Genomic DNA, 225,246 nt, shown 5'->3' with positions numbered 1-225,246 from the left:
TTGTCGAAACGACCGGGACGCAGCAGCGCGGCGTCGAGGGCGTGCATGCGGTTGGTTGCGCCGATGGTCAGCACGCGCTTTTCCGGCTTGGGGGGCATGCGCCGCAGCACGTCTTGTAGAACCACGTGCGCTTGCGCGCCCACCAGCCGTGTTCCAGGCTGAAACCGCTCATCTGCGACAGGAGCGCGTTGAGCAGCGCGACGTTGCCGCCGCCGGGCATAAACATGATCGGCAGGCGGTTGGGCTGAAAGCCGCGTACGCCCGGATCGCCTCCGCTCACGCCGGCGCGCGAACCGATGGCGTCGATTTCATCCATGAAGATCACTGCCGCGCCGTACTGCCGCGCCGCTTTCCGCGCCTGGGCGTACAAGCGACCGACCTTGAGCGGCGAAATGCCGAAGAACATCGATTGGAGCGAGGAGGCGTCGAGATAGAAGAAGGGCACGCCCGCTTCCGTGCTGATCGCCTGCGCCAGCCACGTTTTGCCCGTGCCGGGTGGGCCTTCGAAGAGCATACCGCTCAGCGGTTCGCCACCCGCCTGCTCAAACGCCTTGACGCCGCGCAGCAGCTTGACGACCTGCCGTGCCTGTTCCAGCAGTTCCGGCTGACCGCGATAGTCTTTGAAGCTCACGCCCTCCGCGCCCGGCATGATCGTGTACTGGCGCGGACGCCCGAGAAACCAGAAGATGAGGAACAACTGCCCGATAGCCAGCGTCGCCGTGACCACTAAACGCAGGAGCACCGGAGCGACGTTGATGATCGCCTGCATCACGGTGGCGTCGAACAGTGCCCACAGCACAAGCCCGACGAGGATGGCGCGCCACCACGCCCAGCGCACAAAGCGCAAAATGCGGTAGGGCAGGCGTTTGCGGCGCTCGACGAGCGTCTCTTCGTCCTGCCACGCGTATCGTTTGGTCGATAAAGCCTTGTCGTCGGTTGGTTTCACCAGTGCCATACAAAACTCTCACATGAACTTGTTTATACACTCGGGAAATTCTGATGAGAAAGGGCGTTGTCGGGACAGCCGACATCAGTTAGAGCAGCCTCTCGGTGAGAGAAAGCGAGCCAGGACGACGCTGGTGTCGTCCTGCGAGAGGGATCTGACGGGCTCATGGGTTACTGCGCGGCGTTCGGATCAGGCAGCATGAACATCGGGTGATTCGGCTGCCCCTCGTACAACACGACATCGCGCGGGCTGACATAGTCGAGCGTGCCCGTCACGATCAGATCATAGAAGGTGGCGAGGCTGCGCTGCCCGGCGAGGTATTCGGCGGCGTCCGCGCGGTCAATCTGCGCGGTGGCGACCACCAATCCGACATAGCTTGCGCCGTTGTTCAGCGTGTTGATGGTGTTGGGCACGAGCAGGCGCACCTGCAGGATGTCGGTGTCCCGACTGGCCGTCATTGTCCCCTGCCACGTCAGTTCCATGATGCGGCGGATGCCATCGGCAATCGCGATCTGGCCTTCCTGCGTGTTGGAGTCAACATTCGGCGGCGACCACAGCAGATTTACCTGAAAGGTTCGCGCCTCGCCATCTTTGCGAATTTCGATGATGTCGACGGTGCCGCTCGCCTGTTCAATGCGATCCGCGGCAGCGGTTAAAGCGGGGTCGCTGGCTCCGGTTTTATCCGCCATGACTAACTCAAGCGATTGGACGGCCGCGTCGGCCTGCTGATCCCCGGCCGCCTGGCCAGTCAGCACGCGCAGACCTTCCATGCGGCTGCATCCGGCAATGAGGAACGCGGCCATTAGGGCAAGTGTGAGGGGCAGAACCCGGCGCATGGGATATTCCTTGAGTATGAGATTATTTCCGGGCGATCAATTACAGCTTAACACGAATTAACGTAAAAATGCCTAACTTCGGATGAGAGTCTTTACAACGATTCCTGAAGTCATTTGTTCACATTCACCAACAAAGCCCCCTATTTCGCGGGGCTAGCAGCAGAATTGATGCTTTATAATAGAACAAGGGTGTGGAAAAGGTTCATTTTCCACCGAAAAGGAGCGTTCAGTGAAGACGTTATGGGGACGCTTGCTCGTCTTGATCTGTGTGGTCGCGGTGAGCATGGGCGCAGCAGCGCAGGCTTCGCCGTTGTTAGCGTTTGTCAATCTTTCCGGGCAGTTGGTCGTCAGCAGCGGGGATGGGGGTTTCCGCTGGATCGTGACCAACCCCGGTGAAACGCTGGTCGATGGGTTCGAATGGGCGGATGGGCGCGTCGTCTTCGCCGTGTATGATGGCGGCGAAATCAGCGTGCGTGTGGCCGACCCGAACGCGCAATCGGCCTATGAAATTGGCCGCGGGGCGGGGAGCAGTATCGCCTTTGGCGGCGTGGCGCAGAACGCGGCGGTCGTCGCCTTTGACGGTCGCTTGGCCGTTTTCGACTTAAACGGTGGGGGCGGCGGCGAACTCGGTGTGAGCGGAACGCTCGCGGAACAGGCCACCAACGGCGGGATGATCTTCTTCCGCGGCAGCGACGGCAACTACGCCTTGATCGCGCCGAACGGCGGGTCATTTACACCGCTCGGCTTCGCCAGTGATCCGAACGCGCCGTTCATTAATCTCTGGTCGGGGTCGCTGGTCGCCTATGCCGACTATGGCATCGGCAGCAGCCTGGCCGTGACGGATGCCAACAGCGGCGCGACGGTCACGCTAGCGAATACCGGCTCGATCCCGCTGCTGCCGCTGGCCTGGACGGGGTCAACGCTCATCTATCGCGGGTCGAGCGGCACGGTGCTGGCGGCGGATCTGTCAGGCATCAATTCCGGCGCGAATCCGCTGGAGAATGGTGTCGATTTCCTGCCGGGGAGCGCGACCGAAGTCCAAACCGATGGCCGCTACGCCTATTTCCTCGACGGTGAAACGGTCGGCGCGGTGGATCTCGGCTGTTTGAATCGCGGTGACTGCCTGAACAGCGTGCAAATCATCGGCGGGCAGGCCGCGCCGGAGACCGTTCTCGCTGTGAGTGGGCGCTTGCTCACGTACACGGGCTACAGCGGCAACGCGTATGATCTCGCCAGCCGCGAACTGCGTGCGGTTGATCTTGGCTGTTTGGGCGGTCAATGCCAGCCTGCCAGCGTGGCGGGCGGCGCGACGGCGGGTTACTTGTCGCCCGATGGCAGTTTCGTCACCGTGCAGGATGTGAACGGCGGATTGAGCGCGGTCAATCTGCGCGCGGGCGGCCTCGGCTACCTGTCCGATGGCGGTGAACTGCTCAGCGTGCGCTGGTCAGAATAATCTACTTTGATCCGTGGCGGACGGACGCGAGGAATCGCGTCCGTTTTATTTCCAGAACCCGATCAAAAATGAATGCTTGCACAGAACTCGACCATTCCAGCGCAAGATTACACCAACTGCGTTGAACCGAAATCCGCGGCGCGTGTACAATCAAAAGAATTCGATAGCTGAATGGACACGCGCCCCATGAAACGCTCACTGTGGATGATCACCCTGATCGTACTGCTGGCTTTCCCTACGCTGACCTTCGCGCAGACCACGCCCGCGTACATCAACTGGATTCCGGCTGATTTTGACGGGTTCGTGCGCGTGTCGATGGATGACCCGGCGTTGGCGCTGCGGCGGCTGAACTTCGGCCTGTTCGTGGCGGCGTCGCTGGAATGGGCGCGCTTTCCGAATCTGAGTGAGACGCCCACGCTCGATCAATATTTCCCGCTCGACATGCTCGACCTTGAAACGGCCTCGTTCGGCACGAATGTGGCACCGTGGCTGGGGGACGAAGTCGTGATCGCCTACCGCGACCTGAATGCCGACTTTCAAGCCGACCAGACGCTGATGATTCTCCCGACCTACGACTCGTTTACGTCGGCGTTTCCGGCTGCGCAGCGCCATTCAGGCGCAGGATTTCCTGCAGCGCGACCCGTACCGCGACACCATCATTTATGTGGGCGACCGCACCGCGATTGCCTTCACGCCGCAGGCCATTCTGATCGCTTCGGAAGACATCCTCGAGGCGACCATCGACATGATGCTCGACGGTGGCACGGCGCTCACCGCTGACCCACAGTACCAGCAGATCACCGCGCAGCTTTCCGCCGAAGCACCGATCACGGCGTACATCACTGGGGATGCCGTCGGGAATGCGCTGCCTATGCTGCTCGGCGGCGACAACGACGCGCTCCTCGGCGTGTTGGGCGGCGCGCTCGGCCCGGAGGGTGGCACGTTCGGCGCGCTGCTCACAGGTGCGCCGACGGCGATGGGCTTGAGCCTCAACCCGAACATGGTGTCGCTGCAAGAGGTCGAGGCGCGCGTTGTGCTGGCGACGGAGAGCGGTACGGTCGCCGCGCTGGATCCGGCGGTGCTCGACTTCATCCCACGCAGCGCCATGATCGTCTACAGCGGCGCGGACGGCGCGACGCTGGGCGAACACGCGCTGACGGCGCTGCCGCTCGGGTCGTTCATCCCGGCGGCGCTGGCCTCCTTCGGCGTGCAGCCTATTCCCGGGGAGGTGCTGCCGCTGCCCACCAGCGAGCAGATCACGATGGTGATTGAGCGTTTCACGGCGGCGTTGGGGGATACCACCAATGTCGATTTGCGCGCGGATGTGCTGGCGCATCTGAACGGCAGCTTTGCGCTCGCGGTTATCCCGCGCCCGAATAACCCGCTTCCCGTGTGGAATTTGCCCGTCGAAGTGCTGCTGGTCGCGCAGGTGGATAACGCCGACGCTACGGTCGATTCGCTGCTCGCGCTGATCGAGAGCTTCACTGCCGACCGCTTCACGCGGGAGCGGGTCGATGGCAACCCCATGTTCACGCTGACCGTGCCCGACTCGGAGACGGCGCTGCTGCAGATCGGCTCGGTCGACAACTGGCTGCTGATCGGCCTCGGCGCTTCGGTCGATGCAGCGCTGGCGGCGCAGCGCGGTGACAACCGCCTGACCGCGCAGTCGCGGTGGTCGGCGCTGGCGGAAGAGATGCCGCCGAACGTGTATGTCGACCTCAACAGCTATTTCAACACCTTCTTCCCACCCGAAGGCGGCACGACCCAGAGCAGTTTCTCGCAGATGGGGTTGTACTGGCAGGCGCTGGATGGCGGCCTGTTCCAGATCGACGCGGTGGTCACACTGCCGTAAATCGCGCACAGTTATCTTGATGAGAGAGGTTTGACGGGGCAAGGCCTGCCGCTTGAGCATCTATTCCCCCCCCCCCCCGAGCAAGCGGTGTGTAGGGACCCAATTGTCCGCTGCTTCCAAAACGACTTCACGAGCTACCGGCGCACTTTCCCCCGACTTGTGTAGTCTGAGGGTCACGATTTGAGCCAAAACAGCAATTTTAGGCAAAATCACCAACATCCTCCCCGCATCTTTCGCCGTGCGGACATTGGTTTTATCGCTGATTTAAGCTATTATGAACTCGTGCGTTTTTTTAGGGCTTTTTGAGAGGAACAATTCACCATGAAAAAAGCAGTACTGCTCCTCGCGGTTTTGCTGCTCGTGCTGCCGTTTGCGGCGATCTCGGCGCAGGAACCCCTCATTGAATCGGTGTGCTTGGTCACGGACGTTGGTCGCGTGAATGATGGTACGTTCAACCAGTTCGCCTACGAAGGCATGGAACGTGCTGCCGAAGATTTCGGCCTGGATGTGACCTTCATCGAAACCACCGCGCAGACCGACTATCAGGCGAACATCGAAACCTGCCTGAATGACGAATACGACGTGGTCGTGACCGTCGGCTTCCTGATTGCCGATGCGACCCGCGCGGCGGCTGAAGCCAACCCCGAAACCTATTTCATCGGTGTGGACCAGTACTTCGCCGATGCTCCGGTGGAAAACCTCGTCGGTATCCAGTTCCGTGAAGATCAGGCTGGCTTCCTCGTCGGCGCGCTCGCGGCGCTCATGACGGAAAGCGGCACGATCGGCGGCGTGTACGGCATCGACATTCCCCCGGTGGTCAAGTTCCGCAATGGTTACGAACAGGGCGCGCGTTACGTCAACCCTGACCTGAACATCCTCGGCGTGTATATCGACAGCTTCACCGCTCCGGATCGTGGTGCGACGGCGGCGGAACAGTTCATCGGTGAAGGCGCGGACGTGATCTTCGGCGCGGGCGGCCCGACCGGCTCCGGCGCGATCACCTTTGCGGCGCAGGAAGGCGCGATGGTCATCGGCGTGGATCAGGACGAATACGCGACCACGTTTGGCGGCGGCGAAACCCCCGGCGCGGAAAACCTGATCAGCAGCGCCCTCAAGCGCGTTGACAATGGCGTGTACCAGTTGATCGAAATCCTCGTTGGCGGCGGCGAAGGCTGGCCCGGCGACAGCAGCATCTACATCCTCGACGTGGTCAACGAAGGCATCAGCTTCGCCCCGGCGCATGACTCGGAAGTTTCCGAAGAAGTTACCGCCCAGGTTGAAGAAATCCTCGCTGGTCTGGTCGATGGCAGCATCGAAACTGGCGTGGATCCGGTCTCGGGCGCGCTGCTGAGCGAAATGGAAATGACGCCGGAAGCGACTCCCGCGTCGTAACTGGAATTGCAGTTTGACCTCACGCCGGAACGTTTCTGGCTGAGTAAAACAGCCCGTTGGAGCCCCGCTTCAGCGGGCTGTTTGCTGCTTATCTGCTGCAGTCGACCCCAGGCCCCCTCCCCCCCCGGCGGCGCCCCCCTCTCTCCCCCCCCCGGGGGGAAGACGACAGAAGAACAGCCCCCTACAATTGCCTGAAGATTGACCAAGCGTATGGGCAGCGTCGGGTAAAGTCTGTGGTCGCCTATGCTAGAATAGCGGCGCAACAGAGTGAATGAGGTGCGACTTTGCGAATCTCGATTCTTGCGCCGCTGCGCTTCATCTGGCGGAAAAAACGACTGATTGCGCTCACTTTGACCGGGTTGGCAACGTTGGGTGTGCTCAGTGTAGGCGGGCTGCGCCTGTACAGCGCCGTGCGTGCGCAACCGCAGATTTACACACTCGATACAGTCCCCGAACGCCCCGTGGCGATCATCTTCGGCGCGTCCGTGCTGCCCAGCGGTCGCTTGAGCGCCATGCTCGCCGACCGTGTGCGCATGGGCGTGGAACTGTATCACGCGGGGAAAGTCCGCGCGCTGCTGCTCACCGGCGATAATTCGCAGGAAACCTACAACGAACCGGAGGCGATGCGCCGCTATGCGCTCGAACTCGGCGTGCCTGATTCCGCGATTGTGCTCGATTATGCGGGCTTCCGTACTTACGATAGCTGCTATCGCGCCCGCGACATCTTTCAGGTCGAGCAGGCGATTTTGGTGACGCAGGCGTACCATCTGGATCGCGCGCTGCTGACGTGCAACGGCTTGGGGGTGGAGTCCATCGGCGTGGCGGCGGATGCGATGCGACCGACGGGGTATGCACAGCGCTCGCTGGTTACGGGACAGATTCGGGAACTGGCGGCGACGGTCGCCAGTGTGGTCGATTTGCTGATCCATCGTCAGCCGACCTTCCTCGGCGAGCCGCTGCCGATCTTTGCGCAATCACAAGTTGAGAATGTGTCCTAGGCGCCTGGCTGCCCCCCCCCGGGGAGGGCAGCCTCCCCGCGTACCCCCCCCCCCCCCTCTCCCTTGGGAGAGGGGATTGAGGGGTGAGGCTGTTACTTAGCGCGCGTACTCGATGGCGCGCGTTTCGCGGATCACCTGCACCTTGATTTGACCCGGATACTGCATTGTCTCTTCGATCTTGCGGGCGATATCGCGCGAGAGGCGCAGTGCCGCCAGATCGTCAATCGAGTCCGGGCGCACGATGATGCGCACTTCACGCCCCGCTTGGAGCGCGTAGCTCTGTTCCACGCCGTCGAAGCTGGTCGCGATCTCTTCCAGTGTCTTGACGCGGCGGATGTACGTTTCGAGGCTTTCGCGGCGGGCGCCGGGACGCGCACCGGAGATGGCGTCGGCGGCTTCCACAATGTAGGCTTCGACGCATTCCTGCTCGACTTCGTGGTGATGGCTGGCGATGCAGTTGACGACCTTTGCATTGACGCCGTAGCGCTTGGCGAATTCCGCGCCGATCAACGCGTGCGTGCCTTCGACTTCGTGGTCAATGGCCTTGCCGAGGTCATGCAGCAAACCGCCCATCTTGGCGAGCATCACATCGCCGCCCAGTTCCGCCGCGATCATGCCGGCGATGTGCGACGTTTCGATGCTGTGCGCGTGCTGGTTCTGCCCGTAGCTCGTGCGGAACTTGAGGCGACCGAGCAGCTTGAGGATTTCCGGATGCAGGCCGGGGATGCCCGTCTCATAGGCGGCGCGTTCGCCTTCCTGCTTAATGATCGTTTCCACTTCGGCGCGCGCGTCTTCGACGAGCTTTTCGATACGCGCCGGGTGAATACGGCCATCGACCACCAGTTTCGCCAGCGCCCGCTTGGCGACTTCACGCCGAATCGGGTCAAAGCTGCTGATGGTGACGGCTTCCGGCGTGTCGTCGACCACTACGTCGACGCCCGTTGCCAGTTCAAAGGCGCGGATGTTGCGGCCATTGCGACCGATGATGCGCCCCTTCATTTCGTCGCTCGGCAGCGGCACAACGCTCACCGAAATTTCGCTGACGTGTTCCGAGGCGAGGCGCTGAATGGCCAGCGAGATCACCTCGCGGGCGCGCGTTTCCGCGATCTCATTCGCTTCCGCTTCCACCTGCCGGATGATGCGCGCCATGTCGTTGCGCGCTTCGGTCTCGGCCAACTGCATCAGTTCGACCTTCGCTTCGTCGGTCGTCATCTGCGCGATGCGCTGAAGTTCGGCAGCGTGTTCTTCGTGAATCTTGGTCAGATCCTGCTGCTGCTTGTCCAGCTTGCTCTGACGTTTGTTCAGGTTCTGCGTCCGCTGTTCCAGTTGTTCCAGACGCTTGTCCAGATCTTCGCGCCGACGGCGGAGACGCTCATCCTCGGCATCGAGTTCCCGGCGGCGGCGGATGTTGATCTCTTCGACTTCATCCATCGCCCGCTTGGCTTTATCTTCGGCTTCGCGTAAGGCAGTTGTGGCCTGCAGCTGCGCCCCTTCGACAATGCGCTGTGCTTCTTGTTCTGCCAACAGCTTACGACTGCGCCCCTGCGAATTCTCGTAGCGCATCCAGCCGTAAATGCCGACTCCCGCACCTAGCGCGATCCCGACAATCGCCACCAGTAGTAGTTGAACGACTTCCATGTCATGTTTTGGCGGTCTGGCCTACGAGGCATAGGTGAGTCCCGCCCACTCCTCTCTCTAAGTTAGGTATTGTCATTGTCATCGGTTAGGTCTTCACCCGCTGCGAAAAAGGCAGGGGTGTCGGCGTCAATTTCCTCAATCAAACGCGCGACGACCCGGCGAGCGGCTTCAAAAGAAAACCCCCGCCGTTGTAGAAACACGTACATTTTGTCACGAAAAGCACGACGTTCCAGCCCGCGTAAGCGCCGCATGTGCCCTTGAGCCGCGCGGTAGGCCGCGTCATCCGCGTCGAGATCGGCCAGCGCCTCCTGAATAATGGCGTCGGCGATGCCCTTCTGACGCAGTTCGTAGCGCAGCGCGCGCGGACTGATCGGCTTGAATTGGTTGCGCTCGCGCACCCAAAACGTCGCAAATTGATGATCGTCGAGGTAACCAAGCGCCGTCAAACGCTCAATGGCGGCCTCGATCACGGCTGGTGGGGTATCTTTCTGGACGAGATTTTGCCGGACTTCGTGTACACTGCGCGGACGCAGGGACAAGAAACGCGCGGCCTGGTCAGTGGCGACCGTCACAGCGGCTTGATCCTTCAAGGCGGCCATCTCTGCCTCGGAGAGCTGCTGCCCCTTCCGAAGGCGCGCTGCTTCGTCCAGACTTACGCTGAAGGCATATTCGTCCTCGATGAAGACATTGACGCGATGCTTATTGCGTTTTTGCACTTCAAGGGCGGTTATGATGCCCATCGTCTACCCGTAACAAAACAAAAACCGTGATCTCCAGAAACGTTGACCACGGCTGGTTTACCCATCAGATATGCGGTTGCGCCGCGCAAGCTGCGCTCGCTAAACTCTACGATTATTTCGTTGGCGTCCTACACCGCGTATACGTTCAGCTTGACCGATTGACGACTCTTGCAGCACAAACCGTCTCTTGACGGGTTTTAGTTCCAGCACTCACGCCGTTTTGATTACAGACGGCGGTGGTAACGTTCAGGGTTACAATACAACTATCATATGGTTAACCATTATCCACGATTTGAGCTTTTTGCACAACAGGCAAAAAACATGAGCGGCCGGTAGCTTTTGAAGGAAAGCGGACCGCTTTTAGCGCTTAAGCGTGAGGTTTTAGTCCCAAACACCGAGATTTTCAGCCGTTTTGTCCGCGCTTGGCCGGGCAAAACCAGAAAATAAGCTCATTGATCTGTGAAAGTTGCCCGAACGAACCTTTAAGCAAATTTAGCGACCAGATCCCGGAGTTCTTGCACGGTGTTGAATTGGTTGCCAAAGAAGGCCAGCACTGCCATGATCTGGCGAATATAGAGGAGTTCTAGCCGCTCCCACCAGCCTTCAGTCAGCGGATGAACCTCGATATAGGCATCGAAAAAGCGGCGTGGTACTCGACCGTATTGACGGGTCATACTCAATTCCGTCTCGGCCCAGCCATAATTCACCGCCGGATCAATCAACGAGGGCCTGCCCTGTCGATCAACGAGCATATTGGTATGCCACAAATCGCCATGCAGCAGGCAGGCGGGCTGCTGCGGGATGAGATCGGGCAGGCGCTGGACGAGCCGCTCGACGCGGCTGCGGTCTTCAGGCGTTAAGCTCTGTTCGCAGAGCGGTTCCGGTAGATAGCGCAGCACACGCTGCTGCCCGAAGAACTCCCAGCCGTTCGTGGTCTGGGTGTTGATTTGGGGCAGCGGTCCAAGAAAGTTATCGTACGCCAGTCCAAACTGATCATGCGTATGCTGATGCTGATACGCAATCGCTCGCCCAAACTGCTCCCAGTCGGGCTCAAGGTGGCCATGACTGCCCAAGTCTTCGAGCAGGAGAAATTCGGCACCTACGGCCCACACCTTGGGCGTCCGTATCCCCGCTTGACTCAGCAGTTGGAGTCCGGCGGCTTCACACGCGAAGAGGCGCTCCGGTGCGGCTGCATTCTGCTTCAGGATCAAGCTCGCCTTGGAGGCGGTGGTAACCCGGCAGGTCTGGTTGATATGGCCGCCAGTTACCACCTGGACGTCGATCACGCTGCCAAAATCGTTTGTGAGCAAGCAGTCGGTAACTGCCGCAGGCAGAGCATGGTTCATGAACATCCTACCAATGAGCGCTATTTGAGAATGGGGAAGATTCTATATCGATCCGCGTGGTAGCAAAAGCGGTGGTGCGTGTCCTACGTCCATCAGGGACTCAGGAAATCCGGTTCACAGTTGACAGTTCACGGCGGAGATGTCATCCTACAGCGGGTCAAGACACGCTGAATTGTGAACTGTAGACTGTGAACAACGCTCCCAAAATTCTAGTCACTGGCGGTGGAACCTTTTTAGGCGACAGCATTGCCGCGGCGCTGCTGGCAGCGGGCGCGGAAGTCACGTTGATGGTGCGGCCCGGCGCGGAAGATAACGTCACGACGCTGGCTGAGCGCGTGCGTGTGGTCACCGCCGATGTGTGGAATCCCGCCAGCCTCAAAGGGCGGGCGCGTGGACACCAGCATGTGATCCACACGGTCGGTGGGCTGCGCGCCGATCCATCGCAGGGGCTGACGTTCCAGTATCTGAACTTCGTCTCGGCGCGCAATGTGGCGAATCTGTGCGTGAATGGCGGCGTGCAGCACATGGTGCTGCTCAGCAGCGCCCGCGCGCCGTGGGTCAACTCCGGCTATATCGCCGCTAAACGCGAGGCCGAAACGTATATTATGCGGGCGGGGCTGCGCGCGACCATCATTCGCGCCCCGGTCGTGTATCTGCGCGGGACGCCGCGTCCGCTGTTCTACCAGTTGATGTCGCTGCTCGGCGTCATTCCGCCGATCTCGTGGTTGGGGCTGCGGCGCATTGCCCCCATGCCCGTCGATGTGCTGGCGCGCGGCGTCGTCCGGTTGACGCTTGAACCGCGCCGCGACAGTGCCGTGTTCTACGCGCGAGATCTGCGCCGCGCCAACACGCAGGCTGAACGTTTCTACGGCACCCCGGTCGAACCGCTGCTGAGCGAGGATGACACCAAGCCGAAGAACCCGCTTCGGTCGCGCGGCGATGAAACCCCCTTCGGTTGGACTCCCCCTAACAATCAGGGTGACCGCTGAACCGACTTCCGGTTTAGGATCGAGATGATATGGCGTGACTAGGGGGTATACAAAATGAACCGCAATGCCGGACTCTTCGCTCTGGGAATCGCGTTTTTCGTCATCGGCATGACGACGAATTCGGCCTTCTATGCGCTCGGCATCGTGTTTCTGGTCCTGGGGCTGGTGGGGAATCGCGGCGACAAACAGCAGCAGTAGCCGTGTTTGAAATACCGCGTTAAAAGCGAGCCGTGGAGCGCAGGCGCTCCGCAGTAGAAGGTGCTGACCGACGCCGAATGGGGCGGGGTCAGCATCGTTTTTTATCGGCGTGAGACTGAGGTTACTTGAACGCCGTCAGGCCGACGCCCCGCTTAGGACGCATATTCTCGCAGGTAGAAATCCGCCCCGTAGGCCATCAACGCCGGGTTCACGTTGTCCGGGTTGGCCGTGACTGGGATATCCACGTACACGCCGCCCGCTGGCGCAAACTGCTCATCCGGCTGTTCCTGATACAACTCAATGCGCAGACGGACGCGCGTATACATCCCCGCGGTGATTTCAAACGTTTGGCTGGCGTAGCGATTCGACAACACGAGCGTCGTTTCGAGGCCGGAGGCCGGTTCGCCGTTGATCAGCGACATGCGCAGCAGCACGTTCACCGTGTCGCCGATGATGTCTTCACCCTGCGCGTCATCCACGCCCACGGTAATGGTCGTCGGTTGGCTGGCCAGCAGTGTGTGCGGTGCGGCGACGACGAGCCGACGGCGCACATAGCGCGGCTGATACCCGCCATCATCTTCGGGCGCGGTGAGGTCGTATTCCTGCAGAGCGGCGACCGCCCGGTAGCCCTGATCGGTCAGGCGGTAGACCTGCTCGCCCGCCATCGACAGGTAATTGCGCGTGACTAAACGGCGAATCCCCTTGCCAAACCCGCGATCACTGAGCGACGTCCCCTCGGTGATGTCGTCGGCGTGGGCGGAGGCATTGCCCGTCCGTCCATAATAACGCAGAATGTCGAGGGCTTCCGCGGGGAGGGTTTGCAGACTCAGAGGCATTTCCATAGCAACAGGTTCCCTTGTTCTAGATAGGAGTTCGCCTAATTAGTTGAGCGCTGCTGGGCGCCCGTCATGCAGTCGGTGGACGCCGCGGACGGCATCCCAATCCACCTCACCCCCTCAGCCAGAGAGGGCGAGCGTGGTCAAATGGCTTAAATCCGAACGATGCGCGCCCGGCTCTTGGCCGTCTTCGCGGTCGCGTTGCGCGTATCGATGATCAAGCGGCTGTGATCGACCAGATGCTGATAGTCGAACGTGCTGTGGTCGGTGATGATGACCACTGCGTCCGCCGAGGCGAGCAGATTCGCGCTGTAGGGCGAGCTTTCCATGATCGCTTCGTCTTCAAGGCGAATGCGCGCCACATACGGATCATGGTACTCCAGTTTCGCGCCGAGCTTATGCAGCAAGCCGATCACGTCGAGCGCCGGGCTTTCGCGCACATCGTCCACGTCGCGTTTGTAGGCGACGCCGAGGATCACGACTTTCGAGCCGCGCACCGACTTGCAGTCGTCATTGAGCGCGGTCGTCACCTTGTCGATGACGTGGTGCGGCATAGAGGTGTTGATCTCGCTGGCGAGCTCGATGAAGCGCGCGTTGTAGTTGAGTGACTTCATCTTCCAGCTCAGGTAGAGCGGGTCAATCGGGATGCAGTGCCCGCCGAGGCCGGGGCCGGGATAGAAGGGCATAAAGCCGAACGGCTTGCTCGATGCCGCGCGGATGACTTCCCACACGTCGATGCCGAGCTTGTCGCAAATCAGCGCCATTTCGTTGACGAGGCCGATGTTCACAGCGCGGAAGGTGTTTTCCAGCAGCTTGACCATTTCGGCAGTCGCCGGCGACGACACGGTGATCACATGGTCGACGGCGGCGCTGTACAGCGTTTCGACGGCTTCGATGCACGCCGGGGTGACACCCCCCACGACTTTGGGCGTATTGCGCACGCCGTACTTCGGGTTTGCCGGGTCGATGCGTTCGGGTGAGAAGGCGACGAACACATTCTCGCCGGGCGTGAAACCGGCCTGCGCCAGCCGCGGGATGACGAGTTCATCGGTCGTGCCGGGGTAGGTCGTGCTTTCGAGCACGATCAACATGCCTTCGTGACACACATCCGCGACGGCGTTGACCGAGTCGATCACGTACGACATATCCGGGTCTTTGGTTTGACGCAGGGGAGTGGGCACGCAGATGCTGACCGTATCCGCCGCGCGGAGCGCCTCATAGGACGTGCTGGCGCGCAGTTTGCCCGCCGCGACCAACGGCGCAAGGCGGCTAGTCGGAATATCGGGGATATAGCTTTCGCCCCGGTTAATCGCATCCACTTTGGACGGGCTCAGATCGATTCCAATAACAGTGAAGCCTTCGACGGCAAATTCCACCGCCAGCGGCAGCCCAACATAACCTAAGCCCACAATTCCAACGGTCGCCTGACGACTTTTCAAGCGATCCAGCAGCGTCTCTTTTATGCTCATAGAAGAGTGGTCTCCAACATACGATTCTTAGGCATTATAGCTTTTGCGCCTGTACCTCACAAGCCGATGGACGTCACCTGCCGTTGAAACCGCTTGACAGAGTGTATTACCCCGCATACGATCCCATGTAAGTTTCGAGTGGAGCCACACATGAGGATCGAGTTATGACCGCGCAAGCCCCTAGCCCGCCGAAAGGTTCTTCCAAGGAAGCCAATGCGCCCAAGCAATCGCAGTTTAACCGGAGACGGCATCCTTTATTAAAAGAACTCCCTTATTTTACAAAATTCCCACCCCTCGACCCGAAATTCTCGTTGATCAACGAGCAGCAGTTGACCGAGTTTTTCGAACGGGAGCAGATTGACCCTGAGCTGCAAACCAGCATCCGCGCTGATCTCAACTTTATGGAACATGAGCTGCTGCGGATGTTCCGGGATCGGGACTACAAGGCGAAATTGCACCAGAATCGCTATCGCCTATACCAGATTCTCTACATCTGGCTGGCGGCGCTCGCCGGGGTGTTCGGCGCGGTGCAGGCGCTGTCGATTGACAGCAACCCCGGTCTCGTCCCGCTGTTCGCCTTTCTCGAAACGGTGATCGCGGCGTTTGTCGCCTACTTAGCCACGGTCAGCGGGCGCGAACCCCCCATGCCCCAATGGCTGACCAACCGCCGCGCGACCGAACAAATGCGGCGCGAATTCTTCCGCTACCTCGTCCATATGCCACCCTACGACAAGCTGGATGGCTACCGGCGCAAACTCACCTTGTCACAACGCGCAGCGGATATCAACCGCGGTGTCTACCCGCAGGATGTATCCAGCGGCGGAGGGGACTAAATGGCCAGGCTCAACCGCAAACAACTAGAGGCTGTCTACAAGCTGTTCAATCAGTTTGCGCTGGAAGATCAGCGGACGTATTACATTCGCACGATTGACCGCTACCGCCGGGCTGCCATCACCGTCACCCGCCTGCGCGCGGGTTTCGCGCTGCTCACGGGCATCGCGGCGGCATTCGTGGGTTTGATGGTGGCGGTGAACCCGGGGCAGTGCGTCTCCGGGACGCCTGTCGGCGATTGTACCGGAACGCAGGTCCTGCTGTTCATCGCGCTGCTGGTGACCGTGGCCGCTCCGGCGATCGGCTCGGCGTTCACGACGCTGGCCGACCTCTACCAGTGGGATCGCATGATCGCGCTGTACGAGTCGGCGCTGGAAAATCTCGATGTGGCGGACGCACAGTCGCCGCTGGATGAGATGAATGACGACATCTACCGGGCGGCATTCCTCACTTATGCGGAAGGCACGCTCGAAGTGATGAACGACGAAACCGCACAGTGGGGGCAGTTGACCAAGCCGCCGCAGCAGCTCGTCCAGTTTGTCGAAGAGCAGGAACAGAAGGCGCAGAACGCGGTCGCTCGCACGCGCCGCGCCGCCTCTTCGAGCTCGCGCAGCAGCAGCGAGACGCCCGTCACGCCGGAAATTCCGCCCGATCCAACCTCCGGCGGGTAGCGCCCCGCGCTTCAAAGCATCGGCGTAAAGTTATAAGTCTGCCGAACATCGAACAAACAAAAGGACGGGGACGTCCTTGCTGCTGGCGTCTGATCGCTGATGTATGTTTGTAGGGGCAAGGCGCGCCTTGCCCCTACAATATAGGTTCCAACAGTTTCGCAGTTTACGTATTGGGAACCGCGGTCGCTTCCGGCGTGGCTTCCGGAAGGGGGGCAGCCGCGGGCGGCGTCATGTGGAAGCGGAAGCCCGGCATGCCTTCCATCATCCCCGGCAGCATGAACATGTCGCCTGTCGGTTCGCCCAGCGTCACCTCGATGTCGGTGCTTGCGCCAGCGCGCAGCACGGTCAGCGTGACCACGTCACCCGGCTCGTAGGCGGAGATGCGGTCGCGCAGCGTGCGTTCCTGATCGACGGGTTCGCCATTGACGGCCGTCACAATATCGCCGACCTGCACGTCCGCTTCCGCGGCGGGGCTGTCCGCCGCCACTTCGGTGATCAACGCGCCTTCCACAAATTCGACCTCATTCTCCGTGGCAGTTTGTTCGTCGAGCGTCACAAACGTCACGCCGAGCCGGCCATAACCGCCCATCAGCATCCCGCCCGGCAGCAGGTCGAAGCGACCATTGCCGCCCATGCCGCCGCGCATACCCAGCATGCCGAATTCAATGATCGCCGACACGGGCACGTCGATGCTCTGTTCCGCGCCGTCGCGTTCCACGGTCAGCGCGATGGTGGCATCCGTGTCGCTGCCCGAAATCAGGTCGAACAGACCCATGATATCGACCGATTCGCCGTTGACCGCGGTGATCACATCGCCTTCACGCAGACCCGCGTCATAGAGCGGCGTACCTTCGCTCAAGCTTTTAACTTCCCACGTGCCATTTTCGGCATTGTAGACGATGCCGACATCCATCATTGGCATATCGCCGCCGCGATTACCGGGACGCCCACCGCGGCTTGTACCCGCTTCCGGCGTGGCTTCCGGCGCGGTGCCGAGCACCACGTCGACCGCCTGCGACTCGCCCGCGCGGGTGATGGTCAGCGTGACCGTGTCACCGGGAGCCGCTGCCTGCACGGCCGCTGCGACATCGGCGGCCTGCGTGACGGCGTCACCGTTGACCGCGGTGATCACATCATCGACCTGCAAGCCTGCATCTGCCGCGGGCGAACCCGCTAGGACTTCGCGGATCACGACGCCGTCGTCGCCATCTTGCAGGCGAATCCCCACAAAGCCGCCACCGCTGTTCTGCGCCGCCACCGCGCCCGCCATCACGACCACCAAGATCAGCCCGAAAGCTAAGATCAGACTTTTCATCCTCATCGTCATACCCTCCTCAACCGACTACCTATCCAACGTACGCCCGCTGGCTGAGGACGAGATGAAACAAGTGCAACCAATCTGTAAACTTTGATTACGGTTTGTAAATTGTGGGAAAGAAGGTGCAGATGGGGGAGAGACAAGCCGTTCGGGATTTTTTGACTCGGGCTTGAATTCAGGGATGTGGGTGACCCTTGATACTCACTTTACTTATGTGTTGCCTGTCACATTATGCCCCTCAACCGTTCGGAGAGGGGCAGGGGTGAGGCGCTTGTCGTCTTACTCGTCGGACTTCTTGTCGCCGCGCAGACGTTTGCTGACCGCCGAGCCGAACAGCCCGCTCATAAAGAGATCGGTGCTGGATTCGCGCTTGACGCCGTCCGTGCGGTCGTCCCATTCGCCTTTTTGCCGCCGCGCGACCCACTCCTGATACGCCTGCGCGGAGTCGATGAGCAGCCCTTCGAGCGACTTCTGATCGTTCTGGGCGAGCACATCGCGCAGGGTGTGCAGCGTTTCCAGCGTGGCGTCGAGCTGACGCACGACGTTCTCGCGGTTGTTGAGCAGCAGATCGCGCACGTCGTCGGGATGCGCGTCGAATAGATGATGCGTCAGCCGCCCGAATGACGGGTTGCCCGCGCGGCGGGCATCGTTCCAGCCATCCCGGCGCACCAATCCGTAGAAGGTTGCCACGCCGAGCGCGGCGGGCAGTCCTTCGGTCGCCGCTACCCACACATCGTGTTCGGCGGGGTCGGCGAAGTGCGGCGCTGCGCCGAGAATCTCAGAGAGATCCGCCGCCAGTTCGACCGCCTCTTTCGGCGCTTCCAGATGCGGCATGAGCAGCATGTGCCCGTCGTCAAACAGATCGGCTGCCGCGTGTTCGATGTCATCCGTGCCGTCGAACAGGTATTTGAAGTTGAGGATCGGCGTGACGCCGATGGCAAACGCCTCGCCCTTGAGATACTTGGTCGCCCACTGCTGCGAGGGCTGCTTGAGCGGCGACATGTCAAGGATGACCGTGCCCGCGCGCACTTCGCCGCCGATCAGACGGTAAGCGGCGGCGACGTCGCGGTAGGGCAGCGCGAGAACGAGAATCTCTTTGTTGGAGGCAGCGTCCAGCAGCGAGCGCGTGACCGCGTCGACGGCATTCTGATTGCGCGCGGTGACGCCCGACGCTTCGAGCGGGTCGTAGCCCGTGATGTTGAACTTCTGGCGGGCATCCTTGCGCGCGTTGTAGCGTTTGAGCGCCAGCCCAACCGACGCGCCCACGCGCCCTAATCCCAGTATCCCGACGTTGATGGTGTTCATTATTTGTTGTCCTCAGTCAAGCTTTTCAGCCATTAGCACTTAGCGGTTAGCCATTAGCAAAAGCCGAAAGCTAAGCGCTAAAGGCTAACTGCTCTAAGCTAATTCGCATCGTCTGCCCGTTGAAGGCGTTCTAATAAATGGAATAACTCGTGATTCTGCCAGTGGGTTCGATTTTCCTGATGATGCGCCGCTAACCAGACGGCGTCCGGAGTCGCGCCTGCCGTCGTCATGAGCTCGGCGCTCCAGTCGGGGTGGTGCACGTAAACAACAAACGGACGGATGAGCAGGTTATGCGGATTACCGCTGCTCAACCGTTCAAACAGGCGCGGGAACAGCCGCCGCAGAAGCACGGCGTAGGTTTTTTGCCACACGCCGAGCGGGTAGCGACTTTTGCCGCTGTCATGCAGCAGCGCGGCGACCGCGAGATCGCGCGGCGTGTCGCCCTCAGCGAGGAGGGCGCGCAGCACGTTGAGGCTGTGCAGCTGTTCATTGCGGCGCATAGCGCGGAAGACGCCCATGAGCGGCGGTGACAGATACCGCGCCGCCAGCCCGTAATCGGGCGTGCGGGCAAAGGCAGACAGGGCTTGCAGCCCCTGACGGACGCGGTAAGTCATGGTCATCGGGCGAAGGCATTCAAGACGCTGCCGTACTGGAACAGCAGCGGGAAATCGAACAGCGCGATGATCAGTTGGTTGAGCGGCTGACCGATAAGCGTGTTCAGCGGATTGAAGCCGGGAATGCGGACGAAGCTGAGCAGAATCAAGCCCAGCAGAATGTACTGCGTCGTTTGAGCGTGACGCTGCCAGACGGAGGCGAGATTGGGCGGCAGGAGTGCCAGCACAATCTGCCAGCCATCGATCGGGAACAGGGGCAGCAGGTTGAAGACGAACAGCAGCAGGTTCAGCACCACCATCTGAAACAGGATGAGCTGGAGCATGGGCGGTAGGGTTTCGACGACCTCGACGGTCAGGAGGCGCAAGATCAGCGCGGTGACGATGGCCAGCACCAGATTGATGAGTGGACCCGCCGCGACCGCCGCCAACCAGCGCCAACGCCGATTGTCGGCGCGCATGCGGTAGGGCGAAATCGGCGCAGAGCCGAGGATGCCGAAGCCGACGATGACGAACATCAACCAACCGATCCAGTTGATGTGCACGAATGGATTGAGGGTCAGCCGTCCAGCGCGGGCGGGTTCAGGATCGCCCATGCGCCAGCCAACGTAATTGTGCGCGAACTCGTGCAGCGTCATCGCGATCAGCAAGACGATGCCGTTGGCAAAGATTTCTGCGAGCGAAAGACCGGAGAGCAAATTACATCTCCACAGGATACGATAGACATTGCCCGTCATTATAGCAGGGAGTAAATGAGGAGACGTAGAGCGTTCGCTGGCGCTTGGAAAAAGCGCGAGATCGCGGTGGCGGACAAGCATTAACTGTCGATCAGCGGCTTTTTACCTACAATGTTTCACTGTGCATCAATGGTTGTAAGCTGTACACTAGGGTCTTATGACTGCTGAAATTCAAATTGGCGACCGTGTCCAGATGAAAAAGCCGCACCCCTGTGGGAGTGATACTTGGGTCATCTACCGGGTGGGAGCGGATATCGGGATACGCTGCACTGGCTGTGAACGCCACGTCATGCTGGCACGGACCGAGTTTTTTCGACGTTTAAAACGAGTAATCAAGGGGAATCAGGGTGCCTAAACGTGTGCTATTCATCATGTCAGATACGGGTGGGGGGCATCGGGCGGCCGCAGAAGCGATTCGCGATGCCTTGATCGCCAAGTATGGCGATGAGGTGCAGTGCCAGATGGTGGATGGCTTCCGCCACTACTCGCCGTTTCCGTTCAAATACATGCCGGAATTCTACCCCTGGTTGATCAACCACAGTAAATCGTCGTGGGGCGTCGGCTATAAGCTCTCCAATACCCGGCGGCGCGCCAAAGTGGCCGCGCAGGCCATCTACCTGACGGCGGAGAAGCGCCTCAAGCGCATGCTCCGCGAATATCCCGCAGATGTGGTCGTGAGCGTACACTCTGTGCTGACGCACCTCGCCATGCAGGCGATGATGTCACAGGAGAAGCGCCCACCGTTCGTCGTCGTCGTGACCGACCTCGTCTCAACGCACATGTTCTGGTATGACCGCCGCGCCGACCGCACGCTGGTGCCAACGCTGCCCGCGCTCGAACGTGGCCTCGAAGCCGGAATCAAGGCGGAACAGATGCGCATCACGGGGCTGCCCGTGCACCCGCAGTTTGAGAAGAAGCTGCTCGATAAAGCGGTCGCGCGCCAACAGCTCGGCTGGGATGCGAACCTCCCTGCGATCCTCATGGTCGGCGGCGGTGAAGGCATGGGGCCGCTCTACAAAGTCGCCCGGGCCATCAATTCCCGCAAACTCAAGTGCCAATTGATCATCATTGCGGGGCGCAACAAGACGCTCAAAGAAAAGCTGGAAGAGAGCGATTGGAACCAGCCCGTCAAGGTGTATGGTTTCGTCACCGACATGCCCAAGCTGATGGCGGCGGCGGACATCCTCGTGACCAAAGCGGGTCCCGCGACGATCAGTGAGGCGGCGATTGCCGGACTGCCGCTGATCCTGTTCGATGCGATCCCCGGTCAGGAAGAGGGCAACGTCGACTTTGTGGTCGAAAACAAGGCAGGCGAGTACGCGCCGACGCCCAAGCAGGTCGCCGATGCCGCTCAGCAATGGTTGAGCGAAGGCGCCGCGGGATTAAAACGCCGCTCGGATGCCGCGCGCAGCATTGCCAAGCCGAACGCCGTCTGGGAAATCGCCGAGGAAATCTGGGAATACGCGCACAAACCGGCGATCACCACCAACCGCCGCAACATCCTCAAGGATGTGGTTGAGCGGTCGAAGCTGCTCAACTCGCTGCAATCGCTGACGGATTGAAGAAGCTAGCGCGAGGTTCGTGTAGGGGCAGCCCTGTGTGTCTGCCCGATGCTTGGGCGCACACGCAGGTGCGCCCCTACGTATTTTTGCCCCGTTTTACTCCGCGAAATAGAACAGCGGTGGCAGCCATGTGATCTGCGTGATTGCGCCGTCGAGCGAGCCTGAGAGATCGAGCGCTTGATTGTTGAGGCGAATCTCGTACTCGCCCATGAGCAGCGCAAATGTACCTTGATGTGGTTCATAGGCGATATCCAGCACCACTTCTTCCGATGAAAACCTATCCCGGTTGAATTCGATCTGACCACCACCTTCGATTAAGCCATAGGCTCCCGTGTACGCGCTATACCAATCCGGCCAAGGGGTAGTCTGGGCGATAAAATAGTCATCCCCGTTGAACCAACCGAAAGCATTCGGGAACGTTTCAAAGATCAATGGGCAGCGCAGCGTGATCGGTTGGGCACACGTGAAGCGATCGCGTTGTTCCGTCGGGTACGTAGGCGCGAGTAGCGCGAACCGCCGCTCATTGTCTGACACTAAGGCGTTCTCGAAGGTTTCGCCGGTGCGGGTGTCCAGCGTCAGCCAATCCGAGGAGGCTTGATCCGTTTGGTAGCCGATGTAGCGCCCGGTCGCCGAGACGAACAGCGGGAATAGCCGATCACCGGAAACGACCAGTTCCGATTGGAGGCCGCGCCAGAGATCGAGCGACCATAAACCTTGACCGTCAGCATAGGCGAGAACATTGCCGTCCGCGCTCCATTCCGCCTCGCCTATCCGCCCATTGGTCAACGGAATGCTGAAGATTGGCCACAACTGCGGCGTATTGCCCATACCACATCCGCCGCTAAAACCAGCAATCGTGATATCTCCACCAGCCATCCGACTCTGAATCAGGTACACATCCAAGTGATCAGCATTCCACACCAACATTGATTCACTGGTGGAGGAGAAAGCGAATGCTTGTCCGGGCAGGACTTGCAAACCGACACAGTCGCCATACGGCACGCCCATGGAGATCGTTTCCGCATCGGTTTGTTCGGCGTACAGGCTGTAATCGGGTGTCGAAAGGCGACAGCCAACTTCGGCGCAGTAGGGCGGCGAGTCGTAGAGGTCAGGATAGGCGTTGGCGGGATGCGCCGCCAACCTTACAGGATTCCCCAAACGCAATGGTTCGCGGCGATCCACTGGCAGTTGATACTGCGCGCCGGTCTCAGTGGTAATCAGCAGCGGGGCGAGCAGCGGGCGGAACTGCTGCTCTTCGTCGGGCGGCACGATGTTCACCTCACCGTATTCGCGCAGCACTTCGATCAAGGCTTCTTCGCTGGCGACTGTCGACGCGCGTTACATTGTCCCAATCCCGTTCCTCGCCTGCCGGATCGGTAAGCACGTAGACGCTGTGCGCGTTTCGCCAACGGCAGTGGGTCATTGGGAAGATCTGAGAGTAGATCATCGACAGCGTGATACGAGCCATCGGCGTGACGCTCCAGCGCGAAATAGGAGGTCATGCCTAATTGAATGCGCTCCGCGCCGCTATAAGTGCAGCCCGTTCCATAGCCGTGGCCGACATAGACTGCTGACAGCACGGGATCGTTGCGCTGGTAGAGCAGATATTGGTCGCCGTTACCGCCGTTCAAATAGCTGTCGACGCGCAGAATCGCGTTGATGGAGGCGTCGTCGGTTTCGACCACGGTCGCCTTGACGATCAGGCTGTGCTGCATCAGGTAGTTGATGCTCAATGGCGGCGGTCCGCCGCTGCACGCGTAAGCGGTCTGCGCGGGTGCGGCGATCAGCGTGAGCGTGAGCAGGGCGAGGAAGGTTAACCACGAGGTGCGCATGCGCCTAGTCCTTTCGGACGATTCGGTTCTATACATCATAGTAGCGCAGCTCGGCTCACAGCGGCGGACGTTTGACCTCCGCTCGATCTACCGCTGCTGGCTGGAAAACGTGCGGTCGATCCCTACGAAAGCAGATATACGTCTAAATTCATACATTTTTCGCTTTTGACCTCACGCATTCTTAAACGTTCGCGTGTATAAGAATAGATGTAACTTCTGCCTGTGCCAGTACCCGCGGCGCATTGCGCGTTTACCCAATGTGATCTATGCTTCTGAGCGTGGAATTCTAACTGTAATGTTGTAGGGAGACAAACTGTATGAAGCGAACATCCTCGCTGCCCCGTCTGCTCCTCATCGTCGTCATTTTGCTGTTCACTGCCTCCATGAGCGCGGCACAAGAGGACGCGCCTCCTGCCGACATCGTCAACGATGAAGGCGGCGCGCAGGTCATCACCGGCACGCTGTCGTACACCAACACGCTGTTCACGGCGGGCGTCGCCCAGCCGATCATCATCACCGAAGACCAAGCCGGGTTTGTCGACCGCGACAAGTATTTCCTCATGCCGCCGCAGTCGCAGACGCTGGCGCAGATCACCAGTGATTTCTATGAATCGCCCGTCAACTACAGCCTGACGCTGCCGATTGAGCCGCAAGGCTCGTTCCGCGATGTGGACAACGACGCGGAAGCGGAACAGGGCGTGCAGGTGTTCGCCATCGCCTACTGGTCGAACACGTTTGGCGATCCGTTCCTCGAAGAACGCGATCTGTACGGCGGCGGCTGGTCAACGGCCTATGCCTCCACGCGCATTGACCCCGATCCGAGTTCGGAAGGTGAAGTGGTCGGCGGTAAGTACGTGATCTACGCGACCGATGACACGCAGGGTTTCCCGTCGGGCTTCGGCGCTGATGGTCTGCTGTTCACCGAAGACGATCCGATTGTCACCGTGCCGCAGGGCTATACGGTGGTCGATCTGGACACCGAACCGTTCACATTTGACCGCTCCGCCGCGCCCGTCATCGACCTGATCGAAGGCGACGCATCGGCGCTGCAAGACTTCTCGACGATGAGCTACACCGACGCCTTCGACGCGATGATCGAATTGTTCCGCACCCGTTACGCCTTCACCGAATACAAGGAGCTGGATTGGGACGCGCTCAAGGCCGAATGGCGTCCGCGCTTTGAACAGGCGGAAGCCGACGGCGACTCGCTCGAATATCGCCGCGCGCTGCGGGACTTCCTGTGGCAAATCCCCGGATGGGCATGTCTCTGGCCCGTTCATCCGCGAAGACCTGATCGACGCGGCCATCGGCGGCATCGGCCTCTCGACGCGCGAAACGGACGATGGTCGCTTCATCGCCACGCTGATCGTCCCCGATCAACCCGCGGAACAGGCGGGCATCAAGCGCGGCGCGGAGATCGTCAGCATCAACGGTGTGCCGATGAGCGACTGGGTTGACCAGACGACCACGTGGACGGGGCCGTTCAGTACCCCACATCATCAGCGGCTCGAACAACTGCGCTTTGCGACCCGTTTTCCGTTCGGGGATGACGTGACCGTCGAATACATTAACCCCGGCCAGAGCACGACCGACTCCGCGACCATGACGGCTGTGCAGGAACTCGACAGCCTGTTCGTCGGCGCGGCGGATAACCTGACGGGCTTTGAACTGCCCGTCGAATACGAGCTGCTGCCGAGTGGCTACGGCTACGTGACGATCTACTCGTTCAGCGACAACGACCTGCTGACCATTCAACTGTGGGAACGCATGATCCAGACGCTGAATGATCAGGGCGTGCCGGGGCTGATCATCGATATGCGCGTCAACGGCGGCGGCAGCGGTTTCCTCGCCGATCAGATGGCGGCGTATTTCTTCGACGAACCGCTGGAAACGGGCGGCTCCGGGGTGTACGACGAATCGCTCGGCGACTTCTTCTTCGACACCCGCAGCATCAGCCGCTTCTACCCGCCGCCGGAAAACCTGCGCTATCACGGCGACATCGCCGTCATCGTCAGCCCGACCTGCCTGAGCGCGTGCGAATTCTTCAGCTATGACATGACGCTGGAAGATCGCGCCGCCATCGTCGGCCACTACCCGACGGGCGGTTTGGGCGGCGGCGTGCAGGACTTCGCTATGCCGGAAGGCGAATTCGTGCGCTTCACCATCGCGCGCGAAGTCGACGCCGAAGGCAACATCCATATTGAAGGACGCGGCGTCGCGCCGACCGTGCGCGTACCCGTCACCGTCGAAACACTCATCGATGCCGAAGACGCACTGCTGGATGCAGCGGTGAATTATCTGGACGAACAGTCATCATAAGGGGGTAGGTGTATGAAGGGTATCATTCTCGCCGCCGGACAGGGAACGCGTTTGCGTCCGGTCACGCTGACCATGCCGAAGCCGCTCGTTCCCGTCGCCAACATGCCGCTGATCGGCTATGCCATTGAAGTGCTGCACAATGCGGGCATTGAAGAAATCGGCATCGTCGCCAATGAACTCGATTCGCCGATTTCGCGCGAACTTGGCGACGGTTCGGCGTTGGGCGTGAAGCTGAGTTATATCGTACAGGCGGAACAGCGCGGTCTGGCGCACGCCATCGGCCTGACCAAAGACTTCGTCGCGGGCGAACCGTTCTGCGTGTTCCTCGGCGATAACATCTTTCAGGACAAGATGGGTGATCTGCTGCGCGCCTTCCCTGCTTCCGACTCCGAAGCCAACATCGCGCTCGGCGAAGTTGCCGATCCGACGCGCTTCGGCATCGCCGAAGTGCAGGACGGCGTGATCAAGCGCGTGGTGGAAAAACCGAAGGTCCCGCCGTCCAATCTCGCGATTGCGGGCGTGTATCTATTCCGTTCCAGCATCTACGACTCGATCTCCAAGATCAAGCCGTCGGCGCGCAACGAGTACGAAATCACCGACGCCATCCAGCACTTGATCGAATCGGGCGCGAAGGTGACGCACTACAAGATCACCGGGTGGTGGATTGACGCCGGGAAGCCGGATTCGATCATGCAGGCGAATCAACTGGTGCTCGGCGAACTGCCGTATACCCCCGCGCCGGATGATCCCAGCATGATCATTGGCCGCTGCGACATTTCGCCGCGCGTGCTGGTCGGCGAAAACAGCCAGATCATCGACAGCGTGGTGCGTGGTCCGGTGATCATCGGCAAGAACGTGACCATCCGTAACAGCTACGTTGGCCCGTACACGGCGATTGGCAACAATGTGGTGATCGAAAACAGCGAAATCGAAGCCAGCATCATTATGAAGGACTGCGCGATCCGCTCCATCCCCGGACGCATCGACTCCAGTCTGCTGGCGGATAACGCCAAGGTGTTCGCCGCGGATCACGGCCCGGCGGTGCATCGCTTCGTGCTGGCCGAAAACAGCTACGTTCAGCTCTAAACGGTGTTGTAAATCACAACCAGCAACCCTCAGCCCAACCCCTCTCCTAGGCAAGCCGGGAGAGGGGCGGTTCTGCAAGCCGTGTTTGCTCCCCTCCCTGAATTGGGTGAGGGGACAGGGGCGGGGCAACACCGTCAAACTAGACTGCTTTTAGGGATCAGCATGACTTACAACTTGGGCTACAAAACGATTGATGAGATTCGGGCGGAGCTGGCCGAGTCGCGCCGGGTGTTGAATCACGTGCTCGATCAGGTAGGCGACCGCTGGGACGCGCAGGTTTACTCGGAAGGGGCGGCGTGGAACGTGCGCCAACTGCTTGTGCACCTCGTGCTGACCGATGCGGCGCACAACAACATGGTAATGGGTTACGCCGAGGGCAAAGAAGTTGTCCCCGCCGATTTCGACCTCGAACGCTACAACCGCCGCTCGGTCGAGAAGAAAGCCGAGCTCACGCCAGAACAGGCGCGGGAGAGTCTGGCGCAGTCGCGCGCGGCACTCTATGCCTGGCTGGACGGCGTGACCGACGAGAGCATCTTCGAAAAGACCGGACGCCACGGTTCGATGAATATCATGTCGGTCCGGCAAATCTTGCGCATTGCGGCTCAACATGAGCACAATCATGCGTTGGATATCGCGCGTGTATTGGGGATTCCCGTCTAGACAAACTTATGAACATCTGCGTTTACTGCTCATCGAGCAACACGATTGATCCGAAGTATTTCATTCTTGCCGAGTCGCTCGGTGGGCATCTGGCGTCCCGCGGCGACACGCTGGTCTACGGCGGCGCCAGCGTCGGCTTGATGGGCGCGATCGCTCGCAGCGTGCATGCGGCGGGTGGGCGCGTTATCGGTGTGATCCCGCAGGCGCTGGTCGACCGGGAAGTTGCGTATCACAATGCCGACGAATTGGTCGTCACGCCGAACATGCGCGAACGCAAAGCGACGATGGAAGCGCGGTCGGATGCGTTTCTGGCGCTGCCGGGCGGCATTGGCACGCTCGAAGAGGTCACGGAGATTATGGTCGGCAAGCACCTGCGCCTGCTCGACAAGCCGCTGGTGCTGCTGGATCTCGAGGGGTTTTATCAGCCACTGCTGGCGCTGTTTGAGCAGATGCGGGCGGCGCAGTTCGTCCAAACGCCGTTTGAGAAGATGTTTCACCTCGCGCCCACGCTCGACGCGGCGTTCGAGTACATTGACGCCTATCGTCCCAGCGTGTAAGCATACAACGATGCGTTGTTTGTAGGGACAAGGCATGCCTTGTCCTCTATATCCTTCTCTAGAAATTAGGACGAGGCATGCCTCGTCCCTACAGTTGATAACCTTATTGGCAACCCTCTAAATCGCGTCCCTGTGAAAAGCCGTCTTGAGCAGAGGCTGGACTGCTATTTCCACAGGAGTGCGTCAAAACAGGCGCATCTGACCCGTGTGACTCTGCTGCTTCTTGAGTGATTTGGGCGGGCGCAGGCCATGTTCCCATAACCAGTTCCGGTCAGGCTCCCATAAATACTGATTCAGATCGACGATTTCCGCGTCGTCGGCCATCGTCCCTTCGTGGCGCAGCCGCGCGCGCTGGAGCGCCGCCGAGACGCTGTCCGGCGGCAGGCTGATTTCGCCTTTGCTGTTGATCACCCGATGCCAGGGGATTTCCGGATCATCGACGCGAGAAACGGCATTCATAGCGTCTCCCACCCATCGTGGAGCGAGCTTCTCATAATCCGCCGCCTCGACTCCGGCTGGCGCTGGAATCATCGTGGCGATATGACCGTACGTGGAAACTTTTCCCGCCGGGATGTGGCGCACTATCTCCCAGACGATCCGATAGTAGACGATTGGATCTGGTAAGGTAATCATGGGACGCGCTCTTTCACTCTGTATTTGAGAGTATAGAAGATTCAATCAGCCATTGACAATGAATGTTTGGAGACTGTAGAGTCAGAGCCGTTATGAACTGTTGCGAACCAATTGAGGGTGTATGACCGGCGCGAAAATTCTTATTGGGGAGCGGGTGTATCTGCGACCGTATACGCCCGCTGATGCTGACCTGCTGCTGGCAGGCGCGAATGAGCCGGAGAGTGCCAAGCTCACGGGAACGCAGCAGACCTTCACGCGCGAACAAATCGACGCGTATATCCAGCGTAACCTGCAGCCGGGGGAAGACCGCGCGGCCTTCATGTTCGCGGATGTGAGGGATGATCGGGCAGTCGGCGAGGTGGTGATCAACGAGATCGATGCGGCGAACCGCTCAGCGAATATCCGCATCGCCATTTTCGCTCCGGCGGATTGGGGCAAGGGGTATGGCACGGACGCCATGCGTCTGATGGTGCGCTATGGCTTCGAGACGCTCAGGCTGCACCGCATCGAACTCGGCGTCTACGATTTCAACCCGCGGGCGGCGCGTGCCTATGAGAAGGTGGGCTTTCAGCGGGAAGGTGTACTCCGGGATGCGCTGTTCTGGGAGGGTGTGTACTACAACATGATCATCATGAGCATCCTCGAACACGAGTGGCGGGGGTAAAGTGGCGGTCTGGACAGGCCAGTTATTATCATGAGCGTGTTGAAAAAGGTCAGCTCCCGACCCCTCCCCTCTCCCCGCTTGCGTGGGAGAGGGGTTGGGGGTGAGGGGTTTCTAAACACCCTTATGACTGCTGCGCAGGGTGTCGTCGCTATTCGGCAGTCGGTCAGCTTGTCTGATTGACAGACTTGAGCTTTTCGAAATAAAATTAGCATTGAAACTATTTCAAATGGAGAAGAGGCGTTGGAGAACAAATTACAGGAACTCAAAACACGGCTGCTCGAATACTCCGATTTGAGCTTTGTCGGCGCGGTTCTCGGCTGGGATCAATCGACGTATATGCCGCCTGCAGGCGCGGAGGCGCGCGCGCGCCAGAGCAGTCTCGTCGGGAAGCTAGCGTTCGAGCGGCTGGTCGACCCGGCGGTCGGCCATCTGCTGGATGATCTGCGCCCATACGAGGAAAGCCTGCCGTACGATCACGACGATGCCGCGCTCATCCGCAATGCACGGCGCAGCTACGAACGCTATGTCAAAGTCCCGGTGAATCTCGTCGGCGAATTGCTAGAACATACCGCCCTCACCTATTCCAAGTGGGCGGAGGCGCGCCCCGCGAATGACTGGGCACGGATGGAACCGCTGCTTGAAAAGACGCTCGACCTCAGCCGCCGCTACGCTGAATGCTTCCCCGGCTACGACCACATCGCCGACCCGCTGATCGACATGGCGGATTACGGCATGAAGGCGCAGGATGTGCGGCGCGTGTTCGCGGAACTGCGCGAGGGTCTCGTGCCGCTCGTCAAGGCGATCACGTCGCAGACACCGACCGACGACTCGTTCATCGACAGCCACTATCCGCAGGCGGCGCAGCTCGCGTTCGGCGAGAAGATCATCAAGCAGTATGGCTATGACTTCCAGCGCGGACGGCAGGACTTGACGCATCACCCGTTCATGACCAAGTTTGCGTGGGGTGATGTGCGCATCACCACGCGCGTCCGTGAGGATGACGTGCGTGACGCGCTCTTCAGCACGCTGCATGAGGCGGGGCACGCGCTCTATGAGATGGGCATCAATCCGGCGTACGAAGGCACATCACTGGATGGCGGCACGTCAGCGGGCGTGCATGAGAGCCAGTCGCGTCTGTGGGAGAACATCGTCGGGCGCAGCCGCGAATTCTGGGATCACTACTATCCCGACCTGCAAGCGGCCTTCCCCGATCAACTGCGCGGCGTGACCGTTGACCAGTTCCACCGCGCCATCAACAAAGTGACGCCGTCGCTCATCCGCGTGGATGCCGACGAAGTGACCTATAACCTGCACGTGATGATTCGCTTTGACATCGAATTGGCGTTGCTGGAAGGCTCGCTGGCGATCAAGGACCTGCCGGAGATGTGGAACAGCCGCTATGCCAGCGATCTCGGCGTGACAGCGCCGGATCACCGCGACGGCGTGCTGCAAGACGTGCACTGGTACGGCGGGCTGATTGGTGGGGCGTTCCAGGGCTACACACTCGGCAACCTGTTGAGCGCACAGTTCTATGCTAAGGCGCTGGAAGCACACCCGGAGATTCCGAGTGAGATCGGTCAGGGCAAGTTCGACACGCTGCACACCTGGCTGAAGGAGAACATCTACCAGCACGGCAGCAAGTTCACCGCGCCGGAACTGGTTCAGCGCGTGACCGGCGGCAGTTTGCAGGTGCAGCCGCTGCTCAATTATCTGCGCACGAAGTACGGGGCGCTGTATAACCTGTAGTTGCCGACCCCATCCCTGCCCCTCCCCGAATTCAGTTGACGGAGGGACAGTTTTACCATTGGGAGCCATTAAGGCACCGGTTTGGGGAAACAGATTTCGTGGGCGCACGGCGCGTCCTTTTGCCAGATCGGGGAGCCCGGGCGCCCCCCCGTAAAAGTGTCCTGTCCTCAACCGAATTCAGGGAGGGGAGACAGATAAGAGCGTTTGTATAGGGACGAGGCATGCCTCGTCCTCAGTCTTTTCAAGACCACACTCCATATGAGCAGGGTGCGGTTACAGCTCCCCGCGCTTGCGTTTCATATCGATGTCGCGCCCGAGTTCGTCGAGCAAATCGTTACCATCCGTGTCCAGCCGAATCTTGAGTCCACCGACCCAGCGTGCGGCCAGATTATACGCCCACGCCAGCAGCGCCGTGCTGATGCCCCCGAAGATCGCCGCCATCGCAATGCCGACAAAGTAAAAGCACAGCAGGCTGATCAGACTCACCCCGGCGAACAGCGAGAGATCGATGGGGTTGCTGTTGACGGTCGCGTTGGTGGTGATGCTGTTCATGAACGGCGCGAAAAACAGCACCTGCATGGCCAGCGAGAGTAAGCCGAAGATGGTGAAGAAGATCGCGTAGGCAATGGCACCCACGCGAAAGGCCGAGCCGACATCGATTCTGGTGATGGTCCTCAAGGGGAATGTCCTCTCTACAGTTCGCTGCAATCCCACATGAAACCGCAGCGATCACAGCGCACTTTGCACGCCCGGCGCACCGTGGGTGCGTCGCAGGCGGGGCAGACCGTCGACAGGCTGTAATTGGGCAGCGGCAGCGGCGTCAACGAGACGCGCAGCGGCGGACGGTCAGGCATCGGTTCTGATTTTGGCGATTGTTCATCCATCTTCGCTGTCCATTCACGACTTGTCACACTCACGGACACGCTTCTGCGTGTCCCGACAAAGTTCAGGCTAAAAGCCATTGGCTAATCAGCCAAAATAAAAAAGACACTCCCCCCATTATAGGGGAATGTCTTGAAGGCGACGACCGGATTCGAACCGGTGATCAAGCTTTTGCAGAGCTTTGCCTTGCCACTTGGCCACGTCGCCGAGGTAGAAAAACAGTATAGCGGATGGTGTTACCGCTGACAAGGCTGGATTGGTCCGCTGGAGCGGGAGCGACGCGTGATCGGGAACGGACGGCGCGCGGAGTCGCGACTTGCATCACCGCGCAAAAGCCGCCACAATACAAGCTATGACAGACGAAACGACACGCCTCCCCGCAGGCGACAACGAACCCGTAGAACCCGCCGATCCCGGGGCTGAACCCGAGGATGCGGCTGAACCGTTGATTGATCCGCCGGATGTGGCTGACTCGTTCGACGAGCCGCTGCTCGAACTCGCCGCGCCGGATTGGAGCATCTATTCGCCAGATAGCAGCGGGCAGGATATCGACGCGGCGTTGGCGGCTGTCGCCGCGCTGAGCGAACCCGTCACTCGGCAGGAAGCCGAAGAGATCGCCCTCGATGCCGCGCCGCGCAAGCGGGCGAGCGCGTATGCGCCGCAGCTCGCTATGCCGCCGCTGTCGCGCCTCAAGCGTGGGCAGCTTGGCTCGGTCGTCCCGGCGCTGCTGCTGATCGGCTTGGGCGCGTGGCTCACGCTGACCACGACGTCCGGCAGCAGCATCGATCCCCAGATACTAACCGTTGCCATCATCGGCGGGGCGGCGCTCGCGCTGGTGGCCTACTGGCTCGGTGCGGGGCGCTGGTCGCGCGGGACACTGCTGTTCGGCTTGCTGATCGCGCTCACGCTGGCGGTCGGGGTTGCTATGCTGCAATCGGTGAGCTTCTACCCGCTGATCTTCGCCGCCCTCGGCGTCGGCTTGATCGGTGCGGGGGTGTTGGCCCGTCCCGTCGAGCGCCGCGCGTTCATCCCCGGCCTGCTGCTGATCCTGGGTGGGGCGGCGGGGCTGCTGGAAAGCCTCGGCATTGTGCCGCCGATTCAACTATCCGCGGCGACCGTCATGCTGCCGGTGGTGGCGGTGCTCATCGTCATTTTGCTGATTCTGCCGCGTCTGCGCCGCCGTTAGCTGATCGTGCGCCTCGCCATCGACGCCAGCCGGACGACGGTCGCCCGCGTCACCGGGACGGAGCGCTACGCGCTGGAGATCATCCGCGCGGTGCTGCGCCACAACACTGCGCACCAGATCACGCTGTATTTTCGCGATCAGCCGCCCGCCGATCTCTTCCCCGGCGCGGACTGCCGCGTCATTCCGTATCCCCGCGCGTGGACGCATCTGCGGCTCGCTGCCGAACTCTTCAAAGATCGACCCGACGCGCTGTGGACGCCTGCGCATACCCTGCCGTTCGTCTTCCCCGGCAAGGGAATCATGACCGTGCATGACCTGGGCTACAAGTATTTTCCCGAAGCGCACACGCCGAATCAGCGGCGCTACCTCGATCTGTCGACGCGCTGGAGCGCGAGCCGCGCCCGTGTGATTTTCGCGGACAGCCGCGCGACTGCCAACGATTTGCAGCGCTTCTACCGCACATCACCGGGCAAAATCCGCGTCGTGTATCCCGGCGTCGATGCGCCGCCGATTAGGGATGTGACCGCCGCGCGCAAAAAGTATCATTTGCCAGAACGCTACTTCTTGTTTCTAGGGACACTTCAGCCACGCAAAAACATCCAGCGGATTGTGCAGGCGTTTCAGCAGTGGCGGAAAACGCGCCCGAAGGATGATCCGACCGGGCTGGTGCTGGCGGGCAACCCCGGCTGGCTCTTCGATGCGGCGTGGATTGTTGGCGCGGAACATATCTACATGCCGGGCTTCGTCGACGATGCCGATAAAGGCGCGCTGTATGCGGGAGCGCTGGGGCTCGTCTTCCCGACGCTCTACGAAGGCTTCGGCTTCCCGATTCTCGAGGCGATGCTGTGCGGTACGCCTGTGATCGCGTCGACCACGTCGAGCCTGCCGGAACTGGCGGGCGACGCCGCGCTGCTGGTCGATCCGCTGGATGTGATGGCGATTGCCGACGCGTTGGAGCGTCTGAGCACGGATGACGCCCTGCGCGCACGCCTGATCGCGGCGGGCAGGCCGCAGGCGCAGCAGTTTACGTGGGATCGCGCCGCGCAAGCCGTGCTCAATGCGCTAGAAGATGTTTAAAGAAAGTGCTTAACGCAAAGACACGAAGACGCAAAGGCGCAAAGGAAAGGGTAAAAATGCGCTTTCACTGTCAACTGCCTGTTGTGTCGTGTAGACTTTGTTTGGCGTCTTCGCGACTTGGCGTCTTTGCGTTAGGCTTTTTTTTGTTCTTTGTCTGAGCTGATGAATGTCCCAACGATTTTTGATTATCCAGCTAGCCGATATTGGCGACCTGATCCTCTCCACGCCCGCGATCAGTGCGCTGCGTGAGGCGCATCCCGACGCGCATATCGCCGTGCTGACGACCAAGCATGCCGCGCCGATTCTCGACCCGCGGCTCGTGGATGAAGTGATCACCTTCGACAAGCACACCTTTGACAGCCCGAAAGCCATGCTCAAGCCCGCGAATGCGGTCGCGCTGCTCAAGCTGGCGGGGCGACTGCACCGTGGTCACTATGACACGCTGCTGTTCTTCCATCATTTCACCACGCGCTTCGGTACGCTCAAATTTGCAGGGCTGGCGCTGGCGGCGGGCGCGGGGCGAAGAGTCGGCTTGGAGAACGGGCACGGCTTCTTTTTGACCGAGCGAGTACCGGATGACGGTTTCGGCGCGCGGCATCAGGCGCAGTACTGGCTGGACATAGTCGCGCGGGTCGGGGCATCGAACGCGCCGCGCCCGGCACAGGTAGCGACCTCACCTCACCCCCCAGCCCCCTCTCCGAGCGGAGAGGGGGAGCAGTCCCCTCTCACCTGGGAGAGGGGATATAGGGGTGAGGTTGATGCACGCCTCATCGCTCTCCACGCGGGCAGCGGCGGATTCAGCCTCGCGCGGCGCTGGGAAGCAGAGAAGTTCGCCGCCGTCGCCGATGCGCTGATCGAACGCCACAACGCGCAAATTGTGCTGGTGGGCGGCAAGTCGGATGATTCGCCTGCCGTGATTGCCGCAATGAAACAGACGCCATTCGATTTGACGGGTAAAACCACGCTGCCCGAACTGGCAAGTTTCCTCAAAGAGTGCGATCTGTTCATCGGCGCGGATTCGGGCGTGCTGCACCTCGCCGCGGCGGCGGGCGTGCCGATTGTGGCGGTCTTTGGACCGAGCAACGCGGCGGCGTGGAGTCCGTGGGGCGTGCCGCAGACGCTGGTGCGCAGCGCGCCGGAATGTTCGCCGTGCAGCTACGTCGGGCACGAGCTCGGCTTGCGCAATGGCTGCGCGGCGCGGACGTGCATGCGCATGATCACGCCGGAACAGGTGAGCGCCGCGGTGGGGCAGATGTTAACAACCACCTCACGACCCTCTCCGTGGGGAGGGGACTTGGACAGTGCTTCCCCTCGCCCTTGGAAACAGGTTGATCGTCGTTACCCTGACCACCTGCACATTCTCGGCATTCCCGTCAGCCGCATCACCTACGCACAGTGGATGGATTTGATCGACTCGTGGGTGCAGGCCAAAGATCGGCTGCATCATGTGTGTACGGTCAACCCGGAAATGCTCATGATCGCGCAGCAGGACGTGAACTTTCGCAATATCCTGAAGCGCGTCGATTTGACCGTGCCGGATGGCGTCGGGCTGCTGTGGGCGGCGCGGCGCATCGGGCAACCGGTGCCCGAGCGCGTGACCGGGTCGGATGGCGTGCCGCGCATCGCGCAGGAAGCAGCATTGCGCGGCTGGAAGCTGTTCCTGCTCGGCGCGGCGGACGGCGTCGCGGAGAAAGCGGCGAACATCCTGCGCGACCAGAATTCCGGCTTACAAATCGTTGGGACGTATGCGGGCAGTCCGCGTTGGGAAGAAGAAGATCGGCTGGTCGAGATGGTCAATGCCAGCGGCGCGGATATTCTGCTGGTGGCCTATGGCGCGCCGGAGCAGGACAAGTGGATCGCCCGCAACGCGCCGCGCCTTAACGTGAGCATGGCGATGGGCATTGGCGGTACGCTCGATTTTGTTGCGGGCATCATCCCGCGCGCGCCGCTGCGCTGGCAGAAGCTCGGGCTAGAATGGCTCTACCGCTTATACTTGCAGCCGTGGCGCATCAAGCGGATGCTGCGCCTGCCGCGCTTTGTGCTGGCGGTGCTGCGTCGAGGGGCAAACTAGGGATGCAAACCCCTCTCCTACGCAAACGGAGAGAGGGGCGGCTGTGCGAGTATGGTTGGCTCCCCTCCCTGAATTCGGGGAGGGGCCGGGGGTGGGGGTTGTGAACGTGACGGATCTCAAAACGTGGATTCCTAAATTGGCCGGGGTGCGGATCATCGTCGTGGGCGATGTGATCCTCGACGAATACCTGACCGGACGCGCGATGCGCATGAGCCGCGAAGCGCCGATCCCCGTGCTGGAATTCGAGTCGCGCCGTTTGATCGGCGGCGGGGCGGCGAACCCGGCGGCGAATATCGTGACGCTGGGCGGGCAAGCGTTACAGGTCGGCGTGGTAGGCGTGGACGGCGAAGCCGACGCGCTGCGGCAGACGCTGGCGGCGCGGGGCATCGACGTGCGCGGGCTGATCGCCGATGGGGAGCGCCCGACGACGGTCAAGACGCGGCTCATGGCACAGATGGGATTGCGCTTTCCGCAGCAGGTCGCCCGGCTCGACAAGCTGTCGCGCGCGCTCATCCCCGCAGCGATTGAGCGCCAGTTGTGCGCCTTCATTGAAGCCGAAATCGGCGGTGTCAACGCCCTGCTGTTCTCCGACTATGACGGCGGCGTGATCACCAAGTCGCTGTTGGCGGCGGTGCACGCGCTGCGCGGCGATCATCTGCTCACGGCGGACGCGCAGGGGCAGTTCGACAAATACGCCGGCTTCGACGTGATCAAGTGCAATGCCGATGACGCGCGGGCGTATCTGCGCCGCGACCTGCGCACCGACGAAGAATTCGCGCTGGCGGCGCGGGAATTGTGCGCGGCGCTGCGTTTGGGGCAGGGGATGGTCATCACACGCGGCGGGGATGGCGCGACGGTGTGTACGCCGGACGGCGCGGTTTATCAGTGTCCCACGCCGACCATCACCGATGTCTACGACACGGTCGGCGCGGGCGATACGTCGATTGCGGTGCTGACGCAGGCGCTGGCAGCAGGCGCGCCGCTCGTCGAGGCGGCGATGCTGGCCAACATCGCCAGCGGGATCGTCGTGCGGCGGGTGGGCAACTACGCACCCACGCCGGACGAATTGGCGGCGGCGATTCCGGTGTAAACGATATCCCCCCCCCGGCCCTCTCCCACCAGGGGAGGGGCAGGCAGGCTTCACGCTTTCGTCCCCTCCCTCTTTCGGAGAGGGGGGCGATTTCGCGTAGAAGTCAGGAATCAAAAGGGACGAGGCGGTCGGCCTCGTCCCGGATCAAGTTAAACGGTGGAGTAACCCGTGCCTACGGGTACATCATTTCGGCTTCGCCCATGAGCTGCGGCGCAATCACCGATGCCCAATTGCGGATCTTCGTCCAGTTGCGGTAATCGCCCACGGGCGCGTGGATCATCTTGATGGCGATGCGCGGCATCACGCCGAGCTTATGCGTATCAATTTCGCCCGCGAACAGCCCAATCGAGATCGGGCGCACTTCCGGCACGGTCTGCATGACCGGGTCGAAGTAGTGGAGCACGGTTTCGCGGTTTTCTTCAGTGTCTTCGGTCATGGTGATGCAAGCGGTGAAGTAGGCCACGGGGATGGTCTTCAGATGCTGGCGGTGCTTCTGCAAAAATTCGACCGCTTCCGGAAGCCAGTGTCCCATACGGATGGCGCTGCCCAACACCACACCATCGTAATGTTCGATATCCAGCCGCTCATGCGTGGAACGAACTTCAACCTCGACACCCCACTCCTGCAAAACAGCGGCGATAGCTTCGGCAATTTCAATCGTGGAACCTACGCGAGTCGCATAAGCAACGAGAATCTTTTTAGCCATGACACACCTTTCGGCGGTAGTACTTCCAATCAATATACCTAGAGTCTAATCGACTTGGCGGATAGCGGTTAGTGAGGAGCGACATGTGCTCTTGTGCGGAATGTCACAGATAGAGGTTAGTTTAATTGTGTAAGTCTAACAAGTTGTGTGTGCAACATTATTTCTGACGTCGTGCAAACCCGGCGTGTGCGCCTATGGTAAAATAGTCCGTAATTCGACCAGTTAATTTGAACGTGTGATGAGCCGGAAAACGACGCTTGACCTAGAACAGCACCGTCAGCCGCTGACCGCGCTGCTGCGCGACATTCTCGACCTGCGCGACCGTGAGCAGATCGACAAATTGGTGCGCGCGCACGCCAAGAAGAACCGCGAGAACAAAATGTACAGCCGCGACGAACTGATCGCCGCGTATCGCGAGTGGGCGGGGTCGGAGGGGCTGCCCCCGTTTGACCCGGCGATGGTGGAACGGCTGCGCCTCAAGCCCGTGCGCACGAGCAGCGGCGTGACGCCCGTCACGGTGCTGACCAAGCCGTTCCCGTGCCCCGGCGAATGCATCTTCTGCCCCAACGATGTGCGTATGCCCAAAAGCTACCTCTCCGATGAACCGGGGGCGCAGCGCGCCGAGCAGAACAGCTTCGACCCGTACCTGCAAACCATGTCGCGCCTCAAAACCTACTACCTGACCGGGCATCCGACCGACAAGATCGAGGTGATCATCCTCGGCGGGACGTGGTCGTTCTACCCGGAGACGTATCAGATCTGGTTCGTCAAGCGCATCTTTGACGCGCTGCACGACTTCGGCGCGGGGATCGATCACTCGGCGGCCGTCGAAGCGGCGATCAAGGCGGGGTCGCAGCTCCACCCGGAGATGAACACGGTCAACGTGACCGTACACGGCGCGGACTTGGCGCAGACCTACAATCAGGTGGTGCAGACGGTCTACGCCGCCGAGATGCGCCGTTCGCGGGACGTGAGCGCCAAAATCGCGGGCGGCGACCGCTCCCCGATTGACGAGTGGGCGACGTGGGACGAACTCGAAGCCGCGCACCGCTTCAACGAGGATGCGCCGTGCCGCTGTGTCGGTTTGGTGATCGAGACGCGCCCCGACCACATCAGCGCGGACGAAGTGCTGCGCGTGCGGCGCTTGGGCTGCACCAAAGTGCAGATCGGCTTCCAGAGTCTGAACGACACGGTGCTGCGGCTGAATCGGCGCGGGCACACGGTCGCGGCGACGCGGCGCGCGGTCAAGCTGCTGCGGCAGGCGGGCTTCAAGATTCACGCGCACTGGATGCCGAACCTGTACGGTTCGTCGCCGGATGAGGACATCGCCGACTATCAGCGTATGTTCGCCGATCCCGACTTCCGACCGGATGAACTCAAGGTCTACCCGTGCTCGCTGATCGAGAGCGCGGCGCTCATGCAGCATTTTCAGGACGGCTCATGGCGACCGTACACGCAGGATGAACTGCTGCATGTGCTGGTCGAGTGCTTCCGCCTGACGCCGGAATACTGCCGCCTCACCCGCGTGATCCGCGACATTCCCGGCACGGATATCGTCGTCGGCAACAAGGTGACGAACTTCCGCCAGTTGGTCGAGAATGAGTTGCAACGGCGCGGCGACCGCCCTACGGATATTCGCGGGCGGGAAATCCGTCACAGCGACGTTACGCTGGACATCTGCAGCTGGACGAACTACCCTACGAGTCGGCGTGGGGGGAGGAAATCTTCTTGCAGTACATTACCGAAGACCGGCAAATTGCGGGGTTTTTGCGGCTGTCGCTGCCGCCCCGCGACGCCGAACCGCTCACGCCGGAATTAGCCGACGCGGCGTTGATCCGCGAGGTGCATGTGTACGGACAGTCGGTGGAAATTGGTGAGACGGCAACGGGACGCGCGCAGCATGTCGGACTCGGCACGCAGTTGATCGAACGCGCCGTCGAGATCGCTCAGGAGCGGGGGTACGCACGGCTGGCGGTGATTTCGGCGGTGGGGACGCGCGGCTATTACCGCAAACGCGGCTTTCTCGACGGGCAGTTGTATCAGCTACGGGTGCTGGATGAAAGGAGCGAAGCGTAAACCACGACGATACGAAGAGCCGATACGGGAGGTGTGGAAGTGGTACCCCGGCGCGCGGTCAACCACGAAATATGGCTGTCCGGCGTATTCGGTCAAAGGCAAGGTCTTCATCTTTTACTATGGCAATCATGAGGCTTATTATGGTGTCCTTCGACTGCCGCGCCGCGTCGTCAGAGAAATGATCGAAGCCGGTATTGGCAGTCCGTTTCGGAACAGGACGGGAATTTGCCATGAGTGGCTGGTGCTGGAATTCTACCCTGATTATGAGCACAGTGATGAGTACGGTGCTGCATACGCTTATTGTTTGCAAGCGTGCTATTGGTACACGTTGGGGCAGAAACCACCTCAGTTCTGGGTAGATGGCAGAGGATATTGAATCAGCCTGAGGGATCAAGAATGGAAACGACGTATCGTGAGGATCACAAAGCGGCGCTGGATCGCATTCTCGGCGTGATCCCCGGCGTGAAGATCAGCAAAGCGTTCGGCTATCCGGCGTACAAGATCGGCGGGCGCATCTTCTGCTGGGTCGGGCAGAACGGCGTGACGATCAAGCTGCCACGGGAGCGCGTCGACGAACTGGTGGGCAGCAATGGCATGCATCCGTTTGGCCCCACGGCGACGACCGTCTGGCGCGAATGGTTGGCGATTGACCGCGAGCAGTCCGACGATTACCGCCACGATCTGGAGCTGTTTGAAGAGTCGATCTCGTTTGTCAGCGGCGCGTTCTGAAGCGGATGTGGACGAGCGATCATGAGGACACCGCTGATTAAAAGCGTTGATTGTGTGCGCTTGTACGTCGCCGATCTGGAGGCTGGCTTAGGCCTTTTACCGGGACCAGCTCGGACACGAGATCATCTGGCGCACCTCGACCGCCGTCGGTTTGCGTCTGCCGGACAGCGAAGCCGAGATCGTGCTGCATACGGAACGTCAACCGCCGGAAATCGACTTGAAAGTCGACTCCGCTCCGGCGGCAGCGGCGCGCTTTGCAGCAGCGGGCGGGACCATTATCGTGCCGCCGTTTGACATTCAGATTGGGCAGGCGGCGGTCGTTCAAGACCCGTGGGGCAATACGTTTGTCCTGCTGGATACCAGCAAGGGGCTGCTGCTGACGGACGCGGACGGCCAGGTGATCGGCAACGCGCCGCCGGAGACCTAAGCCGCCGGGAGCGAGGCGAGTTGGTAAGCGCGTCGAAGGCCGTGAAATCGGGTTACAGGTCGGTTTTGGGAGTTTGCGGACGCTGCCCCGACCCCACCCCCGGCCCCTCCCCGAATTCAGGGAGGGGAGACCGATCGGAACTCGTGTAGGGACGAGGCATGCCTCGTCCTGAGCGTTTGGTTTGGCAGGCGAACACGGCATCCTACGCACTTACCAACGAGTCTCGCTTGTGGGCGGTCAGTGCGTTATCATTGCCCCGATTATCGACCTTCAGAGCGAGTTGTCGTATGAATGATCTTGTAGCTGCTGAACGGAGCCGTCGCAATTTACGCATCGCTCTGTCCATCATCATCGTCGCCACGCTGCCATTTTACTGCTTTGGCCTCATCCTGCTGACGAATCCGCCGGCGCGGGTGAGCAGCCCGACGCAGCAGGCGATCACCACGCAGGAGAGCCTGCCGACGAACACCGTGCCCGGGTTCGCCAGCGTGACGCCGCTGCCGCAGCAGAGCAACTCGACGCTGCAGCCGACGCCGGGGCAGTTCATTCCGCCGACGGTGGTGCGCTTCATCACGCCGACGTTTGTCTTCCCGACGACCGCTCCGACCAATTACATCTTCCCGACGCTGACGCTCGCGCCCACGCTCACGATTCCGCCGACGCAAACGCCGCAGCCGTCGTGGACGCCGTTCGTGCCGACCGCGACGCTCCCGCCGCCGACCGCGACAGTCCCGCTGCCGACCGATACAGCGCTGCCTATGCCAACTGATACCGAAACGCCGACCGCCACCATTGAACCTGTTTCGCCGTAAGGCGCTTGATCCGAGGAGAAAATTGGTGTTTGATCTCAAAGCCCACTTAAAAACCTTGACCGAAACTCACGCGCCCTCGGGGCATGAAGCGCCGATCCGCGAGGTGCTGCGCTTCGAATGGGCGGATCTCGTCGATACGATGGAAATGGATAAGCTGGGCAGCTTGATCGGCGTGAAGCGGGCGACACAGCCCGTCGACCCGCCGCGCAAAATCATGCTGGCCGCGCACATGGACGAGATCGGCATGATGGTGCGCAAGGTGCAGGATGGCTTCATCTTCGTACACCGCATCAGCGGCGTGGATAACCGCATTCTGCCCGCACAGCCCGTGCTCGTGCATGGTCGGCGCGCGCTCCCCGGCCTCGTCTCGACCGTGCCGCCGCATCTGCTCGGCGGGGCGCAGAATCGCTACCTGAGCTTTGACGAACTGGTGATCGATGTGGGGCTGCCCGCCGCCGAAGTTGAAGAACTGGTGCGCATTGGCGACCTCATCACGCCGGACGCCCCGATGATCGAACTGCAAGGCAGCCGCCTCGCGGGCAAGGCGATGGATGACCGCGCCTGCGTCGCGGCGGTGACGGCCTGCCTCGTCGAACTGCAAAGCCTGCATCATCGCTGGGATGTGTACGCCGCGGCGACCGTGCAGGAAGAAACGGGCTTGCTCGGCGCGGCGACCGCCGCCTATCACATCAAGCCGGATGTGGCGATTGCGTTGGATGTCGGCTTCGCGCCACAGCCCGGCGTCGACGCGGATGTTTCGCGCGAGATGAACGGCGGCCCGGCGCTCGGCATTGGCCCGAACTTCCATCCCGGTCTGGTTGACAAGCTGCGCGAAACCGCCAAGCGCGAAGAGATCAAGATGCAGGAAGAGATCATCCCCGGCGCGAGCGGCACCGATGCGTGGGCGATTCAGGTCGCCTTGCAGGGTATCCCGACCGCGCTGTTCAGCATTCCGCTGCGCAACATGCATTCGCCCGTCGAAACGGTCGATCTGCGCGATATTCAGCGCGCCGGGCGCTTGCTGGCACACTTCATCGCCGACCTCGACGCCGATTTCATGGCCGCCATTGATTGGCCGGATCTCAAAACCGACGGTTCGTAAGTCGTTACACCTCGTTCCACCGCACCCCTTGGTTGAGTGAAATTCTCTAGAAAAGGCAGACATTCGTCTGCCTTTTTGGTTATAAAATTCATATCTTTATGCTAAATTAACGTTTGTTAAGTATTCCGCACGTATACTCACAAATGAACATAGAGTTGCGAAAGTATCACGGAAAGGAGCAATTCTTATGTTATCTCAACTATTTAAACTCATTCTGCTGCTGGTCGTGCTGGCAGTGTTTCCGCTCGCTGCAGCCGCACAAAACGGCGTCCCGATCGACTCGGCGTATACGCTCACCCTCCCCGAAAACTGGAATTGGCAGTATGCCACTCCGCACGCTGGCTTTTATCTCTCGGGCGACAACACTACCGTCTACATGATTGACCCGGCGGAACTCCGCGAGATTCTGCGCTACACCCCCAAAGCTGGCATTGATGCGGTATTCACCGAGGCTTACGCCGCGCTCTATACGGGTGGACTGCCCTACGGCGCGAATCTGCAGAGCATCGACCTCAACGGTCGCGATAATCTGGCGTGGCACTACAGCACCATTGATGATCGCGAAGGCTGGTTCGTGCTGCTCGAAATGAGCGACGACAGTTACGGTCTGGTCGATATGTACGGTCCGGAAGCGGAATTCGACCTCACCAACAGCGCCCTCAGCGGCTTGCTCCATTCCTTTGACACAGCGCAGACGGTCGTGAGCGACGCGCAGCCCTTCACCGCCTTCGAACTCGCGAGCGAACCCGTCGTCGTGCTCGAACCGGTCGCGGAAGCAGCATCCTGCCGCGTCTCCACCAGCGAAGCAGCGAGCGCGGCGCTGCGCGTCGGCCCCGGCGAAAATCGCACCTCGGTCGCTTACCTGCCCGTCGACGCGGAAATCACCGTTACAGGGATGTTGGTCGCGGCAGATGGTTCCGAATGGTTCCAGGTCGATAAGACGCAGGCGGCACCGCAGTCAGCGGCGGCGGAAGTTTGGGTGCGCCGCAGTGATGTGCAAGAACTCGGGGCGTGCAGTGCGGTCGCCGCGGTGATCGCGCCGCCCATCATCCCGATCAGTGTGGTGACGACGACCCAAGCCGCTGCGGATGCCGTCGCCGCGCCGGAAGCACAGGCCGTGCTGGCGGACGCGTTTACCCCCGCCGCCGGGACGTATACGCTGGCCTTCGCCTCGACCACCTACATCTCCTGTGAGGGTCGCCCGAATGTGCAGCGCAATTCGGCAGACATTTTCGTCAACATGCAGTTGGGGGATCTGGCGCTCGCCCCGAATGGCGATAGCCTGACCATCAGCGGAAACACGTTCACCCGGGTGCCGGGCACCAACACGTTTACGGGTTCGCTCCACTTCGCCGACAGCAGCACCAACACGCTCTCGGTCACGCTCACCAGCCCGACGACCGCGACCGGCACGCTGACCGTCTATGTGACGGCTGAAAACGGCACGAACTGCGTGCTGACTGTCGCCGTCGCCCTGAGCATGTAACCTCGTTGAGCCGGCGTGCCGGCTTAGCCGCTTCAACACCCGACAAAAAGCAGATCTTCCGGTCTGCTTTTTTGTTGTCAGAAACCGACATTTGTCACGCGCGGCAAATGAGCGAGAAACATATACTAGTAAGCGTAGATTGAGTCACTGGCCTATAGACTGTGTACAGGAGCAGTGCGTTATGTTGCGCCGCAGCACCAAACTAGTCCTTCTGTTGTGTCTGGTATTCGCTTTTGTCCCCAGCATCGTCACCGCCCAAGCCGAAGTTCCTATCGACCCCGCCTACAACATCACCTTGCCGGATGACTGGAATTGGGAGTACGCCACGCCCTATGCGGGCTTCTTCCTTTCCGGCGATGACTATACCGTCTATCTCGTCGATCCGGCGGAACTGCGTGCAGTCGTCCGCTATACGACGAAAGCCACGATGGAAGAAGTCTTCCGCGATGCGTTTGCCGCACTCTACGACGGCGGTCTGCCGCCCGGCGCGCGTATCGAAGACCTCAACGTCCCCGGTCGGGAGGGGTTGGTGTGGTCGTATACCATGGACGACAACCAGGTTGGCTTGTTCATGTTGATCCTGATGAGTGATGAGAGTTACGGCGTCTTTGACGCCTATGCCGATGCGGACGTGTTCGATGACCCTGAACGCGAACTGCGTGACCTGATCCTCTCGTTTGACAATGCCGAATCGGTCGAGACGGCGGTGCAGGCGCCGGCTGCCGACAGTGGCGAGCCATGCCGTGTCTTCACCGATCAGGAACGCACGGTCGCGCTGCGCGTTGGCCCCGGCGAAAACCGGACGTCGGTCGCCTTTCTCCCCGCGGGGACGGAAGTGGATGTGACGGGCATCAATGTTTCGGATGATGGCACCGAGTGGTTCCAGTTGGATAAAGCGCAGGCTGCGCCGCAGTCGGCAGCGTCGGAATTGTGGATGCGCCGCGGGGATGCCGAAGAGATCGGCGACTGTGACAGCGTCGGCGATGCCGCCGCGCCGCCTGTGATCCCGATCGCCGTGCAGCCGCCGACGCCCGCGCCGGGTGGCGGTGGGGGCAGCGAACCGCAGCCGCCCGCGACTGGTTCGGTTACACCGCAGACGGGGCGCTGGACGATGACGCTCGACTCGGTCCTCAACGCGTCGTGCCGCGGTACGCAGAATTTCCGCCTTAACACCAACGAGATCTACTTCGCCCTGGAGTGGTACGACAACTTTGTCACGATTGTCAACGGGGGCATCAGCATCAGCGGTGATTTCTTCGCGCGCGTGCCGGGCACGAATACGTTCAACGGTTCGTTCACGTATGATGACGGCACCAACGATCAGGTGCAGTTCAACTTTAGCAGCCCGACGTTGGCGCGCGGAACGATCATCACGAACTTTACGGCGGATGATGGTACGCCGTGCAGCGGGACGGTTGGCTTCACGTTCTCGCATTAAAGACGATAGCCGACTAGGTTAGTCCGGAGGCGCACATCAGTGCGCCTCCGTGATTCTTCGCAGGCCGCGCCTCGGCCTCCGACGATTCTCCTCTGCAACGCCCGGTCGAAAATCCCCGTGTGGCCTCCCTGATTGGGAACGCAGCTTCCAGCCGTCGCGCACAGTCGGCACTCCGACTTCCGATTTATCTCCCAAACCGACTTTAGTCGGAACTACTAATCGCCCTTTATCCGCTTGCCTGACCTTGAATTTGGGAGCGTAATTAAGATTGAGCGTGGTGGTTACGCTCTTGGCCGAATTTCGTAGAAAGGATGCAAATCATGAAAAAACTCGGACTAATTCTTCTAATCCTCTTCCTCCTTTCAATGGCTGCGGTTGTGGTGTACGCGGGCAGCCTGAGCTTCACCGGGGCACTGACCCCGGGCGGTGCTACCGGATCCATGGTGGCGACATCCGACGCCAAACTGTAACGGCGTAGGTAGCGTTTTAGGTCTTGTATCGGGCTTACCAGTTTCAGGTGGACGCATCTGGCGCTTATACGATCACCGAACCCGGTATTGATAGTGCCATTTATCTGTATAGCGGCACGTTTGAACCGGCGAATCCGGCTGCGAACTGCTATGCCGCCAGCAACATCAATCCCATCAGCCTCTCGGTGTCACTGACGGCGGGGACGGTGTATACCCTGGTCGTCATCGAAGATTCGTTCGCGCAGGATGGCATGGCCTACAACCTGACCATCTCCGGGCCGGGGAACGTCTCGCTGCCCGTCAACGATTGTCCGGATCCGCTGCCGGGCGGTTCGACCGTGCGCAGCGTGCCCTTGGGCGCACCCGCTTACTACGCGGCTGATCTGGCAACCCGCGTGAACTTTGACCTGCCCGCCGGGACGTGGTGGGTCACGCAGACGAGCGGCGACTTCACGCAGGTGTGGATCGGCTGCCAGGCGAATCGCATCTGGATCCCCACGACGGCGGTGGGTGGCTGACAGCTCGTTTCATCAAACAGTAAACAGTTAAAACAAGCGGGCGACCACTGCGGTCGCCCGCTTGTTTCTCTGGAGAGCCACTTCCGCTACTTGAGAAACGTGACTCCGTACCGGGCGGCGACCTGATCGCGATCCGCATCCGCCGCGTGATATTCGGCGAGGAAGCTTTCGAGCATTGGCGGGGTGGTGATCATCAGCAGCGTCGCCTCACCGATGGTATCCCAACTGTGCGGAATGCCGCGCGGAAGGAACACAAACCCGCCCGCGCCAACTTCGAAATGCTCGCCACCGATCTCCACCGTGATGGTGCCGCTCACTACGTAGAAATATTCATCCTCACGGCTATGCACATGGCGCGGCGCGCCGCCGACCGTACGCGATTCGATCAGCGTGATCATGCCGCCCGTCGCCGCGCCCGACGCCTTGACCTCCGCGCCAAACCCCGGCATGCCCGTGCCCGGCGGCAGCACATACGGTTTGACCGTTGCTGTCATAGTTCACCTCTCCACTCAACCTTGTCACTCTATGTCGCAGTGGGCCGATGTGTGCTGCGGAGAGAGCGCGAGCGCGGCACATTCTGGCTATAATTAAGGCACAGGACAGCCATGTGGTCGAGACTCATGCCCAACCAAGATGATTTCATGTCAATGGTCCAACTCCACGAGCGCTCGTGGGGCAACCAGACCTATACCGGACGCCCTACGCTCAAACAGATTATGGATGCGCCCGTCGTGACCATCTGGCGTCCGATCAAAGAAGATAAGCAGCAGCGCTTCACGATCAAAACCCACAAATCCACTGACGATGTCGAACAGTACATGACCAAGCTCCTGTTTCGAGCCCACATCAAGCTGCCCGAAGAACGGCTCGTGCGGGTGTTCGTCAACCACAAACAGGTAGTCGTGAAAGCCGTCCGCATTCTGTTTCAGGAACTGCCAACGGACTAAAGTGGCCACCCGACGCGCTGGAGCACTTCAGCGGCAATCTCGTCGATGGTTTTGCCTCCCGTGTCAATGACATGATCGCCGATGCCGCGCGCATCCATGAGCGCGGTCAGTTCAGCGGCGCGGGCTTGATGCCAGCGCAGACTGTCGCCGCGTTCCCGTCCGGCGAGTCGGCGCTGCAGCTCGGCGACGCTCGCGGTCAGGCGCACAATCTGGATCGCCGCGCCGGGGATGGCCGCGGCGTAATCGGCGCGCTGCTCGGGCGTTTCGACCACATCCACGATGATCACCCGCTCCGCGCCCACCCCCTGATAATTCGCCCACAGAGCCGCCAGATTGCGATAACCAACTGCCGTGTTGAACGGATCATCTGCCGGGCGCGGATAGCACGAGCGCAGCGCGTCCATATCGATCAGCGCGTGCGGGCGGTTGGCCTCTGTGAGCTGGTCGGAGACGGCGCCGCCGATGGTGGTTTTGCCCGCGCCGACCGCGCCCGTGACGATCAACGTCGGAATCGAAACGTGTGCCTGAGACATGGTTCACCTTGCTGTAAAGCTCGCTCCGCGCATTGTACCTGTCTCCGGCACTGTCGTCATGACCCCGGCGGCGGTGGCGGCGGCTCAGGTGGACTGCTGTTAGTGGGCAGGGGATTATCCGCGCCGGGCGGTGGCTCCCCCGCGACCGGAGGCGCGTTGAGCGTGGCCGGTGCCGCGGCGGTGACCGGTAGATCCGTGAGCGGAGGCGGAGAGACGACGGCGGTTGACGCTGGGTTGACCGTGGGCGGCGGGACGATCAGCGGTCGATCACATGAAGTGAGGAGGAGGGCGGTGAGGCTCAATGTTCCCAAACACAGGCGTACTTTCGGGTTGAACATTGGACTTCCTTTGCGCAAACATCGCGCAGACACTACCGATGAATGTCTGAACATGCAACTATTTCAACGGTCGGATTGGTGCAAAGCGCCGCGATCTGTGGTATTTTTGCTGCGTTTTGGCGCTGGCATAGTGAAGTGAAAAGATGATCTTAAAAGAGCTTTCAGAGGCGGTCGGCGTATCTGGCAAAGAGGAAGCCGTCCGCAAAGTGATCCTGAGCGCGATCAAAGATCACACGCAGGACATTCGCATTGACCCGATGGGGAGCGTGACCGCGGTCAAACGCGGGACGAACCTGCGTCCGCTGCGCGTCATGATCGCCGCGCATATGGACGAAGTCGGGTTCATCGTGCGCGGCATCGACGGCGACGGCAGCATCCGGTTTTCGGCGGTCGGCGGCATTGATGACCGTATTCTGCCGGGCCTGCGCGTGAAAATCGGCGATATTCCCGGCGTGATCATGTGGGCACCAATCCACCAAAATCGTGAGCAGACGGTCGTCAAGATCAACAACCTGCGCATCGACATTGGCGCGAGCAGCAAAGATGAAGTGAATGGCAAGGTCAAGCTCGGCGACCGCATCGCTTTTGACAGCCGCTTCATGGAGATCGGCGACAAGATGCTGCGCGGCAAGTCGTTCGATGACCGCGCGGGCTGTTCGCTGCTGGTCGACGTGCTGCAAGGCGGCCCGTATCCGGTCGATATTCTGGCGGCGTTCACCGTGCAGGAGGAGATCGGCCTGCGCGGGGCGAAGGTCGCGGCGCAGGCGCTCAACCCGGATGTCGCGTTCGTCCTCGAAGGCACGACCGCGAACGATATTCCGAATCCCATGGCGGATGCCGATGATGGACTGGATTACAACCCAACGTGCAGCATGCAGGCCGGCCCGGTTCTGAGCGTGATGGATCGCAGCATGATCGTCAATCCGCGGCTGCTGGGCTTCCTGCGGGCGACCGCGGATGCTGAAGGAATTCCCTATCAGCTCAAGTCGCAGTTGGGTGGCGGCACGGATGGCGGTTCGATCCATATGGCGAACGCGGGCGCGGCGACGGCGGTGATTTCGCTGCCCTGCCGCTACATTCACAGCCCGACGGCCTACCTGCACCGGGATGATTACGACAACGCGCTCAAGCTGATCAAAGCGGCGTTCCAGAGCATCAAGCCGGAACATTACAGCCACAGCAGTTAGCGTTTAGCCGGAATCGCTCGGTCAAAACGCTGCTGGCTAACCGCATCTTTACAAGGAGTATTGTTGTGAAAGAACTGATCAAAAAGCTGGTCGAGGCCTGGGGGCCGTCTGGCTATGAACATCACGTGCGCGAAATTATCCGGCAGGAAGTTGCCCCGTTCGCCGATGACATCCGCGTCGACCCGCTCGGCAACCTGATCTGCCGCGTCGGGAAGGGCGGCAAGAAGATCATGATCGCCGCGCACATGGACGAGATCGGCGTCATGGCGCTGTACACCGAAAAGTCGAGCGGCTACATGCGCTTCGCGCCCATCGGCGGCGTGCTCAACTCCTCGCTGCTGGGCATGCGCGTCCGCTTTGAGAATGGCGCGACGGGGGTCATCGCCGCGCATGACTATTTTGGCACCGGGCGCACCAGCTCCGCCGAACTTGACAACTTTTTCATCGACGTGAACGACGGCAGCGCCAACCTCGTGCCGTCCGGCAGCCCGGCGATCTTCTGGCGCGACTACGAAGAACGCGGCTCGCGCCTGATCGCCAAGTCGATGGACGACCGCATCGGCTGCGTGGTGGCGATTGAAGCCATGCGCCGCCTCAACAAGCAGTCGCCAAACGAGATCTATTTCGTGTTCACCGTGCAGGAAGAAGTCGGTTTGCGCGGTGCGCGCGCGGCGGGCTATGGCGTCGATCCCGATCTGGCGATTGCGCTTGACGTGACCTCGACGGGGGACATGGCCAAGAATTCGAAGATGGAAGTTAAGCTGGGCGGCGGCGCGGCGATCAAGGTACACGATACCGGCTTGGTCGTGCCGCCCGCCGTGCGCGACTGGATGATCAACCGCGCGCAGAGCGACGGCATCCCGTACCAATTGGAACTGCTCACGCTCGGCACGACTGATGCGGCGGGCATTCAAACGGCGCGGGCGGGCGTGCCCAGCGGCGCGATCTCGATTCCGTGCCGCTACGTGCATACCACGAGCGAAACCGTCGATATCAACGACATCGAAGCGTGCATCAAGCTGCTGACGGGCTTGGTCGGCAACACGGTGACGCTGTAGACGCTGCGGCGTCGGGTTTCAGCCCGAGCCGACTACCCAGGATGTGAACGTATCCCCCTCACCCCGCGCCTCTCCCAAGGCAGGGGTGGGTTTTTTTGTAGGGACGAGGCATGAAGTCATTTCAGAATTGGCACTTTGTCTAACCTCACCCCGTTTCGCTGCGCTCAACCGCCCCTCTCCAAAGGGCGAGGGGCAAGGGCAAGGTGGGTTGGTGGTGTCCCTATCCCCTAACAGGGGTAGGTTATTAACTATAGGGACGAGATAAGAGGGTGTTGAAAAAGGTCAGGTTCCGACCCCACCCCCATCCCCAACAGGGGTAGGCAAGCCCCGCCCCAACATTTTGTTACCCCGGATTGAACTGTCGTGCCCGTCAGGGCGTCCGCTGTTCGCCAGCAACCACAATACCTAGCCGAATCCTGTCTATACGAACACAGCGTTAGACGGGGGTTGGTTGCGGTTGTGCTGATCCGTTGACTGATATTTACCTTATCTTTACATCACCCTGTGAATATCGCGTAAATTCTGCGTTTATGTCTAGCCAAATTGTCTAAATACAAAGCTGTTAAGAGGGCAGAACGGGTCGATCTCCGGGTAGGTTTGTAAAAATATACAAATTTCAGTTTTAGAGAGGTTTCTTTATTTTCCTCTGTAACATTCACCCCTACAATGAAATAGCTAACTCAAACGGGTGGATTATTCTCTCAGGTTAGAATTTCCTACCTTGATGCACCTGTCCGCCTCTACCGCTGTTGAGCGATAATAGGCCTTACATATGGCAGATTACATGCACGGTTTCCAAGTGAAAGTCCATCCCTCCCTAGAAGATTTTGAACTGCTCGCCACTGTTTCGCAGATGCTCACGCTCTTTGATCAAGAGCGCGTGGTGGAGCAAGTAATCGAATTGATGATCAAGTCAGTTGAGGCAGAAGGCAGCAGCCTGCTGATCAACCCAGAGTTTGGCGATGATTGGCGCCGGTTGTTCACGCGCTATGTCTCGAACGCGACTGGCATGGAAGATCCTGGTCAGACCGTGCGCTTCGCGCGCCGCGTGTTGGACAAAGGGTTAGCGGGGTGGGTGATCGCCAACAAGCAGGGCGCGATCATCAGCGACACCGTCACCGACCCCCGTTGGCTGGCTTTCCCTGACAGCGACTCGACGACACGGTCCGCGCTCAGCTTGCCGTTCTTCTGGAATGGCGCTGTGCTGGCGGTGCTCACATTCACACATTCTGAGCCGGACCACTTCACCGACTACCACCTGCGCCTGTTCTCGATCATCGTGAATCAGGCGACTGGGGCGATTCGCAACGCGCAGTTGTTCGCGCATCTGCTCGAACAGCGCCAGCAGATGGAGGCGATTCTACGCGCTATCCCGGATTTACTGCTCGTGCTCGATCAATCGGGCGTGATCATGCTGGCGAACGATGCTGCGGCCGCGCTCGTGGGCACAGCGGAACTCCCGAATCGCGGCGAAGGCCTGTCGATCCTCGACTATGTCGCGGATGACGACATGTTCAGCTTTGTGCACAGTATGCTCGACAATGTGCCGACGCCGGGGAACTCCTGGTCATTCCAGAGCCGTTCCGAAAAGCATCGCCGCGACTATCTGGTGACCGTTTCGCCGTGGGCGCAAAGTGCCGACGCGACGGGCTATGTCATCATGCTGCGTGACATCACGACCCTGCGCGACCTCAACCGCTTCAAAGACGAGATGCTGCAAATGGCGTCGCACGACTTGCGCAGCCCGCTGGCATTGATCGTCGGCTACTGCAGCTTGATCGAACTGGATACGCCTGAAGATTCCCCGGTTCGCGAATATCTGAACGTGATAGAACGTTCTATCGAGCGGATGCGCGGCCTGCTGGATGATCTGCTGCGCGTCGAACAAATTCGCAACTCACCCTTGGAACTGCATCAGCCCGCCGATTACCGCGAACTGATCAAGACCGTTCTGGCGGACAGCACGGACGGCGCGCAGCGCAAACATCACCAGCTTGAAACCCGTGTCGCGCTGGATGATCTGCCGGAGCGGATCACGCTCAATGCCATGCTCATCCGCGAGTCGATGGATAACCTCGTCAGCAACGCGATCAAGTACACGCCGGAGGGTGGGACGATCACCATCCAAGCCTATACCGAAGGGAAGCGCGTGTATTTCGTCGTGGAGGACACCGGCATCGGCATCGCCAAGGAGCATCTCCCGCGCGTGTTCGAGTCGTTCTTCCGCACGCGGCAGTCGGGCACCGAGGGCATCGAAGGCCGCGGCCTCGGCTTGAGCCTCGTCAAGACGATCATCGAACGGCATGGCGGGGAAGTGTGGGTGGACAGCGAACTCGGGCAGGGCAGCCGCTTCGGCTTCTGGCTGCCGATTCAGTAAAGGAAGTTCACCGTAGACAGTTTGCAGTTTTCAGTGCTGACAGTTGTTTTTACTGTTCACTGAAAACTGAAAACTGTCTACTTTTTTAGTTCTCAAGCAGGCTGTAGGCGTTGGCGGCGTACTGCTGGGCCGTGCCCGTGACTGGGGTTTGCGTCACCGTCGATGAGACGCGCTTTTCGTCGATCTGCGCTTGCAACCGGAAGAGATCGCGGTCGTTGGCTTCGACCTGCAGCGCGGCGTCGAGCAGCATGTCGGCGATGTCGAGATGGCGCGGGCTTTCGATCAGGAGGCGCGCCAGATCGACCGTCGTCGCGACGACCGCATTTTTCGCGCCGCTCTGATAGGCCAGATGCAGCGCCTGTCGATAGCGCAGCACCGCCTGCCCCAAATCTTTCGCCTGAATGTGCGCGTAACCGAGATAGCTCAACTGCTGGCGTTCTTCGTCGCGGTCTTTGACCTCGCGGGCGATATACAGTGCAGACGTGTGGAAGCCGATCGCTTCGCGCCAGCGTTCCAGCTTACCGTTGGCAGTACCCAGACCGCCGAGGACTTTGCCCTCATACGCGCGCTCATCGCTTGCGCGGAACAGTGTGAGCGCTTCTTCCCACGTGTCGATGGCTTCGTCAGGTTCACCGCTGTCTAACTGCGCATAGCCGAGCTTGTAGAGCACCAGGGCTTCGTTGTTCCCGTCGTTCGTGCGTACGAGATCGAGCGCTTGCGAGTAGGCGCGGATCGCCGCTTCGCTTTCGCCCAACTGTTGATGCGCGTCGCCGAGAATGATCAGCAGCCGTGATTCGCTCGTATCGTTCTGGAGCTGATGCGCTAGGCGTTGACCGCGTGAGGCGTGCAGCACGGCGGCTTGCAGGTTTTCGGTTCTGGTCGTGAGTTCGGCGAGCGCTTCGAGCGTGGTCAGCATGCCGGGCGAGTCATTGAGCGCCTCATAGATCGTCAGCGCTTCGGCGTAGGCGGGAATAGCTTCGGTATCTTTGCCTTCGGTGACCAACTGGCGACCCAACGCGCCTTGCAGATCGGCCTGACGGCGGCGGTCGCCGCTCTGGCGCGCCTGCATGATCTGGTTGCGGAGGCGCGTCACTTCGTCGAGCGGGACAGTGTCGAGGGCGGGGCTGGTCGCGGAATCATCGGGCAGCTCGTCGTCGATCTCATCCTCGTCGTCGGCCTCAACGTCGTCTTCGTCATCGAGTTCGTCGATCAGATCGTCTTCGTCGTCCAGCTCATCCTCATCTTCATCATCTTCATCGATGAGGTCGTCGTCCGCGACGAGGTCGAGTTCATCCTCATCATCATCTTCGAACATGCGCAGGGTCGCCGATACATCCGCGAGACCGGAGTCTTCTTCGGTGTCGTCGTCCAACTCTTCGACTTCCGGCTCATCTTCGACGGGTTCACCGTTTTGCAGTGAAACCGAGTCGGCAAGTTCATCTTCATCGTCTTCGACGGCGGGCAGGGGCGGGGCGGCGACTACCACAGGAGGCGCCGGCGGCGCGGCTGCCGGCGTTTCGACGTGCGCCGGGAATGCGCCGCTGGAACTGGTCGCGTGGCGGCGGAGCGCCAGCAGTTCGTAAACATAGCCGCGCGCGTTGACGAAATCGCCCGCCTGCGAGAGCGCGACGATCAGCGCGTTCACGAGGTCGCGGCTGCCCGTTTCAGCGGCGCGTTCGGCGGTCGCCGTGATATTCGCCATTTCGGCGGCGAGATAGTCATAGCCGACCGGGCCGAGGGCGCTGTACTTCTTGGTATAAGCCAGCACCGAGTCGCGGAACTTGGCTTGCAGCGTGTCGAGGCGACCGGAGCCGCGCAGCCAACTTTGCGCGAACAGCAGCGTGATCGGGTGCAGGCGGTAGTAGGGACGCCCATAGCGTTCGAACTGCTCGACGAGGCGGTACTGTGCTAACTGCCCCATCGCGGTTTGAATGGCGTCGACGGGCGCGCCCGCGATCATGCTCACGAGTTCAACGGAGGCTTCGCCGCGCAGCGTGCCGCCCATCACCAGAATCAAGCCTTGCAGCGCGTTTGACAAGGCGCGGAAGGCGGCAGTCAGCGCGAGGAGCTGCGGTGTGACCCCGGCCATCTGTCCCTGCGGCGGCAGCGCGGATAAGAACTGGTTGGGCGTCTGCTTCTTGAGATGACTCACCCCGGCAGCGACGGCCAGCGCGAACGGCGTATAGTCGAGTGCGGCGGTGAGCGCGTTCAAGCCTTCGTTCGCGACGGACGGATCGGCGAGCTGGCGGTAGAGCACGGCAGCGGGATCGGCGTCGAGCTTATTGAGTGCGAATGTCTTCCAGTCGCCGCTGATCTCGGTCTCCGCGGCGATCAAGACGGGCAGGCGATCCGCCACGCGCTTGATGAACTCGCTGGTCGCTGCAGCATCCGGCTTGCCGTCGAACACGATCAGCGGTTTGTTCTGGCTGAGCGTGCTGGCCGCCGTGCCGACGAGTGCCAACGGGTTATCAGTCGTGATCAGGTCAGTGATGCCGTAGGCACGCCCCACCCGCACGAGCAGTTCCGCAAAGGGCGTATTGTCGACGGTGAGCCACAGGACGCCGCCGGGCAGTTCTGTATACGCGTTGGCGAGGGTGGCGGCTAAGGCAGTCTTGCCGATGCCCGACGCGCCGACGATCAACGCGGCTTTGTTGTCTTTTAACTGGGCATACACGCGCCTTAGGGTGTCGTCGCGCCCGATGAGCTTGCCGGGAAGCATCACAGGCAGGTCTAGACCTTTGCGGGCAGGCGCTTCATGGGAAATCGGGTCAGCCATTATCTGTCGCTCGATTCGGTCAGCAGGAACCAAAGAAGTTAACGATTTACAGTTTACAGTTTACAGTGAAAATGCTCACGCGACCGTTCATGATCTGCTGAGGTCGGCATTAAGAGGATCAGGTTGGGCGCATAGGCACAGTCGAGCACCGTTCACACCCTCAACGGTGCTGCGACTGTGAGCTGTTCACTGCAAATGGCTGGCTGCGACTTACGGCACCGGCAGTTGTTCGACCGGCGTATTCTTGTACTTTTCGCCCTCTTCGATCAACATGATCGGGATGCCGTTCTTGATCGGGTACTTGTTGCCCGAATCCGGGCTGATCAGCCATGAATCTTTGTACAGTTCCAGCTTGCCGAAGTCGTCGCCGGGCTGTTTGTTCAGCTTGACCGCCGCCGGGCAGCGGAGCAGGTCGAGCATTTTGGGGTCAAAGGTTTGAGCCATCGATCTACTTTCCTCTCCAAATCCAGTCTGAGTATAGCTATGCCCGTTAACAGCGTCAATTTTGGAGTCTGGTAAAGCTATGATGCTGCTGCGCCGTGTCGCCTATCTGTTGATCGCCGCTTCGATTGGAGTGGCGCTGCCGTTCAGCTTCACCGGCCTGCCGGACTGGCTGCTGCTGATCGGTTTGTTTGGCGCGCGCTTGTATCTCCTTGCCTCACAGCCGAATTTGCAAGGTAGAAGCGGCGCGCTGCTGTTTTTGGTCGCTGGTTGGGCTGGGGTGCATCTGCTTCCATACTTCATGAATGCCCCCCATATTGTATCTTTTGCGGCACTACCGCTGCTTTCACTGTTGCTCATGTACGAGTTTATGCCGCGTTTTAGCGTTGTCCCGGAAGTCTGGATGAAAACCAGCCTGCGCGTGACCGTGGGGTTACTGGTGTTCGCGGCCTGGATGATTTCGATGGTCATCACTGCACCATTCGCGGCAGTTATCGCGCCCGTTTGTCTGCTGATCATCGCGGCCCATCTCTATCACGCGTTGTCTAACGGTAACGGCAGTCGTACGCTCATCGTGCCGTGGCTGGCGCTGGCGGTGATTGTGTGGATCGGCGTCGGGGTGTTCAGCGGTGTCTTCATCATCGATGCGCTGCTGCTAGCCGCCGAGGAGCGGTCTGCACCGTTCTTTTATCCGCTGCTGGCGAACTGGATGCATTTGGCTGCGCTCGCCGTGATTCTCGGTGTGGGCAATCAAATGGTGGCAGATTTGCGCGGCGAGAACCGGCGTATCACGGGACTAAGCGCTTATTGGCTAGTGACATTTGGCGTGCTCGTCGGCGGGCTAGTGCACCTGGCCGCAGGCGTCGTACAGGCCTATCTGATCTACGCGGGCATCGACACGGAGCAAGCCGCAGTTCTGGTGAGCCCGGTGATAACCTTGGCGAACGGATGGCGTCTGGCAATTCCCTTAGGCTTGATCATCTATCTGGTGCAGTTTTTCATCCGCCGCCCGAAGTTCTAGCCTCACCCCTAGTCCCTCTCCGAGCGGACAGATGCGAACCGCTCCCCTCTAGGGACGCGATATCGCGTCCTCGGACGCCTTTCCAGAGGGCAGCGGAAAGCCCAGTGGGGGTACGCGGCCGCTGGGACTTCTTTCGTCAGGCAGTGCACTGCGCCGCCGCCATTGACCGTGCCCGCGCAGTTGATCGGGATGATCTGGTGGTCGGGCAGGGCTTGAGCGTACACGCGCAGCGCGTCGGCGTCTTCGGGGATGCCGAACACGGGGACGAGCACGCGCCCGTTGACCGTCAGCACGTTGGTGTAGCTGCGCCAGACGGGATACACGCCCCAGTTGACATACAGGCGCGGCGTCGGCAGTTCGAATACGCGATACGGTTCACCCGCCGCATTGGTCTCGCGCCGGAAGACCGCTGCCGTTTCGCGCAGGCGTTCGCCGTTGAGCGGCACGGTCGGCGCGCCGACCAGCACCGTACGCGCATCTGTCAGTTTGCACAGCAAATCGACATGCCCGGTCTCTTCGAGGCGCAGCGATGGCGTGATGATCAGCTTGTCGAATTCGAACAGCGTGTGGAGTTGGCGCTCGATTTCGGCGGGTGTGAGGTGCGGATTGCGCGCGTACAGGTCGTCGCTCATGATGAGCGTGCCCGCGCCATCGGACCACAGGTTACCGCCTTCGGTATGCACGTCCGTGACGCGCACGGGGATGTGGTTGTGGGCTGACCAGCGTTCCGGCATGGCGTTGTCGCGCGTTTGCGGGTAGGTCGGCAGCGGGTCATACACCGCGCTGACGGTGACGCGCTGGCCGTGGGCATCCAGCCCGACGATCGGGCCGTAGTCGCGCACCCAGACGTCATCAGTGGGCAGATGCAGCAGACACACCCGCGACAGATCCGCTTGGCCGCGTTCGATGAGCAGCATGCGGAGCGCCGCCGCCCACCCCGGGGCGGGGATGAGCACGTCGGCGCGCGCGACCTGACTGATCGCCTCGATCATCTCCAAATGCGCCGTCCACATCGACGGGTAGAGCACGGGAAAGCTCAAGATGACCGCTTCCAGCGGTTCCCACTGGGCGGGGAGTCGGAGCGGAGCGGCGGAGGTGGCGGATTGGGCGCTGGCCTCCGCGGTAGCGACCGGAATGCTTGCCGCTTCGATGGCGCGTTTGGCGGCGGGCGCGTCCATGTGGGCGGGCAGCAAACCCCAACGGGTGAGGTAGTGCGCGAGTTCCGCGGGGCTGTCCGGCGGATGGGCGTCGGCATCCGCCGCGGTGAACGGTCGGATGATCCGCTTGAGCGGTGCGGGCAGTCCCGCCCGCCGCCACAGCGGGTAGGGGATGAACTCAAAGCGCAGCGGGCCGCGTTCGGGCTGCGGTTTCGCGCCGTTCGTCCAGCGGGCGAACCACTGAATCTCATCGGCGGCGCGCAGGTACCCACCGCCTGTGCGCAGCGTATCGCCCATGATGCGTGCCCAGTCGCGATACTGCGCCTCTGAGAGGACTCTTTCGGAGGCAGCCCGCAGATCATCGGCGGAAAAGTCGCCATATGGAGGCTGACCGCCGAGCGTGATCCCTGCGCCGACGGCGCGCACCCGTTCCGCGACCAGCGCCTGCTCGAACTGCTGCGGCACATTGACCATCGGGACGCCGTAGTACAGGCTTTCGGTCACGCTGTTCATGCCGCTGTGGGTGATGAACAGGTCGGCGCGTTCGAGGAGCTGCAACTGGGGTACGAACTCACGCACGATGAAATGCGGCGGCAGATCGGTGAGCTGCGCGGCGCTCTGACCCGCGGCGATCACGACCTGTCCGTCAAAGTCGCGGAACGCTTCGACCGCGGTCTGATAGATGCTGGCGCGCGTGTTCATGATCGTGCCGAGCGCGACATACACCAGTGGTTTCCGGGTGAGCTGATCGAACGGGAAGTCGCTGTCGCCCGCGCGCGGGGCAAACGATGCGCCGACGAACTTGTAGCGGTCGTCGAACTGGTCGCCGCCAAACTGAAATTCACGCGAGGTGAACACGATGTGCAGGTCGCCAGTGTTGTTGAAAGCGTGGTCGCCGGGGCGGCTGGCATGGGGGTAGCGGCGGCGCAGTTGGGCGTCGAGCTGCAGCACTTGCGCGAGTTCGGGCAGGTTGCGACCAAATTCGCGCACCAGATTGCCGAGATTGGGCATGCGCGCGCCGAAAGCGAAGGTGCCGATGGTCACGACTGTCGGCAGTCGCTTAACCGCCGCCGCAACGCGTCCCCATAGGCACAGCGAGTCGTGCATGACGTAGTCCGGCTGTTCGCGCTCCAGTTCGGCGCGCGCGAAGGGGATCAGCCGCTCCGACACGCGATGCAGCAGCACCGCCGTCTTGAAGACTTTACTGTCGTCACTGGCCGCGCTGATTTCGGCAGGGTTCGCGAAGGCCGGGTAGGGGCGGAATTCCGCGCCCGTTGCGCTGATCTTCGCGCGAAATTCCTCGGCGTTGTAGTAGATCACCTGCTCACCGCGTCGGACGAGTTCACGGACGAGCGGCAGGGTCGGGTTGATGTGGCCGTGCGCGGGCAGGTTGAAAAAGACCGTTTTCACTGGGACTCTCTTGCTACATCTTTATGCTGCTTCTATTGTGCGCTGGAAATGCAGCAAAAATGTAAAAAGACCGTTACTCCTGTGTGGAGAGCGCCGTGGGCAGGCCATCCTGACTGCACATATTCTTCTCACGCTGATACTTGGCCGTGCCTTCTTCGCCCTTCGCCACCCAGTATTTGCTGAGCGTTTCGCGTTCGCCGACGTAGTCCATGAACGGCACCGCATACCCGCATGAGGTCTGCGTTTTGTGCAGGGTCGCCGTGATGATCTGGCGCGTGCCGGGGTAGCTGGGGAACAGCGGCAGCAAGGCGTCCCACTCCGCTGAGCCGGGGAGGACGGTGCGTCCCGTGCCGTACAGACGGACGATATTCGGCGAGCCCGCAAACGCGCAGAACATGAAGGTCAGGCGACCATTTTCGAGCAGGTGCGCCGACGTTTCGTTACCGCTCCCGGTCATATCAAGATAGGCGACCTCGTGGTCGGAGAGGATGCGAAACGTATCCATGCCTTTGGGCGACACGTTGACATGTCCCTCGGCGCTGAGCGGGGCGCTGGCGACAAAGAACATATGCTGTTTCTCAATAAACGCGCGGATTTCCGGCGTGATGCTGTCGTAGAACTTGGCCATAAACGTTTTCCTCAGTTGATGATACGGCAAGCGTAGCCGAAAACGGGGATTGCTCGCAAGATGGCAATCAGTCCAGTTTGAGCAAGCAAAAAAGGATAGTGACCCTAGTACTTCCCTTTCACACTGATTTTCAATACAATATAGATAGCTACGCCCCTGTAGCTCAGGCAGACAGAGCGATTCACTCCTAAGGAATAGGCCGTGGGTGCAAGTCCCGCCAGGGGCATCATATCAAGCGGCGCGCTAATCAATAGCGCGCCGTTTTTGTTTTGCCGAACCTAAACTCCTCGTGAAAAGCTGCACAAAACCCGTCCGGACGGTGTACAATAGGGCGCGTCAGGGAAAGGCAAACAGGCGATGACTCCAATCCTCGCGCATGGGGCGCTGGGTGCTGCCGACGAGATCATCCTCATCGGCGTCGCTGTCGGATTTCTCGTCCTCATGGGAATCAGCTTTTTTATGAACCGCAATAAATTCGTGGAAGAGATCGATGCGCCCACACCCAAAGACCAACCGACAGATCAGCCGGATCATTTCCGGTTGGACTAAACTCGCGCTGATCGCGGCGCTGCTGCTCGTCTTGAGCGCGCCGCGGCCTGCCAGCGCCCACGGCTATATCGTTCGCTCGATTCCGGAAGATCGCGCGTCGCTGGAACGTGCCCCGGCGCGGGTCTCGTACTGGTTCAGCGAAGAACTCGAACCCGACTTCAGCTCGATCACCGTGCGGGATGCGACGGGCGAGATCGTGGCGACGGGCGGCGTCGCGCCGGAATCGGGCGTGCTGTTGAGCGCACGTTTGCCGTCGGGTTTGCCGGATGGCGCGTATGTGGTCGATCTGCGCTTGGCGTTCGCCAGCGACGGCCATGTGATCGCGGAGAGCCGCACGTTCTTCATCGGGCAGGCGGCGGGCGGTGCGGCGAGCACATCGGCGAACTGGGCGGCGGTACCGTGGGAAGTAGTGTGGCGGGCGGCGCTGCTCGTCTGCACGCTGCTGCTGTTCGGCACGTTCACAGTCTACACGCTGGTGCTCGTGCCCGCGTGGGGCAGCGCGAGCTATACCGCGGGGCGCTTGCCGCCGCGCGTCATGCGCCGCCTCAATCTGCTGGTGATCGTCGGCTTGATCGGCGCGTTCGCGGCCAGCATTGCCGCGCTCTTGCAGCAGTCGAGTGTGTTTTTCGGCGCGGATGTCGGACGTGTGCTCGGTGAAGGCTTATGGAACGTCGTCCGCATTGGCACGCGCTTCGGTGATACGTGGAACGCGCGCATGGTGCTGCTGGCGCTGATCGCGGCGCTGTTCGGCGCGTCGCTCTATGTGCGTCGGGAGTATCCCAACCTTGTGTATCCGCTGTGGGTGGCGAGCGCGTGGGGCATGGCGCTTGTCCTCGGCGCGTGGAGCGTATCGGCGCATGCCGCCGGGTCGCTGACGCTGGCGTGGATCGCGCTGCTCAGCGATTGGGTTCACGGGTTGGCGGCGGGCTTCTGGGCTGGCGGTCTCGCCGCCTTGACCTTGGTGCTGCCCGTCGCGCTCCAGCCGTATACCGGCGATCAACGGCGGCAGGTGATCGTCGCGGCGCTCAACCGCTTCTCGCCCGTGGCGGCGGCGGGGCTGGTCGTGGTGGTGGCGACAGGCATCTATAACGCGCTCAACTGGTTTTATCGTCCCGCCGATATCGGCACGAGCTACGGCGGGACGCTGCTGCTCAAGCTGTTGTTCGTCGCGCTGCTGATCGCGATTGGGGCGCTGCATCGCATGGCGCTAGCGCCGGAACGGTATGAGCGTTTCCTCAATCTCACCCGGCGGGTGCGCGCCTTCCTGCCGACTTTACAGCTAGAATCGGCCTTAGCGGTCGTCGTGTTGATCGCGGCGGGCTGGCTGAGCGCGACACCGCCGCCCGATCCAAATCTGGCAGGTGAGAATACGCCTGTGCCGCGCGTGACCACTCACCTGAACGGCGTTACACTCAACGGCGAAATCACGCCGGGCGGACCGGGCGTCAATTCGTATGACGTGCTGTTGACGCAAAACGGCGCTCCTATCGAAGCCGCAACCGCTCGCATTCGCCTGGTCGACCCGACGCGCGATTGGCGCGGAGCGTGGCACCCGCTCGACCCGGTCGGCGATGGCCTGTACGCGGCGGTTGGCGATGATCTGAATCAAGCGGGCGACTGGTGGGCGTTGATCGACGTGGGCGACCAACGCGCGGCGTTCGTCGTCAACGTCAGTGAGGAAGCTGCCGTTATCCGCCAGCGACCGCCGAACGCGCTCCAACTGCTGGCGCTGGTCGGCGTGCTCGGCGCGCTCGGGTTCGCGGCGTACCCGCTGGCGCGGCGCGGCTATCGCAAGCTGGATCGCAGTCCGGCGAGCATCGTGATCGCGTTGGGCGCGACGGCAGCGACGGTCGTCATCACCGTGATCGGCATTGGCGCGGCGCTCTCGTCGCAGAGCGAGTACGAAGCGGTGGTCAGCCCGCCGCCCACGGTCGTCAACGTTGTGCTGCCGGATCAGGCGTCGCTGGAACGGGGACAAGCCGCCTTGGCGGCGGCGTGCGTGGGCTGGTCGGCTGACCCGACGTTCGGCGCACTCATCGGGCGGCTGGAGCGCACGCGCGACGAGGAACTCTACGCCATGACCCGCGACGGGTGGCGCACCTTGTCACACTGCGCCGCGCTGGACGACTCAATGCGGTGGGATGTGGTGAATTATCTGCGTTCGTTGGAAGGAAGCGCATAGCGGTTAGCAATGAGCCATTAGCGGTTAGCCAATCTCATCGCCGCTCCTCTCCCTAGAGGAGAGGGGAGATGCAACCGGGATTTTCGCTAATTGCTAACCGCTGATCGCTAACCGCTCTATCACTACTGAGGACTTGTTATGCTGAAGCTGGTCTACACTCCATCTGACTCCGCGCTTGCGACCCGACTTGAGTCGGAATTGAAGGGCGCGGGTTACTCGTTTACGGACGGCGCAACCGTCCTCATCCCGATTCTGTCACCCGCCGCGCTGAACGATCAGGCAGTCAATGATGCCATCGTCGCGGCGCTGGACGGTGGGCAGTACATCACCCCGGTGATTGCCGCGCCGATCCAGATTCCGCGCCTGATCGATCATCTGTCGCTGGCGGATTTCACCGAAGGCAAAAATGATTTCGCCACGCTCAAGGCGAACATCGACGCCGCGCTCTCGCCGGAAGCGCGTTTGCCCATGCGTGTGCTCACGCCGTCGCGCCAGAAGATGAACCGTTCGGCGGGCATCATCGTCGCGGTGATCGCGCTCGGCATGTTCCTCGTCGGCCTGTACGCGGTCGGCGTGCTCGGCATTCAAATGCCGCAAGAGGAGTACAACGCGGTCGATACCGAAGCGGCCATGACGCGCGACCCGATCCTGATCCCGATTCTCGGTACATATTCACGCTTCTTCCCGCGCAGCACCGACGAAGCGACCGTCTTCCCGTCGACGCTGGAACGTATCCCGACTGTGTACCGTCCGCTGATCGCGCGCACGGTCACGGCGCTGGCGCTGCCCAGCCCGACACCGCTCCCGCCAACCGAGACGCCGGAACCGGGCGAAACGCAGGACGCGCAGCCCGCGATCACCGCGCGCCCGACGACCGGGGGCTAGGGATTGCTGTGACGATTTGTCGGGGCGCACCTGGGGGGGGGGGCCCCCCCCCCCCCCCCCCCCCCCCCCGGGGGGGGGGGACCACCCCCCCCCCCCCCCCCCTGGGCCCTCGTGTGCGCCCGCGGTGAGTGGGAAGGTTCGATTTGATGCGTAACGAAGTGCTGGTGATTGGCGCGGGTCCGGCGGGGATCACCAGCGCCTACTATCTGGAGCAGGCAGGTTTGCCGTACCGCGTGGTGGATCGCGCCAGTATCCCGGCGTCCACATGGGCGAGCATCTACCCGTCGCTCCAGTTGAATACGGCGGGCTTCGTCTCGCATCTGCCGGGCAAGCGGATGCCGCTGCGTACTGGCTGGTTCCCGATGGGGACGGATTACTACCGCTACATCCTCGACTACCTGAAAGAGCATCCGTTCACCATCGACTACGGTGTAGAGGTGAAGCGCATTACGCCCGTGGATGGTGCATGGTGCGTCGAGACGAACACTGGCAGTGATGTCTACCGGGCGGTGATCATCGCGACGGGACGATTTGGCAACCCGATTCTCCCGGCGATTCCCTGCGAGTTTGCGGGTCGCCTGCTCCACGCGCATGATTTTCACACCCCAGAGGGCTTCGAGAGGCAGCGCGTACTGATTGTGGGCAGTGGCCCAAGCGGCGTCGATATCGCGGTGGCGCTGGCAGGGCGCGCGGACGTGTATCTCTCGGTACGCAGCGATATTCTGCTGGCGCGCAAATATCCGTACGGCCTGCCGAATACCGCGTGGCAGGTGCTGCTCAGTCCGATTCCGGCGCAGTGGCGCAAACCGCTCCTCGACCGCATCGTCTACCAAAGCTATCCCGACATCGCCAAGCTCGGCTTGAAGTTTGCGCGCAACCGCGAAGATCGGATCGGCACATCCGCCCCCGTGCGCGGGTATGAGTTGGTCGAGGCCATCCGCGCCGGGACGATTAAAACGGTCGATGGGCTGGATGCCTTTGAAGGGCGCTGTGCAGTGCTGGCGGACGGCACCCGCCTCGAAGTTGACACGGTGATCTTCGGCACGGGCTACCGTCCAGTGCTCGACTTTCTCGATTTCCCCTATGAGCTGGATGACGCGGGCTGGCACATCCGCATCGATCCGACGACCTACGCGGTCGCCGGTCAGCAGGCGTTGTATCTCGTCGGGTGGTTCTACCGCGGCTTAGGTCCGCTCTATAACATCCGGCAGGAAGCCAAAGCGGTGGTCCATGCGCTCAAAAGCTGGTGGTGACGAAACCTAAATCGCATATAATTGGGCTGGAATATGATTTTTGGAGCCCAACCCGATGGTGTCCCTCAATCCCCTTGCAACGTCTGAATTCAAAGTTGACCGCGTGCTCGTCTTCGACCAACCGAGCTGGTCGCCGCTGTACGTGAAGCGCACTTTTTCGCTGGCGCACGCGCTCGAAGCGGAGATGATCGCGCCGGATGCCCGCGTGATGTACTTCGAACTCAACGGGACGGTCTTCGTCTTTCAGACGCTGCACCTCGCGTTTCACCATGTGGTGCAGGGGGACTTCAATGGGCAGCCGTGGATGGTGTCGTTCTGCGTGGTGTGCAACGCGGGCGCGGCTTTCAACCCATTGGTCAACGGCATGGTCTATCACTTTGCCGGGAATGCCATGTACAACGCCATGACGCTGCTGGTGGACGACGAGACGAAATCTTTCTGGAATCACCTGACCGGGGAGTGCCTGCACGGAACGCTGAAGGGCGCGCAGTTGGAAGGCTATGGCGTGCTCAGCCCCGCGACCGCGAAAGAGGCGCTGGAGACGTACCCCGACGCCCAGTTGATCTTCTCGCAGTTGAACAAGCGCGAACTGATCGAAGCCGAAGCCGATTATCGCTTTGCCATTAGCGAGCCAAAAGACGCTGTGCTCAGCGACATGTTCATTAAGACGTTGGATGTCCGCGAAGACACGCGCCTGCCGCGCCTTGATATGGGCTTGGGCGTGTGGACGGGGGAGACCGCGCGTTACTACCCCTACACGCGCTTAAACGTACACAACAACGCACTGATCGACGTGATCGATGGGCGGCGCTTGGTCGTGTATGTCGATCCGGTCAATGCGAACCCCGGCGCGTTCTACACCGATGCTTACCGCGCAACGTGGCGCGGCACGGATCTCAATCTCGGCACGGGGGATATGTATCGGGGCGGCCTGCTGCATACCGCCACGGGGGCCGATGCGCCCGAACGCCCCAAGCAAATGTTTGTGCGCTGGTACGCCTTCGCGTTCACGTTCCCCGGCTGCGATATCTTCGCGGGGTAAGTGCACAAAATTTCGTACAAACGCTGACAGCTTGGTTTTGAATCATTCCGGACGCAATTCATCGCGTCCCTACGAGAGCGATGCTTGTGTAGGGACGCAATTTATTGCGTCCGCTGCTTCCAAAACGACTAGCAGCTTGCCCCTTCCCTGCATTTTTATCCTCTAGACTCTCCGTGGGAACAGGGGTGAGGAGGGGTGAGGCAAAAAAAGGACGAGGCATGCCTCGTCCCTACAGAAGCGTCTCTTCTCGCTCCCCGCCCTGAATTTGGGGCGGGGTCGGGTGAGGCTAGATTGTCACCGAGGCCTGATGAATGCCCGTCGCGCCGGAAGGATGCGGCGTACGGTCGCTTTCAAGCTGCGGCGTACCGTTCGGTTCGACGCAGCGCACTTCAAAGCGGTGGAAGCCCGCGCTGAACGGCCAGTTATAGCGCCACAACTGCCAGGTGCGATCTGAGATTGGCGCATTGACGACCGCGTCTTCCCATTCCCCCTCATCGACGCGCACTTGTACCCGCGCAATGCCGCGATCCCCGGCCCACGCGATGCCGCCGACCGGGACGAGCTGGGTTCCATCCTCACCAGTTTCCACAGCGTCAACCGCCACCGTGTCGATCACCGATGTTGAGCGCACAATCGCTTCCTTGTCCCAGCCACGCGCAACCCAGTACCCATCCTGATCTTGATCGAGGAATTCGATCCCGGTGATCCACTTGGGCTGCTTCATGCCGTACAGGTTGGGGATGTGAATGCGCAGCGGGAAGCCGTGCTTGGGCAGCAGCGGCTGATCGTCCCACGCATAGGCGAGCAGGATGCGTCGGTCATTATTGATGAGATCGAGCGCGACCGTTTCGTAGAAGCTGTCGCCGCCCGTGATGAGCAGATGCGTCGCGCCTTCCGGCACGTCCATGCTGGCGAGAATGTCCTGCATGGGCACGCCCGTCCACTTGATGGTGCTGATCAGGTCACCGCCTACCGGGTTCGAGATGCACGACATGGTGATGTATTCGTCGACTGCTTCGAAATCATTGCGGATGTTGTCGAGCGTGAGTTCGGCCAGCGTGCGCTGCGTGCCGCCGATTTGCGTGGTGAAGGGCAGGTTATAGCCTTCAGCAGAGATATCGAGCGGCTGCGAACGGATGTCGATGCGGTAGTGATTCGCCAGCGCGGTGATCTCCGGGCGCGTGCCGGGCGCGGCGACGAATTCGCTCCGCGAAACGGGCAGCGCCGAGGCGATGTCGGGGTCAAGCGTGGCTTCGGGCACAGGCGCGCCCGCATTCGGCGTGGTGTTGAGCAGCGCGCTCAAGCCGCCACCCACGACGGTGATCGTGGCGGTCGCCGCGCCCAACTGGATCAGGAATTGGCGGCGGTCGAGTACTTCGACGCTCGCCGCGGTCGCCGTGGCAGGGGTGCGGTTGGCTTTGCCGAACGCCAGTCGATCATACGCCGCGTTGACGAGCATGCCCCACACGCCGAAGGCGAGCAGCGTCCACACGGCCGCAGTCAGCGGATTCGCGCCGGGGGTGGTGCTGGCGATCAAGGCGAAGGGGAGGCCGACGATCAGGCCGAGCACGGTGCCGCCGATGCCGCCCGCTTGCGCTTTGCCCCGGCGGTTCTGCACCGCAAAGTACACCGCGCCGACGACCGCGCCGATGACAATGAGCTGAAACACACCGATCAACTGCTCAGCGAGCTTGGCTGCCGTGTCGGTGCGGCCAAGATTTAGACCACGGATGAAGCTGACCATCACTTCGATGCTCTGGGTGATCAGCGGGCCGGGCAGGTTGCGTACCATAAAGTCAAACAGGTCGAAGGGAAAGAACGCCAGCCCGGCAATTTGATTCGCCAGCGCAGCGATCACGATCAGGGGGAGCGTCAACAGCCCACCGATCAAGCCGCCCGTGACTGGACTTGGCTTGTGGTTCATCATAGCCCTCGTTTTCAACTCATATAATGACCTATCGTTGAATTGTCGCAGGCTGGACGAGTTTTGTTACGCCTTCTTACGAAACCCTAAGGAAGCGTTGGCAAATCAGGGCGCGGCGGCGTACAATCCGCACGCTGATTGATGCAAAGAGTGCGCCTCACCCCCAACCCCTCTCCTACGGGAGAGGGGAGCTAAGCGCAGCGCAGCGGGGTGAGGCCGTTTGAATGGACTCATCATGATATTGGTTGACGCACACGAAGATATTGCTTACAACGCGCTCCGCTTTGGGCGCGACTACCGCCGCAGCGCCTATGAAATCCGCCAGATCGAACAGGGGACATCCGCTAACGGCATCGCGACCACGGGCCTGCCGAATGCGTTGCTCGGGCGGATGGCGGTCGTCTTCTCGACCATCTTCACCGCGCCCAAAGGCTCGTCGACCATGTTGGCCGACTCGCCCACCTACGAGACGCCGCGCCAAGCTTATGAACTCGCGACCCGTCAGTGGGACTACTATCAGCGCTTGGTGGATGAGAGCGACCAGATTCACCTGATCACCACGGGCAAGGATCTCGATAAGGTGCTGGCGACGTGGGCGGACGACGCGCCCGCCGATAAACGCCTGCAGGGCTTCGTGCTGCTCATGGAAAACGCCGACCCGATCCTCGAACCGAAGCAGTTCGAAGAGTGGTACGAACGCGGCGTGCGCGTCGTTGGCCCGGCGTGGGTGGCGAGTCGCTACTGCGGCGGCACGAGCATGCCCGGCGGCTTGACCGATTTAGGGCGTGAACTGCTCGATGTGCTGGCGAACTTCAAGGCGATCCTCGATCTGTCGCACATGGCGGAACAGGCGTTCCTTGAGGCGCTGGACGCCTACGAAGGCGACGTGATCATTGCCAGCCACAGCAACCCGCGCAAGTTCCGCAGCACCGACCGTCACCTCTCGGATCAGATGATTCGCCTGCTGGCGGAACGCGACGGCGTGATGGGCATTGTGCCCTATAACAACTTCCTCAGCGATACGTGGCGGGCGGGTGACCGCAAGTCGGATCTGCCGCTGACGGTCGTGATCGACGCAATGGATCACGTCTGTCAGGTGACCGGGAGCGCGCAGCACGTCGGCATTGGCTACGACTTTGACGGCGGTTTCGGTTCAGCGAGCATCCCCGATGGACTGGACACGGTGACCGATCTGTTCAGCATCAGCGCGGCGCTGCGCACCCGCGGCTACAGTGAAAGCGATATCGAAGCGATTATGGGCGGTAACTTCCTCCGCAAGCTGCGTCAGGCTCTGCCATGATCGGTCTCGCGCAGTTTGGCATTGCCATCGGCGCGCTCGGCGTCGTCCTCACATTTATGAGCCTATTTCCCGGCGCGATCGGGATGAACAACCCGACCGCCGGGATCGGCATCGTGCAGTTCGCGGGCATCATGAGCGGGTTCATGCTGCTGATCATGGGCGCGCTGCTGTACGTCAAATTCACGTTTTACGAGGGGCGGGTGGCCGGTTTAGCGCAGCAGATCGGCATCCGTCTGGCGCTGACCGGACTGGTGTTGGCGGCCATGGTCGGCCTCGCGGATATTTTTGGCTTTGGGTCGCACCCGCGCTCGCTGGAAAGTGATGCTTTTTTCGGCCCACTGCAGGCGATTGGCACGCTCGTCGGTTTCGCCATGTCCTCCCTCGGCGTGGTCGTGTACGCGCTCACCGGAACACCGCCGGACGAGCCGCCTAAACCCTGATTTGTGCCAATTCAACAAAATTCAAATACTCATCATCGTTTCATTATCACTTCTCTCATGTTTTACGCTACAATTAGCACGATCTAGCTATAACTTCTCCCTACTGCCGCGCTCAGGAGGCGTTAGATGCGCAAAATTGGTAGTTTAGTTCTTGTTTTGTTGATTCTTGTCATGTCGGTGGTCCCCGCATTCGCACAGGAACGTCCCAGCGTCCTCGAAATCCTCGAGAACGATGCGGACGGTCGTTTCACGACGCTCGTTGCTGCAATTGATGCGGCGGGTCTTCGCGAAGCCCCCGAAGCTGAAGGACCGTTCACGGTGCTGGCTCCGACCAACGATGCTTTCGCTGCCGCCCTCGAAACGATGGGCGTGAGCCCCGAACAGGCGTTGGCGTTGGGCGAAGGCTTACAGCCGATTCTGCTCAAGCACGTCATCGCTGGCCAGTACTTCTTCCGCAACCTGACCGGTGGCCCGACGATTGAAACGCTCGGCGGCGAATCGGTCACCTTCAACCTGACCGACGGCGTGTTCACGGTCAATGGCGTGGGCATTTCCGACCCCGATCAGCTCGGCTCGAACGGCATTGTGCACGCCATCGACGGCGTGATCATGCCGGATGCGCTGGCGGGCGGCGCGGCGGAAGCCACCCCGGAACCGACGCCGGAAGCGACACCTGCTCCGGCGGTGGAAGCCCCGGCGCGCCCGACGCTCGGCGAACTGCTGGCGGCGGATGCCGATGGTCGCTTCACGACGCTGCTGGCGGCGGTGGATGCGGCTGGCCTGACCGACGCGCTCAGCGCGGAAGGTCCGCTCACAGTGCTCGCTCCCACGAACGATGCGTTCGCGGCGGCGCTGTCCTACCTCGGCGTGAGTGCCGAAGACCTGTTGGCGGATACGGCCACCCTCACACAGGTGCTGACTTATCACGTCATCCCCGGTCAATATTTCTTCCGTAACCTGACCGCTGGCCCGACGCTGGAAACGCTGGAAGGTGACACCGTCCAGTTCAGCCTCGCCGACGGCGTGTTCTCGGTCAATGGAGTCGGCATCTCCGACCCGGATCAGCTCGCGTCGAATGGTATCTTCCATGTGATCGACGGTGTGCTCCTGCCGCCCGCGCTCGCGGAAGCGGCTGCCGCCAACCGTGCCCACGTCCGTTACGTCCACCTGTCGAGCGATTACGGCCCGGCAGATGTGTTCGCGGATGGTGAACTTGCGGCCAGCGGCGTGGAATTCGGCGGCGCAAGCGACTGGATCGAAATTGCGGCAGGCTCGCTCCAGGTCGGGATTGCCCCGGCGGGCAGCGAAGGTCGTCCGAACCAGATCGGGATCGACACGCTCGAACCCGGTTCGTGGACGACGGTCGTAGTGGTCGGTTCGAATGCCAATCAGTCGGTTCGGATCAACTACATCACCGAAGACTACAGCGCTCCGGCGGATGGCCGCGCGCGCGTCAGCGTGCTGCATGCGGTTGAAGGCCTCGGCGTAGTCGATGTGCTGGCGAACGACGGTCTGCTGATCGGCGCGCTGGCGTACCCCGGCTCGAACGATGGCAATGACGGTCTGGACACGCGCGATGTTCCCGCGGGCACGTACGCGATCAGCCTGAATCAGGCGGGCACGAGCACCGAAATTCTCGACGCGGGCAACTTCCGCTTCGAAGCGGGCGCGAATTACCTCGTCGTCGCGGCGGGCGCGCCCGGTAACGCGCGTTTGCTCGTCTTCACGACCCCCGCGGCGCAGTAAAACACACGCAGCGGACACTGAAACATAGAAGCCGGGCGGATCACTCTGATCCGCCCGGCTTTTTATTTTCTGCTGGTTGAAAGCGAAGCCTTGCCAGTACAATTCAAACAGTGCGCAGCGGCGGCTCAGCGTCAGGTTGACGGTGGCGTCTGTGCATTCTTTACCCGACGAAATGGGTGTTCACTAGGTGCAGTGCAGTTGTAATTGGGAGAAGACGTATGGAAATCAGCCAGCAGACGATTGCTGAAGTGCTCCAAATTGGCGGGCAGTATTTCATCCCCTCGGCGGCGCTGCTGCGCGCGCTCTACGCCGGCGTGCGCGGCAAACTGCCCGAAGGCTTCGCGCAAATTCTGATCGCCAGTGTGTTTTCCGCCGTGACCGCGCTGGCCGATAACCAGCAGCCTGATCTCAAAACGGTACTGCTGGAACTAGCGGGTAACACGGTTTTCATGACCGGGCTGCTGGCGTTCGTCGTCGCTTATCTGCTGCGCATTCCGTTTGTCGGTTTCATCATGGATGCGCTGGTCGGAGGGGTGATTGGCGCGGTGGCGTGGGCGGGCTGGACGTATGTGCTCGGCAACGACCTGCCGCTCTGGTCGCTGCCGCTCGGTATCCTTGGCGGTATGGTGGCGTTCATCATTCTGCGCCTGCTGCTGCGGCAGATCTTCCGTTTGATTCGCATCGCCACGGTGTTGATCGTGATCGGCGTGGTGTTTGTGGCGCTGGCGGGCGGCTTCTACGTCTTGTCGATGGTGCTGCAAACGGCGTAAACCGCCCCATAGCTGTTATCGTAGGAACGCTCTTTTGAGGCTGTCAAATCAGCCCCTCACCCCCAATCCCTCTCCCACGCAAGCGGGGAGAGGGGAGACAAGCAGCGCTTTTGCTGGCTCCCCTCCCTGAATTCAGGGAGGGGGCGGGGGCAGGGTCAGAAACGTGTTATCCCTAACTCACATTACATTAGACAGCAGATGTCATTACGGCGCGGTTTGATTCGCGGGCGGCAGAGTCTCCGGTTTGACCGGGGTATGCGTCCCGGTGACCTCCGCGCTGACCGGGGGCACGGGCGTCGTGTCGGTGGGCAGCGGTTCCGCGAGCACGGCGGGCATCGCCGGGGCGTTCTGCGGGGCGGCAGGCGCCGGATTCTTGCCCCAGACCAGCGCCGCCAGCGTATAGGTTAGGTCGGCGCGCAGGCGGCTGCGGAACTGCTTGACCGACTCCTCCTGCTTCTTGCCAAAGAACGTGTAAGTGAAGTTCTCCTGTATTTGCCCGGTGGCGACGACCAGTTCGGGCTGCCACTCGTCGAGTTTTTGCCACGTCCCATTCACGCATTGATCCAGCCGAAAGACGATTTGCACATCACCGTGCGCGCCGCGCAAGCGCATATCCAGCGCGACGGGCAGCATGAGCGTGCGCTTGTTCAAATTCCGGGTGAAGTGGTCGGTCAGGCGTTTGACCGCGCCTTTAATCGCCCGCTCCGCGCCCTTCTGATCGAGATTGGCGCTGCGGCGCACCGCCTTGTCGATGCGCTTGGTCACGCCTTTATCCGCGACTACCACACTGCGATTGACGCGGCCATACATGTCATATTGGCTCAGGCGGAGCGCCGAAACGCGCCATCCCGAGAGTTTGCGTCCGTCTGTGCCGATCAAACGCTTGCTCGCGTTGACCGCTCCCGGTTGGCAGGGGAGCGTGGGCGCGTCGTTTTGCGCGTGCTGCTGCCACAACTGGCGGCGACCCGCGTTGCTGTTCGGGTCAAGATAGGTGTTGATGGCGTAGGGCATCTGCCACTGTGGGAAGGTCGGCGGACGCTCGAAGATCACGCGCAGAATGACCGTAAACAGCCACAGCAGAATGAGCACGATACCCAGCCCGGCGACGATCAGCGCGACGGTGAGCGGGTCGAGGCTGTCGATGTCGATGGGCAGGCTGAAACCACCGCTGCTCGATCCGGTTGGGGTGGGGGCGGCGTCACCGCTGTAGGTGGGAATGGTTACGGTGAAGCGAGCGAGATTGCCGAGACCGCTGAATTCGGAGGGAATGTCGCGCAGCCCGAGAGTCGCGACTAACCGCTGCACACTGCCCGCCGGAAACTGATTCACAGGGAAGCTAAACGTCACAGTGTGTAGATTTTCGCCCGTCGGCAGCGGGGGCACATCTTCGGAGTCGAGGACTTCTTCGGTGTCGGCGGTGAGCAGCCATGCCGTCACCGTCCGTTCGACCGGATCCCCGGCATTCGTCACCTCAAACTGCACGACGACCTGATCGCCGTTGATGGTGCGGGAGATGTTGCGAATGAGGTAATCGACGGCCGTGATCTGCTGCGCCGAAACGGACAGCGCCGCAGCCCCGAGCACCAGCAAAACCAGAAGCAGTTTTTTCATGATGTACCTTGCTGTAGGGACGCTGCCGTTCCCTACATGGACGGGCAAACAATTCAACTATAGACGGAAACAGGGTTCTTTCCAAGACGTTCAGGCGGCGTTTTCCCGACGCCATTGTCCGCTTGTCTCCAAGAGACCGATTCGTGTCCGTTCCGTGACCGGATCAGCCCGGTCGAAGGGGTCGCCTTTGAGATGCTGAGGTCAGTGACCGATGCAGTTCTTGAGGGAGAGAAACCCCATGAAGCACACGTTCAACAGCGACACCCGCCCGCCGCTGCCGCCGCCCGGCGCAGCCACCCGCTAGAAACGACGAGGCTCACCACATGGTGAGCCTTCGTGTTTTATTTGTACGAATAGTGAGCCTACACCGAGCCGAATTCGCCGTCTTGCACACGTCTCAGCCAGTCTTGAATCCACTTCATGAGGAAATCCCGCGCAGGACTGGGGTCGAGCTGATAGGCTAACCCGTGCGCGGTACGGAAAAACGCGACACCGGCGCGTGCGTTACCCGCCAGCATTTCGCAGCGCCCCAGCAAGTAGTTGATTTCGGCGACGCCATACGTGTTGTGATTCCAGCGGTATTCATCAAGCACCCGCTCCAGCGCGGTTCGTGCCTTATCGTAGCGCTTCAGCATGGTCCACACGAGCCCTAGACCATGTTCGGCATAGGCGATATGGTTCTGCTGTTGGAGATTAGTGAACATCGCGTGCGCCCGCAAATAGAGCTGCTCCGCTTCGACATATTGTTCTTGTGCATAACGCAGCCCGCCGAGCTCACACAGCATAATGCCGAGCCGCCGCTCCGACTCTACGCCATCTTTCAAGTCTAGAGCGCTTTGGATGAAATCTTCTGCCGCCGCGGTATCCTTAAGGAGACGATTTGTCACTGCTAGCATGAGGAGCGCGCGCATCTTGTAGGTGTTGTCGTGCAGTTGATCGGCGTAATTAAAGGCCGTGTCCCCGTGTTCCTGCGCCAGCTTCAACTGTTCCTGATGATTGTACATATTGGCGAGCGCCAGATGCGCTTCCGTTTTCAGCCGCACATCAGACGTGAAATTCAGGAGATGCAACGTGTTTTCAATCAAAGTCGGCGGCATGTTGCCGAAACTGCGATACGCCAGCGCCTCGATGATGCGCACGTGCGCCCGCAAGACCGCCTCGACTTCGGTCGCGTCGCGGGCATAGCCGATGGCAGTTTTGACGTTGTGATAGGCGCGGTGAATGTCCCCTTTGAGCGGGTTGAGCGACGCCATGACGCCGGCGATCTGCGCGAGCAAATTCGGGTCTTTCAGTTCCATCGCGCGGAGCAGCGCCTGAAAAGCGCGTTCCAGCGGTGCGGTGAAGTTGTCCGAGAGGAGAAAATCGGGGACGAGGCGGGTGAACAGGTTGATGGACCGATGCACGAGGGGATCAGTCTCCAGCGCCGCATGCAGGACGCGATGCACCTGTTCGATATGAGTGACGAGCCAAACGTGATCCCCAAGATGATTTTCAAGGACAGTGAGGCACTGGGCGAGATAAGCGCGGTCGTGGAAACTAGTGCCTTCGGGCGGCGTGCAGAAATCGGTTTCGTCCATTACGACTACCCACCACAATTCAAAAAACGAACGAGCGAGAAGCAGAAACCACTGATATAAAATCAGCGCCCAAGTTGATGTAAGAGCAGAATGACAGTTGGGTTAAGCATTTAAAAACAGAATCACTGATAGCTCAGTGACGATAGAGAATTTAACACAAAGTTTACAAGCTCGGTGTCAGTCTTTAGGCGGAGAAAACGACCGGGCGAAAGTCACATGAGGAATCGCCCGGTCGCGCATAATTATTCGAAGCGGAGGACGCTGCCGGTGAAGCTGGTGATATAGAGCTCGCCGTCGTCATCTTCGCCGAACGAGCTGATCGCCTGATTGGTGCTGCGCATGAGGATGGCGGACTGCCAGTTCCCCGCCGCATCCGGATAAGCGTACCACAACCGACCGGAGCCGAAATCCGAAAACAGGTAGATGCCTTGCAGTTCCGGCACGAGACCGCCGCGGTAGACATAGCCGCCAGTCACGGAGACGCCCTCATTGTGCATGTACTCCGCGAACGGCAGTACGGCGTCCGCCGGGAGGGTTCCCCCGCTGTACGGGTGCATGCCTTCGTAGATGTTCCAGCCGAAGTTGACGCCGCCCACACCCGCCGGGACGAAGTTTACCTCTTCGTAGGTGTTCTGGCCGACATCGCCGACGTACAGGTCACCTGTCTCGCGGTCAAAGGTGAAGCGCCACGGGTTACGCAGACCATATGCCCACACTTCCGGCGCGCCGCCGACACCATCGGCGAAGGGATTGTCCGCGGGGATGCCGTACGGATCGCCGCCGTCCACATCGATGCGCAGCAGTTTGCCGAGCAGCGCGCGCGTGTTCTGGCCATTGCCGTACGGGTCGCCCTGCGAACCACCGTCGCCCAGACCGATGTACAGGTAGCCGTCTGGACCGAACTGCAAGTGTCCGCCGTTGTGATTCTCAAATGGCTGATCGACGCGCAGGAGGATGACTTCGCTCGCCGGGTCGGCGACGTTAGGGTCGTCGGCGCTCACGTTATAGCGCGCGACGATCGTGTCACCATCATCTTCCGCGCTGTAGTTGACGTAGAAGTAGCCGTTTTCCGCGTAATTCGGGTGGAACGCCAAGCCGAGCAAGCCCTGTTCGTTGCCGCGTGACGTGAGTCGATCCGCGATGTCGAGGAAGGGTTGATCCACGCGCTGTCCGTCCTGCAAAATCTGGATCGCGCCGTACTGTTCCACCACGAACAGGCGACCACTACCGTCACCCGCGCCCGTCACATACAGTGGCCGGGCGAAACCGCTGGCAATTTCGACCAGTTGAAAATCATCCGCGCTTGGTGGCGTGATCGCGTCCTGCGCGCTCACACTCACACTGACAGCCAACGCCATCACGACCATCACTAAAGCTAGAATCCGTTTGTCCATCCGTTACACCTCAATCCACTGCTTGACACTGGGATGTGGTTTTCTCCAACTGCTTCTCAAGAGAAACCAAGAACGCCTGTAGAGGCGCACATGGAAGTGCGCCCCGTTTCGGTTACAGCCTTCAGACCGTTACTGCCCGGACGGGATGACGCCGAGCTGCTGCATCAGCGAGAATGCGCCGATTTCCGCCCACCGCTCTTTGATCTTGCCGTTTTCGAGCTTGAGCACGTCGATGCCGGTGACATGCACTGCTTTACCAGTAGCCGTGATGCCCATCATGTCGCCGGTGTGCGTGCCGTCACCGTGCCACATCAGGCACGTCCAATCGTCTTCTCCGATGACATCGTCCACCGTCACTTTGAGATCGGGAAAGGCGCTGCGGAACATGGCCAGCACCTGCTTGTGCCCCTCCAGACCGGGAGCCGGCGCGGGAAACGGCGTGTGTTCAACCAGATCGGACGCAATCAGTTCATCGGCTAGAGCCGCATTCCCCTCGCCCCAGACTTCAGCGCTGAAGCGGCGGGTTACTTCCTTGTTGTGTTCGACCGACATTTCGTTCTCTCCTATAAATCAAGTTGAGTCCTGCGCGTTCGATGGTGGAGCACTCATTCATTATAGGAGAATTGCCGGAATGTCTAGGAACATCCCGGCAGTTCGCTTACGGTGTGGCAATGCCGATCACCAGCTTGTCGGGGTGCAGGTAGCGCTGCGCGGTCGCTAAAATCTGCTCGCGCGTCGTGCTGTAGATCAGGTCGCGGTAGTTGACGAGATAGTCCAAGCCGCGCCCGTACAGTTCCATGTTGTGCAGCGTATCGCCGATGCCTTCATTGCTCTCTAACTGCAGCGGTAAATGCCCGGTGAAATACGCCTGATTATCGGCTAAATCTTCTTCGCTGATCGCTTCGGTGGTCAGGCGCTGGATTTCGTCGGTGATCTTCTGGATCGCCGCGTCGATGTTCTGCGGGTTGACGCCGGCGCTCACCGCCCACGGCAGCGGCGCGATGCCGCCTTCGAGCTGGCTGTAGGCGTAGTAGGCCATGCCGCCTTGTTCGCGCACGCTCTTGCCGACGCGGCCCATCATGCCGAACTGCCCGAGCACGCTGTTGGCCAACTGCGCGGCGGTGAAATCCGGCGACTGGCGCGACGGCCCGACGAGACCGAGCACGATATCGGCCTGTGTCTTGCCGGGGAGCGTGACGACCGCGCGTTTACCCGCGGTGATGACGGGTGCGTCGACTACGGGCGCGTGATCAGGCTGGTGCGGGTTATGCCAGTCGCCGAAGCGCCCGCGCACCAGTTCGACCGCGTCGGACGCATTGATCGCGCCGACGACCGCGATGATCATGCCCTGCGCGCCATAGGTCGCCTGATGGAAGGCCGCGAGATCCGCGACGCTCAAAGCGGCGACGCTCTCTTCGCTGCCGCGCACCGAGGCGTGATACGGGTGCCCTTCAGGATACAGCGCCTCATAGAAGGCGCGGTTGGCACGGTAGCGCGTGTCCTGCGAGCGGATGCGCAGCCCGGTGATGATTTCACCGCGCAGGCGGTCGACATGAGCTTCGGGGAAGGTCGGGTGGCGCAGCACGTCCGCCAGCACGTCGAGCAGAGTGGGCAGGTCTTCGGCCAGCGATTTGCCGGAGATGTTGGTGCGGTACCAGCCGCCGCCCACGCCGATATCCGCGCCGACATCTTCCAGCGCTTCGTGGATGGCGGTGAAGTCGCGCGTGGTTGTGCCGCGCATCAACGCGGAAGCCGTGAGCGAAGCGAGACCGTTTTTGTCGGCGGGCTCATAGGCGCTGCCGACTTGCAGCGATCCCTGAATCACGACGGATTGCGCCGCGAAATTTTCGTAGACGAGGATCGTCAGCCCGTTGTCGAGCACAACCCGCGTGATATTCTGGGAACTGGGCAGTGTCATTCTGCATCCTCCTCGTCGTAGTCGTCTTCGTCGTCGCCCGTTTCGACCGGAAGAAACGTGCCGACCACCCGGTTCTGCGGGCGCAGATACTTCTGCGCGACTTCGTGGACGTCGGCCAGCGTCACCGCTTCGAGGCGGGCGAGGTAATTTTCAAACCAGGTGTAGCTGTCAAAACTTTCGGCAAATGCCAGCCAGAACGCCTGCGTCGTGATGCGTTCTGTGCTGTAGGCGAACAACGCGCGCGCCTGCTTCTTCGCCCGCGTGAGTTCGCGTTCGGTGACATCGCCCGCGCGCAAACGGTCGATTTCGCGGTAGAGCGCCGCTTCGACTTCCGCCGGGTCGCGGCCTTCACGCAGCGTCACGTTGATCGAGTAGAGGAACGGGTCGACGGTCTGCGTCATGCCACCATCGACGCCCGCCGCCAGTTCGGTTTCGACCAGCGCTTTGTACAGGCGGCTCGTTTTGTTGTCGATGCCGCCGCCGCCCATGCTGTCCGCGCCGCACAGGATGCTGTTGAGGATTTCCAGCTTGAACCAGTCGGGTTCGTTGGCCGCCGGGACGTGATAGCTCACGTCGAGGAACACGCCGCGCCCGGGGCGCTCGACCGTCACGCGGCGCTCGCCGTTCTGATCCGGTTCGGGGCGCGCGAACAAGTGCGGCGCCTCCCCGGCGGGGATTGCGCCGTACAGCGCTTTGATCTTGGCGAGCATCTCCGCGCTGTCAAAGTCCCCGACCGCGACGGCAATCGCGTTGTTCGGCATGTAATGGCGCTTATAGTGACCGTACAGATCATCCCGCGTCATGGTTTCGAGGTCGGTCATGTCGCCGATGATCTCGTGGTGATAGCCATGCACGCGGAAGGAAGCGGCCTGCACCTCTTCGCCGAGCCAGAACATGGGCGAGTTTTCCGCGCCCTGCCGTTCGGAGATGATGACCGTGCGCTCCGGAATCGACTTCTTTCGGGTCAAACTTGGCATTCATCATGCGGTCGGCTTCGATTTGCAGCGCGAGATCGATGTGCTCGGCGGGGAGCGTCTCGTAGTACGCGGTGTAGTCGAGGAAGGTCTGCGCGTTCCAACTGCCGCCCAACCGATCAATCGCTTTGTCCAGATACCCCGGCGGGAACTGGTCTGTCCCCTTAAACAGCATGTGTTCGACCCAGTGCGACACGCCCGTCGTGCCTGTCCGCTCGTTGCGGCTGCCCACCCGGTACAACACCCACCAGCTGATAATCGGCGCGGTGTGCACTTCTTTCAAGATCACTACCAGCCCATTGTCGAGGACATGCCTCGTGACGGTGCTCACCCTGTCGCTCCTTTAAAATTTTCTCCAATGCCAAAGCTATTTTAGACGCATTATATTAGGAATCCATTGGCACTTGAATTGGTTCGGCGAGTCGGGGAAGATACAACAGCGAAGACAGTTAACAGTTGAAAGTTGAAAGGGAAAAGTCAAAGCGGATGACTTCATCCACTTTTGACGTCTAACTTTCACCTTTTAACTCCTCCAGACTGCGAATCATGACGAGGCTTATCCTATGAAAATCGGCGTATTGGCGCTGCAAGGCGCGTTCATCGAACATGAGAAGATGCTCAAAGGTTTGGGCGCAGAGACGATGCAGGTGCGCCTGCCGGGACACCTGAATGACCTCGACGGCTTGATCATCCCCGGCGGCGAAAGCACGACCATCGGCAAGATCGCCGTCGAATATGGCTTAATCGAACCGCTGCGGGAGTTCGCGGCGACGCGCCCTACGTGGGGCACATGCGCGGGCATGATCTTTCTGGCGAAGGACATTGGCGTCGACCGCCAGCCCATCCTCGGGCTGATGGATATTCACGTCAACCGCAACGCTTTCGGGCGGCAAATCGACAGTTTCGAGACGGAACTGCCCATCAAGGGGCTGGACGAACCGTTTCACGCGGTCTTCATCCGCGCGCCGCTGGTCACCGCCGTGGAGCCGGGCGTCGAAGTGTTGGCGTCGTTGGGCGAGGGGCGGATCGTCGCCGTGGAGCAGGGGCATCTGCTAGCAACCGCCTTCCACCCCGAACTAACCGGCGATTCTCGCCTGCACGCTTACTTCCTGAACAAGGTTAACCGGGCTTAATCTGGCGTAAATTTTGCCGTTTGCAATTTCAGAGTTCATGCTACAATACCCGCGCTTTGAGCTACAATGAGGCTAAAATGGCCTACCAAGTGGGGTGAAGAACAATGACCTACAAACCGTTCCTGAACGGCGTGGACTACACGGATGACGAGGAAGAATTCGAAGAAGAAGACGTCGAACTGGAAGAAGACGAAGAAGAATTCGAAGACGACCTGCTCGACGATTTCGAAGAAGACGACTTCGACGACGATTTCGAAGATGATGATTACGACGATTTCGACGACGATGACGACGACTACGATGATGACTACGACGACGACTACGATGACGACGATGACGATTACTAATCGTCGCCTATGTCACGCCTGATCATCTTCGCCCTGCTGTTTCTCTGGTCGGCGACGGTATCTGCGCAGGATACCGTCGGCCCGATTGGCTCCGTTGAAGCGGGTGATTTTCGCGCGCTGGCGGTCACCGCTGACGGGAGCCGTCTGCTGATTGCGGACGCCGAAAACGATCAACTGCGGGTATATGACTTCAACGACCCGGCGACGCCCACTCTCATCAACAGTGTAGATCTCGAAGGCGAGCCGGTGGCGGTGGTGGCGGCGGAAGACTTCGCCCTCGTCGCCGTGCGCACGCCGGACAGCGGCGACGCGGTGCGCGTGATCGCGCCCTCGCGCTATAGCCGTCCACAGGGTTGGCGTGAAATCAATTCGCTCGATGTGCAGGAGGGCGTCTCCCGGCTTGTGATTGCGCCGGACAACGCCTGGGTGCTGGCGCTCAGCCCGCGCACCTATACATTGATCGAACTGCTGTCCGCGGGTGAAATCAACTGGCTGCCGCGCGACTCCGCTCTCGTGGATGCGGCGGTGGGGAATGACCGCGCTTATCTGCTCAATTCGTCCGGGTTGAGCACCGAAACGCTCAGCGCGAATGTGACGATGCAGAGCGCGGCAGCGCTGGAATTGGACGGCGCGGCGCGGCGCATCAGCCTCAATGTGCGTTTAACCCTCGGCGTGATCGTGCTCAACGAGAGCGACCTGCTGCTGTTCAACCCCGATACACTAGAAACGGTCAGCACCTTGACTGTGGACGGCGCGGCGATCACCGATGCGCAGTTCGTGAGCGGCGAACAGGGCGAATGGCTGGCGCTGACCCGCGAGGGTAGCAGCGACATCACGCTGCTGGACGTGAGCGATCCGGCGGACATCAGCGAACGCGAACCGCTGACGACGGGTTTCGAGACGCCCGTGCAGGCCCTGACGACCTATAACGAACTCATCATCGCGACGGATGGGCAGACCGTTCGGATCTTTCAGTCTTAGGGGCGGGGTCTTCACCAAACCTTCACGTTTGCGGGGTTTACAAGCCTGCAAAATCGGCGTATAGTGGCAATGTCGCGCGGGAGTGCCTGCGTGATTTACGTATTCGTGTTCAAGCGAAGGAATCAATGGACGCTGGTAGTAATACCACCGAACAGGTGCCGCCTCAAACTGGCGGCGATAACGTTCCGAAGCGCTAACCCTCCCCTGTAAGACCCCGGGGCAGTAGCGCGGACGAAGCGTTATTGCCGACCCTGAGTATTCAGGGAAACGGGTGTGGCAACCCCTGTTCACAAATTCTATAGGCTGTGTCGACGCGGTGAATGTGTGCCATGTCTAGGCGTGGTTTGCGCCGCGACGTCACGAGTTCTGATACGAGGGGTTCCCATGTACAACGACCTGCTGTTGAATCGTATTGCCGCTCAAACCGAGAATGACGAGCAGATTCAGGACTTGATCGATGAGATCGAAGAACTGGACAGCCTGCTCAGCCCCCGAAGCCCAGGAACTGATTCGTGGTCTGCGTCCGCACATCGTCACCGACGACGTGTACGAGGATATTGACGAAAAAGCCTCGTTCGGTGATCGCATGGCAGACAAAATCGCCGCCTTAGCAGGTAGCTGGCGCTTTATCATCATCTTTGTGGCAGTCATGGCGATCTGGATCGCTGTGAATGGTTCGATGGGCGCGGAAGCTTTTGACCCGTTCCCGTTCATCCTGCTCAACCTCACGCTCAGCACGGTGGCGGCGTTGCAAGCCCCGGTTATTTTGATGGCGGCAAATCGTCAGTCAGCGAAGGATCGAGCGGTTGCGCAGAATGATTATCAGGTCAATCTGAAGAACGAAGTCGAAATCGCCGACCTGCACCGTAAGATCGACAACCTGACCGACGCGCTCACCGTGCAGACCAAGATGGTCAACGTGCTGGTGGAAGCGCGGCGCAAGGAACTGAACGCGACCGTCCGCCTGATCGAATCGGCGCGCGCCGAACACTCACAGGCGATTGGTCGCTAGGCTTTAGTCGTCAGTTCACAGTTTACAGTCGACAGCTAAAAGCAGTTTTAACTGTCGACTGTGAACTGAAAACTGATCACTCATAAACCGGGACGGCGGGTTCGCTCTCTCCACCAATGCGCCGCCGCGCCGTCTCCCGCCGCCCGACTGCCGGAACAGCTTTAGTCGCTGCGGCCAACCCAAAGGCGGGCATATTGTTGTAGACGCAGTCCACGTTCCCCGGCTCGACCAGATACGTCTCATGGAAAATACCGACCGCCCGGCTCTTGGAGGCCTCCCGGTTGAACTTCTGCCACGCGGGGAGATGCAGATCGTCCTTGTCGCGGGCAAACGCCTCCAGTTGATCGAATGAACGCCAGTACATCACGTAGAGCAGCACCCGCCCGGAGAGGTACAGGCGGCTGCCGAGCACGCCTTTTTCCGGGTGAGCGGCGAGTTCACGCTGCATGGGCGGCATGGCCATGAAGACGGGCAGCCAATGGCGCACCGCCAGCAGACGATTGATGCGGACGCCGATCAGAAAGACGACCACGGGTTCGTCGAATTCGGCGGTGATGCGTTGGGGGATTACAGCGCTCATCTGGGTCTCCTCTATGACATTGGATCATCTTACGAAGAAACGCCGGAATGGTTGCGCGCGTTTATCAAACCTTAACCCGGTTCGGGTCGATGACATATTCCCACCAGTTCCACGAGAGTCCGCCGCTCTCGCCTTCGACGTGGGGGAAGTGCCGGAACCACCAGCGGTGATGTTCGCGGATGTCGCCGTTGCCCCACTCGGCACACGTCATTGTGCGCGGTGCGCCGTTCAGGTTGGGGAAGGCGTACCAATGATCAGCGCGGGCGGGGACGGGTCGCGGATTGCCCCAGTCATAATCTTTGAGACTGTTGGGCGCAAAATGCACATTGCCGCATTCGGCCGCGCCAGGGTGCGTTTTGTCATAGCGGATGAACTGCTCCCACAGGTTCGGGTGTGCCCGCTCAAACACCTTCGACAGAATCGACTCGGCGCGGTGGCCTAGGTCTTCAAGCATTTCCCCGACGCCGCGCTCATAGTTGAAGCCCATGATCACGAAGCGGCGCTTGGCGATCTCGGTGCCTCTGAGCGGCGGCGCGTTGCACCAGAACGCACCCGGCCCGCACATGATCGACTCGTAGTAGCCGCAGTAGGGAAAACCGAGCAGCCACACCTCGTCAATCTCGCCATCGCTCACGCGCTCGATCATCCGGAACTCTTTGACGAGCGCCAGATAATCGACTGCGTCAGGTTGGTGAAAGTTACGGCTCGTCCACGCCTGGTCGAAGCTCTGCGGCGTATAGCGGAAGCCATCCAGCTTGAGCGGAAAACCATCGACTTCGATCCGATCCACAATCTGATACTGAGCATAGCCGTAGCTGATCGCCTGGATGTCGTCAAGGTAGCCTTGCGCCAGCTTGTCGGGGTCGTTCCAGCGATAACGAGTCTGCGCTTTGACCCCTTGAATCAGCGGGTTATGGATGATTGCCAACACCTTCGGCTTGACGGGCGGCGGGGTTGCCAGTGGACTGGTCACGGTGGGCAGCGGCGCGTTGACCGAATCGAGCGGGTGCGGCTGGTTGGTGAATAACCGTTTCAGTAAATCCATATGTGCTTGCTCCGCAATTAAACTTCACCCCCAACCCCTCTCCGCTCGGAGAGGGGAGAAAGCGTCGTGACCAAGTCCCCTCTCCCTTGGGAAAGGGGATAGAGGGGTGAGGTGAGCTTTACTCGTTCGGGAACACCTTCCCCGGATTGAGGATGCCGTTGGGATCGAGCGTCGCCTTGATGGCGCGCATCACATCCAGCGACTCGCCGTGCTCGTAGGGCATGTACTTGGCTTTGCCGAGGCCGACGCCGTGCTCTCCGGTCGCCGTTCCGCCGAGCTTCAACGCCTGCATGACGATTTCGCCGTTGAGCTTCATCGCCCGCTCGAACGATTCCGGCGTGTCGTAGGGGAATTCGACATGGATATTGCCATCACCAGCGTGCCCGATCATATAGGCGGTGACGCTGTCGCGCGCGGTCACGGTTTCGACAAAGCTGATGAGATCGGGGTACGCGCTGATCGGCACGGCGACATCCATGATGAAGAACTGCTTGCCGGGATGCGAGCGCACCATGATCTCATACGAATGGTGGCGGGCATGCCACAACCGCTTACGTTCGGCGGTGTCGGTGGTGGCGCGGAATTCGATCACGCCCAGTTCCTCGCAGATTTCGCGCACGGACTTTAAGCCCGCTTCGAGCGTCTCGGGCAGCGCCGCATGAAACTCCATGAACAACGTCGGGTAATCTTTGAGCGGCACGCCTTCGGTCTCCCGCAGCATTTTGGCGTGCGCCGCGTCGATCAATTCGAGCGCCGCCGGGTCGAGGCCGCTGCCGCGCACCGCGACAACCGTTTCGACGGCGGCCGTCACGGTGGAGAAGTGCGCGACGACCGCGCTCATATGCGTTGGGACAGGGACGAGTTTGAGCGTCGCCTCGGTAATCACGCCGAGCGTGCCTTCGCTGCCCACGAACAGATGCAGCAGGTCATAGCCGGATGCCTGTTTAACCGAGCGCGAGCCGACGCTGATCAGGCGGCCATCGGCCAGCGCCACCTGCATTTTGAGCACATTGTCTTTGCTCGCGCCGTACTTCACCGTGCGGATGCCCGCCGCGTTGTTCGCCAGCATGCCGCCGACCGTCGCGTTTGCACCGGGGTCAGGCGGGAAAAACAAACCAAAGCGTGCGAGTTCGGCGTTGAGGTCTTTGTGACCGATGCCCGGCTGCACCGTGACCTGAAAATCATCGGCGTGGACGGCGACGATTTTGTTCATCTTCTCGAACGACATGAGGATACCGCCGCGCACCGGGATCGCGTTGCCTTCCAGTCCCGTGCCCACACCCCACGGCGTGACCGGAATGCAGTGCGCGTTCGCCAGCTTGAGCGTCGCCGCGACGCCCTCGGCGGTCGTCGGAAAGATGACGACTTCGGCGGGGTGCGCCGGGTGATGCCCTTGATCGCGGGCGTGCAGGTCGATGTCGGCTTGGGCGACGCTCACGGCGTCCGCGCCCAATATGCCACGTAAAGCGTCGATGATGTCCGGGGTCACCGGGTTATAGGTCGTCATGAAAAGTGTCCTTCAGTCAAGAATTTGGCTCAATGAGACGCCGCGCGTCAGACGGGATGCAAATCCCCGAAGTGATTGATCTTTTAATTTGCATTGGTGATATTATTCACAATAGAAAAGATTAATTGCCAAAGGAGGCATTCTGATGCCGCAGCGATCTTTTCTCCTCTTCGTCTTGGTGCTCTTTCTGGCAGTTTCCCCAACGGCAGTTTCTTCGCAGCAGAATCAAGCATGGGTGCGGGTGTTCCACGTGGCTCGTGATTGGCGACCGATCGACGTTTACGCCGCCGATACCCTCCTCTTTCACGCGATTGCGCCGGACATGTCGAGCACGTGGGCGCTGCAACCGGCGGGCGTAATCACCTTAGCGGTGGCTGAGTCGGGGCTGGGGGTGGTGAATGCCGTGCTGGAAGTAGCGGATGCGCCTTTGGAAGCCGGGCACCGGTATACGCTGTTCATCGTTGGCGCTGCCAGCGATCATACCTTGGCGCTCAACTGGTTTGACGAAACGGCAGCGATTGCCGATTTTGACATGGCGCATGGGGCGGCGATCATCAACGTCAACAATGTCATCGGTACGCCGCCGCTCACCATCATCGAAGATGGCGTGGTCGAGGCCGAGAATTTAGCTGTCGGCAGTGTTGCCGCAGGTTACTATCCTGCGGAGATCCTCGACGGTGACTATTCGGTTCTAGAAACTGCGAATCCCCGAAACGTCATCGTGAGCGGGTATCCAAAGACGGACGGTGCCTATCCATTCTATGAACCGACGCTGGTCTATCTCTTTGGGCTGTCGGGGAGTTATCCCGGTGAGGCGCGGCGCGATTTCGGGTGGGTCTATCCACAGGACTACTACAGTGTTGCCGAAAACCCGACTGAGTTCCTGAATGCATTCACCGGGCTGGATTTGAGCTATAACCCAACGGCTGTGGTCCGCTACGAATTTACGACGTTCCTCAGTCTGATCAATGAAGCGGGATTGGCGGATGTGTTCACCGGAGATGCGCCGATCACCGTGTTCGCGCCGACCGATTACGCCTTCAGTTTGCTGCCGGAAGGCACCCTCGATGCCCTCCGCGCTGATCCTGACGCGCTGCGCGCACTCGTGCTCAATCATGTGGTGACGCAGGCCATTGCCGATCTGAACCCGCGTACGATCACGACCCTGCAGGGGACGGAATATCGTGTCACCTATGATACGGGAACCTCGGCTTATTCCATCAACGGGCAGGGGAGCGTGCTTGACTGGCTATTCCCCTTGAGCGACGGCAGCATCGTCTGGTTTATCAACGATCTCGTGCTGCTGCCCGAAAACTAAAGATACTGCTTGACAATCTGCACTAAGTCGCGCGCGCGGTGACGGAACGTGTGCTCCTTGAGTACCCGTTCCCGCGCGGCGATCCCGGCGGCGCGGCGTTCGTCATCGTGACTGAGCAGGTAGCGATAGCGATCCAGCGCTTCCTCCGTCGAGTTGACGATGAAGATCTCGCGCCCCGGCTCAAACCAGCGTTCGATCCCCACATACGGGTTGCCGACCATGCAGCAGCCCATCGACGCCAGCTCGAATGGGCGCGACGACGACGACGCGAACACGCTGGCGTGCGCCATGCGCGTGATCACGAGGTTCAGCTTGGTGCGGCAGGCATATTCGCGCAGTTTGCTGAAGCCGAGATAGGGCAGCATTTCGGTGTGGCCGAGGTCGCCGAGCTTCGTCCCGCGCACGGCGAAGCGCTTGTCGCTCAGTTGCAGCGAGGGTTCTTTGATCATGGCGTCGATCCATTCGCCGCGATACTCGCGCCCGTGCCCGTAAAACATGACATCGAGGTCTTGCGCGGGCACGTCGACCGGGCTGAACACGTCGGGATCTGCCCCATAGAACAGTGTATGCACCGCCTTCGCCCCCAACTGCTTGATCGCCTCGGCGCCACCTTCGCTGTTGCTGATGAAGGCGGCATATTCGCTCACGTCCGCGCCCTGATAGATGCGGAAGCCCGTTGCGAAACCCGCCATGTTCGGCAGGCTGGCGGGCACATCACCGTCATAGTAAATCACGGGCTTATGGTGCTTCTGCATGATAGCGGCGGGCACGCCGACCAGATGGTTGAGCGGCGCGGTCAGGATGATGATCGCGTCGATGTCCGGCTCTTTGGTCAGCACGCGATCCAGTTCACGCTCCCACAGCGGGGCGATCATGGTCTGCGCGACCTGCCGCACCAGCTTGTCTGAAGTCGATTCCTCGCTGGTAACGGGTTTAGTCATCGCGCCCGCCGATTGTGGAGCGAAACGCCGCAGCGTATTGCGGGCAGTCTGGAAAGTATCGCCGTAAAACTGCGCGGGGTTATCGCTGGCACGCCACCACAGCGACTCAATTGCCGGGCCTTGATAGGGCGTGGCGATTATGTCCACGCCAATTTCGTACAAGCCTTTGAGCAACTGCCACCACGCAGGCGTCGCGCTGAAAGGTTGCGTGAGGTCAAGGGAGGAGACGAGGAAAAAGAGTTTCATGGAAGTTTACAGTTCTCAGTTGTCAGTTCACAGTAAAAGCCAGCGCAGCGTTCTTCTCGTAGGGATGCGATCAAGAGGGTGCCAAAAAGGTTTTTCGACCCTACCCCCGACCCCGCCTCGAATTCAAGGAGGGGAGCCAACAGCGCTTGCCATGTCTCCCCTCTCCCCGCTTGCGTGGGAGAGGGGCAGGGGTGAGGGGCTAATTGGACACCCACTTGATCGCGTCCGCGAAACCTAGACATTTGCCCTGACTGTAAACTGTAAATGGTGAACTGTAAACCGTGAACTCGCTACTCGATATAGCCGAGCGCGCGCAGATGTTCGACGACTTCCTCGTTCGCCGGGGCGATTTCCTGCGCGGCAGCGGGATCGGCGCGGTGGGTGAACGCTTCCAGTTGAGTGCGCAAAAGGGTGACGCGACCGGGTTCACTGGCGGCGAGATCGTGCGTTTCGGCGGGATCGTTGGCAAGGTTATACAGCGCCTCGACTGCATCCGCACGCAGAATGAGCTTGTGGTCACCCTGTACGACCGCACGGCGCGTTTCCATCAGCTTGAGCCGCTCGATCAACGCAGGCGCTTGCTGTTCAATCACGCGCAGGAACATCTGCGGGGCAAACGCTTCGCTGAAGGCGATCCCATTTTCGGGATCGAAGCCGCCTTCGAGCAGCGGCAGCAGCGACAAGTTCTCGACGCGCACGCCCGCCGCTTCGAGCAGCGTGTGATACAGCCGGCGTGTGGAGATGTTGGTGTCGATAGTGCGCCCATGCGCGACTTCCGGGTGGCGGATGACCAGCGGCACATGCACTAATTCCTGATGCACGTCAAACGTGTGTCCGAAGAGGTCGTGTTCGCCGTGACATTCACCGTGATCCGCCGCGATGACGACCAGCGTATCTTTCAGCCGTCCGCTTTGCTCCAACGAGCCAAGGAAGTGACCAAGTGCCCGATCCTGCGCGGCGATTTCAGCGTCGTAGAAGTCAAGCAGCGCGCGCGCCTGCCAGTCTTCGAGCGGCGTCGCGCGCGGGCTCGCCCATGTCGAGCTGTCGCGATTCAGGTGATTGATAAATTCGTAGGCGCGTGGATCGAGATCGCGCGGCAGCAGATCGGCGGGCGGGTGATAGGGCAGGTGCGCACCCATCAGATTGACGAACATGAACAGCGGTTGATCAGCGGTGTACGCGTTGCAGTAGTCGAGCGCGTCGCGCAGCGAGAGGTCCGTGTTGCCCTTGAAGTTGATGTACTGCGTCCAGATCGGCGTAAGCACCGGGTTGAGCGACACGCGGAACAGCCAATCGCTCTGCGAGAAGCCGTGCGTGATCCGCCGCGCGTGTGGCCGAAACCACTTCAGAAAGCGGCGGCGCAGCTCGTGCGGATCAACGTGGTCGTCGGCGGGACGGTTGGGCGTCGCGCCCGCGTAGTTGTAGAACGATCCAAAGCCGCGCTGCAAGCCGTTGAGCAGCACGCCGACCAGCGGATTATTGCAGAACCCGACCGTGTGATAGCCTGCCGCCGTCAGATGTTCCGCCAGCGTGGGTAGTTGATCGGTCAGCAGATGATTGCCCTGCGTCATGCCGTGCGCGCTCGGGTATTCCCCCGTGAACATCGAGGCGTGCGCCGGAATTGTCCAGTGCGACGGCGCGACCGCCCGCGTGAACACATGTGACCGTGCGGCGAAGGCGTCGAGGTGGGGCGAGGTTTCACGAGGGTTGCCGTACAACGAGAGCCGATCACGCCGGAGCGTGTCGAGGATGATCAACAGGATGTTCGGGGAACGCATGGCTTTCCTGAGACAGACGAGCAGACGACCGCGCATTATAGCGGGCAGAACCTGATTCTGCATGTTAGGATTGACGTGAGTTATGGATAAGTTGAGCGCAAAGCGATCTGTCGTAATGCCGTTCCCCTCACCCCTAGCCCCTCTCCCACGCAAGCGGGGAGAGGGGAGTCTGTCTCCCCTCCCTGAATTCGGGGAGGGGCCGGGGGTGGGGTCGGATGCGAACGGCAATCACATTGTCGTGACGAGAGTAAAAGAAGTCCCCTCGCCTTGGGAGAGGGGGTTTAGGGGTGAGGTTGAGGAGTTTGGCATGCAAACAACGCGCGTTGGCTTAATTCAACTGGCGTGGACGGGCGACCGCGCCATGATGAAAGATCAGTACCGGCAGATGGTCGCAGAGGCTGCCGAGCGCGGTTCGGCTCTGGTGTGCCTGCCGGAGTTCTCACTCTCGCCATACTTCGCCGCGACGACCGATCCCGCCGGTTTCAAGTGGGCGGAGGCGCTGCCCGGCGGCGAGTCCGAGCAGTTCTTTGCCGAGCTGGCGCGGTCGCACCGCGTTACGCTGATCGGCAGCCTGTTCGAGCGGACGCCGGAGGGTGTCTACTACGACACGGCGACGATTCACAACGCGGACGGTCAGTTGATCGGGCGGCAGCGTAAACTGCACATCCCATCAGGCGAGGGCTACAACGAGACCAGCTTTTTCGGCGGTGGGGACGTCTTCGATGTATTTGACGTAGGCTCGGTCAAGGTCGCCGCGCCGACCTGCTATGACCAGTGGTTCCCCGAACTGGCGCGTATCTTCGCGCTCCACGGCGCGGAGTACATCTTCTATCCGACGGCGATTGGCTCGGAGCCGACTGCGCCCCATGTCGATTCGTCGGAGGCGTGGCAGATCGTCATGCGCGGGAGCGCCGTCGCCAACGGCCTGTTCATCGGCGCGGCGAACCGCATCGGGCAGGAGAACGGCCTGACCTTCTACGGCAGCAGCTTCATCTGTGACCCGCTGGGGCGCGTGCTGGCACAAGCCGGACGCGACACGACCGAAGTCTTGATCGCGGATTTAGACGCGGATGTATTCGCGGAATGGCGACATCTGTTTCCATTGCTCCGGCAGCGCCGCCCGGCGATCTACGGGCGGATTGTGGAGGGGTAAAGGACAGAGATAGCTCAGCGTCCGGAGAGGTTAGAACTGCGGTGTTTTCCGGACCATCGTCCAATGTTCATTGAAGCCGAAACGGGTATATAGTTGGCGCGCCACGGCATTGGTACAGTGGTAGCAGATGACGATTTCCTCCGCGTCGGGCTTGCTGGTGATCTCAGCGATCAGCTTGGACAAGATTCTTCTGCCCTACCCTTGAGCCTGAAAAGAACTGTCAACCATCAAGCGGAAGATTTTCCACTTACCGCTCGCAGCATCCCGGCCATACAGGGCAAACCCAATCATCTGGTCAGCGCTGTTGTAGATCACCAATGGGCAGGCGTCGGGATAAAACTGTGCTTCAGCAATCGAGTAAAGATTACTGGGGATGAAGTGTTTCTGGCTTTCATCAACCGACAAGGCAATACAGGCTTGCCAGTTCAGTCGGTTGACTCGTTCTAGTCGTACTTCTTGGTTTTTGATCATGGTTGGATTGGTTTAGTCGGTAAGGCGTGTAAACACAACCACGCTCACTTCTTCTTTTTCTTTTGGCTGTTTTCTGCCAGCCGAAACTTGACGATATCGGTGACCAGTTCGAGCGGGAGGGGTTGATCGAAAGGGAACTGAACCGACCCTTTCGCGCCTTTATAAACGGCCAGCCGCGCTTTGAATTCGTCCAGACCGTTGGGCGTGGGATAGAAGCCGATGTGACTCTTAAAGGCGCCGAAGTGCACGAGGTTGCCATTGAAACGAAAGGTGGGCATCCCGTAAGCGATGGCTTCGGTGGCGTCCGGCGCGGCCGCGTGAATCGTTGCGCGCATCGTCTGTAAACGCTCCTGCACATCGTCGGGGAACTGCGCGATGTATTCGTCAATCGTCGTCGGGGCTTGCTTGGCGTTGTCCACAGCAGATCATCCTCTAGTGACTAGCGAGATTTCCCATTGTAGTACAAATATTCTGCTTCGAGGCGGCTGACGCAGCCCGATTCTGAAGATCGCGTCCGGACTGCGCCAACCTGTGCTACTCTGTTACAAACGAGTTTACGGGAGCAGAACATGGTCGATGTAATTGTCATCGGCGGCGGGCCAGCCGGGGTAACGGCCGCGCTGCGGGCGCGTGAACTGGGCGCTAGCGCGGTCTTGATCGAGAAGGGGCAGCTCGGCGGGACGTGTACCAATGATGGCTGTGTGCCGACGCGGGCGCTGGCGAAAGCGGCGCGGCTGATGCGCGACTCTGAGCAGTTCGCGCATTACGGATTGATCGCCGGGTCGCCGGCAGTCGACTTTGCGCGGGTGATCGCTCGGACACAGCAGGTCGTGTATCAGGTGCACGAGAAGAAGCAGTTGATCGCGCATTTGGAAGCCGCCAATGTGCGCACGATTCACGGTCAGGGCGGCGCGCGCTTTGTCGACGCGGGGCACGTCGCGGTGGCGGGAGAGGTCATCGCCGGGGACAAGATCATTCTGTGCGCGGGTGGCAAGGCGCGGCGGCTCAGTTTTCCGGGCGCGGAATACGCCGTCACGCACAGCAACCTGTGGGCGATGCAGCGCCTGCCGGAGCGCATGGTGATCGTGGGCAGCGGCGCGACGGGCTGTCAGGTGGCGTCGATTATGGCGGCATTCGGCGTCGCGGTCACGCTGGTCGACGTAATGCCGCGCATCCTGCCGACCGAGGACGAGCTAGTCTCTAGCACCATGCACGCCGAATTCCAGAAAAGCGGGATCACGGTCATCACCGGGATCAAAGGCATCGACGCGATCCGCAAGACGGAGCGGCTGGAGTTCATCTACACGAAGGATGACCAGCAGCAGACGCTCACCACCGATGTGGTGATGCTCTCGGTCGGCTGGATTCCCGACCTCGAACCGCTCAATCTCAGCGCGGCGGGCGTGCAGACCAAAGGCCCGTATGTGCAGGTGGATGATCACCTGCGGACGACGGCGGCAAACATCTACGCGGCGGGCGACATCACCGGGCGCATGATGCTGGTGCAGAGCGCGGATCATCAGGGGCGCGTGGCGGCGGAAAACGCGGTTCTCGGCGCGAATCGGGTGGACGAGAACTCACTGGTGCCGCATGGCGGTTTCACCGATCCCGAATACGCCAGCGTTGGCCTGACCGAAGAAGCGGCGGCCAAAGATCGCGCAGTGGCGGTGGCCGTTGTGCCATACACCGATAAAGACCGCGCCATCATCGACGACCGGGCGGTCGGCTTCTGCAAGATTGTCGTGGATCGCGAGACGCGGCAGTTCTTAGGCGCACATGTGGTCGGCGAGCAGGCGGTCGAGGTGATTCAGGTGGCGGCGGCGATCATGGCGGGCAAGCTCCGGGTAGAGGACGTGTCCGCGCTCGAATTCGCCTACCCGACGTTAGCGTCGATCCTCGGGCTGGCATCACGGCAGATCGCGCGCCAACTCAAGGCGATCCCGATTGAGCGCCAGTGGCGGGAGATCGGCCAGCTCAAGCTCGCCGAATGGGAGCGCAGTACGGATTAGGACTGAGAGTCGTGGACTGAGGACTGAGCAAATGATCAGGATAGTAGTGGTTACTCAGTCCTTTCATCTCAGTCCTCAGTCCTGTCTTACCCCGGCGTCCCAGTCGCGTTTGAGCAGACCGTAAAGATACATGTCGTAGCGCCGACCGTCGCGCGAGAGGAATTCGCGGATGGTACCTTCGCGCTGAAAGCCGATCTTCTCGTACAGGCGAATGGCGCGCTCGTTGTAGCCGAACACGGTGAGCTGGATGCGGTGCAGATTCAGCTCGTGAAAGGCGAACTTGAGCGCCAGATTCATAGCTTCAAGGCCATAGCCTTTGCCGCGGTTGGCGGGGTCGCCGATGGCAATCGCCAGCCAGCCCGCCCCGTGATTCCACACGATGCCGTCCACATCCAGATACCCGATCAGCTCGTCGCTGTACATTAGGCGGATGCCGAATCCATAACCGTCTTTGGAGGCATCAGTCTCCTCAAACCACTTGCGGATGCTGGCCTCGGTGCGCGGACGCGCCACCATCGCATCCCACAGACGCGAAAACTCACCATCCTCGTACCAGCGTGCCATCACTGCCGCATCTTCCGGCTTGAGGGCGGTTAAGCGCACCCGTTGACCATTGAAAAGCGATCCGATCATGATCTTCCTGTCTCTAGGCAGCCGCCTGACGCTTGCGAACTACGCGAATGATCTGCAGCGCGACCGCACCGACGACCAGCACGCCGAGATAGCCCGCGAACAGTTGAAACGACCGTGAGCGCGCCATGTCCACCAGCGTGCCGCGCAGATCGAATGGGCAGGCGGTGTTGGGCGTGACGGCGGCGACGATGGCCAGTGGGTCGCCCGTCGTCGCGTCGAGGTAGACGAGGCTCCCGCCCACGTCGAGCGCGGCGGTGATCAGCCACGCGGTGCGCGGCTCACCGTCAAAGGTGCCGCGCACGAGCAGCGGATCGCTGAAACGTTCCGGGGGCGCGGTGAGCTGATACTGCCATTGCAGCGCCTTCTCCGCCCGGTTGAGCGCCTCAGCCGGCGTGACCGGGACGGTGTCGTTGACGCGTGCCGCGCGGTAGGCGGTCAGCGTGCCGACGGCGGCGCAGGCGGCGGGTGCGTCCGCGGGCGTGATCCACCACTGCTGCGGGGCTGTCCACACCGGAAGCTGTTCCGACAGCAGCCACGTGCCGAGGATCACGGCGGGGAGGAGCAGAGCGACGATAGCGGTGAGGCGTTTGATCATTGCGGCGGCATCCACCAATCAAACGTGCTCACCTGTTCCAAGATGATGGTATCGCCATTCGCGCCGCTGTTCTGCGGGAAGAGGCGCGTATGCAGTTGACCATTGCTCAGGTAGGCGAAGCGATTCGCGTCAATCCAATCGAGATCGGTGATCCCGGTGATATCGTCGGCGATGAGCTGGTGTGCCTGTTGCGGATCGTCGGGGCGACTGTGAACACCTGATCGCCGTTTGCGCCCGTGCGCACAAACAGGATGCGCGTGCCATCCGGCGACCACACGGGTAGGCGTTCCGGCTCGGGGCTCTGGGTGACACGGCGCGCGTTCGTGCCATCGAGGTTGACGACGGCGAGGAAACCGTCCGCGTTGATGTACGCGATCCGCGTGCCATCTGGCGACGCGGCGGGCTGCGATCCGGCGGTCAGCGCCCGCGCGTTCGTCCCATCCTGATTGACGAGCCAGATCTGGCCGTCGTTGGCATGCGTATAGGCGATCTGGCCGTTTGCGCTCGCCCACGTGAGCGGCGTCGCTGAGCCAGCGAGGTCGTCGCTGAAGTTGATGGCGCGATTATCGGTGAACGAATACGTGCCGAGCCGCGTCTCCGCCACGTAGGCGAGACGATTCCCATCGGTCGACAAGGCAAGGTTGATTGCGTCCGGCGTCGCACCCGGCAGTAGGCAGCGCACGTCATTTTCCGTGGTCAGCAAGTAAATCAGACCATCGGCGGCGCTGCGATAGGCGATCCGTTCGCCGCTGGGTGGGAGGTAGGCGCTGCAATCGAGCGCAGGTGGCACGCCGAACGCAATGCCGATCTCGGTCGCCAACTCGGCTTCTTGCTCGGGCGAGATGTTCATGGCATTCTGGGCGAGATTCCCCGCCAGCCAGACAATCCCAAGGAGGATAACCGCGGCGAGGACGATCAGCAGCAGATACAGCGGGATGTTAATCGTGCGCGTGAGCGGGGACTCGCCGCGCTTGCGTTTGGGCTTTTCTTCGTTGGTCATGGTTCACTTCTTGCTGTAAAGACGCTCTTTCTCTCTAATTTTAGCACAGGACGCTGCACGGACAGGGGAAACGCGGTAGACTTGTCCCGGAATGAGAGGGGCGAAATTGATGACACAAAAGTCAGTTGGCTTCGATCCGGCGGTCGAGTTCTACGATCAAACGCGCGGATTTCCGCCGGGCGTCGAGCAGGACGCCGTGCGCTTGTTTGTCACGGCGGGCAACCTGACCGCGCAGAGCCGCGTGCTGGAAGTGGGCGTGGGCACGGGGCGGATCGCGCTGCCGCTCGCGCCGCACGTCGGCTCAATCATCGGGCTGGATCTGTCGCTGGGGATGATGGGCAAGCTGCTGGAGAAGCGCCGCGGCGAACGGGTCAACGTGGTGCAGGGCGACGCGACGCACCTGCCGTTTCCCGCGGCCAGCTTTGACGCCGTGACGGCAACGCACTTCTTTCACCTCGTGCCCACATGGCGCGCGGTACTGGCGGAACTCAAGCGCGTGCTTGTCCCCGGTGGGCGGCTGCTGCACGGCTGGAACATCGGCGACATGGACGATAAGCTGAATGCCACGTGGCAGGCGACGACCGGGCGCGGACGCGGTCAGGAAGTCGGCGTGCCCTTCAAAGATCGCCTGACGTTTTTGCCGGATAACGGCTGGCAGCCTGTCGGCGAGGAACAGGTGCACACCTTTCTAACGCCGCGTTCGCCGCAAGCGTATGTCGACGCGCTGCGGGCGCGCATGTGGTCGCACACGTGGACGATGAGCGACGACCTGCTCAACGCCGGGATCGCCGCCGTCGAGGCGTATATCCGCGAACACTATGCTGATCCGACTGCGCCGGTCCCGCTGCAATCGAGTTTCCATGTGCAAGCGTATCAAGCGAATTAACCTCACCCCCCAACCCCCTCTCCCAAGGGAGAGGGGGAGTCACGCGCAGCGTGGCGGGGGTGAGGCCGCTAACTCCTGACCTATGCATATTCTCCATGTGACACCCTACTACGCTCCGGCGTATGCCTTTGGCGGTGTAACCCGCGCGGTCGAAGGGATGGCGCGGGCGCTCGTCCGGCACGGGCACACGGTCACCGTCTTGACGACGGACGCGCTCACGCCCACCGAGCGCTGCACCGACCCCGCCGACGAACTGCGCGACGGCGTGCGGGTGCTGCGCGCGCGCAACCTGTTCAAGCGCGGTACGCTCAACCTGTCGACGCCGATCGGGCTGCGCGGTCTGCTGCGCGACCTCAACCCGGATGTGATCCACTGCCACGAGTTCCGCACAGTCGAAAACCTGCTGCTGCCACAGATTGCGCCCATGGTGCTGTCGCCGCATGGCACGCTGACCTACGAAACCGGGCGCAGTACGGTCAAAGCTGTGTGGGATCGGCTGTTCGGACGCTGGTTAGCGGGACGTTTTAATACCGTTATTGGGTTAACCGCGCAGGAAGCCGCCGATTCGCGGCAGTTTTGGGATAAGTTTGGGATAAACACGGGGAATTTTACCGTTATCCCAAATGGCATTGATGTAACAGAGTTCGAACAGATGATCGGAAGAACTGCCTTCCGCGCGCGCTGGCAGTTGGGCGACGCGCGTACGCTGTTGTTCATGGGGCGGCTGCATCCGCGCAAGGGCGTGGACGTGCTGATCAAGGCGTTCAAGGCGGCGAACGTGCCGAACACGCGCCTGCTCATCGGCGGCGGCGATGAAGGCATGCTCACGGTGATCCAGCCGCTGCTTGACGAGCGCATCAGTGTGATGGGTTATCTCGGCGGCGCGGATCGGCTGGCGGCGTATGCGGCGGCGGACGCTTTCGCGCTCCCAGCGACGGGCGAAGGCTTATCGATGGCGGCGCTGGAAGCGCTGGGCGCAGGCTTGCCTGTGATCCTCTCACCGGGGTGCAACCTGCCCGAAGCCGAAGCGGCGGGCGCGGGCGTGATCGTCGCGCCGGAGGTCGAACCGTTGGCGGCGGCGATCCGCCGTATCCTGACCGATCCCGGCGATATGGGCGCGCGCGGGCGGCAGTTGGTCGCTGAACGGTTCACGTGGGAGGTGGTAGCCTCCCAATTGGACATAGTCTATCGCGCGGCGCGGGAGTAACATCAAGCTGTATCGGCTGCTGAATGGATAATCGAGACTATGGTGCTTGATCTCAGTCCGGATGCGATCCTCTTCGCCATCCTGCTCATCCTCCTGCGCATCCTCAATACCGGGATCGGCACGGTGCGTCTGATCCTCGTCACCCGCCAGCAGAAAGTGCTCGCCTCACTGCTCGCGATTGTCGAAGCCTTGCTCTTCGCCCTGTCGATTGGCAGCGTGGCGAATGATCTGAACAACGTGCTCAATCTGGCGGCGTACTGCGGCGGCTTCGCCATTGGCAACTACATCGGCATGATCATCGAACGACGGTTCATCACCAGCTACATGACCGTGAATATCATTACGCCGCAGCGCGGACATGAGATCGCGCTGGCGCTTCGTCAGCACGGCTACGGTGTGACCGAAACGCTCGGCGAGGGGCATCAGGGCGCGGTGACCATGCTGCGGAGCGTGGTGCTCAATCGTGATGTGCCGAAGGTGCTGCAAATCGTCGGCGAAATGCAGGAGGATGCATTCGTCGCCGTGGAAGAAGCCCGCTCAGTGTACCGCGGGTGGCTGCGCTCGGTCAGAAACTCACAATAAAGAACTTAACCACAGAGAACACAGAGAGCACAGAGAATTAGTCATCATTTGCTCTGTGTTCTCCGTGTTCTCTGTGGTTCAATGTTTTTGTCTGGCATTGAAGGAATAAGCATGACGGCTTTGACAGGCACGGAGGCGCGGCGGGCGGCACGCAATGCCGGGGCGATTGCGGCGGCGCGCATCCTCAGCAGCGGCGCACTCTTGATCTGGCAGTTGGTGCTGGCGCGTTCGCTGGGCGAGGCAGAGTTCGGCATTTACGGCGCGGTGAATGCGCTGTTCAGTATCGGCGCGGTGATCACGAGCTTCAGCCTGTCGCTGATCATCATCCGCGATGTGGCGCGCCGACCGGAGGCCGCCGGGCGCTACCTGAGCGCGGCGCTCGTCGTGCAGACGGTGCTTGGCGGCGTGGCCTATCTCGCGATCAACGGGCTGGCGCTGCAATATGACACGATTTCGCGCGGCTTCGTCGCCATAGCGGGTATCAGCCTGCTGATCGATATGGTCGGCAACCTCAGCTACGATCAACTGCTGGCGCAGGAACGCATGGTCACGACTTCCATCGTGGAAGTCGCGCAGATCGCCGCGCGTATCGGCTTCGCGGCGCTGCTGCTGGCGCTCGGGTGGGGGATGCCGGGCGTGTATCTGGCGACCATCCTTGTCGGCATCGGGCGCTCGGCAGCGCTGTGGTTGGCGCTGCGGCGGACGGGCGTCAAACCTGTATGGCGCGTCGATTGGAGCATCGCCCGCCCCATGTTGATCAACGCCGCGCCGCTGACGCTGGCCGCGTTCGTCGGCATCACCTATGCGCAGGCTGACCGTGTCATGAGCGCGACCTTCCTCACCAACGCCGATACCGGGCATTTGAACGCCGCCTACGTCATGATCGTCGGTGTGGTCGATATTCTCAATACGACCATCCTCGTCGCCGCCTACCCGATGCTATCGCGGGCGTGGGGCAGCGATCTGTTCCGCTTTATGGTTGAAAAGCTGGCGTACTTCTCGCTGCTGATCGGCGTGGGCGTCGGCCTGGTGTTCACGCTGTTCGCGGATGCGATTATCGTGCCGTTGTTCGGCGTCAACTACGTAGAGACGGCGAGTATTCTGCGTGTCTACATCTGGTTCGCGTCGATCACGATGGTGTTCAACGTATTCGCGCAGTCGCTGATGGTCGAAAACCGCCAGCGGCGGCTGAGTGCTATTCACGTCGTCGGCCTGCTGATCAAACTGGCGGTATCCTACTTCCTGATCCGCACCTACGGCGTGATCGGTGCGGTGACCGCCTCGGTGATCGTCGAAGGCCTCAAGCTGATCGCGGTGGGCGCGTCGTCGCACTTAACGCTGGACTACGTGCTGCCGCGTCTGCTCCGGTTGGCGGCGGTGGTGGCACTGAGCGGTGCGGCGATGTGGGTGCTCGGACAAGTGCATCCCGTGCTCGGCATGGCGGGCGGGCTGATCTATCTGGGCGGGGTGCTGCTCCTCCTCCAGCGCGACGAGTGGGATCTGCTCTACCGGTTGGCGTCTGCTGCGCCGGGCGGCGCGCTGCTCACCCGCGTCTGGAAGCGAGATGTGAATATTTCGTAGCCTCACCTACCCGGATCGACACAGTGTAGGGACGCCCAACGGGGCGTCCGTGCTCTCCTCGTGCTGGCGGACGCGCAACGTCGCGTCCCTACTACCAGCCATAGATGCGCGAGGCAGTTGAACGCAGCGAAATGGGGTGAGCTGTTACACCCGCGCGAAGATATAGCCCCGCCGTGACGCGAACTCGACCTCCGGATACGGATCGCGCTCAAGCGCTTCTTCGACGGTGAAGCCCGCTTCGGTCAGCTTTTGTTTGATCGTTTCCCGACTATAGAAGATGAAATCGACGGAGACCGGTTCCCCCCACCATTCGTCGAGATGCTTGATCTCCGCGCCGAGGTGAAAGGCCAGCAGCACGACACCGCCCGGCTGGAGCACGCGCTTGAAGGCGGCGAAGGCCTGCGCGAGTTCGCTTTCCGGGACGTGGATGATCGAGTAGAAGGCGCTGATCCCAGCACACGCCCCGTCTGCGATGCCCTCCAGTGTGCGCATGTCCGCCTGCGTGAATTCGAGATCGGGATTGAGTGTGCGCGCCTGCGCGAGCATCCCCGGCGAGAGATCGACGCCGCACGCCGCCGCGCCATGATCGCTCAGGTAGCGCGCGATCTGACCGGGACCGCAGCCGATATCGGCAATCATGCCGCGCCCGCCGACTTTCTCGATCAGCCAGTCGAGCAGCTTGCGGTCGAGTGGTTTGCCCGCCAGTTCCCCATACACGCGCCGCGCGTATTCTTCGGCGACGCGGTCGTAACTCGATTGGGTGTTCATGATTTCACCTTTCTTTGACTGACCTCACCCTGCTTGCTGCGCAAGCCGTCCCTCTCCGAGCGGCGATGGACAAAGACGTTCAGCTTTTGCCCCTCGCCCTTGGGAGAGGGGCAGTGGAAGCGGAGCGACACAGGGTGAGGTCTCTCTAGCGCCACCAGACCGGGTAACTGCCGTCTTGAATCAGGATGCGCGGATCGCCGTTCGGTGTGATTTCCATGATGCGGAACGTCGAATAGTTGTACACCTCAGTGAACAGCAGCCCGCTCGGCAGCCACAAATCCAGTTTGAGGATCCGGCTCTCGTAGGGCGACTGCCACAGCCCGCCCCCAGCCGCGCTCCACACTTCGACGCGCGCGCCAGAGTCGGTGGGGACGAGCCGACTTACGCTTCGCCCATCCGGCGACCACAAGGTGCGCGCCCACGCAATATTGTTCATGGCCGCGCTGGTCGAGGTCGTGATGCGCCGGAGATTTCCCCCCGCTTGATCCATGAGCAGCAGTTCGAGGTTGGTGCGGTCGCGCAGCGAGAAGAACGTGATCTCGGTGCCATCTGGCGACCACGCCGGGCTGACATCCCAACCGGGATCGTTCGTCAAATTGACGAGGTGTGTGCCGTCGGGGTGGACGGTGAAGATTTCGGCGTCGGCGGTCTGACGGGCGAACCCCATGAACAGAATTGCCTCGCCGTCCGGCGACCACATGGGCGAATTGCTCACGCTGACTTCGGCGGCGAGCTGCCGCGGATTCCTGCCTTCGATCCGCGGCCCGCTCAGATCCAGCAAGTAGAGCTGCGTCCCGGCATCGCCCGCGTCGCGTTCGTAGACCAACTGCATGCCGTCCGGCGACCAGACCGGATGATCGCCCGCGACTTCGTCGGGGAGCAAGCGGGTGACGCGGGGCGGGGTGAGCGTGAGCAGATACAACTGTCGCGCGCCGCCGCGCCAGCTAAAGAAAGCCAGCTTCTCGCCATCCGGCGACCACGCCGCGTCGGTGTCGCCCGCCGGGCTGCGCGTCAAATTGTGAGATATGGCATAGGTCAGATCATACGCGTAGAGGTCGATGTCGCCCGTGCGGTTGCTTTCATAGGTGAGCAGGGGCGTGGTGCGCAGCCGCCCAACCCCGACCGCCAGCCCCGCCAGCACGATCAGCAGGGCGAGGAGGGCGGTCAATGGGCGCAAAATCAGCTTGAGGGTTTCCATGTTGGGAACAAATCATCCGTGTCGTTGTCCGTGAGGTTGATCACGGTGGCGCCGTCGCGCCGGTAAATCTCCCAGTCGCCGTCCACATTGGACATGTAAATCGCCGTAGCGCCATCCAGTTCCGGCGCAATCGTCAGCACGTCGTCGTCCGTGACGCGCACGGGCTGCGGATCGTCCGGGTTGACCAAGTATAGCCCGATCTCACCGCCCGCGAACGCCACCTCCCGTTCCGACATGAACAGCACGCGCCCGTCGTCCACCCATACGGGCAGCACATCGTAGGCGGGGTTGTCGCCGCTCAACTGCGTGAGGTTCGTGCCGTCGGCGTCCATCACGTAGACTTCCTGATCGCCCGTGCGGTCGGACCCAAAGGCGAGGCGCGTCCCATCCGCTGACCACGCCGGGAACCAGTCAATCGCGCCGTTCCGGGTGAGATTCGTTTCCGTGTCGCCATTCTGACCGTAGATTTCGAGATTGAGGTCGCGCAGGCTGACGAAGGCGGTTTGTCCGGTCGTGCTCCGGTGAAAATCCCAGTTGAGCCGCCCGCTCGTGAGGATCGACATGATGGTGCGCAGATCGTTCGCCACCTGAAACTGATCGCTGCCATCGGCGTTCATGTTGAAGGCTTCGAGCTGGCCGTTGCGACTGCTCAGGAACGAGATCGCGCCGGCATCCGCCGAAAACGACCCCATGCCATCCGCTGTGTCGTTGTTGGTCAGGTTCGTCACACTCTGGTCAGCGAGCGTCATCACATAGATATCCCAATCGCCATCGCGGTTCGACATGAACATGATCGAGCGGATTTCGGGTTCGGCGCTAGCCTCAGCAGTTGACGCGGGATGCGTAGGGGCGACCGCGGCGGGGTCGGGCAGAATCAGCGCATAGATCCACACGAGCAGCACGAGAATCACGACGGCGGCGATCAAGCTGAAGACGACGCGGCGGGGCAAATTGAACCTCGAAGCGGACATAAGAGTTTGATCCTTAGAACTGATGTGCAAAAACATTATACCGAGGAAATGAGACGCGCCGCGAACATCCCAATCGATTATTCGTCTCAGAAAATTCAAATGTTGAAACTGATTTGAAAGGAAAGGGTCATGCAGATACACATTCAGGCATCCGCGCACTCGGTTTACCGGGCTTTCACCATGCCGCCGCTCCTCCAATTGTGGTTATGTCAGCAAGCGCAGGGCAGGTTTCGCGAAGGGGGTATGTTCTTCTACCGCTGGGATGACGGTTTTTACGCGGCTGGTACCTTCACAACACTGACGCCAAACACGCACATCACGCAGACGTGGCGCTTTTCAACGGCCGCGACCGAAAGCGCGCTCGACGTGACGCTGCGTGAGCAGGACGGCGGCACCACCGTCGACCTGAATTACAGCGGCGGCGATACCACGCTCGATTGGGCGGACGCGTTGGAAAACCTGAAGTATTTACTGGAAGTGGGCTTTGACTACCGGATCATGCGGCGGCCCATGCTGGGCATCTACCCCGGCGAACTGGATGAAGGGCGCGCGGCGAAGCTCGGCCTGACGGGTGTCAAAGGGCTGTACATCACAGATGTGATTCCAGGGATGGGCGCGGCGAGCGTCCTGCAAGCCTCCGATGTGCTGGTCAGCCTTGGCGGAATGCCAGTGACGGATTTCCCCTCGATTCAGCGGGCGGTCGCGCCCTATCAGGGCGGCGCTGTCGTCCCGGTTGAATATTACCGCGCCGGCCAGAAGCTCAGCGCGGATATGCTGTTGAGCAAGCGCCCGCTGCTTGAACTGCCCGCGACTCCGTCAGACTTAGCCACGGTGATGCGCAAGAATCTTGCGGAAGTCAGCGCCGAACTCGATGCGCTGGTGGCGGGCGTCCCCGAAGACGTGCTCAGCCGCCGCCCGCAGCCCGAAGAATGGAGCGCCAACGAGAACCTCGCCCATCTGATCTGGACGGCGCGGAATAATCAGGCGTGGTTGTTCAACATGGTGGGCGGGGATGATAGTGTGTTGTGGATGGACAACAACGACCTGCATCTCATCATGTCTACGGCGATTTACCCAACGAACGCTGAGATTGTGGCGGAATACAAGCGCTCGGAAGCGGCGATCATCGCCGAGGTCGAGGCGCTTCCGGCATGGTTGGCGCAGACTAAGCCGTTGATGATGTATATCGGGCAGAACCTGACGAACATCAATTTCCACACGCGCCAGCACTTCGAGCAGATCAAACAGGCGATTGCCGCCGTGCAGCAGCCAACCACGTAAATGATCAAAACTCAACGCTAAGACGCTAGGATGAAGACGCTAAGAGCAGGAATGATATAAAAACGGAGGGATGCCCATCGGGCATCCCTCGCGTAATTGCTTTTCCTTTGCGCCTCGGCGTCTTCGCGCCTTTGCGTTGAATCTTTGCTTGCTTTACCCGCGGGACTGCGCGTCCATCACGGCGACGGCGGTCATGGCGACGATATCTTCGACGTCATCGCCGACCTGCAGTACATGGATTGGCGCGCCGACGCCGAGCAGGATCGGGCCGATGGTCTCCGCACCGCCGAGGCGTGACAGCAGCTTATAGGCCACGTTCGCCGACGACAGATTCGGGAACACCAGCACGTTCGCATCCTTGACCTGGCTGAACGGATAGCGCTGTTCGACGATTTCCGCGACAACGGCCGTGTCCGCCTGCATCTCGCCGTCGATGGCGAGGTCGGGGCGGCGCTGGCGCACGATGTCGACGGCCTTGCGCACGCGTTCGGAGAGGGCGTGCGGCGTGCTGCCGAAGTTCGAGAACGAGAGCATCGCGACGCGCGGATCAATATCGAGCGTCTTGGCGAAGTCGGCGGCGAGGATGGCGATTTCGGCCAGCGTCTCTTCGTCCGGGTTGATGTTGACGGTCGCGTCTGTGAACAGGTACACACGGCCTTTGACGATCACCAGATACACGCCGGCCGCGCGCTTGACGCCTTCGCGGGTGTGGAAGATTTGCAGCGCGGGACGAATCACGTCCGGGTATTCGTAGGTCAGGCCGCTGATCGACGCATCGGCTACACCCGCATGGATCATCATCGGCGCGACGTAGTTGCGGTCGCGGAGCAGGGCTTTGGCCTTGGCCAGCGATACACCGTTGCGCTGACGCAGGGCGACCAGGTCGTTGACGTAGTGCTCGCGGAAGTCCTGTTCGTATACGTCGACGATTTCCGGCTGGAAGTGCAGGCCGAGTTCGTTGATCGTCGCTTCGATTTGCTCGCGGCGACCGAGCAGGATCGGCGTGGCGACGCCTTCGTCGGCCACCTGCGCCGCGGCGCGGATGATCTTCGATTCTTCGCCTTCAGCAAAGATGACGCGCTTGGGCGCGCCGCGCTTGGCCGTGCTGATGATACGGTTGCGCACCTGCTGGCCGATGCCCTGACGGCTGATCAGTTCTTCGCGGTATTCGTCGATGTTGATTTCACGCCGCGCCATACCGCTTTCCATCGCGGCCTTGGCGATTGCCGGGGCGACCCACAGCAGCACGCGCGGATCCAGCGGCTTGGGGATGATGTATTCGCGGCCAAACTTGAGCGAGGGCAGGTTGTACGCGGTCAGTACGCTGTCCGGCACGTCTTCCATCGTCAATTCGGCGAGCGCGTGCGAGGCGGCCATCTTCATCTCTTCGTTGATCTGGCGGGCGTACACGTCGAGCGCGCCGCGGAAGATGAACGGGAAGCCGAGCACGTTGTTGACCTGGTTCGGATAGTCGCTGCGACCCGTCGCCATGATCACGTCCTTGCGGACTTCGAAGGCCAGTTCCGGCATGATTTCCGGGGTGGGGTTCGCCAGCCCGAAGATCACCGGGTCTTCGTTCATCGACTTGACCATCGCCTGCGTCATGACGCCGGGGCCGGAGAGGCCGAGGAACACATCGGCACCGCGGCAGGCATCTTCCAGTGTACGCGCGTCGGTATCGACGGCGAAGCGTTCCTTATATTCATTCATGTTGTCGGTGCGACCCTTGTAGATCACACCCTTGGTGTCCACCATGATGATGTTTGCGCGGCTCGCGCCGAGGCTGACATAGAATTCAGCGCTGGCGATGGCGCTCGCACCTGCGCCGGAGACGACGATCTTCATGTCTTCCATGCGCTTGCCGGTGATCTTGATCGCATTGATGATCGCCGCGCCGGAGATAATGGCCGTGCCGTGCTGATCATCGTGGAAGACGGGGATGTCGAGTTCGGCCTTCAGCCGCCGTTCGACTTCGAAGCATTCCGGCGCCTTGATGTCTTCGAGGTTAATGCCGCCGAAAGTCGGGGCGAGCGCGCGGATGACCGTGACCATTTCTTCCACGGTCTTGGCATTAATTTCGATGTCGAACACGTCGACATCGGCAAACCGCTTGAACAGAACGCCCTTGCCTTCCATAACGGGCTTCGAGGCCAGCGCGCCGCGATTGCCGAGGCCGAGGATCGCCGTGCCGTTGGAGATCACTGCAACCAGATTGCGCTTGGCGGTCAGTTCATAAATCGCCATCGGATTGTCAGCAATTTCGAGCACTGCTTCGGCGACGCCGGGAGAGTATGCGAGCGACAGATCACGTTGGGTCTGCAATGGTTTGGTTGGAACAACCTCAATTTTGCCGGGACGTCCCCGTCGATGATACTCAAAAACGTCTTGTTTGGTGATGGACATTACCTGTCCTCCTACAGAATAAAAACTGAGCTCTTTGATTGTATTCCTTCGATAGATCAGGCGCTATCCAGGACGTGAGTATTGTCATACATCGAAAGGTTACATTGTGCAACCTGTGAAACTTTCATGAAATCTCTATATATATCTAGCGGGATGTAAAAGATTACTTTATGATCAGAATAATCATTTTGACGGTTAATGGGGGTTGTATGGACAGCTCATACTTCACCAGCGCAGATTACAACGTACTCAATAGTCCGCCCAATCAAGCGGTGCAAGAAGTGGCTGATAAGTTGCATGAGCTGCACCGATTGATGTACCGGCGGATGCGTGATCGAAACTGGGATTTGCATCCTCACTGGGATAAGAGCGCGGTCATCACAGCGCAGTCGGCTGCATGTTCCAGCGAGATTCAAGGGCTGGCCTTGCCCTACCTACGGTCGAAAGAGCAGCGCCAGTTGGTCGAACGCCTGATGGGGCGTGACGGTCAGGGCACGGCGTCGACCTCAGACATTCATCGTCATCCGGTGATCGAACTGCGCCTGACGCCGACCCATTTCGCCATTGAACTCATCCTCTCCCCGTTCGCGTGGTGGGATCAGCGCAACCTGCTCGGCAAGCTGTCGGTGGATCGCCATCGCCATACGCTGCGCGGCCTGTTCGGGGAAATCGACGGCGACTTCCGCTTCGGTTTCTGGGAAGGCACCGAACTGAGCGACATGCATCTGACGGCGCGGCAGGTACTGCGCGGCAACGTCCTCGACGAATGGATGGGCACGTTCTCCGATGGGCAGGACTGGCTGCGCGTCGGCGTGTGGTACGAACTGGAAAACCCGGCGCTCAACACGGATGCGATTTTGTCCGAAATGCTCAAGCGCCTGTCATCGCTGCATCGTCTCTATACCTTCATGCTGTGGACGAGCAATAATAATTTCCAGAGTTTTTATCGTACCTATCCGACGGTTCGCGGTAAGGAATTAAATTCCTTTTAGCATCGTCTAGGGTACGTTCCGTTATCTTCTGTTACAATCTATACATGGGACTGGAAAAGCGCACCCACCGAGGTGCGCTTATGGTGTTTACTTACTTTAGGGAAGGGTTGGGTCATGGACTTTCAAGAAAGCCCCACGCAAGCGCCTAACCGGGAAGAATTGCTGCAGTTGGCTATCCGCGCGGCTCGGGCGGGTAATAAAGTGCCCGCGCGCGAAATGTTTCATCGAGTCTGGTCAGAAGACAAGCGGAATGAGCGCGCCATGATGTGGCTGGCGAAACTGGCGGACAGCAAGGCCGAACGCAAGCAGTGGCTCACCCGGGTCTTAGCGGTGAATCCCAATAACGAAACCGCAAAGCAAACGCTGCACCGTATGAAGTACCGCAAAAGCGCTAAGGACAACCGGACGTTGTTGTTGTTCGGCGTGATCGCGGGCATTCTAATCGTTTTGGTCTTGGTGATCTTCCTCGTGATTGCCAACACCGCGGGCTGAACAGGATGAGTGTCTTTTGGCAACCAATCAGAATCTACAGGCGAAGCTGAGAGAAGGTGTCGAAGCGGCCCGGCGTGGTGATAAGATCGCGGCGCGGCGGCTGCTCCAGCAGGTGTTGATCGCTGACAAGAACAACGAAATTGCGCTGATGTGGATGGCGTCCGTCTCCGACACACTGGATGATCGCCGGGCGTATCTGCGTCGCGTGCTGCAAATCAACCCGAACAATCCACGTGCTCGGGAAGCGCTCGCTCGGCTCGGCGAAACGGCACCCGCCGCGGGTGGCGCGACCCGCGGCGATGCGCCGACCGTGCACGATTTCTCCTCGCGCCGTTCTGGTCGGTCGCCCAACTACTATCTGATTGCGGCGGCCTTCGTCGCCGTCGCGGTGATCGCGGTGATCGCGTTCGCGGTGCTCAACAGCTCGACTGTGCGCCTCACCCCCACGGCGACCAACGTCGCGAATGTGATCGGCACGTTTGACGCGCAGAGCACGGTGCTCGCGCAGCGCAATGTGACGCCCACGGCGGGCACGGCGCTGCCGACGGAACTGCCGGGGATCGTCGTTACCTTTAATCCCAATGAAGTTGCGCTGCTGCCGGCGACTTTCACGCCCACGTTCACCCATACGCCGCTGCCCACCGCGACGCTCGCCCCGACGGCGATTCCGGCGGAGGCTTACGAGCTTCTGCACAGCGATTATGATCCGGCGCTCGGGCGCGGCAGCCTGTATATTGGCGACACCGCCACCTCACGGCGCATTGGTCAGAACGAAATGGCCTATGATGACTCCGCCTACGACTCGCAGAGCGACCGCGTCATCTTTGTCGGCCCGGTCTACTACGAGCCAGAAGGTGACCGCCCGGAAATCTTCGCCGAAGAAATCTTCATCGCGCCGATGAGCAATGTCGAAAACTTCACGCAGCTCACCCGGACCCGAGCCACCCGTTTGCAGCAGCCGCAATGGTCGCCAGATGGGTCGCGCATTCTGTTTTCGGCGGATGTCGACGGGGATGAAGACCTGTTCCTCATGAATACTGACGGCAGCGCGATCGCCCAACTCACGAATAACGACGCGGTTGATACGGCGGCGCGCTTCCGCTTTGACGGGCTGATCGTGTTCGCTTCGGATGTTGAGACGCCCGGCTTTACCGAAATCTATACTATCAAGGCCGATGGTTCGGAACTGACCCGCCTGACGAATCACCCGGGTAACAGCTACGCTCCGGCGTGGTCGCCGGATGGCACGCGCATCGCCTATATCAATGATCAGGGCGGCGATGGCGATCTCTATGTGATGGATGCGAATGGCCAGCGGCCGTTCTTGCTGACGATTGACGACAGCGGCGCGGAAGACCGCACGCCCGTCTGGTCGCCGGATGGACTGTGGGTGGCCTTCAGCTCCAACCGGCAGGATGACGCGTTCGGTTGGTATGCCACTGATCTACGCGGTTCGAGTGTCTGGCAGATTCTGCCGTCCTCGGCGCGTGTGCCGCAAACGCTGACCTTCATGGCGCTTAAGGGGGAGAACTAAGTGAGCGCAAGCATTTCCGAACTCTTACGCAAAGGGATTGCCGCCGCGCGCGAAGGCGATAAAGCCACGGCTCGTGACCTGTTCCAACAGGTGGTGGATCTCGATGAGGAGAACGAAAAGGGCTGGTTCTGGCTGGCGTCGGTCGTCGAGACGGATGACGAGCGCCGCACGTGCCTCGAAAATGTGCTGCACATCAACCCGGACAACGAACGCGCCCTGCAGATTCTGGCGCAGGTGAATGCCCGCGCTCGCCAGACCGTCGATCAGGAAGAAGTCATCCCCGGCGTGACGCGCAGCCAGCTCACGCTGATCATCGGCGGCGGTGTCGCGCTCGTCGTGTTGATCCTGATCGTCGCTTTGGTGGCGATCATCAGCAACAACAACCGCATCGCCGCCGAAAGCGCCAATGCGACCAACGCTGCCGCCGCGCAAACCAACATCGCGGTGGCTGCGACCCAGCAGGCCGAGCAGAACTCAGCGAACGCGACCGCGACTGCCGTCGCCGTCGGCGCCACGCAGACCGCCGAATATACCGCTGTGCCCACCGTAGAGCCGACGTCAGTGCTGCCCACGCTGCCGCCCACATGGACGCCACGTCCGGCAGAGGATAGCAGCGCGCAGACGGTCGCGACGCTGCCGCCGCCCGTCGGTTTGACCGGGCGTCTCGCGGTGTGGAGCGGACGGGACGTTTTGAGCGTCGACTTCCTCGATGTGGGCTACTACGATTTCGAGGTGGCGTCGAGCTACACGCGGATTGGCGACAATCTCGGGCGCGACGTGTCGATGTTCGTGAACGGGCAGCGGGTGGTCTACAGCCGCTTTGATCCGCAGTTCAGCAGTTCGGTGATCGAGACGATCAACACCAACGGCACGCAGCTGGAAGCGATGCAGGAACGCTGGCGCGCGTTTGATACGGTGTTTGACCCGGATCAACCGACGTTCAGCCGCGACGGGCGCTATATCGTGTTCGTGGGGCGTCCGCAGGATCGGCAGACGGCACAGGTGTGGCTGCTCGATATGAACGCGCCCGCGGGTACCGATCCGCTGCTGCAGTTGACCAGCGATGATTTCATCTACGCCTATCCGTCGATTTCGCCGGATAACCGCTGGGTCGTGGTCGCGCGTACGGACAACTTCAGCGCGACGACGGGCACGGATATCGTGCTGATCGACATCGCGTCAGGCGGGAAGATCCCGGTCACGAACGACCTCGGGACGTACACGGAACGCAACCCGCGCTTCACGCCGGACGGCACGCAGATCGTCTATGCGGCGTTCCCGTCGAATAACCCGAACCGCAACGACATTTACATCAAGAATGCGCAGGGGGGCGGCACACCGCAAACGCTGATCAGCGACGCGGCGGACGACATTTTCCCCGTGCTGAGCGAAGACGGGCGCTACCTCGCATTCGCGAGTGATCGCGGTGGCGCGTATGATATCTATATCTATGACATCCTAGGCGAGACACTCTGGCAGCTTACGAGCTCGCCAGAAGAAGATTATCCAGGCGATTGGTGGCAGCCCTAGTCGATCTCGTCTTTTCGATCAAATGGTGGGGGCTTGCGCGTTTGATGGACGCCGAACGGGCTGATCAATTACACAGCGCAAGAGTGAAACAGCTCTTGCAGGAAGGCGAACAAGCGTTCGCTAGTGGGGATCGCCGCCTCGCGCATGAAACATGGCGCGAGGCGGTGACTGCCGACCCGTACAACGAAGTCGTCTGGCTGGCGCTGCTGCGCGTGCTGGAGGGTGAAGATGACCGGGTCGTGTGCCTCGAAAACATCATCGCTATTAACCCGCTGAATGTCGAGGCGCGGCGGCTGCTGCGCCGCGAACTCGGCCAGCCGGAAATGCCCGCACGCGCGCGCAAGCCCGCGCCCGGGCCAGCGCCCGCGCCCACTAAAACCGCACCGCGCAAGGCTTCGACCCTCTCGCCCATCCCTGAGAGCCGGGAACATCCGCTGACCGCGCTCGTGCGCGGGTTGGGGATTGGCCTCGGGTTGGGCGTGCTCGGCGTGGTGATCGCCGTGACGATTACGATTGTGCAAATGCTGGCGTAAGCTACGGCAGCGCCTTGATCCTGGCGATCAAACCCGATGTGCTGTGCTCCGGCAGGTAGTCGATGAGAATGACCTTGCCGCCGTAGGCTTGCACAGTAGCTTTCTCCGGCAGGGGCTTGCCGCGATAATCTCCCCCTTTGACGTAAATATCCGGCTGTAACGCGGTGAGGATGCTGTCGGCGGTGTCTTCCTCGAAGATGATCGCCGCGGTGACCGGGACGAGCGCCGCGAGCAAGCGGGCGCGTTCCTCCGCTGGGACAATCGGTCGCCCCGTCCCTTTGAGTTTCTCCGTGCCGGGGTCGCCGTTCACGCCGACGAACAGCGCATCGCCGAGCGCCCGCGCTTTTTCCAGATAATCCAGATGCCCCACATGCAGCAGATCAAAATGCCCGTTGGTGAAGACGAGCTTCTTACGCTGCGCGTGCAGCGCAATCCGCCGCCTGATCGCTTCATCCAGCGTGATGTGTTCCCCCACGCGGTTCACCCCCTGTGCCGTAGATATGTCTCAGCGAGTATAGCGTATCTGCATATAATCAGAGATGAGCAGGGATCAACCAAAGGCCGATAGCTATGAGCGCGCCCGCCGAATCGCATGTCTATATCTCGTACAACACCCGGGATTTACCCTTTGTCGAGAATCTCTATGATCGACTGAGTCAGGCTGGTCTCAATCCGTGGTTGGATCGACGCGCGTTGGTGGCGGGCGATAAGTGGCGCGAACGGATTACCGAAGCGGTCGCAACGGCCTATGCAGTGGTCGTGGTTCTGTCGCCCAATGCCGCGGCGTCCGAGTATGTGCGGGCGGATATCGACAACGCCCGAAAAGTCGGCTTGCGCATTATTCCCGTACTGATGGCCGATGTAGCGCCCGATGACAATCCGCTGGCAGATACACAGTGGTTGAATTTCCGCGATGCACAACATTATCCGTGGGACGATCTGATCAATTTGCTGGAGCGCGAACGCAGCAATCTTCAGCCGCGGATTGATCCTGATGCGGCTCGGAATGTGCTCAACGCGCCGCCGCCACAGGAGGCGCGCAAAAAAGCCGCGCCGCAGAGCAAGCGCGCGCCGCGCAAAGGCGGCGACCCGGTCGACGATGACGAAGAAGACGACGAGCAGCCTGTCGTGCAGGTGGCGGTGCAAAGCAACGCCCCGCCGAACAACCTTGATCCGTCTGACAGTGGCAAGCCGCCGCCACCAGACCCACCCGCGCCGACCTTTCCGCTCTTAGGATCGCTGCGCGGGGCGGGCAACGACCGCGTCTCCGATCAGGATCAGCTCGGGTTCAACAACTACGTCTACGCTTTCGCCGACTTGATCGAAGCGCGGGACACCACGCCGCCGCTCACGATTGGCATTTACGGCTCGTGGGGTTCCGGCAAGTAATTTCTGCTCAACAGCATTGTGCGCGAACTGGAGAAACCGAGCGCGGAACGGTTGAAAGAGCGCAAAACGGAGCGCGTGGTGCGCAAAGTCCGCGTGATCGAGTTCAACGCGTGGGAGTACAACGCGACCGAGGTGATCTGGGCGGGGCTGGTGCGCAAGATCATCGACAAACTGGAAGGCGATCTGCGCCTTGGCTCGCTGGAACGGCGGGCGCGCCGTGTGCGTTACAATTTCGGGCGGCACTGGCGGCAAACGCGCGGGCGCTTCTTCGGGCAGGTGCTGCTGATGTTCCTGCTGGCGGCGGCGCTGGTCATCGGGCGCAACTGGCTCACAGGCAGCGACATCGCATCGCTGAGCGAACTGCTCATCCCGATTGTCGGCGTGGGGAGTCTGCTGACCATCGCCAACAGCCTGCGCGAGGCGCTGACCAGCCCGGTCAGCCAGTGGCTGACGGCGCTGTTCGAAGAAGGCGACTATGGCCGCCAGATCGACTACATGGCGGATATCCGCGAAGACTTGCAGTTCCTCGAAAAGCGGCTCGGGCAGGCGCAGGAGCGCGTCCTGATCATCATCGATGATCTGGATCGCTGCGAGCCGACCAAAGCGGTCGAAGTCTTGCAGGCGATCAACCTGCTGCTCAACTTCAACCATTTCATCGTGATTCTCGGCATTGACGCGCGCATCATCACCGGGGCGATCAGCAAGTACTACGCGAATCTGCTGGAAGGGGCGGGCGCGTCCGGCTACGAATACCTCGACAAGATCATTCAGATTCCCTTCCGCATCCCGACGCCGAACCGGACGGAGATTCAAGACTTCCTGAGCAAGCAAATGGGCGATCCCAAAGCGCCCGTCACCGAGTCGCCGGAAGACCGCACGGCGGCGCTCAAACGGCTGCTGGACGAACAGACGGATCGTGTCGATATGGCAGCGAACGCCGCGCCAGACACCGAACCGGTCGCCGCGCCACCTGTGCGCACCCGCGCCGAAGCCGCCTTCGCCTACGACGAACTGCGCGCCTTCCAGCAAATCGCCGATGTGCTGCGCCCGAATCCGCGCCACCTGAAGCGATTGGTCAACGTGTACCGCCTCGTGCGCACGCTGGCCGATTATCGCAGCGCCAGCGTCATCCTCGACAACCCGGCGGCGACGATTCGCTGGTTGGTGCTGTCGGCGCAGTGGTCGTATACCAGCTATGTCATGCTGCGCTGTTACGACGATTGGTGCGAAAAGCCCGCGGGGCGCGCCGCGGTGGTCGAGGCGTGCGGCAGCAATGATCCGCTGTTGTGGCTGTACGGCAAGGTCAAGCCGGGGCTGGATCCCAAACGGCAGGCGCTGCTCGACGATGACCCGGATCTGCTCGAAGCGCTGCTCAACCTGCCGCAGGGGCGGGTGAGCTGGGATGAGCTGGATATCATCCGCCGCTATACCATCAATTTCAACCCGGCGGTAGAAGGCGAGTCGTTGAGCGCCAACAGCCAAATCAGCCTGCTGGAGTCGTGAATCTTTGCACAAATCGAATTGGGAGCGTTTGTAACATCCTGACAAAAGTCACTAGTTTTTAGGTTGTTGTCATGCATTGGCGGCCAAGTTAACAAAGAAAACGTTTTCAACGAACTTGTGTAATTTGCCGAGTAATGAGGATACCCTATACTAGTACTCATGACCCAATTTGTGCAACCTCTCTAGTTCATAATGCCTAGAAGGGCTTGTCATAAATGAGGATTCATGTTTCAATGGCGTTATAGATAAGTTTGAAAGGATGGCTGCCGTGTACGCCCAATCCACCATTATTCGGGTTCCTATGGGAATGATGCCTGAAATGCGGCGGCTGATCGAGCAAGATTATTTGCCCAATGTACAGCTGCGCCCCGGTTTTGTAGCCGCTTACTTGCTCGAACAGGAAGACGATGAAGACTACGCCGAATTGATCACGATGTGGGCTAGTCAAGCCGCCGCCGAAGAATTTGCCCAGACCGGCTCCCTGGAGGCCTCACCGAGAATGTTAGTTGCCTTGCTGCCAGGCACCCGCGTGCAGCGCCAGGGCTATCGCGTACGTGTGCACACCGAAGAACCGACGTACGCCCGAACCCGTTAACCGCATCGTTCAGCGCTAAAACAAAATCCCGGTCACTGCGACCGGGATTTTTTTATTGTCTAGGGGGTAGATGCGCCGCCGTCCACGTTAATCGCTTGCCCGGTGAGGAAGCTGGCGGCGTCGGAGCACAGGAAGAGGATCACGTTGGCGACTTCGTCCGCCGTGCCCGGGCGTCCCAACGCCGTTTCCGCTTGGGGGACATCGGCGTCGTCGAGGTTGGCCGGGCACACCGCATTGACGCGGATGCCGTGCGGCGCGAGTTCGCGGGCGGTCTGCTTGGTGAAACCGATCAAGCCGGATTTGCTGGCGACGTAAGCCGCGCCGAGCGGGATGGTGTTGGGATGCCCCGCCGCCGCCGCCACATTGACGATCACGCCGCCGCCTTCGGCGCTCATGACGCGGCTGAGGAGCTGCGTCAGGTAGAACGCGCCCGTCATGTTGACATTGACGATGCGTTCCCATTCCCACTCGTCGAGCTTGTCGAGCACGCCCGCCTTGTACACGCCCGCCGCATTGATCAGCAGGTCGATGCGCCCGAATTCGTCGCGCGCTCGCTCGATCATCGCGCTGACCTGAAAGCGGTTGGTGACGTCGGCTTGCCACGCGAGCGCCCGGCCACCTGCCGCGGTGATCGCTTCCGCGACCGTATCCGCGCGATCGGGGTTGAGGTCATTGACGAGAACGGCTGCGCCCGCCCGCGCTAATGCGAGCGCCGCGGCCCGTCCTACACCCTCACCCGCGCCCGTGACGAGCGCGGTTTGTCCGCTTAAACTGACTTGGAAGGGAGCCGCAGGTCGTAGAGCCAACTGCCGATCACCTTTCGGGCATGGGCGTGCAGCGCGATGCCATTGGACATGAGCAAACGGTCTGCACCTTGAATGCGCCGATAGGTCGCCCCGTGCCGGTAAGTGGCATTATGCGCGTGGGCGGCGGCTTCACCGTAGATCGCGGCGGGGTTCCAATCATCTTCGCCCATCAGAATGAGCGTACGCGCGTCGACGGCGAGGACTTCATCGGGATCCAGCATGTTGGCGACGAGGATCGCGCCGAAAGGATGCTGATGCCGGGCAAAGAGGCCAAAGGAACTGCCGAGGAGGGCACTGCCTGCACCAACGGCGAGGATCACGGCTTGGCGAGGATTCACGGAAGGCTGCGCCAGCGCGACTTCGTAGGCATTCACAGCGTCCTGCGTCGTCGAACCGCGCCCGCCGCCACCGCTCCGACCTGTGCCCCGTTTGTCCCACCGAAAGACGGCGAAACCTTGATCAAGCGCAACCTGGGCATAGTCGACGTAGTCTTCGCGAGTATTGCAGCACGCGTGATGCAGCACGAACACAAGCGGATAACCGCTGGTCGGCCGTTTCGCCATGGGGTAATCGATTTGACCCCCAAGCGTCACTTCATCACCCGCAAAGACAACTTCTTTGCTAGCACTTACGTGCAGCGCGGCAGTGGACATTGGGTTTGATGCCATTGTGTTTCACTCATCCTAAACACGAACGAACATCAAGCAACAACTTTTACAACAGTGGAATTTTTAGGAATTATTCAGCCCATTCATTATAACGCAAACTTTTAAAGAAGAAACAGACGAAAGATAGGGCAAAATACCCAAAACTCTGAAACCCAAATTCGGTCGATCTCCCGTGCCTGCTTGACAGCGTAGAACGCTAGTGCTACTCTGAGTGAAGGTTGGGAAATATTAACGTTGAGGTTGGGATAAATTGTCCCTCGAATTTAATCAGGTTGTGGAGCAAGTGCAGACGATGGGGCGCTATTTAGCGCACCGTGCCAACGACGCCGGGACGAAACTGGAACGCGCGCTCGAATGGTTTTATGCTGCGACCGACCTCGACGCCGTACATGACCGCATCAAGCTGGTGCGCGAATCGAGCGTGAGCGGCTATCGCGGCGCCGCGCCGCTCCCCCGCCCCTACGACGAGATCATCTGCGGGGTGGGTGATCGTCCCGCCGCGCCGGAACTGGCGATTGTCACCGCCAGCGATGGCTCGCAGATCTACCCGGATCCGCACAGCTTCGCGCAGTACTACCTGATCAACGTCAGCTCGTTTGTGTACTACTACGGCGAAACGCGCGTGCCGCTGCAAGCGACTAAACCGAATTTGTACTATAGTGAAAACGATACCTTAGATCGGGATGGTCGCCTCGTCACCAACCAGACGGTCAATGCGCGCCGGTCGTTGATGGAAGTCCAGCGCCTCGCCGAACTGGCGTGGGAACTGCGCAGCGAAGGCGTGCCGCTGGTCGCCATGCATGATGGCGGCCTGCTCAAGTTTTTCGGCGGGACAGAAGTCGCGGGCGCACATGAAATCGAGCGCGATTATATGAAGGCGTTGGAAAAGCTGCATGACGCGGGCGCGCTGCTGATCGGTTACCTCGACGTGCCGCGCAGCAAGTACCTCGTTAGCTTGCTCCACCTGTTAAACCTCGCGCCGGAACAGGTCAACGACGCGAATCTCAAGACCAACGGCGAAATCGAAGGGCTGACCGACGACCAGATCTACAGCCTTGTACTGCAATCCGGTGAACGGTCGGCGCTCATGGTGCAGAATTCACCGCAAAACCGAGAGTACAAGGATCGCGGCGCGCAGTATGAGATCGCCTCGTTTTACCTGAACGTCTCGCACACGGCCACGCGGTCGAGCATCGCGCGCATTGATGTGCCGATGTGGGTCGCGCAGAACAAAGGCGCGGTCGCCGCCATCCACGCGCTGATCATGGAGCAGTGCGCGATTCAAGGGCGGCGGCATTACCCGTATGCGCTGACGCGCGCCGACGAACTGGCGTATGTCAGCAGCGTCGAAAAGAGCCAGCTTGACGAGCTGATCCGCGTGGCGATGCGCCGGGCGGACCTCGAACCGGAAGAATCGAATAAATTGCAAACCAAGGGGTTGGCGCGTAGTCACAAGCGCCAGCACCGCTTGAAAGTCTAGAGAAGGAAACTGTGGTTATGGCACTTGCTCGGGAAGAAAACCGAAACGTCGTCGGGCGTGTTTTGCGCGCCAGCACCACCGGCTTTGACTGCGGGACGCGCGGCAGCCGAATCGATGAGCGGCATACGTTTGGCTCGTTCGTCAAAGTGCCGCTGTCCGATGATCAGGCGCTGTGTGCCATCGGTTTGATCTACGCCATCCGCATTGACGACGATCCGCTGGCGCGGGAACTGGTCATGGCGAGCTATGTGGACAACAACACGCTCATCGACCAGCGCGAAAATCGCCTCGTCCCGGTCGAAATCTGCGCGATCAGCATCGGTTTCATCGAACGCGGCTCGATGTATCAAAGTCTGCCGCCGCGCCCGCCGATGAGCCTGTGCGAAGTCGAGCTGATGAGTGCGGATGAGGTGTATGTGTTCACGCGGCGCTTCGACTATTTCCGGCTCGTGCTCAACGCCAAAGAAGTCCCGTCGGACGAACTGCTGGCGGCGGCGCTGCGCTATGCGTCCTTCGCCTACCCGGAAAACGAGCGCTACGAGTTTCTAGTGCGCTCCGGTCGGCGGCTGGCGGAACTGCTCTCCCATGACCTGAAGCGCCTGTCGCACGTGCTGGCGCTCATCAAACCGTAACGCTCTTTTTTTTCGCGCGAAGTCTTCGGACTTCGCTTTAAAATCGATCTTTAGTAGAACATTTGTTTTCTTTCTTAGCTCTGTACGATCTCAAACAGAACGTACCAACCCCCTAGCAAATACAACCAAATCAGTGTGAGATACGAGAGCAAGAGCGCCCCAAAGATCAGCTTGCCCTGCCATGAGGCGCGCCCGGTCTCGCGGTTTTTGCGGATCGTATTGGCGACGCTTTTGCCGAGCAGATAAGCGCCGCCGACGACGACCACCGCGCCGATGATGAGCTGCGCGCCCGCGGCTAGACCACCCGCGATCACGATGGCGAGGCTGACGGCCAGCCCGGTCCCCACGCCGCCGCTGATGCCGCTGGTGCGTCCCAGCGCCGCCACGACCGCCACGCCGCGCGCGATCACCCCCGCGGAGATGATGAACAGGCTCACGAGCAGGCGGTCGGTGACGGCGAGCACAATCGGCAGCGCGATCACGAAGGCGACGAAGCCCGCCAGCAGATTTTCCCGACTGCTCTCCACAGCGCCGATCCACCCCGTAATCGCCCAACCGATGAGGATCACGGCGACGATCACCCACCACCACCAGGCGGCGTTCGGCACGGTGCCCAGCGCATGGCCGAGCGCCGCGATGAACAGCGGCAGCCACGTCAGCGTGCTGGCTAACCACGCGCCCACGGCGCTGCGTTTGCCTTCGTGCGCACGCTGTTCGTAGGCGATAAACGCTTGCGGATGAAGAAATAACCAGATCAACAACCGCGCTTGATCGAGCGGATTCCACGAAATTAGACGCTGCATATCCCACCATATAAACAGTCAATCGTCTATTGTTACCACACGCGTAACAGAGTCTTCCAGACTTCCGGCGCTGCGCTCATGCAACCCTTAGTGACAGCCTCCATGTGCGCTGATCTGTGCGCTATAATGAGCGCGCAGGTTGGGCGGCGTGCGGCGCCCATCAACGAAACTGAGGACGTATGCGGAATCGAAGTCTCTGGATCGCGGGCATCATCGTCGCCTCCGTGATCCTTGTCATTGTGATCACACTGGCGTTGACCCCCAGCAACACGCATCCGGCGTTCGCGGCGGCGACCGCCTTTATGAACGCGGCGGGCAGCGGCGACGACGCCACTGCCGAAAGTTATCTTTCCCCGGCGCTCTTGGCCTACGTGGCGGCGAACTGCCCGAATGGCAGTGTGTCGGCGTGTATTGCCAGCTATACGCCGTCCGAGTGGGGCAAGCTGATCAAGGCGGTCTTTCGCCGCGCCACCCCTGATGGGAACAGCGCGTGGGATGTCGACTTAATCGCGACGTACGAGTTTGGCACGGGCTTCAGCGGCGTGTGCAGCTATTACCGCGTGGAGCAGGAGTCCGCCGACGTGTGGAAGGTGGTCGCGTGGGCGGGGTTCGTCCACTGCGGCGACGAGGCGTCGCGCACTATGGCGACCAATCCCGACACCCCCAATCGCGCCCCATGAATCAAGCAAACTGCCTAACGCAAAGGCGCAAAGACACAAAGGCGCAAAGGAGTTCTTATCAGATTATCTTCTTGGCGTCTTTCCGTCTTGGCGTCTTTGCGTTGAGTCTTGTTCTTTTTGCCTGCGTGCCGAGCGAAATGCCGGAGGTGCTGCGGCAGACGCCGGGCGCGGCGGTGGTGGTCGACGGCGACCGCTACACGAATGCTGCCTTCAGCGCGCTCATTCCCGCAGGCTGGCGGGCGATTAATGCGCCTGCCGAGGCCGCCCCTGCCGTCACGTTCGCCGCGCCGGATGGCTGCGCGTTGATCCATCTCGCGACTCTCCCCGCCGACCCGCCGACCGCGCCCAACTGTGATCAGCCGACGCAAACGCTGTCACGCGCCATCCCAGTGAACGACCAGATCGTCTATGTGGCGGGGAGCGCCCCGACCAGCACGTGGGACACCTTCACCGCACAGCTTGAAGCCGTGGTCGCGTCGCTGCGCTGATGGCGGCAACAGTTCGCTAACTGCTCTGTCCGGCAATTGATTGCAGAAAAGGAGCTTTCTGGGCGCGGCGACCATTCGTAGCACTAACACACCGGCAGTATCCGCTTGACAAGTGCCCGGTAGAGTCGGGGACGTGGTTTACTCAAGGGGAAGGATTCACATGAAGCGAGTACTTCTGCTCAGTCTGTTTGTGCTGCTGGCCAGCGCCGTGACGGTCTCCGCACAGTCGATCAGCGACGGGATGCTGCTGCACGACGGCTACGAGCGCACCTACCTTGTGTATGTGCCCGCCAGCTATGACGGGACGGAGCCCGTGCCGTTGGTGATCGCGCTGCATGGGGGCGGTGGCTTTGCGGAGAATATGGCGCGCACCACCGATTTCAATGTGGCGGCGGATGAGCACGGGTTCATCGTCGCTTACCCGAACGGCGTGGGCAATGGCTGGAACGATGGGCGCACGGCGATCTTGCAGATTGCCATCCGTCAGCGCGTGGACGATGTCGGCTTTCTCACCGCGCTCATCGACGAATTGAAAGTGCAGTACCGCATAGACCGCGTGTACATGACCGGGATATCCAACGGCGGCATGATGACGTTTCGCTATGCGTGCGCAATGGCGGATCAGCTCGCCGGGTTCATGACCGTCGTCGCCAATCTGCCCGATCCGATCTACAACGCGTGCGCGCCAAGCCAACCGATTCCCGCTGTCATGGTTTTTGGCGAAGCCGATCCGCTCATGCCGTTTGCGGGCGGCATTGTTGGCGCAGGCGCGCGGCGCGGCGACTATGGGACGGTCGTCTCCGCCGAGGACACGATCAGCGTGTGGACGGCGGCCAATGGCTGCGCGGACGCCAGTGAGCGCAGCGCGCTACCCGATAGTGTGGACGACGACGCACAGGTCACGCTGACGACGTATGCCGACTGCGCCGCGCCCGTGCAGGTCTACCGAATCGCCAATGGCGGTCACGGGTGGCCGGGCGACACCTCGCTGCGTCTGCGGTTGACCAACAACGGGATCGTCACGCAGGATATCAGCGCGACGGAACTCTTTATCGAGGCTTTCGGTTTATGACGCTATAGTAGGCGCAGACTGATACACGCCCGGAGTTGCCCATGCGCCGCCATCTGCTCGTCATCCTGCTCATCGCCTTAATCGCCCGCGCCGTGCTGCTGGCAAGCAACACCGTCTCGTTCCACTCGGATGAGGCGGTTGTCGCGTTGATGGCGCGGCACATTTTGCAGGGCGAGCGCCCGGTCTTCTTCTATGGGCAGGCGTACATGGGGAGCCTCGACGCGTGGTTGGTGGCGATCGGCTTCCAACTACTCGGCGAGTCGGTGCTGACGATTCGCCTCGTGCAGGCGTTCCTCTATCTGCTGATCGTCGCGACGGGCTATCTGTTCGCGTGGCGGGTTTCGGGCAAGCCGATCATCGCCGCCGTGACGGGCTTGATCCTCGCGCTGCCGCCCGTGCTGTTCGCGCTGTATACCACCGCCACGCTCGGTGGCTACAATGAGATGCTGTTGTGCGGCAACCTCGTGCTGCTGTTCGGCTATGAGGTGGCGGGCGCGCACCGCCGCTCGTGGTGGCGCTGGGCGGCGCTTGGACTGGCGGCGGGCATTGGTTGGTGGGCGAACGGGCTGATCATCGCCTTTGCGCTGCCCGTCGGCCTATTCATCCTCTGGCAGTTTGTGCGTAACCTGACCCCACCCCCAGCCCCTCCCCGAATTCAGGGAGGGGAGCAAACAGAGTCGCCGAGCCTCCCTCTCCCCCGCTGGCGTGGGATAAGGGTAGGGGGCGAGGGGGTGGGGCTCCTGTTGGGGATTCTCATCGCCGCCACGTTCTTCGTGATTGGCAGCGCGGCGTGGTGGGGGTTCAACTTCGCCAATGATTTCGCGCCGCTGCGCTTCTATCTGGTTGGTGGTGAGCGCGGAGAGTTCGCTGGGACCGATATCCCGCCGCTGCCGTTTCCCGAGCGCATCCTCGGCTTGATCTTTCTCGGCTTGCCCGCTGTGTTCGGGCTGCGCTTTCCGTGGTCACCCGTGTATGTGCTGCCTGTGCTCGGCGTCGGCGTGCTGCTGATCTATCTGCTGGCGATTGTGCGGTTGGCACGTGCGCCGCAATCGTTGCGGTCTGAACCTGACGCCCCAACCCCCTTAATTGCTTCTGTAGGGGCGGGACAAGCCCCGCCCACGGTCGAGGCAAGCCTCGCCTCTACTCAGAAAAGGGAGGTTCCTGACGCCCGCCCGCTCGTCCTCGGCATGATCGGTCTGTTCTGCGTGCTGTTCGTGGCGTCGCGCTTCAGCATCGACCCGACCGGGCGCTACTTCCTCCCGGTGATCCTGCCGCTGGCGGTCGTGCTCGGCACGCTGATCGACGGGCTGTGGGGGCGTCGTCGCGTTGTGGCGGTTGCGCTGATCACCGTGGTGCTCGGCTACAACCTGATCGGACAGGTGACGGCTGCCTCCAACAATCCGCCCGGCTTCACGACGCAGTTCAACCTCGACACGCACATTCCCAACACATGGGATGCTGAACTAATCGCGTTCCTCGACGAGCATGAGCTGTATCACGGCTACACGAATTACTGGGTGTCGTTCCGGTTGGCGTTCCTGAGCGGGGATCGGATGCAGTACAGCGCCGCGCTCTCCTATAAGCCCGATCTGAGCTACACGCCTGCCGATGATCGCTACTTGCCATACGTGCAAGCGACGGAGGCCGCCGACCGCATCGCCTACATCACGGCAAACGTGGCCGAGGTCAAAGCTTGGCTGGAGGCGCAGTTCGCCGCACGCGGTGTGACGTATCAGTCCGCGCAGGTGGGCGTTTACCACATCTACTATGATTTCACGCCGGAAGCGCCGCGCCCGCCGTTCGATTAGGCGCGCAGCAGGTCGTGGATCGGGATCAGCGGCGTCGGCTCGTGATCGTCAGGCTGGAGGCGCAAGCCCATCCACCCGGTATCGTGCCACTGACCGAACTTGTACCCGACCTTGGGGTAGACGCCGATCATAGTGAAGCCGAGCGCGCTGTGTACGCCGACGCTCGCCGCATTGGGCAGGGTGATGCCGGCGAAGGCGTTGCAAAAGCCCTGCCGCCTGAGCAGGTCGAATAATTCGCTGTACAGCGCCCGCCCGATGCCCTTGCGGTGCTGATCGCCGCGCACGTAGACGGAGACGTCCGTCGACCACTGGTAGGCGGAACGGTCGCGATGTTTGCCCGCGTAGGCATAGCCGAGCACCGCGCCGTCCTGCTCATAGACCAGCCACGGGTGCATGTCCAGCGTTTTGAGGATGCGTTCGCGCATCGTGTCGACGCTCGGCACCTCGACCTCAAACGAGATCACGGTGTCGGTGACATAAGGCGCGTAAATCGCTTGCAGGGCAGGGGCGTCAGCCGCTGGATCGACGAGACGGATCGGCATGGAAACAGCTCCCAAACAGGTAAATTGACCCGTATTATTCTAGGACAACCCCTCGGCGTGTGCCTTGTTCAGTTTTCACCAATAAATGATCGGGAGCTTTGTTCATGCGAATCGGAGGGGCGCACCTGTGTGTGCGCCCGTTGTGGGCAGACACATAGGTCTGCCCCTACACTCGGATTTTCGGAAAGCTGATCTAGCTGTTGGCCTGACCCGCCAGATATGGCGAACCGACGGCGAGGTAGCTGTAACCGCGCGCGACCAGCTCGTTGTAATCGGGGATCATCCGGCGGCCGTCCATGATCAGGTACGGCGCTTGCACGCACTGTTCGATGGTGCGCGACAGCCCGCGGAATTCTTCCCAGTCGGTCGAGATGAACAGCATATCGCTGCCGGCCAGCGCTTCCCGTGCCGAGTCGTGATACGTGATCTTCTCGAACAGGTGGTTGTTTTCCGGGTTGAAGAACTTGCGCGCTTCCGCCAGCGCCAGCGGGTCGTACGCGCGAATTTCCTTCACGCCGCGCGCCAGCAGGGCTTCGACCACCTTGAGCGACGACGAATCGCGCATGTCATTCGTGCGCTGCTTGAACGACAGGCCGAGCAGGGCAACTGTTTTGTGGTTGAACTTCGCGCCCGCTTCGTTCACAGCGCGGTCGACCAGATAGGTCTTCTGGTATTCGTTGATGTGGTAGACCGATTGCAGTAGATCCGCTTGCTGGCCCGCCGTCTTGAGCTGGTAGATCAGCGACTGGATGTCCTTGCCGAAGCACGAGCCGCCCGCGCCGTTCGACACGTACGAGCCCCACGTGCTGATGCGCCCGTCGGCGGTCACGCCGCGCTTGAGGTCTTCCATCCGCACGTTCTCGAAGGTTTCACCGAGGCGCGCGCCGACACCGTTCCAGAAGGAGATGTAGGTCAGCAGCAGCGTGTTCGCCACATACTTGATCGCTTCGGCAGTTTCCGGCGTCGTCTCGATGTAGCGGATGCGCACATGGTTGACGAACTGCGAATAGATGCGCCGCACGATCGAGAAATCGTCGGGCGTGTCCGCGCCGATGACCACGCGATCCGGCTTGCGCGACTTCTCCACGGCGTCACCTTCCGGCAGGAATTCCGGGTTGGAGGCGATGCCTGCATTCGGCACGTTGTGCTGCTTGAGGATCGCTTCCAGCTTGCGTCCGGTGCCAATCGGCACCGTGCTCTTGTTGATGAGCACGACGCGCCGCTGATCGGTGCGCTTGGCGAGCAGAGAAGCGATGTGACTCAGAGCGTTGAAGTAGAAGCTCAGGTCGGACGAACCGTCAATGCGCGGAGGCGTAGGCAGACACAGGAAAATCGCGTCTGTTCCTTCGATGATGGATTCGATGTCCGTGGTGAAGAACAGGTAGCGATTCATCGTTTCTTCGATGATCTGCGGCAGTCCCGGTTCATTCACGTAATGATTGATGCGCTCGTGATCGCCCGACTGATACGCCTCGATGCGTGTCTGGTCGATATCATAGGCATATACTTCGTGACCATATTCGGCTGTGGTAGCCGCATGGGTCAACCCGACGAATCCCGTTCCGACGACAATGATTTTCATAGACCGCCTTCTTATGATGACTTTCGATAGTGTATCAATAACACCTGAAAGAACTATCGTTTGCCTAAAGTGGAAGAACGACTGTCACTTTTAGCTGCTTAAACTCTACACCTACTTTAGCATCATGTGGGCAATTTCACGTCCCATTCTGACTGCGTAATTGGTACCGCGATCCCACGGATACACCTGACTCATGCTGCCCCAGAAGACGCCCGGCAGCGGTGTTTGCAGCGCGGGGATATCCTCACTGTGATTGATGTAAGGGACGGGCTGCGCGTAGGGCGCGCGGAACACCCATGCCTTGCGAATCCAGTCCTTGCTGAACGATGGGTTGATCGTCGGCAGCGCCGCGGTGAACCGCTCGACCACTTCCTCATCGGTCAGGCGGAAGTATTCGTGATTGGCGGGGACATAATCGCCCAGATAGAGCAGGTGATCGCCGCCGTAGTTCGCTTTGTCCATCCAGTTGGTGTGCTCGACCAGCGCGAGGAACGGGAAGCGGCTCTTTTCTTGTCCGGGCTGTTGGCGGGCAGGTTGAGCCAGTAGGTGCCATCGGTCAGTAACTGCTGTTTGGTCGCCAGAATGACGCACAGCGCGCCGATACTGCTCAGGTTGGCCGCCTGATCGCCATAGTTGGTGTTCGCCAGCGCGGGCGCCATTTTCAGCAGCAGCTTGGGCGAGGTCGTGGTCAGCACACGATCAAAGCTGTGTTGTTCGCCCTTGATGGTGAGCGTAGGCTGCATGTTCACCAATTCGATCTTCTCGACGGGCGTATTCAGACATATCTTTGCACCCCGGTCGGTGATCGCCTTGGCCATCGTATCGAGGAACGCTTGAAAGCCGCCCGTGAAGATGCCAAGGCGCAGCGTGCGCGTCTTGACGCGCGCCCACATCCACGCCATGTTGACCTTGTCGTACTGTTCGCCGAACTTGCCGATCAGCAACGGGCGGAAGAACTTGCCGTAGGCTTCTTCACCCATGAAGCGCAGGAAGAAGGCGTCGGCGGTGACGCGTTCCAGTGGCTTCCAAAACGGGAACAGCTTGACGAACGCTCCGACCGCGCCAAAGCGCAGCTTGGCGATCAGCGAGAGCGGCAGGAACAGCGCCGACGGGGAAATCTCCGAGCGCAGGATTTTGCCGTCAATCCAGAAGCTGGTTTTGGGGCGTGGGAAGAGGATCTGGTCGCGGACGCCCATCTCTTCGGCGAGCTTGAGCACGTCGATATCGGACTGAAACCAGTGGTGGTAGAACTTCTCCAGCGACCACGCCCAGTGGTCGTCGCGGAAGCCGCCCGCCAGCCCACCGACCGCGCTTTCGGCTTCGTAGATCGTCACTTCATGCCCGGCGCGGACGAGATCCCACGCCGCGGCCATGCCCGTCACACCCGCACCAATGATTGCGATTTTCATGCCTATATCCTTAAGATGCCGCCGCCGCTTCTTTTTCGAGATCGCTCGCGTGGGTGATGGCGCCCCAACCGAGGCCGCGCCGCGCGAGGAAGATGAACCCGGCGACCGTCACGGGCAGCCAGATCACCAGATGGATGGTCACGGCGAAGGCGCTGGCCTGGGGTTCGGCGATACCAATCGTCGTCAGTACGAGGATGCAGAAGAATTCGAAGACGCCGAATTGACCGGGCGATGCCGGGATCAGGCTGGCGAGGTTAACGATGCCGAGCGTGAGCAGCATGGTCGGATAGTCAACGCCGAGGTTGAACGCCTGCGACACGATCCAGTAGGTCGACGCTTCGAGCATCCAACTGCCGTATGAGAAGACGACGCTCTTGAGCAAATCGGCGGGGGAGCGCAGGCAACCGAGCGCAGCGATGATATCTTCGCCGAGATGTTCGATCAGTTGGCTAAGTTTTCCCGGCAGAATGCGCGTCACGATCCGGATCATCGCGCGCAGCAGTTCCGGGCGCAGCGCCACGACGAAGAACGTTGCCGTCACGAGGACGAAGGCCGGAGCGAGGATATTGACGGCCGTCCGCACGCGCTCGTCAGGGACTTCCACGAACAGCAGGCCGATGACGACGAATGTCACCATCACCACGCCGTCGAAGAGGCGTTCCAGCAGCACGATCATGGCGTTGCGGGCAATCGGAATGTTGCGGGAACGACTGAGCAGCGCGACACGCAGCGCTTCGCCGGCGCGCATGGGATAAACGTTGTTGCCCATGTAGGTAATGCACACGAGCTGGAACAGTTCGCGGATCGGGACGGAGCGCACCGAGCGCAGCAGCGACTGCCAGCGCAGCGAAATCACGAACACGCCGGTGAAATACCACACGCACCCGATCAGGATCGGGAGGGGGTTCGCGGCTTGAAGCTGCGTCCACACTGCGGCGGGATTCAACCCGTTAAACGCGATCAGGAGGAAAATTGCGCTGACCGCAATCCCGATTACGGTAATCAGCCGTTGGCGTCCAGACATGCCGATCCTTTTGCTGTCAAATCCAGCTCATTCTAGCAGTACCCACTCGTTTTTTACACGGCTCATGTCAAAAATCCTTGAGTTCAGACCGTTTTCTGCATACACTACTCCATAGTCGTTTGATGATCTGAGGATATTCGTATGAGTGACCAACCCAACGATCCGAATTGGCTGGATGAGTTTGAGGATTTGGCTAACCGCGAACTCGCCGCCGGGTCTTCGTGTGAGCAAGTTCACCCGATCGTCGAACGCTGGTATCGCGATTTGCTGCAAACCGAACCGCCGGATTCGCGCGATTCGATCATGCAGGCGATGGCCTGCCTCTCGACTGAAATCCTGTACGACACCCCGCAGGAAATGCTCGACGAAGTGCTGAAGATGGTGGATGAGGATGTACTCGCCGGGTTTATCGAGTATGTGCTGATGATCGGGCGGGCGTTTGAACGCGGCCTGCAAAACGGCGATCTTGACGATTTATAGCGATTAGCCGTGAGCAACAACCACAATTGGATAATCAGTTCACAGCAGGGGCGATCAAGCGGGTCGCCTCTGTTGATTCCAAGCCCACCCCGAATTCGGGGAGGGGAGCCAACATCGCCCGCTAAATCTAATTGGTTTTCGTAGGGATGCGATCTATCGCGTCCGCAAAACTCAAAAATCGACCTAAAACCTTGTTTCACGCTTATACTACGCACTTATCGGTTCACTTCCTCCCACGCATTGTCACCCTGTCTAGGTTTTTGACCTGAGATAAACAAAGGGCGCAGCACGCTGCGCCCCTACAAAGTTCCCGATTTTTGCAAATGGCTGACCGCTAATCGCTAATCGCCTGACCTCAGTCCCACCACTTGAACCCATCCGGCAGATTGTCCATGCCGGGGCCGGAGGGCAGGTCTTCGAGGATGGGCGGCGGGATTTGCAGCGTTCCGGCACTGCGCGCTCGCGTCGGCGTCGGGTGGCGCGCATGATCGAGTTCGCGCTGCACCAGCGTGAGGATCGCGCCCAAGCCGAGGAACAGCGCCAGCGCATTGAACACGTCGCCGATCATGGGCAGCGAGCTGATCACCGCGAGGATGAGCACGCCGAGTGCCAGCGCGACATAGTTCCAGCGGCCTTCCAGCCGCTCGCCGAGGACGACGCGCAGGATCAGCCGTCCCATGGCCAGACACACAATCACGCGCGAGATGTAGATTGCGACGAAGAAGTACGCGCCCGCGCCGCCCAAGGTGATCACGCCGGAGAACAGCCCGGTCGCGATGGCGATATCCGGCAGGTTGACCGCCGCGAACAGCAGCACGATTCCGACCAGCAGCACCACTACCACAAAGAGAATGGCAAACGACAAAATAAAGGTGATCAATCCAACGCCGAGGCTCGGCAGTGGGCGGGTGCGAATGCTGTAGAGCGGATCCTGGATCTGCGCCGGGAAGAAGAACAGGCCGACTGCTCCGATCAGGATCAAGCCGATGAATTCCCGCAGCACGCGGTTGATGTAGACGTTGACACTCTGATTCAGGTCGGTCTGGTTGTCGAGATCGAGCGCGACGATGACCGGGTCGAACACCGGTGGATTCGTCAACTGCCCGGCAATTTCGCCTTCGCTGACCGAGCTGTAGTTCAACACGCCGTCGATCCGCGCATCTTCGGTGACGCGCAGGCCGGGCGTGATCAGATCGATGCGGAAGAGCACATTGAACAGCGTGCTCAGGTTGCTCGCGCCGATGGAGTTGCGGTCGCCGACGCTGGCATTCACATCGCCGCCGATTTGCCCATCAATGGCCAGCGCCGTCCCCCAAAAGCTGATCGCGCCGCCGACCGAGCCATCTTCGAGCAGTTGGTAGCCAATGCTCGTGATGCTGCCGGGGACGGCGACATCTTCGAGGCGGGTGCTCAAGCTGGCGCTGATCACGTCGCCCGTCAGCGTGGCGGTGGGTTTCACGTGCACCGATCCGCCGCCAAAGTGCAGGTCGCCGTCAATGGTGCCGCTGACTTCTAACTGCCACATGAGCAGATACGCGCTGTTGCCGACCGTCCCGCTGATGCTGCCGCTCAAAGCCGCCCCAAACAGGCTGCCCGTGATCGTGCCTTCGACAATCAACTGCTGGCAGGCGACGAACACATCGCCTGTAATCGTGGTATCCGCCGCGACCGTGCAGGTATCGCCTTGAAGAATTTCCCGCGCTGACGCCAGGTTGACTTGCCCGAACAACACCATCAGCGCGACAACGATGATCAGCCGCCGCATACACGCTCCTTACCTTTCGCCTGCGATTGTAGTAAGAAGATGAGTGCTTGCCAAATCTCAATCCCGAAAAAGTAGGGTATAGGCTAGAATATGTTTAGATAGGCAACTTGCACTACCCGAAGGTAATCTGATGGCGTTGTTTGCATCTCAGTCAAAGAAGCAATCCATAGACGACACCCGAACGCGCGACAGCGTTACCCCTCTACGTCTGGTGATCCATGTGGCCGATGGCGGCCCGCAGCCCGCGTCATCTCGCTGCCTTTGCAGAAGACTGTGACGATTGGGCGGGGCGGCGGCGGCGCGGAGCAGCAGCCGGATGTGGATTTATCGTCGTTTCGGGCACTGGAAAATGGCGTGTCGCGCTGGCACGCGCAGCTCACGCATGACGATGACTTCTTGTCCATCGAAGACCTCGACAGCACGAACGGCACCCGGATTAACGGCTACCAGATCAGCGCGCACCGGCCCTACCGCCTGCGCGATGGCGACGAAATTGAAATTGGGCGCATCCGCATGATGGTCACGGTGGTGCGCGTCCCGACCCAAGTCTAGGGCTTGGCGCTGTGACACTTTTGAAGCCCGCTCCTCGTCAGCGGGCTTTTTGTTTGCTTGTGTACGGGAGAAGCGCATATTCAGTCTGCTCGTGAAACTGGGGACAGCGAGACGCGATATCGTGTCAAAAGGATCACCGGTGGGACGCTATCAAGAGGGTGTCTAAAAGGCCTCAAATCCTTTCCCTTGCCAGTGGACAGGGACGAGCGCATGCCGGGTCGTTCTGAATGGCCCCTCGCCTTCTAGAGAAGGATAGAGAGGACAAGGCATGCCTTGTCCCTACAAAAATCTGTCTCATCAAGAACTGGGCGCTTTTTAGACACCCTCTAAATCGCGTGCCTACGAAAACAGCGTCGCCTTAGCGGAGTCTGCTGTCTCCCCTCCCTGAATTCGGGGAGGGTCGAAAGGTTGCTCGGACTGCGTTGACCCCAAAGCCTGATTTGCCGCATTTCTTCGTTTAGCGGTATTATGGACTCCATTTGCTGCTCTCGGAGTCGTTATGCTTCGTAGTTTTACAGATCGCGTTTTAGGCGGGGTGTGCGCGGGGTTAGCCGCCGCACTGCGCATCAATGTCTGGCTGATGCGCCTGCTGTTTGGGCTGCTGACGGTGGTCAGCGGCGGCGCGTTCGCGCTGGTGTATGTGCTCCTCTGGTGGCTTGTCCCCCAGGAATCGCTGATCGCCCGGCGGCGGGGCTTTCCCACGATCATCGCCGTGCTGTTGTGCGCGCTGACCTTGGCCGCGTGGTTTGGCCGGGAGTCGCTGCGTGCGTCCTCTGGTGAACCGCTCTTCTGGGCGGCGGGGCGGTCATCCTGAGCGCGGTCTTCTTCCTGAGGCAGATCGTATGAGCATACGCCGCAAAACGAACCCCCTGTTTGGGCTGATCATCCTGGCCGCCGCGCTGATTGTACTGGCGCGTACGCTCGGCCTGCTGCCGGAAACCGTCTTCGATTTGATTCTGCGCGCCGCGCCGGTGCTGCTCGTGCTGGTCGGCGCGGCGTTTCTGCTGCAAGACCGCCTGCCGTTCAGCGGGTTGATCGCGCTGTTGCTGAGCGCGGTCGTCGTCGCCGTGATCGGCTTGACGGCGTATTCCACGCGCGAAGGCCAAACCCGCGAAGATACGCGCCAGCCGATTGAACAGGCCATCGCGCCGGAAATTACGCTGCTGCGCATTCGCATCAGCGCGTTGGCGACGGGCGTTGACATCCTGAGCGGCGAGGCGGGGCGCGTAACGGGGGAATTCCTCGGCAGCGTCGACAACCGCGTCGACGTGCGCTATGAACAGCTTGGTGACAATTCGGCCACGCTCACGCTGCGCGAAACCGAACCGGATGAGTTCCCGCGCTTAGAGGCGGTTGGGCGGGGGACGCTGCGTCTGACGCTGCCCGTGGGCGTGCCGCTCGACGTAGAACTGCTTGGTCAGGATGGCGGCGTTGTGCTCAACATGAGCGGGACGAGCCTCGAACGCCTCAACGTGAATACGCGGCGCGGCGAAGTCGTCGTCACGCTCCCGGAATACGAACCCTTGTTTTCCGAGCAGAACGAACTGCTCGGCACGCTCACCACGCAGCAGGGCGATCTCACGCTGTTCATCCCGGCGACCGTCGCCGCGCGTCTGGAACTGGATCGCGGGAACAGCGGCTTCGACCCGCAGCATGATCCGAACGTGTACAACTACCTCGTGGTCGGCGATGTGCTGGAATCGCGCGAGATCAACACGGCGGCCATCACCGTGCGCTATGCGGTCGTCGTCCCGGCCGGGCGCATCCGCGTCGAAGTGCCGGGTTAATTTCCCAAAATACCCAATGTAGGGGCGCACGGTAGTGCGCCCTGCTTGTTTCCCCTGACCAGATGTAAATTTGCGGTTAAGTTTCTCGACAAGCCCGACTAACTGCGCTATACATGCGCCAAACACACAGTCGAGGGACTTCATGGCGTGGCGCTTGCATCTGACTGACCGGATCGTTCGCAGAATTGATGTGCTGGCTGGGAAACCGAATCTGCTGGCGGCGTGGACGAGCACGGATCGCGTCTACTTTATGGAATTGCAGAACGGCGGCAAGCTGACTGAACTGCAAATTCATCCCCCCAAGACGCGCGCGACCGCCATGTGGGGTGTCTTCCTCAAAACGCTCCACGCGCCTAACGGCATCTCTTTGCCGCTGGTCAAGACCGCCCAAGCGACCATTTATCAGGTGGCGGACGGCAAGCAGCGGCTCTATCGCGTCTCCGAGTCGGAACTGCTGCTCGAAGCGCAGGGTGTCGAGATGCGCCTCGCCGCCGATCAGCCGTTCGTCGCGGTGGCGTTTGATGGTGCTCTCACTGCCGGTCTGGATCGCGCGGGCGCGCTGCACTACTATCGCCAAGGAGTACATACTGCTTCCGTCGACACACCGCTGCGCCTCACCGACGAACTGCAGCCGCATCTGGCGATCATCGAGGGCGGGACGGGGGTCTTCGTCTCCGATGGCGATCAGATTTTGTTGTTTGACGGGGATGGAGAGTTGGTCAAGCGGGTGCCGACAGGTTACACGCTGGGCGCGTTGGCCTGCTCGCCGGATGGCTCGTTTCTGGCGACGGGCGACCTGGACTCGAACATGATCCGCGTGTATGACGGGCGGCGGCTCGTGCCGACCCATCAGCGGTTCGCGGTCGAACTGCTGGCGGATGCTAAGAAAACGCAGTCGATCAGTTCGGCGCTGGCGGCGAATACGGCGGTGGGTACGCTGGCGATCACCAACAAGGGCGTGCTCGTGTTCGCGATGTCGGGGATGCTGTGCGCGACCAACCTCACCCGCATGATCACCATGCCAAGCGTGAAAGTCTCCAGTTCAGCCGAGAGTTAGAAGCCGCCTTCGACGAGGGCGCGCTGCGGGAATACCATGCGTTCGGGAACAATCCAGCCGCGGGCGAGCGCCGCTTGATTGGCGCGTTCGAAGTCGGCGTGCAGGTCGCGCACGAGACGCGCCTGCGCGTTGGCCGGTTCCAGCGAGAACATGACCGCCGTCGCCGCGAAATCGCCGACGGCCAGCAGCAGCCAGTTATTTTCGCCCACCTGTTTGCGACCGAGGGCCTGCTTGGGGCGATCTTTCATCAGCCAGACCGCTTTGAGCAGGGGCGTGATGACCGCATTTTCTGGCGCTTGCTTGCCGCCCGCCATGATCGGCTGTGGGCTGCTGCGGTGATAGACGCAGAAGTAGAGCGTCTGCGCTTCGAAGTGATGGCGCAGGAAGCCAGTTTGCCCCTTCACGCCGATCACCTGTTTCCACGCTTCGCTTTCCGGGTTGCGTTCGAGCAGTCGTTCGATGATGGTGCGCTGTTCGCTGTAGCGTTTGTACATGGCGTTGAACTGCGCGCGGTTGATTTTGCCCTGCGCGAACTCATCGGCGATGAGCTCCATCTTCTGGCGAATGGCGTTGAGGGCGCTGGTCGGCGTAGTCGGCGTTTCAACCTCGGGCGGGAGTGGTTGGGTTGGCGTTCGGGGACGCGACGTCGTTGTCGTTGGCGCGGTCGGGCGAATCGGTGAGCGCAGCGAGTCGGGCGGTTGATCAGGACGATTCGATTTAGGGTCGTTCACAGCGCACACCTATCATGTTACAAAAAGATCGCTTTTCCTCATTATAGCCAGATTCGGTATACTTACTGTCAATGAATTGTGGATAGATTGATATGACTTTTCGACCACAGCATGTTGGCCTGTACTTCACCCATGAGCATATCACGGCGGCACGGCGGGATCGCGATCGTGATCCGCTGCGCGCGGCCTACTTGATGCTCAATGATCGCGAACAATCCGGGATGGAAGTCGCGCTGTGGGGCGCGTTCCGCTACCGCTTCAATGAAGACGAACGCGCAGGCGAGATTGCCGCCGAGGCGCTGATGCGCGCCATCGACGTGCAGCCGTCTGACGACCTGACTTACCTCGACACCGTCGCACAGACGATCATGTTTGTGCAGGCGTTCGAAATGCTGCGCGATCATCGCGCGCTCACCTATGCCGAGCAAGTGCGCTTTCTCAACACGCTGCAAATGCGCGTGACTGAGCTCAGCCAGAGCCCGTACAAGGATACGCAGGTCGAAAACCTGTGGATGGCGCTGCTCGTCATGGCGACGGGCGTCGCCGTTGAACATGAAGACACGTTCAAACTCGGCGTAGAGGTCTACGAGCGGACGATCCGCGATGAAGTGTCGCCACGTGGGTTCATCCCCAAAGCGGTGCAGGGCAATGATGGCGGCAGCCTGTATCGCCAGATCCTGTCGTCGGCGGCGCTCGTGCTCATGGCCGAACTGGCGCACAACGCTGGGGTCGATCTGTGGAACTTCTCAGTGCGCGGCGTCTCCGTCGTGACGACGGCACTCTACCCGATCTACTACTTCTACACGCCGGAGAAGTGGCAGTGGGACAAAGGCCTCACCGCGGACGAAACGCAGATGCTGTTCCGGCGCTACGGTGGCTATCTGGAAATGCTCAACCGCCACACCCGCCACCGCGACCTCAAGCCGGTGCTCGAAGACCTCCGCCCGATCTACAACCCGCAGGGCGGCGGTTTGACCACGCTGTCGCACGGCCTCCCGGTCAAACGCGGGCTGTTCGGGTAAATCCGACCCCATCCCTGTCCCCTCCCCGAATTCAGTTGACGGAGGGACAGTTTTAACATTGGGAGCCATTAAGGCACCGGTTTGAGGGGAAACAGATTTCGTAGGGACGCGCAACGGCGCGTCCGTTTTGCCCACGATCTGGCGGACGCCCCGTTGGGCGTCCCTACAATCCTCTCGATTGTTAAACGTGTCTTGCCCTCAACCGAATTCAGGGAGGGGAGACAACATTGCCCGCCAATCCGAAATTGGACGCGCTGCTAACACGCCGTGACCTTGTGAGAAGATCGTGATCAATTGCTTGCATGCGCAACTTTATGCGCGTTTGCTCGTAATTAAGGATAGTGTGCGGCTCGGGTAGGGTATAATGGCATGGGACGGCGTGCAATAGCTGGAGTCAGAGGCATGAGTTCGCTCGAAGGGCAGACGCTCGGTCAATATCGTGTGATCGCGCAAATGGGGCACGGCGGGATGGCGACCGTATTCAAGGGCTATCACCCGCGGCTGGATCGCTTTGTCGCGATCAAAATGATGCATCAGGCCTTCCAGGAAGATAAAAACTTCCTTGCCCGCTTCGAGCGCGAAGCACAGATCGTCGCGCGCCTCGATCACCCGCACATTGTCCCCGTGTTCGACTTCGCCGATTTCGAGGGGCGACCCTACCTCGTCATGAAATACATCGAGGGGCGCACGCTCAAAGGCGTACTGGAAGACCAGCCGCTCGCTATGGGTGATATCCTCAACCTGATGCCGCGCATCGCCGACGCGCTCGATTATGCGCACCGGCAGGGCGTGCTGCACCGCGATATCAAGCCCTCGAACATCATCATCGACGTGAACGGCACGCCCTTCCTGACCGATTTCGGTTTGGCGCGCATGGCGCAGTTGGGCGAAAGCACGCTCAGCCATGACATGCTGCTCGGCACGCCGCACTATATTTCGCCCGAACAGGCGATGGGCAGCCGCGAACTCGACAACCGCACCGATATTTACTCGCTCGGCGTCGTGCTGTACGAGCTGGTCGTCGGACGGGTGCCTTTCAGCGCAGATACGCCGTTTGCCATCATTCACGATCACATTTACCGCCCGCTGCCGGAACCGATGAAGGTCAACCCGGAGATCACGCCGGAAGTCTCCGCCGTGCTGGAAAAGGCGCTGGCCAAGTCGCCCGCTGACCGCTACGCGACGGCCACCGAGTTGGTAAATGCCTTCAAAGCGGCGGTCGAAACGTCGGGCATGGCGACGCTCAACCCGAACCGCGTCAATATCGCCTCGGATTCGCTGCTGGAAATGCGCCGCGCCGAAGACAACGCGACCGAACTGCTGAGCAATGTCGGCAAGCCCAAGCGTGACCGGGCCGCCTCGATTCCGGCGGCTGGTCCCGTCCCACCAACGCCCCAGGTGCCGCCAGCCGCACCCGAACCGCCGAAGCGCGTGGTCGTCGAGTCGTCGTTCGATTTTGCCGATGTGGGCAAAGCCATCGAAAAGGCGGGCGAAGCCATCGGCGATGCCTTCGAGAGCTGGAATGAGAAGAATATCGAGTACGAACTCGCACCCTACGAAACCGAAGAGACTTTCCGTAAGCGCATCGAAGCTCGCTTCAAGAAGCGCGGGGAATTCACCGGACACCTGATCGCCTATATCGTGGTGAATGCCCTGCTGTGGATCATTTTCAGCGCGGCGGGCGGCTTTAGCTTCATCAGCACTGATCAACAGTTCTTGCAGTGGATGGAATTTCCGTGGCCAATGATTGTCTCGCTCGGGTGGGGTGCTGGGCTCGCGGCGCATCTGTTCGAGACGCATTTTGCGACGGGCAGTCGTGACGAACGGCGCTATCAGGCGATCCGCGCGGAACTCCGCCGCCAGTACCCGGATGGGTGGGGGCGCGTCGACCGCCGCGAATTGAAGAAGATCCGCCGCCGCGTCGAAAAGCCGTTCAAGAAGCGGGCGGAATTCTTCGAACATGCTGCCGTCTACATCATGATCAACGCCATGCTGTGGCTGATTTTCTTCTTTGGCAGCAGCGTGCCGGATATCGGCGCGGTGATGAACGAAATCCCCTTCCCGTGGCCGTTGATTGTGTCTTTGGGTTGGGGGGTCGGGCTGGCGATCAACTTTGCCGAGATGGTGACGACTTCCGGGCGCGAACGCGCTATTCAGCGCGCCATCGAACAGGAGTACGGGCGCAAACGCAAGAATGATGAGTACGTGGCAGAAGACGACGATGAGCTGCTGGACAGCCGTCCTGCCCGCCGCGTCCGTTTGACTGAAGATGGCGAACTCACCGACAGCATGGTCGTCGAATGGGAAGAAGAAGACAAGCCCAAACGTTCTAGACGTTGAGGCGGCGTTTCCCCGACGCTACAACCTAAGACGGATGCAGGTCAGCCGATTCTCGTGTAACATGGTTGTAATTCAACACGAGGACAAGCGAGTCATGCCACGACAGATTTTGCCGTTAGAAGCCAGCAAACGAAATATCTTCGCAACCCGCAAGGGCTTACTGATCGTTCTCTGGGCGGTGCGCCAGTATGGGCCGCTCAGCTTTTGGGATCTCTACAAAATCATCTTCGGGCATGATTTTTACGAGGAACAGCGGCGGCAGGGCGGCACGGGTCGCCTGAACAGCGGTGAAGATCAGGTGAAAGCCGCGCGCATGGTCAGCCGCTTTGGGGCAAACGGCCAGTTCAAGATCATGCTGGAAGGCACGATCACCACACTCCAGCGCAGCGAACTGCTCAACGTCGAGTATGGCGAAAACGACCGTTCGGTCGAAACCATGATGATCAGCGTGCCGCCGATTCTCGCGGCGCTGCAAACGATCTTTCGCATCAGCCTGACTGAATTTGTGACGGCGGGCGGCGAATTCGTCGCCTCGTACCCGATTTTTGGTGAGCCGCTCGCGCCCGCCGACGACAAATGGGCGGAAGCGTTCGTCATCATGCCGTTCGACCCATCGATGAAGGTGGTTTACGACGAGCATCTCGTCCCGGTTGCTAATCGCCTCGGCATCACGATCAAGCGCGGTGACGCGTTTCTGTCGTCGCAGTCGATCATCGACGAGGTGTGGTCAGCCATTTATCATTCGGACATCTGCATCGCCGACTGCACGGGTCGCAATGCCAACGTGATGTACGAACTGGGGATCGCGCACACGCTCGGTCGTCCAGTCATCCTGATTTCGCAGTCGGTGGCGGATATCCCATTCGACATCAGCCACCGCCGCATCATCACCTACAGCCTCGACAACCTCGACGAGCTGGATAAGAACATCACCTCGGTCATCAAGAGCGAACTCGGCTACGGGGAATAACCCAAAGCCTCACCCCAACCCCTCTCCGAGCGGAGAGGGGCAACAACACTCGCCAGACAGATTTTGTTTTCGTAGGGACGCGATTTATCGCGTCCGCCTAGTTACGACCCCACCCCGGCCCCCTAACAGGGGTAGGTTTTTTATGCTTCCCCATCGAATACGGTTTTCTTCGCTGAGAACCTGTAGGGACGAGGCATGCCTCGTCCGGTTTTTCCTCTGGATTAGGCAATAGATCGGTTGTCTGTGAAAGCAAAAGAGGTGTTTTAACGGATAGGGTGGTTGTGTGAGCACAGGAGGACGAGGCATGCCTCGTCCCTACAATTAAAAACCTACCCCTGAGAGCACCGGCTCCTCCCCGAATTCAGGGAGGGGCGCCAGCAGCGTTTGCCAAGCCGAATACGTCTTCGTAGGGACGCGATTCATCACGTCTCCCGCTTGGATTAAGCTTGTTTCCTACTAACTTGCCGGGTTGTGCAGCTGACATGCGCCGTTTTCGCACACTTCCGCGCCCACCAGTTTGTTGATGCGGTAGCGGTTGCGGGCGAGTACCTTGTAGACCTGATCCCCGAGCCAATCCACGCCGGGGACGTGCAGCAGCAGCCAGAGCGGAAAGCCGAGCGGGAGTTCACGCAGCAGGCGGCGCACGCCCTTAAAACCACCGAGCATTTGCCCGTCGCTGGTCATGGTGTGCATCTGCCCAAACGCTGCGTTCCAGTCGAGATCGGGATAACGCTGGTGCACCGTCTCCCACTTCTGCAAATCGAGAAATTCCACGCGCTGCAGCCAGTCCAACGCGTTGATGATCCGCTTGGATTGCCGGCAGAGCACGCAGTTGCCATCATAAATCGCTGTGACCATCTGTCACCACTCCATCATTCTCAGGTCTGTATATTACACTTCTTATTGCGATATGGCGGGTTTTATCATCCCGGTCTCAGATTCACGCAACCCGGCAGCGCAGGCGGCGTATATAATGAGCAGAGAAACACGAGAGGAAAACGCCTGTGAGCGATCAACCGGAAGTCCAAGCCGAAGACCTGTCGCCGCTGCCCCACACTGACACCGTTTACGAGACTCATCCTCGGCGGCAAAAGCGCGGTTGCGCGCCGTATATTTTTGGCGGGATGGGCTGCCTGCTGTTCATCGTCGTGATTCTCGGGGCGCTTATCTTCTTCACGGGGTCGACGCTCACCAATGTGATCGGGAGTATCGGCGGTTTAGTGGGCGTGCAGCAGTTCAGCGCGCCGCCGGAAGCGTCGATTGTCTCGTCGCAGACCATCGTGCAGGGAATTCAACCCCTCGGGCAGTTGGTCAGCGTGAGCGTGCAGTTGGCGAAAGCCGGGGTGTTCGTCGGCGTGGGGCAGGGTGTGCTGAACGTGTGCGGTTACTCGGCGAATCACGCCGTGCAGGGGGCGGTTGAAGCCGGTATTGACCTGATGCAAATCGGCGAAGACGATGTGCGCTACGACGCGGCGCGTGACGTTTACGTCATCACCATCCCCGCGCCGCAGTTGACGAGCTGCCGCGTCGAGATGATCGACCAGTATGACGAGTCGGTTTCGACGTGCAATCCGGATTGGGATGGGGTGCGCCAGCTCGCGCAGTATCAGGCATTATCCGACTTCCGTGATGATGCGCTTGAAGGCGGTATCCTCACCCGCGCGGAGACAGAAACGCGCTTCGTGCTGGCCAACTTCGTGCGCTCGCTGACCGGGCGCAGCGTGGAGATTGTGTTCGCGCCGCCGACGGGCGAGACGGTTTATCCGCCGTCGTGCTTGCCGGAGATCCCCATTGGTTGGCGCTTTGATACGCAGAATAACCACTGGACGAAATAGACAGGTTTACAGTTCACAGTCAAGACAGGGTTTGAAGCAGTTACCTGAAAATGGGCAGACACACAGGTCTGCCCATTTTCAGGCGCACCGATAGTTGCGCTCCTACAAGCAGTTACCCCTTATTCCAGACACTTGCCAGACCATTAACTGTGAACTGTTCACGTTGAACGATCAGCGCACGCCGACGCGCATGGTGAACGAGGTTGGCGTCAGCGTCATGCCGCCTTCGATGTCCAGCAGCGGCGGCGTCAGGGAGTTCAACCGCCAGCGCCCGACAATCCCCGCCAGCAGCAGCGTGCTCACCGTCGTGACAAACGATTCTTCCAGCGCCGCGCGCACGCCCGCCCCGAACGGCATGTAGCTGTAGCGGTTGAGCCGCTTTTCATAGCCCGCCGAAAAACGTTCCGGCATAAAAGCTTCCGGGTTGATGAACTGCTTCGGGTTATGGTGCAGCGCGTACGGGCTGACGAAGATCGCGCTGCCGGACGGCACGAAGTACTTGCCGACCTGCGCCTCGCGCGTCGCCTGCCGCGTGATCACCCACACGGGCGGGTACAGGCGCAGTGTTTCGCGGATGACCATTTCGGCATAGGGCAGGTTGTCGAGGTCAGCGGCATTCGGTAAGCGTCCACCCAAGGTCGACCGAACTTCCTGTAAGAGTTCCGCTTCCGCATCGGGGTTGCAGGCGAGCAGATGCAGCGCCCACGCCAGCGTGTTGGCGACAAGCTCCGTCCCCGCATGGAACAGAAGCAGCATTTCGTCGACGGCCTGCGCCGGGTTGACGTAATGCAGACGTTCGAAGAGACCGCAGCGCCGATCCGCGACTAGGTCGGCAATCGCCTCTTTTAGCCCAGAATGCGCGCGCCCACAGCCCCGCCGTGTGCCGACGGGCAGCCACGCCGGGATGAGCGGCGACTCGAAGCGGCGGTCAGCGAGCGGTTGGCTGAAGGGCACACCTTCACGCAGCCCGGCGGGCGCGGCGTCGCGTTCAAACAAGAGCTGCGCAGTCATGCGGGCGGTCATGGTTTTGAGATGGGTGGGCAGCGAGACCACATCGTCGGGACACCAGCCGAGCAGGTTGACGGCACTCGTGATCTGATCCGCGAAGTCGTACAGCCAGCGGGGATCATAGGCGGCTTTGATGCGGTCGCGTCCGCCGAGTTTGTCTTTGGGTGGAAACAGATCGTGCCCCATGGCGCTGTTCAACGTCTTGAGGTAATTCGGGCGGTCGGTGAAGCGTTCGGGCGCTTCGACCAGTACATAGTGCGCCTCACGCGGGTTGTTGACCAGATACGCGTGAGTCGGGCCGAAGCGGAAATGCACGAGTTCGCCATACTGCAAGGGGGACTCGGTCAGGGCGCGAAACGGGTTGTTCGCAAAGAGGGGCGCATCGCCTGCAATGAAGTGCTTCTGCGGGCCGGGCGGAAAAAAGGCATCCATACACAGCCTCAAACTTCTTGTGTTACAGTCATCTTGAACTACTGTAACATGAAGATGGAAGCATGAGTGTTGAGAAAAGAGCATCCAAGTGCAACAGTTGTCAGTTCACAGTTTAAAGAAGGAGCCTCAACCATCGTGATGTAGGGGCAGACCTACGTGTCTGCCCAATTTAGGCGCACCGCCGTGCGCCCCTACAGACCGGTATGTGAGCATTTGCCAGATATATGAGAGAGCGCTGTAAACTGAAACCTGTGAACTGATAGCTTGTTTCTAGTATGCTCCGGAGCGGAGCAGCACGCGCGGGATCGTCATGAAGAGGATTTGCGCGTCCAGCCCGACCGACCAGTTCTCGATGTAGTAGATATCCATCAGGCACATTTCGTCGAAGGGAACCTCGCTGCGCCCGCTGATCTGCCACAGCCCAGTCATGCCCGGCTTGACCTGCAAGCGCTGTAAGTGCCACGCCTCATACAGCGAGACTTCATCGGGGGTGGGCGGGCGTGGGCCGACGAGGCTCATCTGCCCGGTGAACACGTTAATCAGGTTGGGGAGCTCGTCGATGCTCAGCTTGCGGATCACGCGTCCAACTTTGGTTACGCGCGGATCATCTTTGATTTTCGGGTGGCGCGGGTCGAGCTCGTGCGTCTTGATCAGGTCGGCGCGCAGCTTGTCCGCATCGGGGATCATGCTGCGGAATTTGATCATGTCGAATTCACGCCCGTTTTCGCCGACGCGGCGCTGCTTGTAGAAGACTTTACCGTTGTCCTCCAACCGGATCGCGAGCGCGACCAGCCCGAACATGAGCAGCAGCAGCGGTGACATCGCCCCGATGAGGATGAGGTCCATGGCGCGCTTGATCAGGCGGTTGCTGCCTTTGAGCGGCACATGCCCGTTGACGCGCAGCAGGGGGATGCCGTCCAGGTTTTCGACCTGCACCTGCTTGAGGTTAAGTTGAAAGACTTCCGGCACCACGCTCACTTCGACGCCGCGCTGCTGGCAGATGCGGATCATCTTGAGAATCTGGTCGTGGTGCGTCCATGCCAGCGTGATCACTACATGGTCGACATGGTGCTCGCGCAGCACACTGGCGAGATTATCCATGCTGCCCAATCCCTTGAGGCGACCGAGATCGACGCTGCCATCCTCTTCATTTTCGCCGAGGTACCCAATCGGCAGGAAGCCCTGCGCCCGCCGCGCAACCATCGTGCGCAGCACCGAGCGGCCAATTTCGCCGCCGCCGACTACCAGCACGCGCTGCACGCCGATTCCGCGCGCCCGCAGACGCGCCTGTATGGTACGGCGCACGACGCGGGCGAGGGACAACAGCACAATCGTGATGGCCGCGACGTAGAGAATCATCAAACGGCTGAAGACCAGCGGCTGGAACGCGAAGCTGATCGCCAGCAGCACGACGGTCGCATTGGTCACGCCGTTGAGGATGGTGTAGCTTTCGTCGAGCCACGAGCGCCCGCGAATATTCTTGTACAGGCCGCTGCCCCGGTAGTTGAGGTACAGCCAGATGATGTAGACGATGGTGTAGGGGAGGTAGGGTTCGAAGGGTGCGCGGTTGAATTCCAACACGGGCGCGATCAACTGGAGTTCGTAGCGGACGAAATAGGCGATGCCGAAGGCGGCGAAGGCCAGCAGCGCATCGACCGTGGGCATGAGCCACGGTTTTTCGAGCCATGACGTTGTAGGGCGCACGTCTTTAGTCGCCATGTAGGGCTTTCCGATAGCTTTCAATTGTTTTGTCGGCGGTCGCCTGCCACTGGAAACGCGCAGCCTGAACGAGTCCGCGTTCGCGCGCAGCGTTCCGCCATTGAGTATCGTCCACCGCGCGGCGCAGCGCTTCGGTCCACGCGCTGACCGCCTGCGGGCGAGCGTCAATCCGGCGTCTCCGGCAACTTCGGGCAGCGATGAGGCGTCGGACACGATCACGGGAGTGCCGCACGCCTGCGCTTCGAGGACGGGCAGCCCGAAGCCCTCAAACACCGACGGATAGATAAACGCTTCCGCCGAATTGTACCAGAAGCGCAGTTCATCGGCAGGGATGAAACCCGGAAACTGCACCCATGAGCCGAGATGATGACGTTCGACAGCGGCGAAGATCGGATCATAATCCCAGCCTTTGCCGCCGCCGAGGATCAGCGGCAGGCGCTGGCTGACAGGCAGCGCGGCATAGGCATCGAGCAGCACGGTGAGGTTTTTGCGCGGCTCCAGCGTGCCGATGAACAACCAGAAGCGCTCCGGCAGATTCTTCGCGCGTTTGAAGGCGGCAATCTCGTCAGCGGGCAGCGGATAGAAGCGCGCGGGGTCGTAACCGGGCTGCGCGAGGTCAATCTTGGACGCGGGAATGCCTAACGAACGCTCCACATCCCGCCCGGTCGATTGGCTGATGACCTGCACACGGCGGCGCGGCGGCAGGTCAAGCCCGTGAACAGGCGCAAATACAGGCGGCGCGCGGCGGGCAGGCGTTCCGGGTAGTGGATGAAGCTGAGATCGTAGACGGTGACGATCATCGGCGTGCTGAGCGGGAGCGGCGCGACGAACGCCAGCGCATGATAGAGGTCGAAGGCGCCGAGCTGCCACGGCTGAAGCGCCTGTTCCCAGACGATGCGGCGCAGCGGCGACTCGGTGTCGAGACGCGAACGGCGCAGCTCCACGCCGTCGATCTGCATATGGTTGGCCGCGCCGACGAACGCCGTAAAGCGCCAGTCATCGCGGGGGAGGTGGCGCAGCAGTCCGTGAATATATCCGTGAATTCCAGCCGAGCGGTAACCCGCCGAACCGGAGAGTAGATGAGCGTTGAGTCCGATGTGCATGGGCGGACATTATAGCAGATTTACAGACGCCCTCACGCTGGCGGCTTTACTCCATCGGCGTGACTTCGATGTAGAGCATGTCCTTGCCCCGCATGCGGTTCATCAGGTCAAACATGCGCTTCTGCCAGCCATACTTCTGAGTGAGCGCCGCCTTGGCCTCACTGACTTGATCCGGGGGGAGAATCCGTGCCATCGCTTCGACCGCTGCGCCCAGCAGATCACCGCGGCTTGTACACGGGGCAACCTCGACCTGCGCGTTGTTCCGTATCCGTTTGACTTTGCCCGCGTTGGCCTGAGTCATTACGTAGACCTTCTTGGTATCGCCCGCGAACCAGACCGGCGTCGGTACAGGTTCGCCCGACTTGCGGAACGTCGTCAGGCACATGAAGGCTTGTCCACTCAGCGATTTGAAGGGCATTGTCCTCTCTTTCAACATTGATGCCTCTGTGACCACAATTTGGCTTTAGCCTATCCTTTTTGTACTATATGTGGCCTTAGACAAAGCTGGAGAAAACCTGATGAGTCTTTATTCAACAATCTCTGCTGACAATGCTTCTCAACTCTCACAGTTGATCGCTGTGCAGTGTGGCTTCATCACGCAGGTCGCTTGGTCAGGGCGCGGAACGGCGCTCGGGGTCAGCCACGGCAGCGGCGTGTGGCTGTGGAATGGCGGTTTTGGCGGCGAGCCGGATCGCCAGATTACGTCGGAGACGCCGATTAAGGGCTTTGCCTTCAGCCCGGACGGAACCGCGATGGTGACGGCGGGCGCGGATATGACTGTCCGCCTGTGGATGACACATCTCGACCGTCCGCTGTTCATCCTGCGCGGACACGGCGACAGCGTGAACTCAGTTGCTTTCAGCCCCAATGGGCGCATGATTGTGTCCGGCGGTGGCGACCGCGAAGTGCGCTTGTTCGACATGCGCGAAAGCGTGAAATCGACGCCAATGCCGGGTCATACCGATGAGATCACGAGCGTCGTCTTCGGCTTGAACGGCAAAGTCGCGGCCTCGGGCGCGCGCGACATGACGATCCGCGTGTGGGAGACCGATCACTGTACGCTGCGCTACGTGCTGGATCAGCCCGACTGGGTGCGGGATCTCGCCGTCAGCCCGGATGGCAAGCTGTTAGCGTCGGCCTGCAAGGACGGGATCGTCAGCTTCTACGAGCTGGAGACGGGCAAGAACGTCGGCTTGATCAACGCGCACATCGACGGCACCGACGCGGTCGCGTTCAGCCCGGATGCGTCGCTGCTGGCGACGGGCGGGCGCGATGGGTTGGTCAAGGTGTGGGAACTGGCGACGGGCAAACTGCTGGTCGAACTGGCCGGGCATGACAAGCCCGTCCTCACGGTGACGTTCAACCCCTCTGGCACGTTGATCGCGAGCGGTTCAGGCGACAACACCGTCCGCGCGTGGAGCGTGCCGTAAACTGGCCTCACCCCTAACCCCTCTCCCGTGGGAGAGGGGGATTTCCGCTAATCCATATCAAAATAGGCTTCGAGGACTTGACGGGCGATGGGGGCGGCGATTTCCGACCCCTGACCCGCGGTTTCGACCATCGCTACGACGATGATTTCCGGGTTGTCGCGTGGCGCGTAACTGGCGAACCACGCATGCGACGGGGTGCTCGGACCGCCCGCTTGCGCCGTGCCCGTCTTGCCACACACGCCGATGCTTTGCAGCGGCGAATTTCGGAACACGAAATCTGCTGTGCCGCCTTCGCGTGTTACATCGCACAAGCCCTGCCGGATCATCGCCAAGACCTCGGGACGCAGCCCGGTGGGCGTCAATTCGGTGATCATCGCCGGGGTGATCGAATCGCCGAGCAGGCCGGTGCTCTCGACGAGATAGGGCCGCGGTAGATCGCCATCGTTGGCAATCGCGGCGAACCAGCGCGCGACTTGCAGCGGCGTCACGCCCATAAAACCCTGACCAATCGCCATGTTGACCGATTCGGAGAACGTCCACGTTTCGCCGCGCACCGTGCGCATCCAGTCCGGGTCGGGGATAAAGCCCGTCTCTTCGATCAAATCTGAGAGACCGGAGCTGCCGCCAAAGCCGAGCCGCGTCGCATAGGTCGGCAAAATCCACGGGTCGACCTGATCGAGCTGGTAGCCGACTTCGTAGTAGTACGGATTGCAGGAGTGCGTGAGCGACTGCGGCAGCGTGAGCGTGCCGTGACCATCATTCCAGTCATAGCGAGTGATGTCGCGATTCCAGATGCCGACGCACGTATACCGTTCGTCCAGCGCGTAGACGCCGCTGTCCGCGACGGCGGCGGCGGAGACGGTCTTCATGACCGAGCCGAGCGGGTAGACACCCTGCACCGGGCGGTTGACTTCGGGATGCGCGGGATCGGACTGGTAGCGTTCGATCAGCCGGGACGCAGCCTCGCGTCCCATCGTTGGGAAAGTGTTGTAGGCGTTGTTATCGAAGAATGGGTAGCTGACCATTGCGCGAATCGCGCCCGTGTTCGCATCCATGACGACGACCGACGCGCCCAGCGAGTTTTCGGCCCAGCCGCCGCGGGCTTGGCGGTACGTTTCCACGAGGATCCGCTCAACGGTGGCCTGCAGCTCACTGTCGAGCGTCAGCCACAGGCTTTGCGCGGGCTGCACCGCGACGCGTGTCAGCTCGCGGATCACCTGGCCTTCGGAGGTGACGAGCACCAAGCGCCCGCCGGGCTGACCGCGCAGCGTCTCGTCCCACGTCAGCTCGATGCCGGCGCGTCCGACAATCGACGCCTGATTGAAGCCCGCCGCTTCCAGATCGGGGATTTCAGCTTCCGTCGGGAAGCCGACATAGCCGAGAATGTGCGGCGCGAGCGTGCCGTTGGGATAGCGCCGCGCCGGGACGTTTTCGAACTGTGCCGCGCACAGCGCTTCGAGCTGCGCCCGGTCGCGCGTATAGGTCGCGGGTTCGATGATGCCCATTTCGACCACCCAGAACGAAGGCCGTGCTTCCAGCCGCGCCTGCACATCGGTGACTTCCTGATTGAGCGCAGTCGCGATGGTGGCGAGGCAGTTGGGATAGTCGGGGATGCTGTCGCGGATGACGTTGATGCGCACCATCGCGCCGTTTTGATCGGCCAGCACGTTGCCAGCGCTGTCGTAGATGTTGGCACGGTTGGGCACGTTGAGTTCGGCGCGCACATACGCGCCGTTCGTCATGCCGTCGAAGATGGTGTCAGGCGTCCACGCGATGCGCCATTCGTTCGCCGTTTCGTCCACGACCAGCATCAGGTTGCGGTTGGCATCGGTGAAGCTGCCGAGCAGGCGCGTCGCAAACGTGGCGTTGTAGTTGTAGATAGCGACCGAGTCTTGTTCGCGGAAAATGCCCGTGCCGTCGCTGGTGCTCACACTTTGGAACGACAGCGCATCGTTGGTGTTCTGGTAGAACGTTTCGAAATTTGTGAGAGGGTAAGCGTCCTGTGCGGCGAGGCTGAGCAGGCGATGCATGGCGGCGAAGTCGCCGTTTTGCCACTGCTGCAAGAACTCCCGGGCAATGCGTTCGGCATCTTCCAGTCGATAATTGGACGGGAGCAGCGCCAGTGTCGGCAGCACCTGCGCCGCTTGCGGTCGCTGCGGCCCACACGCCGCCGCTGCCAGGACGATCATCACCAAGAACCAGAGACGCCAGCGCATACTACTGCCCGATCCATCACACTTGATATAAGCCCAGGGCTTATTATAGTCCTGATTCAGATTTTCCCGCCTAGCACGGAAAGTGAGAAACCGGACGGTCGGCGGTCAGGGCGTTTGCCCGTGATTCATGCGCCGCGTTATACTGCAAGCGAGATTTTAGTCGTTAGGACAGGGAGCGAATGAGCATGGCGCAAATTGACAGCCTGAGCGCAAATGAATTTCAAGTCTACCTGAACGAGGATGTCGTGCCGGGGGTGTTCCGGGTGAGTGGGTTCATCCCGTTCAAGCTGGAAGTCCGACCCGGCGTGTCGAAAGTGGTGCGCGAACCGTTCAAGCTGGCGAAGATGGTGCAGCGCGACCCGGCGCTCCCTTTCAACCGTTGGCTGCAAGAGACGCTCGCCGGGAAGCAGGACATTGTCCGTCCCACGCGCACGCTCGTGATCGTGGCGCTTGATGATGGCGTGGAGTCGCGGCGCTGGACGGTGACGGGCGCGTGGATCAGCGAGATCAGCTATTCCGATTTCAACAGCGCGTCAGGCGAACTGGTCGAAGAAGTGGTGACCATCCACTTTGACGATATTCAGGAAACGTGGGCGGGTGGCCAACTGGCGACGAGTTAGCCCGGCGCTTGACCACGCCTCAAGTGGTGGACGTTAACGATTGATTGCCATAGTCAGTCGACAGTTCCAGTGATTAGCTGTGAACTGTCGACTGTGTTGTATTTACCCCTGAATTTCGACCACTACGCCTTCTTCCGCCCATGCATACAACTGCGCGATATTGTCGTTGCTCAACAGGATGCAGCCATACGTCACGCGCGTGCCCAGACTGTTCGTCCACAACAGTTGACTGCCACCGCGCGTGGGGAAGCCGTGAAAGCCGTTGACGAAATCTGCATTCGGGATCGGATGGTAAACGCCGAGAAAGTCCGGCATCCACAAGTCCCAGTTGCTGGCGTAAGCGTTCGGCTCGTGTGACAGAATCTGATAGACGCCCGCCCACGTCGGGCTGGAGTTGATGCCCGTGCTCGCTGACCAATCCCATTTGAGCGCGCCGTTCTCGTACACGCGCACGCGCTGTTCAGGGATGCTCACGACGATGCGTTTGCCCGCGACGACGGGGAGCGGCAGCAGCGCATCCTGCGACGGAATGGTGATCGATTGGCCGATGCTCAGGCTGTCGACGCCGGGATTGGCCGCCTGCACATAGGGGTACGGGATGCCGTAATCCCACGCGATGCTGATGATCGATTCGCCGGGCTGAACCGTGTGCTGCGTGTCGTTGTGATAGACGCGGATGGTCGCCGCACTGCCCGCCGCGGCATTGACGACCGCCGCCACGGCTGCATCGAGATCGATGCGCCGGGCAGCGCCGAGTTCGGTTTGCCGGGTGTTCAAATAGGCGCGCACCGCTGCTGAGTCGAGCGGCACGGGGAAGTTCGGCGCTTCAGTCAGGTTCATGGCGATCCACTCGCCCCACGCATCACCCGGTACATCCCATGTGATCGTCTGATCGGCAATCGGATCGTACAGATTGATGGGGAGCGTATAGGTCGGCATCCAGCGCGGGATCGGCGTGGGGGTCGGCGTAGGCGGCGCGATGAACGCGACCAGATTGCCATCTGACGCATAAATCACGCCGATGACGGCGATGAATCCCAGCGTACCAAGCAGGAACGCCACCGCGCCGACAATGGCGACGGCGAACCAGTTGACTGGACGCTGCGGTTTACGGCGGGGTGGTCGGCGCGGTGGTGGCGGCGCGGTGACGCGGCGCTGCGGTTTCGGTTTGGGCTGCGGCGGACGTGGAGTCCGCACGGTATACATGCTCATGGTGCTGCAACTCGTCTCAAGATGACAAGTTCTATTATACGCCCAGCCAAGCGGATCTGCGTCCGCCGTTGGGCGGATGATTGCCCTACGCTGATTGTCCCGAGCGAGAGGAAGCGTTGGGTATGTAGGCATGTTTCAGGGATTGTCCGAAAATGGTATTTTTGCCGTGTAGGGGCAAGGCATGCCTTGCCCCTACGAGAAATTGCACCTATCCAGAGCTACGATCTGACAGATGAATGTCCGTTTACAACCGCGCGATCAATTCGCCGCGCTGGAAGGTCTTGGCGCCGATCCACAGCAGGATCGCCGCGACCACCCACACGATCAAGCCGATGATCAGAATCATCTCCGTGCTGAAGTAGACCACACCCGCCATTTGCGCGACCAGCAGCAGGATGATCGGCACGACTACGAAGCCGCTGACCTGAATCGCTTCCTGCACGGTCTTGGCGCGGCGCGACACAAAGATGATCGCCGCGAGGCCGAGCGCGGCGACGGCCGGGGACAGCCACAAAACCATCCATAGCCACGCGCTGTTCGGGAACCAGATCCGTTCCATAAGCCCCCACGACGCGACATTGACCACGATTGCGTTCAGCAGGCCACCGAGCAGGGTAGCAACGACCGCCGGAATCCACGCCACAAGCAGCTTGGCGATGTAGAGCTCAAAGTCGCTGATCGGCGAATAGAGCAGGCCTTCCAGCGTCTTGCGCTCGTGTTCCCCGGCGATGCTGTCCGCGCCAAAGGTCGTCGAAATCATGATCGGCACCATGAGGAACAGCGGCCCAAACAGGTAACCCGCGATCAGCAGGGTGAACTGTTCGACGATGCCGTTGTAGTTGGCCAGTTCCGCGCGCAGCCCGGCGGGCATGTTGGCGAAGAACAGGCCGAAATCGCTGTCGATGTCGCCCATAGCTCCCGGTGCGGATGATGCGAGATACACCATGATCCCCGGCATGATAACGAAAAACAGTGCCGGCATGAGCATCAGTGAGGCCAGGACATTCTTGTTTTGCCGGACGAGGCGCAGGTCTTTGCCGACGACCGCCCGGATAGCCCGCCAATTCATGAGGTTACTCCCCTCGTTTCTGCAGCGTAAAGTAGACATCTTCGAGTGACGGCTCAAGCGGCACAACGCTGTACACGGCGATCTGGGCGGCCACCAGCTTCGCGACGACCTCGGGAATGCCCGTGTAGGCAACATTCTTGAGCACCAGCTTGTCGCCGCTGATCTCTCCGACCACGCCATCAAGCAGCGCGTGGGCGCGTTCTGCTTGCCCGTCGGCGACTTCTACCTCCACCTTGATGTTGGTGTGCGTCTGATGCGCGAGTTCGCGCGGCGTGCCGAGTGCCACGACGCGCCCCTGTTCCAGCACGGCCACGCGGTCGCACAGGCGCTGCGCGTCATGCAGATTGTGCGTCGCCAGCAGCACGGTTTTGCCCTCCACGCGGCTGACCTGCACGATCAGATCGTTCACGTCTTTCGCGGCGACCGGATCAAGGCCAGCGGTCGGCTCATCCAGAAACAGGATGTCCGGTTGATGCAGGAAGGCGCGGGCGAGCGCGAGGCGCTGCTTCATACCCTTGCTGTACCCGCCCACTTTCTCCTTGGCACGATCTGCCAGATTGAAGTATTCGAGCATGCGCGCAACCCGCGCATCGACCTGATCGCGCGGGATGCCGTACAGATCCGCGAACACGCGCAGGTTGTGGTGGGCGTTCAAGCCTTCGTAGAGCGAGGGCGTTTCGGTCAGTACGCCCGTGCGTTTGCGCAAGTCGCGCCCCTGCTGAACCGGGTCATACCCGAGCACGCGCGCCGAGCCTTCCGAGGCATTCAGTACGCCATTCAGCAAGCGGACAGTCGTCGTTTTGCCTGCGCCGTTGTGACCCAGCACTCCGAACACTTCGCCTGCATACACATTCACAGTGAGATGATCGACAGCGGTTTTGTCGCCGAAGCGTCGGGTGAGGTTATTGGTTTCGATGACGGTATTCATCAATGCGTTCCCCCTTGAATACACGTTCCGAATCATAGCACCGGAGGCGGGATTTGTACGGTCAAGAATAGGTCAAGAGTGAGCTTTTTTCCTACTCATGCGGCGTTCATCCGACTCTGCTATACAATTACAATCTTAATGTACTAAAGGAGAAACCGTATGATCGATCTGGCTGGAATCAAGGCGATGGTGGCTGAGGCGGACGAGCATACGCTCACCCTGTACCTGAACGTCGACAACACAACACCGGAAAATCAGGCGACTACTCCGGCGTGGCGCATCTACGCGAAGAACAAGCTGTTCGAACTTGAGACTGCCGCGAAAAGCCAGACGGACGGGTGGGCTGACATTCGCGCGCGCGTCGAAGCGTTCTTTGAGCAGTACCGCCCTTCGAGCAAGGGGCTGGCGTTGTTCGCGTGGAACGGATCGCTGCAAACCATCGAACTGCCGTTCGCGGTCGAAAATCAGGCGACGTTCGGTAACGCGCAGATCGCGCCGCTCCTGTGGGTGTTGGACGAGTACGAACCCTACCTGATCGTGCTGGTCGATCAGGAAAAGGCGCGTTTCTTCCTCGCGCAGTTAGGGAGCGTCGGCTTCCGCGAAGGGATGGAAGTGGATCTTGAAGGTTACGATTTCGCCGAGCGGACATACACCGCCAGTCCGAATCCGGTGGGCGGCGGGAACGCGGTGCATGGCGGCAGCGGGCGTGATGATCACGAGGCCATGCTGGACGAACACCGGACGCGCATGTACCGTCAGGTTGCGACGGGCATCGAGACCTACGTCAATCAACGCCAGATTCGTCGCTTTTTCCTCGGTGGCAGCGAACAATCGGCGCACGCCGTCAAGAATCTGCTGCCGCCTAAGCTGCAAGACACCGCGATTGCCACGCTGCCAATTCCCTTACGCCTGGGGCAGCAGGAAATCCTCGACATGGTGCAGCCCAAAGCCATCGAACACGAGCGCCAAGAGGAAATGCGCATCGTGCAGGAGGTGATTGATTTCGCGAAGGCGGGCGGGCGTGGAGCACTTGGCATGCAGCAGGTGCAGGAGGCGCTCACTATGCAGCGGGTCGAACTGCTGATCCTGCCGTGGTCGGAGGCCGACGACGAAGGCGTGCGCCCGGACCTGCCGCTGCGGGCGTTCGCATCGGGCGGCAGCGTCGAACTGGTGCACGGCGCGGCTGCCGATCTGCTCAAGCGGGAAGGCGGGATCGCCGCCCGGCTGTATTACGCGCTGTAGCCGCAACCAATGGGGCGATCAGTCATGATCGCCCCATAATAATTACAATGAACCTTAATTGACATTGAAATTAAAATTGTTATGATGATGCTAGACATGGGCTACGATGTATTCGCTTGGAGAGGATAAAGCATGGACGTCATCGGCAATATTCTTGCGTTTCCGTTCGTCTGTCTCGGTTGGTTGCTCGTCGGGGCGATTGCTGGCGCGCTGGCGCATTCGATCATGGGCGGGCGAGATGAGCCGCTCATCAATGATATCATTTTGGGGCTGATCGGTTCGGTCGTCGGTGGGTTCGTGATCGGGTTGTTCATCGACGTGAGCAATCGTGCTGGCTTGGGCGGCGTGCTGCTGAGCATTGTCGTCGCGACGATCGGCGCGATCGTCCTGATCGCCATCGGCCGCATGCTGCGTGGACGGTCACCGCGTAAGTATCAGGTCACCGTACGCAAGAAGCGCCCTTATTCATGGGCGCTTTTTGATTCAGCGTCGCGGCAACAAAAAAGACGCTTGGTTAGCGTCTTTTTCGTAGTAGGGCTGGTGGGAGTCGAACCCACAAGCTCTCACGAGCGGATCATTTTAAGTCATCAGTGTTTGCCATTTCACCACAGCCCCGTAACTGTCCTACTAGGATCATAGTTGAACAGCACGATACAGAAAGTCTATCAAGATTCCCTCTGATCGTCAATCCGGTGAAGCTGGCGGATGGTGGCGACAGATATTTTACACCCCGATAAAACTTGTGTAAGAATCGTTACATTATGAAATGATACTCATAGGGCAACGTTATATTCACTGTAGAAAGGTGGCGCAGATGCTTCACTAGACGTACCTTGGTCTTCGTAATCGTGGCTCTTTTCACCAGGCAGTGTAGCCGCGCAGCGCAGCGGCGGTAGTCGCCCTGCGCCGAGCGGGTCAGGCGGGACGGCGGGCAGCCCGGGCATGAGCGGTGCTGCGCTCAACACAGGCGCTGGCGGTCGCTCCGGCGGTCAAGCGGGCGGCGGTCAGGTTGGTGGTGGTCAATTGGGCGGTCAGCGCGGTCAGGGCGGTGCGCAAGGTGGCGAGCGTCAGACCTGCCCGGTCTCAATTTGAGCGAGCGCGGCCGGCGATGTGGCGCTGGAACTGCCGTTCATGAGCGGTGAAACGGGCGATTGGATGCCCGTTTTGGCTCGGGGGGCACGCGCGGAAGGTGGCGAACTGCCGGAAGGGCTACCGACATTGGAAGATCAGGCTGGTCGCCGGAGAGCTTGCCGGAAGGTCTGCCGGAAGCACCCGGTGCATTTGCGGATTTGAGCGGTTTAGCCGAAACGCAGGGACAGGCGCAGGATGCGGTCGCTGGAGCGCTGGGGGACGCGACCGAACAGGCGCAAGCCGCTGCGGATGCTGCCACCCAGCAGGCACAGCAAGCCTATGATCAATTCTGGGCAGACTATTACACGGCGGTCGAGACCACCGCGCAGGTCTACTACGACACGATGACGGCAACGGCGGATTATCTGCTGGCGAGTTATGCAGCGGCGGTCGACTATACGACGCAGACGGTCGATTACTACCTCGCCTATGCCGGGCAGTGCTACTACTGCGCCTGTATCCGTGGGACTGCTACAGTTACGCCTATGACGCTGCGACCAACAGTTACTACTTGTAGGCGCTGCCAGCGATGCGCCCAGCGGCACGACACTTGGCGATGTCACCGTCAATGTCACCGTGCCAATCAGCGGACCCTCGGCGGAGGCTTACAAGCGCTGGTCGTGTGCCAACCGATCAGCTTGGCGCGGTGATCGAACCGCTGTGCGGGGAAGCGACGAGGCCGTCCAGCGGGATCGGTTATGTGCCGGACGAAATCGAAGCGCAGCTCTCAATGCGACAGGCATCAGCGGTGACCTATTGGGGTCTGCTGACAGGCGGTGTAGGCGCGGTCATCGTGGTGACTGTTCTACTAACCCGCCAACTTGCGATCACGGCGTATCTCAGTGTGCAGTTGTCGAGCGCATCGACCGGGATGTGCGGCTTGCTGGCTGGCGCGGCTGTGCCCACAACTCGGAGGCGGCTCTGGCGCTGTCCACGGTGTATCCAAGTTGGACGGCCTCTTTCAACCAGATCACAGATGTGGAACAGGGGTTGGCGTTTTGGCCACCACAGCCAGCGTCGGTTATGACGTGGACACCTAAGCGCCGATTTCAACGGCCGGGTAGTTTATGCAGGCGTGGTCGACGTGAACGGCGCGGTTCGTCTACGCAGTGGTCGGCGTGGGCGCGGGCTACGCCAGTCTCCTCGGCTAATCATCAGTCGGCATCAGCAGACGAGGCCTATTCTGTCCGCCGTACAGAATAGGCCCACTGTGATTGTTCCTATTCCTCAACAATCTGGTGATCCTCTCCGACAAACGGCGGATTTTCGCCCTGTAAGCGTCAGGAACGCGTATAATGGCGATAGAGCAGAGCCAATGAGACCTGCGCTATAAAGAGATGCATTCATGGTTGAAGGGGAAGACCTTTATGATCCGCTTTGCACGAGTGGTGCTGCTGGCGTTGATCCTCGCGGTGCTCATGTCGTTGATGCCGTCGAAGGCGGCGCAGGCGCAGCTTGAAGACTCGATTCCGACCGCTGAACTCGATCCGACGTTCGCCGTCGAATGGATGGACTTACTGTATCAACGGATCATGGCGGAAAGCTATAACCCGCCGTCCGCGGCGCGCCTGTATGGCTACGCGGGCGTGACCCTGTACGAAGCGGTTGTGTGGGGTATCCCGACCAACCGCTCGTTGGTCGGGCAGCTCAACGGCCTGAACGATTTGCCATACCCGGATGATGGGACTTACGATTGGACGACGGTCGCCAATGCGGCGCTCAACACGACGCTCAACGGCTTGATGTTCGAAGCGGGCAGCGAAACGCACGACGCCTTCAATGCGTTCTATGCGGAACAGATCGCCAAGTCAGAAACCGAAATCGACGCAGACGTGCTCAATCGCTCGATCCAGTATGGTCAGGAACTGGGCAAGGGTATTCTCGCGTGGGCCGATACCGACAATTACCGCGAAACGCGCGATCTCGAATATGAAATCCCGACCGGATCGCCAGATTTGTGGATCGCGACCAACCCGGATCTGCCGCCTGTGGAACCGTTCTGGGGTGAAATCCGCACCTTTGCGCTCGATTACACCGACGTGTGCGATGTCCCGCTCGACATGCCGTTCAGCGAAGACCCCGAATCGACCTTCTATCAGCAGTCACTGGAAGTGATGAACACGGGCGACGACCTCGACCGCGAACAGCGTGATATTGCGGAGTATTGGCTCGATAATCTGGGTGAAACGGGTACGCCGGCAGGGCACTGGCTGTTGATCGAGAACCAAATGGTCGATCACCTGGATCTCACACTCGATGTGGCGGCGCAGATGTACGGCATGACCAATATGGCGATGGCCGACGCGTTCACCTCGTGCTGGGGGCTCAAGTACCGCGTGCTGCTGCTGCGCCCCGAAACCTATATTCAGGAATACATCAGCCCGCGCTGGCGTCCGTACATCGCGACGCCGATGTTCCCCGAATACCCGTCCGGGCACTCGGTGGTCTCGGGCGCGGCGGCGGAAATGCTGACCACACTGTTCGGTCAGGTGGCGTTCACCGATACCGCGAAGGTCCAGTTTGGGATGGCACCGCGCTCGTACACCTCGTTTGACGCGGCGGCCACGGAAGCGGCGATCTCGCGCCTGTACGGCGGCATTCACTACCGGACAGCTATCGAAAATGGCGTTGATATGGGCGAGTGCGTCACCAATCACCTGCTGGATCGCATCATCATGAATCAGATCACGCAGGGCGAGTAATTTCCCGCTCTCACTACCGTTCGCCGAAACCCCCGCTATAATCAGCGGGGTTTTTGCTGGAATAGAAAGAGAGTCGCATGTGCAGTGGCGCTGCCTTCATCATCGGTTTGATCCTTCTGTTTAAAGGCAATACGCGCTTGTTTGAACGCAATCTCCCCGCGCCCAAAGTGCGCGTCATTGGGATGATTCTCATGGCTCCCTTCATCATCGCGGTGTGCGCGGGTTTCACGCTGGTTTCGGCGGTGATCGACGAAAATACGACCTTTGACGATCTGGTCAGTTCACCGGATGTGCAGAACGTGACCATGATCGAATACGGCGCGCTGGCGTTGGCCGTGCTGCTGGCGGCGTACAACATCTTCACGCTGCCCAAAGAAGCGCCGCTGACCGCGCCGCCGTCGCAGCGCTTCTCGTTTGATACCCCGCCGAGCGTAGGCGAAGTGCCGAAGATTATGACGGTGGAAGAGGTGGCGCTCTATCTGCGGGTGAGTCCTGATGAGGTGCTGCGGCTAATCAATGAGGGCAAGCTCGGCGCGGCGCGCATCGGCAGCACGTACCGCATTGCGCGGATCGCCGTCGAAGATTTCATTGCGCGGAAAGAATAAAGTTCACAGTGATCAGTTGACAGTTCACAGTCAAAACAGTTTTTAGCTGTCAATTGTGAACTGTCAACTGTGAACTGACTTTACCCCTCGTAATACCCATCGATCAGCGTGAGCGCCTGATCGAGGCCTGCCAGACCATCTTGCAACTGCGCTTCGCTCACGGTGAGCGGCGGCGTATTGAAGATCATGTTCCAGCGCGTGAACACGTTCATACCGGATTCCTTGAGTGACTTGGCGACCTTCTGCATCGGCTCGGTGAGCGGCTTGTTGTAGTCGCTGAGCGGTTCGCGCGTGTCCCGGTTCTTGACCAGTTCCAGCACCTGATGCAGCCCCGCGCCGCGAATTTCCCCGATGACCGGGTGCTTTTCCGCGAGGTCGTTCAAGCCCTTGCGCAGCACCTTGCCCATGTCACGCGCCCGTTCGATCAGGTTTTCTTCGCGGTAAACCTCAATCGTGGCGATACCCGCCGCCATCGCCAGCGTGTGCGCGCTGTAGGTCAAGCCCGCCCACAGGGTGTTATTGTCGAAATGCGCGGCGATCTTCTCGCTGACGATGGTCGCGCCGAGCGGCACGTAACCGGACGTGATCCCCTTCGCCATGACCATGATGTCGGGCTGCGCATTCGGGTAGTGGTCGATGCCGAACCATTCGCCCGTGCGCCCGAAACCGCTCATGACTTCGTCCACAATCAGCAGAATGCCGTATTTGTCGCACAGCGCGCGCAACCCGTTGAAATAGACCGCGCTCGGCTGAATGACGCCGCTCGTGCCGCTGTAGCCTTCCACGAGGATTGCGGCGCAGTTTTCCGGGCCTTCGCGAATGATGATGTCGTCGATCAGCTCGATGATGATCGCATCGCCTTCTTCCTGCGTGCGCCCCCGGTAGACCGGGTTGCGGTACGAATATGGATCGGGCGTGCGCACAATCCACGGGACGCCGGGCTCATTCGCCAAACGGCGCGGATCGCCACCCGCGCTGGCCGCCGCGAACGTTCCGCCGTGATAGGAGTTATAGCGGGTGAGGATCTTCTCGCGACCGGTATACAACCGTGCCGCTTTCATCGCATTTTCGATGGCATCCGTGCCGCCATTGGCGAACAGCGTCTTGGTCAGGGTGCCGGGGGTGACTTCCGCCAGCAGTTCACCGAGTCGACCACGTTCTGGCGTGCCAAACGAGGGATTCACGTAGCACAGCTTGGCCGCCTGTTCCTGAATGGCGCGCACGACTTTCGGGTGACTGTGACCGATGTTGACGTTGACCAACTGCGACGCCCAGTCGAGATAGCGTTTGCCGTCCGCGTCATACACGTAGACGCCTTCGCCGCGCTCGATGATGGTCGGGTTCCACGCGCCCTGCGCCGACCAACTGACGAGCGTGAAATCCTTGTTCTGCTGAACCATTTCAGCCGTAGACATGGTGACTCCTAAAGAAAGAAAGGCTTTTATGCTGGCGGGGATTGTAATCGAAAAGGGAAAGAAAGAAAAAGAGGTTCACAGTTTACAGTTCACAGTAGACAGTGAAAGAGTGTCTTTGTACTCTGCCCGTCAAATCATGGAACATGGGCGCCCTGCGCCCTGCCACTCACTTCTCGTTGGACGAGGCATGCCGGGGGTCCTCGAGCAAGATTGCGCCCTCGCAAACGGCGTCCGCTGTTTCCCACGACAACCCTTATCGACGGTCTTTCACTGTGAACTGAAACCCGGATAACTCGCTCACGAACTCGGCTGGCGGCGGCGTCTTCTGATGTGCTGTACGCTCGGTTGGTCGGGCCGCCGCCTGTGATCAGGATGTCTTCGAGGGCGGCGAGGCGGTCGGTGTTCGGTTCTTCGAGCGCCTGCTCCATCTCGTAGCCCTCTTGCAACCACGGCGAGGCGACATTGCAGTTGCCCGCGTTGGCGTAGGTTCGCCCCGCGCGCAGGTAGTATTTCGGATCGGTCGGGTTGGTGTTCATCAGGCGATCATAGGTTTGCAGCGCGTCGTCCAGTTCGAGGCTGGTGAGCTGAATCGTCGCCAGATAGTCGAGGCACGATACATTCGCCGGGTCGGCGGTGACGCAGCGCTCAATATAGTCGCGCGCTTTATTCGGGTCGCCATACGTCTGCATCCAGAAGAAGCCGAGCGCGTAGAGCGCGTCGAGATTATTCGGGTTCTGCTCGACCACGGCTTCGAGCTGTTCCAGCCCGACATCCGCCGCACCCAGCCCCCAGTTCGCCCAGGCCAGTTCGACGGCGATGTGCGGCAGGTTGGGCGCGAGCTCGTAGGCGGTTTGCAAATCCGCTTGGTAAGCCGCTTGATCGAAGTTCGCCGCCAGATTCCACAGCCCGCGCACGTAGAACACCGCCGGATTCTCCGGGTCGATTTCCAGCGCGCGGTCGAGCGTCTGCTCGGCCATTGACGGCATCCCGGCATCGCTGTAGGCGAGCGCCATGTAGGCGAGCGCGGTCGCATTGTTCGGGTCAAGCGAGAGCGCTTGTAACGCGCTGGCGACCGCTTCCGGATAGCGATCATTGCGGGCGAGGGCGAAGGCGCGGATCGCCCAGGCATCCGACGAGAATGGATTCGCGGTGACGGTTTCTTCAGCGGCGGGTAAGGCCTCGGCGGCGCGCCCTTCGATCAGCAGGCCATAGGTGTACTGGTAGTACACACGGGCATCATTAGGCGCTCCCGCTTTGGCCTGTTCGTATTCATCCAGCGCCGTTTCGACCGCGCCCTGCGTCCAGAGCGCGTCGGCGCGCGCGATGCGCTGACCTCGGGTCACTGGTGGGCAGCGGCGTCGGCGCGGCGGCGGTCGCCAGCCCGCTTTGCGCATCGTTCACGCGGTCGCGGATGAATTCCTGCACGGGTGGCCCGAACTCATCGCGCCGCTCGTAAATCTGGTAGCCGCCGAAGATGATGATCGGCGTCAAAATCCACAGCCACAGCCAGCGCAAGCTGGAAACCATATGGCGCTTTTGCCGCTTGCCCACCCGATATTTCTTGGGCGTATTCAAACGCATATTCATAGCGTGCTTATCCGGTAAATGTGCGGAATTGGTGTGGATGGGCGCATACAGGCTCGCGTCCACCACGGGCAGACACCTAGGTCTGCCCCTACGAAATCGACTTGTAACACCACCTAGCTCCCGATGGGTGTCGGCGGGATGGGCGTAGGCGTTGGCGGCTGCGGCAAGGCGCGTCCGGCGTAGCCTTCGCAGTTTTCGGTGATCAGGCGCAGACCGTTGATCGTGTTGATGATGACCGGATCCTCATCATCGGCCACCAGCGAGACGGCGCGCTGGCGGGTGAGCGCATCGCTCAGGATCGTCCAGGCGTCGTTGCACTCGCCGAGATAGTAATGAGACAGCCCGCGCAGATAGTAGCACTCGATCCGTCAGAACCGAGGTCAACGCACTCTTCGAACGACTCGATGGCGCCTTCGTAGTTGCGTTGCGGATACATCGTCTGCCCGAGCGCGCGCCAGGCCTGCGGATACTGCGGGTTGATGGTGAGCGCATCCTCGCAGTAGCCTTGCCCGCGGCGGTGCTCCCCGATTTCGGTGTAGGTCTCGCACAAGCGCAGATAGGCTTTCGCATTCTGCGGCTGGAAGGACAGCACCTGCTCATAGGTCGCAATGGCCAGCGCGTAATAGTCGAGGCCGCCATTCGCGTCGCGTTTAGCGAGCGTGCGATACATGCTGGCAAGTTCGAAATACGGCGAGGCGAGGTTCGGGTTGAGCGCGACTGCCTGTTCCAATTGATCGAGCGCTTCGTCGTAGCGACCCACCCAGATCAGCGCCAGCGCATACACGCGCCGCGCCGATGGATCGAGCGGATCGAGGCGGATCGCTTCTTCCGCGGAGTCGAGCGCCACGTCGTAGCGGTCGATCTGGCGGTAGGCGCTGCTCAAGGCGGTGTAGAGCGGCGAGAAATTGCGGTCACGCTGCAAGCCCGCCTGCGCGATCGGTACGGCATTGGCCGGGTCACCATTCAGATCAATGGCCCGTGCCTTGATAACGTAACCGCGGGGATCGTTCGAGTTGGCGTTGATCGCCTGATCGCCGATGGCGATGGCGTCCTGATAGTAACCGGGCTCGTCGACGCCGAGTTCCAGCAGGACACGTCCATATTCATACATGTAATCGACATTTTGCGGCTGCTGCAGCACCGCCCGGCGGAAATAGTCGCGCGCGCCCTGCATATCCCCGGACATGAACAAGTTCATGCCCTGCGTCGCCAATTCACTGGCGAAGGGAGTCGGCGGCGGCGCTTGCCCGATCATATCGAGAGCCATCAACTGCAACTTGGAAAATTGACTGTCGACGAAGAAGAGAAAGGCGCCAATGAAGAGGAAGTAGAGCAGAATCCAGCGCCATGTCCCGCGTTTTTTCCGATGATCACGGAAGAGCGGTTTCGTATAGTCGCGTTTGATCTGCATAGTTTCTTACGAAGTTACCTCGTTAGTGTAATAGCTTGTGCTTGATTGCACTCAATGTCCATTATACTGATCTCAGGGCGCTTGTTCTAGAGAGGTTCACTTCGGCGTGACGCTGGCCATCAATGCTCTGACCATTAATACTGTGCTGGGCGCCGCCTGCATCCTCGTGATGCTCGCCATGACTCTGTATGCTTGGTCGCGGCAGGATACGATTCAAGGTGGGCGCATTTTCACGCTGCTGCTGCTGTTCGAAGCGATTCGCGTGGCGGGGTATACGCTGGAAATCATCAGCCCCGGCCCGGCCATGTCGCTGACGGCCAGCAAAATTCAGTATATCGGCGTGTTCAGCGTGCTGTTGTGGTTCATCTTCACCCTGAAATTCGCCGGGTACGGGGCGATCGCGGAGCGCGTCGGCTGGTTTTTGGCGATTGTGCCCACGGGTATTTTCGGGCTGGCCGTCACCAATGAACTGCACGGGCTGATCTGGCGCGACATCCATGTGCTGACGACGCCCGCTTTCAACGTGTTTCAGGCGGAATATGGGCCGCTGTTTTACGTGTATTTCGTGTGTACGGTGCTGCTGTTGGGGAGCGGCGTGGGGCTGCTGGTGCGCGCGCATGTCCGCCAGTGGCGGTTGTATCGCTGGCAGATGATCCTGTGGCTGGCGGGCACGCTGATCCCTGCCGCGGGGCAGTATGCGACCGTGTTTGGCTGGTACTTGATCGAAGGCGTCCACCCGATCCCGATCAGCTATCTGGTTGGCGCGGGGCTGCTGACAATTGCCGTGTTCCGGTTGCGGTTTGTCGAAGTGCTGCCCGTGCCCTACGAGACGATCTTCACCAGTTCGCCCAATCCGGTGATCGTGTGTGATCTCAAGCGGCGGGTGCTGGTGTTCAATCCCGCGGCCAAGCCGTTTGTGCAGGCCACGCGCGGCGAGGTCATTGGCCTGCCGCTAACGGCAGCGTGCCCTGAACTGGCGCGGGCGCTCGGTGATCAGTTTGACGCGGAGGACGTGCATTTCAGGGGCGCGGATTATAAGGTGCGGGTCGCACCGTCACTGTCGCGTTCCGGGCAGATGCGCGGCCACATCATCATCCTGAGCGATATTACCCTCATCCGACAGGCCGAACGCGAACAGCAGGCGCTGCTGGCGCGCATCAGCCGCCTTGAAGAACTGAAGACGGAAATGATCCGCATGGGCGCGCACGATCTCAAGACGCCGCTCGGTATGATCAAGGGGTATCTCGAACTGATCCGCGAACAGGACCTCGCCACGCCGATCAGCGACGTGCAGACCTATCTCGAACATATGGATCGGGCGTCGAGCAAGATTTTCCAGATCGTCAACGATATCTTTTCATTGGATCGCATCGAACGGATGGCCGCCGAGCAGACGATGGCGCAGGTCGACCTGACCGCGCTGGTCAGAGAGACGGCGGAGGGCATGAGCCGATCCGCCGCGGACAAGCCGCTGACCTACACGGTGAGCATTGCTGATGCGCCGCTTTCCGTCTGCGGTGACTCCGTGCAGCTCCGCGAGGCCGTGACCAACCTGATCAGCAACGCCATCAAATACACGCCGCCGGGCGGGACCGTGCGCGTACGGCTGTACACCGAAACCGATCAGATCGCGTTTGCGGTGACCGACACGGGAGTGGGCATCCCCGTCGAGATGCAGGCGAAACTCTTTCACCCGTTCTACCGGGTGCGCACGCGGGAAACGGTGAAGATCGAAGGGACGGGGTTGGGCTTGTACTTGGTCAAGGGATCGTCGAGCGGCACTCCGGCAGCATGTTCCTCCAGAGCGAGTATGGCACGGGCAGCACGTTTGGATTTCGCCTGCCGCCCTATCAAGGGACGGCGTAGAGATTAGCCTCATCCCCTCCCGGCCCCCTCCCCGAATCCAGGGAGGGGAGACTGCATCATGTGGCAAGCCAAATTTGTTTTCGTAGGGACGCGATTTATCGCGTCCGCTGATCGCTATGCCCCTCTCCCGTGGGAGAGGGGATTTATGGGTGAGGCGGATCGCCCTTACAGCGTCATGGCGAACCAGTTCGCCGTCGCCTTGATGGTCGCTTCCGCCAAGGTCTGATCCTCGGTCAGCACGTTGTAGATGTGATCCGCGCCGGGGACGAGGTACGAGGCGCGGAGCGCGCCCTGCGCATGTTCGCGGTACCAGTCGAGAAAGTCGGCGGAGCCATCTTCCGACCCGGCGACCACCATGAACGAACCCGTGTAGTTCGGGAATTCCGTCTGATAGTCGAAGTCTTCCAACCCGGTGAAGAAGCCATTGCCCAGCGTGACCATGCGCCAGCCGAGGTCGATCTCGACTGTGCCATTGGCCGCGGCGGCGTCAAAGTTCTCCTGCGTCAATTCTTCGATGAAGATGTCGCGCAGGTTGCCAAACGTCGACCACAGTGCCATCGACTTGAAGGCGTCGGGGTTTTCGCCCGCGGTGAACACGGTGATGCCGCCGCCGAGGCTGAAACCGAGAATGCCGAGGCGCGACGCATCGACGCCTTCGACACCCTGCAGGTAGGCGAGCGCGAGTTCCGCATCGGCGACCATGCCGCTGACCGTGCTGGCGGCCATATCGCCCGCGCTGTCGCCCCACCCGGCGAAGTCGATGCGCAGCGAACCGATGCCGCGTTCGGCGAGGGCGGCGGCGAGGCGCAGGTACATATCGCCGACTTCATTGCGTGAGCTGGCGAAGCCGTGCAGCATGAGCACAGCGGGAACGGGGGAGTCTGATTCCGGCATATTCAGCGTCCCGACGACGCCATTCTCAAGAGTGATCACAGTTTCTCCCTCATTTACGGGGACAGCATCCTGAGCCAACGCGACTCCGGCGAAGCTCAACAGGCACACGAGCGTGAGCGCAAAGGCGAACAAACGCAGTTTCATAATGGTGCTCCTTCAAAAGAGAATATACCCTGTGGAGTATAGCTCTGTGGCGGTGAATGGGGGCGGTGGTAGCGGCTGATTAGGGCTGGGAGTAGGATCAAGTCGAGATTGGTTGCACCTAGGATGGTGGTTATGAACAACACGATTCTGGCAGCGGACGCGGCGGTTGATCTCCAACTGCACACGTTGTACAGCGACGGAACATGGACGCCGGAAGCGCTCATCGATCACTTGATTGCTGAACAGTTCGCGCTGGCTGCCATCACCGATCATGATCGCGTGGATATCACGCCGCTGCTGCAGGCAGTCGCCGCGGCGAAAGGCTTTCATCTGCTGGTCGCCGTGGAAATGAGCACCCACTGGCACGGGGAACTGATTGATGTACTCTGTTTTGGCTTCGACCCGGCGGCGAACGCGCTGCAGCCGGTGGCCGATGGACTCCTACGGCGACAGCAGGCGAACATACGCCAGACCGTCGAGGCGATTGCGCAAGCGGGTTATCCGCTCCCACCGGTGGCTGTCGAGGCGCTGCTCGCTCAGCCCGCCGTGCAGCAGCCCCATCGGTTGGTCGATCTCGTGCGGCAGCAGGGGTACGGCACGCTGGAACGCTCGCCGGGGCGGCTGCTGGTCGATTCCGGCTTGCAGCAGATCACGGTGGACATTGCCGAGGTCGTCGAGTCGGCGCATGCCAGCGGGGGCGTGTGCCTGATCGCGCATCCTGGTCGCGGTGACGGTTACCTGTGCTTCGACAGCGCGTCACTCGATGCCCTGCGCGCTGAAGTCCCGATTGATGGCTTCGAAGTGCACTATCCCAAACATTCGCCGGGGCAAATCGCGCTGTACCAGGCCTACGCCGATCAGCACCACTTGTTGACGAGCGCGGGGTCAGATTCGCATACGCCGGACAAACCGCCGATCAAATACCGCGCGGCGTGGTGTCGCCCGCTGCTGGAGCGATTGGGTATTCAGGTGCAGGGGTAGCACGGCGACTCTTAGGCTACGGGTGCCCGACCGCGCGCTTGTTCTGGCGTGCGCATCGACATCAGCGGGACGCCAATGCCATAAGTGACGAAGTCGCCAACGGGCTGAATTTCTATCACGCACATGTCGTTCAGGTTATCCGGGTTTTCGGTGCGCAGCAGCGACTTCAAGACATCCTTGCTCACAGATGCGGCACTTTGCACGGTTGCCTGACCGGAAAAGGTGATCGTCGCCGCGGGGATTTTGATCCAGAACAGGAAGGGAATGCGCTTGGCAATCGGCACGGTCACCGAAACATGCGCATTTTGGGTCATATGCCGCGCTTTCCACGTGTCTTTGCCTGTGACAACGTAGAGCTTGTGCTCGTGCACGATGTAAACCACGCCGACTGTGCGCGCTTCGCCTTTTTCCGTCACCATGCCCAAGACGGCAAAGAGTTCCTGTTTAAGGCTTGTCCAAACCACTTCACTCGCAAGTTGCAGTACCACGATGACCTCCGAGTCGCTGCATTCCACCACAGATTTTGATGGTAAGCTGAGCGGCTGGAGTCGGCACTGACAAATGCCATCGAATGGGGAAGTCGTTGATCATAGGAACGAGAAACCACAGCACTGAGGTTGCCCGTGTCTAAAGGTGACATGGGCAACAAATCTACGGGGAAGTGCCCTCAGTGTGACTTTCTGGCGGCACATAAACGGTCACGCTGAAGGGGATCGGGTCGCTGGTTTCGACCGTGCCGTCGGCCAGCGTCGCCTGCGCGACCAGTTCCCAATCCCCTTGTTCGAGCGGCCACCACAGCGCCCACGGCTCCGCGTTGACCGTGCCGAGCGTCTCGCCATTCATGGCATACGTCACCGATTCCGTTCCCGGCGGCGCGCCGACCGTCAGGCGCAGGCGCTGCGCTTCGACCGGAAGCTGCGGCGAAATCTGGAAGATCGTGTACGGATCAGGTTCGAGCAGGCGCAGACCGTCGTCCGCGTCCGTCTGCACGATCTCGGCGGCGGTCGGCGGCGGGGTGATGCCGTTGCGGATGCCCCAATCCCGCGCTTCCTGCGGCAAGACCAGATACACGCGGTCGAGACGGTCGACTTCGGGCGTCGAGTCATCGGCTAACTGCCCGGTACGCCGATCAATCGTGAACGTCTGGTAGAAGTTGTCGTATTCGGTTGGCTCGGTGCCGGGGATGAACCACTCGACGCGGCGGCGCGGGCATTCCGGCGTCGCCAGCAGACCGCTCACCGCGCAGACTTCGAGCCGCAATAGATCTGTCCGCTGAGGGAATTCGAGTTCCGGTTGACCAGTCAGCACTTCGCGCATGAACGCGTTCCAGATCGGCGCGGCACCGCTCACGCCCGTCACATCGACCATCGGCGTGTTGTCAGCGTTGCCCACCCACACCCCGCCCACCAGATTCGGCGTGTAGCCGACGATCCAGTTGTCGCGGTAGTCGGTGGTCGTGCCCGTTTTCGCCGCCGCGGGTCGCCCGATGTTGAGCGCGCTGCGCCGCCCAAAGCCCCTGAATGCGCGCCTCGTCGTCGCTCAGAATGTCGGTGATGAGGAAGGCGACCCGCTCGTCGATCACGCGCTGTGTGAGCGGGCGATTCTGCCATTCGTAGAGCACCTGCCCGCCGCGATCTGTCACCTTGAGGATGAACACGGGGTCGATGTGGTAGCCGCCGTTCGGGAAGATGCTGTAGGCCTGCACCAAGTCCAGCAGACGGATTTCGCCGCCGCCGAGCGTGACTGAGAGATCAAGATTGGTGTTGCCGGAGAGCGTGGTCAGCCCGGCGTTGGCCGCCAGTTCGATCATCGTGCTCACGCCGACGTGTTCCAGTGTGACGACCGCCGGGATGTTCATCGAGGAGGCCAGCGCCTCGCGGATGAGCACCGGGCCATGCTCGACCAGCCCGAAATTGGCGGGCGTGTAGCTCTCCAGGCGTCGGGTGACGAACGGTGTCTCCACGTCGAGGATCATGGTGGCGGGCGTCCACGGATCGGGACCCGTCGGGTCGAAGGCGGCGGCGTAGGTAAACGGCTTGAGCGTGCTGCCCGGTTGGCGGTTGGCCAGCGCTGCGTTGACCGCGCCGTCAATCGCCTCGTCAAAGTAGTCCGGGCTGCCGAGCAGGGTCAGCACCTGCCCGGTGTACGGGTCGAGGGCGACGACGGCGGCGTTGTTGGCGTTGGCGGGCTGGCGACCGCCCGCTGCCGGGTGATTCAGCCCGTCGAGCTGGCGGTTGACGATGCGTTCCGCCGCGCGCTGCCAGTCGAGATCGACCGTGGTGATCACGTCGAGGCCGTCGCGGTACAGGGCGTCGGGGTAGTCACGCTCCAACTGCTTAATCACCGCCATGACGAAGTGCGGCGCTTCGATGGGGAAAGGGCTGGCCGCGAATTGCAGCTCGTCGTTGCGGGCGAGTTCCGCCGTCGCTGCGTCGAGATAGCCGTACTGCACCATCAGGTTGAGCACGACAGCTTGGCGATCTTTGGCCGCTTCGAGGTTGGTCAGCGGGTCGTACACGGCGGGCGACTGGAGCAAACCCGCCAAGAGCGCGCATTCCGCCAGAGAGAGATCGGGCGCGGACTTGCCGAAGTAGGCTTGCGCCGCCGCTTCGATGCCGTAGGCGAGGTTGCCGAAATACGACTGATTTAGGTAGAGCGCGAGGATGTCGGCTTTGCTGTAGGCAGTTTGCAGGCGCAGCGCGAGGATGCTCTCGCGCAGCTTGCGGCGCAGTGACCGCTCGGCGCGCTGCTGCGGGTCGAGCAGGAGCGTGCGCGCCACCTGCTGCGTGATCGTGCTGCCGCCCGCCAAGACTTCGCCGCCGCTCACGTTGATCCAGAGGGCGCGGGCGATGCCGACCACATCGACGCCGGGATGGTTGTAGAAGTTGGCGTCTTCGGTGGCGATCACCGCGTCGCGGCAGTGCTGCGGGATGCTCTCCAGCGGAATCGCGGTGTTGCGCCCGCCCGTTTCGCTGTCCGCGAGGATCTCGTAGAGCAGCGTGCCGTTGCGATCATAAATGCGCGTGGAGGGCAGCGTCATGCCCGCGTGAATTTGATCGATGGACGGCAGATCGGCGAACAGCCACGCATACATCGTCACTGCGAACACCGCGCCCAGCGCCGCCGCGATCACACCGAGTTTCTGCCAGCGTTTGAGCGCGCGAAACCGTTTCAGCATGGTCAATCTTTCACACGCGCCAGAGCGGCGCGTAATCGTCCGACAGGGCTTTGACGCTCCGCCACAATCGCTCAACCTCGGCGACTGACGCGGCGAGATCCGCGCCGGGGTGGCGCAGCAGCGCGTCGACGGCCGCCAGATAGCCTTCCGGCTTGATGGCGAAGGCGGCGATCTTGTCCTGCGAGCGTTTGTCGCCCGCGAAATACGTCTCATTGAGCGCATACAGCACATGCGTGAGCTTATACAGCATCCGCGTGAGGCAGCCGACCGTGTTGTAGGCGTCCCCGGTGGCCGCGAAGCCCTGCGCGTGATAGAGCGTAAATTCCGCGCTCCACAGGCTGCCCGTGATCATCTGTGCTTTGAGGGCGGGCGGATACGTCGAGACCGCCGCTTTGAGGGCGGCGATCACGCCGTCGGGATCGTAGACGGGCACACAGTCGTGCGTTTCGGCGAGGTAGATGGTGCTGTGAAAGCCGAAGGTCGGCTGCTGCTCGTAGTCGGTGTGCGTGTGCCCGGCATGCGCCTCTTCGATGGTGCGGCGCACATGGTCGATGCTCCGGTAAAGGAAGTCGACTTTGCCCGCCCGCGTCTTGATCCACGCGCCGCCGTTGACCCACGCGCCCCACCCGTAGAACTCGGTGACTGTGGGCGCGCCCTCTACGCTGATCGCTTCGGCGATAGCGCGAATGGCGGCGAGGTCGAAGGGCGCGGCGTCGTGGTAGTAGAGCGCGAGGTCGAGGTCGGAATCGGGACGCGCGGTGCCGCGTGCCAGCGACCCGCCGATCACGATTGCCGCTACGCCGGGCACAGCGGTCAAGCGCGGCAGCAGGTCGTCAAGTAGGGTTTGTTTATCATCAGGTAGTTTAATCATCATGATCTTAATTTTACCGGAAATTGCGGTGACGAGTGGACAGCGTTTGCCTGACGCCTGCCCGATGCTGAACCCATTCACTCCAACGGACTGCTGCCCGGATGATCACGGGATTCTCATGCCTAATCTGTACAGTGTAGGGACTGTGGTGGAGTGTAAGGAAACGAGACATGACTCAGCCTATTCGCGTTCTCGGAATTTCGGGGAGCCTAAGACAAGGATCGTATAACAGCGCGCTGCTCCGGGCAGCGGGACACCTGCTGCCGGAAGGCATGACCTTGGACACAGCCGATCTCAGCGGCATCCCGCTGTACAACGATGATGTACGGGCGCAGGGTTATCCTGACGCGGTGCAGGACTTCCGCGAGCAGATGACCGCGGCGGACGCGCTGCTGATCGCCACGCCGGAATACAATTTCTCGATTCCCGGCGTGCTCAAAAACGCGATTGACTGGGCATCACGACCGGATGCCAACAAGCAGGTGCCGCTCAAGGGGCAAACCGGTCGCCATCATGGGCGCTGCGACCGGGCTGTTCGGCACAGTGCGCGCGCAGCATCATCTGCGGCAGGTATTGGTGTATACCGACAACCCGGTCGTCAATACGCCGCAGGTGCTGGTGATGACGGCAAAAGACAAGTTTGACGCCAACCTGCACCTCACCGACGAGGCAACCCGCGGGTTCCTGCGCGATCTGCTCAAGAATCTAGCGGTGCTGGTCAACATGTACCGCGCGCAGGGACAGCCTGCCGGGGTGTAGTACAATCCGTCGTTGTTTCCGACCCTTCCCCGAATTCAGGGAGGGGAGACGGATACGAGCGTTTGGGTAGGGACGAGGCATGCCTCGTCCTCAACTTTGTAAAGGCGGTCACGTTTACCTCGCACCGACCTGCTCGCCTCAGCCATGTAAGCCACCAACGCTGCAAGATTCATCAATTCCACACCCACCGGGGACTACCTCGGCGTTTTTGTTTCTGGTATGCTTAGTCAGGATTGACTATCTCCACCTAAAAAGGATCTATCATCTATGAGCATTCAGACTATTCTGTTTCAAGCGCATTCGGGCGTGCGCTGGTTGGTCGTGCTGGCGACCGTCGTCGCGATCATCGCCATCCTGATCGGTTTGTTCCAGAATCGCCCCTATGATGGGTTCGCCAAGCGCTTCATGACGATTTTCGTGCGCGCGGTTGAAATCCAATGGCTGCTCGGCTTAATCGTGTTGATCGCGCTGGGCGTGCCTGAAGGCACGGGCTATCGCTGGGGGCACGTCGCCCTGATGACCGTGGCCGTCGTCGTGGCCCACCTCGACATGCCGTTCCGCCGCCGTCCCGACAACGTGCGTTACATGGTGTCGCTCGCCGTGATCATCGTGACGTTGGTGATCGTCTTCGCGGGGGTGGCGGCGCTGCCCGGTCGTTCGCTGTTCTCGATGTAATGACGGCTATCGAGCGTTTTGACGCTGCGACGGGCGCGCGGATCTACCGCCTGCCCGTCGAGGCGTTCCCCGGTTTCATCGTCTACTGCTACGTGCTGTTGGAGCAGGGCGTCCCCACGCTGATCGACTGCGGGTCGGGCATTGGGAACTCCGGCGATCAGCTCGTGGCGGGGATCGCCGCGCTCCGCACCGAATTTGGGGAAGCGCTGGACATCAGCGACATTCGCCGTGTGCTGATCACGCACGGGCACATCGATCACTTTGGCGGGTTGGGCGGCGTGCTCGACCTCACAACCGCGCAGGTGGGCGTGCATCCGCTGGATAGGCGCGTGCTGACCAACTACGAGGAGCGCGTGATCATCGCCACCAAAGACCTGCGCGTGTATCTGGAACGCGCGGGCATCCCCGCCGAACGACGCACCAAACTCATGGAGATGTACGGCTTCGGCAAGAAGTTCTTCCGCTCGGTGAATGTCGATTTTGCGCTGGACGAGGGCATCGAACTGGATGGCATGCGCTTCATCCACACGCCGGGACACTGCCCCGGTCAGGTGTGCATCGTGATCGGCGATGTGCTGATCAGCGCGGATCACGTGCTGGCGGTGACGACGCCGCACCAAGCGCCGGAGAGCATCACCGCGTACACGGGCTTGGGGCATTACTTCGAGGCGCTGGCGAAAGTCGCGCGGCTCGACGGCATCCGCGTGGCGCTGGGCGGGCACGAGACGCCGATCTACAACCTGCACGAGCGCATCGGCGAGATCCGCGCCAGCCATGAGCGCAAACTGGAGCGCGTGGAGACGATCATGCGCGACATGGGGCAGCCGTGCACCATCGGCGCGATCTCACGCGGCATGTACCCGGAGCGGCACGGCTATGATGTGCTGCTGGCGCTGGAGGAAGTCGGCGCGCACGTTGAGTATTTGTACCAGCATGGGCGGCTGATGGTCGCGAACTTGGACGAGGTCGAACGCGAGGACAACCCCGCCTTGCAGTACGCGCTGGCGTGAGCGGACTCAGGCGGGCGGTTCGAGTGGCACGGTAAAGCGTTCGTCGTCAAGCTGGACGAGCAACTGCTGCGCTGCCGCATCGTAGGTGAGGGTTTTGTTTTCGGGTTCAAAGCCTGCTTGCCCACACCAATCACCGTAGGTGATCGATTGCCATAGAGGCTGACAGGCTAAAAGCAGCGAATCACACTCCATGACCAGATACTGATGATCGGTGCAGATGTCAAAGTCGCTGCGCGTCAGCGTAACGAGTGCGTACTGGTCACGGTCAACACTCAATGAATGCGTAAGTTCAACACTAGTCAAGACGCTGTTGAGAGCGGCAACACTGGCTAGGGCAAGAGCACTAGTCAAAATTACTGAGGCCATGAACCACTTTACATCGCGTCCAACCATGGCGAACAGAAACAGGCACGCCGATCCTAGACAGGCGAGACCGGCTAAAGGCTGGTTCAACGCGCCCCCCCCCCCCCCCGCGTCGGCAGAGGCGGAAAAACGAGGTGATTGCACGAAAATCCATAGCCTTACCCCCATCCCCTGTTCGAACCCATAGTGGGGCGTTTTCCCCTGCCGTGTCGAGGATGTTGACAGCCGCAATGAGCATTCCTAACGAAGCCGATGTGGAGCGCAAGCCCACTCCCGAGAAATCAGGCGTGGTATCGGTGACCACGATCAGCGGCAGCAGGAGCATGTGCTCGGCATAATCCTGCTGAATGAAGAAATCCCGTTCGTCAGGATCACCTGTTAACTCGAGCGACGCGACAAGGTGAACGCGAGACGTGTCGAGGCGTCGGCGGCATGATCGAAGCGTCTTCGGTTGCCGGAACGTATATCGCCGTGCGCCAGCACGGCCGGCGATTACCTCCAGTGACGTCTACCGGAAGTTTCAGCATGGGGCTTTACAGGTGACAGCGGCTTCCGCGCAATCTGTTGGCGCGTCCGCCTGCGATCTCAGCCACACGGGGGGGACTTTCCCCCCCCCAACCCCTCTCCCACGCAAGCGGGGAGAGGGGGAATCTGTCTCCCCTCCCTGAATTCGGGGAGGGGCCGGGGGTGGGGTCGGATCTACCCGTTCACTGTCAACGGATGACTGTGAACCGCTTGATACAACCGCGGCACATCCCGCGCGATCACGCTGCTTTCGCTGCGCCACGCGAACGCTGGCCCCGTGCCACCGTACTCATACGAGACGATCCACGGGGTGGCAGCGCGACCTGCACGCATCTCCTCAATGAACCAGTCGAAGGCTGCCCAATCGGCCTCGGTGAAGCCGAGATGATCCTCTAAGCGTCCATTGTCTAAACGTGTCATACCCGTAACGTGCACTTCGCGGATGCGTTCCAGCGGCAGCCCGCGCACGTACTCGCGCCAGTCGAGGCCGAGCGTCGCCGCGGAGATGCGCGCGTGTGATAGGTCGAACAGGAAACCGCAGTTCGCCGCTTCGATCACTGAGCGGATGACGTCGGGCAGTACCACCGGGCGCAGCACCGGATATTCGTAATCGGTGTCGTCGCCGTGATGCGGCACATTCTCCGCGATCACCTTATCCGCGCCATAGCGCGCCACGACGTCGGCGAGTTCGCGGTGCAGTGTGTCGATCACCTGCTGTGGATCGTACGGCGACGGATAGTCGGGGCGCATGGCCGCGAGGTGCACGTTGACCAGCGGCGTGCTGGTGTCGCGCAGCAGGCGGTCGACCTTGTGCCAATCCATTTTGCCGAGCTGGCCGCGCCCCACCGTGATCGGAAAGTGGACGTAGACGGGTTTCAGCGCGCGGGCATCGGCGATCATGTGGTCCCAATCGGGACACTTGAAGTAGTCGATCGCGATTTGGCCCGCGCTCAGCAGGGCCGCGGCCTGCGGCGAATAGTTAATGGCAAATTGCATCCAGTTTTTCTCCCTGTTGCTGCAATCCGGTCACAGCATACCGTTCATATACACGGGTATGCCTGACGTTTCCCCACCGTTCTTCATGGCGAAACCTCGGATCTATCGGGTATAATTACAAGGTTGAAACGGTGAGAAGATCCGATGACGATTGAAGAACAAATTCGTCAAGCCGCCGCGCTCATCAAGGCGAGTGAGCGGCTTGTAGTCTTGACGGGCGCTGGGGTGAGCAAAGAATCGGGTGTGCCGACCTTCCGCGACGCGCTGGATGGCTTATGGGCAAAATATGATCCCATGCGGTTGGCGACGCCGCAGGCGTTTGCCTCGAATCCCAAACTGGTCTGGGAGTTTTACGAATATCGCCGCCGCTTAATGAGCCCGGCGCAGCCAAACCCCGCGCACCAGGCGCTGGCCGAACTGGAACGACGTATCCCAACGCTGCAAATCATCACGCAGAACGTCGACGATTTGCATGAACAGGCGGGCAGCACGCGCATTATCCGCCTGCACGGCAAGATCAGCGCGAACAAGTGCTCCAAGAGCTGTCAGGGCGACCCGACACCCGTCGATGTGACGACTCTCACCTGGGATGAGCAGCATGAGGTGCCGCGCTGCCCACACTGCGGCGCATATGTCCGCCCGGATGTCGTGTGGTTCGGCGAAATGCTTCCCCTCGATCAACTGGACGAGGCGAAGCTCGCCAGCGCGCGCGCCGATGTTATGCTGGTGGTCGGCACGTCGGGCACGGTCATGCCCGCCGCCGATATGCCGCACATCACGCGGCGGGTCGGCGGCAAGGTGATCGAGATCAACCCGTCAGAGAGCGAACTCACGCCGATTGCCGACGTGTGGTTGAGCGGCGCGGCGGGCGACATTCTGCCCCGCGTGCTGGCGGCGTTGGATGAAGCGTAACGCGGTGGAGACTGTCTGTAGCCTCACCCCCCAGCCCCCTCTCCTAGAGGAGAGGGGGAGGCACCAAGGTTGCCGTCTTAAGTCCCCTCGCCCTTGGGAGAGGGGATTTAGGGGTGAGGCTTTATCTGTGATTTTCGCCCTGCTCCTGCTCTTGTCGTTCACAAGCGTTACCGCCCAGACCACCTCCGTTTATCAAGCGTTCGTCATGAACGGCCCACTGGATCGGCTGACGTTCATCGATGTGCTGACGGGCGCGCAGACCACGTTTGACCTTGATGGCGACCGCTACACGCTCATCAATGGCGGCGTGCTGTTCTTCGACCGCACGACGAACCGCGTCCGCACCGCCGCGCCGAGCGGCACGCTGCGCGATCATCCGTTCGTACAGTTGAGCGGGGATGCCCGGCGCATCGATTGGGCGCTCAGCGGCGATCAGATCGTGTGGACGCTCACCAGCGGCGCAACGCCCACTCTCACGACCACGACCTATGCCGCCAATCTCGATGGTTCGAACGAGCGGCAGGTCTTCGCAGATAGCAACGGCGAAGGCGTGCGGGCCTTCCCGGTCGCCGTGAACGGGACGACGGCCTACATGGATTTTCAGCCGGATAACATTGGCGACATTACGCCGTTTCGCCAGTATGCGGGGTTGTTCGCGCTCGATCTGGCGACCGGAGCGACGGCGATGCTCCCCGGCGAACCGGGCTGTTTCTGCGGCGGCGGCATCGGCGCGGGGCGCTTGATTCGCTTGGCGTTGGCGCCGGATCTCGCCGGGTTCGATGTACATGTCATCGATCTAACACTCGGTTCCGAACACATCATCCCCAGTTTGGGCACATTCACGCAGGGCGGCGATGTGGTGATCGACCCCGGCGGACGTTACGCTGCTTATGCGCTCGGCGAAATTCGCGACCTTGGCCTGCCGACGCAGAGCGTGCGCACGGTCGTCGCGCTGCTCGACCTGGCGACCATGACACAGCGCACGCTCGTCTCCGCGCCGGATCGCCAACTGCGTCCGCTGCAGTTCAGCGAAGGCGCGCTGCTGCTCGGCGATCAACTGGCGAATGAGACCCTCAAAGCGGATCTGTCGACCGGGGATCTAGAGACGGTCGCGCAGGCGGTATTTCTTGGCACAGTACAAAATTCGTGAAACAGCTATAATAAATTCTGAAGACAAGGAAACACCGTTGATGATTTCGGACTTTGAGCGCCGTAAGGCGAAATATGCCCCGATAGCCCAGACGCTGCACGCGGTCTTTGGTCGCCCGACCTGGCGTCAATCTTTGCCACCGCTGGATGAGCTGATCGACTGCATTCTGAGCCAGAGCACAACGGATTTGAATAAGGATCGCGCCTTTGCGGCGTTGAAAGCCCGCTTCGCGTCGTGGGAGCAGGTGATGAACGCGCCGTTGGAAGCAGTGATCGAGACGATTCGCCCGTCTGGCCTCGCGCACCAGAAAGCGCCCGTGATTCAGGATGTACTGCGGCGCATCTACGTGGAACGCGGCGAGATGAACATCGATTTTCTGGCGGATGTCCCCTTGGATGAGGCCAAAGCATGGCTGACATCGTTCAAAGGGGTGGGGCCGAAGACCGCCGCCATTGTGCTGTGTTTTGGGTTTAATCGACCCGCGTTTCCGGTCGATACGCATATTCACCGCGTCGGCCAGCGGATCGGGTTTTTGCCGGCGAATATCAGCGCGGATAAAGCGCATCCGGTGATGGAAAGTATCGTGCCCCCCGAGGCACATTACGAGTTTCACCTTAATCTCATTCGGTTGGGTCGAGAGATTTGTCAGGCGCGGCGTCCGAAGTGCGAACTGTGTCCCTTGACTGCCCATTGCGACTATTACAAGAGCATGACTTATGGTGAATCCTAACGTCAAACCCCCGGTGGGCATTGGCGACCACGAAATCGCGGCGATGCGGCACAATCTCAATCTGCTGAAGACGCAGGTGCAGATCGGGCGGATCGATCCCGCTTTTCTCGAAAAGCAGCTCGATAAACTCAACGACCTGCTCGGGCGCATGGATCAAGAGCATAAGCTCCGCAAGCAGCAGGAACGCTTTGAACTGCTGTACAACGTGAGCCGTTTGCTCGGGTCATCGCTCGACTTGCAGCAGGTGTTGAATCAGGTGATGGACGCGATCTTGCAGCTCACGGGCGCGGAACGCGGTTTCCTCGTGCTGCGCGACGATGACGGGGCGCTGCAGGTGCAGGCCGCGCGCAACTTCGACCAGCAGACGCTGAGCAGCGAACAGTTCAATTACAGCCGGACGATTGCCAACAGCGTGCTCGATACGGGCGAACCTGTCCTCACGACCAATGCGTCGGAAGATCCGCGCTTCAGCGAACACGAGAGCATTGTCGGCCAGATGCTGCGCAGCATCATGGCGATGCCGCTGCGCGTGCGCGGGCGGGTGATGGGCGCGATTTACGTCGATAACCGCGCGGTCTCTGGCCTCTTTGATGAGACCAACCTGGCGGCGCTCGAAGCCTTCGCGGGGCAGGCGGCGGTCGCCATCGACAACGCGCAGTTGTTCAGCGCGACCGACCAGAAGCTCGCCGAACGTCTCGAAGAACTGCGCCAACTGCGGCGGATCGACATCCAGTTGAGCGAAAACCTCGACGTTGAACACGTGATGAAATCCACGCTCGATTGGTCGTGCCGCCTCTCCGAAGCGACCTATGGTCACATCGGTCTGGTCGAGAACAAACGGATTCTCGCCGTGCATCATGCCGGGTTCAGCCCGGAAGACACCCAGCCGTTCTACCTCGAAAAGCTGTATCCGATGGCGCTCAAAGCGGTGGAGACCGGCACGAGCGTCAACAGCTACGACGAAAAACGCGTTCAAGGCGTGTTGATCGTGCCGATTCAGCGCAAAGACAAGGTGTTCGCCGTGATTGTCCTGCGGCGCGACTCGTCGTTCACGCAGGAACAGATGGAAATGATCGAGCGTGTGGTGGCGCGCGCCGCCGCCGCCATCGAAAACTCGCGCCTGTATTCGCAGTTGCAAACCGCCGACCGCGCCAAGAGCGAATTCGTCGGCACTGTTGCGCACGAGCTCAAGGTGCCGATGAACATCATCCTCGGCTACGCGGATCTCGTCATCATGGATGGGGATTTGCGCGAGGAACAGCTCGGGTATATGCAGCGCATCCGCGACGCTGTCAAACGGATGGAAATGCTCGTGTCTGACCTGTCAGATATCAGCCGCATCGAAAGCGGGCATTTCTTTATGAATGAAACGCGAGTTGAGATCGAAGATGTAATGCAAGCAGTGCGCGATAACGTCATCACCCAAATCAGAGCGCGCAACCATGCTTATGTCGAACAGGTGAAGGGGAAGATGCCCCCGCTGCGCGTCGATTTCTACCGATTGCTGCAAGTGCTGACCAATCTCGTGAGCAATGCCTATAAATACACGCCTGATGGCGGCGTTATCACGCTGACGGTAGTGCAGCGCGATAAGCGCGTCGAATTCAGCGTGCAGGATACCGGTATTGGCCTCTCGGAAGAAGCGATTGAGAAACTCGGGACGAAGTTCTGGCGTGCGGACGATGATTTCACCCGTTCGCAGCCGGGCACTGGCTTAGGCTTTGCCATCACGTCGAGTCTCGTGCGCCAGATGGGCGGCGAGATCCTCATCGAAAGCCAGGTCGGCAGAGGCAGCAAATTTACGTTTAGCGTACCCATTGCGGAGGGGAACGCATGACCGCACTTGAACAAGCACAGGCGCTTCTGGCCGAGCTCCATCAAGGTGCTCAGGCCGGATCGCTCATTCCGTTCCGGCTGCCGGGACAAATCCAGGCGATTCAGGAGTTGCTGGGGCAAGCCGCCGAAGAAGCCAAGGCGCGCGAAGCGGAAATCGCCGCCAAAGCCGTGCCGCCCGATATGGAAACTTTTCTCAAAGAGCAGGCGGGCTTTTTCGGGCACGCGATTCACGAACTGCGCACGCCGATGACCAGCATTCGCGGCTACGGTGACATGCTTGGCAGCGGCGCGATGGGCGCGCTCAACGACATGCAGAAGCAGTTTGTGGACACCATCCGCACCAATTCGCGGCGCATGGAGTCACTGCTGGTCGATGTCAGCGATATGAACAAGCTGCGCGCGGGCACACTGCGCATCAACAGCAAAATGGACATGTTCAAAAATATCGCCATGATGGTCGAGAAGAGCGCGCGCCCGGTGGCCGAAAGCCTCAACAAGACGCTCACGCTGGATGTGCCGCAGGGTCTGCCGCTCCTCAATTTGGACGGCGAACTGCTGGCGAAGGCGATCTTCAAGCTGGTTGAAAATGGGCTGCGCTATTCCAATGAGGATGGCACGGTGACGGTCGCCGCCAGCGGCGAAGGCAGTGATTTGATCATCAAGGTGATCGACAATGGCATCGGCATGACGCCGGAAGACTTGGCGCGGCTCGGTGAAGTGTACTTCCGCTCAGAAAACGAGCTGGTGCGCTCGTTCAAAGGGAGTGGTTTAGGCGTCCCGGTGGCCTACGGCCTGATCAAGCTGTTGGGGGGGACGGTCAGCGTCGTCAGTGAAGCGGAAAAGGGTACCACCTTCACCGTTAGGATACCGGGGATGGGTTAATGCAGTACGCTCAGGCGATCACTGTTCTGCGCAAAATGCAGGCGGCCGCACCACCGATGGCAGCCGCACGCATTGAGGCCGTCATCGACTTGATGATCGATTTGTTTGATGAGAATGCGGCGCTGCGCACGCGCCTGCAGCCTCTGCCGCAAGCCACCCTTGACCCACTGTTCCAGCAAACGGTCGATCTGCTGCTGCCAGCGCTTACCTCACTGCGCGGGCAGATCCGGTCCCTGCGCGATGGCGGGTTGGGGCGGCTCAACAGCGATCAGGATGACGCGCTGCATCTGGCCGAACTTCAGGCCGACACCGCGTTTGATATGATCGACTCGCTGTTCACGCTGATGAAGGTGGAGAGCGGCGTGCTGCAGCTGCACAACGAAGCGTTTGATGGCGAAGCGACCATTTATCGCGCGTGGAACTGGGTGAAAGACCGGGCGGATGCGCGTGACCACAAAGTCAGCATGCGCATTGACGACCCGCTGCCGCCCGTGCTGGGCGATCCCATTCAGGTGCTGACGATCCTCGTCGACCTGATGGAAAATGCCGTGCTCTACACGCCCAACGGCGGCTCGATCCGCGTCACAGCGGACACGCTCGGCACGCATGTGCTGTTCGGTGTCGAGGACACGGGCATTGGCATCAGCCCGGATGACCGGGTCGGCGAGGCGTTCTGGCGCGGTGTGCATCATCCACTGGTACGGCAGCATCCCGGCGGTGGTTTGCGCTTGTACCTCGACCGTGAACTGCTGCATCTGATGGGCGGCGAGCTGTTTTTCAGCGGCGAGCCGGATGAAGGCAGCACGTTCAGCTTCACCCTGCCGACGGCGGTGCCGAGCGACGAGCCCTAAGCGCAGGCCCCACTGCTAAAACGATCACCCTCCGGCAGTGACCCCCTTACACGGCATCCCACCGAATGTTAGCAAATACTCGTCTAGCTGCTGGGCCACGCGAGCTGACCGGGGCGCGGGGTAGTCAATATCAGTTTACAAACTGCATTTTGTGTGCTACTATTAACTATGATTGACGCCGCGTGCGTCTCCACAAAATGTTGACCTCAGGCACAGCAGATTGCTGTGTCTTTCTGTTATTTCTCTAGGGAATACGGATTTATCTCTTTAAAGGAGCCGGTGTATCATGGCGAATCACCCGCAATACCTCACCCCTGAAGGTCTGAAAGAACTTGAGGCGCGTCTCAAATACCTTCAAGAAGTTCGCCGCTATGAAGTGGCGGACCGCCTCCGCGCAGCGATGGAAGAGGGTGGGGATTTGAGTGAAAATGCCGAGTACGAGGACGCCAAGAACGAGCAAGCATTTATCGAAGGCGAAATCCTCCGGTTGGAAACGATCCTGAGCAGCGCGCAGATCATTCAGGAGACGAGCAAGAAAGATGTCGTCGTCCTCGGGTCGCGCGTGACCGTGCTGGAACAGGGTGGCGACGAAAAAGAGGTGTATCACCTCGTCGGTTCCGCGGAAGCGAACCCCGCCGCTGGTAAAATCTCGCTGGAAAGCCCGCTCGGCAAAGCGCTGATCGGGGCTAAAGTCGGCGATAAAGTGAATGTCAATGCCCCCGGTGGCCAGATTGTGTTCGTGATCAAAGCGATTGCGTAAAACCAGAACCAGTTAAAAGTTAAAAGGAAAAAGTTGAAAGTGGCAAACACCTGTTTTCACTTTTGACTTTCGACTTTTAACTTTTAACTCTCTCTCATCAACCTATCCAATTTAAGGCGGTTCATTACATGACTTGGCAGCCAAACAAGCTGGAACAAGAGCGGCTGGATAAGCTGCGCCAGATTGAAGATTTGGGCGTTGAAGCCTTCCCGGCGCGCGTCCACCGCACCCACACGACCGCGCAGGCGCTGGCCGCCTATGCCGACTGGGAAGCGGTCAACCCCGACGCGGATAAGTCCGGTGACGACCCGGCGCAGGGCGTCACGGTGACGGTGTGCGGGCGCGTCCGCCGCCAGAATATCAAGGGCAAGGTGTCGTTCCTGCACATCGAAGACGAGAGCGGCCGCGTGCAATTGTTCATGCGCGTCAACGACATGGACGAGGCGGCGTATAACCTCGTGCGCGAAAAGCTGGTCGAACTGGACGATTTCGTCCAGGCGACGGGTACGATGATGCGGACGCAGGCGGGCGAAGCCAGCGTGCGTGTGCGCGAATTCAAGCTGCTGGCGAAGGCGCTCAGCCCGCTGCCCGTCATCAAGCAGCAGAAGCAAGAGGACGGCACGATCATCGAGTTCGGCGAATTCAACGATGTTGAAACGCGCTACCGTCAGCGCTATGCCGACCTCGCCGTCAACGCCGACGTGCGCGACGTGTTCAAGAAGCGCGCGCTCATCATCCGCACCATGCGCGAGTTCTTCGACAACGAGGGCTTCCTCGAAGTTGAGACGCCCATCCTCCAGCCGATCTACGGTGGGGCGGCGGCGCGGCCGTTCATCACGCATCACAACCAACTGCATCAGGATTTGTATCTGCGCATCAGCTTTGAGTTGTACCTCAAGCGACTGCTGGTCGGTGGCTATGACGCGGTCTACGAGATCGGGCGCGACTTCCGCAACGAAGGCGTGTCGTTCAAGCACAACACCGAATTCACCATGCTCGAATTCTACAAGGCGTACATCGACTACGAAGGCGTGATGGATCTGGTCGAGCGCATGGTGCGGACGATCGTCCAGCGCGTGACCGGCGGCACGGTGATCGAGTATCAGGGGCAAACGCTCGATTTTGGCGCGCCGTGGCCGCGGCTGACCATCCGCGAAGCGATCAAGCAGAACGCCGAGATCGACTACATGGATCACCCGACGGCGGAGTCGCTGGAAGCCGCTATGCGTAAGATCGGCTTGCAGTTCGCTCCGAATCAGACCTGGGGCAAGCTGGTTGAGCACTTGCTCGGCGAAACGGTCGAGAAGAAGCTGATCCAGCCGACGTTCATCCTCGACTACCCGCGCGACATTTCGCCGTTCGCCAAGCGCGTGCGCTACGACGACAAGCATGTCGAACGCTTTGAGATTTACATGGCGGGCATGGAGATGGGTAACGCCTTCACCGAGCTGAACGACCCGCGCGATCAAGAAGCGCGTTTCATCGACATGGCGCAGTTGTATCGCGCCGATGAAGACGACGCTACGCCGACCGACGACGACTATCTGCGCGCGATGCGCTTTGGTATGCCGCCCTGCGGCGGTTTTGGCATGGGCGTGGATCGTCTCGTCATGCTGGTGACCAATCAGCGCAGCATCCGCGATGTCCTGCTGTACCCGCATCTGCGCGAAGAACAACGCTAACGAGCTTCGTTACCGGACGCCTTCGACTGGCGTCCGGTATTTAGTCCCCCGAGTTATCAAAAACCTATGAATTTTCCGCGACCTAGCGCCGCCTTTTCCGTTCTTTTAAGGGAAAGACGCGGTTCTGCCTTGTCGGCACGTTAGAAAAAGTGAACTGCCTGCCTAACGTCTTGCTGTACAATCGGATGCATAATACCTGTGATAGTTTACGGTGCACTTGGAGCGAACTTGCGGTGATTGCAGACGAGCTGCTCCCCAATCAACTTATCCTCGACGGATTGTCGCAAGCCGTCCTCATTTTTGATCCGCAGAATCATCTGGTGGCGGAAAACGCGGCGGCGCGCGCGCTGATGGGATCCGATCTCAAGCTGATTCGGCAGGAGGGCTGGCCCGCGGCGGCGGTCTTATTCAACAGCCGCGCTCTGGAAAGCGTCGAGGCGGTGCGCAATCGCGCCATCGATGCGCGCTACCCGGTGCGTTTTTACGTCTACCGCACAGGGGAACGCATCCCCGCGTGGATGAGCATGCTCCGGCACAGTTCCGATGCGGCGTTCACCATGATCACCATTGAGATGCCGGATTGGACGGCGCTCACCGATATCGTCGACAGCTATCTCAAAGAAGTCGCGGAGGTGGTGTCGAGCACGCGCGGGCATGTCGACCTGATCGAACAGATCACGCGGGCGAAGGGCAACGAAAATCTGCTGCGGCGGGTGGGCGGCTTCACCCGGCTGATCCATGTGCATATGCACCGCCTGGGACGACTCACGCAGTTGATGGATCGGCTGGAGAAGATCCGGACCGGGCGCGTGCGCGAGCAGGTCGCCATTTATCGCCGCAAGGTCGTGCTGCAGAATTTCATCGAGGACTTCCTCGAAGCGATGGACGAGGATACGCTTGTCGACCCGGAAAGCGACGCGGGCGATCCACGCAAGCGCATTCGCGCGGTCATCCCCGGGCGCATCGCCGTCGCCGCGTCGACCGAGCATCTGAGCTATGTATTGCGTGACATATTGCGCAATGCTATCATGTACAGTATGAAAGCCGCGCCGATCAAGGTCGTCGCGTATGCTCACCCGCGCGAAAATACGGTGCAAATCGACATTATCGACGAGGGGTACGGCATCCGGGCGAGCGAAAGTGATCGCGTGTTTCTACCATATGAGCGGTCACGGCAGCCGCAGATTATGGCGGAATTCGGCTATGGTCTGGCTATGTATCTGTGCAAATCTGAGGTGGAGGCAATGAACGGACGGATTTGGTTTGAATCTGAAGAAGGCGTCGGCACGACGTTCAGCATTAAGCTGCCCGCGTGGTCTGACGATTCGTCGTCGGGTTAACCGAATACGCCGTATCCTACCGCCCACTCTGAGGTACAATCAACGCCTCTCCCGCGACGGTCAGGAGAGGCGTTTTTATTTACCAAAGCAGCCAATAGCGATTAGCTTTTAGCGAAACGCTAAAAGCAAAAGACTTTTGGTCGATGTAGCTTGCTGTAGAAAGCACGCGGAAAGCAACAGGCATTTAGCTAACGGCTAACCGCTAAGCGCTAAAGGCTAACCTATGCTTCAAAACCTGACACCAGAGTTTTTCGATCTGCTGATCGTCGTTGTGATCATTTTCGGAATCGCGTTCGCGGTAGTGCGGCTGTACCGCGACTTCACTCGACCGATGCCGCCTGAAAATTACCCATCATTGGAGGATACGCAAGAACATGATCGACATTAACCTGATCCGTGAGAAACCGGAATGGGTCAAAGAGCAAATTGCCAAGCTGAACGATCCGGCGGCGAGCGACCGCATCGACAACATCATTGATCTCGACAAGCGCCGCCGGCAGATGCTGGCGGAATCAGAGGCGATCCAAGCGGCACGGAACAAACTCAACAAGAGCATCGGGCGGCTGCGCGGTGACAAAAAGATGGATGACGTCACCCGGACCGCGTATGCGGTGCAAGGTGCAGCGCTGATCGCTGATCGGAAGTATGAAGAAGCGGCGGCGCTGCTGGCGGGTGAAACACCACTCACGCCGGGTGAAGATGCGGATGCCGAAAACGCTATGCTCAAGCTGCAGCGGCGCGTCGGCGAAATGGGCGCGCGCGTCGAATCCATCGACGATTACCTCAAGGGCGTCGAGGCGGATCTCGAACAGCATATGCTGTGGCTGCCCAACCTGCCGCACGAGAGCACCATTGTCGCCATGAGCGAAGAAGAGAACAAGGCGTGGCCGCCGGAAGGCGAAATGCGCGAATATGATTTCGAGCCGAAGCCGCATTGGGAACTTGGCCCGGAACTCGACATCATCGACTTTGAGCGCGGGGTGAAGATTTCCGGCTCCCGCGCCTACATCCTCAAGGGGATGGGCGCGCGGTTGCAGCGGGCGCTGATCAGCTTTTTCCTCGACATGGCGCGTAAGAAGGGCTTCACCGAGTTGTATGTGCCCTACATGGTGCGTGAAGACATGATGGTCGGCGCGGGGCAGTTCCCCAAGTTCCGCGAGCAGGTGTATCACGACCCGGAAGCCGACATCTACATGCTGCCGACTGCCGAAGTGGCGATCACGAACCTGCACCGCGATGAAATTCTGGACGAAGCCCAGCTCCCGCTGAACTACGTCGCGCATACGCCGTGCTTCCGCCGCGAGCGGACAAGCGCCGGGCGTGATGTGCGCGGCATCAAGCGCGTGCATCAGTTCGAAAAAGTCGAAATGTACAAGTTCACCACGCCGGAGACGAGCTACGCTGAACTGGAAAGCCTGACGGAAGCGGCCAGCGACATTCTGCGCGCGCTGCAGCTCCCGTTCCGGCGCTTGGAAATCGTTACGGGCGATCTCGGCTTCAGCGCGACCAAGAAGTATGACCTCGAAGTGTGGTCTCCCGGCTGCAAGGAATGGCTGGAAGTCAGCTCCTGCAGCAATACCGAGGCATTTCAGGCGCGGCGCGCGAACGTCAAATTCCGCGCGGAAGGGCAGAAGCGCCCGCAGTACGTCCACACGCTCAACGGCAGCGGTTTGGCCACACCGCGCGTGATCATCGCCATCATGGAGACTTACCAGCAGGCGGATGGCAGCATCGTCATCCCTGAGGTGCTGCGGCCCTACATGGGCGGCGACGACGTTATTCGCAAGTAGCTGACAGTGACGGCGGCCTAAACCGTCTATCTCGCCCCTCCGCTCGCTTTTTTTCGGAGAACGGAGGGGCCCCATCAAATGTATTGCTCGTCAAAACGAGGCGACCTGCACCGACTGGCTACTGGACCATGCCTCGTCTGGGTAGGTGAGGGTTCACCATCGGGATACGGACTCATGCCCCTCTTATTTCTGAACTGCGTAAAGAATTTATGAAAAATCAGAAATGGGTGTACATTTTGTTCGTAATGATCATATAATCGTAGTTGCATTTGAACCACCCCTAACTACATCAATCTCACCTTGAGCATCACACCCAAAGCACATTGATATGTGAATGCGTTGGCATTTGGCGGCGCATTCAAGCGGAAGCGATAGGCTTCTAAGCGAAGGTGTTGATATGCGTTACGCGAAATTGGATGTATTGGCGGATATGCCGCGGGAAAAGACCATCTGCGTTGAATTCGATGAATTGACGCGCGCCACTCAAGTGCATACACTGGTGGTCAATGATCTGCACCGTTCCAGCGTGCTGGTGACGGTGATTGTCAAGAACGCCCGTCTCAGTACTGCGCATGCCAAGACGCTGGCGCATGATTTTTTGCAGGGGAAACTGCCAGCAACCGGAGGATATTTTAACGCGCTGTAGCTGAAAAAGTTTGTATTCTAGGTATAGACTGCTGCTTACATGGAACTAATGATGCCTGCCGATACGAAACGCCATCGATTACTCATCGAACAGTTGCTGTCGCAAGCCCGCGAGTCCCGCCTCATCTCCGAAAATACCCAGCTTCCCCGCCCGGTGCGCCTTCGCGCTTTGGGCTTTGCCGAGGGGCTGGAGCATTCGGCTCGTAAGCTGCAACTCATGCTCGAAGAATTCGGGCGCGAGGCTGACGTTTCAGCTTAGCGGATCAATCAGCAGTTCTATGACAATGGGCAGCCTGCCGAGCACCAGCTCATCGAGGTGAAACACCGGGTAGAAGGTGTGCGGGTCGAGCCGCTTGTCATTGAGTATCGTGCCATTGGCGCTCTGTAGATCGGACGCATACACCCCGTCGCCTTCCACTTTGATCAGCACATGTTTGCGCGATACCCCGGCATCTTCGGCGTCAAATGGGCGCAGGTCGATGACCGGGGTTTCATTTCCGGACGGCGTAATTCGCCCCAAAATTAAATTTTCCGTCACATCGGTTACAATGCGTACGCCAGCTGATCGCAGCACAAAGGCAATGCGCCAGGGGCGCAGCCGCCCGAGTTTGGGTTCTGTACGCGTTGCTCCCATTGGCGCCACTGCAATCTGATGCGTATCAGTTAGCTTACCCGTCTTCCGGATTAGGGTATTCATAGACTATTTCCTTTTGAGGATAATTACTGTATACATTAACTATAGCATGAATTGGGAGCGCATGTGTGACGACTAAGCGAGGATTAATCCTACTGCTCACAGACAAGTCCGACCCGTGGGTGCTGCCGTATTTGCACGAGAGCCACGAACTCGTCGCGACAGATGATCTGCCAGGCGCGGTGAAAACACTGCACAATATACGTTATGACCTGATTATGGCGGATGATGGTTTTCTGCGCGACCAAACGCTCATGGTCGTCGAAGAGATCAAGCGCCGCTTTCCCACCTTGCCGCTGCTGGTGCTCTCCGACGCAACGGACCCCGACTACCAGACCCAGCTGATCCGCGCGGGCGTTGACGATTTGCTCTCGATGCGGCTGTCCAAAGAGGAATTGGCCGCGCACGTGCGGCTGATGCTCAAACAGAACGAGCAAAACCGCGCGTTGGTGGAGCGCAACCAGAAGCTGTATATGATTGCCTCGCTGACGCGCCTGCTTGAAACGAGTGACGAGCCGCGCCTCGTGATTCTGAACGCCATCCATTTCATCAGCAGCTTGTTCGGGCTCCGCGGCATCGCCGTGGTGCTGCGTGAACGCGAGACCTTCCGCCTGTACGCGGGGAACACCGTTTTCATCGCTAAAAATCAACTGTTTGAAAGCGTGCTGCATCCCGGAGAACACGATCCCTTCCTGTGGACGATGCGTAGTCGCCTGCTGCAAGTATACGAAGACATCAGCCGCAATCCGAACTTCGTGTCGATCCCGATCTTTCCGGAGACGACTGCGGCGGCGATCATTCCGCTGGTGACAAGCGGGGATGTGATCGGCGCGGTCGGTATCTTCGCGCCGGAAATTGACAACGAAGACCTGTTCATCTACGAACAGTTTGCGGTGCAGTTTGCGGCGGGGCTGCGGACGGCATTTCAGCATCAGGCGCAGCGCCTGAGCCTCGAAACCAACGAACGCCTGCTGGATGCGTGGCACGCGTTTGCGAATGCCGCCGCCCCGCTCGATGTGGCTATGGCGCTGGCGCAGGTTGTCGGCGATATTCCGCTCGTGACGCGGGTGGTCACCTGGTTATTCGATGACCTCTATGCCGACAATTACAACGGGCAGGTGGTGAGCGAACTGCCGCGGCTGCGCGCGCAGGATGTGCTGTACGGATTAGGCTATCGCGCTGACCGGGAGAATGTGCCGCGCACGATTGCGCCGGGTGATGCAGCGGTTTTGCAGCCCATTCTCGCCGCACTGGATACACCGCAGGTGACGGTACTGCCGATTGAGAATGTGGGGCTGCTGTTCGTCAGCCTGGTCAGTGGCTACGAATTGGATACGGCGCTCGTCAAGCACATGGTGCAGATCGCCTTGTACGCGCTCCAGCGCATTCACCTGAATCAGGAAATCCTGAAGAACCATGCGCGGGTGATGTCGGTGCTGGTGAGCATCAACGAGGGCATCTTCTTTGTCGACGAACGTAACCGGGTGGTGATCTGCAACCCGCAGGTGACCGAACTCACGCGCGTGCCGACCGGGCAGGTTGTCAATCAGGACTCGGATGTGCTGCTGCGCGCGATTGCCGCGGAGACGGGCGCGCCCGATTCAACGTTGGCGCAGTTGGAGACCGCGCGAAACCGCATTCGTGATACTGACGACACCGATTATCCGATTGTCACGGTCACGCTGGCGGATGGCGTCGAACTGCTGATCGATTTCGTCAAGTTTCTGGGCGATGGGGAGGGCGTGAGCTGGGTGGGCGTGGTGCGCTCCATGAGTCAGCCGCGACCCGGCGATGGTCTGCGGCTCGACGCGCTGTTCGAACGCATCCCCTACGCGCAAACGCGCAGCATGCTCACGACGCTGTCCGAACAGCATGGCAATTTAAGCTATGGGGATCGACAGCGTCTGCTGGAAGATATCGAAGTGGGGGTCGAGCGCATCGGTCGCCAGTGGGACAATGTGATCGACCTGTACGGCCTGCAATACGGCGGGCTCGTGATTCGGCGCGAGGCAGTGCGTTTCAACGAGCTGCTCGAACGGGTGATCTCGGCGCGCACCTTCAACCGCGTGTTTCGCCAGATCAGCGTCGACCTGCCCTCCACCCCGATCATGGTGACGGGGGATGAGTACGCGCTCGGGCGCGCGCTCACCGGGTTAATTCAGCGGGCACTGGAAGCGTCGCCCGCTGGCGTGCCGATTCACATTGTGGTGGAGAACGGGCGTGACGTACTGGTGACCATCGAAGATATGGGGGCGCCTATGCCGCCCGGTCAGCTCGAATCGCCGGAAGGAGAGAACGCCAACGTGAGCGTCTATATCGCCGGGGAGCTCATCCGTCGAAGCGGGGGACACATCTACGCTGGCGGCGGCGCGAGTCAGATCGGCACGAGCATCCGCATTCTGCTGCCGACCACTGAGGCGCTGCCGGAGACACCGCCGCTGATCCCTGCCGCGCTGCTCGAAGGCCATGTGACGACGGTGCTGCCGCCGGTCGCCACGGGTGCTCCGCAGCGCGAACTGGAACGCATTATGCTGATCAAGGGGCGCTCCAAGCTGGCGCAAACGCTCATGGACAAGCTGGAAGAGGCCGACTATGAGGTCATCGATTACACAACCGAAGATGAGGCGCTGCCCGCCGTCACCGAGGCGCACTGGGATCTCATCATCATCGACGCCAAGCTGAATGAGCGCAGCGGCAGCGACTTGTGTACGCGCATTCGCCAGCGCAGCGAAGTGCCGATCATTCTGCTCTCCGACGAGGTGACCGGGCAGGACAAAGCCGATGGTCTCAATGCGGGCGCGGATGATTACATCAGCAGCCCGATCAGCCATGACGAGCTGCTCGCCCGCGTGCGCGTAATTTTCAACCGCCGCCGCATCCCCGACCGCACGAGCGAACCGCTGCTGATCGACAACCTGTACATCGACTTCGCCAAGCGCATGGTCTTCCTCGACAACAAGCCGCTGGAACTCACCCGCATCGAATACGATTTGCTCTATACGCTGGTGATGAACAAGGGGCAAACGGTCACGCACAAACAGTTGTTGAGTCAGGTGTGGGGGCCGGAGCATCAGGGCGAGACGCAGTACCTGTGGGTGAACATCAGCCGCCTGCGCAAGAAGCTGGAGCCGACGGCGGACAGCCCGCGCCATATTCGCACGCAGCCCGGGGTCGGCTATTTCTTCGACGCGGGGTGAAATCCGACCGGGGATCGAGTAAACTTCGGGACAATAATCGTTAGCTTGTCCTGCAGATCCAGAGCGCCAGACGGAAACGGTTTGGATGTAGGGGCAGACCGATGTGTCTGCCCGTTTAATTGGGCGCACACGCAGAGGCCCCTAGAGGTCGGGCGACTGGAAGGGCGGCGCAACTAGATAGGGTTTACTATGGCAACTCCTCGGGTGTGTGTGATCGGCGCGGGGCCATCCGGCATCACAACAGCGAAAAATCTTTTACAGGTGGGCATCACGCCCGTCGTCTATGAACGGCAAAGCCAAATCGGCGGCAACTGGATCTACTCGCCGCAGTTGAGCCATTCCAGCGTGTACGAGACGACACATATCATCACCTCGCGCACCATGTCCGGCTATGAAGATTTCCCCATGCCCGACGATTACCCCGATTATCCGTCGCATAAGCAGGTGTTGGCCTATTTCCAGAGCTATGCGCGGCACTTCGGCGTGGATCGCTGTATTCGCTTCAACACCGAAGTCAGAAGCGCTGAGAAACAGCCGGATAATACGTGGCGGATCACGCTCGGCGACGGGACAGTCGAAATGTTCGATTATCTGTTTGTCGCCAATGGTCATCACTGGGACCCGCGTTACCCGAATTATCCCGGCACGTTCAGCGGGCAGTTCCTGCATTCGCACGAGTACAAATGCGCCGAACCGTTCCGCGACCAGCGCGTGCTGGTGATCGGCGGGGGGAATTCCGGCTGCGATATCGCCGTGGAGACCGGGCGCATCTCCGCCTTCACGGCGATCAGCATGCGGCGCGGCTACTTCATCTCGCCGAAGGTGGTCATGGGCTACCCGGCGGATGTGCTGGCGGCCAAGTTCAACTGGCTGCCGCACTGGATCTACACTAAGCTGCTGCGGCTGACGCTGTGGTTGGCGATTGGCAGCAACGAGCAATACGGCCTGCCCAGGCCGGAAGAAGAGATTCTGCACGTGCATCTGGTGATGAACTCCGAGCTGCTTTACAACCTGCGGCACGGGCGAGTCAAACCGCGCCCGGACATCAAACGCTTTGACGGGCCGCGTGTCGAATTTGTGGATGGGCGCGTCGAGGAATACGACACAGTCATCGCCGCGACAGGCTTCCGCATCTCGTTTCCGTTCTTCGACAAAAACTTCATCCACTTTGATGGCACGCAGGTGCCGTTGTTCCTGCGCATGTTCCACCTCGACCATCCGACGCTGTTCTTCATCGGGTTGTTTCAGCCGCTGGGCTGCATCTGGCCGATTGCCGATCTGCAGGCCAAGCTGGCAGCTAATCTGATCGTTGGGAACTATCGCCTGCCTGCCGATGCGCGCCAGCAGATGCAGCACGAGGTCGACCGGATCGCGCGGACGTACATCGACACGCCGCGCCACACCATCGAAGTCGAATACCATGATTTGCGCCGCGCAGTGCTGCGCGAACTTCCACCAACTGCGCCCGCATGGGCAGGGGTTAAGGCTTGATCACAGTAATTTGTACGGTACTCAACGAGGGCGACCACATGCGCCGCCTGCTGGATTCGCTGGTCGCGCAAACGTGCGCGCCCGACGAAGTGGTCATTGTCGATGGCGGCAGCCGGGATAACACGGTCGCCGTGCTTAACGAGTATGCGGATCGCCTGCCGCTGCGCGTGCTGGTCGAGCCGGGCGCGAATATCAGCGCGGGGCGTAACCGCGCGATTGCCGCGGCGCAAGGCGACATCATCGCGGCGACGGATGCAGGCGTGGTGCTGGATCGGGAATGGCTCAAGCGCATCACTGCGCCGCTGCTCACCGATCCGGCAGTCGAAGTAGTGGCGGGGTTTTTCGCGATGGATGCGCGCACGGTCTTTGAGGCGGCGATGGGCGCGACCGCCTTCCCACTCGTCGATGAAGTTGACCCGGAGACGTTTTTGCCGAGCAGCCGCAGTGTCGCCTTTCGCAAATCGGCGTGGGCGACGGTCGGCGGGTATCCCGAGTGGCTGGATTACTGCGAGGATTTGATCTTCGACCTGCGTCTCAAGCAGACGGCCGCACCGCTGGTTTTTGCGGGTGATGCGCTGGCCTATTACCGTCCGCACGGCGATCTGAACAGCTTCTACAAGACCTATCAACGCTATGCGCGCGGTGATGGGAAGGCGGATCTGTTCCGCAAGCGGCACGCCGCCCGCTATCTGACGTATCTCGTCGCCATTCCGCTGATCTTCCTGCTCGGCTGGCGCGTTCATCGTGTTTTGTGGGGACTGTATCTGCTCGGCGGGGCGGTCTATCTGCGGCAACCGTACGCGCGGCTCGGTCGTGTGCTGGAGGCGGCGGCGCGCAACGGCGTGAAGCTTGAGGCGGCGGATCGCCTGTACGCGGCGGCACTCGTGCCCGTCATCCGCGTGGTGGGCGATGTCGCCAAGATGATTGGCTATCCGCAAGGCGTCCGCTGGCGGCGAGAACATAACCCGCCAAAATGGAAAGAGATTTAAGTACCCCCCCCCCCCCCCCCCCCCCCCCCCCCGGGCCCCCCCCCCCCCCCCCCCACACGAAAAGAAAGAAAAGACTTAACGCAAAGACGCTAGGCCGCGAAGGCGCAAAGCAATTGGATAATGACCTTTGCGTCTTTGCGTCTTCGTGCCTTTGCGTTGAATCTTTTCTTGTCTTGCTTTTAACCCTTTGCTCTCTCGATGGCGCGCTTCCAGCCCGTGTACAGTGACTCGCGCTGATCGGCGCTCATGGTCGGCTCGAACGTCCGCTCGACCGCCCACTGCCGCCCGATCTCCTCAGCGGAGCCCCAGAAGCCGACCGCCAGCCCCGCGAGATAGGCCGCGCCGAGCGCCGTCGTCTCGGTGACCTGCGGACGCTGCACCGGTACGCCCAGAATATCCGCCTGAAACTGCATAACGAAGTCATTCTTGACCATGCCGCCGTCGACACGCAGCGTGGTGAGCGGAATGCCCGCATCCGCGCCCATCGCGTCGCACACGTCGCGCGTCTGGTAGGCGACGCTTTCGAGCGCCGCGCGGACGATGTGCGCTTTGCCGCTGCCGCGCGTCAAGCCGCTGATGTTGCCGCGGGCGAACCCATCCCAGTAGGGCGCGCCAAGGCCGACGAACGCCGGGACGAGATACACGCCACCCGTATCCGGAATGCTGCGGGCGAGCGCTTCGCTTTCGCTGGCGCTGCTGATCAAGCCGAGGCCATCACGCAGCCACTGCACCGCCGCTCCGGCGATGAAGACGCTGCCTTCGAGCGCGTACTGCGTCGGTTGGTCGCCGAGCTTCCAGGCGACCGTCGTCAGCAGTTGATTGCGCGACGGAATCGCCTGCGCGCCCGTGTTCATGAGCATGAAGCACCCCGTGCCGTAGGTGTTTTTAACCATACCGGGCTGCGTGCACACCTGCCCGAAGGTCGCCGCCTGCTGATCCCCTGCCACGCCCGCAATCGGGATGCTGCCGCCAAGCAGCGTGGTTTCCCCGTAGATGGTGCTGCTCGGCTGGACGGTGGGCAGCAGTGAGCGCGGGATGTTCAAGCGTAGGAGGATCTCATCCGACCAATCGCCCGTGCGGATGTCATAGAGCAGGGTGCGGCTGGCGTTGCTCACGTCGGTGACATGCGCCCCGGTCAGCTTCCAGATCAGGTAGCTGTCGACGGTGCCGAAGGCCAGTTCGCCGCGTTCCGCGCGTGCGCGTGCGCCGGGGACATTGTCGAGAATCCACGCGACTTTTGTGCCGGAGAAATACGCGTCCGTGACCAAGCCCGTTTTGGCGAGGATGACCTGATCGAAGCCTTCGGCCTTGAGCGTTTCGCAGAGCGGCACGGTGCGGCGGCACTGCCACACAATCGCATTGTAGACGGGTTCGCCCGTCGTGCGATCCCACACGAGCGTGGTTTCGCGCTGGTTGGTGATGCCAATGGCGGCGATCTCGCCCGGCTGCAGTCCGGCGACCACCTGCCGCGCGACTTCCAACTGCGAGTTCCAGATATCGTTGGGATCGTGTTCCACCCAACCGGGCTGCGGGTAAATTTGTGGGAATTCGCGCTGCGCCGTCTTGACGATGCGGCCGTCATGGTCAAACAGAATGGCACGGGACGAGGTGGTGCCTTGATCAAGCGCGAGGATGTAATTGGGCATGAGATAAATACCTTTGAAGTTAAAAGTTAAAAGTTAAAAGTTGAAAGGAAGTGCTCATTACCGACTTTTGACTTTCAATTTTCGACTTTTAACTCAGCAAGTGACAATTTGCCAGATTATAGCATCACTAACGTATGTTGATCTTCAAGTTAATGTGAGTTAAAATGGAATTGTTGGTGTTGTAAAATATAACAACGGGGCTTAAATGGCTACAGTCATTACCACTCAGGAAACCGCCGCGGTCAGCAATCGACCCATTTGGCTCACCCAAGCATGGCTCGAGCCGCGTCTCGTCGTCGTCACCCTCGTCGCCATTGTGACTAGTCTGATTTTGGAGCAGTTGGAAGCGCCGCCGCTGGCGATCCTGATCGTCAATATCCTCTCCTATGTCGCGGGCGGCCTATTCGGCACGATTGGTGCATTGAGCAGCCTGCGCGAAAAGCGGCTGGATGTCGATATGCTGATGATCCTCGCGGCGCTCGGCGCGGCGCTGGTCGATCAGTGGCACGAAGGCGCGACGCTGCTGTTCCTCTTCTCGCTGAGCAACGTACTGCAGGACTACGCCATCGGACGCAGCCGCCAGGCGATTCGTGTTCTGCTCAAGCTGTACCCGTCGGAGGCCAAAGTCAAAGGGCCGAACGGTGTGCAGGTCGTCAAAGTCAGCACGATTCGCGTGGGCGATCTCATCCTGATCGAACCGGGTGAGCGTCTGCCCGTTGACGGCATCGTCAAAGCGGGGCGTTCGGCGGTTGACCAGTCGCCGATCACGGGCGAGTCGATGCCCGTCGAAAAGGGCGTGGGCGACAAAGTGTTCGCCGGGACGCTCAATCAGCAGGGTATGCTCGACGTGGAAGCGCTGCAACCCGCCTCGGACACGGTGCTGGCGCGGATCATCAAGATGGTGGAAGAGGCGCAGGACAGCAAAGCGCCGACCGAACGCTTCCTCGAAACGTTTGAGCAGCGCTATGCCACCCTGATCATCGTCGCGGTAGCGCTGTTCATCGTCATCCCGCCCGCGCTCGGCTGGGTAGATTTCACGAGCAATTTCTACCGCGCGATGGTGCTCATGACCGTCGCCTCGCCGTGCGCGCTGGTGATCAGCACGCCCGCGTCGTTCATCTCGGCGATTGCGGCAGGCGCGCGCAGCGGTGTGCTCTTTAAGGGTGGCGCGTATCTGGAAGGTCTGGCGGTCGTCAAGGCGATCACCTTCGACAAGACGGGGACGCTCACGCAGGGCAAGCCCGCCGTCACCGACCTGATTGCGTGTGACGAGAGCGACGAAACCGAACTGCTGCGCGTCGCGGCGGCGGTCGAGTCGCGTTCCGAACATCCGCTGGCGAAAGCGGTCGCGGCGGCGGCGCACGCCCGCCAGATCCCGCTGGACGAGGTGACCGACTTCGAGGCGATCCCCGGTCGTGGGGTGCAGGCCATTGTGCATGGACAGATCGTGAACATCGGCAGCCCGCAGTATCTGCTGCAAAACGGCGACTTCCCGGCGCGGCTGTCCGAAGCGCGCCACCGATTGGAAGACGAAGGCAAGACGGTTATGCTGGTGCAGCGCGGCGGCCAGTGGCTCGGCCTCATTGCGCTGGCGGATCAGCTCCGCCCGGAAGCGAAGGGCATCATCGAAACGCTGCATAAGATGGGCGTCAAAGTCGCCATGCTCACGGGTGATAACGAGAAAGTCGCGCAGAATATCGCCCAACAGGTCGGCGTTGATCAAGTGTACGCGGGCTTGATGCCGGAAGATAAAGTGACGGTCGTCAAGGAGCTGGAAGCGAAGATCGGCGCGGTGGCGATGGTCGGCGACGGCGTGAACGATGCGCCCGCGCTGGCGACCGCCAGCATCGGCATTGCGATGGGCGCGGCGGGCACGGATGTCGCGCTGGAGACGGCGGATCTCGTGCTCATGGGCGACCGCCTCGAACTGATCCCTTACGCCATCAACCTGAGCAAGAAGGCGCGGCGCGTGGTGTGGCAAAATATCAGCTTTGCCATTGCCGTGATTGTCCTGCTCATCACAAGCGCGTTTGTGGTCAACCTGCCGCTGCCGCTCGGCGTGCTCGGTCACGAGGGCAGCACGGTGATCGTCGTAATGAATGGCCTGCTCAGTCTGCTGATCATCCCGGAAATTCAGCGGCAGCGAGCGAAAAAAGCGTAAACTGCACAGAAATCTGTGTAATATGTAGGGACGAGGCATGCCTCGTCCTTTTCATTTACCCAAGGAGACAATATGCCTCTCACAGAACGGCTTGAGGTCCTGGCGCGCAAGAAACACGCCGAATTCGCGGCGCGTCCCGAATTGGTCGCCTGCGCGCTGACCGGATCCCTGCCGCGCGGACGCGTGTGGCCGGGCTCCGATCTCGACTTTCATGGTTACTGGGCACAAGCTGAGGACGAATTTGAGGATGGGGTTGAGGACGGGATCTACTGGGAGATCAACATCGATCCGCTCGATGCGCTGACGGTCGAGGCGGTGGAACTCGTGCAAGCGCCGCCGTTCTCCAATGAGCAGTTTGGCGACACCATCCTCGAAGTGCTGTGGGGCGCGCGCGTGCTGTTTGACCGCGATGGGCGACTGGAAGAGGCGGTCGCGGAGGTTAAGCGCTTGAGCGAAGACCGAGCGTGGCTGCGCGAACGCGCCGCGAACTATCTGCGTCATGGGTTAGAATGCCTTGACGCGCTGGCGGACGCCGACCCACAGCAGGCGATCCTCGACGCGCGGCGGATGAGTATCGTGTACGGCGTCAATGCTTACTGGAATGCGCGCGGCGAATTGTTTTCGAGCGCCATTCGCATTCCGGAACGTCTCGGCGAGCACCCGGAGATCCAGAGCCTATTCCGTGCCATCTGGAATCTCGGCGGGCAGCGCGGTTGGGACACGTTTTATGCCGCTTACCAGACGATGCCCGCTGAGATCCGCGAAGAAGCCGATCCCGACGTGCTGCGCGAGATTTTGCCCGCGGTGCAGCTCGGCATGGCGGATGGCGGGCTGTGCCATTTCCGCTTCATCGCGGAAGGCTGGCTGCCGTTGGACACGGTCGCGCCGCTCATGGGGTTTGAAGCGGACATGGCAGCACAAAAAGCCCGCGTGCTCGATCAAGCGCGGGCGCTGCTGCACCGCATCAGCCAACGATAGGTGCTCAGCGGCACATTTTTGCCGATTACGACATATAGTTCTGCCATGATAAAAATTGAGAACGAGGTGCTTATGGTACAGCGTGGACGACCGCAGATGGAGCGCTACGGGATCAGCGAGAGCGAACAGGGGATGCTCGACTGGACGTGGGTGGAAGGTCAGTTAAGCAACGCGCGCAATTACTGGATCAGCACGGTGACGCCGGACGGCAAACCGCACGCCGCTCCGGTTTGGGGGTTGTGGCACGACGGCGCATTCTACTTCAGCACGGATTCGGTGTCGCGCAAGGCGAAGAACCTGACGGCGAACCCGGCGCTCGCCATGCATCTGGAGAGCGGCGACGACGCGGTCATGCTCGAAGGCGAGGCGGCGCTCGTCACCGACGGCGATCTGCTCGATGAACTGTCACGCGTGTACAATGCGAAGTATCCCGGTTATGTACAGGACTTCCGCAATCAGAAAGAGGGGGTCGTGTATGTGCTGCGGGCGCGCAAGGCGTTGGCGTGGAAAGAGAGCGATTTCCCCAACACGGCAACGCGCTGGGTGTTTGCGTAGCCTCACCCCTGCTTATCTAGTTTCTACCCCTCACCCCCTCTTCCACACAAGCGGGAAGAGGGGACCCCCCTCCCAGGAGGGAACGACTCCCCCCCCCCCACCCCAACCTTTTCAACACCCTCATACCTTGTCCTAATTCTTTCAGAGGGAAAAGAGGACGAGGCATGCCTCGTCCCTACGAGAAAACCCTTATTGGATACCCTCTTTATCGCGTCCGCTGCGACGGACAGCCAAAAGGCCGCTCCCTAGCGGAGTGCGGGTTCGCCCCTCTCCCTTGGGAGGAGGGATTGAGGGGTGAGGCTCTACCGCAGCGTCGAGTACAGCAGTTCCTTCCAGCGCCGCACGTCAATCGACCAGCACACCGAGACATCTTTCCCGTGTTCCTGCACACTGCGCCACACGTCGATGTTGCGCTCGTCCGTCGTCACATCGTAGCGATCCACGACGGTCATGCCGCGCGTGAGCTCGCTTTGGGTCTCCACATCGACGAAATGCTTGCTCATATAGGTACAAATTGTCGGGTCGAGGGCAATCGCCATCGCGACCGGATCGTACAACCCCAAGCCGAGATCATCCGATTGCTCGATGGTCGCTTTGTAGGCGTGGCTGTTGCAGTCCATCGCGAAGCGCGCCAGCGGTGTGCCAAACCCGCGGATCATCTCCATCTCTTCGGCGAGGATGTTGGCTTCGCCGCGTGCGACTTCCCAGCCAACCATCTCAATCGGCAGGCCGGAATGGAAGGCGATGCGCGCCGCTTCCGGGTCGCACCAGATGTTGTATTCGGCGGCGGGCGTCACGTTGCCGGTCGTCCCTGCCGCGCCGCCCATGACGATGCAGCGGCTGACCTTGCCGACGATATCCGGCGCTTGGCGCACAGCGAGCGCGACGTTGGTCAGCGGGCCGAGCGTCACCATGACGATGCCGGGATTGGCGCGTACCGTATCGATGATCGCCTGCACGCCGTGTTTGGCTTCCGGCTGACGTTCCGGCGGGGGATAGAACTGGTTGCCCATGCCGTCTTCGCCGTGAAACCAGTGCGCATGTACGCGCGGACGCATGAGCGGACGATCCGCGCCGATGTAGACGGGCACATCTGTGCGTCCGCACATCTGCGCGGTGTAGAGCGCGTTGCGCGACCCCTGCGCTACGGGCATGTTGCCGTTGACAATCGTGATCGCTTCGACTTCCACGTCGGGCGCGCGCAGCGCCATGACCAGCGCAACGGCGTCATCCGAGGCGGTATCGGTGTCGATGATGAATTTGCGAACCATTAAGCACTTTTCTCCAGTTTGAGCAAGCGGCGAAGCTGTTTTTGGAACAGGAGCGGCACGGCGCACGCGACCGCCACGACCGCATAGATGATCAGGTTGTTTTCGCCTGTCAGCGCCGTGCCGAAGGCAACCGCCGCGAACGTTGGGATCGCGCCGACCACTACGGAGACGATCACATACGTGCGGAAGCGCAACTTGGAGAAGCCAACCGCGTAACTGATGAAATCGTACACCGGAAACAGGAATAAGCGCGCGTAGCTCAGCGTCTTCCAGTCGACAATCTGCCCCATGAAATCTTCAACTTTGCGCAGACCGTCGTCACCGCCGACCATCCGGCGCACAACGCGCTGTCCGTAGCGGCGTGACAGCCAGAAGCTGATGCTCCCGCCGAGCACTTCGCCGATCAGCGTGTAGAGCGTGCCTTCCCACAGGCCAAACAGGATGCCGGAGCCGACCTGAATCGGACCGCTCGAGAGGGGCGCGAACACGTAGGTCGCCGCCTTGATGCCGATATAGACCAGCGGCGCGAACACGCCCGCGCTCTGAATTGCCTCGCGAATAGTGTCCACGCCGATGGCCTGCAGGGCCACGATCAAGCCGCCAGTGACAATGGCGAACAGCAGCGCGCCACCGATCAACGGCAGCAGCGAACGCCGGCGGGCAGTTGGTTCTGTCTGTAAGGTCATGGGTCTCCCACGCGTACCTGAATTACGGATGACAACACACAGTACGCATGGGAGTCACGCCGGGTTGCTAGAACGTGAACTGCGGGTTTTTGAACGGAATGAGCGCGAGGATCACCGCGGGGACATAGTACGCCGTCCGGTCGATCACGTCACCCGTCAGTAATCCGACCGAACCGTTCTGCTGCTTGGAATTGGAGCGCCCAAACACGACATCGTCGGCGTCGCCGAGTTCCATGCCGCCGCGCACGAGGCTCGCCGTCTCTTCGGGCAGATAGTAAGCGGCGGTGCGCGCCTTGCCGACGTGCCCCTGCGCGCCGATCACGCAGACCCACGCGAATGATTGCAGCGCGCCGCTGTGCGTGTCGACGCCGCCTTCAATGCCGACCCAGTAGTCGGCGTTGGGGGAGTGTTGGCGCGCGTTCTCCGCGCGGGTCGTCGCGCCGAACAGCGTTTCGTCATCGGACATCGGCTGATGACTCACGCCGGAGGGTACATTGACGCCGCTGGCGGTATAGGTCGCATGGGGGAACATGCGCTGAAAACCGGCCAGCGCCGCCGCAATTTTGACAGGGTTAGTCGAAGCGACGATAATAAGCGACATGCTTGCTCCACATTTCACAATTCATCGGAGAGAGGTCAATGGCAGAATTCAAGGCACTAAATCCGAAAGCGACCGTCATCGGACAAGCGATCATGGGCGTGAGCATGGCGTTGGGTGAACGCGCCGTGCCCATTCTACAGAAATACGGGCTGGGCACCATCGATCCAGCAGCGTGGTACCCCCAACAAGCGTGGCTCGACGTCCTCCGCGAGGTCGACCAGGGGGATATGTTTGATCTGGTCGCCATCGGCAAGCAGGTGTCCAGCCTCGTCCCGCTGCCGGGCGAGATCAATTCCGTCGAGTCGGCGCTGCTCATGCTGACCAAAACCTACGATCACAATAATCGAAACTGCCCCGGAACATCATCGGCTACGCTCACCGGCGAACGCCAGATCCAGATTGACATCTGCGATCCCTATCCGCGTAACATGGTGTACGGGGTCATTTATGGCTTCGCGGCGCGCTTCGAACCGCAGGCGATTGTGCGCTATCTCAACAATGTGCCTCCCCCCAGCGCGAGCGACTGCTGCACATACATTGTGACTTGGTAAGTTGTACCCGGCTAGTTCGCGGTGGAGCATTTAACCAGAGACCACCAGCAGCAGTTTGAGCACCGCGAACAAGCCAAACGCCGCGTGCGCCATGACCGCCGCGCGGGTTGACCCCGTGGCGGCGCGCACCGCGCTGATCACCAACCCGGCGATCAACGGTTGAAGCAGGCTGTACCATAGGCCGACGGCGGGCGCGGCGTTGTTCGAAATAGGATACGCCAGCAAGTGAAACAGCGCATAGAGCAGCGCGCTGATCACGAGGCCGCCCCACGGATTGAAGAGGTTGCGCACGACCGGAAAGGCCACACCGCGGAACACCAGTTCCTCGGCGACGGGCTGCGCGATCAGCATGAAGACGATGGCGAACACCCATTCCCCGATGCCCATGGCGCGGAGGTTGACGAGTTCGGCGGCGGGCAGCACCACGCCCGTGATCGCCAAGCCGAGCAGGTCAGTCGCGACAGCTGCGCCAAACGCGATGAAGAGGATGAGCGGAAGCGGCGTGCTCGGCGGTTTCAGCCGTAGCCACTCCCGGTCACGGCGGCGCGTTTGCCACACCAAGCCGATGATCAAGACCATGCTGACCGTCCACCCGGCGATGTCGCGGTAACTGGCGGTTTCGCCAAAGATCGAGAAACCGAAGAACGTCCCGACGATGATCGCGATGAAAGCGGCGACCAGCGTCAGCAGGACCGCCCCCACCGACCACGGCGGGGCAGGTTCAAGCTGGGCAATGCGTTTGAGGACTTGCGTGTGTCATGCGTTTGAGGTAGTTCCGCAGAACAGTCTGTTGGGGCGGCGCAATGTCCCTACACAAAGACAATCTTCTCGTAGGGACGCGATTTATCGCGTCCGCAAAATCCCAAAACTGACCTGTAGCCCATTTCCACGGTTTTGTACGCACTTACCGGCATGCCTCGTCCCGACAGAGAATGCGCTAATTAGTCACCGTCTAGATCGCTTCCTGAAATCACCTAGTGTGGCTTCTACCCGGTTTATCCAGAAGCAGCGCCATCATGACCATATCGATGGGGACGCCGCCGCGATAATACTTGCGCTGCTTGACGCCTTCACGCTCGAAGCCGAATTTCTCGTACACGTGGATCGCACGGGCATTCCCGGCGAACACTTCCAGTTCGACGCGCTCGACCACGGAGCTGGCCTGCGCCCATGCGACCGCGTGCCGCAGCAGCGCGCTGCCCACGCCTTGATCACGGTGGTCTGTGGCGACATACACGCCGAGATCGGTCGTGTGCGCGTCCGCAGCCAGCGATCCACCGCGGCAGCTCAACGCGCCGACGACACCGTCCGCTTCGGCCACGAGAAATAAGCCGTTCGGTGACGCATTATACTCGATGATCAACTCACGGATGGTGCTGGTCGTCGGGTTGAATTCGCCGGGCGCGTAGGGCGTATCGACCGGGGGCTGCTCGGCGAGAATGCCCTTGATCAGCATGATATAACCGCGGGCGTCGGCGGCGCTGGCCTCACGCACGATCATGACTGGATCTTGGGCACGCCGAAGGTCAGCCGGAAGCCCCACACCTTGACTGCGCCGATGGGCGTTTGTCCGCTCACGTCGGGGAACAGATCGCCGTTGATGTGCAGACCCTCGACATCCATCAAGCCGAGCCGCCCACCGCCCCAGAACTTGGTGTTGAACTGCTGACCTTCCCACCATTGCACGATCTGGAGCGGGAACAGACGATTATTCGGGAGCGGCATTTTGAGCAGGCCGGGGCGCACGCTGAACTGGGCAATCGGGTCGCCGTTGATCGCCTCGGTGGTGAGTGTCTCCAGACCTTCGTCGTCTATGCCGACGTTGAAGCTGGCGCGCTCCTTGGGGATGCCCCAATTGGCGCGGCCGCTCATCACGCTGGAATAGGTCGAGACGAAGATGCGCGTGATCGAAAAGCGCGCCTTTTTGCCATCGTCAAAGCGCCCGGGGATGAACAGCAGTTCGCCGTAGCCGCCGACCGGCGAGTCTTTGTAATTCACGAACGCGACCGCGCCCGTCCCGCCGCGAAAGCGATCATGTAGTTCGGGCGGCGTCCACTGGAGGGCAAAGTCGCGCTCGAAGCGGTAGAAAATCACATAACCATCCCCGCGGAGCTGCCACGGAGGCCGAACAACCAAGTCAGACAAGCCAACGCCTTTCGTCAACCATGTATTACGTTAGAGCCTGCGCCAAACAGACACGTAGATCTGTATCAATTTACCCATTCCCTTGGTCATCTCCCATACACGTCTGGAGATGGGCGCAGCGCCTCTGCTGGCTCCCCTCCCTGAATTCGGGGAGGGGGCGGGGGTGGGGTTGTGTCAGCCCTTCACGCCCGTCATCGACACGCCTTCGATGAAATAGCGCTGCAATACCACGAACAGAATCAGCATGGGGACGGTCGCGAGGAACGACCCCATCATCAGCAGATTCCACGGCGTGCTGCGTTCGCCTTGCAGCAGCGCGATGCCGATCGTCACCACGCGCGTCGACGGATCGTTCGCGACGACCAGCGGGAACAGAAAATCGTTCCACGCCGCTTGTACGGTGATCACGGCGAAGGCGACCAGCGCCGCGCGCGATAAGGGCAAGACGATATAGTACAGCACTTGCAGCGGATTTGCGCCGTCGATCATGGCGGATTCTTCCAATTCGACCGGAATCTGCATGAACGCCTGCCGCAGCAGGAACATGGCGAACGCGCTGAACGCGCCGGGGATGATCAGCGCGCGGAAGCTGTTCAGCCAGTCGAGCTGGCGCAGGAGCAGATATTCGGGGATCAGAATCGCCTGAAATGGGATCATCAGCAGGCCGAGCGACAGCGCGAACACGATGTTCTTTCCCGGAAACTTGAAGCGGGCGAAGCCATACGCGGCCAGTGAGCAGGTGATCAGCTGGCCGACGGTGCGCGCCGCCGTCACGAAGGCGGAATGCAGCATGTACCGGTGAAAGTCCGGCGAACGGTCGAACAGGGCGGTGAGGTTCTCGACGCACTGCGGGTTGTCGGGGATGAAGCGGATCGGCAGGAGATTTAGCTCGGTCGGCGGCTTGCACGCGGTCGAAAACATCCACACGAAGGGCAGAATCATCACCACCGCGCCGATGATCAGGATGGCGTAGGACAGCACTTGCAGCGGCAGCGCAACATCGGGCGCTTGATCGTGGTATTGGCGATAAATCGACATGCTGCCTTAGTCCCCCGATTCGTAATAGACCAGCCGCCGCTGCAAGCCGAACTGCGCTACCGTGAACGCCAGTGTGAGCAGGAACAGCACGAGCGCAATCGCCGAGGCGTAACCGAATTCTGAGCCGACAAACGCGCGGTCGTACAGGAAGTAGGTGAGCGTCGTCGCGCTGCCGCCGACCCCGCCGCGGGTCGTGCGCGAGGTCATTACGTACACCTGATCAAAGATCTGGAAAGCGTTGATCACCGAGAGCACGGTCACGAGGAACGAGGTCGGCGAGAGCATGGGGATGGTGATGTGGAAGAACTTCTGCCAGCGATTCGCGCCATCGATGGTGGCCGCTTCGTAGAGAATGCGCGGGATTGACTGTAAGCCAGCGAGGAACAGCACCATGTCGAAGCCGAGCCGCTGCCAGATCGTCACCACGGCGATCGGGATGAGCACGAGATCGGGACGCGTCAGCCAGTTGGTATCGCGCCCGCCGAAGATCGCCAGCGCGTTGCCGACCAGCCCATAGCGCGGCTGGAAGATCCACGTCCAGACAATCGAGGCGGCGACGGTCGAGGTGACGACGGGCAAGAAGTAGAGCGTGCGGAAGAATCCGCGCCCGCGCAGCTTCTGGTTGAGCAGGAGCGCCAGCCCCATCGCCAGCAGGATGCCCGTCGGCACGACGAACACCAGGAGTTTGAGCGTATTGCCGAGCGCTTGCCAGAAATCCGGGTCTTGGAAGAGGCGTTCAAAGTTTTGCAGGCCGACCGGGATGGGCGGACGCAGCGCGTTCCATTCTTGAAGCGATGTCAGGAACGCCATAAGGACGGGGATGCCGAAGAAGAAGGCCAGCCCGAGAATGTTCGGAGCGACCAGCGCGATCCCCCAGTAAGCGCGGCGGCGCGCCAGCGGAGTTTTGCCAAAGACATTCATCATGTTGGTGCGTTACCTCACCCTCAAGGCTGGACCACGACGGCTTCAAGGGTTGCAGTTGGGAAATGGGTGTCGGGGTACGGTTTGGGCGTACCCCGACCAAGGGAATTGCTGACTAACGACAGTTAGGGATAAGCGTCATTTGCGCGTCCCCTCACCCCCAACCCCTCTCCCACGCAAGCGGGGAGAGGGGAGACGAACAGCGCTTTGGTGTCTCCCCTCCCTGAATTCGGGGAGGGGCCGGGGTGGGGTCAGAGAGCGTATCCATAACTCACGTTAACTAGCTGCCGCTTTGCGCGTCAAGCTGGGCTTCGACGGCCTCACACGCGATCTGCGTCGCTTCATCGACGCTCAGGTTGAGGTCGAAGATGTTGATGACGAGTTCCGTGTTAATCGCATCCCAGATTTCGTCAAACACGGTGACACCCTGCGAATCCTCAATGGCGTCAACGAACGCCTGAATGTTGACGTTCGTGTCGCCAAAGGCGGCGATCCACTCGTCTTGCAGCGCCGGGTCAGCCGGGGCGACACCGCCCGCTTCGGCAAAATACTTCTGTCCCGCATCGCTGGCGAGGAAGGTGATCAGGTTCGCGGCGAGTTCCGGGGTATCCGTGCCCGCGGCGGCCACGTAGCCGACCGAGTGCAAAATCGAGCGGGTGCGACCGTTTTCCGGGTAGCGCGGCATCTGCACCACGTCCCAGTTGAAGGTGGCCTGCTCAAAGGCGGCGGGCAGCTTCCACGAGCCCGCTTGCACCATGGCGACGCGCCCGGCTAACCAGTAATTGAAGGCATCGTCGGCAGACGCGCCACCCATGATCGACACGCTGGGCATGACGCTTTCGTCATACAGCCCCTTGAGGAAGTTGAGCGCTTCCAGACTTTGCCGTTCGCGCAGCGTGCACTGCGTCCGCGCCGCGCCGACAATCGGCGGAATGCCGGTCGCGGCGATCCAGTTCGGGTAGCCGGACTGATATTCGCTGTAGACTGCTGCGCCGTACACATCGGCGGCGGGATCGGTCAGGGCGCGAGCGGTCGCGGCGAAGTCGTCCCACGTCCATTCGGCAGTGGGGTAGTCGACGCCAGCGGCATCAAACAGATCCTTGTTGTAGTAAATGGCGATGGTATCCCAGTTGACCGGAGCGGCGTACAGGTCACGCTCTTCGCCCCAGCGGTACGGGTCGATCATGCCCGTGCCCCACACGGAGGTGTCGACGCCAAATTGATCGAGGTAGGGCTGCAGGTTGAGCAGGGCGTCATTGCTGGCGTAAAAGAAGAAGCGATCCTGCGACATGTTGAACACATCGGGCAGTTCACCGCCCGCCGCATTGGTGCGCAGAAGATCCCAGTACTGCTGCCACGGTTGGACTTGCAAGTCGACTTCCGCGCCGGGGCAGTAATCCGCTTGCCATTCTTCAATGGCGCTGCCGATGATTTCAGCCCAATTCTCATCCCAGACCCACATGGTGAGCGTGCCGGGTTCGGTGCAGGTGGCGGGAGCGATGACCGGTTCCGACTCTTGCGCCTGTACCAGCGAACTCACCGCCAACAACAAAGCGACGAGGATCAACCAGAAACTAAAGCGGCGAATTGCCATAATCCGTAACTCCTTGGAGAAAATTTCACTTTCTATATCAGAGTATACCCCGTGCGCGCCGTTTCACCAGATGACGCATGAACTTTTATATTACACTCATGGTTAAGAATGCATTAGAACAATACGTCAATCCATTCATTTCAATAAAAATAAAGATATACTGTTTGTAACTTAGCTCTCGCACCACTGATGTCTGAGAGCGAAAGATCTGAGGAGAGGAGCAATACGATGTTAAGCTGGGCCATTATCTTCCTCGTGATTGCGTTGATCGCGGCGTTCCTCGGTTTTACGGGCGTTGCGGGGACGGCGGCGGGGATCGCACAGATCCTGTTCGTGGTTTTCCTGATTCTGTTCGTCGTGTCGTTGATCTTCGGCCGTCGGGTTAACCTGTAACCCACAGCGACGAAACCATAAAGACGACAGCCAAAACCTTAAGGCTGTCGTTTTTGATTCCTCGTCCGTCTTCCCTCAAAACCAACTCCTAACAAAAATGATGCATTACACTTTTCCCATTTGCTGTTACGCTATTGTGGATTGAAGATTGTAAACGTAAACCATGTTTTCACCGGGAGTAGCCATTATATGAACGGAGATGAGGACTCGATGCGGTTCCAGACACGCCATTTGGAGCCACCGGCTTATGCTCATCCATCACAGATGCTCGCCAAAACCGGTCCACTCGACAATTCTCTGCCCTGGGTCATCGAATTCCGTGCCGTAGGCACGCCGATCACCATTCAGGTGCAGGTCAAAGACAGCATGATTCTCGGACGCTCGGACGCTGTGACTGGCTTTAAGCCGGAAGTGGATTTGACATCGTGCGACGCCTTCGCTAAAGGGGTCTCGCGCAAACACGCGACGATTGTGATGCGCGACGATAAGTTGATGCTGCAGGATTTGTACAGCACCAACGGCACGCGCATCAATGATGTGACGTGCGCGCCGCCGACCGAGTACCGCCTGCGGCATGGCGATGAGATCTCGCTGGGACGCCTGCGCTTGCAGGTGTTCTTCGCGGTGGTGCCCGCGCATACTCAGCCTGTCCCGCCGATCATTCTGGAGACGAACCCGCTCAACGGGTTAGGCAAGCACGTGCTCGTCCTCGAAGACGACAAGGATGTCGGCAACGTGTTCAAGTTGGCGCTGGATATGCAGGGCTACCGCGTGACCGTCGTCGCCAACGCCGCGAGCGCGCTCAACACGCTGAGCACGGTATCGATTGACGCCATTGTCATGGATTTGCTGCTGCCCGATATGGATGGCTTTGATCTGGTGCGCTTCCTGCGCCGCCAGCCGAATACCGCGAAAATCCCCGTGCTCGTCGTCTCGGGCGCGACTGCGGGCTATCAGATGGGCAAGGCGCTCGAAGCGGGCGCGGATATCTTCCTCGGCAAGCCCGTCGCGGTCGAAGAGTTGATGCGCGCCGTCAAGGCGATGATCGCTCAAAATGCGCCCGCCCGCGCCTAGATGAGCCCTCAACCCAAAGCTGAAATCCTCCGTGCGAACTGGTGGCAGCGCCAGTTCGCACGCGCGCTAGCCGCCGAAAATGCGAGCCGGCGCCCGGAGTACGAGCGCCGTAAGCGCGCGCTCCTCGGCGATTTGAGCGGCACCGTACTGGAGATCGGCCCCGGCCCCGCGACAAACCTCACCTACTACGCGCCGGACGTCCGCTGGATTGGACTGGAGCCTAACCCCGCCATGTTTCCTTATATAGAGGAAGCCGCGCAGCAGCTCGGTCGCGCTGTTGAACTGCACCCCGGGCACGCCGAAGATATTCCCTTAGGCGACGCCAGCGTCGATGCTGTGGTCGGCACGCTGGTGCTGTGTTCCGTCGACGATCCCGCGCAGGTGCTGCGCGAAGTGCGCCGCGTGCTCAAACCGGGTGGACGCTATGTGTTCATCGAACATGTCGCCGCGCCGCGCCAATCGCTGCTGCGCCGCGTCCAGGCGATCATTCGCCCGGTCTGGAAAGCGGTCGGCGATGGCTGCACGCTGAATCGCGAAACATGGGCGACCATCGAACAGGCCGGGTTCAGTGAAGTGCAGATCGAGCATTTCCGCCTGCCGGTGCCGATCTACTCCCCGCACATCGCCGGGGCCGCGGTGAAGTAATTCCTCAACTTTGAATCAAACAGGGCGCACAACCGTGCGCCCCGCCGACAGTCATGCAGTCGCGTTAGTTCGTCGAGATGCGCGGATCGGCCGCGATATCAACCGGGTTGCGCCGCGTGCCCATGAGGCCGCCGCCCAACGCCGCCGCCGCCGTCACGCCGAGACCCAACAGCGCCCACCACGCCGCATCCGCGACGTTGTCCGCTGCCTGCTCGACTTCCTGCGGTGACACATCTTCAAGCGCGCCCTGAACTTCACCGGGGAGGGCAGCCGCCGTCGCCTGGAGTTCCGGCGCCGCGCCTTCCACGCCCGTCTGAGCGGTCGCCTGCAGGTTCGGATCGCTGGCCACCACGCCCGCGGCATCTCCCGCGACATTCGAAGCGATATCCGCCGCCGTGGTCACCGCACTGCCCGCCACATTCAGCAGCGTGCCGATGCCCGTGCCGATGAAGTTGACGATCAGCGCGATGGTCACAATCCAGACCATGCCCGACTGCAGGATCGCATTGCCGACGCCGGTCACCGCCGCTGTCTTCGCCGCGATAAACCCGCCGAGCGCAAATGAGATCAACCCGGCGATAATGCCGTAGATGCCCGCGCCGATGCCGAAGCTGCGCGGATCGTCGGCATTGAACGTTTCAAGCCCGAGCGCCAGCCCGAGCAGCGTGAAAAATACCAACGTTGCGAGAACCGTGAACAGCCCCGCGAGGATGGGACCCCAACGCACACGGTCAGTCGGCGTGATCATCATCGTGGCGTCGTAATCGTACACAGTCGGACGGCTGTAAGTCGTCCCCGTGGTCGTCGTTGTTCGGTTCACAGGCTGCTGATTTGCGGCCATAATCACTCTCCACACTCTTCCAAAACTTCAACAATTAATTTTGTAATAAATAGGTAAGTAGGGTGTGATCTGAAGATGAGTAGACTGTAAGATTCATTACACACCCCTGAGAAAGTCGGCAATACTCCGCCAGATTGAGCGCAGATCAGGATGCGGTTTGGCGGTAAAATCAGGCGTCGCGCACCCACTCTATATAAAGGAAGTTGTATGCTGAGCATCGAACAGGCCGTGAGCGCAGAGGACTTCCAGCAAGTCCAGCTCCTCCTCACCGAATACTTTGAGTTTCTCCGCACGGAGGTTGATAAAGACCTTGACGATCTGGACTCCGTGCCGACGACGGCCGGTTACCAGCAAGAACTCAGCGAACTGCCGGGGCGCTATGCGCCGCCGGATGGTCGGCTGCTCCTCGCGCGTTATGCTCAGGCGACCGCGGGGTGTATTGCATTCTACAAGTACGACGAGGGCATCTGCGAGGTTAAGCGGCTGTGGGTGCGCCCGGAGTTCCGCGGTAAGAAGGTGGGCAGGGCACTGGTTGAGCGGTTGGTGGCAGAGGCGCGGCAGTGTGGCTATCGCGAGATGATCCTGAGCACGGTCGATGTGCTGACGGAAGCGCATACCCTCTACCGTTCATTCGGCTTTGAGCCAATGGAACCATTCTTTACCCTGCCACCTGCCATGATGGAGCACGAGATCTTCCTCAAACTGCGTTTGGAGGGCTGAAACGCCGCTGATTTTGGGCCATTCGCGCATTCGGACAAACTATCCAAATCAGATTCGTAGAAACTGGACGACTTGCATGACGTGGATCGTTTCCAGTCCCGCGCTCCCCCTTGACTCCACTGTTGCGGAATGTTACCATTCCTCAACGCATGTACGGCGCTCTGTACCCTCGTGAGAGGCAATGCACCAGCACCGGAATTGACGAGAGGTGGCGAAAGTGTCCCGCACGGCGGAACGGCTCGCCACAAGCAAGATGCATACAGGCGTTACGATTCAGTACGCCTTTTTGCGTGCCTGTTACAGGCGATAGTTTTTAGGACGAGTGGAGTCATTTATGCCAACGATCAACCAGTTGGTGCGTAAGGGACGGAAGGCGAAGAAGTCGAAGAGCAAAGCCCCGGCTTTGCAATACACGCTCAACGTCTACCGCCAGAAGCGCACTCGCCGTAAGAAGGGCTCGCCGCAAAAGCGCGGCGTCTGCACCGTCGTCAAGACGATGACGCCGAAGAAACCGAACTCCGCTTTGCGGAAAGTCGCGCGTGTCCGCCTCTCGAACGGCATCGAAGTCACAGCGTACATCCCCGGTGAAGGTCACAGCCTGCAGGAACACAGCGTTGTTCTCGTGCGCGGTGGCCGTGTGAAGGATCTTCCGGGCGTCCGCTACCATATCGTGCGCGGTACATTGGATACCGACGGCGTCAAGAATCGCCAACAGTCGCGGAGCAAGTACGGTTCCAAGCGACCGAAGCCGGGTCAAGCGGCTGCGGGCGCAAGGGCGCTCCGGCTAAAGGCAAGAAGTAAAGGTATAGCGAAATGCCGAGAAGAAACAGTCCCGCCAAGCGGATCACCCCGCCGGACAATAAATACAATAATCTCCATGTCGCTATGATCATCAATCGCATGATGCGCGGCGGCAAGAAGAGCATCGCGCAGGGCATCATGTACGGCGCGTTGGATTTGATCGAAGAACGTTTGAAGCGTAACCCGATTGACGTGATGGAACAGAGCTTGCGCAACGTCGCCCCGGCGATCGAAGTCAAGCCCATGCGCGTTGGTGGTGCGACGTATCAGGTTCCGGTCGAAGTGCCGACGGAACGCGGTACGACGCTCGCGATGCGCTGGATTCTGGAGAATTCACGCAAGCGCGGCGGTCGCAGCATGGCCGAAAAGTTGGCCGGCGAATTGATGGATGCCTTCAATGGTCAGGGCGCGTCGGTCAAGAAAAAAGACGACACGCACCGTATGGCGGAAGCCAACCGCGCTTTCGCGCATTTCCGTTAGGCATAAGGGAAGTCAACCTTAACGCATGGCGAAAAGAACAGAGACACAACTGGACCTGAGCAAGGTTCGCAATATCGGGATCATCGCCCACATCGACGCGGGTAAAACCACGACGACCGAACGCGTGCTGTACTATACCGGTGCAGTGCACAAAATCGGGGAAGTGCATGATGGCGCGGCGACCACCGACTACATGCCCCAGGAACGCGAACGCGGGATCACCATCACCGCCGCCGCGATCACGGCATCGTGGAAGGGTCACCAGATCAACATCATCGACACTCCCGGCCACGTGGACTTCACGGCGGAAGTGCAGCGCAGCCTGCGCGTTCTGGACGGCGGCATCGTCGTCTTCGACGGCGTGGCTGGCGTGGAACCGCAGTCAGAAACGGTGTGGCGTCAGGCGAATACCTACCAGGTACCGCGCATGTGCTTCATCAACAAGATGGACCGCACCGGCGCGAACTGGCAGCGCTGTATTGATATGATCGTCGAGCGCCTGCATGGGAACCCCGTTCCGGTGCAGTTCCCCTACGGCGAAGGTTCAGATTTCAAGGGCATCATCGATCTCATCGATATGCAGTTGTACACCTACGGGAACGATCTGGGTACGGACATCCAAACTCATCCCATTCCCGAAGCCTATCGTGAACGCGCGGAAACGCTGCGCGCGGAAATGATTGAAAAGGTTGTCGAAAACGACGACTACCTCACCGAAAAGTACCTGATGGGTGAGGAAATTAACAACGACGAACTGCTGGCAGCCCTGCGGGCGGCCACCATTGCGAGCAAGGTGCAGCCGGTCGTGTGCGGTTCGGCGCTCAAGAACAAGGGCGTGCAGCTGATGCTGGACAAGGCGGTTGAACTGCTGCCTTCGCCGCTGGATATTCCGCCGGTTACGGGACACCATCCCAAGACCGAGGAAGAACTCATCCGGCATGCCGATGACAGCGAACCCGCAACGGCGTTGGTTTTCAAGATTCTGACCGACCCCTATGTTGGGCGTCTCGCCTTTTTCCGCGTCTATGCAGGCGTAGTCAAAGCCGGTTCGACGCTGCTCAACAGCACCAAGGGCGACCGTGAACGCATCGGCCGTATCGTGCGTATGTTCGCGGACAGCCGTGAAGACATCGAAGAAGTCCGCGCGGGCGACATCGGCGCGATCCTCGCGCTGAAGGGCACGTTCACGGGCGATACGCTGTGCGACCCTGACAAGCCGATTGTGCTCGAAAAGATTTCGTTCCCTGAACCGGTGATCGAAGTCGCGATTGAGCCGAACACCAAGGGCGATCAGGACAAGATGGGCGAGGCGCTGCGGCGTCTGGCTGAAGAAGATCCGACCTTCAAGATTGAGGTCGATGAAAAGCTCGGTCAAACGAAGATTCGTGGTATGGGCGAACTGCACCTCGAAATCCTCGTGGATCGTATGATGCGCGAATTCAACGTGCAGGCGACCGTTGGCCGTCCGCGCGTGGCCTACCGCGAAACCATCACCCGCGAACAGCGTGTCGATATGACGTTCAAGCGGCAGTCGGGTGGTAAGGGGCAGTATGCCCGCGTCGTCATCGAAGTCGAGCCGATCAACGAAGAAACCGATGATCTGACGAAGGTGAAAGAAGGCTTGCTGTTCGTGGACGCCATCAAGGGCGGCACGATCCCGCGCGAATTCATCCGTCCGACCGAAAACGGCATCCGCGAAGCAATGCAGGGTGGCGTGTTGGCCGGGTATCCGGTGGTTGGCGTGAAGGCGAGCCTGGTTGACGGCGCGTTCCATGATGTTGACTCCAGCGAAATGGCGTTCAAGATTGCCGGTTCGATGGCGTTGAAGGAAGCCGTGCAGAAGGGCAAGCCCGTGCTGCTCGAACCGACGATGAAGGTTGAAGTGGTCGTGCCCGATGAACACACCGGGACGATTGTCGGCGACCTGTCGTCACGTCGTGGCATCATTCATGGCATGGACTCGCGTGGCGCTGGGACAACGTCGGTGCGCGCGAATGTGCCCCTCGGCGAAATGTTCGGTTATGCGACGCAAATTCGCAATATGACCCAGGGTCGCGGCAGCTTCACGATGGAATTCGAGAAGTACAGCACCGCGCCCGCCAGCATTGCTGATGAAGTCATCAAGAGCGGTGGCTGATTAGTCAGCCACCCATCCTAACGTAAGTTCGTAATCGAAAGACAAGAGGACTAACAATGGGCAAGGAAAAATTCGAGCGTAAGAAACCGCACGTAAACATCGGGACCATCGGTCACGTCGATCACGGTAAGACCACCCTCACCGCCGCGATCACCAAGACGCTGGCGTTGGCTGGTAAGGCGCAGCGTATGAAGTACGACGACATCGACAACGCGCCGGAAGAAAAGGCTCGTGGTATCACGATCAACATCCGTCACGTTGAATACGAAACCGATGCCCGTCACTATGCACACGTCGACTGCCCCGGACACCGTGACTATATCAAGAACATGATCACCGGTGCGGCGCAGATGGACGGCGCGATCCTCGTGGTGAGCGCTCCGGACGGCCCGATGCCCCAGACGCGCGAACACGTGCTGCTCGCCCGTCAGGTGGAAGTGCCCGCGATGGTCGTGTTCCTGAACAAGGTCGACCAGCTCGACGACCCGGAACTGCTGGAACTGGTCGAACTCGAACTCGGCGAACTGCTGGAAAGCTACGGCTTCCGCGACACCCCGATTGTCCGTGGTTCGGCGCTGCATGCGAATGAAAGCACCAGCATGGACATTGGCGCGCCCGAATATCAGCCGATCCTCGCGCTGATGCAGGCGGTCGATGATCACATCCCGACCCCCGTCCGCGACAAGGACAAGCCGTTCCTGATGCCGGTCGAAGACGTGTTCTCGATCAAGGGCCGTGGTACGGTGGTGACCGGTCGTGTCGAACGCGGCACGCTGAAGAAGGGCGAGGAAATCGCCATCATCGGTCTGCGCGACGAAGTCATCAAGACGACCGTGACCGGCATCGAAATGTTCCACAAGGAACTCGATGCGGCGGAAGCCGGTGACAACGCCGGTATCCTCCTGCGCGGTACGCAGCGTGAAGAAGTGGAACGCGGTATGGTGTTGGCGAAGCCGAACAGCATCACCCCCCACAAGCGCTTCATGAGCCAGGTCTACATCCTGAAGAAGGAAGAAGGCGGCCGTCACAAGGCGTTCTTCAACGGCTACCGCCCGCAGTTCTACATCCGCACCATGGATGTGACCGGCACGGTGACGCTGCCCGAAGGCGTGGAAATGGTTATGCCCGGCGACAACGTGAATCTTGAAGTCGAGCTGATCATGCCTGTCGCGCTCGAAAAAGGCTCGAAGTTCGCTATCCGTGAAGGCGGTCTCACCGTCGGCGCGGGTTCGATCACCGAGATCCTCCCCTAAGACCGCGACGCATAGACGAAATTAGAGAGAGTGCCGGGGGCAGTTGACCCGGCACTCTTACTCAGAGGGAATATCGACATGTTTAAAAACAAGATTCGCATCCGCCTCAAAGCTTACGATCACCGCGTGCTCGACCAGTCGGCGCAGCGGATCGTGGAGACGGCGGAACGCACCGGGGCGCGCGTGGTGGGACCCGTCCCGCTGCCCACCCGCGTCGAACGCTTCACGGTGATGCGTGGCTCGTTCATCGATAAGGACTCGCAAGAACACTTCGAAATTCGCACCCACAAGCGTCTGATCGATGTACTGGACCCCGATAGCAAGACGATTGACACGCTCATGCGCCTGAACTTGCCCGCAGGCGTCGATATTGAGATCAAGATTTAACACGCTGGCACGCGGGTAGCCTTGCCCGCCTCTGCATAACTATTCGGGAGCGCGTTCACGCTCTCTGGAGGCATATTGAATGAAAGGCATCATCGGTAAGAAAGTCGGCATGACCCAAGTGTTTGATGACGTCGGGAATGTCATTCCCGTCACCGTCATTCAGGCGGGACCGTGCTACGTAACGCAGATTCGCACGGCTGAAAAAGACGGCTATGTCGCCGTTCAGCTGGGGTTCGGTGAAACCAAGGCGCAGCGCCTCACGCGCGGCGCGCTCGGTCACCTGAAGCGGAATAACCTGCCCTCCCTCCGCCACTTGCGCGAATTCCGCATCAAGAACGGCGAAGTCGACGTGGCAGAAGGTGCAACGATTAAGGCGGACGTGTTCACGAAAGGCGAACGCGTCGACGTCATTGGCAAGAGCAAGGGCCGCGGGTTCGCCGGTACGATCAAACGGCATAACTTCAACCGCCAGCCCAAGACGCACGGTCAAAGCGACCGTGAACGCGCCCCCGGTTCGGTCGGTATGACGACGACGCCCGGTCGCACGTTCAAGGGTCAGCGCATGGCAGGACGTATGGGTAATGACCGCGTGACCGCCCAGAACCTCGAGGTCGTGGTGGTCGATGCGGAAAAGAACCTCCTCGCGGTACGTGGGTCCGTCCCCGGCGCGAACGGCGGCATTGTCGTTGTCAAGCCCGCTCGTGTACGGAGAGGATAGTTGACCATGGCGCAAGTACCAGTTCTGGATATCAACGGTAAGCAGGTGAAAACGATCGACCTGCCCGCCGATATTTTCGAAGCGAAAGTCAACAAAGGGCTGATGCACCAGGCTTATGTTCGCCAGATGGCGAATGCCCGCCTCGGCACGCACAGCACGCAGCGGCGCAGCGAAGTCAGCCGCACCACGGCGAAGATGTACAAGCAGAAGGGCACCGGTCGTGCTCGTCACGGGTCGCGTTCGGCTCCGCAGTTTGTTGGCGGCGGTCGCGCTTTTGGCCCCAAGCCCCGTGACTACAGCCTCGACATGCCTAAGAAGATGCGTCAGGGCGCGATTCGCAGTGCGTTGAGCGCGCTGCTCGCCGATGGCCAGCTTGTTTTCGTCACCGACATCACCCCCTCGTCGCCCAAGACGAAGGATATGGCGAAGGTCCTGAACGTGCTGGCGGGCGAAAAGTCCACGCTGGTGCTGTTCACGCATGACGAAAAGCTCGTGCAGCGTACGGTGAGCAATCTCGACAATGCCAAGCCCCTGCTGACCAATTACCTGAACGTTCGTGACCTGCTGCAGTACGACAAGGTCATCGTTTCACTGAAGGCGCTCGATGTCATCGTCAAGATTTGGGGACTCGAGTCGAAGGAGAATGCGTAAAAATGGCTGAACTGCATCTGTACGACGTTCTCCGCCGCCCGGTGATCACCGAAAAAAGCAGCGGCATGATGGAAGCGAATAACCAGTATGTGTTCGAAGTCCACAAGGACGCGAACAAGCCGCAGATTCGGCAGGCGGTGGAGACGATTTTCGACGTGAAGGTTGTCAAGGTCAACACGTTGATCCTGCCCGCCAAGCGCGGCGTGCGTGGTCGTCACGAATACCGTCGCTCGCAGGAGTGGAAGAAAGCAATCGTGACGCTCGCACCGGGCGACAAGATCGAGATGTTTGAGGTCTAACCATGCCGATTAAAGTTTACAACCCGACCTCTGCAGGTCGCAGAGGCATGACGGGTCACACGTTCGAAGAAATCACGAAGTCGAAGCCGGAACGGTCGCTGACCGAAGCGCTGCGTAAGCGCTCCGGGCGCAACAACATGGGGCGTGTCACCGTGCGTCATCGCGGCGGCGGTCACAAGCGTCGTTATCGTATCATCGACTTCAAGCGTAACAAGTTCGACTCGACCGCTTCGGTTCTGGCGATTGAGTACGATCCGAATCGTTCGGCGCGTATCGCCCTCGTCCAGTACGAAGATGGCGAAAAGCGCTACATCATCGCTCCGCTCGGCCTCAAGGTCGGGGACCGGATCGCGAATGGCGAATTGGCGGAAATCCGCACGGGGAACGCGCTGTTCATCCGTGACATTCCCGTCGGTACGATGATCCACAATATTGAACTCCTCCCCGGCAACGGCGGCCAGTTGGCGCGCGCGGCGGGTGTCTCCGGCCAGCTTCTGGCGAAGGAAGGCATCTACTGCCAGGTGCGTCTGCCGAGCGGCGAAGTTCGGTTGGTGCATGAACGCTGCATGGCGACGATCGGTCAGGTAGGTAACACCGACCACGGTAACATCAAGCTCGGTAAGGCGGGTCGTACTCGCTGGATGGGCTGGCGTCCGTCGGTTCGTGGTATCGCCATGGATCCCGGTGGTCACCCGCACGGTGGTGGTGAAGGTCGTTCCGGTATCGGTATGCCCGGTCCCAAGACGCCCTGGGGTAAACCTGCTCTGGGCAAGCGGACGCGCCGCAACAAGCGCACCGATGCGTTCATCGTCCGTCGCCGCAGCAAGCGTCGTTAGTCGGTAGGGGAATAAGACGATGGGTCGCTCACTGAAAAAAGGTCCTTTCATCAGCCCCAAGCTGCTCAAGAAAGTTGAGAAGCTGAATGCTGAGAATAAGAAAGTTGTGATTCGCACGTGGAGCCGTGACAGCACGGTCTTCCCGCAGATGGTGGGTCACACGATTGCCGTCCACGATGGTCGCCGCCACATTCCGATCTACATCACGGAAAACATGGTCGGTCACAAGCTGGGTGAATTTGCGCCCACGCGGACCTATCGCGGTCATCTGGTCGAAAAGAAGAAGAAGTAGGGAGATCGAAGATGGAAGTCCGCGCAAGCTGGAGTTACGTATCGATCAGCCCGCAGAAACTGCGCTTGGTCTGCGACCAAGTGCGTGGGATGGGGGCAGAGCAAGCGATGGCGGCACTGCAATTTATGCCGCAGAAGGGTGCGGTCATTGTCCGCAAACTCGTCGCCTCGGCACTTGCGAACGCCGAAAACAACTACGATCTGTCTGCTGAAGACATGATCATCACCAAGATTTTCGCCGATGGTGGTCCCATGCTCAAGCGCTTCAAGGCGGGGGCTCGCGGGCGCTACAAGCCGCGCAAGCGCCGGACGTCGCACCTGACCGTCATTTTGGCTGAACGAGAGGCAAACTAGGATGGGGCGTAAAGTACATCCAGTCGGTTTCCGGCTGAAGATCAACCGTGACTGGGATGCCCGTTGGTATGCTCAAGGCTCGGCTTACCGCAACCTCCTGCAGGAAGATTTCGCCATCCGTCGTTACGTGAAGAAGGAAGGCGAAAAGGCAGGGGTGTCGCGCATCGAGATCGAGCGGCAGTCGAACCAGCTCCAGGTCACGATCCACACCGCCCGTCCCGGTATTCTGATCGGACGTAAGGGCGATGCGGTCAAGAAAATCCGCCAGGGTCTGGAAGACCTGACGGGTAAGAAGGCGAAAGTCGAAGTCAACGAGATCGATAAGCCGGATACGGACGCTCTGCTCGTCGCGGAAAACATCGCGGGGCAGCTGGAACGTCGTATCGGTCACAGCCGCGCGATTAAGCGGGCGATCAGCCAGGCGATGCGCCAAGGCGCGCAGGGCATCAAGATCGAAGTCAGTGGACGTTTGGCGGGTGGCGACATGGCGCGGCGCGAATGGGCGAGCGAAGGTCGCGTGCCGCGCAGCACGCTGCGGGCGAGCATCGATTTCGCGCAGGCGGAAGCCCTGACCACCTTCGGACGCATTGGCGTCAAAGTGTGGGTCTACAAGGGCGAAGTTCTCGGCATCGAAAAGCCGAAGCCGCAGAGCGAAAACAAAGAAGTATACGTCAGCCCGTAGGAGTATGTGATTATGTTGATGCCTAAACGTGTCAAGTACCGTAAGCAGCAGCGCGGGCGCATGAAGGGTCTGTCTCAGCGTGGCTCGACCGTCTCCTTCGGCGAGTATGGCCTGCAGGCGCTGGAGCCGATCTGGTTGACCAGCCGTCAGATCGAATCGGCGCGCCGCACGATGGTTCGTTATATCAAGCGCCGCGGCAAGATTTGGATCCGCGTGTTCCCCGACAAGCCGTTCACCAAGCGCGCTGCCGAAACCCGTATGGGTAACGGTAAGGGCTCGGTGGAATACTGGGTGGCGGTGGTGCGTCCGGGTCGTATCCTGTTCGAAATGGGCGGTATCCCCGACGAAGAAGCGAAGGAAGCGCTGCGCCTCGCGTCGTACAAGCTGCCGATTCGGACGAAGATCGTCCGCCGCATTGACCCGATTTCCGGCCAGGAAGTCGGTGGAGGGATTGTCTAAGTGGACGTCAGCGAAATCCGTGAATTGAACGACGAAGCTCTGGTGGATGCACTCGAAGATCAGCGTGAAGCGATGTTCAACCTGCGTTTCCAGAAGGCCTTCGGTCAGTTGGAAGACCAAAATGCGATCCGCCTGACGCGGCGCACGATTGCCCGCATTTTGACGGTGATGCATGAGCGGAACCTCAATACGCAAGGGCGGAAGGGTTAAACACGATGACGAATAAACGTCGCCGCCTGGTCGGGCGTGTTACCAGCAACAAAATGGACAAGACGGTGGTGGTGTCGATTGAAATGCGTAAGATGCACCCCATCTACAAGAAGGTCGTGAAGACGACGAAGAAAATCATGGCGCACGACGAGAGCAATGCCATTCAAGAAGGCGCGCTCGTCCGCGTTGTGGAAAGCAAGCCCCTCAGCCGCCACAAGCGCTGGGTGGTCGAAGAAGTCATTCAGTCGACGGGCGCTTTGCAAGTCGGTCAGCTGGCGGATGAAGCCGGTCTGACGGGCAGCACTGACGAAGAATAAGTGACGGAGCAAAGCTAAGATGATCCAGAACGAATCCCGTCTTAAAGTCGCCGATAACACCGGCGCGCAGGAAATCTTGGTGATTCGCGTTCTCGGCGGTTCGTTCCGTCGTTACGGTGGCATTGGCGACATCGTCGTCGCCACCGTGAAGAGCGCGCAACCCGGCGGCAGCGTGAAAAAGAGCGATGTGGTCAAGGCGGTGGTGGTGCGCGTGGCGAAGGAATACCGGCGTGAAGACGGATCGTACATCCGCTTCGACGATAACGCCGCCGTGATCCTGAGCGACGACCTCCAGAACCCGCGCGGAACCCGCGTCTTTGGGCCTGTGGCGCGCGAGCTGCGCGACCGGGGTTACCTGAAAATCGTTTCGCTTGCGCCGGAAACCCTGTAAAGAAAAGGTGAGGGTAGAAGATGCAGCGGATTAAGAAGGGCGATACCGTTGAGGTGATCGCCGGGAAAGACCTGGGCGAACGCGGCGAAGTGACCGCCGTGCTTCCCAAAGACAATCGTGTCGTGGTGCAGGGCATCAACGTCATGAAGCGTCACCAGAAGGCCAAGCAGGCGGGCAACCAGCAGATTCCCGCGCAAATCGTGGAATTTGATGCGCCGCTCAACCTGTCGAACGTGATGCTCGTGTGCCCGAACTGCAACAAGAAGACCCGTGTCGGCTTCAAAGTGCGCGAGGACGGTTTCAAGGTCCGCGTGTGCAAGAAGTGCGGCAAGGACATCGAGTAAGAGGGCGATCATGGCTTACAAAATCATTGAGCGGTACAAAGATCAGGTCGTCCCGGCGTTGATGTCGGAATTCAAGTACAAGAACATCAACCAAGTTCCGCGCGTCGAAAAGATCGTGGTCAACATCGGCGTGGGCGAAGCGATTGACGAACCCAAGTCGTTGGATGGCGCGGTCGCTGACCTGCGCATGATCACCGGGCAGCAGCCCGTGATCAACAAAGCCAAGAAAAGCATCGCGGCGTTTAAGCTGCGTGAAGGTCGCGCCATCGGCACGAAAGTGACTCTGCGCGGCGATCGCATGTGGGCGCTGCTCGACCGGTTGATTAACGTGGCTCTGCCGCGTATTCGTGACTTCCGCGGCGTCTCGCCGGATACCTTCGACGGGCGCGGGAACTACACCATCGGTCTGCGCGAACAGTTGGTCTTCCCGGAAATTCAGTACGACAAGATCGACAAAGTGCGCGGCATGGAAATTACCGTCGTCACGACTGCTCAGACTGACGAGGAAGGGCGTCGTCTGCTGAAGCTGCTGGGGATGCCCTTCCGCGAGAGCTAGTAGGGGAACGAGTCTGTTATGGCAAAGAGATCCATGACGGCACGCGAAGGCCGCCGCAAGTATAAAGTGCAAGTGCGGAATCGCTGCCAATATATCGACCCGAATTCGGGTAAAACGTGTGGTCGCCCGCGCGGCTATATCCGCCGCTTCGGCCTGTGCCGCATCCATTTCCGTGAATTGGCGCTTCAGGGCAAGATCCCCGGCGTGGTCAAGTCAAGCTGGTAAGAAAGAGGATATTGCATGATTAGCGATCCTATTGCAGATATGCTGACACGCATCCGTAACGGGCTGCTGGCTGGCATGTCCACCGTCGAAGTGCCGGCGAGCAAGCTGAAGGTGGAAATTGCTCGTATTCTGAAGGAAGAAGGCTACATCGAGGATTACTCCCTCGGTGAACAGAAACCCTTCAGCCTGATCACGATCAATCTCAAGTATCATGGCAGCCGCCGTGAACGTAAGCCGGTCATCACGCACATTCAGCGCGTGAGCAAGCCGGGACGCCGTGTGTATCGCAGCCGCGCTGACCTGCCCCGCGTTATGTCGGGCATCGGTATCGCCATCGTCACCACCCCTAAGGGCGTGATGACGGCGCAGCAGGCGCGTCGCGAACACGTAGGCGGCGAAGTCCTGTGCTACGTGTGGTAAGTGGGGGTTAGCGATGTCTCGTATTGGTAAGAAACCCGTCCCGATCCCCGCGAAGGTGACTGCGACCATCAGTGGTCAGCAGTTGACCGTGACGGGGCCGAAGGGCGAACTCAC

The 225,246-nt window shown here is 60.5% G+C and carries 228 protein-coding genes, 3 tRNA genes and 4 pseudogenes (2 of these 235 running past the window's edge); 140 read left to right on the top strand and 95 right to left on the bottom strand.

The window, feature by feature from the left end:
* The 3 genes from IPK17_RS11090 to IPK17_RS11080 form a co-directional block, all read right to left on the bottom strand.
* On the bottom strand, window positions 1–143 hold the 5' end (the start) of the coding sequence (locus IPK17_RS11090) for an AAA family ATPase (RefSeq protein WP_343417758.1). 853 nt of this gene lie to the left of the window's left edge; the window shows 143 of its 996 coding nt (coding positions 1–143); it begins with the start codon at window positions 141–143; its stop codon lies off the left edge, out of view.
* On the bottom strand, window positions 68–955 hold the full coding sequence (locus IPK17_RS11085) for an AAA family ATPase (RefSeq protein ID WP_343417757.1): 888 nt from the start codon (window positions 953–955) through the stop codon (window positions 68–70). The genes IPK17_RS11090 and IPK17_RS11085 overlap by 76 nt, the downstream gene beginning before the upstream one ends.
* 161 nt (window positions 956–1,116) lie before the next feature.
* Window positions 1,117–1,782, bottom strand: a complete 666-nt coding sequence (locus IPK17_RS11080) for a hypothetical protein (RefSeq protein ID WP_343417756.1) — start codon at window positions 1,780–1,782, stop codon at window positions 1,117–1,119.
* Between the two features lie 229 nt (window positions 1,783–2,011).
* On the opposite strand from IPK17_RS11080, the gene IPK17_RS11075 reads away from it, so the two are divergent.
* From IPK17_RS11075 to IPK17_RS11055, 5 genes are all read left to right on the top strand, one after another.
* The gene (locus IPK17_RS11075) at window positions 2,012–3,235 is read left to right on the top strand and encodes a hypothetical protein (RefSeq protein ID WP_343417755.1); all 1,224 of its coding nucleotides are present in this window, start codon (window positions 2,012–2,014) and stop codon (window positions 3,233–3,235) included.
* Between the two features lie 186 nt (window positions 3,236–3,421).
* Window positions 3,422–4,015, top strand: a complete 594-nt coding sequence (locus tag IPK17_RS11070) for a hypothetical protein (protein WP_343417754.1) — start codon at window positions 3,422–3,424, stop codon at window positions 4,013–4,015.
* On the top strand, window positions 3,900–5,087 hold the full coding sequence (locus tag IPK17_RS11065; protein ID WP_343417753.1) for a DUF3352 domain-containing protein: 1,188 nt from the start codon (window positions 3,900–3,902) through the stop codon (window positions 5,085–5,087). Before IPK17_RS11070 ends, IPK17_RS11065 begins: the two co-directional genes overlap by 116 nt.
* 321 nt (window positions 5,088–5,408) lie before the next feature.
* Window positions 5,409–6,479, top strand: a complete 1,071-nt coding sequence (locus IPK17_RS11060; protein ID WP_343417752.1) for a BMP family lipoprotein — start codon at window positions 5,409–5,411, stop codon at window positions 6,477–6,479.
* A 284-nt stretch (window positions 6,480–6,763) separates the two neighbouring features.
* On the top strand, window positions 6,764–7,477 hold the full coding sequence (locus IPK17_RS11055) for a SanA/YdcF family protein (protein ID WP_343417751.1): 714 nt from the start codon (window positions 6,764–6,766) through the stop codon (window positions 7,475–7,477).
* A 96-nt stretch (window positions 7,478–7,573) separates the two neighbouring features.
* On the opposite strand, the gene rny is transcribed toward IPK17_RS11055, so the two are convergent.
* From rny to IPK17_RS11040, 3 genes are all read right to left on the bottom strand, one after another.
* Window positions 7,574–9,115 (bottom strand): ribonuclease Y, encoded by a 1,542-nt coding sequence (gene rny / locus IPK17_RS11050; protein ID WP_343417750.1) that lies wholly within the window; start codon window positions 9,113–9,115, stop codon window positions 7,574–7,576.
* Window positions 9,116–9,177: 62 nt separating this feature from the next.
* Complete coding sequence (locus tag IPK17_RS11045) at window positions 9,178–9,855, bottom strand: RecX family transcriptional regulator (RefSeq protein WP_343417749.1); 678 nt, start codon at window positions 9,853–9,855, stop codon at window positions 9,178–9,180.
* 482 nt (window positions 9,856–10,337) lie between these two features.
* The gene (locus IPK17_RS11040) at window positions 10,338–11,201 is read right to left on the bottom strand and encodes a fructosamine kinase family protein (RefSeq protein WP_343417748.1); all 864 of its coding nucleotides are present in this window, start codon (window positions 11,199–11,201) and stop codon (window positions 10,338–10,340) included.
* A 188-nt stretch (window positions 11,202–11,389) separates the two neighbouring features.
* Here IPK17_RS11040 and IPK17_RS11035 point away from each other — a divergent pair, with 188 nt between their 5' ends.
* A complete protein-coding gene (locus IPK17_RS11035) occupies window positions 11,390–12,190 on the top strand; it encodes an NAD-dependent epimerase/dehydratase family protein (protein ID WP_343417747.1) in 801 nt (266 codons plus the stop codon).
* Between the two features lie 54 nt (window positions 12,191–12,244).
* Window positions 12,245–12,388: a hypothetical protein gene (locus IPK17_RS11030; protein ID WP_343417746.1), complete on the top strand. Its 144-nt coding sequence runs from the start codon at window positions 12,245–12,247 to the stop codon at window positions 12,386–12,388.
* A gap of 152 nt (window positions 12,389–12,540) precedes the next feature.
* Here the strand turns inward: IPK17_RS11030 and IPK17_RS11025 are convergent, their stop codons facing one another.
* Window positions 12,541–13,230 carry a hypothetical protein gene (locus IPK17_RS11025; protein ID WP_343417745.1) on the bottom strand — a complete coding sequence of 230 codons (690 nt, stop codon included), beginning with the start codon at window positions 13,228–13,230 and terminating at the stop codon, window positions 12,541–12,543.
* Window positions 13,231–13,376: 146 nt separating this feature from the next.
* A complete protein-coding gene (locus IPK17_RS11020; protein WP_343417744.1) occupies window positions 13,377–14,693 on the bottom strand; it encodes a nucleotide sugar dehydrogenase in 1,317 nt (438 codons plus the stop codon).
* 329 nt (window positions 14,694–15,022) lie between these two features.
* On the opposite strand from IPK17_RS11020, the gene IPK17_RS11015 reads away from it, so the two are divergent.
* Both IPK17_RS11015 and IPK17_RS11010 read left to right on the top strand, forming a co-directional pair.
* Window positions 15,023–15,526, top strand: coding sequence for a DUF4231 domain-containing protein (locus IPK17_RS11015; RefSeq protein WP_343417743.1), 504 nt, complete (start codon window positions 15,023–15,025; stop codon window positions 15,524–15,526).
* Window positions 15,527–16,195: a hypothetical protein gene (locus IPK17_RS11010; RefSeq protein ID WP_343417742.1), complete on the top strand. Its 669-nt coding sequence runs from the start codon at window positions 15,527–15,529 to the stop codon at window positions 16,193–16,195.
* Between the two features lie 163 nt (window positions 16,196–16,358).
* On the opposite strand, the gene IPK17_RS11005 is transcribed toward IPK17_RS11010, so the two are convergent.
* From IPK17_RS11005 to IPK17_RS10990, 4 genes are all read right to left on the bottom strand, one after another.
* Window positions 16,359–17,516, bottom strand: a complete 1,158-nt coding sequence (locus tag IPK17_RS11005; RefSeq protein WP_343417741.1) for a PDZ domain-containing protein — start codon at window positions 17,514–17,516, stop codon at window positions 16,359–16,361.
* A gap of 276 nt (window positions 17,517–17,792) precedes the next feature.
* Entirely contained in the window at window positions 17,793–18,818 is a 1,026-nt protein-coding gene (locus IPK17_RS11000) for a prephenate dehydrogenase (RefSeq protein WP_343417740.1), read from the bottom strand.
* Window positions 18,819–18,916: 98 nt separating this feature from the next.
* Window positions 18,917–19,438 carry an HD domain-containing protein gene (locus IPK17_RS10995; RefSeq protein WP_343417739.1) on the bottom strand — a complete coding sequence of 174 codons (522 nt, stop codon included), beginning with the start codon at window positions 19,436–19,438 and terminating at the stop codon, window positions 18,917–18,919.
* Window positions 19,435–20,127 (bottom strand): site-2 protease family protein, encoded by a 693-nt coding sequence (locus IPK17_RS10990; protein WP_343417738.1) that lies wholly within the window; start codon window positions 20,125–20,127, stop codon window positions 19,435–19,437. The genes IPK17_RS10995 and IPK17_RS10990 overlap by 4 nt, the downstream gene beginning before the upstream one ends.
* A 196-nt stretch (window positions 20,128–20,323) precedes the next feature.
* Between IPK17_RS10990 and IPK17_RS10985 the strand changes: the two genes are divergently transcribed.
* Window positions 20,324–20,521 (top strand): DUF951 domain-containing protein, encoded by a 198-nt coding sequence (locus IPK17_RS10985; RefSeq protein ID WP_343417737.1) that lies wholly within the window; start codon window positions 20,324–20,326, stop codon window positions 20,519–20,521.
* Window positions 20,514–21,728 carry an MGDG synthase family glycosyltransferase gene (locus tag IPK17_RS10980; RefSeq protein ID WP_343417736.1) on the top strand — a complete coding sequence of 405 codons (1,215 nt, stop codon included), beginning with the start codon at window positions 20,514–20,516 and terminating at the stop codon, window positions 21,726–21,728. Before IPK17_RS10985 ends, IPK17_RS10980 begins: the two co-directional genes overlap by 8 nt.
* A gap of 96 nt (window positions 21,729–21,824) precedes the next feature.
* Here IPK17_RS10980 and IPK17_RS10975 read toward each other — a convergent pair whose 3' ends face one another.
* Window positions 21,825–23,036 carry a hypothetical protein gene (locus IPK17_RS10975; protein WP_343417735.1) on the bottom strand — a complete coding sequence of 404 codons (1,212 nt, stop codon included), beginning with the start codon at window positions 23,034–23,036 and terminating at the stop codon, window positions 21,825–21,827.
* Window positions 23,033–23,560 (bottom strand): hypothetical protein, encoded by a 528-nt coding sequence (locus tag IPK17_RS10970; RefSeq protein WP_343417734.1) that lies wholly within the window; start codon window positions 23,558–23,560, stop codon window positions 23,033–23,035. Before IPK17_RS10970 ends, IPK17_RS10975 begins: the two co-directional genes overlap by 4 nt.
* Window positions 23,561–23,943: 383 nt before the next feature.
* On the opposite strand from IPK17_RS10970, the gene IPK17_RS10965 reads away from it, so the two are divergent.
* The 5 genes from IPK17_RS10965 (at window position 23,944) to IPK17_RS10945 (ending at window position 28,182) form a co-directional block, all read left to right on the top strand.
* Window positions 23,944–25,017: a hypothetical protein gene (locus tag IPK17_RS10965; RefSeq protein ID WP_343417733.1), complete on the top strand. Its 1,074-nt coding sequence runs from the start codon at window positions 23,944–23,946 to the stop codon at window positions 25,015–25,017.
* Window positions 24,914–25,879 (top strand): S41 family peptidase, encoded by a 966-nt coding sequence (locus IPK17_RS10960; RefSeq protein WP_350341629.1) that lies wholly within the window; start codon window positions 24,914–24,916, stop codon window positions 25,877–25,879. The genes IPK17_RS10965 and IPK17_RS10960 overlap by 104 nt, the downstream gene beginning before the upstream one ends.
* A gap of 12 nt (window positions 25,880–25,891) precedes the next feature.
* Window positions 25,892–26,965: a glucose-1-phosphate thymidylyltransferase gene (locus tag IPK17_RS10955; protein ID WP_343417731.1), complete on the top strand. Its 1,074-nt coding sequence runs from the start codon at window positions 25,892–25,894 to the stop codon at window positions 26,963–26,965.
* 162 nt (window positions 26,966–27,127) lie between these two features.
* Window positions 27,128–27,625: a DinB family protein gene (locus tag IPK17_RS10950; RefSeq protein WP_343417730.1), complete on the top strand. Its 498-nt coding sequence runs from the start codon at window positions 27,128–27,130 to the stop codon at window positions 27,623–27,625.
* A gap of 8 nt (window positions 27,626–27,633) precedes the next feature.
* Window positions 27,634–28,182, top strand: coding sequence for an LOG family protein (locus IPK17_RS10945; protein WP_343417729.1), 549 nt, complete (start codon window positions 27,634–27,636; stop codon window positions 28,180–28,182).
* 183 nt (window positions 28,183–28,365) lie between these two features.
* On the opposite strand, the gene IPK17_RS10940 is transcribed toward IPK17_RS10945, so the two are convergent.
* Entirely contained in the window at window positions 28,366–28,815 is a 450-nt protein-coding gene (locus IPK17_RS10940) for an MGMT family protein (RefSeq protein WP_343417728.1), read from the bottom strand.
* Between the two features lie 121 nt (window positions 28,816–28,936).
* Here IPK17_RS10940 and IPK17_RS10935 point away from each other — a divergent pair, with 121 nt between their 5' ends.
* Together IPK17_RS10935 and IPK17_RS10930 are read left to right on the top strand one after the other, a co-directional pair.
* On the top strand, window positions 28,937–29,479 hold the full coding sequence (locus IPK17_RS10935; protein ID WP_343417727.1) for a GNAT family N-acetyltransferase: 543 nt from the start codon (window positions 28,937–28,939) through the stop codon (window positions 29,477–29,479).
* 240 nt (window positions 29,480–29,719) lie between these two features.
* Window positions 29,720–31,225 (top strand): carboxypeptidase M32, encoded by a 1,506-nt coding sequence (locus IPK17_RS10930; RefSeq protein WP_343417726.1) that lies wholly within the window; start codon window positions 29,720–29,722, stop codon window positions 31,223–31,225.
* Between the two features lie 273 nt (window positions 31,226–31,498).
* On the opposite strand, the gene IPK17_RS10925 is transcribed toward IPK17_RS10930, so the two are convergent.
* From IPK17_RS10925 to IPK17_RS10915, 3 genes are all read right to left on the bottom strand, one after another.
* Window positions 31,499–31,903 carry a DUF3566 domain-containing protein gene (locus IPK17_RS10925; protein ID WP_343417725.1) on the bottom strand — a complete coding sequence of 135 codons (405 nt, stop codon included), beginning with the start codon at window positions 31,901–31,903 and terminating at the stop codon, window positions 31,499–31,501.
* Between the two features lie 14 nt (window positions 31,904–31,917).
* Window positions 31,918–32,109 (bottom strand): hypothetical protein, encoded by a 192-nt coding sequence (locus IPK17_RS10920; protein ID WP_343417724.1) that lies wholly within the window; start codon window positions 32,107–32,109, stop codon window positions 31,918–31,920.
* Window positions 32,110–32,243: 134 nt separating this feature from the next.
* A tRNA-Cys gene (locus IPK17_RS10915) sits at window positions 32,244–32,314 on the bottom strand.
* Window positions 32,315–32,459: 145 nt separating this feature from the next.
* Here IPK17_RS10915 and IPK17_RS10910 point away from each other — a divergent pair.
* The 4 genes from IPK17_RS10910 (at window position 32,460) to IPK17_RS10895 (ending at window position 37,531) form a co-directional block, all read left to right on the top strand.
* Window positions 32,460–33,293 carry a hypothetical protein gene (locus IPK17_RS10910; RefSeq protein WP_343417723.1) on the top strand — a complete coding sequence of 278 codons (834 nt, stop codon included), beginning with the start codon at window positions 32,460–32,462 and terminating at the stop codon, window positions 33,291–33,293.
* Window positions 33,294–33,299: 6 nt separating this feature from the next.
* Window positions 33,300–34,370, top strand: coding sequence for a glycosyltransferase family 4 protein (locus IPK17_RS10905; RefSeq protein WP_343417722.1), 1,071 nt, complete (start codon window positions 33,300–33,302; stop codon window positions 34,368–34,370).
* Between the two features lie 166 nt (window positions 34,371–34,536).
* Window positions 34,537–36,441, top strand: a complete 1,905-nt coding sequence (locus IPK17_RS10900; protein WP_343417721.1) for a WecB/TagA/CpsF family glycosyltransferase — start codon at window positions 34,537–34,539, stop codon at window positions 36,439–36,441.
* A 106-nt stretch (window positions 36,442–36,547) separates the two neighbouring features.
* Window positions 36,548–37,531, top strand: coding sequence for a bifunctional heptose 7-phosphate kinase/heptose 1-phosphate adenyltransferase (locus IPK17_RS10895; protein WP_343417720.1), 984 nt, complete (start codon window positions 36,548–36,550; stop codon window positions 37,529–37,531).
* Between the two features lie 172 nt (window positions 37,532–37,703).
* On the opposite strand, the gene IPK17_RS10890 is transcribed toward IPK17_RS10895, so the two are convergent.
* The gene (locus IPK17_RS10890) at window positions 37,704–38,237 is read right to left on the bottom strand and encodes a flavodoxin domain-containing protein (RefSeq protein WP_343417719.1); all 534 of its coding nucleotides are present in this window, start codon (window positions 38,235–38,237) and stop codon (window positions 37,704–37,706) included.
* Between the two features lie 238 nt (window positions 38,238–38,475).
* Here IPK17_RS10890 and IPK17_RS10885 point away from each other — a divergent pair, with 238 nt between their 5' ends.
* The 10 genes and pseudogenes from IPK17_RS10885 (at window position 38,476) to IPK17_RS10840 (ending at window position 47,295) form a co-directional block, all read left to right on the top strand.
* Window positions 38,476–40,056 (top strand): elongator complex protein 3, encoded by a 1,581-nt coding sequence (locus IPK17_RS10885; RefSeq protein WP_343417718.1) that lies wholly within the window; start codon window positions 38,476–38,478, stop codon window positions 40,054–40,056.
* The gene (locus tag IPK17_RS10880) at window positions 39,966–40,313 is read left to right on the top strand and encodes a GNAT family N-acetyltransferase (RefSeq protein WP_343417717.1); all 348 of its coding nucleotides are present in this window, start codon (window positions 39,966–39,968) and stop codon (window positions 40,311–40,313) included. Before IPK17_RS10885 ends, IPK17_RS10880 begins: the two co-directional genes overlap by 91 nt.
* A 396-nt stretch (window positions 40,314–40,709) precedes the next feature.
* Window positions 40,710–41,042 carry a hypothetical protein gene (locus IPK17_RS10875; protein ID WP_343417716.1) on the top strand — a complete coding sequence of 111 codons (333 nt, stop codon included), beginning with the start codon at window positions 40,710–40,712 and terminating at the stop codon, window positions 41,040–41,042.
* A gap of 103 nt (window positions 41,043–41,145) precedes the next feature.
* Window positions 41,146–41,469, top strand: a pseudogene (locus IPK17_RS10870) (VOC family protein); the annotation flags it as partial.
* A 287-nt stretch (window positions 41,470–41,756) separates the two neighbouring features.
* Window positions 41,757–42,281 (top strand): hypothetical protein, encoded by a 525-nt coding sequence (locus IPK17_RS10865; RefSeq protein ID WP_343417715.1) that lies wholly within the window; start codon window positions 41,757–41,759, stop codon window positions 42,279–42,281.
* Window positions 42,282–42,306: 25 nt separating this feature from the next.
* Entirely contained in the window at window positions 42,307–43,383 is a 1,077-nt protein-coding gene (locus IPK17_RS10860; RefSeq protein ID WP_343417714.1) for a M42 family metallopeptidase, read from the top strand.
* Between the two features lie 187 nt (window positions 43,384–43,570).
* Window positions 43,571–44,869 (top strand): hypothetical protein, encoded by a 1,299-nt coding sequence (locus IPK17_RS10855; protein WP_343417713.1) that lies wholly within the window; start codon window positions 43,571–43,573, stop codon window positions 44,867–44,869.
* Between the two features lie 181 nt (window positions 44,870–45,050).
* A complete protein-coding gene (locus IPK17_RS10850; RefSeq protein ID WP_343417712.1) occupies window positions 45,051–46,307 on the top strand; it encodes a hypothetical protein in 1,257 nt (418 codons plus the stop codon).
* Between the two features lie 320 nt (window positions 46,308–46,627).
* Window positions 46,628–46,777 carry a hypothetical protein gene (locus tag IPK17_RS10845; protein WP_343417711.1) on the top strand — a complete coding sequence of 50 codons (150 nt, stop codon included), beginning with the start codon at window positions 46,628–46,630 and terminating at the stop codon, window positions 46,775–46,777.
* Window positions 46,778–46,824: 47 nt separating this feature from the next.
* A complete protein-coding gene (locus IPK17_RS10840) occupies window positions 46,825–47,295 on the top strand; it encodes a hypothetical protein (RefSeq protein ID WP_343417710.1) in 471 nt (156 codons plus the stop codon).
* An 86-nt stretch (window positions 47,296–47,381) separates the two neighbouring features.
* On the opposite strand, the gene IPK17_RS10835 is transcribed toward IPK17_RS10840, so the two are convergent.
* Complete coding sequence (locus IPK17_RS10835; RefSeq protein ID WP_343417709.1) at window positions 47,382–47,789, bottom strand: cupin domain-containing protein; 408 nt, start codon at window positions 47,787–47,789, stop codon at window positions 47,382–47,384.
* A gap of 153 nt (window positions 47,790–47,942) precedes the next feature.
* On the opposite strand from IPK17_RS10835, the gene IPK17_RS10830 reads away from it, so the two are divergent.
* The gene (locus IPK17_RS10830) at window positions 47,943–48,242 is read left to right on the top strand and encodes a hypothetical protein (protein WP_343417708.1); all 300 of its coding nucleotides are present in this window, start codon (window positions 47,943–47,945) and stop codon (window positions 48,240–48,242) included.
* Here the strand turns inward: IPK17_RS10830 and IPK17_RS10825 are convergent.
* Together IPK17_RS10825 and IPK17_RS10820 are read right to left on the bottom strand one after the other, a co-directional pair.
* Window positions 48,239–48,775, bottom strand: a complete 537-nt coding sequence (locus tag IPK17_RS10825) for an AAA family ATPase (protein WP_343417707.1) — start codon at window positions 48,773–48,775, stop codon at window positions 48,239–48,241. The genes IPK17_RS10830 and IPK17_RS10825 overlap by 4 nt on opposite strands.
* A gap of 56 nt (window positions 48,776–48,831) precedes the next feature.
* Window positions 48,832–49,113, bottom strand: coding sequence for a hypothetical protein (locus tag IPK17_RS10820; RefSeq protein ID WP_343417706.1), 282 nt, complete (start codon window positions 49,111–49,113; stop codon window positions 48,832–48,834).
* Between the two features lie 143 nt (window positions 49,114–49,256).
* Here IPK17_RS10820 and IPK17_RS10815 point away from each other — a divergent pair, with 143 nt between their 5' ends.
* From IPK17_RS10815 to IPK17_RS10805, 3 genes are all read left to right on the top strand, one after another.
* Window positions 49,257–50,300 (top strand): M42 family metallopeptidase, encoded by a 1,044-nt coding sequence (locus IPK17_RS10815; protein WP_343417705.1) that lies wholly within the window; start codon window positions 49,257–49,259, stop codon window positions 50,298–50,300.
* A gap of 65 nt (window positions 50,301–50,365) precedes the next feature.
* Window positions 50,366–51,358 carry a M20/M25/M40 family metallo-hydrolase gene (locus tag IPK17_RS10810; RefSeq protein ID WP_343417704.1) on the top strand — a complete coding sequence of 331 codons (993 nt, stop codon included), beginning with the start codon at window positions 50,366–50,368 and terminating at the stop codon, window positions 51,356–51,358.
* Between the two features lie 772 nt (window positions 51,359–52,130).
* On the top strand, window positions 52,131–53,735 hold the full coding sequence (locus tag IPK17_RS10805) for an ATP-binding protein (RefSeq protein ID WP_343417703.1): 1,605 nt from the start codon (window positions 52,131–52,133) through the stop codon (window positions 53,733–53,735).
* 85 nt (window positions 53,736–53,820) lie between these two features.
* Here the strand turns inward: IPK17_RS10805 and IPK17_RS10800 are convergent, their stop codons facing one another.
* Entirely contained in the window at window positions 53,821–56,511 is a 2,691-nt protein-coding gene (locus IPK17_RS10800; RefSeq protein ID WP_343417702.1) for a tetratricopeptide repeat protein, read from the bottom strand.
* A 210-nt stretch (window positions 56,512–56,721) separates the two neighbouring features.
* Window positions 56,722–56,955, bottom strand: coding sequence for a Trm112 family protein (locus tag IPK17_RS10795; RefSeq protein ID WP_343417701.1), 234 nt, complete (start codon window positions 56,953–56,955; stop codon window positions 56,722–56,724).
* A gap of 79 nt (window positions 56,956–57,034) precedes the next feature.
* Here IPK17_RS10795 and IPK17_RS10790 point away from each other — a divergent pair, with 79 nt between their 5' ends.
* Window positions 57,035–57,973: a hypothetical protein gene (locus IPK17_RS10790; protein WP_343417700.1), complete on the top strand. Its 939-nt coding sequence runs from the start codon at window positions 57,035–57,037 to the stop codon at window positions 57,971–57,973.
* 8 nt (window positions 57,974–57,981) lie between these two features.
* Here IPK17_RS10790 and IPK17_RS10785 read toward each other — a convergent pair whose 3' ends face one another.
* Together IPK17_RS10785 and IPK17_RS10780 are read right to left on the bottom strand one after the other, a co-directional pair.
* Window positions 57,982–60,540 (bottom strand): macrolide family glycosyltransferase, encoded by a 2,559-nt coding sequence (locus IPK17_RS10785; protein ID WP_343417699.1) that lies wholly within the window; start codon window positions 60,538–60,540, stop codon window positions 57,982–57,984.
* Between the two features lie 73 nt (window positions 60,541–60,613).
* On the bottom strand, window positions 60,614–61,168 hold the full coding sequence (locus tag IPK17_RS10780; protein ID WP_343417698.1) for a pyridoxamine 5'-phosphate oxidase family protein: 555 nt from the start codon (window positions 61,166–61,168) through the stop codon (window positions 60,614–60,616).
* 152 nt (window positions 61,169–61,320) lie between these two features.
* Between IPK17_RS10780 and IPK17_RS10775 the strand changes: the two genes are divergently transcribed.
* The 6 genes from IPK17_RS10775 to IPK17_RS10750 all read left to right on the top strand — a co-directional run bounded on the left by IPK17_RS10775 (window position 61,321) and on the right by IPK17_RS10750 (window position 67,079).
* Window positions 61,321–61,394: transfer RNA gene (locus tag IPK17_RS10775), tRNA-Arg, on the top strand.
* Window positions 61,395–61,525: 131 nt separating this feature from the next.
* Window positions 61,526–61,717, top strand: coding sequence for a hypothetical protein (locus IPK17_RS10770; protein WP_343417697.1), 192 nt, complete (start codon window positions 61,526–61,528; stop codon window positions 61,715–61,717).
* Window positions 61,659–63,899, top strand: a complete 2,241-nt coding sequence (locus IPK17_RS10765; protein WP_343417696.1) for a copper resistance CopC/CopD family protein — start codon at window positions 61,659–61,661, stop codon at window positions 63,897–63,899. The genes IPK17_RS10770 and IPK17_RS10765 overlap by 59 nt, the downstream gene beginning before the upstream one ends.
* A gap of 138 nt (window positions 63,900–64,037) precedes the next feature.
* Window positions 64,038–64,784, top strand: a complete 747-nt coding sequence (locus tag IPK17_RS10760) for a toll/interleukin-1 receptor domain-containing protein (protein ID WP_343417695.1) — start codon at window positions 64,038–64,040, stop codon at window positions 64,782–64,784.
* A gap of 146 nt (window positions 64,785–64,930) precedes the next feature.
* On the top strand, window positions 64,931–66,037 hold the full coding sequence (locus IPK17_RS10755) for a flavin-containing monooxygenase (RefSeq protein ID WP_343417694.1): 1,107 nt from the start codon (window positions 64,931–64,933) through the stop codon (window positions 66,035–66,037).
* 55 nt (window positions 66,038–66,092) lie between these two features.
* A complete protein-coding gene (locus tag IPK17_RS10750) occupies window positions 66,093–67,079 on the top strand; it encodes a DUF3179 domain-containing (seleno)protein (RefSeq protein WP_343417693.1) in 987 nt (328 codons plus the stop codon).
* 286 nt (window positions 67,080–67,365) lie between these two features.
* Here IPK17_RS10750 and IPK17_RS10745 read toward each other — a convergent pair whose 3' ends face one another.
* Window positions 67,366–69,006 carry a molybdopterin-dependent oxidoreductase gene (locus IPK17_RS10745; protein WP_343417692.1) on the bottom strand — a complete coding sequence of 547 codons (1,641 nt, stop codon included), beginning with the start codon at window positions 69,004–69,006 and terminating at the stop codon, window positions 67,366–67,368.
* A gap of 232 nt (window positions 69,007–69,238) precedes the next feature.
* Here IPK17_RS10745 and IPK17_RS10740 point away from each other — a divergent pair, with 232 nt between their 5' ends.
* The 4 genes from IPK17_RS10740 (at window position 69,239) to IPK17_RS10725 (ending at window position 73,259) form a co-directional block, all read left to right on the top strand.
* On the top strand, window positions 69,239–70,303 hold the full coding sequence (locus tag IPK17_RS10740; protein ID WP_343417691.1) for a dipeptidase: 1,065 nt from the start codon (window positions 69,239–69,241) through the stop codon (window positions 70,301–70,303).
* On the top strand, window positions 70,300–70,743 hold the full coding sequence (locus IPK17_RS10735; RefSeq protein ID WP_343417690.1) for a hypothetical protein: 444 nt from the start codon (window positions 70,300–70,302) through the stop codon (window positions 70,741–70,743). The genes IPK17_RS10740 and IPK17_RS10735 overlap by 4 nt, the downstream gene beginning before the upstream one ends.
* A 171-nt stretch (window positions 70,744–70,914) precedes the next feature.
* Window positions 70,915–72,489: a fasciclin domain-containing protein gene (locus IPK17_RS10730; RefSeq protein WP_343417689.1), complete on the top strand. Its 1,575-nt coding sequence runs from the start codon at window positions 70,915–70,917 to the stop codon at window positions 72,487–72,489.
* A 218-nt stretch (window positions 72,490–72,707) separates the two neighbouring features.
* Window positions 72,708–73,259, top strand: a complete 552-nt coding sequence (locus IPK17_RS10725) for a hypothetical protein (RefSeq protein ID WP_343417688.1) — start codon at window positions 72,708–72,710, stop codon at window positions 73,257–73,259.
* Between the two features lie 204 nt (window positions 73,260–73,463).
* Here the strand turns inward: IPK17_RS10725 and IPK17_RS10720 are convergent, their stop codons facing one another.
* From IPK17_RS10720 to IPK17_RS10690, 7 genes are all read right to left on the bottom strand, one after another.
* Window positions 73,464–74,870, bottom strand: a complete 1,407-nt coding sequence (locus tag IPK17_RS10720; protein WP_343417687.1) for a hypothetical protein — start codon at window positions 74,868–74,870, stop codon at window positions 73,464–73,466.
* A gap of 362 nt (window positions 74,871–75,232) precedes the next feature.
* Window positions 75,233–76,447: a tetratricopeptide repeat protein gene (locus IPK17_RS10715; protein WP_343417686.1), complete on the bottom strand. Its 1,215-nt coding sequence runs from the start codon at window positions 76,445–76,447 to the stop codon at window positions 75,233–75,235.
* Between the two features lie 242 nt (window positions 76,448–76,689).
* Entirely contained in the window at window positions 76,690–77,841 is a 1,152-nt protein-coding gene (locus tag IPK17_RS10710) for a PQQ-dependent sugar dehydrogenase (protein ID WP_343417685.1), read from the bottom strand.
* A gap of 129 nt (window positions 77,842–77,970) precedes the next feature.
* On the bottom strand, window positions 77,971–78,393 hold the full coding sequence (locus IPK17_RS10705; protein WP_343417684.1) for an ester cyclase: 423 nt from the start codon (window positions 78,391–78,393) through the stop codon (window positions 77,971–77,973).
* A 106-nt stretch (window positions 78,394–78,499) separates the two neighbouring features.
* Window positions 78,500–79,759, bottom strand: a complete 1,260-nt coding sequence (locus IPK17_RS10700) for a M16 family metallopeptidase (protein ID WP_343417683.1) — start codon at window positions 79,757–79,759, stop codon at window positions 78,500–78,502.
* Window positions 79,756–80,655, bottom strand: coding sequence for a M16 family metallopeptidase (locus IPK17_RS10695; protein ID WP_343417682.1), 900 nt, complete (start codon window positions 80,653–80,655; stop codon window positions 79,756–79,758). The genes IPK17_RS10700 and IPK17_RS10695 overlap by 4 nt, the downstream gene beginning before the upstream one ends.
* Window positions 80,549–81,064 carry a M16 family metallopeptidase gene (locus IPK17_RS10690; RefSeq protein WP_343417681.1) on the bottom strand — a complete coding sequence of 172 codons (516 nt, stop codon included), beginning with the start codon at window positions 81,062–81,064 and terminating at the stop codon, window positions 80,549–80,551. Before IPK17_RS10690 ends, IPK17_RS10695 begins: the two co-directional genes overlap by 107 nt.
* A gap of 232 nt (window positions 81,065–81,296) precedes the next feature.
* Here IPK17_RS10690 and pdxT point away from each other — a divergent pair, with 232 nt between their 5' ends.
* From pdxT to IPK17_RS10670, 4 genes are all read left to right on the top strand, one after another.
* Window positions 81,297–81,866: a pyridoxal 5'-phosphate synthase glutaminase subunit PdxT gene (gene pdxT, locus IPK17_RS10685; protein WP_343417680.1), complete on the top strand. Its 570-nt coding sequence runs from the start codon at window positions 81,297–81,299 to the stop codon at window positions 81,864–81,866.
* A 104-nt stretch (window positions 81,867–81,970) separates the two neighbouring features.
* Window positions 81,971–82,213 (top strand): hypothetical protein, encoded by a 243-nt coding sequence (locus IPK17_RS10680; protein WP_343417679.1) that lies wholly within the window; start codon window positions 81,971–81,973, stop codon window positions 82,211–82,213.
* A 9-nt stretch (window positions 82,214–82,222) separates the two neighbouring features.
* Window positions 82,223–83,194 carry an LVIVD repeat-containing protein gene (locus tag IPK17_RS10675; RefSeq protein ID WP_343417678.1) on the top strand — a complete coding sequence of 324 codons (972 nt, stop codon included), beginning with the start codon at window positions 82,223–82,225 and terminating at the stop codon, window positions 83,192–83,194.
* Window positions 83,195–83,651: 457 nt separating this feature from the next.
* Window positions 83,652–84,206 (top strand): DUF1003 domain-containing protein, encoded by a 555-nt coding sequence (locus IPK17_RS10670; protein ID WP_343417677.1) that lies wholly within the window; start codon window positions 83,652–83,654, stop codon window positions 84,204–84,206.
* A 76-nt stretch (window positions 84,207–84,282) separates the two neighbouring features.
* Here the strand turns inward: IPK17_RS10670 and IPK17_RS10665 are convergent, their stop codons facing one another.
* The 3 genes from IPK17_RS10665 to IPK17_RS10655 form a co-directional block, all read right to left on the bottom strand.
* The gene (locus tag IPK17_RS10665) at window positions 84,283–84,786 is read right to left on the bottom strand and encodes a DUF4188 domain-containing protein (RefSeq protein WP_343417676.1); all 504 of its coding nucleotides are present in this window, start codon (window positions 84,784–84,786) and stop codon (window positions 84,283–84,285) included.
* A 64-nt stretch (window positions 84,787–84,850) separates the two neighbouring features.
* Entirely contained in the window at window positions 84,851–85,831 is a 981-nt protein-coding gene (locus IPK17_RS10660; protein WP_343417675.1) for a hypothetical protein, read from the bottom strand.
* 118 nt (window positions 85,832–85,949) lie between these two features.
* Window positions 85,950–87,338, bottom strand: a complete 1,389-nt coding sequence (locus IPK17_RS10655) for an FAD-binding oxidoreductase (protein ID WP_343417674.1) — start codon at window positions 87,336–87,338, stop codon at window positions 85,950–85,952.
* A gap of 145 nt (window positions 87,339–87,483) precedes the next feature.
* On the opposite strand from IPK17_RS10655, the gene IPK17_RS10650 reads away from it, so the two are divergent.
* Entirely contained in the window at window positions 87,484–88,656 is a 1,173-nt protein-coding gene (locus IPK17_RS10650; RefSeq protein WP_343417673.1) for a fasciclin domain-containing protein, read from the top strand.
* Here the strand turns inward: IPK17_RS10650 and IPK17_RS10645 are convergent.
* On the bottom strand, window positions 88,653–89,843 hold the full coding sequence (locus IPK17_RS10645; protein ID WP_343417672.1) for a CgeB family protein: 1,191 nt from the start codon (window positions 89,841–89,843) through the stop codon (window positions 88,653–88,655). The genes IPK17_RS10650 and IPK17_RS10645 overlap by 4 nt on opposite strands.
* Before the next feature lie 290 nt (window positions 89,844–90,133).
* Window positions 90,134–91,621 carry a sulfatase gene (locus tag IPK17_RS10640; protein ID WP_343417671.1) on the bottom strand — a complete coding sequence of 496 codons (1,488 nt, stop codon included), beginning with the start codon at window positions 91,619–91,621 and terminating at the stop codon, window positions 90,134–90,136.
* A gap of 307 nt (window positions 91,622–91,928) precedes the next feature.
* Between IPK17_RS10640 and IPK17_RS10635 the strand changes: the two genes are divergently transcribed.
* Window positions 91,929–92,774: a nitrilase-related carbon-nitrogen hydrolase gene (locus IPK17_RS10635; RefSeq protein WP_343417670.1), complete on the top strand. Its 846-nt coding sequence runs from the start codon at window positions 91,929–91,931 to the stop codon at window positions 92,772–92,774.
* Window positions 92,775–92,804: 30 nt separating this feature from the next.
* Here IPK17_RS10635 and IPK17_RS10630 read toward each other — a convergent pair whose 3' ends face one another.
* The 3 genes from IPK17_RS10630 to IPK17_RS10620 are packed head-to-tail and all read right to left on the bottom strand — an operon-like array spanning window position 92,805 to window position 93,664.
* The gene (locus tag IPK17_RS10630; protein WP_343417669.1) at window positions 92,805–92,957 is read right to left on the bottom strand and encodes a hypothetical protein; all 153 of its coding nucleotides are present in this window, start codon (window positions 92,955–92,957) and stop codon (window positions 92,805–92,807) included.
* A 12-nt stretch (window positions 92,958–92,969) separates the two neighbouring features.
* Entirely contained in the window at window positions 92,970–93,245 is a 276-nt protein-coding gene (locus tag IPK17_RS10625) for a hypothetical protein (RefSeq protein WP_343417668.1), read from the bottom strand.
* 44 nt (window positions 93,246–93,289) lie between these two features.
* The gene (locus tag IPK17_RS10620) at window positions 93,290–93,664 is read right to left on the bottom strand and encodes an iron chaperone (RefSeq protein ID WP_343417667.1); all 375 of its coding nucleotides are present in this window, start codon (window positions 93,662–93,664) and stop codon (window positions 93,290–93,292) included.
* Between the two features lie 150 nt (window positions 93,665–93,814).
* On the opposite strand from IPK17_RS10620, the gene IPK17_RS10615 reads away from it, so the two are divergent.
* Window positions 93,815–95,254, top strand: coding sequence for a dihydrolipoyl dehydrogenase family protein (locus IPK17_RS10615; protein ID WP_343417666.1), 1,440 nt, complete (start codon window positions 93,815–93,817; stop codon window positions 95,252–95,254).
* A 75-nt stretch (window positions 95,255–95,329) separates the two neighbouring features.
* On the opposite strand, the gene IPK17_RS10610 is transcribed toward IPK17_RS10615, so the two are convergent.
* The 3 genes from IPK17_RS10610 to IPK17_RS10600 all read right to left on the bottom strand — a co-directional run bounded on the left by IPK17_RS10610 (window position 95,330) and on the right by IPK17_RS10600 (window position 97,482).
* A complete protein-coding gene (locus IPK17_RS10610; protein WP_343417665.1) occupies window positions 95,330–95,887 on the bottom strand; it encodes a GNAT family N-acetyltransferase in 558 nt (185 codons plus the stop codon).
* A 13-nt stretch (window positions 95,888–95,900) separates the two neighbouring features.
* On the bottom strand, window positions 95,901–96,482 hold the full coding sequence (locus IPK17_RS10605; protein WP_343417664.1) for a hypothetical protein: 582 nt from the start codon (window positions 96,480–96,482) through the stop codon (window positions 95,901–95,903).
* A 106-nt stretch (window positions 96,483–96,588) separates the two neighbouring features.
* Window positions 96,589–97,482 carry a TolB family protein gene (locus tag IPK17_RS10600; protein ID WP_343417663.1) on the bottom strand — a complete coding sequence of 298 codons (894 nt, stop codon included), beginning with the start codon at window positions 97,480–97,482 and terminating at the stop codon, window positions 96,589–96,591.
* A gap of 109 nt (window positions 97,483–97,591) precedes the next feature.
* Here IPK17_RS10600 and IPK17_RS10595 point away from each other — a divergent pair, with 109 nt between their 5' ends.
* The 4 genes from IPK17_RS10595 to IPK17_RS10580 all read left to right on the top strand — a co-directional run bounded on the left by IPK17_RS10595 (window position 97,592) and on the right by IPK17_RS10580 (window position 101,738).
* Complete coding sequence (locus tag IPK17_RS10595) at window positions 97,592–98,368, top strand: class I SAM-dependent methyltransferase (RefSeq protein WP_343417662.1); 777 nt, start codon at window positions 97,592–97,594, stop codon at window positions 98,366–98,368.
* Between the two features lie 82 nt (window positions 98,369–98,450).
* Complete coding sequence (locus IPK17_RS10590) at window positions 98,451–99,575, top strand: glycosyltransferase (protein ID WP_343417661.1); 1,125 nt, start codon at window positions 98,451–98,453, stop codon at window positions 99,573–99,575.
* 39 nt (window positions 99,576–99,614) lie between these two features.
* Window positions 99,615–100,157, top strand: a complete 543-nt coding sequence (locus IPK17_RS10585) for a DUF2179 domain-containing protein (protein WP_343417660.1) — start codon at window positions 99,615–99,617, stop codon at window positions 100,155–100,157.
* A 111-nt stretch (window positions 100,158–100,268) separates the two neighbouring features.
* Window positions 100,269–101,738, top strand: coding sequence for a flippase (locus tag IPK17_RS10580; protein WP_343417659.1), 1,470 nt, complete (start codon window positions 100,269–100,271; stop codon window positions 101,736–101,738).
* A 144-nt stretch (window positions 101,739–101,882) separates the two neighbouring features.
* On the opposite strand, the gene IPK17_RS10575 is transcribed toward IPK17_RS10580, so the two are convergent.
* The 3 genes from IPK17_RS10575 to IPK17_RS10565 all read right to left on the bottom strand — a co-directional run bounded on the left by IPK17_RS10575 (window position 101,883) and on the right by IPK17_RS10565 (window position 104,675).
* Window positions 101,883–102,506, bottom strand: a complete 624-nt coding sequence (locus IPK17_RS10575; RefSeq protein ID WP_343417658.1) for a class I SAM-dependent methyltransferase — start codon at window positions 102,504–102,506, stop codon at window positions 101,883–101,885.
* A 145-nt stretch (window positions 102,507–102,651) separates the two neighbouring features.
* Entirely contained in the window at window positions 102,652–103,704 is a 1,053-nt protein-coding gene (locus IPK17_RS10570) for a TolB family protein (RefSeq protein WP_343417657.1), read from the bottom strand.
* On the bottom strand, window positions 103,686–104,675 hold the full coding sequence (locus IPK17_RS10565) for a TolB family protein (protein ID WP_343417656.1): 990 nt from the start codon (window positions 104,673–104,675) through the stop codon (window positions 103,686–103,688). Before IPK17_RS10565 ends, IPK17_RS10570 begins: the two co-directional genes overlap by 19 nt.
* Window positions 104,676–104,804: 129 nt before the next feature.
* Here IPK17_RS10565 and IPK17_RS10560 point away from each other — a divergent pair, with 129 nt between their 5' ends.
* A complete protein-coding gene (locus IPK17_RS10560; RefSeq protein ID WP_343417655.1) occupies window positions 104,805–105,956 on the top strand; it encodes an SRPBCC domain-containing protein in 1,152 nt (383 codons plus the stop codon).
* A 153-nt stretch (window positions 105,957–106,109) separates the two neighbouring features.
* Here IPK17_RS10560 and IPK17_RS10555 read toward each other — a convergent pair whose 3' ends face one another.
* The gene (locus tag IPK17_RS10555; protein WP_343417654.1) at window positions 106,110–108,359 is read right to left on the bottom strand and encodes an NADP-dependent malic enzyme; all 2,250 of its coding nucleotides are present in this window, start codon (window positions 108,357–108,359) and stop codon (window positions 106,110–106,112) included.
* A 209-nt stretch (window positions 108,360–108,568) separates the two neighbouring features.
* Here IPK17_RS10555 and IPK17_RS10550 point away from each other — a divergent pair, with 209 nt between their 5' ends.
* The 5 genes from IPK17_RS10550 (at window position 108,569) to IPK17_RS10530 (ending at window position 113,440) form a co-directional block, all read left to right on the top strand.
* A complete protein-coding gene (locus IPK17_RS10550; protein WP_343417653.1) occupies window positions 108,569–109,351 on the top strand; it encodes a hypothetical protein in 783 nt (260 codons plus the stop codon).
* Window positions 109,352–109,465: 114 nt separating this feature from the next.
* The gene (locus IPK17_RS10545; protein ID WP_343417652.1) at window positions 109,466–109,843 is read left to right on the top strand and encodes a hypothetical protein; all 378 of its coding nucleotides are present in this window, start codon (window positions 109,466–109,468) and stop codon (window positions 109,841–109,843) included.
* 16 nt (window positions 109,844–109,859) lie between these two features.
* Window positions 109,860–111,377 (top strand): hypothetical protein, encoded by a 1,518-nt coding sequence (locus tag IPK17_RS10540; RefSeq protein ID WP_343417651.1) that lies wholly within the window; start codon window positions 109,860–109,862, stop codon window positions 111,375–111,377.
* Window positions 111,378–112,907, top strand: coding sequence for a hypothetical protein (locus IPK17_RS10535; RefSeq protein WP_343417650.1), 1,530 nt, complete (start codon window positions 111,378–111,380; stop codon window positions 112,905–112,907).
* On the top strand, window positions 112,895–113,440 hold the full coding sequence (locus IPK17_RS10530) for a tetratricopeptide repeat protein (RefSeq protein WP_343417649.1): 546 nt from the start codon (window positions 112,895–112,897) through the stop codon (window positions 113,438–113,440). Before IPK17_RS10535 ends, IPK17_RS10530 begins: the two co-directional genes overlap by 13 nt.
* Window position 113,441: 1 nt before the next feature.
* Here IPK17_RS10530 and IPK17_RS10525 read toward each other — a convergent pair whose 3' ends face one another.
* The gene (locus IPK17_RS10525) at window positions 113,442–113,915 is read right to left on the bottom strand and encodes an adenylyltransferase/cytidyltransferase family protein (protein ID WP_343417648.1); all 474 of its coding nucleotides are present in this window, start codon (window positions 113,913–113,915) and stop codon (window positions 113,442–113,444) included.
* A gap of 95 nt (window positions 113,916–114,010) precedes the next feature.
* Here IPK17_RS10525 and IPK17_RS10520 point away from each other — a divergent pair.
* Together IPK17_RS10520 and IPK17_RS10515 are read left to right on the top strand one after the other, a co-directional pair.
* Window positions 114,011–116,332, top strand: a pseudogene (locus IPK17_RS10520) (P-loop NTPase fold protein).
* A 268-nt stretch (window positions 116,333–116,600) separates the two neighbouring features.
* A complete protein-coding gene (locus IPK17_RS10515; protein ID WP_343417647.1) occupies window positions 116,601–116,927 on the top strand; it encodes a hypothetical protein in 327 nt (108 codons plus the stop codon).
* Window positions 116,928–116,986: 59 nt separating this feature from the next.
* Here IPK17_RS10515 and IPK17_RS10510 read toward each other — a convergent pair whose 3' ends face one another.
* Window positions 116,987–117,733, bottom strand: a complete 747-nt coding sequence (locus IPK17_RS10510) for an SDR family NAD(P)-dependent oxidoreductase (RefSeq protein ID WP_343417646.1) — start codon at window positions 117,731–117,733, stop codon at window positions 116,987–116,989.
* Entirely contained in the window at window positions 117,694–118,401 is a 708-nt protein-coding gene (locus IPK17_RS10505; RefSeq protein WP_343417645.1) for an alpha/beta hydrolase family protein, read from the bottom strand. Before IPK17_RS10505 ends, IPK17_RS10510 begins: the two co-directional genes overlap by 40 nt.
* 250 nt (window positions 118,402–118,651) lie before the next feature.
* Between IPK17_RS10505 and IPK17_RS10500 the strand changes: the two genes are divergently transcribed.
* Both IPK17_RS10500 and IPK17_RS10495 read left to right on the top strand, forming a co-directional pair.
* A complete protein-coding gene (locus IPK17_RS10500; protein WP_343417644.1) occupies window positions 118,652–119,881 on the top strand; it encodes a DNA double-strand break repair nuclease NurA in 1,230 nt (409 codons plus the stop codon).
* A gap of 17 nt (window positions 119,882–119,898) precedes the next feature.
* Entirely contained in the window at window positions 119,899–120,513 is a 615-nt protein-coding gene (locus IPK17_RS10495; RefSeq protein WP_343417643.1) for a hypothetical protein, read from the top strand.
* 74 nt (window positions 120,514–120,587) lie between these two features.
* Here the strand turns inward: IPK17_RS10495 and IPK17_RS10490 are convergent, their stop codons facing one another.
* Window positions 120,588–121,316 carry a hypothetical protein gene (locus IPK17_RS10490; RefSeq protein WP_343417642.1) on the bottom strand — a complete coding sequence of 243 codons (729 nt, stop codon included), beginning with the start codon at window positions 121,314–121,316 and terminating at the stop codon, window positions 120,588–120,590.
* 179 nt (window positions 121,317–121,495) lie between these two features.
* Here IPK17_RS10490 and IPK17_RS10485 point away from each other — a divergent pair, with 179 nt between their 5' ends.
* From IPK17_RS10485 to IPK17_RS10470, 4 genes are all read left to right on the top strand, one after another.
* Entirely contained in the window at window positions 121,496–121,996 is a 501-nt protein-coding gene (locus IPK17_RS10485; RefSeq protein WP_343417641.1) for a hypothetical protein, read from the top strand.
* Between the two features lie 101 nt (window positions 121,997–122,097).
* On the top strand, window positions 122,098–122,484 hold the full coding sequence (locus IPK17_RS10480) for a hypothetical protein (RefSeq protein ID WP_343417640.1): 387 nt from the start codon (window positions 122,098–122,100) through the stop codon (window positions 122,482–122,484).
* Between the two features lie 160 nt (window positions 122,485–122,644).
* The gene (locus tag IPK17_RS10475; protein WP_343417639.1) at window positions 122,645–123,556 is read left to right on the top strand and encodes a CE1 family esterase; all 912 of its coding nucleotides are present in this window, start codon (window positions 122,645–122,647) and stop codon (window positions 123,554–123,556) included.
* A gap of 41 nt (window positions 123,557–123,597) precedes the next feature.
* Window positions 123,598–125,364, top strand: coding sequence for an ArnT family glycosyltransferase (locus tag IPK17_RS10470; RefSeq protein WP_343417638.1), 1,767 nt, complete (start codon window positions 123,598–123,600; stop codon window positions 125,362–125,364).
* Here the strand turns inward: IPK17_RS10470 and IPK17_RS10465 are convergent.
* From IPK17_RS10465 to IPK17_RS10445, 5 genes are all read right to left on the bottom strand, one after another.
* The gene (locus IPK17_RS10465) at window positions 125,361–125,906 is read right to left on the bottom strand and encodes an arsinothricin resistance N-acetyltransferase ArsN1 family B (protein WP_343417637.1); all 546 of its coding nucleotides are present in this window, start codon (window positions 125,904–125,906) and stop codon (window positions 125,361–125,363) included. The two genes, IPK17_RS10470 and IPK17_RS10465, sit on opposite strands and share 4 nt — an antisense overlap.
* Before the next feature lie 193 nt (window positions 125,907–126,099).
* Window positions 126,100–127,488, bottom strand: coding sequence for a UDP-glucose dehydrogenase family protein (locus tag IPK17_RS10460; RefSeq protein WP_343417636.1), 1,389 nt, complete (start codon window positions 127,486–127,488; stop codon window positions 126,100–126,102).
* A gap of 111 nt (window positions 127,489–127,599) precedes the next feature.
* Window positions 127,600–127,950 carry an FAD-dependent oxidoreductase gene (locus tag IPK17_RS10455; RefSeq protein WP_343417635.1) on the bottom strand — a complete coding sequence of 117 codons (351 nt, stop codon included), beginning with the start codon at window positions 127,948–127,950 and terminating at the stop codon, window positions 127,600–127,602.
* Window positions 127,869–128,897 (bottom strand): FAD-dependent oxidoreductase, encoded by a 1,029-nt coding sequence (locus IPK17_RS10450; RefSeq protein ID WP_343417634.1) that lies wholly within the window; start codon window positions 128,895–128,897, stop codon window positions 127,869–127,871. Before IPK17_RS10450 ends, IPK17_RS10455 begins: the two co-directional genes overlap by 82 nt.
* A gap of 10 nt (window positions 128,898–128,907) precedes the next feature.
* Window positions 128,908–129,921, bottom strand: a complete 1,014-nt coding sequence (locus tag IPK17_RS10445) for a lysylphosphatidylglycerol synthase transmembrane domain-containing protein (protein WP_343417633.1) — start codon at window positions 129,919–129,921, stop codon at window positions 128,908–128,910.
* Window positions 129,922–130,062: 141 nt separating this feature from the next.
* On the opposite strand from IPK17_RS10445, the gene IPK17_RS10440 reads away from it, so the two are divergent.
* Window positions 130,063–130,401: a hypothetical protein gene (locus IPK17_RS10440; RefSeq protein ID WP_343417632.1), complete on the top strand. Its 339-nt coding sequence runs from the start codon at window positions 130,063–130,065 to the stop codon at window positions 130,399–130,401.
* A 355-nt stretch (window positions 130,402–130,756) separates the two neighbouring features.
* Here the strand turns inward: IPK17_RS10440 and IPK17_RS10435 are convergent, their stop codons facing one another.
* Window positions 130,757–132,166, bottom strand: coding sequence for a bactofilin family protein (locus IPK17_RS10435; protein ID WP_343417631.1), 1,410 nt, complete (start codon window positions 132,164–132,166; stop codon window positions 130,757–130,759).
* A gap of 273 nt (window positions 132,167–132,439) precedes the next feature.
* On the opposite strand from IPK17_RS10435, the gene IPK17_RS10430 reads away from it, so the two are divergent.
* The 4 genes from IPK17_RS10430 to IPK17_RS10415 all read left to right on the top strand — a co-directional run bounded on the left by IPK17_RS10430 (window position 132,440) and on the right by IPK17_RS10415 (window position 135,562).
* Window positions 132,440–132,718 (top strand): FHA domain-containing protein, encoded by a 279-nt coding sequence (locus IPK17_RS10430; RefSeq protein ID WP_343417630.1) that lies wholly within the window; start codon window positions 132,440–132,442, stop codon window positions 132,716–132,718.
* Window positions 132,719–133,217: 499 nt separating this feature from the next.
* Window positions 133,218–133,532 (top strand): PspC domain-containing protein, encoded by a 315-nt coding sequence (locus IPK17_RS10425; RefSeq protein WP_343417629.1) that lies wholly within the window; start codon window positions 133,218–133,220, stop codon window positions 133,530–133,532.
* Between the two features lie 28 nt (window positions 133,533–133,560).
* Window positions 133,561–134,505 carry a hypothetical protein gene (locus tag IPK17_RS10420; protein WP_343417628.1) on the top strand — a complete coding sequence of 315 codons (945 nt, stop codon included), beginning with the start codon at window positions 133,561–133,563 and terminating at the stop codon, window positions 134,503–134,505.
* 142 nt (window positions 134,506–134,647) lie between these two features.
* Entirely contained in the window at window positions 134,648–135,562 is a 915-nt protein-coding gene (locus IPK17_RS10415; RefSeq protein WP_343417627.1) for a hypothetical protein, read from the top strand.
* Here the strand turns inward: IPK17_RS10415 and IPK17_RS10410 are convergent.
* The gene (locus tag IPK17_RS10410; RefSeq protein WP_343417626.1) at window positions 135,559–136,293 is read right to left on the bottom strand and encodes a hypothetical protein; all 735 of its coding nucleotides are present in this window, start codon (window positions 136,291–136,293) and stop codon (window positions 135,559–135,561) included. The two genes, IPK17_RS10415 and IPK17_RS10410, sit on opposite strands and share 4 nt — an antisense overlap.
* A gap of 92 nt (window positions 136,294–136,385) precedes the next feature.
* Here IPK17_RS10410 and IPK17_RS10405 point away from each other — a divergent pair, with 92 nt between their 5' ends.
* The 3 genes from IPK17_RS10405 (at window position 136,386) to IPK17_RS10395 (ending at window position 140,625) form a co-directional block, all read left to right on the top strand.
* The gene (locus IPK17_RS10405; RefSeq protein ID WP_343417625.1) at window positions 136,386–137,315 is read left to right on the top strand and encodes an alginate lyase family protein; all 930 of its coding nucleotides are present in this window, start codon (window positions 136,386–136,388) and stop codon (window positions 137,313–137,315) included.
* Between the two features lie 402 nt (window positions 137,316–137,717).
* A complete protein-coding gene (locus IPK17_RS10400; RefSeq protein ID WP_343417624.1) occupies window positions 137,718–139,655 on the top strand; it encodes a protein kinase domain-containing protein in 1,938 nt (645 codons plus the stop codon).
* Between the two features lie 94 nt (window positions 139,656–139,749).
* A complete protein-coding gene (locus tag IPK17_RS10395; protein WP_343417623.1) occupies window positions 139,750–140,625 on the top strand; it encodes a hypothetical protein in 876 nt (291 codons plus the stop codon).
* A 456-nt stretch (window positions 140,626–141,081) separates the two neighbouring features.
* On the opposite strand, the gene IPK17_RS10390 is transcribed toward IPK17_RS10395, so the two are convergent.
* Window positions 141,082–141,483: a thiol-disulfide oxidoreductase DCC family protein gene (locus tag IPK17_RS10390; RefSeq protein WP_343417622.1), complete on the bottom strand. Its 402-nt coding sequence runs from the start codon at window positions 141,481–141,483 to the stop codon at window positions 141,082–141,084.
* Between the two features lie 146 nt (window positions 141,484–141,629).
* Between IPK17_RS10390 and IPK17_RS10385 the strand changes: the two genes are divergently transcribed.
* Complete coding sequence (locus IPK17_RS10385) at window positions 141,630–142,460, top strand: DUF4230 domain-containing protein (RefSeq protein ID WP_343417621.1); 831 nt, start codon at window positions 141,630–141,632, stop codon at window positions 142,458–142,460.
* A gap of 171 nt (window positions 142,461–142,631) precedes the next feature.
* Here the strand turns inward: IPK17_RS10385 and IPK17_RS10380 are convergent, their stop codons facing one another.
* The 4 genes from IPK17_RS10380 to IPK17_RS10365 form a co-directional block, all read right to left on the bottom strand.
* A complete protein-coding gene (locus IPK17_RS10380; RefSeq protein ID WP_343417620.1) occupies window positions 142,632–143,900 on the bottom strand; it encodes a cytochrome P450 in 1,269 nt (422 codons plus the stop codon).
* A 270-nt stretch (window positions 143,901–144,170) separates the two neighbouring features.
* Window positions 144,171–146,306: an exopolysaccharide biosynthesis polyprenyl glycosylphosphotransferase gene (locus IPK17_RS10375; protein WP_343417619.1), complete on the bottom strand. Its 2,136-nt coding sequence runs from the start codon at window positions 146,304–146,306 to the stop codon at window positions 144,171–144,173.
* Window positions 146,258–146,722 carry a glycosyltransferase family protein gene (locus tag IPK17_RS10370; protein WP_343417618.1) on the bottom strand — a complete coding sequence of 155 codons (465 nt, stop codon included), beginning with the start codon at window positions 146,720–146,722 and terminating at the stop codon, window positions 146,258–146,260. The genes IPK17_RS10375 and IPK17_RS10370 overlap by 49 nt, the downstream gene beginning before the upstream one ends.
* Window positions 146,723–146,768: 46 nt before the next feature.
* The gene (locus IPK17_RS10365) at window positions 146,769–147,140 is read right to left on the bottom strand and encodes a PPOX class F420-dependent oxidoreductase (protein ID WP_343417617.1); all 372 of its coding nucleotides are present in this window, start codon (window positions 147,138–147,140) and stop codon (window positions 146,769–146,771) included.
* 100 nt (window positions 147,141–147,240) lie between these two features.
* Between IPK17_RS10365 and IPK17_RS10360 the strand changes: the two genes are divergently transcribed.
* On the top strand, window positions 147,241–148,152 hold the full coding sequence (locus IPK17_RS10360; protein ID WP_343417616.1) for a WD40 repeat domain-containing protein: 912 nt from the start codon (window positions 147,241–147,243) through the stop codon (window positions 148,150–148,152).
* 47 nt (window positions 148,153–148,199) lie between these two features.
* On the opposite strand, the gene IPK17_RS10355 is transcribed toward IPK17_RS10360, so the two are convergent.
* Window positions 148,200–150,368, bottom strand: a complete 2,169-nt coding sequence (locus tag IPK17_RS10355) for a penicillin-binding transpeptidase domain-containing protein (RefSeq protein WP_343417615.1) — start codon at window positions 150,366–150,368, stop codon at window positions 148,200–148,202.
* A 185-nt stretch (window positions 150,369–150,553) separates the two neighbouring features.
* On the opposite strand from IPK17_RS10355, the gene IPK17_RS10350 reads away from it, so the two are divergent.
* The gene (locus IPK17_RS10350; RefSeq protein WP_343417614.1) at window positions 150,554–150,988 is read left to right on the top strand and encodes a phage tail protein; all 435 of its coding nucleotides are present in this window, start codon (window positions 150,554–150,556) and stop codon (window positions 150,986–150,988) included.
* A gap of 102 nt (window positions 150,989–151,090) precedes the next feature.
* Here IPK17_RS10350 and IPK17_RS10345 read toward each other — a convergent pair whose 3' ends face one another.
* The 3 genes from IPK17_RS10345 to IPK17_RS10335 all read right to left on the bottom strand — a co-directional run bounded on the left by IPK17_RS10345 (window position 151,091) and on the right by IPK17_RS10335 (window position 154,197).
* Window positions 151,091–152,200, bottom strand: a complete 1,110-nt coding sequence (locus tag IPK17_RS10345; protein ID WP_343417613.1) for a L,D-transpeptidase family protein — start codon at window positions 152,198–152,200, stop codon at window positions 151,091–151,093.
* 244 nt (window positions 152,201–152,444) lie between these two features.
* A complete protein-coding gene (locus IPK17_RS10340; RefSeq protein WP_343417612.1) occupies window positions 152,445–153,269 on the bottom strand; it encodes an ABC transporter permease subunit in 825 nt (274 codons plus the stop codon).
* 4 nt (window positions 153,270–153,273) lie between these two features.
* Window positions 153,274–154,197, bottom strand: a complete 924-nt coding sequence (locus IPK17_RS10335) for an ABC transporter ATP-binding protein (RefSeq protein ID WP_343417611.1) — start codon at window positions 154,195–154,197, stop codon at window positions 153,274–153,276.
* Window positions 154,198–154,356: 159 nt separating this feature from the next.
* On the opposite strand from IPK17_RS10335, the gene IPK17_RS10330 reads away from it, so the two are divergent.
* Together IPK17_RS10330 and IPK17_RS10325 are read left to right on the top strand one after the other, a co-directional pair.
* Window positions 154,357–155,439, top strand: a complete 1,083-nt coding sequence (locus IPK17_RS10330; RefSeq protein ID WP_343417610.1) for a VLRF1 family aeRF1-type release factor — start codon at window positions 154,357–154,359, stop codon at window positions 155,437–155,439.
* A gap of 132 nt (window positions 155,440–155,571) precedes the next feature.
* Window positions 155,572–155,796: pseudogene (locus IPK17_RS10325) on the top strand (GlsB/YeaQ/YmgE family stress response membrane protein); the annotation flags it as partial.
* A gap of 175 nt (window positions 155,797–155,971) precedes the next feature.
* Here the strand turns inward: IPK17_RS10325 and IPK17_RS10320 are convergent.
* Both IPK17_RS10320 and IPK17_RS10315 read right to left on the bottom strand, forming a co-directional pair.
* Window positions 155,972–156,054, bottom strand: a tRNA-Leu gene (locus tag IPK17_RS10320).
* Between the two features lie 300 nt (window positions 156,055–156,354).
* On the bottom strand, window positions 156,355–156,495 hold the full coding sequence (locus IPK17_RS10315) for a hypothetical protein (protein ID WP_343417609.1): 141 nt from the start codon (window positions 156,493–156,495) through the stop codon (window positions 156,355–156,357).
* A gap of 191 nt (window positions 156,496–156,686) precedes the next feature.
* Between IPK17_RS10315 and IPK17_RS10310 the strand changes: the two genes are divergently transcribed.
* From IPK17_RS10310 to IPK17_RS10295, 4 genes are all read left to right on the top strand, one after another.
* Window positions 156,687–157,220, top strand: coding sequence for a hypothetical protein (locus IPK17_RS10310; RefSeq protein WP_343417608.1), 534 nt, complete (start codon window positions 156,687–156,689; stop codon window positions 157,218–157,220).
* The gene (locus tag IPK17_RS10305; protein WP_343417607.1) at window positions 157,193–157,597 is read left to right on the top strand and encodes a hypothetical protein; all 405 of its coding nucleotides are present in this window, start codon (window positions 157,193–157,195) and stop codon (window positions 157,595–157,597) included. Before IPK17_RS10310 ends, IPK17_RS10305 begins: the two co-directional genes overlap by 28 nt.
* A gap of 340 nt (window positions 157,598–157,937) precedes the next feature.
* On the top strand, window positions 157,938–159,272 hold the full coding sequence (locus IPK17_RS10300) for a vanadium-dependent haloperoxidase (protein ID WP_343417606.1): 1,335 nt from the start codon (window positions 157,938–157,940) through the stop codon (window positions 159,270–159,272).
* 77 nt (window positions 159,273–159,349) lie between these two features.
* Window positions 159,350–159,877, top strand: coding sequence for a helix-turn-helix domain-containing protein (locus tag IPK17_RS10295; RefSeq protein WP_343417605.1), 528 nt, complete (start codon window positions 159,350–159,352; stop codon window positions 159,875–159,877).
* Window positions 159,878–159,957: 80 nt separating this feature from the next.
* Here IPK17_RS10295 and IPK17_RS10290 read toward each other — a convergent pair whose 3' ends face one another.
* The 5 genes from IPK17_RS10290 to IPK17_RS10270 all read right to left on the bottom strand — a co-directional run bounded on the left by IPK17_RS10290 (window position 159,958) and on the right by IPK17_RS10270 (window position 164,290).
* Complete coding sequence (locus IPK17_RS10290) at window positions 159,958–161,292, bottom strand: aminotransferase class III-fold pyridoxal phosphate-dependent enzyme (protein WP_343417604.1); 1,335 nt, start codon at window positions 161,290–161,292, stop codon at window positions 159,958–159,960.
* Window positions 161,293–161,426: 134 nt separating this feature from the next.
* Entirely contained in the window at window positions 161,427–162,635 is a 1,209-nt protein-coding gene (locus IPK17_RS10285; protein ID WP_343417603.1) for a tetratricopeptide repeat protein, read from the bottom strand.
* A complete protein-coding gene (locus IPK17_RS10280; RefSeq protein WP_343417602.1) occupies window positions 162,562–162,945 on the bottom strand; it encodes a hypothetical protein in 384 nt (127 codons plus the stop codon). Before IPK17_RS10280 ends, IPK17_RS10285 begins: the two co-directional genes overlap by 74 nt.
* A gap of 47 nt (window positions 162,946–162,992) precedes the next feature.
* Window positions 162,993–163,136, bottom strand: coding sequence for a hypothetical protein (locus tag IPK17_RS10275; RefSeq protein WP_343417601.1), 144 nt, complete (start codon window positions 163,134–163,136; stop codon window positions 162,993–162,995).
* A 35-nt stretch (window positions 163,137–163,171) separates the two neighbouring features.
* Window positions 163,172–164,290, bottom strand: coding sequence for a tetratricopeptide repeat protein (locus IPK17_RS10270; RefSeq protein ID WP_343417600.1), 1,119 nt, complete (start codon window positions 164,288–164,290; stop codon window positions 163,172–163,174).
* Between the two features lie 106 nt (window positions 164,291–164,396).
* Here IPK17_RS10270 and IPK17_RS10265 point away from each other — a divergent pair, with 106 nt between their 5' ends.
* The gene (locus IPK17_RS10265; protein WP_343417599.1) at window positions 164,397–166,163 is read left to right on the top strand and encodes a sensor histidine kinase; all 1,767 of its coding nucleotides are present in this window, start codon (window positions 164,397–164,399) and stop codon (window positions 166,161–166,163) included.
* Window positions 166,164–166,321: 158 nt separating this feature from the next.
* On the opposite strand, the gene IPK17_RS10260 is transcribed toward IPK17_RS10265, so the two are convergent.
* The gene (locus IPK17_RS10260) at window positions 166,322–167,194 is read right to left on the bottom strand and encodes an alpha/beta hydrolase family protein (protein ID WP_343417598.1); all 873 of its coding nucleotides are present in this window, start codon (window positions 167,192–167,194) and stop codon (window positions 166,322–166,324) included.
* Window positions 167,195–167,326: 132 nt separating this feature from the next.
* Between IPK17_RS10260 and IPK17_RS10255 the strand changes: the two genes are divergently transcribed.
* Window positions 167,327–168,175, top strand: coding sequence for a PHP domain-containing protein (locus IPK17_RS10255; RefSeq protein ID WP_343417597.1), 849 nt, complete (start codon window positions 167,327–167,329; stop codon window positions 168,173–168,175).
* Window positions 168,176–168,186: 11 nt separating this feature from the next.
* Here the strand turns inward: IPK17_RS10255 and IPK17_RS10250 are convergent, their stop codons facing one another.
* The 4 genes from IPK17_RS10250 to IPK17_RS10235 all read right to left on the bottom strand — a co-directional run bounded on the left by IPK17_RS10250 (window position 168,187) and on the right by IPK17_RS10235 (window position 172,227).
* Window positions 168,187–168,663 carry a pyridoxamine 5'-phosphate oxidase family protein gene (locus tag IPK17_RS10250; protein ID WP_343417596.1) on the bottom strand — a complete coding sequence of 159 codons (477 nt, stop codon included), beginning with the start codon at window positions 168,661–168,663 and terminating at the stop codon, window positions 168,187–168,189.
* A gap of 163 nt (window positions 168,664–168,826) precedes the next feature.
* Window positions 168,827–169,567: a penicillin-binding protein 1C gene (locus tag IPK17_RS10245; protein WP_343417595.1), complete on the bottom strand. Its 741-nt coding sequence runs from the start codon at window positions 169,565–169,567 to the stop codon at window positions 168,827–168,829.
* Complete coding sequence (locus IPK17_RS10240) at window positions 169,554–171,353, bottom strand: transglycosylase domain-containing protein (RefSeq protein ID WP_343417594.1); 1,800 nt, start codon at window positions 171,351–171,353, stop codon at window positions 169,554–169,556. Before IPK17_RS10240 ends, IPK17_RS10245 begins: the two co-directional genes overlap by 14 nt.
* A 10-nt stretch (window positions 171,354–171,363) precedes the next feature.
* Window positions 171,364–172,227: a nucleotidyltransferase family protein gene (locus tag IPK17_RS10235; RefSeq protein ID WP_343417593.1), complete on the bottom strand. Its 864-nt coding sequence runs from the start codon at window positions 172,225–172,227 to the stop codon at window positions 171,364–171,366.
* Between the two features lie 167 nt (window positions 172,228–172,394).
* Here IPK17_RS10235 and IPK17_RS10230 point away from each other — a divergent pair, with 167 nt between their 5' ends.
* The 4 genes from IPK17_RS10230 (at window position 172,395) to IPK17_RS10220 (ending at window position 174,668) form a co-directional block, all read left to right on the top strand.
* The gene (locus tag IPK17_RS10230; protein ID WP_502748678.1) at window positions 172,395–172,868 is read left to right on the top strand and encodes an NADPH-dependent FMN reductase; all 474 of its coding nucleotides are present in this window, start codon (window positions 172,395–172,397) and stop codon (window positions 172,866–172,868) included.
* Complete coding sequence (locus IPK17_RS41030) at window positions 172,768–172,983, top strand: hypothetical protein (protein WP_502748631.1); 216 nt, start codon at window positions 172,768–172,770, stop codon at window positions 172,981–172,983. Before IPK17_RS10230 ends, IPK17_RS41030 begins: the two co-directional genes overlap by 101 nt.
* A gap of 267 nt (window positions 172,984–173,250) precedes the next feature.
* Window positions 173,251–173,658: a hypothetical protein gene (locus IPK17_RS10225; protein ID WP_343417592.1), complete on the top strand. Its 408-nt coding sequence runs from the start codon at window positions 173,251–173,253 to the stop codon at window positions 173,656–173,658.
* The gene (locus IPK17_RS10220; RefSeq protein ID WP_343417591.1) at window positions 173,658–174,668 is read left to right on the top strand and encodes an MBL fold metallo-hydrolase; all 1,011 of its coding nucleotides are present in this window, start codon (window positions 173,658–173,660) and stop codon (window positions 174,666–174,668) included. Before IPK17_RS10225 ends, IPK17_RS10220 begins: the two co-directional genes overlap by 1 nt.
* A 6-nt stretch (window positions 174,669–174,674) precedes the next feature.
* Here the strand turns inward: IPK17_RS10220 and IPK17_RS10215 are convergent, their stop codons facing one another.
* Together IPK17_RS10215 and IPK17_RS10210 are read right to left on the bottom strand one after the other, a co-directional pair.
* Window positions 174,675–174,944, bottom strand: a complete 270-nt coding sequence (locus IPK17_RS10215) for a hypothetical protein (protein ID WP_343417590.1) — start codon at window positions 174,942–174,944, stop codon at window positions 174,675–174,677.
* A gap of 786 nt (window positions 174,945–175,730) precedes the next feature.
* Window positions 175,731–176,552 carry a multinuclear nonheme iron-dependent oxidase gene (locus IPK17_RS10210; RefSeq protein ID WP_343417589.1) on the bottom strand — a complete coding sequence of 274 codons (822 nt, stop codon included), beginning with the start codon at window positions 176,550–176,552 and terminating at the stop codon, window positions 175,731–175,733.
* A 144-nt stretch (window positions 176,553–176,696) separates the two neighbouring features.
* Between IPK17_RS10210 and IPK17_RS10205 the strand changes: the two genes are divergently transcribed.
* The 13 genes from IPK17_RS10205 (at window position 176,697) to IPK17_RS10145 (ending at window position 189,389) form a co-directional block, all read left to right on the top strand.
* Window positions 176,697–177,464: an SIR2 family NAD-dependent protein deacylase gene (locus IPK17_RS10205; RefSeq protein ID WP_343417588.1), complete on the top strand. Its 768-nt coding sequence runs from the start codon at window positions 176,697–176,699 to the stop codon at window positions 177,462–177,464.
* Between the two features lie 127 nt (window positions 177,465–177,591).
* Window positions 177,592–178,614 carry a hypothetical protein gene (locus IPK17_RS10200; RefSeq protein WP_343417587.1) on the top strand — a complete coding sequence of 341 codons (1,023 nt, stop codon included), beginning with the start codon at window positions 177,592–177,594 and terminating at the stop codon, window positions 178,612–178,614.
* Between the two features lie 40 nt (window positions 178,615–178,654).
* Window positions 178,655–179,344, top strand: coding sequence for an endonuclease III domain-containing protein (locus tag IPK17_RS10195; protein WP_343417586.1), 690 nt, complete (start codon window positions 178,655–178,657; stop codon window positions 179,342–179,344).
* Window positions 179,331–181,181, top strand: a complete 1,851-nt coding sequence (locus IPK17_RS10190; protein WP_343417585.1) for a GAF domain-containing protein — start codon at window positions 179,331–179,333, stop codon at window positions 181,179–181,181. The genes IPK17_RS10195 and IPK17_RS10190 overlap by 14 nt, the downstream gene beginning before the upstream one ends.
* A complete protein-coding gene (locus IPK17_RS10185; protein WP_343417584.1) occupies window positions 181,178–182,062 on the top strand; it encodes a sensor histidine kinase in 885 nt (294 codons plus the stop codon). Before IPK17_RS10190 ends, IPK17_RS10185 begins: the two co-directional genes overlap by 4 nt.
* Window positions 182,062–182,913, top strand: a complete 852-nt coding sequence (locus IPK17_RS10180; RefSeq protein ID WP_343417583.1) for a sensor histidine kinase — start codon at window positions 182,062–182,064, stop codon at window positions 182,911–182,913. Before IPK17_RS10185 ends, IPK17_RS10180 begins: the two co-directional genes overlap by 1 nt.
* 286 nt (window positions 182,914–183,199) lie before the next feature.
* Window positions 183,200–183,673, top strand: coding sequence for a transcription elongation factor GreA (greA, locus tag IPK17_RS10175; RefSeq protein WP_343417582.1), 474 nt, complete (start codon window positions 183,200–183,202; stop codon window positions 183,671–183,673).
* A 128-nt stretch (window positions 183,674–183,801) separates the two neighbouring features.
* Window positions 183,802–185,355 (top strand): lysine--tRNA ligase, encoded by a 1,554-nt coding sequence (gene lysS, locus IPK17_RS10170; protein ID WP_343417581.1) that lies wholly within the window; start codon window positions 183,802–183,804, stop codon window positions 185,353–185,355.
* 233 nt (window positions 185,356–185,588) lie between these two features.
* Window positions 185,589–186,695, top strand: coding sequence for a sensor histidine kinase (locus tag IPK17_RS10165; protein WP_343417580.1), 1,107 nt, complete (start codon window positions 185,589–185,591; stop codon window positions 186,693–186,695).
* Between the two features lie 223 nt (window positions 186,696–186,918).
* Window positions 186,919–187,083 (top strand): hypothetical protein, encoded by a 165-nt coding sequence (locus IPK17_RS10160; RefSeq protein ID WP_343417579.1) that lies wholly within the window; start codon window positions 186,919–186,921, stop codon window positions 187,081–187,083.
* Entirely contained in the window at window positions 187,070–188,485 is a 1,416-nt protein-coding gene (gene serS, locus IPK17_RS10155; RefSeq protein ID WP_343417578.1) for a serine--tRNA ligase, read from the top strand. The genes IPK17_RS10160 and serS overlap by 14 nt, the downstream gene beginning before the upstream one ends.
* A gap of 397 nt (window positions 188,486–188,882) precedes the next feature.
* Window positions 188,883–189,131, top strand: coding sequence for a hypothetical protein (locus IPK17_RS10150; protein ID WP_343417577.1), 249 nt, complete (start codon window positions 188,883–188,885; stop codon window positions 189,129–189,131).
* A gap of 48 nt (window positions 189,132–189,179) precedes the next feature.
* Complete coding sequence (locus tag IPK17_RS10145; RefSeq protein ID WP_343417576.1) at window positions 189,180–189,389, top strand: hypothetical protein; 210 nt, start codon at window positions 189,180–189,182, stop codon at window positions 189,387–189,389.
* On the opposite strand, the gene IPK17_RS10140 is transcribed toward IPK17_RS10145, so the two are convergent.
* Complete coding sequence (locus tag IPK17_RS10140; protein WP_343417575.1) at window positions 189,381–189,827, bottom strand: FHA domain-containing protein; 447 nt, start codon at window positions 189,825–189,827, stop codon at window positions 189,381–189,383. The genes IPK17_RS10145 and IPK17_RS10140 overlap by 9 nt on opposite strands.
* 65 nt (window positions 189,828–189,892) lie before the next feature.
* On the opposite strand from IPK17_RS10140, the gene IPK17_RS10135 reads away from it, so the two are divergent.
* The 3 genes from IPK17_RS10135 to IPK17_RS10125 all read left to right on the top strand — a co-directional run bounded on the left by IPK17_RS10135 (window position 189,893) and on the right by IPK17_RS10125 (window position 195,501).
* Window positions 189,893–193,021: a response regulator gene (locus IPK17_RS10135; RefSeq protein WP_343417574.1), complete on the top strand. Its 3,129-nt coding sequence runs from the start codon at window positions 189,893–189,895 to the stop codon at window positions 193,019–193,021.
* Window positions 193,022–193,210: 189 nt separating this feature from the next.
* A complete protein-coding gene (locus tag IPK17_RS10130) occupies window positions 193,211–194,512 on the top strand; it encodes a flavin-containing monooxygenase (RefSeq protein WP_343417573.1) in 1,302 nt (433 codons plus the stop codon).
* The gene (locus IPK17_RS10125; RefSeq protein WP_343417572.1) at window positions 194,509–195,501 is read left to right on the top strand and encodes a glycosyltransferase; all 993 of its coding nucleotides are present in this window, start codon (window positions 194,509–194,511) and stop codon (window positions 195,499–195,501) included. The genes IPK17_RS10130 and IPK17_RS10125 overlap by 4 nt, the downstream gene beginning before the upstream one ends.
* A gap of 179 nt (window positions 195,502–195,680) precedes the next feature.
* On the opposite strand, the gene glpK is transcribed toward IPK17_RS10125, so the two are convergent.
* Window positions 195,681–197,147, bottom strand: coding sequence for a glycerol kinase GlpK (gene glpK, locus IPK17_RS10120; RefSeq protein ID WP_343417571.1), 1,467 nt, complete (start codon window positions 197,145–197,147; stop codon window positions 195,681–195,683).
* A 205-nt stretch (window positions 197,148–197,352) separates the two neighbouring features.
* Here glpK and IPK17_RS10115 point away from each other — a divergent pair, with 205 nt between their 5' ends.
* The 3 genes from IPK17_RS10115 to IPK17_RS10105 all read left to right on the top strand — a co-directional run bounded on the left by IPK17_RS10115 (window position 197,353) and on the right by IPK17_RS10105 (window position 200,841).
* Entirely contained in the window at window positions 197,353–199,308 is a 1,956-nt protein-coding gene (locus IPK17_RS10115; RefSeq protein ID WP_343417570.1) for a heavy metal translocating P-type ATPase, read from the top strand.
* A gap of 72 nt (window positions 199,309–199,380) precedes the next feature.
* Window positions 199,381–200,286 carry a hypothetical protein gene (locus IPK17_RS10110; RefSeq protein WP_343417569.1) on the top strand — a complete coding sequence of 302 codons (906 nt, stop codon included), beginning with the start codon at window positions 199,381–199,383 and terminating at the stop codon, window positions 200,284–200,286.
* 72 nt (window positions 200,287–200,358) lie between these two features.
* Complete coding sequence (locus IPK17_RS10105) at window positions 200,359–200,841, top strand: pyridoxamine 5'-phosphate oxidase family protein (RefSeq protein ID WP_343417568.1); 483 nt, start codon at window positions 200,359–200,361, stop codon at window positions 200,839–200,841.
* Between the two features lie 302 nt (window positions 200,842–201,143).
* Here the strand turns inward: IPK17_RS10105 and IPK17_RS10100 are convergent, their stop codons facing one another.
* From IPK17_RS10100 to yjjX, 3 genes are all read right to left on the bottom strand, one after another.
* Window positions 201,144–202,112 carry a nucleoside hydrolase gene (locus IPK17_RS10100; protein ID WP_343417567.1) on the bottom strand — a complete coding sequence of 323 codons (969 nt, stop codon included), beginning with the start codon at window positions 202,110–202,112 and terminating at the stop codon, window positions 201,144–201,146.
* Complete coding sequence (locus IPK17_RS10095; RefSeq protein ID WP_343417566.1) at window positions 202,112–202,798, bottom strand: TVP38/TMEM64 family protein; 687 nt, start codon at window positions 202,796–202,798, stop codon at window positions 202,112–202,114. Before IPK17_RS10095 ends, IPK17_RS10100 begins: the two co-directional genes overlap by 1 nt.
* 67 nt (window positions 202,799–202,865) lie before the next feature.
* Window positions 202,866–203,399, bottom strand: a complete 534-nt coding sequence (gene yjjX / locus IPK17_RS10090) for an inosine/xanthosine triphosphatase (protein WP_343417565.1) — start codon at window positions 203,397–203,399, stop codon at window positions 202,866–202,868.
* A gap of 38 nt (window positions 203,400–203,437) precedes the next feature.
* Here yjjX and IPK17_RS10085 point away from each other — a divergent pair, with 38 nt between their 5' ends.
* Window positions 203,438–203,950 carry a hypothetical protein gene (locus IPK17_RS10085; protein WP_343417564.1) on the top strand — a complete coding sequence of 171 codons (513 nt, stop codon included), beginning with the start codon at window positions 203,438–203,440 and terminating at the stop codon, window positions 203,948–203,950.
* Window positions 203,951–203,980: 30 nt separating this feature from the next.
* On the opposite strand, the gene IPK17_RS10080 is transcribed toward IPK17_RS10085, so the two are convergent.
* The 6 genes from IPK17_RS10080 to IPK17_RS10055 form a co-directional block, all read right to left on the bottom strand.
* Window positions 203,981–204,652: a CPBP family intramembrane glutamic endopeptidase gene (locus tag IPK17_RS10080; protein WP_343417563.1), complete on the bottom strand. Its 672-nt coding sequence runs from the start codon at window positions 204,650–204,652 to the stop codon at window positions 203,981–203,983.
* Between the two features lie 268 nt (window positions 204,653–204,920).
* A complete protein-coding gene (locus IPK17_RS10075) occupies window positions 204,921–205,451 on the bottom strand; it encodes a GNAT family N-acetyltransferase (RefSeq protein ID WP_343417562.1) in 531 nt (176 codons plus the stop codon).
* Window positions 205,448–206,095, bottom strand: coding sequence for an acetoacetate decarboxylase family protein (locus IPK17_RS10070; RefSeq protein WP_343417561.1), 648 nt, complete (start codon window positions 206,093–206,095; stop codon window positions 205,448–205,450). The genes IPK17_RS10075 and IPK17_RS10070 overlap by 4 nt, the downstream gene beginning before the upstream one ends.
* A gap of 174 nt (window positions 206,096–206,269) precedes the next feature.
* Entirely contained in the window at window positions 206,270–207,133 is an 864-nt protein-coding gene (locus IPK17_RS10065; RefSeq protein WP_343417560.1) for a carbohydrate ABC transporter permease, read from the bottom strand.
* 6 nt (window positions 207,134–207,139) lie between these two features.
* Window positions 207,140–208,057 carry a carbohydrate ABC transporter permease gene (locus IPK17_RS10060; protein ID WP_343417559.1) on the bottom strand — a complete coding sequence of 306 codons (918 nt, stop codon included), beginning with the start codon at window positions 208,055–208,057 and terminating at the stop codon, window positions 207,140–207,142.
* A gap of 277 nt (window positions 208,058–208,334) precedes the next feature.
* Window positions 208,335–209,648 (bottom strand): ABC transporter substrate-binding protein, encoded by a 1,314-nt coding sequence (locus IPK17_RS10055; RefSeq protein ID WP_343417558.1) that lies wholly within the window; start codon window positions 209,646–209,648, stop codon window positions 208,335–208,337.
* Between the two features lie 228 nt (window positions 209,649–209,876).
* Here IPK17_RS10055 and IPK17_RS10050 point away from each other — a divergent pair, with 228 nt between their 5' ends.
* The 3 genes from IPK17_RS10050 (at window position 209,877) to IPK17_RS10040 (ending at window position 211,760) form a co-directional block, all read left to right on the top strand.
* A complete protein-coding gene (locus IPK17_RS10050) occupies window positions 209,877–210,041 on the top strand; it encodes a DUF1328 domain-containing protein (protein ID WP_343417557.1) in 165 nt (54 codons plus the stop codon).
* 210 nt (window positions 210,042–210,251) lie between these two features.
* Entirely contained in the window at window positions 210,252–211,115 is an 864-nt protein-coding gene (locus tag IPK17_RS10045) for a response regulator (protein WP_343417556.1), read from the top strand.
* A complete protein-coding gene (locus IPK17_RS10040) occupies window positions 211,116–211,760 on the top strand; it encodes a class I SAM-dependent methyltransferase (protein WP_343417555.1) in 645 nt (214 codons plus the stop codon). It begins immediately after the preceding gene.
* 64 nt (window positions 211,761–211,824) lie between these two features.
* On the opposite strand, the gene IPK17_RS10035 is transcribed toward IPK17_RS10040, so the two are convergent.
* The gene (locus tag IPK17_RS10035) at window positions 211,825–212,601 is read right to left on the bottom strand and encodes a hypothetical protein (RefSeq protein ID WP_343417554.1); all 777 of its coding nucleotides are present in this window, start codon (window positions 212,599–212,601) and stop codon (window positions 211,825–211,827) included.
* A gap of 207 nt (window positions 212,602–212,808) precedes the next feature.
* Here IPK17_RS10035 and IPK17_RS10030 point away from each other — a divergent pair, with 207 nt between their 5' ends.
* From IPK17_RS10030 to rplF, 22 genes and pseudogenes are all read left to right on the top strand, one after another.
* Window positions 212,809–213,321 carry a GNAT family N-acetyltransferase gene (locus IPK17_RS10030; protein ID WP_343417553.1) on the top strand — a complete coding sequence of 171 codons (513 nt, stop codon included), beginning with the start codon at window positions 212,809–212,811 and terminating at the stop codon, window positions 213,319–213,321.
* Window positions 213,322–213,655: 334 nt separating this feature from the next.
* Window positions 213,656–214,087: pseudogene (gene rpsL, locus IPK17_RS10025) on the top strand (30S ribosomal protein S12); the annotation flags it as partial.
* A 47-nt stretch (window positions 214,088–214,134) separates the two neighbouring features.
* The gene (gene rpsG / locus IPK17_RS10020) at window positions 214,135–214,602 is read left to right on the top strand and encodes a 30S ribosomal protein S7 (protein ID WP_343417552.1); all 468 of its coding nucleotides are present in this window, start codon (window positions 214,135–214,137) and stop codon (window positions 214,600–214,602) included.
* 25 nt (window positions 214,603–214,627) lie between these two features.
* Window positions 214,628–216,739: an elongation factor G gene (gene fusA, locus IPK17_RS10015; RefSeq protein ID WP_343417551.1), complete on the top strand. Its 2,112-nt coding sequence runs from the start codon at window positions 214,628–214,630 to the stop codon at window positions 216,737–216,739.
* Between the two features lie 56 nt (window positions 216,740–216,795).
* The gene (gene tuf / locus IPK17_RS10010) at window positions 216,796–217,992 is read left to right on the top strand and encodes an elongation factor Tu (RefSeq protein WP_343417550.1); all 1,197 of its coding nucleotides are present in this window, start codon (window positions 216,796–216,798) and stop codon (window positions 217,990–217,992) included.
* Between the two features lie 78 nt (window positions 217,993–218,070).
* Entirely contained in the window at window positions 218,071–218,379 is a 309-nt protein-coding gene (gene rpsJ / locus IPK17_RS10005; protein WP_343417549.1) for a 30S ribosomal protein S10, read from the top strand.
* Between the two features lie 79 nt (window positions 218,380–218,458).
* Window positions 218,459–219,097 (top strand): 50S ribosomal protein L3, encoded by a 639-nt coding sequence (rplC, locus tag IPK17_RS10000; protein ID WP_343417548.1) that lies wholly within the window; start codon window positions 218,459–218,461, stop codon window positions 219,095–219,097.
* A 6-nt stretch (window positions 219,098–219,103) separates the two neighbouring features.
* Complete coding sequence (gene rplD, locus IPK17_RS09995; RefSeq protein WP_343417547.1) at window positions 219,104–219,748, top strand: 50S ribosomal protein L4; 645 nt, start codon at window positions 219,104–219,106, stop codon at window positions 219,746–219,748.
* A 2-nt stretch (window positions 219,749–219,750) separates the two neighbouring features.
* Window positions 219,751–220,047 (top strand): 50S ribosomal protein L23, encoded by a 297-nt coding sequence (gene rplW / locus IPK17_RS09990; protein WP_343417546.1) that lies wholly within the window; start codon window positions 219,751–219,753, stop codon window positions 220,045–220,047.
* 2 nt (window positions 220,048–220,049) lie between these two features.
* Window positions 220,050–220,883 (top strand): 50S ribosomal protein L2, encoded by an 834-nt coding sequence (rplB, locus tag IPK17_RS09985; protein ID WP_343417545.1) that lies wholly within the window; start codon window positions 220,050–220,052, stop codon window positions 220,881–220,883.
* Between the two features lie 19 nt (window positions 220,884–220,902).
* Window positions 220,903–221,175, top strand: coding sequence for a 30S ribosomal protein S19 (gene rpsS / locus IPK17_RS09980; RefSeq protein WP_343417544.1), 273 nt, complete (start codon window positions 220,903–220,905; stop codon window positions 221,173–221,175).
* 11 nt (window positions 221,176–221,186) lie between these two features.
* A complete protein-coding gene (gene rplV / locus IPK17_RS09975) occupies window positions 221,187–221,528 on the top strand; it encodes a 50S ribosomal protein L22 (RefSeq protein ID WP_343417543.1) in 342 nt (113 codons plus the stop codon).
* A gap of 1 nt (window position 221,529) precedes the next feature.
* Window positions 221,530–222,210, top strand: a complete 681-nt coding sequence (gene rpsC / locus IPK17_RS09970) for a 30S ribosomal protein S3 (RefSeq protein WP_343417542.1) — start codon at window positions 221,530–221,532, stop codon at window positions 222,208–222,210.
* A gap of 12 nt (window positions 222,211–222,222) precedes the next feature.
* Window positions 222,223–222,669, top strand: a complete 447-nt coding sequence (rplP, locus tag IPK17_RS09965) for a 50S ribosomal protein L16 (RefSeq protein WP_343417541.1) — start codon at window positions 222,223–222,225, stop codon at window positions 222,667–222,669.
* Window positions 222,670–222,879, top strand: coding sequence for a 50S ribosomal protein L29 (gene rpmC / locus IPK17_RS09960; RefSeq protein ID WP_343417540.1), 210 nt, complete (start codon window positions 222,670–222,672; stop codon window positions 222,877–222,879). It abuts the gene before it with no gap.
* Window positions 222,880–222,884: 5 nt separating this feature from the next.
* Window positions 222,885–223,196, top strand: a complete 312-nt coding sequence (rpsQ, locus tag IPK17_RS09955) for a 30S ribosomal protein S17 (RefSeq protein WP_343417539.1) — start codon at window positions 222,885–222,887, stop codon at window positions 223,194–223,196.
* 19 nt (window positions 223,197–223,215) lie between these two features.
* Window positions 223,216–223,587, top strand: a complete 372-nt coding sequence (rplN, locus tag IPK17_RS09950) for a 50S ribosomal protein L14 (protein ID WP_343417538.1) — start codon at window positions 223,216–223,218, stop codon at window positions 223,585–223,587.
* 20 nt (window positions 223,588–223,607) lie between these two features.
* Window positions 223,608–223,931, top strand: coding sequence for a 50S ribosomal protein L24 (gene rplX, locus IPK17_RS09945; RefSeq protein WP_343417537.1), 324 nt, complete (start codon window positions 223,608–223,610; stop codon window positions 223,929–223,931).
* A 10-nt stretch (window positions 223,932–223,941) separates the two neighbouring features.
* Entirely contained in the window at window positions 223,942–224,487 is a 546-nt protein-coding gene (rplE, locus tag IPK17_RS09940) for a 50S ribosomal protein L5 (RefSeq protein WP_343417536.1), read from the top strand.
* Window positions 224,488–224,505: 18 nt separating this feature from the next.
* The gene (locus tag IPK17_RS09935) at window positions 224,506–224,712 is read left to right on the top strand and encodes a type Z 30S ribosomal protein S14 (protein ID WP_343417535.1); all 207 of its coding nucleotides are present in this window, start codon (window positions 224,506–224,508) and stop codon (window positions 224,710–224,712) included.
* A gap of 15 nt (window positions 224,713–224,727) precedes the next feature.
* On the top strand, window positions 224,728–225,132 hold the full coding sequence (gene rpsH / locus IPK17_RS09930; RefSeq protein ID WP_343417534.1) for a 30S ribosomal protein S8: 405 nt from the start codon (window positions 224,728–224,730) through the stop codon (window positions 225,130–225,132).
* A 13-nt stretch (window positions 225,133–225,145) separates the two neighbouring features.
* Window positions 225,146–225,246, top strand: partial view of a 50S ribosomal protein L6 gene (gene rplF, locus IPK17_RS09925; protein ID WP_343417533.1) — the start only. 448 nt of this gene lie beyond the right edge of the window; the window shows 101 of its 549 coding nt (coding positions 1–101); the start codon lies at window positions 225,146–225,148; the stop codon falls past the right edge of the window.

The organism is Candidatus Flexifilum breve, assembly GCF_016713355.1.
Note: the sequence above shows the minus strand (reverse complement) of the source record. Positions and strands in the feature narration are given on the sequence as shown.

Excerpts from the sequence above, each read along its gene's own strand:
- IPK17_RS10730 (WP_343417689.1), top strand. The coding sequence starts at position 70,915 with ATGTCGGTGGTCCCCGCATTCGCACAGGAACGTCCCAGCGTCCTCGAA.
- IPK17_RS11030 (WP_343417746.1), top strand. The coding sequence starts at position 12,245 with ATGAACCGCAATGCCGGACTCTTCGCTCTGGGAATCGCGTTTTTCGTC.
- IPK17_RS10130 (WP_343417573.1), top strand. The coding sequence starts at position 193,211 with ATGGCAACTCCTCGGGTGTGTGTGATCGGCGCGGGGCCATCCGGCATC.
- IPK17_RS10940 (WP_343417728.1), bottom strand. The coding sequence starts at position 28,815 with ATGATTACCTTACCAGATCCAATCGTCTACTATCGGATCGTCTGGGAG.
- IPK17_RS10760 (WP_343417695.1), top strand. The coding sequence starts at position 64,038 with ATGCTGAAGCTGGTCTACACTCCATCTGACTCCGCGCTTGCGACCCGA.
- IPK17_RS10445 (WP_343417633.1), bottom strand. The coding sequence starts at position 129,921 with ATGTCTGGACGCCAACGGCTGATTACCGTAATCGGGATTGCGGTCAGC.
- IPK17_RS10150 (WP_343417577.1), top strand. The coding sequence starts at position 188,883 with ATGCGTTACGCGAAATTGGATGTATTGGCGGATATGCCGCGGGAAAAG.
- IPK17_RS10145 (WP_343417576.1), top strand. The coding sequence starts at position 189,180 with ATGATGCCTGCCGATACGAAACGCCATCGATTACTCATCGAACAGTTG.
- IPK17_RS10700 (WP_343417683.1), bottom strand. The coding sequence starts at position 79,759 with ATGACACTGCCCAGTTCCCAGAATATCACGCGGGTTGTGCTCGACAAC.
- yjjX (WP_343417565.1), bottom strand. The coding sequence starts at position 203,399 with ATGTCGCTTATTATCGTCGCTTCGACTAACCCTGTCAAAATTGCGGCG.
- IPK17_RS10160 (WP_343417579.1), top strand. The coding sequence starts at position 186,919 with ATGCTTCAAAACCTGACACCAGAGTTTTTCGATCTGCTGATCGTCGTT.
- IPK17_RS10635 (WP_343417670.1), top strand. The coding sequence starts at position 91,929 with ATGCAAACAACGCGCGTTGGCTTAATTCAACTGGCGTGGACGGGCGAC.
- IPK17_RS10920 (WP_343417724.1), bottom strand. The coding sequence starts at position 32,109 with ATGGATGAACAATCGCCAAAATCAGAACCGATGCCTGACCGTCCGCCG.
- greA (WP_343417582.1), top strand. The coding sequence starts at position 183,200 with ATGGCGAATCACCCGCAATACCTCACCCCTGAAGGTCTGAAAGAACTT.
- IPK17_RS10675 (WP_343417678.1), top strand. The coding sequence starts at position 82,223 with ATGTCACGCCTGATCATCTTCGCCCTGCTGTTTCTCTGGTCGGCGACG.
- IPK17_RS10345 (WP_343417613.1), bottom strand. The coding sequence starts at position 152,200 with ATGAGCATGTATACCGTGCGGACTCCACGTCCGCCGCAGCCCAAACCG.
- IPK17_RS10640 (WP_343417671.1), bottom strand. The coding sequence starts at position 91,621 with ATGCGTTCCCCGAACATCCTGTTGATCATCCTCGACACGCTCCGGCGT.
- IPK17_RS10360 (WP_343417616.1), top strand. The coding sequence starts at position 147,241 with ATGAGTCTTTATTCAACAATCTCTGCTGACAATGCTTCTCAACTCTCA.
- IPK17_RS10750 (WP_343417693.1), top strand. The coding sequence starts at position 66,093 with ATGGTGTCCCTCAATCCCCTTGCAACGTCTGAATTCAAAGTTGACCGC.
- IPK17_RS10075 (WP_343417562.1), bottom strand. The coding sequence starts at position 205,451 with ATGATCGTGCGTGAGGCCAGCGCCGCCGACGCCCGCGGTTATATCATG.
- IPK17_RS10735 (WP_343417690.1), top strand. The coding sequence starts at position 70,300 with ATGATCGGTCTCGCGCAGTTTGGCATTGCCATCGGCGCGCTCGGCGTC.
- IPK17_RS10190 (WP_343417585.1), top strand. The coding sequence starts at position 179,331 with ATGGTGAATCCTAACGTCAAACCCCCGGTGGGCATTGGCGACCACGAA.
- IPK17_RS10255 (WP_343417597.1), top strand. The coding sequence starts at position 167,327 with ATGAACAACACGATTCTGGCAGCGGACGCGGCGGTTGATCTCCAACTG.
- IPK17_RS10825 (WP_343417707.1), bottom strand. The coding sequence starts at position 48,775 with ATGTCTCAGGCACACGTTTCGATTCCGACGTTGATCGTCACGGGCGCG.
- IPK17_RS10055 (WP_343417558.1), bottom strand. The coding sequence starts at position 209,648 with ATGGCAATTCGCCGCTTTAGTTTCTGGTTGATCCTCGTCGCTTTGTTG.
- IPK17_RS10790 (WP_343417700.1), top strand. The coding sequence starts at position 57,035 with ATGATGCTGCTGCGCCGTGTCGCCTATCTGTTGATCGCCGCTTCGATT.
- IPK17_RS10765 (WP_343417696.1), top strand. The coding sequence starts at position 61,659 with ATGCGCCCACACCCAAAGACCAACCGACAGATCAGCCGGATCATTTCC.
- IPK17_RS10270 (WP_343417600.1), bottom strand. The coding sequence starts at position 164,290 with ATGCAGATCAAACGCGACTATACGAAACCGCTCTTCCGTGATCATCGG.
- IPK17_RS10955 (WP_343417731.1), top strand. The coding sequence starts at position 25,892 with ATGAAGGGTATCATTCTCGCCGCCGGACAGGGAACGCGTTTGCGTCCG.
- IPK17_RS10045 (WP_343417556.1), top strand. The coding sequence starts at position 210,252 with ATGCGGTTCCAGACACGCCATTTGGAGCCACCGGCTTATGCTCATCCA.
- IPK17_RS11040 (WP_343417748.1), bottom strand. The coding sequence starts at position 11,201 with ATGAACCATGCTCTGCCTGCGGCAGTTACCGACTGCTTGCTCACAAAC.
- IPK17_RS10670 (WP_343417677.1), top strand. The coding sequence starts at position 83,652 with ATGAGATCGAAGAACTGGACAGCCTGCTCAGCCCCCGAAGCCCAGGAA.
- IPK17_RS10715 (WP_343417686.1), bottom strand. The coding sequence starts at position 76,447 with ATGGACGAAACCGATTTCTGCACGCCGCCCGAAGGCACTAGTTTCCAC.
- IPK17_RS10415 (WP_343417627.1), top strand. The coding sequence starts at position 134,648 with ATGGCGTGGCGCTTGCATCTGACTGACCGGATCGTTCGCAGAATTGAT.
- IPK17_RS10290 (WP_343417604.1), bottom strand. The coding sequence starts at position 161,292 with ATGTCTACGGCTGAAATGGTTCAGCAGAACAAGGATTTCACGCTCGTC.
- IPK17_RS10040 (WP_343417555.1), top strand. The coding sequence starts at position 211,116 with ATGAGCCCTCAACCCAAAGCTGAAATCCTCCGTGCGAACTGGTGGCAG.
- IPK17_RS10350 (WP_343417614.1), top strand. The coding sequence starts at position 150,554 with ATGGCGCAAATTGACAGCCTGAGCGCAAATGAATTTCAAGTCTACCTG.
- IPK17_RS10585 (WP_343417660.1), top strand. The coding sequence starts at position 99,615 with ATGGTGCTTGATCTCAGTCCGGATGCGATCCTCTTCGCCATCCTGCTC.
- IPK17_RS10095 (WP_343417566.1), bottom strand. The coding sequence starts at position 202,798 with ATGACCTTACAGACAGAACCAACTGCCCGCCGGCGTTCGCTGCTGCCG.
- IPK17_RS10575 (WP_343417658.1), bottom strand. The coding sequence starts at position 102,506 with ATGAACACCCAATCGAGTTACGACCGCGTCGCCGAAGAATACGCGCGG.
- IPK17_RS10450 (WP_343417634.1), bottom strand. The coding sequence starts at position 128,897 with ATGAAAATCGCAATCATTGGTGCGGGTGTGACGGGCATGGCCGCGGCG.
- IPK17_RS11080 (WP_343417756.1), bottom strand. The coding sequence starts at position 1,782 with ATGCGCCGGGTTCTGCCCCTCACACTTGCCCTAATGGCCGCGTTCCTC.
- rny (WP_343417750.1), bottom strand. The coding sequence starts at position 9,115 with ATGGAAGTCGTTCAACTACTACTGGTGGCGATTGTCGGGATCGCGCTA.
- IPK17_RS10030 (WP_343417553.1), top strand. The coding sequence starts at position 212,809 with ATGCTGAGCATCGAACAGGCCGTGAGCGCAGAGGACTTCCAGCAAGTC.
- IPK17_RS10220 (WP_343417591.1), top strand. The coding sequence starts at position 173,658 with ATGACGGCTATCGAGCGTTTTGACGCTGCGACGGGCGCGCGGATCTAC.
- IPK17_RS10650 (WP_343417673.1), top strand. The coding sequence starts at position 87,484 with ATGCCGCAGCGATCTTTTCTCCTCTTCGTCTTGGTGCTCTTTCTGGCA.
- IPK17_RS10085 (WP_343417564.1), top strand. The coding sequence starts at position 203,438 with ATGGCAGAATTCAAGGCACTAAATCCGAAAGCGACCGTCATCGGACAA.
- IPK17_RS10720 (WP_343417687.1), bottom strand. The coding sequence starts at position 74,870 with ATGAAAAAACTGCTTCTGGTTTTGCTGGTGCTCGGGGCTGCGGCGCTG.
- IPK17_RS10440 (WP_343417632.1), top strand. The coding sequence starts at position 130,063 with ATGAGTGACCAACCCAACGATCCGAATTGGCTGGATGAGTTTGAGGAT.
- IPK17_RS10970 (WP_343417734.1), bottom strand. The coding sequence starts at position 23,560 with ATGCGCACCTCGTGGTTAACCTTCCTCGCCCTGCTCACGCTCACGCTG.
- IPK17_RS10755 (WP_343417694.1), top strand. The coding sequence starts at position 64,931 with ATGCGTAACGAAGTGCTGGTGATTGGCGCGGGTCCGGCGGGGATCACC.
- rplV (WP_343417543.1), top strand. The coding sequence starts at position 221,187 with ATGGAAGTCCGCGCAAGCTGGAGTTACGTATCGATCAGCCCGCAGAAA.
- IPK17_RS10400 (WP_343417624.1), top strand. The coding sequence starts at position 137,718 with ATGAGTTCGCTCGAAGGGCAGACGCTCGGTCAATATCGTGTGATCGCG.
- pdxT (WP_343417680.1), top strand. The coding sequence starts at position 81,297 with ATGAAAATCGGCGTATTGGCGCTGCAAGGCGCGTTCATCGAACATGAG.
- IPK17_RS10495 (WP_343417643.1), top strand. The coding sequence starts at position 119,899 with ATGGCACTTGCTCGGGAAGAAAACCGAAACGTCGTCGGGCGTGTTTTG.
- IPK17_RS10390 (WP_343417622.1), bottom strand. The coding sequence starts at position 141,483 with ATGGTCACAGCGATTTATGATGGCAACTGCGTGCTCTGCCGGCAATCC.
- IPK17_RS10380 (WP_343417620.1), bottom strand. The coding sequence starts at position 143,900 with ATGGATGCCTTTTTTCCGCCCGGCCCGCAGAAGCACTTCATTGCAGGC.
- IPK17_RS10115 (WP_343417570.1), top strand. The coding sequence starts at position 197,353 with ATGGCTACAGTCATTACCACTCAGGAAACCGCCGCGGTCAGCAATCGA.
- IPK17_RS10935 (WP_343417727.1), top strand. The coding sequence starts at position 28,937 with ATGACCGGCGCGAAAATTCTTATTGGGGAGCGGGTGTATCTGCGACCG.
- IPK17_RS10830 (WP_343417708.1), top strand. The coding sequence starts at position 47,943 with ATGGTCCAACTCCACGAGCGCTCGTGGGGCAACCAGACCTATACCGGA.
- IPK17_RS10815 (WP_343417705.1), top strand. The coding sequence starts at position 49,257 with ATGATCTTAAAAGAGCTTTCAGAGGCGGTCGGCGTATCTGGCAAAGAG.
- IPK17_RS10680 (WP_343417679.1), top strand. The coding sequence starts at position 81,971 with ATGACCTACAAACCGTTCCTGAACGGCGTGGACTACACGGATGACGAG.
- IPK17_RS10580 (WP_343417659.1), top strand. The coding sequence starts at position 100,269 with ATGACGGCTTTGACAGGCACGGAGGCGCGGCGGGCGGCACGCAATGCC.
- IPK17_RS10060 (WP_343417559.1), bottom strand. The coding sequence starts at position 208,057 with ATGATGAATGTCTTTGGCAAAACTCCGCTGGCGCGCCGCCGCGCTTAC.
- IPK17_RS10710 (WP_343417685.1), bottom strand. The coding sequence starts at position 77,841 with ATGGACAAACGGATTCTAGCTTTAGTGATGGTCGTGATGGCGTTGGCT.
- IPK17_RS10335 (WP_343417611.1), bottom strand. The coding sequence starts at position 154,197 with ATGAATACCGTCATCGAAACCAATAACCTCACCCGACGCTTCGGCGAC.
- IPK17_RS10795 (WP_343417701.1), bottom strand. The coding sequence starts at position 56,955 with ATGGCTCAAACCTTTGACCCCAAAATGCTCGACCTGCTCCGCTGCCCG.
- IPK17_RS10505 (WP_343417645.1), bottom strand. The coding sequence starts at position 118,401 with ATGGCATCAAACCCAATGTCCACTGCCGCGCTGCACGTAAGTGCTAGC.
- IPK17_RS10890 (WP_343417719.1), bottom strand. The coding sequence starts at position 38,237 with ATGGCTAAAAAGATTCTCGTTGCTTATGCGACTCGCGTAGGTTCCACG.
- IPK17_RS10565 (WP_343417656.1), bottom strand. The coding sequence starts at position 104,675 with ATGTCCGCTTCGAGGTTCAATTTGCCCCGCCGCGTCGTCTTCAGCTTG.
- IPK17_RS10545 (WP_343417652.1), top strand. The coding sequence starts at position 109,466 with ATGGACTTTCAAGAAAGCCCCACGCAAGCGCCTAACCGGGAAGAATTG.
- IPK17_RS10950 (WP_343417730.1), top strand. The coding sequence starts at position 27,128 with ATGACTTACAACTTGGGCTACAAAACGATTGATGAGATTCGGGCGGAG.
- IPK17_RS10185 (WP_343417584.1), top strand. The coding sequence starts at position 181,178 with ATGACCGCACTTGAACAAGCACAGGCGCTTCTGGCCGAGCTCCATCAA.
- IPK17_RS10705 (WP_343417684.1), bottom strand. The coding sequence starts at position 78,393 with ATGTCGGTCGAACACAACAAGGAAGTAACCCGCCGCTTCAGCGCTGAA.
- IPK17_RS10475 (WP_343417639.1), top strand. The coding sequence starts at position 122,645 with ATGAAGCGAGTACTTCTGCTCAGTCTGTTTGTGCTGCTGGCCAGCGCC.
- IPK17_RS10550 (WP_343417653.1), top strand. The coding sequence starts at position 108,569 with ATGGACAGCTCATACTTCACCAGCGCAGATTACAACGTACTCAATAGT.
- IPK17_RS10695 (WP_343417682.1), bottom strand. The coding sequence starts at position 80,655 with ATGTTCTGGCTCGGCGAAGAGGTGCAGGCCGCTTCCTTCCGCGTGCAT.
- IPK17_RS10140 (WP_343417575.1), bottom strand. The coding sequence starts at position 189,827 with ATGAATACCCTAATCCGGAAGACGGGTAAGCTAACTGATACGCATCAG.
- IPK17_RS10555 (WP_343417654.1), bottom strand. The coding sequence starts at position 108,359 with ATGTCCATCACCAAACAAGACGTTTTTGAGTATCATCGACGGGGACGT.
- IPK17_RS10225 (WP_343417592.1), top strand. The coding sequence starts at position 173,251 with ATGAGCATTCAGACTATTCTGTTTCAAGCGCATTCGGGCGTGCGCTGG.
- IPK17_RS11005 (WP_343417741.1), bottom strand. The coding sequence starts at position 17,516 with ATGAGGATGAAAAGTCTGATCTTAGCTTTCGGGCTGATCTTGGTGGTC.
- glpK (WP_343417571.1), bottom strand. The coding sequence starts at position 197,147 with ATGCCCAATTACATCCTCGCGCTTGATCAAGGCACCACCTCGTCCCGT.
- IPK17_RS10800 (WP_343417702.1), bottom strand. The coding sequence starts at position 56,511 with ATGGCTGACCCGATTTCCCATGAAGCGCCTGCCCGCAAAGGTCTAGAC.
- IPK17_RS10340 (WP_343417612.1), bottom strand. The coding sequence starts at position 153,269 with ATGAATTGGCGGGCTATCCGGGCGGTCGTCGGCAAAGACCTGCGCCTC.
- IPK17_RS11020 (WP_343417744.1), bottom strand. The coding sequence starts at position 14,693 with ATGAGCATAAAAGAGACGCTGCTGGATCGCTTGAAAAGTCGTCAGGCG.
- IPK17_RS10205 (WP_343417588.1), top strand. The coding sequence starts at position 176,697 with ATGACGATTGAAGAACAAATTCGTCAAGCCGCCGCGCTCATCAAGGCG.
- IPK17_RS10105 (WP_343417568.1), top strand. The coding sequence starts at position 200,359 with ATGGTACAGCGTGGACGACCGCAGATGGAGCGCTACGGGATCAGCGAG.
- IPK17_RS10610 (WP_343417665.1), bottom strand. The coding sequence starts at position 95,887 with ATGATCGGATCGCTTTTCAATGGTCAACGGGTGCGCTTAACCGCCCTC.
- IPK17_RS10985 (WP_343417737.1), top strand. The coding sequence starts at position 20,324 with ATGACTGCTGAAATTCAAATTGGCGACCGTGTCCAGATGAAAAAGCCG.
- IPK17_RS10770 (WP_343417697.1), top strand. The coding sequence starts at position 61,526 with ATGACTCCAATCCTCGCGCATGGGGCGCTGGGTGCTGCCGACGAGATC.
- IPK17_RS10330 (WP_343417610.1), top strand. The coding sequence starts at position 154,357 with ATGATCGATCTGGCTGGAATCAAGGCGATGGTGGCTGAGGCGGACGAG.
- IPK17_RS10230 (WP_502748678.1), top strand. The coding sequence starts at position 172,395 with ATGACTCAGCCTATTCGCGTTCTCGGAATTTCGGGGAGCCTAAGACAA.
- IPK17_RS10570 (WP_343417657.1), bottom strand. The coding sequence starts at position 103,704 with ATGGAAACCCTCAAGCTGATTTTGCGCCCATTGACCGCCCTCCTCGCC.
- IPK17_RS11060 (WP_343417752.1), top strand. The coding sequence starts at position 5,409 with ATGAAAAAAGCAGTACTGCTCCTCGCGGTTTTGCTGCTCGTGCTGCCG.
- IPK17_RS10995 (WP_343417739.1), bottom strand. The coding sequence starts at position 19,438 with ATGACCATGACTTACCGCGTCCGTCAGGGGCTGCAAGCCCTGTCTGCC.
- rpsJ (WP_343417549.1), top strand. The coding sequence starts at position 218,071 with ATGTTTAAAAACAAGATTCGCATCCGCCTCAAAGCTTACGATCACCGC.
- IPK17_RS10745 (WP_343417692.1), bottom strand. The coding sequence starts at position 69,006 with ATGATGAACCACAAGCCAAGTCCAGTCACGGGCGGCTTGATCGGTGGG.
- IPK17_RS10945 (WP_343417729.1), top strand. The coding sequence starts at position 27,634 with ATGAACATCTGCGTTTACTGCTCATCGAGCAACACGATTGATCCGAAG.
- IPK17_RS10875 (WP_343417716.1), top strand. The coding sequence starts at position 40,710 with ATGGAAACGACGTATCGTGAGGATCACAAAGCGGCGCTGGATCGCATT.
- fusA (WP_343417551.1), top strand. The coding sequence starts at position 214,628 with ATGGCGAAAAGAACAGAGACACAACTGGACCTGAGCAAGGTTCGCAAT.
- IPK17_RS10885 (WP_343417718.1), top strand. The coding sequence starts at position 38,476 with ATGAGCCGGAAAACGACGCTTGACCTAGAACAGCACCGTCAGCCGCTG.
- IPK17_RS10240 (WP_343417594.1), bottom strand. The coding sequence starts at position 171,353 with ATGCTGAAACGGTTTCGCGCGCTCAAACGCTGGCAGAAACTCGGTGTG.
- IPK17_RS10605 (WP_343417664.1), bottom strand. The coding sequence starts at position 96,482 with ATGATCAAACGCCTCACCGCTATCGTCGCTCTGCTCCTCCCCGCCGTG.
- IPK17_RS11010 (WP_343417742.1), top strand. The coding sequence starts at position 15,527 with ATGGCCAGGCTCAACCGCAAACAACTAGAGGCTGTCTACAAGCTGTTC.
- rplD (WP_343417547.1), top strand. The coding sequence starts at position 219,104 with ATGGCGCAAGTACCAGTTCTGGATATCAACGGTAAGCAGGTGAAAACG.
- IPK17_RS10365 (WP_343417617.1), bottom strand. The coding sequence starts at position 147,140 with ATGCCCTTCAAATCGCTGAGTGGACAAGCCTTCATGTGCCTGACGACG.
- IPK17_RS10615 (WP_343417666.1), top strand. The coding sequence starts at position 93,815 with ATGGTCGATGTAATTGTCATCGGCGGCGGGCCAGCCGGGGTAACGGCC.
- rplC (WP_343417548.1), top strand. The coding sequence starts at position 218,459 with ATGAAAGGCATCATCGGTAAGAAAGTCGGCATGACCCAAGTGTTTGAT.
- rpsG (WP_343417552.1), top strand. The coding sequence starts at position 214,135 with ATGCCGAGAAGAAACAGTCCCGCCAAGCGGATCACCCCGCCGGACAAT.
- IPK17_RS10180 (WP_343417583.1), top strand. The coding sequence starts at position 182,062 with ATGCAGTACGCTCAGGCGATCACTGTTCTGCGCAAAATGCAGGCGGCC.
- IPK17_RS10595 (WP_343417662.1), top strand. The coding sequence starts at position 97,592 with ATGACACAAAAGTCAGTTGGCTTCGATCCGGCGGTCGAGTTCTACGAT.
- IPK17_RS10645 (WP_343417672.1), bottom strand. The coding sequence starts at position 89,843 with ATGAAACTCTTTTTCCTCGTCTCCTCCCTTGACCTCACGCAACCTTTC.
- tuf (WP_343417550.1), top strand. The coding sequence starts at position 216,796 with ATGGGCAAGGAAAAATTCGAGCGTAAGAAACCGCACGTAAACATCGGG.
- IPK17_RS10470 (WP_343417638.1), top strand. The coding sequence starts at position 123,598 with ATGCGCCGCCATCTGCTCGTCATCCTGCTCATCGCCTTAATCGCCCGC.
- rplX (WP_343417537.1), top strand. The coding sequence starts at position 223,608 with ATGCAGCGGATTAAGAAGGGCGATACCGTTGAGGTGATCGCCGGGAAA.
- IPK17_RS10820 (WP_343417706.1), bottom strand. The coding sequence starts at position 49,113 with ATGTTCAACCCGAAAGTACGCCTGTGTTTGGGAACATTGAGCCTCACC.
- rplP (WP_343417541.1), top strand. The coding sequence starts at position 222,223 with ATGTTGATGCCTAAACGTGTCAAGTACCGTAAGCAGCAGCGCGGGCGC.
- IPK17_RS11070 (WP_343417754.1), top strand. The coding sequence starts at position 3,422 with ATGAAACGCTCACTGTGGATGATCACCCTGATCGTACTGCTGGCTTTC.
- IPK17_RS10725 (WP_343417688.1), top strand. The coding sequence starts at position 72,708 with ATGGAAATCAGCCAGCAGACGATTGCTGAAGTGCTCCAAATTGGCGGG.
- rplN (WP_343417538.1), top strand. The coding sequence starts at position 223,216 with ATGATCCAGAACGAATCCCGTCTTAAAGTCGCCGATAACACCGGCGCG.
- IPK17_RS10425 (WP_343417629.1), top strand. The coding sequence starts at position 133,218 with ATGCTTCGTAGTTTTACAGATCGCGTTTTAGGCGGGGTGTGCGCGGGG.
- IPK17_RS10370 (WP_343417618.1), bottom strand. The coding sequence starts at position 146,722 with ATGCACATCGGACTCAACGCTCATCTACTCTCCGGTTCGGCGGGTTAC.
- IPK17_RS10235 (WP_343417593.1), bottom strand. The coding sequence starts at position 172,227 with ATGATGATTAAACTACCTGATGATAAACAAACCCTACTTGACGACCTG.
- rpsS (WP_343417544.1), top strand. The coding sequence starts at position 220,903 with ATGGGTCGCTCACTGAAAAAAGGTCCTTTCATCAGCCCCAAGCTGCTC.
- IPK17_RS10460 (WP_343417636.1), bottom strand. The coding sequence starts at position 127,488 with ATGAAAATCATTGTCGTCGGAACGGGATTCGTCGGGTTGACCCATGCG.
- IPK17_RS10625 (WP_343417668.1), bottom strand. The coding sequence starts at position 93,245 with ATGATCAAAAACCAAGAAGTACGACTAGAACGAGTCAACCGACTGAAC.
- IPK17_RS11025 (WP_343417745.1), bottom strand. The coding sequence starts at position 13,230 with ATGGAAATGCCTCTGAGTCTGCAAACCCTCCCCGCGGAAGCCCTCGAC.
- lysS (WP_343417581.1), top strand. The coding sequence starts at position 183,802 with ATGACTTGGCAGCCAAACAAGCTGGAACAAGAGCGGCTGGATAAGCTG.
- IPK17_RS10780 (WP_343417698.1), bottom strand. The coding sequence starts at position 61,168 with ATGGCCAAGTTCTACGACAGCATCACGCCGGAAATCCGCGCGTTTATT.
- IPK17_RS10590 (WP_343417661.1), top strand. The coding sequence starts at position 98,451 with ATGCATATTCTCCATGTGACACCCTACTACGCTCCGGCGTATGCCTTT.
- IPK17_RS10395 (WP_343417623.1), top strand. The coding sequence starts at position 139,750 with ATGCCACGACAGATTTTGCCGTTAGAAGCCAGCAAACGAAATATCTTC.
- IPK17_RS10260 (WP_343417598.1), bottom strand. The coding sequence starts at position 167,194 with ATGAAACTGCGTTTGTTCGCCTTTGCGCTCACGCTCGTGTGCCTGTTG.
- IPK17_RS10435 (WP_343417631.1), bottom strand. The coding sequence starts at position 132,166 with ATGCGGCGGCTGATCATCGTTGTCGCGCTGATGGTGTTGTTCGGGCAA.
- IPK17_RS10910 (WP_343417723.1), top strand. The coding sequence starts at position 32,460 with ATGACAGACGAAACGACACGCCTCCCCGCAGGCGACAACGAACCCGTA.
- IPK17_RS10855 (WP_343417713.1), top strand. The coding sequence starts at position 43,571 with ATGTTATCTCAACTATTTAAACTCATTCTGCTGCTGGTCGTGCTGGCA.
- IPK17_RS10965 (WP_343417733.1), top strand. The coding sequence starts at position 23,944 with ATGAGCGCGGCACAAGAGGACGCGCCTCCTGCCGACATCGTCAACGAT.
- IPK17_RS10835 (WP_343417709.1), bottom strand. The coding sequence starts at position 47,789 with ATGACAGCAACGGTCAAACCGTATGTGCTGCCGCCGGGCACGGGCATG.
- IPK17_RS11000 (WP_343417740.1), bottom strand. The coding sequence starts at position 18,818 with ATGAACACCATCAACGTCGGGATACTGGGATTAGGGCGCGTGGGCGCG.
- IPK17_RS09935 (WP_343417535.1), top strand. The coding sequence starts at position 224,506 with ATGGCAAAGAGATCCATGACGGCACGCGAAGGCCGCCGCAAGTATAAA.
- IPK17_RS11085 (WP_343417757.1), bottom strand. The coding sequence starts at position 955 with ATGGCACTGGTGAAACCAACCGACGACAAGGCTTTATCGACCAAACGA.
- IPK17_RS10900 (WP_343417721.1), top strand. The coding sequence starts at position 34,537 with ATGTCCCAACGATTTTTGATTATCCAGCTAGCCGATATTGGCGACCTG.
- IPK17_RS10065 (WP_343417560.1), bottom strand. The coding sequence starts at position 207,133 with ATGTCGATTTATCGCCAATACCACGATCAAGCGCCCGATGTTGCGCTG.
- IPK17_RS10845 (WP_343417711.1), top strand. The coding sequence starts at position 46,628 with ATGAAAAAACTCGGACTAATTCTTCTAATCCTCTTCCTCCTTTCAATG.
- IPK17_RS10665 (WP_343417676.1), bottom strand. The coding sequence starts at position 84,786 with ATGAGCGCTGTAATCCCCCAACGCATCACCGCCGAATTCGACGAACCC.
- IPK17_RS10740 (WP_343417691.1), top strand. The coding sequence starts at position 69,239 with ATGATATTGGTTGACGCACACGAAGATATTGCTTACAACGCGCTCCGC.
- rplW (WP_343417546.1), top strand. The coding sequence starts at position 219,751 with ATGGCTGAACTGCATCTGTACGACGTTCTCCGCCGCCCGGTGATCACC.
- IPK17_RS10195 (WP_343417586.1), top strand. The coding sequence starts at position 178,655 with ATGATTTCGGACTTTGAGCGCCGTAAGGCGAAATATGCCCCGATAGCC.
- IPK17_RS10850 (WP_343417712.1), top strand. The coding sequence starts at position 45,051 with ATGTTGCGCCGCAGCACCAAACTAGTCCTTCTGTTGTGTCTGGTATTC.
- rpsC (WP_343417542.1), top strand. The coding sequence starts at position 221,530 with ATGGGGCGTAAAGTACATCCAGTCGGTTTCCGGCTGAAGATCAACCGT.
- IPK17_RS10465 (WP_343417637.1), bottom strand. The coding sequence starts at position 125,906 with ATGCCGATCCGTCTCGTCGATCCAGCGGCTGACGCCCCTGCCCTGCAA.
- IPK17_RS10210 (WP_343417589.1), bottom strand. The coding sequence starts at position 176,552 with ATGCAATTTGCCATTAACTATTCGCCGCAGGCCGCGGCCCTGCTGAGC.
- IPK17_RS10420 (WP_343417628.1), top strand. The coding sequence starts at position 133,561 with ATGAGCATACGCCGCAAAACGAACCCCCTGTTTGGGCTGATCATCCTG.
- IPK17_RS10035 (WP_343417554.1), bottom strand. The coding sequence starts at position 212,601 with ATGGCCGCAAATCAGCAGCCTGTGAACCGAACAACGACGACCACGGGG.
- IPK17_RS10050 (WP_343417557.1), top strand. The coding sequence starts at position 209,877 with ATGTTAAGCTGGGCCATTATCTTCCTCGTGATTGCGTTGATCGCGGCG.
- rpsH (WP_343417534.1), top strand. The coding sequence starts at position 224,728 with ATGATTAGCGATCCTATTGCAGATATGCTGACACGCATCCGTAACGGG.
- IPK17_RS10355 (WP_343417615.1), bottom strand. The coding sequence starts at position 150,368 with ATGCGCTGGCGTCTCTGGTTCTTGGTGATGATCGTCCTGGCAGCGGCG.
- IPK17_RS10100 (WP_343417567.1), bottom strand. The coding sequence starts at position 202,112 with ATGGTTCGCAAATTCATCATCGACACCGATACCGCCTCGGATGACGCC.
- IPK17_RS10655 (WP_343417674.1), bottom strand. The coding sequence starts at position 87,338 with ATGACGACCTATAACCCGGTGACCCCGGACATCATCGACGCTTTACGT.
- IPK17_RS10600 (WP_343417663.1), bottom strand. The coding sequence starts at position 97,482 with ATGACCAACGAAGAAAAGCCCAAACGCAAGCGCGGCGAGTCCCCGCTC.
- IPK17_RS10805 (WP_343417703.1), top strand. The coding sequence starts at position 52,131 with ATGGCAGATTACATGCACGGTTTCCAAGTGAAAGTCCATCCCTCCCTA.
- IPK17_RS10485 (WP_343417641.1), top strand. The coding sequence starts at position 121,496 with ATGCGGAATCGAAGTCTCTGGATCGCGGGCATCATCGTCGCCTCCGTG.
- IPK17_RS10490 (WP_343417642.1), bottom strand. The coding sequence starts at position 121,316 with ATGCAGCGTCTAATTTCGTGGAATCCGCTCGATCAAGCGCGGTTGTTG.
- IPK17_RS10300 (WP_343417606.1), top strand. The coding sequence starts at position 157,938 with ATGATCCGCTTTGCACGAGTGGTGCTGCTGGCGTTGATCCTCGCGGTG.
- IPK17_RS10455 (WP_343417635.1), bottom strand. The coding sequence starts at position 127,950 with ATGGACAAAGCGAACTACGGCGGCGATCACCTGCTCTATCTGGGCGAT.
- rplB (WP_343417545.1), top strand. The coding sequence starts at position 220,050 with ATGCCGATTAAAGTTTACAACCCGACCTCTGCAGGTCGCAGAGGCATG.
- IPK17_RS11045 (WP_343417749.1), bottom strand. The coding sequence starts at position 9,855 with ATGGGCATCATAACCGCCCTTGAAGTGCAAAAACGCAATAAGCATCGC.
- IPK17_RS10560 (WP_343417655.1), top strand. The coding sequence starts at position 104,805 with ATGCAGATACACATTCAGGCATCCGCGCACTCGGTTTACCGGGCTTTC.
- serS (WP_343417578.1), top strand. The coding sequence starts at position 187,070 with ATGATCGACATTAACCTGATCCGTGAGAAACCGGAATGGGTCAAAGAG.
- rpsQ (WP_343417539.1), top strand. The coding sequence starts at position 222,885 with ATGACGAATAAACGTCGCCGCCTGGTCGGGCGTGTTACCAGCAACAAA.
- IPK17_RS10405 (WP_343417625.1), top strand. The coding sequence starts at position 136,386 with ATGACTTTTCGACCACAGCATGTTGGCCTGTACTTCACCCATGAGCAT.
- IPK17_RS10660 (WP_343417675.1), bottom strand. The coding sequence starts at position 85,831 with ATGGATTTACTGAAACGGTTATTCACCAACCAGCCGCACCCGCTCGAT.
- rplE (WP_343417536.1), top strand. The coding sequence starts at position 223,942 with ATGGCTTACAAAATCATTGAGCGGTACAAAGATCAGGTCGTCCCGGCG.
- IPK17_RS10865 (WP_343417715.1), top strand. The coding sequence starts at position 41,757 with ATGAATGATCTTGTAGCTGCTGAACGGAGCCGTCGCAATTTACGCATC.
- IPK17_RS10110 (WP_343417569.1), top strand. The coding sequence starts at position 199,381 with ATGCCTCTCACAGAACGGCTTGAGGTCCTGGCGCGCAAGAAACACGCC.
- IPK17_RS10295 (WP_343417605.1), top strand. The coding sequence starts at position 159,350 with ATGTGCAGTGGCGCTGCCTTCATCATCGGTTTGATCCTTCTGTTTAAA.